We start from the raw sequence: 215,441 nt of genomic DNA, 5'->3' as shown, positions 1-215,441 counted from the left end.
CCCTGGCCGCCTTGGCCGCCATCGTCGGGCCGGGCGTGCTCCCCCTGGCCGCGACGGCCGTGGGGCGGGCCCGCCCCCCCCCCCCCCCCCCCCCCCCCCCCCCCCCCCCCGCCCCCCCCGCCGCCCCCCCCCCCCCGGCGGCGCCCCCCCCCCCCCCCCCCCCCCCCCCCCCCCCCCCCCCCGCCCCCCCCCCCCCCCGCCCCCCCGCCCCCCCCCCCCCCCCCCCCCCCCCCCGACACCCATGTCGAAATCGGGAGTCGACCGATGACCACCATGACCGCCAAAGGGACCGTGAAAGGTCCGCGCGGGCGGAGACCGGGAGCCTTCCGGCGCGGCCTGCGGCGCAACCTCACCGCGTACGGCTTCCTGTGCGGGGCGCTGATCTGCTTCGCCTTCTTCTCCTGGTACCCGATGGTGCGGGAGGTGCTGCTCAGCTTCCAGCAGACGAACTTCGTCGACGACCCCGTCTGGGTCGGCCTGGACAACTTCCGCACGGTGACCGAGGACTCGGCCTTCGCCGACGCCTGGCTCAACACCCTGGCCTTCACCGGCCTGGCCCTGGTGTTCGGCTACGTCATCCCGTTCTTCGCGGCGATCGTGCTGAACGAGCTGCGCCACGCCAAGGCCTACCTGCGCTTCATCGTCTACCTGCCGGTCATGCTGCCCCCGGCCGTGGGCGTGCTGCTGTTCAAGTGGTTCTACGACCCGGGCGCGGGCCTGTTCAACCAGATCCTGGAGCTGGCGCACCTGCCCGCGCTGAGCTGGCTCGACTCCACCGACACCGCGCTGATCTCGCTCGTCATCGTCTCCACCTGGATGAACCTGGGCACCGGCACCCTGATCTACCTGGCCGCCCTGCAGAGCATCCCCAGCGAGCTGTACGAGGCCGCCGAGCTCGACGGCGCCGGGCTGTTCAAGCGCGTCTGGCACGTGACGATCCCGCAGACCCGGCTGATCCTGCTGGTGATGCTGCTGCTGCAGATCGTGGCGACCATGCAGGTCTTCATCGAGCCCTACCTGCTGACCGGCGGCGGCCCGGAGAACTCCACGCTCACCGTCGCCTACCTGATGTACCAGTACGCCTTCAACTTCGGCGACTTCGGCGCCGGAGGCGCGCTCGGGCTGATGCTCATGGTCGTGCTGATGGTGTTCTCCGCCTTCTACCTGCGCCTGTCGCGCGACGACCAGAGCTGAGGAGGTAGCGCCGATGTCGAACCTCACCGCCCGGCCCAGCCGCCCGACCCTCGTGAAGGACCCGGGACCCGGCCCCGCCGCCCCGCCCCGGCGCCCGCGCCGGCGCCGGAACAGGGAGCCCGACAGGCAGTTCCGCAGCCTGGTCTCCCCGCACACCCTCACCACCCCGCGCGGGCGGTTCCTCTACCGCCTGGTGCTGACCCTGGTGGTGGTGACCTTCACCGCGGTGTTCGTGTTCCCGCTCTACTGGATGGTCACCGGCGCGCTGAAGTCGCCCGAGGAACTCGCCCAGATCCCGCCCAGCTTCTTCCCCACCTCGCTCGACTTCGGGGTGTACGCCGAGGCGTGGGACCAGCTCGACCTGGGACTTTTCCTGACCAACACCGTCATCTACGCAGGCGGCGCCTGGCTGTTCACCCTGGCCATCGACGTCTCGGCCGCCTACGCGCTGTCGAAGCTGCGCCCGGTGCTGGGCAAGGCGGTGCTCGGCCTGATGCTGGCCACCCTGATGATCCCGCCGATGGTGATCCTGCTGCCCGCCTACCTGACGGTCAAGGACATGCCGATCTTCGGCTGGGACCTGCTGAACACCCCCTGGGTGATCTGGCTGCCGGCGGCGGCCAACGGCTTCTTCATCTTCCTGCTCAAGCGCTTCTTCGACTCGATCCCCAAGGAGCTGCTGGAGGCCGCGCAGATCGACGGCGCCTCGCCCGCGCGCATCCTGTGGTCGATCGTGCTGCCGGTCTCCCGTCCGATCCTGGGCGTGGTGTCCATCCTGTCGGTGGTCAACGTCTGGAAGGACTTCGTCTGGCCGCTGCTGGTGCTGCCCGACGGGGAGAAGATGACGATCAGCGTGGGCATCGCCTCGCTGTCGGCGCAGATGCCGCAGAACGTGCTCATCGCCTCGCTGGTGATCGCCAGCATCCCGACGATGATCGTCTTTTTGATCTTCCAGCGCAGCATCATGGCCGGTCTCACCGCCGGCAGCCTCAAGGGCTGACCCCGTCACCGGTGCCACCGGCGTCACCGGGCCCACCGATTCTCGACCGCCCCTTACCGCAAGGAGTTGTTCCAGCATGTCCGGCAGCATCTTCCCGGAAGCGACCCCGGACCCCGAAACGTGGTGGAGGGGGGCCGCGATCTACCAGGTCTACCTGCGCAGCTTCGCGGACGGCAACGGCGACGGGATCGGCGACCTCGCCGGACTCCGCGCGCGCCTTCCCTACCTCGCCGACCTGGGGATCGGCGCGATCTGGCTCAACCCCTGGTACCCCTCGCCGATGGCCGACGGCGGCTACGACGTGGCCGACTACCGCGACATCGAGCCGTCGTTCGGCACCCTGGCCGAGGCCGAGGCGTTCATCGCCGAGGCGCACGCCCTGGGCATCAAGACGATCACCGACATCGTCCCCAACCACGGCTCGGACCGCCAGGAGTGGTTCCTGCGGGCCCTGGAGGCCGGACCCGGCTCGCCCGAGCGCGAGCTGTTCATCTTCCGCCCCGGCCGCGGGACCGACGGCGAGCTCCCGCCCAACGACTGGCAGTCGATCTTCGGCGGGCCGGCGTGGACCCGGGTCGCCGACGGCGAGTGGTACCTGCACCTGTTCGCCCCCGAGCAGCCCGACTTCAACTGGGCCGACCCGCGGGTCGTCGAGGAGTTCCACGACGTGCTGCGCTTCTGGTTCGACCGGGGGGTGGACGGCATCCGCATCGACTCGGCCGCCCTGCTGGTCAAGGAGATGGACGGCGGGGGAGGACCGGAGGCCTACACCGACCTCGACGGCGTGCACGACATCTACCGCGGCTGGCGGCAGGTGGCCGAGCAGTACGACGACCGCATCCTGATCGGCGAGGTGTGGCTGCCCGACCAGGAGCGCTTCGCCCTCTACCTGCGCCCCGACGAGATGCACACCGCGTTCAACTTCGACTTCCTGGCGTGCGCCTGGGAGCCGGGCGCGCTGCGCCGGTCGATCGACCTGACCCTGGCCACGCACCTGCCGCTGGGGGCGCCCCCCACCTGGGTGCTGTCCAACCACGACGTGACCCGCCCGGTCACCCGGTACGGCAGGCCCGACACCTCCTTCGACCACGCCGACCGCAAGCACGGCATGCCCACCGACCCGGTGCTGGGCGAGCGGCGGGCCCGCGCCGCGGCGCTGCTGGCGATGGCCCTGCCCGGAGGCCTGTACGTCTACCAGGGCGAGGAGCTGGGGCTGCCGGAGGTGGAGGACATCCCCGCCGAGCTGCGCCAGGACCCGATCTGGTTCCGGTCGGGCCACACCGACCTGGGCCGCGACGGCTGCCGGGTGCCGCTGCCGTGGTCGGGCGACGAGCCGCCGTTCGGGTTCGGCACGGGGCGGCCGTGGCTGCCGCAGCCGCCGGAGTGGAAGGCGCTGACCGCCGAGGTGCAGGCGGGCGACCCCAGCTCGATGCTCACCCTGTACCGCAACGGCCTGCGCCTGCGGCGCGAGCTGCTCGGCGACGGCACGCTGACCTGGCTGGACGCCCCACAGGAGGTGCTGGCCTTCCGCCGGGACTCGGGCCTGGTGTGCGTGGTCAACCTCGGCACCGAGCCGGTGCCGCTGCCGGAGCACGAGTCGGTGCTGCTGGCCAGCGGCCCGCTGGAGGGCGGGACGCTTCCCGGCGACACCGCGGCCTGGCTCCGCACGGCCTGATCCGCAGACCTGATCCGCAGACCTGGTCCGCACGGCCCGAGCGGCCCGCGCATCCTGCCCGCGCGTGTCCGCCCGGACGCCGCGCGCCCGTCCCGCCCGCGTGAGTCCGCTCGCGCGGGCGGGACGGGCGTGGATCCGGTCCGGCCGACCCCTTGCTGATCTACTTTGTAAAGGCGGGGGTCCGTAGAGCACCCACCGCGAAGGCGACGAAGAAGGCCAGCAGGGCGGGAACGGCCAGGGCGCGCGGCAGGCCCATCAGTTCGGCGATCCCGCCGATCAGCACGGGCCCGGTGAGGAAGCCCACGTACCCCAGGCTCGCCACCCGGGCCAGCGCCCGCCCGGCGCGGGCCGGATCGTGGCGCCCGGCCGCGGAGAAGACCTGGGGCACGATGCACGACAGCCCCGCCCCGAAGCAGCCGAACCCGATCACCGCTGCGACCGGGTGACCGGCGAGCAGGGCCAGGCCGAGGCCGCCGGCGGCCAGCGTGCCGCACGCGCGCACCAGCGTCACCGGTCCGAGCCGGGCGGCCAGCCTGTCCCCGGCGAGGCGTCCCGCGGTCATCATGATCGAGAAGGCGGCGTAGGCGGCCGCGGCGAACCCCTCGGAGCTTCCCAGGTCCTGGCTCAGGTAGACCGAGCTCCAGTCGGCCACCGCCCCCTCGCCGATCATGCAGCAGAAGGCCAGCACGCCCAGGAGCAGTACGCCGCGGCCGCCGCGGGCCGGTGGTGGCGTGGCCGCGGGGGTGGTGGGGTGGGGGGTGGGGGAGAGGGCCCAGCGGGTGGCCCAGAACGCGAGGACGGCGATCACGGCCGCGACGGCGGCGAACGTCGCCCCGGGGCCGAAGGCCGCCTGCGCGAGCAGCCCCCCGGTGGTGGCGCCGAGGAAGCCGCCGATGCTGAAGACCGCGTGCAGGGAGGACATGATGGGTCGGCCGAGGGCCCGCTCCACCTCGACGCCGTTGGCGTTCATCGCCACGTCCAGGGTGCCGTGCACCAGGCCGAAGGCGAACAGCGCGACGGTCAGGCCGGCCAGGCCGGGCATGTGGGCGGGCAGGATCAGCACGACGCTCTGGGCGAAGGCCATCGGCAGCATCACCCTGACGCTGCCGTAGCGGTCGACGAGGCGGCCGACGACCTGCATGCCGGCGATCGCCCCGGCGGCGATGCCGAGCAGGCCGATGCTGAGCTCGCCGTCGCTCAGGTCCAGGTTCTGCTTGATCGAGGGGATGCGCGCCGTCCAGGTGCCGATGGCCATGCCGGACAGCAGGAACAGCAGGCAGACCGCGACTCTGCCGCGGAGCAGGGTGGCCCGCTCCGATGAGGTGACGTGCATGGGAGGGACTCCCGTCGGCCGTCGGACCGGGTGGATCCGGGTGGGTGGTGGGGCATGGGTCTGGGTGTGCGGGGATCGGGACGCGGAGAGGCGGGGGAGCGGGGCGGAGGAGATCGCCGCGTCGGGGGACGCCGCCGGGGGACAGGGGAGACGGGAAGGCGGGGGAGACGGCAGGGGACGCGGCGGGAGGCGTGGGGGCTGGGCCCGTGGGCGGTGACCGTCCGAGGGGGGCGTACCGGCGAGGGGGTCAGACGGTGCGGACGGTGACGCCCGCCGCGGTCATGGCCTCGTGCTCGCCGGGCGGCAGGGCGGTGTCGGTGACGACCGTGTCGAGCCGGTCCAGCGGGCAGACCGCGCCGAAGGCGGTGCGGGTGAACTTGCCCGAGTCGGTGGCGGCGATCACCCGGCGGGCGGAGGAGATCGCCGCCTGTTTGACGGCGAGGTCGGACAGGTCGTGGGCGGTCAGGCCGTGCTCGGCCGACAGGCCGCAGCAGCCGATGATCGCGGTGTCGAACCGCAGGGAGCGGATGGCGTTCTCGGTGAGCGTCCCGGTGAGGTTGAGCTCGCCGGGGCGGACCTCGCCGCCGGGGAGCACCAGGCGGATCCGGGGGGCCGTGCTGAGCTCGGCGGCCGACTGCAGGCAGAGCGGCAGGACCGTCAGGCGGCGGTCGCGGATCGCGCGCGCGATCTCCAGGCAGGTGGTGCCGCTGTCGAGCAGCACGGCCTCGCCGTCGGCGAGCAGGGCCGCGACCTCGGCGGCGATGCGGCGTTTGGACTCCAGGGCCTCGCGCTCGCGTACCGCGAAGGGGGGCTCCTCGCCGCGCAGCAGCAGGCTCACCGCGCCGCCGCGGACCCGTCTGACCACGCCCTGCTGGGCGAGCTCGTCGAGGTCGCGGCGGATGGTCATCTCCGACACGGCGTGCGCGGCCGCGAGCTCCGCCACCGAGACGACGTCGGTGACGCGCAGCGCCGACATGATCTCCCGGATCCGATCGTTACTCTCCACGTGTTCATTTGAACATGGACTGCGTTCGTTTCGCAAACGTGCGGGACAATGGGGCATGCGCGCGAGTCGGTTGCTCTCCCTGCTCCTGCTCCTGCAGACCAGGGGACGGATGACGGCCCCCGAGCTGGCCGAGGAGCTGGAGGTGTCGGTCCGCACGGTCTACCGGGACGTGGAGGCGCTGTCGTCGTCCGGGGTGCCGGTCTACGCCGACCGGGGACCGGCCGGCGGGTACCGCCTGCTGGACGGCTACCGCACCCGCCTGAACGGCCTGACCCCGGCCGAGGCGTCCTCGCTGTTCCTGGCCGCGCTGCCCGGTCCGGCCGCCCAGCTGGGGCTGGCCGAGATGGCCGCCAACGCGGAGATGAAGATGCTCGCCGCGCTCCCGCCCGAGCCGCGCTCGCACGCCTCCCGGATGCGCGAGCGCTTCCACCTGGACGTCCCCGGCTGGTACGGGGACGCCGACGAGACGCCCTTCCTGGGGGAGGTCGCCGAGGCGGTGTGGGAGCAGCGCCCGCTGCGCATGACCTACCGCCGCTGGGGGCCGCGCGACGTGGAGCGCGTGGCGCACCCGTACGGCCTGGTCATCAAGGGCGGGGCGTGGTACATGGTGGCCTCCGCCGGGGCGGGCGGGCCGCGCACCTACCGGGTGGCGCGGATCCTGTCGGCCGAGCTGCTGGAGGGCCGCTTCGAGCGTCCCGAGCGGTTCGACCTGGCGGCCTTCTGGCAGGGGTACGCGACGGAGTTCCGCGAGCGGCGGATGTACAACGGCGAGGCCGTGGTGCGGCTGGAGCCCGGCGCCGACGAGCTGCTGCGCCACACCGTGGGCCGCGAGATCGTCGACGCGGCGCTGGCGGCGGCGGGCCCGCCCGACCGGGACGGCCGGGTGGTGCTGCGCCTGCCCATCGAGTCGGTCACGCACGCCCGCTGGCTGCTGCTGCGGATGGGGACCCAGGTGGAGGTGCTGGAGCCGGCCGAGCTGCGGGAGCTGATGAGAACCGCGATCGCCGGTCTGGCGCGGCTGTACGGGGTGCGGCCGGACTGACCGGCCGGACACCCGCGGGCGGGTACGGCGGTCAGGGCGCGAGCGTGGTCTCGGCCAGCTCGCGCCAGTCCCCCCGCTCACCGGCACGGACCGCCTCGGTGAAGGCCGCCTCACCCAGGCGCCTCCGCGCCTCCGCGGCGATCCTGGAGACGTCCGGCAGCGAACGGTCCGGCGTGCCGCGTACGACGTCGCCGGCCGCGAGCAGCCGCGCGGCCCGCTCGTGGTGGCCCTGGCGCAGGGCGAGGTCGGCGATCCCGACCAGCACCTCGGCGATCAGCGGCGGGTACCCGTACCCCACCGCCACACGGAACGCCTCGCTCCGGTGCGCGCGGGCCTCGTCGAGGTCCTCGGTGAGGTAGCCGTACAGGTCCCTGGCCTTGACGTTGAAGGAGGCGCCGTCGCCCAGCACGGTCCGTACCGTGGCCAGGTGCCGGAGCGCCGCCTCGGGCTCGCCGCGCCAGCGCGCCAGCTGCGCCTTCGAGAGCGCCAGCTCGACCGGCACGTCCGGCCAGGTGATCCCGCCCGCGCACCGCTGCGCCTCGGCCATGGCGAAGGCGCAGGAGCGCTCGTCGCCGAGCAGCCAGTACAGCTGGGCCTGCCGCGCCCGCAGGATGACCCCGTCCTCGGTCGCGCCCACCTCGGTCAGCGCCGTGGCCGCCTCCTCGTGGTGCTCGCACGCGCGTGCGAACTCCCCGCGCATGGCGAGCCGGTCGGCCAGGAAGGTCAGCGCCAGCGAGATCCCCCACCGGTCGCCCAGCGTGCGGAACTCGGCCAGGGCGGTCTGGATGTCGGTGTCCACGTCGGTCTCGTCGCCGTCGAGCGTGAGCCGCCACCGGCCACGGGCCAGCCGGGCCTGCGCGCGCACCCATGGATCGTCGTCGGCGATGAGCGGCTCGAACGCGGGCAGGACCTCCGCCGGATCCCGCAGCATCCGCTCCAGCGGCTCGACGAACCCGAGCAGCGGGTTCCGGTAGCCGCCGCGCCGGGTGAGCCGGTGCGCCTCGTGGATCCACTCCCGTGCCTGGTACTGGTCGCCACCGGGCCCGGAGGTCATGAACACCGTCACGATGGTGCACGCCATCGCCCGTGTCTCGTCGGGCACCTCACCGGGCAGCGAGGTCGCCGCGACGCTCAGCTCGGTGCCCTCGACCCGGTGCCCGGTGAGGAACCAGTACCACCCCGCGGCCGCGACCAGCCGCATCGCCTCCCGGGCCCATCCGGCGGCGATCGCCCCGCGCAGGGCCGCGCCGATGTTGTCGTGCTCGGCCTCCAGCACGGACAGCCACTCCAGCTGACCGGCCCGGCGCAGGTGCGGATCGGCCGTCTCGGCCAGCTCGACGAAATAGGCCAGGTGCGCCCGGCGCGCCGCCTCGGCCTCCCCGGCCTCGGCGAGCCGGTGCGCCGCGTACTCCCTGATGGTGTCGAGCATGCGGTAGCGCGGCGTGCCCTCGCCGTCGGCGACCAGCAGCGACTTCTCGATCAGCGCGGTCAGCACGTCGAGCACCTGCTGCCCGGCGAACACGCCGGGCCCACCAGGCCCACCGGGCCCACCGGGATCGGTATCCCCGCACACCCGTTCGGCCGCCTCCAGGCTCGCCCCGCCGGAGAACACCGAGAGCCGCCGCAGCACGGCGCGCTCGGTCCCGGTCAGCAGGTCCCAGCTCCAGTCCACCACCGCGCGCAGCGTCCTGTGCCGGGGGAGCGCCGTACGGCTGCCGCCGGTCAGCAGGCGGAACCGGTCGTCGAGCCGGCGTGCCAGCTGGTCGACGGACATGGTGCGCAGCCGTGCCGCGGCCAGTTCGATCGCCAGCGGTATCCCGTCGAGCGCCCGGCAGATGCGCGCCATGGCCGCCAGGGTGTGCGCGTCGGAGCCGATGTCCTTGCGGACCAGTTCCGCGCGGTCGCGCAGCAGCCGTACCGCGGGGGAGGAGCCGGCCTCGGCGGGGCCGGCTCCCGCCGCGGGCAGCGCCAGCGGCTCGACCTGCCACAGCACCTCCCCGGTGATGCCGAGCGGTTCCCTGCTCGTGGCCAGGATCCGCAGCCTGCGGCACTCACCCAGGAGCCGGTCCGTGAAGGCCGCGGCCGCCTCGATCACGTGCTCGCAGTTGTCCAGGATCAGCAGGATCGCGCGATCCCGGAGCGCGGTGACGAGCCGGTCCATGGCCTCCCCGCCCCGCGCGCCACCGAGCAGTGCCTGGTCGCGCAGGCCGATCGCGGTGAGGGCTGCCTGCGCCAGGTCACCGCCCGCCCGTAGCGAGGCCAGCTCGACCAGCCACGCCCCGTCCGGCAGCCCGGCGAGCATCGTCCGCGCGGTCTCGGTGGCCAGCCTCGTCTTGCCGGAGCCGCCCGGCCCGGTCAGGGTGACCAGCCGGTGCCCGTCGGCCAGGGCGGCGACCGCGGCGGTGTCGCCGTCCTTGCCGACGAAGCTCGTCAGCTCGGCGCGCAGGTTCGTCCTGCGGTGCTCCGCCCGCTCGCCCAGCTCGCCCCGCAGCAACGCGGTGTGCAGCGCGGAGAGCTCGGCCGACGGATCGGTGCCCAGCTCCTCGGCCAGCAGCTCGCGCGTCCGCCGGTAGACGGTCAGCGCCTCGGTCGTACGCCCCGCCTCGGCGAGCGCCCGCATCAGGGCCGCCACGAAGCCCTCCCGCAGCGGGTGGGCGGCGACCAGCCCGGTCAGCTCGGGGACCAGCTCCGAGCCGCGGCCCAGGCGGATGTCGGCGTCCACCCGGTCGCCGAGCGCGGTGACGTGGAGCTCCTCCAGCCGCGCGACCGCGGCGTCGAACGCGTCGCTGTCGCGCAGCGCGATGTCGGCCATGGCCGTACCGCGCCACAGTGCCAGGGCCGAGCGCAGCAGATCGGCCCGCTCCGCGAGCCCGGCGAGCCCGGCGAGCCCTGAGAGCTCCGCGGGGCCGGTGGCACGGGCCCGGCCGACCAGGTGCTCGAACCGGCACACGTCCACGGCGTCGGGGGGCACGGCCAGCCGGTAGCCGCCGGCCTCGGCCTCGATCACGCCGTCCGGCAGGACCCTGCGCAGCCTGGACACCAGGGCCTGCAGGGCGTTCGCCTCGTCGGCGGGGGGCCGCCGCCCCCAGATCCAGTCCACCAGCCTCGTACGCGAGACGATCCGGCCGGGTTCGAGGGCGAGTGCGGCCAGCAGCGCGCGCAGCCGGACCCCGGGCACCTCCACCACGGCCCCGTCGCAGGTGCGGACCGCGAAGGGCCCGAGCAGTTCAACTCGCACACCGGCCATTGTGCCGAACCGCGGTGGCGCCCGAGCCGGTCGCGAGGCCGCTCGCCGGGCCGGCCGGCCTGGGTTCCGGCGCGGCCGGGCCCCTCCTCGCCGATCGGGTCGCCGCCGGTGAGGCGTGGCGTCCACCGGACGCGGTGCCCGCGGCCCGGTGCGGCGTCGGTGGCCGTGTCAGCACGGTGACGGCCCCGTGTCAGCGCGGTCGGCGATGGTGGGCGTCATGAACGGCTCGGCGGGCACGGCCCCGGGGTCACGAGTCGGTGCGTCACCCGCACGGACACGGTTCCGGCGGCCGTCCCGGACCCCGGGCGCGGCGTGGCCCCCGAGCCGTGCCGGACACCTGCCACCGCGAGACAAGGAACGATCATGGGCGAGTCCCTGCACACCGTCGCCACGATGCCGGCCGCGCGCCGGCCCGGCTGCCCCTTCGACCCGCCCGCGGAGCTGATCGAGGCCCGCGAGCACGGCCCGATCAGCCGCCTCCCCTTCCCCGACGGGCACCGGGGCCTGCTGGTCACCGGGTACGACCTGGTCCGGTCGGTCCTGGCCGACCCGCGGTTCAGCTCCCGCAGGGAGCTCATGCGCCACCACCCGCTGGTCGACTACGGCGACATCGAGGTCCCCCCGGCTCCGCCCGGCGAGTTCCTGCTGATGGACGAGCCACAGCACGGCCGCTACCGCAGGCCGCTCGTGGGCAGGTTCACCGTGCGGCGGATGCGCCGGCTCACCGAGCGCATCGAGCAGATCACCACCGAGCACCTGGACGCGATGGAACAGGCCGGGCCCCCGGCGGACCTGGTGACCGCGTTCGCCAGGCCCATCCCCTCCGTCGTCATCTGCGAGCTGCTGGGCGTCCCGTACGCAGACCGCGGCTCCTTCCAGGACAACATCGACACCTTCCTCGGCGGGGAGGCCGGTGACCAGGAGCTGATCGCGGCCTACACCGCGACCCAGGCCTACCTCGCCGAGCTGGTGGCCGCCAAGCGCGCGAACCCCACCGACGACGTGCTCAGCGACCTGCTCGACGGCGACCTGACCGACGAGGAGCTGAAGGGCATGGCCCTGATCCTGCTGTCGGCCGGGTTCGACACCACCGCGAACATGCTCGCGCTGGGCACCTTCGCCCTGCTGCGCAACCCCGGTCAGCTGGCCGCGTTGCGCGCCGAGCCCGCGCTCATCGACGGGGCCGTCGAGGAGCTGCTGCGCTACCTGACCGTCGCCAAGCAGTTCACGAGGGTCGCGCTGGAGGACGTGGAACTGGGCGGTCACACCGTCGAGGCCGGCACGACGCTCATCCTGTCGTACAACACCGCCAACCGTGATCCCGAGCGCTTCACCGACCCGCACACGCTGGACCTGCGCAGGCAGCAGGGCGGGCACCTGGCCTTCGGCCACGGCGTCCACCAGTGCCTGGGCCAGCAGCTGGCCCGCGTCGAGCTGCGCGTCGCCCTGCCCGCGCTGTTCGACCGCTTCCCCACGCTGCGCCTGGCCGTAGGTGCCGAGGAGATCGCCCTGCGCCCGGAGGCCGCCGACATCTACGGCGTCAAGAGCCTCCCGGTCACCTGGGACGCGTCACCGTCCCGCGGACCCCGATCCCATCGAATGACGACGGCCCCGACACGACCCGTGCGAGAGTGACGAGAACGAGAACGAGGACGGGGACGCGCTCGGCCGCCGCCCCCGCGCAGGCCGTCGGCGACCGGTAACCTGCACCTGACCGCGCGCCCCTGTCCACGCCGGTGTTCCAACCTGGAGCCCCTCGGCGGAGTTGTTTCCTTACATGGACCGTTACGAGGGGTTCCACGAGTTCGTACGCGCTCGCCAGCAATCGCTGATGCGGACGGCGTACCTGCTCACAGGGAACGCCCATCTCGCCGAGGACCTGTTGCAGACGGTCCTCATCCGCGTCGCCTCCCACTGGGGCAAGCTCGCCAAGGGCGGCAACCCCGAGGCGTACGCCCGTAAGGCCCTGGTGAACCAGAGCCTGTCCTGGCGCCGGCGCAGGCACGTCGAGCTGCTCGGAGCCGAACTGCCCGAGCTCGCCGAGTCCCGGCAGCCGCACGACGAGACGACCGTGCGCCGTCTCGTCCTGCTCCGCACCCTGGCCCAGCTCACCGCCAAGCAGCGGGCGGTGATCGTGCTGCGCTTCTACGAGGACTGCTCCGAGCACGAGACCGCCCGGCTCATGGGCGTCTCGGTCGGCACCGTCAAGAGCCAGACGAACTACGCGCTGGCGAAGCTGCGCGCGCTCACCCCCCAGGAGGTGTACCGATGAACATGCTTCGTGAGGACCTGCACGCGCTGGCCGAGCAGGCGCCCGCCGTCGACCTGGCGGCCCGGGCGGTGCGGGGCGCGCGCAGGAGGCGCGCGACCCGTCTGGCCGTGGCGGCCGCGGCCGTGACCTGCCTGATCGCGGGCGGTGGCGCCGCGCTGGTCCAGCAGGTACGCCCCGAGCCCCCGGTCGTGCTCACCCCGCCGCCGGCCAGGACGGTTCCGCTCCCCGCCAGGGGGGTCGGCCCGGCCGTCCAGGCGTACATGCCGGTGTGCCGAGTCGGCTTCGAGCCGTGCGGCAGGCACGTCTGGCTGCTGGTGACGGACGGGGGCGACACCACCTACGAGCTGCCCGAGGTGTCCTCGCAGGGGCCGCTGGCGATCACCGCGGACGGCCGCAGGATCGCCTATTTCAGCGCGGAACACCGCAGGATCGTGGTACGGGACCTGGCGAGCGGCAGGGTGTGGAAGGCGCCGCTGAAGCAGCCCGCCGAGGACTTCGCGGTCGAGTTCTCCCTGCGGCTGTCCCCCAGCGGGCTGCGGTTCATCGTGTCGGGATGGGGCGGAAGGCGGGAGCCGAACAAGCTGGTGGACGTGGAGCGGGGGACCGTGACCGACCTCGGGCGCGGGTGGTGGCCGGTGAGTGTGGGGGACGGGTCCGGGCCCGTCGTCCTGGCCATGCCCTATGACATGACCAGCCGGGTGTGGGTGCTCGGCCACGAGCCGATCAGCATCGGGCACTTCACGTATGACTACAGCGCGCTCGCTCCTGACGGGAGGACCCTGGCCCGGGTGGAGAGGAGCGGCGATCCGAAACGGCCGGCCACCCTGCGGCAGGGCGGCTCGATCGTCGTCTTCGACGCGATACGGGGCGGCCGGGAGAGGCGTACCCGCATATCCGGCATGCCGGAAGGGTTTCATGCCAGACACCTGGGTGCCTGGTTGAACGCCACGGAGGTGACCATGCTGGCCACGGCGGAGGAGCCGGGCCGGCCGTCGGTGCTCTACGCGGTGGACGTGCGGACGGGCCGGGGCAGGGAACTGCGCACGCTTCGCAGGGCGGGAGCGACCGTCGTCGCGGGGCTGGTGCGCTGACCGCGAGGGAGCCGGCCGCGAGAGGACCCGACGGTTCCGTCAGGGCCGCCGGTTCAGCGGTCCGGCCCCCCTCTATTAATCTACATTTTAAAGGCGATCTGTCGATTACAAGATCATGTACAAGAGCGCCGACAGGGAGGGAGAGGCCGGCCGGGAGACGCAGGACGGCTTCCGAGGGGGCGAGGATGGCGGTTTCAGCGGCCAGGTCCAGCTCACCGCGCCGGGGCGTCCGAAGTCCGCTCCCCGTCCGGGGACGTGGCCGGTTATTTTTTCGCCAGGGAGGTGTAATTCCAGCTCAGGCCGGTAGCACGGGGGAAAGGAGGAACGATGGATCTGACTGCCACGACAACCATCCGCAAGCCGGCGTCCGAGCTGTACGCGTTCTGGCGGCGCCTGGAGAACCTCCCGACGTTCATGTCCCACCTGGACGAGGTGCGGTCGACGGGCGAGCGGACGAGTCACTGGACGGCGAGCGCCCCGTTCGGCCGCACGGTCGAGTGGGACGCCGAGATAACCGACGAGGTGCCGGGCGAGCGGATCGGCTGGCGTTCGAGCGCCGACGCCGACGTGCCGAACGCCGGGAAGGTGTGGTTCGTTCCCGCGCCGGACGGTGAGAGCACCGAGGTGCACGTGCTGCTCGTCTACGACATCCCCGGCGGCGCGCTGGGCAAGGCGGTCGCCACGTACTTCGGTGAGGAGCCGCACCAGCAGATCGACGACGACCTGCGCCGGCTGAAGCAGGTGCTGGAGACCGGTGAGGTGGTGCGCTCGGACGGGGCTCCGTGGGGCAAGCAGGCCCGCAAGGAGTTCCCGCAGCGTCCGGCGCAGCCGCTGTCGGCCGAGGAACTGGAGAAGGGGGCACTGGCATGAGGGCCAACACCTGGGCCGGGCGCAACAAGGTCGAGGTCCGCGACGTGCCGGACCCGACGATCCTCAGTGGCCGTGACGCGATCGTGCGGATCACCTCGACGGCGATCTGCGGTTCGGACCTGCACCTGGTCGACGGGTACGTGCCGACGATGCAGGACGGCGACATCCTGGGCCATGAGTTCATGGGCGAGGTGGTGGAGGTCGGTTCCGCGGTCGCCCCGGAGAGGCTGCGCGTCGGTGACCGCGTCGTGGTGCCGTTCCCGATCGCCTGCGGCGCCTGCGCGGCGTGCGCGGCCGAGCTGTACTCCTGCTGTGAGAACAGCAATCCCAACGCCGGGATCGCGGAGAAGATGTACGGTCACCCGGTCGCGGGGATCTTCGGGTACTCGCACCTGACCGGCGGGTTCGCCGGTGGGCAGGCGCAGTACGCGCGGGTGCCGTTCGCCGACGTCGGCCCGTTGAAGATCGAGTCGGGGCTGAGCGACGAGCAGGTGCTGTTCCTGTCCGACGTCCTGCCCACCGGTTACATGGGGGCCGAGATGTGCGACATCCGCTCCAGTGACGTCGTCGCGGTGTGGGGTGCCGGGCCGGTGGGGCAGCTGGCCATGGACAGCGCCAGGGCCCTGGGGGCGGCGAAGGTCATCGGGATCGACAAGGAGCCGTACCGGCTGCGCATGGCCGAGGAGGCCGGTCACACGGTCGTCAACTTCGACGAGACCGACGTGCGCTCGGAGCTGCTGGAGCTGACCGGCGGGCGCGGCCCGGACAAGTGCATCGACGCCGTCGGGCTGGAGGCGACGCACGGCAGTGCCCACATCGGCGCCTACGACCGGGTCAAGCAGGCGGTGCGCTCGGAGACCGAGCGCCCGCACGCGCTGCGGCAGGCCATCATGTCGTGCCGCAGCGGTGGCATCGTGTCGGTGATCGGCGTCTACGGGGGGCTGCTGGACAAGTTCCCGGCCGGGGCGTGGATGAATCGGTCCCTGACGCTGCGCACGGGCCAGTGTCACGTGCAGCGTTACATGAAGCCGCTGTTGCAGCGCATCGAGCGGGGTGAGATCGACCCGACCCGGATCATCACGCACACCCTGCCGCTGGAGCAGGCGGCGCACGGCTTCGACATCTTCAAGAACAAGCAGGACGACTGCGAGAAGGTCATCCTCAAGCCCTGATCCCATCGGTTCGGCGGTGGCGGGCGGTGGTCACCACGGGCGGTGGCCACCGCCCTTCGCGTTCCCGGGGTTGCCGGACTTCTCGGACTCGACAGGTAGTGAAGTACGTATTGATCTTCTTTCTTATTATGCCGACGGGGGCGACGGGGCGGACGACGAGGGGCTCACCATCGGCGACCTGGCTCGGTCGGCCGGGGTGAGCTCGCGCAACGTCACCGGCCTGGTCGACACCCTGGAGCGCGACGGGCTGGTACGGCGCGTTCCCGGCCGGCGCGACCGGCGCTCGGTCCTGGTCCGGATCACCCCCGCCGGGCGGGCGTGGATCGACGCGTTCCGCCGGCCGACCCAGGCCGCCATGGCGGCGATCTTCCAGGGCTTCACGCGTGCCGAGCTGACCGGGTTGCGGCACCTGTGCCTGCTGCTGGCCGACAACCAGCACCGCGTCTCGGAACACCTCGGCCGGGCCCTCGTGGGACGGCCGGACCACCCCGGCGACGCGCCGGGGGATCGGCCCTGAGCCGCACCCGCCCGCCGACCGGCCGGTGCGGCACATCCCGGCGTGTTCCCCGGGCCCGGCGGACACGTCCGGGCCCTCACCGCTCACCGCTGACCCGAGGATCCCGAGGGTCACGCAGTCAGGAGACCGGCACATGGCTTCCATCCGTACGGAGGTCGTCATCGACTCCCGCCCCGAGCGGGTGTGGGAGGCGATACGCGACGTGGGCGCGGTGCACCGGCGCCTGCTGCCCGGCCGTGTCGTCGACACCCGTATGGAGGGCGACGTCAGGATCCTGCTCCTCCCGGGCGGGACGGTCGTCCGGGAGCTGATCGTCGACGTCGACGACACCGCTCGCCGGCTCGCCTACGCGGTGATCGGCGGCACGCGGCAGGCCGTCACCCACCACCACGCCTCGTTCCAGGTCTTCGCCGAGGGGCCGGACCGCAGCCGGCTCGTCTGGCTGACCGACCTGCTGCCGCACACGCTGGCGGCGCAGACCCGCGTGCGCGTCGAGCGGGGCGCGCAGGAGATGAAGCGGACGCTGGAGGAGGCCGGGACCGGCTGACCGTACCGCGCTGACGCGTCGCCTCCGGCGGAGGGCCGGGGGTGGGACGCGCCGGGCCTGACGTGATCGTGCACGGGCGGCCCGGCGCGTTTCTCAGGGTTCGCCGCCGGGCTCGTCGTCGCGCGGGGGAGAGGGGGGCAGGTTCCAGCCCTGCTCGACCGACGAGCGGCAGCGGCCGGGGTCGTCCCCGGCGCTGACGAACAGCGCGGTCAGCAGCGGGACGCCGTGGGCGAGCGCCTGGCGCGGCAGGGGGCCGGTGGCGACCAGGGAGGCCAGGCCGTGGCCGATGGTCCAGCTCTGCGTCGCCAGCTCCAGCGGGTCGACGTCGCCGCAGAAGCGGCCGGCGTCCCTGGCCTGTTCGGCGGCGCGGACCATGTAGTGCAGGCTCTCGTCGGCGGCTCGGGAGTCCTCCAGGTCGAAGGTGGCGTCGAACATGACCCGGTACAGGTCGGGGTTGTCCAGGGCGTTGGACAGGTAGGCGGCGCCCAGGGCGGCCAGGTCCCGTACCGCGTCGGCCGTGACGGTGACGGTGGCGAGCCGGACCGCCAGGCGGGAGAAGCCCTCCTGGCGCACCGCCTTCCACACCCCGTCCATGCCTCCGAAGTAGGTGTAGACGGCCATGGTCGACACCCCGGTCCCGGCCACCAGGGAGCGCAGGGTGACGGGCTCGCGGGACCGGAGCATCTGCGCGGCGCGCTCGATGAGCAGCGAGCGGGCCGCGGGGTTCTTCGTCCTCGCCATGACACCACAATATATAGCGATGCTATGGTTTTCTATGCATGGCATTGCTATGGTTTCGATGAACACCCCGCGTATCCCCGGCAGACGAAGGAGCAGGTCATGGCCGTCACTTTGATCAACCCGGACGGACTACCCAAGCCCGAGGTGTACCGGCAGCTGTCGGTCGCCACCGGATCGAAGCTGGTGTTCCTGGCCGGTCAGGTCGCCCGCGACGCCGACGGGGGGAAGGTCGGCGAAGGCGACCTCGCCGCCCAGGCCGAGCAGGCCTACCTCAACGTCGCCACCGCGCTGGCCGCGGTCGGCGGCTCCTTCGACGACGTGGCCAAGCTGACCGTCTACGTGGTCGACTGGAGCCCCGACAAGCTGCCCCTGCTGGGGGAGGGGGTCGCCCGCGCGGCCGCCCGGCTGGGCGTCGACCCGGTCAAGCCGATCACGCTGCTGGGCGTGGCGGCCCTGGGTGAGCCCGACCTGCTGATCGAGGTCGAGGCCACCGCGGTCCTCGACTGACCGCACGAGGGGCGCGGGCGACGGCGGGGCGCCCCGCCCTGGACGGGAGGCGCCGGGGGCGGGCCGGGCTCGGCGCCGGGCACGTCGTTCTGGACGGGCATGAGGCTCAGGCGGGCCGTGCGGGGGCGCGGGTGGGCTCGGGCCCGTTCGCGCCCCGACGGCAACTTATTGATCTACATTGTAAAGGCGATCCCTGAAGTTCAAGATCATTTATAGCGGACTAAAGACTCATCACCCAAGAAAGAGAGCCCGTCATCGGGACGCGGGGGTGCGCAGTGCTCCCGCGGAGGCGGCCATGAAGAGGGCGAGCACGGCCGGGATGCCGAGGGCGGCGGGCAGGCCGACGAGTTCGGCGGCGGCGCCGATGATGGCGGGACCCGCCAGGAGGCCGGCGTAGCCGACGGTGGCGACCTGGGCGATGGCGCGGCCGGCGGTGACGGGGTCCTGGTTCCCGGCTGCGGAGAAGACCTGGGGGACGATGGGCGCCAGGCCGAGGCCGAACAGGGCGAATCCGGCGAAGGCGATGGGGATCTGCGCGCCGAGGAGTGCGCCGCCCAGGCCGAGGGCGGCGATGAGGCCGGAGTAGCGGACCAGGCGGGTGGGCCCGAGGCGCTGGGCGAGGTGGTCTCCGGCGAAGCGGCCGATGGTCATGGTGGCGGAGAAGACGGCGAAGGCGGCGGCGGCGACGGGTTCGGAGGCGTTGAGGTTCTGGAAGAGGTAGACGGCCGTCCAGTCGTTGGCGGCGCCTTCTCCGACGAGGCCTGCGAAGGAGACGACTCCCATGAGGATGATCCAGCGGTTCCAGGGGGCGCGTCGTGGGGTGGGGGTGTGCGGGTCGCCGTTCGGGTCGGTGGGGTGGGGGGTGGTGGGGAGCAGGTGGCGGCGGACGTAGAGGGTGGCGAGGGCGAGGGGGAGGCCGACGGCGGTGAGGGTGGCGGCGGCGTTGAGGTCGAGCCAGGCGAACAGGCCGCCGATGGCGGCGCCGGCGAGGACGCCGATGCTGAACATGCCGTGGAAGGAGGACATCAGGGGGCGGCCGTAGGCGCGTTCGATCTCGACGCCGTGGGCGTTCATGGAGACGTCGACGCTGGCGCTGATGAGGCCGAACAGGAAGAGGGCGGCGATGAGTGCGGGGAGGTCGGGGGCGTATCCGGGGAGGGTGATGACGAGGGCGGTGGCGATGGCTGCGGGGGGCAGGAGGCGGGCGCTGCCGAGGCGGTCGCTGAGGTGTCCGGCGAAGCGCATGCCGAGGACGAGGCCGAGGGCTGCGGCGAGGAGGGCGTAGCTGATCTGGCCGTCGGTGAGGTGGAGGGTGTTCTTGACGTCGGGGATGCGGGCGGCCCAGGCGCCGGAGACGGTGCCCAGGAGGATGAAGAAGTAGCAGACGGCGGCGCGGGCGTTGGTGTGGCGGCGGGTGGGAGTGGTGGTCACGGTGGTCCCGGCTGTGTGGGTGCGCGCCGTCGGTGGGGGGTGTCGGGTGCGCGTGGGGTACGGGGTCGGTGGTGCGGGGTGGGTGGTGCGGTGTCGGTGAGCGGGTCGGTGGGTCAGTGGGGCAGTGGGTGGGTCAGTGGACGGAGAATCCTCCGTCGACGCAGATGGTCTGGCCGGTGATGTAGGCGGAGGCGTCGCCGGCGAGCAGGACGGCGATGCCTGCGAAGTCGGCGGGGAGGCCGTTGCGGCCGATCATGGTGCGGGCGGCGAGGGCTTCGACGCGGCCGGGGATGGCCTGTGCGGGTTCGGTGAGGGGGGTCAGGACGAAGCCGGGGATGATGGTGTTGGCGCAGACGCCGTGGGGGGACCAGGCTTCGGCCTGGGAGCGGGTGAGGCCGGTGAGGGCGGCTTTGGAGATGCCGTAGGCGCCGCTGTTGCCGAAGGCGCGGTGGGATTGCTGGGAGCCGATGTTGATGATGCGTCCCCAGCCGCGTCGTGCCATGCGGGGTCCGAAGTGCTGGCCGAGGAGGTAGGGGGTGGTGAGGTTGAGGTTGATGGTCTGTTGGTAGTCGTGGGGGGTGAGGTCGTTCATGTGGGGGCGGATGTTGTTGGCGGCGTTGTTGACGAGGATGTCGATGTCGCCGAAGAGGGCGGGGGCTTGTTCGATGACGCGGTCGAGGTCGTGGGGGTCGGCGAGGTCGGCGGTGATGGAGGCGGCCTGGATGTCGTGGTGGTGGAGTTCGGTGACGGTGCGGGTGAGGGGTTCGGGGCGGCGGGCGGTGATGACGACGTTGGCGCCGGCGCGGCCGAGGGCGTGGGCGATGGCGTGTCCGATGCCGGAGCTTCCGCCGGTGATGAGGGCGGTGCGTCCGGTGAGGGAGAACAGGTCGTTGGAGGGTGTGCTCACAGCGACGGAACCTATCATCCCATGTTTGGGTGGGGGGAGGTCTCGTGCAGGGTGAGGGCGGCGTTCTGGAGTTTGTCCATGACGGTGGACAGGTCGCGCAGGGTGGGGGTGTCGAGGTGTTGCAGGACGCGGCGGAACTCGTTGAGGCCGGCGTCGGCGATCTGCTCGATGAGGGTGTGGCCGGCGGGGGTGAGTTCGATGCGGCGGATGCGGCGGTCGTGGGGGTCTTCGCGGCGGGTGACGAGGCCGTGGGCGACGAGGCGGTCGACGATGCCGGTGACGGTGCCGAGGCCGACGTCGAGGTGGTGGGAGAGTTCCTGGCCGGTGGCCGAGCGGCGTAGTGACAGCAGCATGATGACGTTGAGCTGGCGCATGGTGAGGTTGGAGTCGAACAGGGGTGAGGAGGGGCGTTGTTGGGCGAACAGTCGTCCCAGGTCGCGTTGGATGGCGCCGATCTGGTGGATCAGTTGTTCGCGTTCGTCGTTCACTCTCACCTCTCGGTTCCTGAGAAGGTTATCAGGATGGTTTGCTTCGTTAAATATTCGTATCAGGCGAAGTGTTAGTCTGGGGCAAATCTTGTCGTGACATCCCTTTAGGAGTCCGCCCCCATGACCTCCCTGGCCAGGTTGAGCCTCGCCAACCGCAGCCTCGTCATAATGATCGCGTTGGTGCTGAGCGCGTTCGGCGTCTTCGCGATCCCGTCGCTGAAACAGCAGCTGCTGCCGTCGCTGTCGTTTCCGGGGGCCTTCGTGATCGCTCCCTACGGCGGCGCCTCTCCCGAGATCGTCGAGGAGCAGGTCACCGAGCCGATCGAGAACAGCTTCCAGGGGCTGGAAGGCATGGAGGAGATGACCTCGACGTCCCGGGAGGGGATGTCGCAGGTGCAGGTGGCGTTCGAGTACGGCACCGACATCGACGCCGCGGTGTCGGACATGCAGCAGGCGTTGTCGCGGATCGAGACGCAGCTGCCCGAGGGGGTGGATCCGCAGGTCGTGACCGGCGGGACCGACGACATCCCGGTGATGCAGCTGGCGGTGGGCGACGCCGGTGACCAGCGGGTGATGGCCGAGCGGCTGGAGCGGCTGATGGTGCCGCAGCTGCAGGCCATCGAGGGGGTGCGGGAGGTGTCGGTGACGGGCACCCGCGAGGAGGTCGTGACGATCACCCCGGACCCGAAGCGGCTGGCGATCGTGGGGTTGCCGGCGTCGGCGGTGGCGGACGCGTTGCGCGCCAACGGCCAGCCGGTCCCGGCGGGCAGCCTGACCGAGGACAAGATGTCGCTGACGGTGCAGGTGGGCAAGCGGGTCACGACGCTGGAGGAGCTGAAGAAGCTGTACCTGACGCCGGCCGCGCCGGCGCAGCAGCCCCAGCAGGGCCAGCAGCAGGGCAGGCAGGCGCCCGGTGGCGGGGGAGGAGCCGCCCAGCAGGCGCAGCTTCAGCAGGCCCAGGCGGCGCAGGCGGCGCGCAGGCAGGTGACGCCGCCTGCTCTCAAGCCGGTACGGGTGCAGGACGTGGCCACGGTGGAGCGCGAGCTGGCCGAGGGCACGTCGCTGACGCGTACCAACGGGCAGCCGAGCCTGGGGGTGTCGGTGACGATGTCGCCGGGCGGCAACGCGGTGGCGATCTCGCACGAGGTGCGCGAGAAGCTGCCGGAGCTGGTGCGGGCGATCGGTGACTCCTCTGAGGTGACGGTGGTCTTCGACCAGGCGCCGTACGTGGAGCGTTCGATCGAGGACCTGACGACGGAGGGTCTGCTGGGGCTGGCGTTCGCGGTGCTGGTCATCCTGGTGTTCCTGCTGTCGGTGCGCTCGACGCTGGTGACGGCCGCCTCGATCCCGCTGTCGGTGGTGATCGCGCTGATCGCCCTGTGGGTGGGGGACTACTCGCTGAACCTGCTGACCCTGGGGGCGCTGACGATCGCGGTGGGCCGGGTGGTCGACGACTCGATCGTGGTGCTGGAGAACATCAAGCGTCACCTGGAGTACGGCGAGGCCAAGCGCAAGGCGGTGCTGGCGGGGGTGCGCGAGGTCAGCGGCGCGGTGACGGCCTCGACGCTGACGACGGTGGCGGTGTTCCTGCCGATCGCGGTGGTGGGCGGCATGGTGGGGCAGCTGTTCGCGCCGTTCGCGATCACGGTGACGGTGGCGCTGCTGGCGTCGCTGCTGGTGTCGCTGACGGTGGTGCCGGTGCTGGCGTACTGGTTCTTGAGGGCGCCGGTGCTGTCGGCCGAGCAGGCGCGTGCCGCGCGGGAGAAGGCCGAGGCCAAGGAGCTGCGCAGCCCGTTGCAGCGGGCCTACCTGCCGGTGCTGCGTTTCGCCACCCGGCGGCGGCTGGTGACGCTGCTGGTGGGCCTGGTGGTGTTCGCCGTGACGATGGGCCTGGCCGGGCGGCTGGAGACCAACTTCATCGACTCCTCGGGGCAGGACACGGTCTCGCTCAGCCAGAAGATGCCCGCGGGCACGGACCTGGCGACGACGGACGCGGCGGCCAAGAAGGTGGAGGAGGTGCTGGCCTCCCTCAAGGGGGTCAAGGACTACCAGGTGAACGTCGGCGGTGGCGGCGGGTTCCTGGGCGGGCTCGGCGGCGGCGCCGGGGACCGGGCGTCGTACTCGCTGACGGTCGAGGAGGGCAGCGACGCCGGGGTGCTGCAGGACACGCTGCGCGCGCGGCTGAAGGAGCTGAGCGGGGTCGGGGAGGTCACCGTGGGCGGTGGCCAGGGCGGTCCGACGGGCGGCGCGACCGATCAGCTGCAGGTGATCGTGCAGGCGCCGGACGTGGCCACGCTGCGTACCGCGGCCGAGTCGGTGCGCACGACGATGGCGGGCCTGGAGGGGTTGCGTGACGTCACCTCGAACCTGGAGGCGGGCGCCGAGCGGGTCGAGGTGCGGGTGGACCGGCGCAAGGCCGCGGCCCGGGGCCTGACCGAGGTGCAGGTCGGCCAGCTGGTGGCGCAGCGGTTCCGCGGGGTGCCGATGGGCGACATGACGCTGGACGGCCGCAGCGGCGCGGTGGTGCTGAGCGGCGGGGAGGCGCCCGAGACGGTCAAGGAGGTGCGGGCGCTGGAGCTGCCGACGGCGGCGGGCGTGGTGAAGCTGTCGCAGGTGGCCGAGGTGGCCAGGGCGCAGGGCCCGGCGCAGATCACCCGTATCGACGGCGAGCGCAGCGCGACGGTGTCGGGTACGGCGACCGGCAGTGACCTGGGTGCCACCACGACGGCGCTGACGGCGAAGCTGGAGGCGTTGTCGCTGCCGGCGGGGGCGACCTTCACGGTGGGCGGGGTCAGTGCCGACCAGGCCGAGGCGTTCGGGCAGCTGGGGCTGGCGATGCTGGCGGCGATCGCGATCGTCTTCATGATCATGGTGGCGACGTTCCGGAGCTTCGTGCAGCCGCTGATCCTGCTGGTGTCGGTGCCGTTCGCGGCGACCGGCGCGATCGGGCTGCTGCTGGCCACCGGGACCCCGATGGGCGTGCCCGCGCTGATCGGCATGCTGATGCTGATCGGGATCGTGGTGACGAACGCGATCGTGCTGATCGACCTGATCAACCAGTACCGGGCGCAGGGGATGGGCATCGTGGAGGCGGTGATCGAGGGGGGACGGCGCAGGCTGCGGCCGATCCTGATGACCGCGGTCGCGACGATCTTCGCGTTGGTGCCGATGGCGCTGGGCCTGACCGGTTCGGGAGGGTTCATCTCGCAGCCGCTGGCGATCGTGGTGATCGGCGGCCTGCTGTCGTCGACGCTGCTGACGCTGGTGCTGGTGCCGACCCTGTACGTGATGGTGGAGCGGCTCAAGGAGCGGCTGCGGCGCAGGCCCAAGGCCACCCCGGGCGCCACCCCGGGCGCCACCCCGGGCGACGGCACGGACGGCCCCGCGGACGGTCCCGCGGACGGCGCGGGGGACGGTGCTAGGGACGCTGCCCCGGCCCAGGGGCAGCACCGTGCCGAGCCGAAGGTCTACGACAGGGACGACCTGACCCCGGCGCCCTCCCCGGCGCCCTGACAGGGGCCCGTCCGCACGAGAGCCGCGGGACCCGGGCACACCGCCCGGCCCCCGCGGCTCTCGCCGTTCCCCTGATCTCCCCCCGGTCTTTGTCCGCACGTGGCGGCGGCCCCTGCGCCGGGCGGGCGCGCGGGGCCGAATATACTGACGCAACGTGACTGCCAAGCCGCGTGTCCCCAATGTCCTGGCCTCCCGCTACGCCTCCGCGGAGCTGACCCGCCTGTGGTCGGCGGAGTACAAGGTGGTGGCCGAACGGCGCCTGTGGCTGGCCGTGCTGGCCGCGCAGGCACGCCTGGGGGTGGCGGTGCCCGAGCAGGCGATCGCCGACTACGAGAAGGTCCTCGACCAGGTGGACCTGGAGTCCATCGCCGCCCGCGAGCGCGTCACCCGCCACGACGTCAAGGCCCGCATCGAGGAGTTCAACGCCCTGGCCGGGCACGAGCACGTCCACAAGGGCATGACCTCCCGCGACCTGACCGAGAACGTCGAGCAGCTGCAGATCCGCGACAGCCTGCTGCTGGTGCGCGACCGGTGCGTGGCGCTGCTGGACCGCCTGGCGCGCCTGGCCGCCGAGCACTCGCAGCTGGTGATGGCCGGGCGCTCGCACAACGTGGCCGCCCAGGCCACGACGCTGGGCAAGCGCTTCGCCTCGGCCGCCGACGAGCTGCTGACCGGCTTCACCCGCCTGGAGGAGCTGATCGGCCGCTACCCGCTGCGCGGCGTCAAGGGCCCGGTCGGCACCGCCCAGGACATGCTGGACCTGCTCGGCGGCGACGAGGAGGCCCTGGCACGCCTGGAGGACGAGGTCGCCGATCACCTGGGCTTCGCCCACCGGCTGACCAGCGTCGGGCAGGTCTACCCGCGCTCGCTGGACTACGAGGTGCTCAGCGCGCTGGTGCAGCTGGCCGCCGCGCCGTCGTCACTGGCGAGGACGATCCGCCTGATGGCCGGGCACGAGCTGGTCACCGAGGGGTTCGCCCCCGGCCAGGTCGGATCGTCGGCCATGCCGCACAAGATGAACACCCGCTCCTGCGAACGCGTCAACGGCCTGGCCGTGGTGCTGCGCGGGTACGCGTCCATGGCCGGGGAACTGGCCGGCGACCAGTGGAACGAGGGCGACGTCTCCTGCTCGGTGGTGCGCCGGGTGGCGCTGCCGGACGCGTTCTTCGCCTTCGACGGGCTGGTGGAGACGATGCTGACCGTGCTGGAGGAGTTCGGCGCCTTCCCCGCGGTCGTCTCGGCCGAGCTGGAGCGCTACCTGCCGTTCCTGGCGACGACGAAGATGCTGATGGCCGCGGTACGGGCCGGGGTGGGCCGCGAGAGCGCCCACGAGCTCATCAAGGAGCACGCGGTGGCCTCGGCGCTGGCGATGCGCGAGGACGGCGCGGGCAACGAGCTGCTGGCCCGGCTGGCCGCCGACGAGCGTTTCCCGCTCGACGAGGCCGCGCTGCGGGCGCTGCTGGCCGACCGGGTCTCCTTCACCGGCGCCGCCTCCTCCCAGGTGGAGGCGGTCGTGGCACGGATCGGGGAGATCACCGGCCGCCACCCGCGGGCGGTCGCCTACCGGCCCGGGGCGATCCTCTGAACGGTGGGCCCGTCGCGCTGCGGGACGTGACCGAGCTCGCGGCGGCCTGTGACGACGACTCGCTCGTGATGTGGGGGGCGCAGGGGCTACGGCCCGGCGTGCGCGCCTGGGCGCTGGGGGAGGCGGTCGCGGTCACCTGCGCCGACCTCAACCGCCGCGACCGCATCACCGTGCGCGGCCCGGCCGGGCAGGTGCGGGCACTGGTGGAGCACGCCCTGGCCGAGCTGGGCCCCTCCTACCGGATGGTGGGCTCACGCGCCCTGGTGGAGGAGGTCGTGGCCGGCTGGCCGCGGCTGCGGATCGCGGGCTCGTTCGAGTGGATGGACACCCACCGGCCCCCGCCGCCCCCCGCGGGCCGGCACGCCGCGCGGGCCGGCGGTGCGCGGGCGGGGTGGCTGCCGCCGGCCCGCGACGGGGAGGTCGCCGCGCTGCTGGCGTGCGCGGCTCCCTCCTCCTGGGCGGTACCGGGCCTGACGGGGATACGCCGCTGGGCCGGGGTGTGCCACCCTGCCGGTGCGGAAGGCACAGAGGGCACAGAGGGCACGACAGAGGGCACGGAGGGCGGGCTGGTCGCGGTGGCCGCCGACGCCTGGTCCAGCCCCCAGGTCGGCTTCGTCGCCGGGGTGGCCACCGCCGTGGCCTGGCGCGGCCGCGGCCTGGGGGAGGCGGTGTGCCGCTTCGCGCTGGGTGAGCTGGTGGCCGCGCACGGCCGCGCAGCCCTGATGGTCGACACCGACAACCACGCCGCGATCGCCGTGTACGAGCGGCTCGGGCTGCGCGGCCGCCCCCTCGCGGCCGCCTCCGCCGAGCAGCCCTGAACCGGCCCCGCACCGACCCGCCCGCACCCGCACGCCGCTCCCGGCGAGCACCCCCGCGGGGCGCGCAAGGGCAGGGGCCGGGCGGGGGGCGTACGGGCGGGAAAACCACGTGCGAGACGCCGCCCCGGCAGGCAGAGTGGGCGAAATGATGTCCAGTTTCATACCTGGCCTGGAGCTCTCACGTACGTTCTACCTCCAGGCCGTACGGCCCCTGGTGGCCGGGGTGCCGCACAGCGCCGCGCTGATCGGTGCCGGATCGGAGGTGCTGGCCTTCGACACCGAACGCTCCACCGATCACGACTGGGGACCGCGGGTGGTGCTGTTCGTCACCCCGCAGGAGACAGGGCGGGTACGGCGCGTCCTGGACGAGGGCCTGCCGGAGGTCTTCTGCGGTTACCGCACCGAGCTGGGGGAGAGCGGCTCACACGGGGTGCAGGTGAGCCGGGCGTCCACCTGGTTCACCGAACGCCTGGGCTTCGACCCGCTGGCCGGGGTGGGCGTGCTGGACTGGCTGTCGACCCCCTGGCAGCGCCTGGCCGAGGTCACCAGCGGGGAGGTCTTCCACGACGGCCTGAACGTGCTGGAACCGGCCCGGGCCGCGCTGCGCTGGTACCCGCCGGACCTGGAACGCTACGTGCTGGCCGGGCAGTGGCGGCGCCTGGCCCAGCAGGAGGCCTTTCCCGGCCGGTGCGGGGAGGTGGGCGACGAGCTGGGGTCGGCGCTGGTCACCGCGGAGCTGGCCCGCGACCTGATGTGCCTGTGGCTGCTGATGCGGCGCCGCTACCCGCCGTACGCCAAGTGGCTGGGCAGTGCCTTCGGCCGCGTGTCGGGCGCCGCCGAGGTGTCCGAGGAGCTGGCGGCGGCGGTGTCGGCAGGGGTGGCGGCCGGTGCGTGGCGTGAGCGGCACCGGCACCTGGGGGTGGTCTACCGGCGGGCGGCGGCGTTGCACAACCGGATGGGCAGGGCTGCGGCGCTGGACGACGGGCTGCGCGACTACCACCGGCGGCCCTTCCCGGTGCTGGACGCCGGGCGCTTCGCCGAGGCGCTGCACCGGGCCATCACCGACACCCGGGTGCGGGCACTGCCCCGGGTGGGCTCGATCGACCAGTTCGCGCACAGCACCGACCTGCTGACCGACCCGCGCCGCTGCCGGGCGGCCACCCGCGCCGTCCTGGACCTGTGAGACGACGCTTCCCCTCTTGCGAGGCCGGATCCCCGACGGGGGAGGCCGGGTTCCCGACGGGGAGCGTCCCGGCGGGGGAGCGTCCCGGCGGGGGAGCGACGCCCGGCGCCGGCAGGGGCGCCCCTCGTCCTTGACCTGAAGTTATCTTGAGGTTCTATGGTCGTGTCACGGCCCCGCCCGCACCACCCGTCACCGGGACGAGCACGCGGACGGCCACCACCGGCCCACCCCCCACCCCCCACCCGGCGGACCCCGCCGAGAACACGGAAGATGTGATGGTGTCGCGATGAGCATGGAAATGACCGCCTGGCACTCGCTGTACAACGCCATGAACGCCCAGCGCGACCGGCGCCCCTTCTCCATGGCCACCCTGCGGCGCATCGCCGCCTTCGCCCGCCCGCACCGCGCCCTGCTCGTCTGGTTCCTGCTGCTCAGCGTGGTATCGGCCGTGCTCGCCGTGGCCACACCACTGCTGGCCGGACGCGTGATAAACGCCATCGTCACCGGCGCCGCCGACGGCGTGGTGACCGGCCTGGCCGCACTGATCGCGGTCATCGCCCTGGCCGAGGCCGCACTGGGCCTGACCACCCGCTGGCTGTCGGCCAGGATCGGCGAAGGACTCATCCTGCAGCTGCGCGGCACCGTCTTCGACCACGTCCAGCGCATGCCGATCGCCTTCTTCACCCGCACCCGCACCGGAGCCCTCGTCAGCCGCCTCAACAACGACGTCATCGGCGCCCAGCGAGCCTTCAGCGACACCCTCTCCGGAGTCGCCGGCAACCTCGTCACCCTCACCCTGACCCTGGTCGTCATGCTCGGCATCTCCTGGCAGGTCACCCTGCTGGCCCTGGTCCTGCTCCCGGTGTTCGTCCTGCCCGCACGACGCGTCGGCGCCCGCCTGGCCCGCATGGAACGCGAGGCGGCCGACCACAACGCCGCCATGAGCACCCAGATGACCGAACGCTTCTCCGCCCCCGGCGCCACCCTGGTCAAACTGTTCGGCCGCCCCGCCCAGGAATCGGCCGAGTTCTTCGAACGCGCCCGCAAGGTACGCGACATCGGCGTGCGCACCGCCATGGTGCAGTCGGTGTTCGTCACCGCCCTCACCCTCGTCTCCGCCCTCGCCCTGGCCCTCGTCTACGGCCTGGGCGGCGTCCTGGCCCTCGGCGGCCGCCTGGAGGCCGGCGCGGTGGTGGCCATGGCCCTGCTGCTGACCCGCCTGTACGCGCCGCTCACCGCCCTGGCCGGAGCCCGCGTGGAGGTGATGAGCGCCCTGGTCAGCTTCGAGCGCGTCTTCGAGATCCTCGACCTCAAGCCCCTCATCGTCGACCGGCCGGACGCGCGCGCCGTCCCCGAGGGCGGCGTCAGCCTGGAGTTCGACCGCGTCGGCTTCGCCTACCCCTCGGCCGACAAGGTCTCCCTCGCCTCCCTCGAAGAGGTCGCCACCCTCGACTCCCGCGGCGGCACCCAGGTACTGCACGAGGTGTCCTTCCGCGCCGAGGCCGGGCAGATGATCGCCCTGGTGGGCTCCTCCGGAGCCGGCAAGTCCACCATCGCGCAACTGACGGCACGCCTGTACGACGCCGACAGCGGCAGCGTACGCCTGTCCGGCGTGGACGTACGCGAACTGTCGGCCTCCTCCGTCCAGCAGGCCCTGGGCATGGTCACCCAGGACGGCCACCTGTTCCACGACTCCATCCGCGCCAACCTGCTGCTGGCCCGCCCCCAGGCCACCACCGGACAACTGTGGGACGTGCTGCGCCGCGCCCGCCTGGCCGACCTGGTCGCCTCCCTGCCCGACGGCCTGGACACCGTCGTCGGCGAACGCGGCTACCGCCTGTCCGGAGGCGAACGCCAGCGCCTGACCATCGCCCGCCTGCTGCTGGCCCGCCCCCGCCTGGTGGTCCTGGACGAGGCCACCGCCCACCTGGACTCCACCTCCGAGGCGGCCGTCCAGGAGGCCCTGGGGGAGGCCCTTGCCGGGCGCACCGCCCTGGTCATCGCCCACCGGCTGTCCACCGTCCGCGCGGCCGACCTGATCCTGGTGGTCGAGGACGGGCGCATCGTCGAACGCGGCACCCACGACGACCTCCTGGCCGCCGAGGGCCGCTACGCCCAGCTGTACCGCACCCAGTTCGAGCCGCACGGCACCGCACACGGCACCACGGCCACGACGGTGACGACAGCAGGGGCTGGGGCGGGGGAGCTCACCGGCGGGGTCACGGCCTCCCGCTGACCCTCCCGGCCCCCTCTCCCTCCCGTCCTCCCCGTCTCTCCCGCACCGGGCGGGGGAGACGGGGGAGTGTCATGAGGGCGGCAGGAGACCCTCGGCACGGTCGGCGTTGGCGTGCAGCGCCTCACGGATGTAACGGCTCAGCCCCGCCGCCACCGCCTCGTAGTGCGCCGCGAACCGCGCGTCCCCGACGTACAGGTCGCCCAGGGCACGATGGATCTCGTACGAGCAGTCGTAACACCAGCGGGTGATGTGCTCACGATGCCGCTCGGCCAGCTCCATCGCCCGCGGCCCACCGGCCGGCAGACCGGCCCGGTACGCGGCGGCGAAGTCCTCCACCGTCCGGCCGGCCTCGCCGGTGAAACGCGCCCAGTCCTGCCGGGTCATCGCGGCCACCCTGCGACGCGACTGCCGCCAGGCCTCACCCTCACCCCAGCGCTCACGCGCCTCGGCCTCGTGCTCGGCGGGATCGAAGTCCCCGAACACCTCGAACCGCTCCTGGGGCGTCAAAGAGATGTCCAGCATGTCGGCCTCCAGAGCATGCTGGACCGCGGCCGCCATCGTCTGCAACCGCTCGATACGACGGCTGAGAAGCTCGTGCTGACGACGCAGATGAGCCCGCGCGTCAGTGGCGGGATCATCGAGGATCACCGTGATCTCCTCCAGGGCGAAGCCGAGCTCACGGTAGAACAGCACATGCTGCAGACGCCGCAGATCCTCCTCGGTGTAACGGCGATACCCCGCCGCCGTACGCCGCGACGGGCACACCAGGCCGATCTCGTCGTAGTGGTGCAGCGTGCGCACGCTCACCGAGGCGATACGGGCCACCTGCCCGACCGCGTACTCCACCGCCTGCTCCATGGTGTTTCCCGGCCTCATCCCGTCAGCGTGCACCCTCACGTTACGTCAGGGTCAACCCGCCACGGACGCCTCCCACGGGCACCGGCCTCCCACCGGCCTCCCACCGGCACGAACGACGGGCACGGACGACCTTCCACGGCCACCGCCCACGACGGGCCGATCCGGCCAAGGCGGGGGAGAGGAGCACGACGGACCCCCTCAGCCCTTGCCCGGACCCCGCAGCAACGGATGCGACCGCATCGCCACCTCCAGCTCCCCGGGCAGCTCGTCACGGTAACGCCCCAGTGTCGCCAGATCACTGTGCCCCAGCACCCGGCGCACCGCGTCCATGTCCACCGCGTCCGCCAGCAGATGCGTGGCCGTGGTGTGCCGCAACCCGTGCGGCGTCACCGACCGGCGCCGATCGGCCTCCACCCCCCGCTGCACCCGGTCGATCACCGCCTGCACATCACCCCGCGCCAGCCGCCTGCCCCGCCACGACAGCAACAACGCCTTCTCCGGCGACGCCATCCGCCCCCGCGCCAGATACGCCTCCAGCGCCGCCGCCACGTCACCGGGCAACGGCACGTCCCGCGTCTTGCCCCCCTTGCCGAAGATACGCCAGTACCTCACCCCGTCATTGGTGTAGAAGTCCTCCACGTTCGCCCGCACCAGCTCCGACACCCGCGGACCCATCGTCGACAACATCAACACGATCAACCCGTCACGCAACTCGGTACGCTGGTCACGACGCCGCCCCCGCCCCGCGCCCTCACCACCGCCCTCGGCATCGGCCGGAGCCGGCCCGCCACCACCGCCGGCCCCCGTCTCACCCAGCTCACGCGCCGCACCGATCAACCCCTGCGCCTGCTCCCGCGTCAACGCTCGCCGCTGCGGACGCAACCCCCCGCGCTCCTTGGCCGTCACCGTCGCCATCGCCATCGGATTGACCTGAACCCACCCCACCAGCACCGCGTGCTTGAACAACGCCGACACCGACCGCCGGAACCGCGCCTGCGACGAGGCCGACTGCAACGCCCCCGACACCCCCGACGCACCGGCCGGCGCCCCGGCTCCCGCCCCGTCCCCCCCGTTCTCCGTCGGCCCCGGCCGCCTGCGCCCGTCGGGCTTACGCGCGAACGCCAGCAACACCGCGTCCACGTCCTCACCCGTCAGATCGTCCAGGACGACGTCCTCACCCACCAACTGCACGAACGTCGCCACATCACGCCCGTACACCTCCGCCGTCGACGCCGACAACGCCCCCGTCAGCGTCCTGGCCCGCACCAGCTCCACATACCGATCGGCGCACTCACCCACACTGAGACGATTCAGATCAGCCGGCCGCATGGCTTTCGCGACACCTCTTCTCCTGCATCCGGACCACACCCGTCGGGCCGCGACGACCCCGGCCACCCCACGCTAACCCGATCACCCGTTCCTATGCCCCCTGCCGCCCGCCCATCCACCCGTCGCGGACAGGTCGCGCGCGGCACGGACCCCTCGTCACCGCGACCGGAACCGGTGGGGGGCAGGCTCATGCCCGCCACCATCGCATGGAACACACCGGCGGATCGACCCGATGTCGATCATCACCACGGACGGGCCCGGGGGAGTGGTGGACGCTCGGGGAAACGGGACGGGGGCATCGGGACAGGCCGCCGGATGTCCCGTACGCGCGCCTCTCAGAGGTTATGGGGACATATGCGTATATATCGGACAGAAGGTGTTGGTGCAGGCGATGGTCTCAGGTTCGCCTTCGGCGGGGCGATCCTGTCGACGGATCCGGCAAGCGGCTCCGGTGATCCGTCCGAGGCGATGACCGGGCACAGATGTTCCCGTAGGTGCTCGGTAAGGACCCTGGCACCGGCAGGGCCGTCGTGAAGGCCCGATCGGGGGCGACGCGCCTGAGCCGGTGACCGAGCAGGCCCGGAGCGTGTTCGCCGGGCATCGACCGGGCGGGGGTCGTTCGTCGGTGGCCGCGGAGGTTTGTCGTGGGTCGTGTGCGCGACGGGGCGGTGGTGTGTCGTTCGATGCGCCGCGTGCAGAACGGTGATGAAGTAGCTCTGGGAAGGTAATCTTATACCATACAGAATTACCCTTCTGTATGGTTAAAGCTGTTCTGTGCTGGTAGGGGCCACCTGGCGTGACGTGCATACTTCTGCCCGCCGAACGCTTCGTGTCGCGGGAAGGTGAGGCGAGGTGCGGTCCTCTTCTCGCCCGGACTCCCCCCGGGCGTGCCGTGGCGCTCAGGGCCCCTTCCGGCGTCCGGGGATGATCGCCCCGCTCGGTCGTTTCACCGGTCAAGATCCACAATCTCCGGAGCGTCCGAAACGATCAAGAGGTGCGAGGTCGCGCCGGCCGTTCTTCGCCTCGAGTGACCTGCTCGGTGCGAGCCGGTCGATGATCGCGGTCGTCTCGAGCGATTCACCCGATTGAAGGATTTGTCCTATTTCTTATGTATTTGAGTGGATTTTCCTGATCGTTCGATGACGGCCGTCGTCATCGTCCCCAGGGTCGGCGCCCGGGTGGCCTCTCCCCCATGTCGCCGGTGAGCGCTCGGCACCGCCGAGGCTCCTCGCGACCGGTGAGCCGCTGTGGATCCGAGGTGGACCGCTCCCCCGGTCGGTGATCTCATCGACGGGACGCTTAGCCGGCGGCGGACTCGTGCTCGGGCGTGTGCGTCGTCTTTCATGGTGCCCGGCAGGAACAGGACAAGGGAGAGGACAGGGGCAGTGCTGCGACTCAGCGTTCCGGAACACTTCGGGCCACCTCGTACGGGACATCTGGCGATGGGCGACGAGCCCGGCCGGCCGGATGCCGTCACGGTGAACTCTCGTCACCTGAGCAGGGGCGGGGTTCCCTGGCTGCCGGTCATGGGCGAGTACCACTTCAGCCGCTACCCCGCCGCCGAGTGGCGGGAGGAGTTGCTGAAGATGCGGGCCGGCGGGGTGGGCGTCGTCGCCGCGTACGTCTTCTGGAACATCCACGAGGAGGTGCGTGGCCGTTATCTCTGGAGCGGCGACCGTGATCTGCGCCGGTTCGTCGAGCTGTGCGCACAGGTGGGGCTCGACGTGGTGATGCGTATCGGGCCCTGGGGGCACGGTGAGTCCCGCTACGGCGGTTTCCCGGACTGGTTGATGGCGGCCGGGTGCGAGCCGCGTACCGACGACCCGCGTTATCTGGCCCTGGTCCGTCCTTGGTTCGAGCAGATCGGTGCTCAGCTTCGGGGGCTCACCCGCGCCGGCGGCGGGCCGGTCGTCGCGGTCCAGGTGGAGAACGAGCTGTACGACCGGCCCGGTCATCTCCTGACGATCAAGCGGCTCGCCCGGGAGTGCGGCATCGACGCTCCGGTGTGGACGGCGACCGGATGGGGGCACGCCCGGCTGCCGCCCGGTGAGGTGCTGCCCGTCTTCGGTGGTTACCCGGAGGCGGCGTGGGACGACGCGCACGACGGATGGCCCGACCAGAGCCGGGCGCACTACTTCTTCGGGCCCGGCCGGGACGACGACTCCATCGGGGCGGACCTGCGTGAGACGGGTACCGTTCCGGGCGCGGCCACGGGCCGGTCCGCTGCGGCGCCCGGAGGGGAGGAACACCTGGCCGACTACCCGTTCGCCACCTGTGAGCTGGGTGGCGGCATGTACATCTCCTACCACCGGCGCGCGATCGTCGCGGCCCGTGATCTGGCGGCGCTCGCCCTGGTGAAGCTGGGCAGCGGTTCGTGCTGGCAGGGGTATTACCTCTATCACGGTGCCTCGCAGAAGATCGGTGAGCTGTCGACGCTGCAGGAGTCGCACGCCACGGGCTATCCCAACGACTGCCCGGTGGTGAACTACGACTTCCAGGCTCCCCTGGGTGAGTACGGCCAGTTTCGCGACTCCTACCGGCACCTGCGCCTGCAGCATTTGTGGCTGGCCACCGACGGGGCCGCCCTGGCGACGATGAGCCTGGTCATGCCGGACGACGCGCCGTCCGACACCGCCGACCGCGCGTCACTGCGCTGGGCGGTGCGCTCCGACGGTGAATCGGGTTTCCTGTTCGTCAACAACCATCAGCCGATCGAGACGCTGCCCGCGCACGACGACGTCCGGTTCGCGATCACGATCGGCGGCCGGGAGCTGCTCGTGCCGTCGCGACCGGTGTCGATTCCCTGCGGCGGTTACTTCGCGTGGCCGCTGAACCGGCCCCTCGGCGGTGCTGTGCTGCGCTGGGCCAGCGCGCAGGTGGTCTGCGTCCTGGACGGCCCGGAGCCGGTGCTGGTGCTGACGCAGACGGCGGGGCTGCCGGTCGAGCTGGTGCTGGACGCGGCGACGGTCACCTGCGTCGACGGCCCCGCGACGGTGAGCCGCCTCGGTGACGACGTCGTCGCATCGGCCCTCGTTCCCGGCCTGGACTGCCTGCTGCGGATCACCGCGCCGGACGGGACGAGCACGCGCGTCCTGGTCCTCGACGAGGAGTCGGCGCTGGCGGCGGTCCGGGCGCGCGTGGCGGGCCGGGACCGGCTGGTGGTGTGCGACAGTCCCGTGGTGCCCGACGGTGACCGTCTGGTCGTGTACGGTGACGCCCCCCTTGAGGTCTTCCCTGCCCTGGAGGTTCCCCTGGAAAGGGGCGGGAGCCGCCCGTCGATGCCGGTCGAGGTCACCCGTCTGGCCGAGGCCGGTCCGCCACGGGCACCGGTGATCGACGAGGCGACCGGGCGGGCGTCCGCGCCGGTGGACGCGGACTTCGGCAACGCCGCCGTGTATCACCTCACCGTCGCGGAGGAGGCGTTCGACGGTGACTTCGACGGTGACTTCGACGGTGACGAGGAACTGCTTTTGCGCCTGGACTGGATCGGTGACGTGGGCCGCGCCTATGTCGGTGGGCGGCTCGTGGCCGACCAGTTCTGGTACGGCCCCGTGTGGGAGATCGGCCTGCGCCGCTTCCGCGACGAGGTCGTCCGTCACGGGCTGGAGCTGCGGCTGTTGCCGCTGGGGCCGGAGATGCCCGTCCACTTCTCCCCCGGGGTCCGCCGGGATGTCGGGCCCGGCGGGCTGGTGGAGCTGCGCTCGGCCACGCTGGTCCCGGTGACGCGCACCGTCATTCCCGTGGTGCGGGAATGACGGGCGTTCCGGGTCGGTTTCCGCCGGTCGTCGCCGGTGTCGTGGCCCCGTGGGGGCCGGTCGTGGCTAGCCGGCCGAGGTGTTGACGTCGAGGTGGTCGATGTTGGGCAGTCCGGCCGTGGTGGTCGGGTCCAGGCGGACGGTGTTGGTGCCGGCGTTCAGCGGGACCGTGAGGGTGGTGGTGGCCCAGGTCGTCCAGGCTCCGGTGGAAGCGAACGCGACCGTGCCCGCGGTGGAGCCGTTGACGACCAGGTTCGCCGGTCGTGCGGTGGCGCTGCTCGCGCCGTTGGCGAAGCGGATGCCGATCGTGGCGGTGCCGGCGGCCGGGGCGTTCACCGTGAACTGCGCATACGCACCCACGGCCGCATCACCGTTGCAGAACCCGCTGCCGGTGAAACCGGCCTGGTTGGAGTCGATGCTGCCCTGGCACACCGCGGGCGCGCTCTCCACCTCGTAACGCTGCCCCGAGGGGGTGGCGCCGGAGGTCTTGACGAGTTCGAGGTCGTCGACGAAGAGGTGTCCGTTGCCGCTCGCGGCGCGGACGGTGACGGTGGCGGTGCCGGCCGACAGCGGGATGCCGGTGAGTTCGCGCCGGGTCCAGCCGGTGGAGGTGGGGATGTCGAGGGTGCGTGAGGTGCCGCCGGCGTCGGTGACGGTCACCTGTGCGGTGCTGAGCGAATCGGTGGTCCTGGCGAACAGCGACAGCCGGTAGGTGCCGGCCGGCACGGTGATCTGCTGTCGCACGCCGCCGGCGTAGGACTGGGTGGCGCCGATCTGCAGGGCGAAACGGGAGCCATTAGCGCCGCCGTTGGCGTTGGTCACGATCGAGGTGGGCCCGGACTCGCGGAGGTTGGTCCATCCCTGCACCTGGGGGACGATGATGCGGTCGGCCTGGAAGCCGGGGTTGAGGATGTAGTTGTTGGCGGGTCCGACGCGCCACTCCCCCGTGGTGACGTTGAACTGCCACTGGCTGACGGAGTGGAACCGGGGCCGGGTGCCGGACTTGGTGACCGGCATCCACTGGTTGTAGCCGATGCCGTTCCAGGCGAAGTCGGCCCAGCGGTCGCCCGCGAAGATGACCGTGTTCTGCTTGGTGCCCTTGACGGTGACGAAGAAGCCGGTCTGGGTCACGTGGCTGTAGTCCATCTCGGTGCCGGGGAGGGTGTACTCACCGGTGTAGGCGCCCTGGATGTTTCCGGTGGTCGACTCCAGGACGTGGGTGACGGAGGTGTTCCAGCCGTGCAGGTCGGAGGCGGCGTGGTAGTAGGTGCCGTCGAGTTTGAACATGGCGTTGCCCTCGCGGCCGGAGGAGTTCTGGCCGATCTGCACCCCGGGCTCGATCCGCAGCGAGTCGGACTCCCTCAGCTTGGAGACGAAGGCGCGGGAACGTCCCTGCCGGTTGGAGAAGATCAGGTAGTCCTTGCCGTCGTCGTCGGTGAAGACGGTCTGGTCTCCGGTGCTCGTCGTGGGAGAGTTGACGATCTGGGTCTGGAAGTGGGCGTAGTCGAAGGTGTCGGTGGGTGAGTCGCCCTGGAGGATCAGGACTCCGTCACCGCCCATCGACGGGAGGTAGGCCTGTACGAGGAGGACGTACTTGCCGGTGTTCTCGTTGTAGGAGACGCCCAGGCGTCCCACCCAGCCTGCCTGGCCGAGGGTGGCTCCGCCGGTGAGGCCGGTGGAGCGGGTGGCGACGCGGCTTTCGAACTTCCAGTTCACCAGGTCCTTGGAGGAGTACACGGGGATCGAGACGAACGAGACGTCGCCGTCGTACTTCCTGGTGGGGTTGGCGCGGTAGAGCTCGGCGCCCGTGTAGTGCACGCCGTACCAGTAGTAGGTGTCGCCGAACTTGAAGACGCCTCCGCCCTGGGAGTAGATGGGGTTGCCGCCGGTGTCGTTCCAGAAGGTGTCGTTGGTGATGGTCTGGAACGTCCCCTCGTCGGCGGCGGTCAGGTTTCCGGCGGTGGTCACCAGTGCCGTCTTGGCGTCGGCGACCTGTGCGGCGGTCGCCGAGGCGTCGGTGGTGACGTCGGCCGCGGTGTTCAGCGCCTTGGCGAAGGGTACCCAGGAGGCGGTGGTGTACCTGCTCGCGGAGCGGGTGCTGTAGTCGGCGACCAGTTTCTTCAGGCCGCGGACCATGACCAGGCCGTCGGTGGCCTTGTGGAGTCGGGCGCGTGCGGACGCGTCCTTGCTGTCCTTGCCCTCCTGTCGCGTGGATGCCGTCGCGTTCGCGGCCGAGGCGAAGGCCGTCCACGAGTCGGCGGTGTAGTCCGCGGCGGAGTGACCGGACAGGTGGCCGGAGGGAGTCGTCCGGGGGGCGGCCGCGGTGGCGGAGACGTGGCCGGAGGGGGCCGCGGCCTTCTGGGGGCCGGCCGCGGTGGCGACGCCACCGGGTGTCGCCGACATGAACAACAGTGCCGCGGCGACCACCCCTCCCCGCTTCAACGTCCTGCCCGAGGTGCGCATCATGGTGTCGCCTTTCGTTTCGTGGCGCCGGCGCTTCGTGCGCTCGGCCGTTGACGTCGAGGTGGTCGATGGTGGGCGGTCCGGCCGCGGTGGTCTCCAGGCGGACGGTGGTGGTGCCGGCGTTCAGCGGGACCGTGGGGGTGGTGGTGGTCCGGGTCGTCCGGTGCGGGTGGGGGCGAACACCGGGGTGGGGATGGTTCGCGGGCGGGCGGTTCCTGCCGGGTGGGCCGCGACCGGTGCTCCGGCCGGGCCGGATGTGATCCCCGGGTGGAGGGTGTGGTGTGTCGGTACCTGTTTCGTCGTGGTGACGGTAGGGGGTCCATATGGTTAAAGCGTTTTAACCATATGGGGTGAGTGGCTGTCAACGTCCGTCATGGCGTCATGGCGAAGGCCGCCGCCGACCGGCCGGGCCGATGGGAGTGTCCTGAACGTTTCACCCGCCGGGGCGGGCGGTCGTGTCATGGCCGGGGATGGCCGGGGTTCGTGTCGCCACCGGCCGTTTCTCTGGCCTGGCCGGGCATCGCATGATCGTCCGTGGCGGCGTCGCGCGTCCCTCGGTCGGCCGGGCGGGCCGGATCGGCCACGGTGCGGGCCTGGGCCAGGGCCTTGAGGTGTCCGCTTGTCGCGGTGGTCGCCCAGAGCGCCGTGAAAACGTTTCCTGAAGAACGGGGCGGCGAGGCGCCTGTTCGTGGCGTCCGGGCGCCCATGGCCACGGAACGGAGCGTCAGGCACCGGGCCGGGCGGATGGGGCCGCGGTCGTCCTGGGTGTCGGGTGCCGGTCGGGTGACCGCACTCCCCTGGCCGGTCGTCCCTGCGGAGCCCGTGGCGGAGGCGGGGTCCCTGATCCCCGGGGGCGGCCGGGGGGTGGTCTCGATGCCCGTCCCGCGTCCCCGGTCCGGGGCCGCTCCCCCGGGTTGCCGGCCTGGAGCGCGCGGAGGTCGTGTACGGCGAGGATCAGCCCTTGCCGGTCAAGGTGGCGGTCTCAGGCGAGGGGCTTGAGTCTTCTGACGAAGCGGGCGGCGGCGCGGTGGCTCATGCCGGTCTCGCCGCGGACGAGGAAGACGGCCTGGTCGAACTGGTCGGAGGCCTTCAGTTCCAGGATGCGCTCGACGAGTTCGGGGCTGACGCCGCCGCCGACCAGGGCGTTTCGGGGGCGTTGTGCGGCTCGTACCGCGAAGACGATCAGAGCGATGGCGACCGCCACGACGACCGCCGTCAGCAGGAGGATGACGATCGGGTTGGACATGCGCAGAGCGTACCGCTTCATGGTCATTGCGTGGGAGACGGGGATCGGCGGATCGGGGGCGGGGTGGTCAGGGGGCGGTGGCGGGTGGGTCGTCGGGAGCGGGTGGGGTGGTGGGCGGGGGGAAGGGGACGGCGGAGGTCACGGCGCTCACCGGTAGTGGTCCGTACAGGTGCGGGAAGGCCTCGCCGGAGCCCGGGGGGACCTCCATGCGCACGTCCAGGCCGGTCGGGTCGATGGTGAGCAGGACGAGGGGGTCGGTGACGTCGCGGTAGAAGCGTTCGACGACGCCGCGTAGCTGTTCGTGGCCGGTGCAGGCGTGGATGAAGCCGATCTCGTCGAGGGTGTGGCCGAGGGTGGAGATGCGGTACTCCCCCGTCGGGCGGGCGCTCTCCCAGTCGCGGGCCAGGGCCAGGTGCAGGATCGTCATCGCCACATGGTGCCCGGCGGGTGTGGTCGCGTCGTCGCCGGGGTGGCCGTGTCCGGCCGGGCGGGGGCCTTCAGTGGCGGGGGTGCCATTCGCGGCGCAGGATCGCGTAGACCAGTTCGCTGGCCCACTCCCCCTTGACGAACTCGCTGTCGACCAGGTGCGCCTCGCGGCGCATGCCGAGTTTCTCCAGGACGCGGGCGGAGGCGTGGTTGCGCGCGTCGAGGCGTCCGATGATGCGGTGCAGGTCCAGGCCGTCGAAGCCGAGTGCCAGCAGGGCGTGGCCGATCTCGGTGGCGTATCCGTGGCCGTGGTGGTCGGGGTGCAGGACGTAGCCGAGTTCCGCGCCGCGGTGCGGGCGGCTGTACCAGTGGAGCATGCCGTCGCCCACCAGTTCGCCGGTGGCGGCCAGTTCGGCGGCCAGGGTGAGGGTCTGTCCCTCCTCCAGCAGCCGGGTCTGGGTCATCTTGGTGTGCAGGGACTTCTCGCTCTCCTGGCGGGTGCGGGGTTCCCAGTACAGGTAGCGGGTCACCTCGGGCAGGCGCTGGATGGCGTGCAGGGCGTCGAGGTCGTCGGGGGTGTAGGGGCGCAGGATCAGGCGTTCGGTCCTGATGGGGTAGGTGGGGGTGAGCACCGGGTCAGGGTAGGGGTCAGGGGTGGTCGGAGGCGATCGGATTTCCGGGGGGTGCGGTGGCTCGGGAGGGTCACGGCGGTCGCGGCGGTCGCAGTGGCCGGGGGGCCGGGGCGGGTGTCAGTGGGTGCCGCCGGCGAGGTTGAGCACGACGACTCCGCCGATGATCAGGGCGATGCCGGCGGCCTTGGCGAGGTTGATGCTCTCGCCGAGGAAGAGCACGCCGATGGCGGCGACGGCCGCGGTTCCGGCGCCCGCCCAGACGGCGTAGGCGGTGCCGACGTCCATGTGGAGTTTCAGTACCTGGGCCAGGAGCAGGAAGGCGGCGGCGTACCCGGCCACGACGACGAGGGCCCAGCCCTTGTGGGAGAAGCCGTCGCTGAGTTTGAGCGCGGTGGTCGCCACGACCTCGACGATGATCGCGGCGGCCAGGATCAGCCATGCCATGGTGTCTCCCCCTGAGTGGTGAAAAGTGTGAGCAGTACCTTTTCATGGGGTCGTGGGGGTCCGGCCTCGCGGGGGTGGCGGCGCGGATCCGGGCCGCGACCTGCTCCACTTGCGAGTGGTGTCGAAAGCGTGTTCCACTGAGCCGTATGCCATGGGATGCGCCCGTCCTGCTCTCCGCGCCGCCTGATGTCAGGCCGCGGATCGAGCGTTCCGCGCTGACCAGGGTTCACGGGGCGCTGACCTGCTACGAGGTGCAGGCGCGTACCGCGCTGGAGAGCACCCCGCAGGGCTGGGCGGTCAGTCCGTACCGGGGGTGCGCGCATGCGTGCCGGTACTGTTCGGCGCGGCGGGCGCACCGCTACCTGGGGCTGGACGCGGGTGCGGACTTCGATTCGCGCATCGTGGTGCGGACCAACATCGTGCGGCGGTTGCGGGCCGAGCTGGGGTCGCGCTGGGACGGCGAGCACGTGAGCGTTGGTGTGGGCGGTGACTGCTACCAGGGGGCCGAGGACATCTACCGGCTGATGCCGGGGGTGCTGGCGGCGCTGCGCGAGGCCGGGGCCCCGTTCACGGTGTACACCAAGAGCCGGTCGATCCTGCGTGACGCCGACCTGCTGGCCGCGGCTCCGGGGGCGGGGGTGGTGGTGTCGATCGCGTTCGTCGACGACCGTATCCGCCGCAGCGTGGAGCCGGGTGCGCCGGGGCCGCAGAAGCGGCTGGAGCTGGTGGCCGAGCTGAACGAGCGGGGGGTGGCGTGCGGGGTGGCGATGGCGCCGGTGCTGCCGTTGCTGACCGACTCCCCCGACCAGCTGGCGGCGACCGTGCGGCGGGTGGCCGACGCCGGGGCGGTCAGCCTGGTGCCGCACGTGCTGCGGCTGCCGCCGGGGGCGCGTGAGTGGTACCTGGGGTGGCTGGGTGAGCATCATCCGGCGCTGGTGGGGCGGTACGCGGAGCTGTACGGGCGTGGGGCCGACGCCGAGGAGGGGTACGTGCGGGCGGTGACCGGTCAGGTGCTGCAGCTGGCGGCGCGTTACGGGATGGGGCCGGCGCGGCCCGAGCAGCCGTTGCCGCTGGCGTTGCCGCGTCAGGCGCAGATGAGTCTTCTGTAGCCGCGAGGGGGGGCCGGCCCGTGCGGGCCGGCCCCCCCTCGCGGTCTGTCCGGTCCGTGTCCGGGTGGGTGGCGTCAGCCGCTGACGGCGCTGCCCTTCTTCCACTGCTTGAAGGGCATCTGCCAGAAACCCCAGCCGTTGTTCCACTCCATCTCGCGGTCGGTGCCCTTGATGGTGATCACGTCGCCGCGCTGGACCTGGTTGTAGTACCACCGGGCCTGGTCGGGGCGGGAGTTGATGCATCCGTGGCTGACGTTGCGGCGGCCCTGGGCCCAGACGTTGTTGAGGGCGTGGACGTACTCGCCGCTGTTGGAGAAGCGGACGGCGTGGTTGATCATGAGGTCGTAGTAGCCGGGGTCGCCCTTCTTGCGGCCCGGGGAGATCATGCGCTCGGGGTTGGACTTGCCCATCGCCAGGTGGATGCCGCTGGTGGTGGTGTACTCGCGGGTGGTGGCGTTGCCGGCGCTGATGAGCATGGTCTGCACGACCTTGCCGTCGCGCTTGACGATCATCTTGTGCTTGCGGGTGTCGATGGTGGCGATCTGGGCGGGGCCGATGCGGATGACCTTGGTGGTGTTCTTGGTGCCGTACATGTCCTTGCCGCCCTGGACGCCCTTGAGGCGGGCGGTGAAGGTCACCTTCTGGTGGGGCTGCCAGAATTTCGCGGTGCGGTAGATCACGGTGGTGTCGTTGATCCACCTCCAGGCGCCCTGGGCGGGCTTTTCCGAGGTGACCTCCAGGGCCCTTTCCACGGCCGCCTTGCCGGCCTTGGCGGTGATCTGCTGGTTGAAGGTGACGATGATGGGGGCTCCCACGCCGACCTTCTCGCCCTTGACGGCCGGGGTCACGTCGGCGACCTGGAGTTCGCGCTCGGGTTTGAGGGTGCGGAAGGAGCTGGTGGCGGTGGTGCCGTCGACGGCGCGTGCCGAGACGGTGTAGTCGCTGGCGGGGATCATGGGGGTGCTGGAGACCCAGCGGGTGCGCTCGGCGTCGAAGTCGCCGTCGAGGGGCTGGTCGCCGCTTTTGACGACGACCTCCTCCAGGGCGCCGCCGGTGGCGGTGACGACGACCTTCTTGTTGGGGCGCACGCTCTTGCCGCCGTCGGCGGGGCTGATCTTTATGACGGGGGCGGCGGGTGTGGGCGTGCTGGAGGCGGCGGGTGCCGCCTCGGTCCCGGAGCCGGGCCTGGCTCCGGAGTCCTTCGTAGCGGCCCCCCCGGAGCAGGCGGTGGCCAGCACCGCCGCGGTCGCCAGGGCCAGACCGGCCAGCGGCGTCCTGAGGTGTCGGCTTTCTACGATCAGCACAATTTCTCTCCCCCACTACAACAAAGTGCGCTTAAAACACTAATAGGAGATGCATGGTGGCTGAGCATGGTTGCGCCCGGTTTGGTAACATTTCGGTCTCTTCGTAAGGCCGGAAAAACACCGGACCCCGGTCACGTGACGCCGCGGTGACCAGCCGGGACCGTCTTCGGGGCGGCGGCGGGGGCACCGGGCCGAAACCGCCGTCGGCCAGGTACGCCGTCCCCGCCGGGGCCGGTGTGCATCAACGCCGCGGCGGCGGGCAGGGTGGTGTCCACGGGTCTTCCCAGCGCCGCTCCCCGCCCGTCCGGCCCAGGCCGGTCCGCCCCCGGGCGGCGAAAAGATAATCTGGTCTGCCTCTACGCGAACGGAAAGCCCCGGGTGATGACAGGACCTTCCTCCATCGGCGGCCTGGCCGGTCTGACCGGCCTGGGCCAGGCCGACGGCGTCCCCGGCCCGTCCGCCGGGCGACGTCCCTGCGGTGAGCACGGCGCCGAGCCCGACCCCCCGTACGGGCGCGCGCCGGGCGAGCGGCTGCTGCGCGCCATCGTGCAGGAGTGCGGCGAGGGGATCGTCGTGTGCGACGCCTCCGGCGTGGTCGTGATGCGCAACGCCGTCGCGGCCGAGCTGGCACCGCAGATCGTCCCGGGCCACGTGCCGTCCCCGGGCCCGGCCGCGGCGCTGCTGGAGGGGCGGGCGGCCGAAGGGGAGAGCCGCGAGCACGAGCACGAAGGGCGGCGGCTGCTGGTGCGCCGCGAGAGCTTCGGCGTCGCCCACCGGGCCTGGTACCTGCGTGACGTCAGCGCCGAGTCGGCCAGGACCGACGCGCTGCTGGCCGAGCGGGGACGCACCGCGTTCCTCATCGAGGCCGGGCACAGGCTGTCGGCCTCGCTGAACCTGCGCCGCTGCGCCCGCACCGCGATCGAGCTGGCCGTTCCCCTCCTGGCCGACACCGCGATGGTCGTGCTGCCGCCCACCGGGCGCCGCCGGGCCGACTGGCTGCGCCTGAGCGGCGACGACCGGCGCCTGCAGGAGGGCGGTGTCGCCCTGAACGCCGTCGGGCAGGTGCCCGGGCTGACCGAGGCGCTGGCCGGGTTCCCGCCGGTGCCCAGCCGCTGGCTGGACCCCGGCCAGGTGCCCGAATGGGTGCTGCCGGAGGAGTTCGGCCCGGCCGGGCACCTGATCGTCACGCCGCTGCCGGGCAACGGGGTGCCGGCCGGCGCGCTGGTACTGGCCCGCCGCGCCGACGGGCCGGCCTTCGACGAGGACGCCGAGACCCTGGTGCGGCTGTTCGCCGCCCGGGCCGGGGCGGCCATCTCGGCCGCCGCCCTCTACCAGGAGCAGAGCGCCACCAACGCCATCCTCAGCGACGACCTGCTGCCCCCCGCGCTGCCGCACCTGCGCGGGGTGGAGCTGGCCGGATCGCTGCGCGCCGCCCGCCAGGCCGGTCTCATCGGCGGTGACTTCTACGACGTCTACCTGCCCGATCCCCCCGCGCCCGGCTCCCCCGCCACCACCGCCACCACCGACCCCACCGACCCCACCGACCCCGACGCTCCCGCCGGCTCCGAAGGGTTCGAGGGTTTCGGGGGCTCACCGGCCGAGGCGATGGTGGTCCTGGGCGACGTGTGCGGCAAGGGGCCGCGCGCCGCCGTGCTGGCCGGGCAGGTCCGTCACTGCCTGCGCAGCCTGCTGCTGGTCGAGGAGCGCCCCGAACGGCTGGTGCCGCTGCTGAACCGCTCCCTGCTGGGCTCGCCCACCCCCAACCCCTACGTCACCCTGGTGCTGGCCACGGTGCGGGCCGCCGACGACGGTCACCTGCGCGTCGGCCTGGCGGTGGCCGGCCATCCTCCGCCGCTGATCCTGCGCCACGACGGCAGCGTGCACGAGTGCCCGGCCCGCGGCTCCATGCTCGGCGCGCTCTCCCGCACGGTGCTGACCCCCGCCGAGATCGACCTGGCCCCCGGCGAGCTGTGCCTGCTCTACAGCGACGGGATCACCGAGGCGTTCGGCGGGCCCACCGGCCGGCAGATGTACGGCGAGCAGCGGCTCAAGAACGCGCTGGCCGGGTGCGCGGGCATGCCCGCGGCGGCGGTGGTCGAACGGCTGGAGCAGATCAGTACCGACTGGCTGGGCGGCGAGGTCCAGGACGACCGGGCGCTGCTTGCCGTGCGCGCCAGGCCCCTGCGATGAGCACGGCCGCCCTGACCGGCGCCGGCCTGGCCCGCGCGGGTGAGGACTACCTCGAGTGCGTCGGGCGCGCCGACGAGTTCGCCGCCGTCGACCTGGTGGTGGGCCTGCTGCGGGCGGGGGCCGATCCCGAGCGGCTGCTGCTGGAGCTCATCGCGCCCGCCCAGCGGCGCATCGGGGAGCTGTGGGCGGCCAACGAGTGGTCGGTGGCCCGCGAGCACGGCGCCACCGCCGTCAGCGAACGCGCCGTCGCCGCGATCGCCACGTACGTGCGCCCCCGGCCCACCCGCGGGCGCGTGACCGTGGCCTGCACCGACGGCGAGTACCACGCGCTGCCCACCCGCCTGCTGGCCGAGGTGCTGCGGCTGCGCGGCTGGCGGGTCGACTTCCTGGGCGCCGACGTGCCGGGCCCGCATCTGATCACCCATCTGCACCAGAGCGGTCCCGACGTGGTCGCGCTGGGCTGCGCGCTGGCCACCCGCCTGCCCCGCGCGCACGCCACGATCACCGCCTGCCAGAGCGCCGGGGTGCCGGTGATGGCCGGGGGCGGCGGGTTCGGCCGCGACGGCCGCTACGCGCGGCTGCTGGGCGCCGACGCCTGGGCGCCCGCCGCCGACGCCGCCGCCGACCGGCTGGAGCGCGAGGGCGTGCCCGCGCTGCCGGCGGTGCCCGGCGCGCTGGCCCACCTGGGCGACGAGGAGTACACCCACCTGCGGCGCCGGCGCGCCGAACTGCTGGAGCGGGCGATGGCGGCCCTGGCCCGCACCTACCCGCCGGTGGCGGCCTACGATCCCCAGCAGCTGGAGGCCACCGCCGAGGACCTGGGCCACCTGATCGACTTTTTGGGCGCGGCGCTGTACGTCGACGACGCGCCGGTGTTCACCGACTTCGTCGGCTGGACCGGGTCGGTGCTGGGCGCGCGCGGGGTCACGGCCGAGGCACTGCGGGTGGGACTGGGTGTCCTTCACGACGAACTACGAGACTTCCCCCGGGCCCGCCGCATGCTGGCCCAGGGGATCGAGGTGGCGCGCTTCACCCGCGCCGATCAGGAGATCTGACGACAGATGCTGGAAAAGACCCCGTTCCGTACCGAGGTGCGTGCCGTTCCTCCGGACACGACCCTGCTCGTGCTGACCGGTGATCTGGACTACGACACCGCGCCGGAGCTGTTCGCCTTCGTGCGGGAGTTGTTCTCCGGGCAGGTGAGCGATCTGGCGCTGGATCTGTCAGGGTTGGACTTCGTCGACTCCTCCGGGGTGGCGGCGCTGATCAACGTCTACAACTGCGCCGGTGAGCACCGGGCGAGCATGCGGATCGTCGCGCTGACGCCCTACCTGCGTCACCTGTTCCGGGTGACGGCCCTGGACCAGGTCTTCCGGCTGCCGCCGGAGTGAGGCCCGCTCCCCCGCGCTCCGGCCGCGACCGGCCGAGGACGTCCAGGCCCGCCGGGCGGGCGCCGTCGGGGCGTTCGGTGGGGGCGGGTGAACGGGCCGGGCGGGGCGGGCCGATGATGGGGCGATGAGCTCCACCGCCCCGGTGCCGCTGGCGGCCCTGGCCGCCCTGCTCGCCGACGACACCCGTGCCCGTTTCTGCCTGGCCCTGCTGGACGGGCGGGCCTGGAGCGCCGGCCGGCTGGCCGCGCACGCGCAGGTGGCGGCCTCGACCGCCAGCGAGCACCTGTCGCGGCTCGTCGGCGGCGGGCTGCTGGCCGAGGAGCGCCGGGGGCGTCACCGGTACGTGCGCCTGGCCTCGCCGCAGGTGGCCCAGCTCGTGGAGGACTTGGCCGCCTGCGCCCTGACGACCGGCCGCCCCGCCGAACCCGGCGAACCCGGCGAACCCGGCCGTACCGGCGGGTCCGGTCACGGGGCGGGGGGCCGGAGCGGTACGGGTGGTGCCGCCCGGCCGGGGACGCTGCGCGCCGCCGGAGCGGCACGGGCGATGGCGCAGGCGCGTACCTGCTACGACCACCTGGCCGGCCGGCTCGGGGTGGCGATCACCGACGCGCTCACCGCGCGCGGGCTGCTGTGGCAGGAGGGCGGGTTCGCGCTCAGCCGGGCCGGGCTGGAATGGTTCGCCACCGACCTCGGCGCGCGGCTGCCCGCGGGCGGCCGCCGTCCGATGGCCAGGGCCTGCCTGGACTGGACCGAACGCCGCCCGCACCTGGCCGGCAGCGCCGGAGCGGTCCTGTGCGCGACCGCGCTGGAGCGCGGGTGGGTGACCCGGATCGGCTCCGAGCGCGCCCTGGCCGTCAGCGCGGCCGGGCAGCGGGCCCTGCGGGACCTGCTGGGCCTGTCACCGGAGCACGGCACCGCGCCCGCGTGACCCCGCGCCCCGGGACCACGCCGGGCACGCCTTCGCCGGGCACGCCTTGTTCGGGCACGGGAACGAGAGCACGGGAACGAGGGCACGGCGGCGGGCCGGGCGTGCTCAGGCCTGCAGGTAGTGCAGGACGGCGAGCACCCGGCGGTGGTCGTTGTCGGACGGGGGCAGGCCGAGCTTGGTGAAGATCTGCGTCACGTGCTTCTCCACCGAGCCGTAGGACAGGAACAACGCCTCGGCGATCGCGCTGTTGGAGCGCCCCTGGGCCATCAGCGACAGCACCTCGCGCTCCCTGGGGGTGAGGTCCCGCAGTGCCTCCGCCCGTTTCGCGGCGCCCATGATCTGAGTGACGACCTGCGGGTCCAGGACGGTCTCCCCCGCCGCGATCCGCCGCAGGGCCTCCAGGAAGTCCTTGACGTCGGCGACGCGTTCCTTCAGCAGGTATCCCACCCCCTGGGCCCCGCCGGCCAGCAGCCGGGCGGCGTAGTGGGTCTCGATGTACTGGGAGAACACCAGCAGGCCCACCCGCGGGTGGGCGCGGCGGATCTCGATCGCGGCGCGCAGGCCCTCGTCGGTGTGGGTGGGCGGCATGCGCACGTCGATCACCGCGAGGTCGGGGCGGTGCTCGTCCACCGCCGCCCGCAGCGCCTCGCCGTCCCCCACGGCCGCGGCCACCTCGTGGCCGCGGGAGGTCAGCAGCAGGCACAGGCCGTCCCTGAGCATCACGGCGTCCTCGGCGATCACGATACGCATGCGGCTTTTCCGTTCAGATGTGCAGGGGCAGCTCGACGGTGACCACCGTAGGCCCTCCGTGCGGGCTGTGAACGGTGATCGTTCCGTCCACCACGCCGATCCGGCCGGCCAGGCCGCTCAGCCCGGTTCCGGCGCCCATCACGGCGCCGCCGGTGCCGTCGTCGCATACCAGCAGGCGCAGCAGGCCACGGTGCGCCCCTACCTCGACGCGGGCCCGCCGGGCGCCGCTGTGCTTGACGACGTTGGCGAGCAGTTCCGCCGTGCAGAAGAAGACGATGCTCTCCACCGCCGGCGAGGGCCGCCGCGGCAGGTCGGCCCGCACGGTGACGGGCAGCGGGTTGCGCGCCGCCAGGGTGGTCAGGGCGACCTCCAGGCCCTTGTCCAGCGCGGCCGGGTGGATGCCGTGGATCAGTTCGCGCAGCTCGGTCAGGGTGTCCTTGGCGTTGCGGTGCGCGCCGTCGACGAGCGCGCGGGCGCGCTCGAGGTGCTCGCTCCCGTCGCTCTCGTCGTGAGCCGTGCGGGCGATGCGGGCTGCGTGGGCGGCGTGGGTAGCGTGGGTGAGGTCCTCCTGGGCCATGCCCAGCGTCATCGCCAGCGTCACCAGCCGGGCCGCCGTGCCGTCGTGCAGGTCGCGTTCGATACGGCGCAGCTCGGCGGCCGCGTCGTCCACGGCGCGCGTGCGCGTCTCCTCCAGCGCGCGGATCCGCAGGGCGCCGCGGGTGGGTCCCAGCAGGGCACGCGCGATCCACCGCTCGGGCGCCAGCGCCAGGTGAAGCCCCCACGGGGCCGCCACCAGCAGCGCCGCCCCGGCCACGCCCATGAGCAGCGCGCCGGCCCAGGTGCCGGGCGTCAGGGCGGGGAAGACGCCGCCGCGCCACCACAGCGGGCAGGTCAGCAGGACCACGCCCAGGCCCCACAGCCCGGCGGCGGCCGCGAGCGCCGGCACCGCCGCCGGCAGCCGCGCCACGCCGTGGGCGACGGCGCGCCACCCGGTGACGTCGCCGAGCGCCGCGGCGAGCCGGTCGAGCAGGCCCGGCCCCGGGCGCGGGGCGGGAGGGGCGGGGATCGCCACCGCGGCCAGCGTCACGGCCAGCGCGCGGTTGAGCCTGCCCAGGCCTCTGGCGCCCAGCACGCACAGCGCCAGCAGCGGTACCCCGACGAGGCTGGTCGTCATCAACGCGCTCAGTGCCACGACGAGCAGGTAGAGCGTCCCGGCGACGGCCATCGGCACGATCGACAGCGTGTACGCCAGCTCGCGCCACGCCCATGCCCGCAGCGGGGCGCCGAGCAGCACCCGCCAGGACGGCACACCGTGACCCGCGCGCTCGTCCATGCCCCTCCTCCGATGTCGCCTCCAGGGTGACCGATCACGGACGGGCCGCACCAGCCGGTCGTCCCCCGCACCGATACGGCGGACATCCCGGTGGTGCCGTCCGCCGGGCCGGATGAGAGTGGAGACGGTGAGCACAACGTGCGCGCAAGGGATGCGCGGCGCGGTGAGGGATCGCCGCAGGAGCGAGGAGGAGCCGATGCTCGACGTGAGCAGATCACTGGTCACCGGTCTGACGATGGCGGCGCTGGCCGGCATCACCGGGACGGCGGGGCCCGTGGCACCCGCCGGGGTGACCGGCGCGGGGGTGGCGACGGTGTCCCCGGCGGTGTCCCCGGCGGTGTCCCCGGCGGTGTCCCCGGCGGTGTCCGCCGCGCCGGCCGCCCCCACCGCCCCCACCGTGTCCGCCGCCCCCACCGCGTCCACCGTGTCCGCCGCCCCCACCGCGTCCACCGGGGTGGCGGGGGCCGGGCGGCCCGGGTGGCGGGCGTGCGCGGGGCAGGACGTCCCGGCGGGCATGGAGTGCGCCACCGTCGAGGTGCCGGTGGACTGGGCCCGGCCCGAGGGGCCGACGATCTCCCTGCAGACGGCCCGGCTGCCCGCCACCGAGCCCGCGCGCCGGATCGGCAGCGTGCTCGGTGTCCCCGGCGGGCCCGGTGCCAGGGGCATCGACGACCTCAAGCGTGTCGCGGGCGACCTCACCGAGCTGCGCCGGCGTTTCGACATCGTCGCCTACGACCCCCGCACCACCGTGTGGCTGGAGCGGATGCCCGCCGCGTGCCAGGAGCCCGCGGTGACGCTGTCGGAGCCGCGTGACCGCGGGGAGTACGACGCCCTGGCCGCGGCGATGGCCAAGGGCTTCACCACCTGCCGCACGGCCGACCGGACCGGATTGTTCGCCCACCTGGACTCGTTGTCGGTGGCCAGGGACATGGACGCGCTCCGCGAGGCGCTGGGCGAGGAGAGGCTGAGCTTCATGGCCAACTCCTACGGCGGGGTGGCCTCGGCCGCCTACGCCCGGCTGTTCCCGCGGCGCATCCGCGCCGTGTACCTCGACGGGGTGATCAACCAGACCCGGGGGTTCTTCGATCAGATGACGATGTGGCTGCGCCCGGCAGAGAGGGTGTTCGCCGGTTTCACCCGCTGGTGCGCGGCCACACCGGCCTGCGCGCTGCACGGTCAGGACGCCGGTGCCCTATGGCGCGAGCTGACCGCCGACGCCGACCGTGAGCCGATCGCGGTCACCACCGCCGGGTTCGGGAAGGCGGAGCTGACAGGGTGGCACCTGCGCTCCCTCGGTTTCCCGCCCGACCCGGGGCCCGGCCATTCCGGATGGCTGGCGTTCGCCGACGCGGTGAAGCGGGCCCGGGGTGGCGACGGGTCCGGTTTCGCCGAGATGATCGTCGGCAACATGCGGGTCTGGGCCATGCCGGGGGTGCTGGCGATGACGTGCGCGGACGGGCGCGGGTACAGCGGGTACGCGCACATGCGCCAGGTGGGCCGTCAGGCGCGGAAGGCGGGGCCGAACCTCGGAACGGTCTTCTTCAGCGGGCTGGGCTGTACGGGGTGGCCGTTGCCGGTGACCAACCCCGCGCGCCCGCTGCCGGTGCGGGGCCTGCCGCCGATGCTGGGAGCCGGCAGCGTCTGGGGTGACCAGGTGTGGACCGAGAGCTTCACCGCGATGATCCCCGGCTCGGTCACGGTGGCCTACGACGGCCCCGGGCATGCCCTGTACCTGATGGGCAAGAAGTGCCCGATCAGGTACGCCACCGCCTACCTGATCGATCTGACGCTGCCCGCGCCGGGCACGGTCTGCCCGGCCGAATGACCTCACCGTCACTCGGTGGCACCGAGGTGGCGGTGGGGCGGTGAGCGCCGGGGCGGCCCTTGGCGGGGCGGTCCCGGCACCGCGGCGTCTCGGGAGCCGGGCATCCCGGTTGATCCGGGGGCTGGGAGGGTGCGGAGGGGCTTCAAGGAGGCGGGGCCACAGGGCGAGCGGGCCGGCGGGCCCACGTACGGGCTCAGGGGTGAGTTCAGGGGTGGCGCAGCCGGTGGGTGAGGCTGGTGTGGCGCCGCCCGGCGCCGCGGGTGCGTACCGCCTGGGCCAGCGCGCGCCGTGAGCCGACGATGACGACGAGCTTCTTGGCGCGGGTGATGGCGGTGTAGAGCAGGTTGCGCTGCAGCATCATCCAGGCGCTGGTGGCCAGCGGGATGACCACGGCCGGGTACTCGCTGCCCTGGGAGCGGTGGATCGACACCGCGTAGGCGTGGGCGAGCTCGTCGAGCTCGTCGAAGGCGTACTCGACGTTCTCGTCCTCGTCGGTCAGCACGGTCAGCTTGTGCTCGTCGGGCCTGATGTCGACGACGGTTCCCACGGTGCCGTTGAACACCCCGGCCGCGCCCTTCTCGTAGTTGTTGCGCAGCTGGGTGACCTTGTCGCCGATGCGGTAGACCCGTCCTCCGTAGCGGCGTTCGGGCATGTTCTCGCGGGAGGGGGTCAGGGCCTCCTGCAGGGCGTTGTTGAGGTTGCCGGCTCCGGCGGCGCCGCGGTGCATCGGGGCCAGGACCTGCACGTCACGGCGCGGGTTGAGGCCGAAACGGCGCGGGATGCGGTTGGCGACGACGTCGACGGTGAGCGCGGCGATCTCCTCGGGCTCCTCGCAGGGGAACAGGAAGAAGTCGTTCATGCCCGCGAGCGCCGGGGGCAGGCCGGTGTTGACGCGGTGGGCGTTGACGACCACCCCCGACTCCTGGGCCTGGCGGAAGATGTGGGTCAGCCGTACCCGGGGGATCTCCTCCTCGGCGGCCAGCAGGTCGCGCAGGACCTCGCCGGCGCCGACCGAGGGCAGCTGGTCGACGTCGCCGACGAACAGGAGGTGGGTGCCCGGGGCGATGGCCTTGACGAGCTTGTTGGCCAGCAGCAGGTCCAGCATGGAGGCCTCGTCGACCACGACGAGGTCGGCGTCGAGGGGGTTGTCGCGGTCGAAGGTGGCCTCTCCTCCCGGGCGCAGCTGCAGCAGCCGGTGCACGGTGGTGGCCTCGTGGCCGGTCAGCTCGGCCAGGCGCTTGGCGGCCCTGCCGGTGGGGGCGGCCAGGATGACCTTGGCCTTCTTGGCGCGGGCCAGGGTGACGATGGAGCGCACCGTGAAGCTCTTGCCGCAGCCGGGGCCGCCGGTGAGCACCGCGACCTTGCGGGTCAGCGCCAGGCGTACCGAGTGGGCCTGTTCCTCGGCCAGGTCGGCGCCGGTCCTGGTGCGCAGCCATTTCAGGGCGGTGTCCCAGTCGACGCCGGAGAAGACGCCCAGGCGGTCGTGCTCGCAGGTCAGCAGGGTGCGCAGCGCGCCGGCCAGGGACAGCTCGGCGCGGTGGAAGGGCACCAGGTAGACCGCGGGGACGCTTCCCTCGCCGACGGGGACGTCCTCGCGGACGACGCCCTGTTCGACGACGAGCTCCTCCAGGCAGCGGGCGGTGAGCTCGGCGCCGACCTCCAGGATCTTGACCGCGTCGGCGACGAGGTTGGGGGCGGGCAGGTAGCAGTGACCGTCGTCGGCGGCCTGCGACAGGGTGTAGCGCAGGCCGGCCTTGACGCGCTCGGGGCTGTCGTGCGGGATGCCGACGGCCTGGGCGATGGTGTCGGCGGTCTTGAAGCCGATGCCCCACACGTCGTCGGCCAGCCGGTAGGGCTCGGTCCTGACGACGGTGATGGAGCGGTCGCCGTACTGCTTGAAGATGCGCACCGCGATGGAGGTGGAGACGCCGACGCCCTGCAGGAAGATCATCACCTCTTTGATGATCTTCTGTTCCTCCCAGGCGACGCCGATCATCTTGGTGCGCTTGGGGCCCAGGCCCGGGACCTCGACGAGCCGTTCGGGGGTGGTCTCGATGACCTCCAGGGTGTCGACGCCGAAGTGGTCGACGATGCGGTCGGCCATCTTGGGGCCGATGCCCTTGATCAGTCCTGAGCCCAGGTAGCGGCGGATGCCCTGCACGGTGGCGGGCAGCACGGTGGTGTAGGACCACACCTCGAACTGCTTGCCGTAGCGGGGGTGGGAGGTCCAGCGGCCGGTCAGCCGCAGTGACTCGCCGGGCTGGGCGCCCAGCAGGGGGCCGACCACGGTCAGCAGGTCGGCGCCGGAGCGGTCGGTGGCCACCCGCGCGATGGTGTAGCCGGTCTCCTCGTTGGCGTAGGTGATGCGCTCCAGGACCGCGTCCAGCGTGGCCGAGACGCCGCGTTCGGCTGACTGCACGCCCCCTCCCCTCCCCCGGGTCCCCGCCCCGCGGAGCTCTGCGGAGCCCTGCGGATCCGCTGGCGCAAGTGTAGGCCAGCGGCCGCGCGGCCTGATCACCGCCGGGAACCCGGGCCGCTACGCCTCGGGGTCGTGGACCAGGACCGATCGCCCGCCGTCGACGGGAACGGTGGCGCCGGTGATGAAGGCGGCGTCGTCGCCGAGCAGGTGGACGATCGCGGACGCGACCTCCTCGGCGCGGGCGACGCGGCCCAGCGGGTGCAGCTGCGCCATCTGCCGCTCGATGCGGGCGGCGGCCTCGGGCCCTTGGGAGGCGAGGAGGTCCTCGTAGCGCTCGGTGCGCACCGAGCCGGGCGCCACGGCGTTGACGCGGATGCCGTGCGGGCCGTACTCCACCGCCAGGGCCCGGGTCATCCCCTCGACGGCGGCCTTGGCCGTGACGTAGGGCAGGCAGCCCGGTACCGCCCGGCGGGCCTGGTGGGAGGAGACGTTGACGATGGCCCCGGGCCCCTGGCCGGCCAGGAAGCGGCGGATCGCGACGGCGCAGCCGACGACGGCGCCGTCGAGGTTGGCGCCGATGAGCTCCAGCACCCGCCGGGGCGGATCGCGGTGCAGGCGGGCGTCCTGGAAGACGGCCGCGTTGTTGACCCAGCCGGTGAGGGTGCCGGCCGCCTGGGCGAGGTCGGCCGCGCGTTCGGCCACGGTCTCGTCCGCGGCGTCCCCGGCCACGCCGCTCAGGCGCGCCGTCGCGGGGTGGTCGCCCAGCCAGGCCAGGGCGGCCGGGTCGCGCTCGACGACGACCACACCGCCGCCGCCGCCGTGGTCGTCGGCCAGCAGGCGCTCGACCACCGCCCGGCCGATGCCGCGGCCCCCTCCGGTCACCACGTACGAACGGCTCATGTTCACAGTCCCCTTCCGGTCGGGGCGCCCCTGCCGTTTCGGCCGTCCCCGGCCTCGGTGGTCTCGGACTCTCGGCCGTCTCGGGCGAAGGGCGCCGGTGGCCGGTGCCCTTCGGTGGCGGGACCGGCCGCCCCCCATGAGAAGGGATCACCCACCCTCCTGTCAATTGCTTCTATCGAAGCACTTCGATACCGTGAGGGAGCCGGGGGCGCTGGGCAGGGGTCGGCCGTCCTGCCCGTGCGGGCGGGACGGCCGGGTGGGAAAGGGGGTCGAGCCCCTTCAGGACGAGGTGGGCCTGTCGTAGCCCTCGTCCTCCCCGTGGACGGCGGTGTTCGGGTCGTCCTCGGGCTGGCCGGCCGGGTCGGTCGGCGAAGGGGCGAACTCGTCGGCGAAGTCTGGTTCCTCGTGGAGGTCCTGCTGGTCCGCCCGGCGGTCCGCCAGCGGAACGTCCTGGTCGGAGGTGGGTTCGGAGTGCGACATGGTTCCTCCCGAATATGACGGCGCCCGTGGTGGACGGGCGGAAAGGTGATCGCGCTGTGCCTGCCCCGGTCCGGCCCGCCCAATCACCGCTCCCCCGCATCCGCGGTGCTCACGGCCCTCCCGGGGCCGCGGGACCAGGGCCCGGCCGGTGTCCGCCGTACCGGAAAGGAATCCGGTACGGGGGTCCGGCCGCCCGGCCGGGCCGGGGGCACGCCGTCGCGGCCCGTCCGGGTGCGATCAGCGGCGGATGCGCAGCACGACGAGCGCGAGGACGTAGGCGACCCCGGCGATCATGGCCAGCACGCCGTAGGGGTGGCCGTCCTGCCCCTGGGCGATCTCGACGACGAAACCGATCACGACGGCGGCCATCAGCGTCATGCCCGCGATGCCGGTCGCCTCGCCGTCGATGTGGTTGATCCGCTCGTCCTTGCGGTCGAGCAGGCCCGCGACCGTCTCGCTCCTGCGGGCCAGAATGACCAGCGCCAGCGCGAGGGCGAGCATGACGGCGAGCCCGCCGAGCGCGAAGGTGCGATCCCCCCCGGACAGGCCGCTCGCCAGGTAGACCAGGCCGCCCAGGACGGCGGCCCCGGGGGTGATCCATCGTTTCCATGACCGTGTCTCGTGCGTCGTACCCTCATCGGTCGACATCGAAGACCTCCTCCACCGTTGTACCGAAAAAGCGTGACAACGCGATCGCGAGCGGCAGGGACGGCAGGTACCGTCCTGTCTCGATCGAGTTGATGGTCTGGCGCGAGACGCCCATGGCCGTCGCGAGGTCCCCCTGCGACAGGCCGCGCCGCGTCCGTAGTTCCCGCACCGTGTTGCGCATATGTAAAGCATGCTTTACAGCACGGGAAGTGTCAAGCGTGCTTTACATCCAGGGGCGTCCCGGGTCTGCCGGGGGCGCCCGGAGCGCCGTCGCGACCGCGAGAAGGGGGGCGCGGCACCGGCGAGGAGGCCCGGCGGCGGGCCCTTTGGGGATCCCTTGGCCGGATCGCGCCATCGCCCTGTGTGACGGAGCACCTACCATCCGTCAGGTGACCGTCGGTGCCCGGGCGGCACGCGCCCCATCGCGAAGGAGAGGCACATGCGAAGGACCTTGACCACCGTCCTGCTGGCGCTGGGCACGGCGGCGGCCGTACCGGTCCCGGGGCCCGCCTCGCAACCGGCCCCGGCCGGGCCCGGCCGTCAGGGCGTGATCGGCACCAGCGCCGGCACCATCCCCGGGAGCACGCCGGACGGTGTCAGGGGCACCGCCGCGTCCGGTACGGCGGACGCCACGAGCGGGAACGCGGCCCGGGCCAAGGGAGGGATCACCGTCGTCGGGCTGACCCCGGACCAGCGCCTGGTGGCCTTCGACATCCGCTTCCCCGCCCGCCTTCGCGACCTGGGCCGCATCCACGGCCTCCGGGACGACACGAGGATCGTCGGCATCGACCACCGCGTCCAGGACGGCGAACTGTACGGCGTCGGGGACCACGGCGGCGTGTACAGGCTCACCGGGTCGGCCAGGGCCACCAAGGCCTCCCAGCTGACGGTGGCGCTCAGCGGCTCGTCCTTCGGCGTCGACTTCGATCCGGTCGCCGACGTGCTGCGCGTGGTCGGCGACACCGGGCAGAACCTGCGGCACGACCTGGAGGGTCTCGGTGCCGCCGGCGGCCCGGAAGGGGTGACGGCCGCGGGCCGGACCGTGACCGGCAGGCCGCTGACCGCCCCGTCCCTCCCGTCCCTCCCGTCACCCACCGCGCCGCCCGCGCCGCCCGCCGTGCCCGCGCCGCCCGCCGTGCCTCCCGCCACCACCGCCACCACCGCCGTGCCCGCACCGCCGACCGCACCGGCCGCCGCGCTCGCCGTCGTGCTCGGCGTCTCGGGCGCCGCGCACATCAACAACGACCTCAGCCCCGCCACCGCCACCGCGCTCTTCACCGTGGACACCGTCGCCGACCGGCTGAGCCTGCAGTCACCCGCCGACACCGGCGTGCTGACCCCCACCGGCAACCTGCGGGTGGCCGCGAGCGGCCCGGTGGGGTTCGACGTCCACAGCTCGCTGCGCGGCGGGATCACCGTCTCCAACAGCGCCTTCGCCACGCTGAAGGTCGCCGGCCGCTACGGCCTGTACGGCCTCAACCTGCTCACCGGCGCCGTCAACTACCGCTACGGCGTCTTTCCCGCCCGCCGCCAGGTCATCGACATCGCGATCCGGCTCGACCGCGGCTGACCCGCACCCGGCCCCGCCGCGACCACGCCACGACCACGCCACGACCACGCCACGACCACGCCACGACCACGCCACGGCCCCGCCGCGGGTCCTGCGGCAGGTCCTGCCACGACCCCGCGCCCGGCACCGCCGCAGGTCCCGCGACCGCTGCGGCCCCTGCTCCGCTCCCGCTGCGGCCGCGTGCCCGCCGGAGGGCTTCACCCGCGTGGCGTACGGCCTCCACCGGTCCCGGGGGCACCGGTTGTTCTAGGGTGGCCTCGCCCGCGTCGTGCGATCGACCAGCGACGCGCGGCCGCTCCCCCTCCCGCTGTGAAAGCCGAGGCCCAGGAGAGCACGCATGTCGCGCAACCACACCGCCAGCATGGGACGTGCCCTGACGCTCATCGCGCTCACCGCCCTGGCCGCCTTGGCCGCCATCGTCGGGCCGGGCGTGCTCCCCCTGGCCGCGACGGCCGTGGGCCGGACCGGCCCGCCCCAGGCCCCGCCCTCCCCGCGCGCGACCCGGGCACCGGAGGCGGCCCCCGCGCCTGTGGTGACCCCCGCGTCCCCGGCACGGACGGCGCCCGGCGCCCGGCCGTCCCGCCTGCAGGCGGTGACCCCGCCGCCGAAGGTGCCGTGGGTGCCGCCGGACATGCTGGCCGCGCTCCAGCGCGACCTCGGCCTCAGCAGGGAACAGGTCTACGAACGGCTGCTGAACGAGATCGCGCTGTCCTCGGTCGAGGCACGGCTGCGCGAGGAGCTGGGCACCCGCTTCGCCGGGTCCTGGTTCAGCGGGCTGCTGTCCCAGACGCTGGTGGTGGCCACCGTCAGCGCCGCCGACGTCCCCAGGATCACCGCCGCCGGTGCCCGCCCCACAGTGGTCAGGTGGTCGCTGGCGCAGCTGATCCCGATCCGCAAGAGGATCGACGCCGTCCTGTCCGCCCATCCCGCGGGCGCCAGCGTGCGTTACATCGACGTGAGGCTGAACAGGGTCGTCGTGCTCTCCCAGAGGCCCACGACGACCGAGAGGATCATCAAGTCCATCGGGGTGAACTCGGCCGCGGTGGTCGTGCTGCCCTCCACCGAGCAGCCGGGGCCGGCCTCCCGGCCGTCGTCGGTCCCGGAGCGGGTGCGCCCGCAAGCCGTCCCCCCGTCCCCCGCGGAGCGGGTGCGCCCGTAGTCCCGCGGCCCCGGCCGGTGCGGCGCGGGCGCTCAGGCGGGCTTGCGCGCCTCGATGAGGAAGCGCGTCGACCGGGCCGTGAACGGTCCCTCGGCCTCGATCCTGTCGTGCAGCTCCCGCAACCGGTCGCGGTGGCGCTCGACGGTGAAGCCCGGGACGATCCAGATCACCTTGCGCAGGAAGTAGATCACCGCGCCGACGTCGAAGAACGCCATCGGCAGGGACTCGAAACGCAGGTCGGTGACCTCCAGCCCCGCCGCCTCGGCCTCCCGGCGCGTGTCGTCGGGGTGGCGGTGACGCGCGGCTCCCGGTGGCGGCGGGCCCAGGAAGTACTCGGCGAGCTCGGCGACGCTGGCATGCCCCACCTGCTGCGACAGGTACGTCCCCCCGGGCCGGAGCACCCGGGCGATCTCCTGCCACCAGACGGTCACCGGATGGCGGCTGGTCACCAGGTCGAAGGCCTCGTCGGCGAACGGCAGCGGCGGCTCGTCGGCGTCGGCGACGACGAGCGCGCCCAGCGGGTGCAGCAACCTGGTCGCCCGGGCGATGTTCGGCGGCCAGGACTCGGTGGCCGCCATCACCGGCGGCAGCCGCCGCGCCCCGGCGAGGACCTCCCCGCCACCGGTCTGGATGTCCAGCGCGGCCGAGACCCGGCCCAGCCGCTCGCTCATCAGGCGCTGGTACCCCCACGAAGGACGCTGCTCCTCGGCCCTGCCGCGCAGCCAGGAGAAGTCCCAGCCGTCCACCGAAACGGCCTCGGCCTCGGCCACCAGGTCCTCGAATGTTCGTGACATGCCTTCATGATCCCGGCCGGGGCGCGGCCCGGCCATCGAATATTCCCCTCCCGCCCCGGGGACCCCTGCCGGCTCACGCCCGGGCGGGCGCCTGGCGAACTCCAGCGCCCGTCGCCGGCGAGCTCGGCCAGGGGACCCGTGGTCACCACCGAAGCGTCGGGGCGAACATCCCCGGTGCAGGCCCGGTGCAGGCCCGGTGCAGGCCCGGTGCAGGCCCGGTGCAGGCCCGGTGCAGGCCCGGTGCAGGCTCAGTGTCCGGGCGCGCTCGTGCCCCGGGTGATCAGGTGCAGCTCCAGCGTCACCTGGCGGGCGGTCCCGGGCCGCTCCAGCCGCCGCAGCAGCAGCTCCATCGCGGTACGGCCGGAGTCCTCCAGGGGCTGGCGCACCGTGGTGAGGTCCAGGGCCTCGGCCAGGTCGCCGTCGTCGAAGCCGACCACCGCCAGGTCACCGGGCACGGCCAGGCCCAGGTCGCCCGCGGCCCGCAGCACCCCCGCCGCGAGGGTGTCGTCGGCGGCGAAGACGGCCGAAGGGCGCCCCGGCCCCGACAGCAGTTCCCCGGCCGCGGCGCGGGCCGCGGCCAGGTCGTGCCCGCTCAGCCGCACGTCACCCTCGGCCAGGGGAAGGCCCGCCTCGGCCAGGGCCTCACGGTAGCCGGCCAGGCGCCGCTGGGACGGCGAGACGTACAGGCCCGACCGCTGCGCCTCGCCCAGGAAGGCGAACCGGCGGTGACCCGCGGCGAGCAGGTGCTCGGCCACCATCCGGCCGCCTGCGGCGTCGTCGGTGTGCACCGAGTCGAAGCCCGCGTGGCGGACGTCGACCAGCGCCGTGGGCAGCCGCGCGGCGACCAGGCGATCGGCCACCGCCTCCTCCAGACAGAGGCTGACGACGACGAGCCCGTCCAGCCGCCCGGTGATGGGCAGCCCGGCCAGCAGCGGCGAGGAGCTCTGCGCGGCCGACTCCTGGTCGAACAGCACGACCTCCAGGGGCCGGTCGCCGACGGCTGCCAGGACGCCGTTCAACCGCCGGGCCACCGACGGGTAGGAGGTGAAGGGGGCGATCACCCCGACGCGCCCCACGCCCCGGCGGGCCTTGGCGACCGCGTCCTGCTTGGGGACGAAACCGAGCGCGTCGGCGGCCTCCAGGACCTTGCGGCGGGTCTCCTGGCTGACCCTGGCCGGGGAGTTCAGGGCCAGGGAGACGGTGGAGATGCTGACGCCCGCCGCGCCGGCGACGTCGTAGATGGTCGTGCGGTCCGCCACGTGTCACCCCTGACGCAAAGCGCACCGGAACCGGCCGGAGACGCGATCTCCTGGGCGGGAATCGTACCAAGCGCCCCCGGCACTGCACGCGAGACCTCAGGTCGCCGCCAGCGCCTCGGTGGGCGGCAGGCGGGCTGCGCGCATCGCCGGATACAGCCCGGCGAGCGTGCCGATGACCAGCGTCGCGCCGATCGCGCCGCCGAACGCCCACGGCGGCACCACCGCGGGCCAGCCCTTGGACAGCGCGTAACCGGTACTGGCCAGCGCGCCGAGCGCCGACCCGGCCACCCCTCCGAGCGCCGACAGCAGCAGCGACTCGGCCAGGAACTGCACGCGCACCTGCCCCCGCGTCGCCCCCAGCGAGCGGCGCAGGCCCACCTCCCTGCGCCGCTCGAGCACGGAGATCACCATCGTGTTGGCCACGCCGACGCCGCCGACCAGCAGCGCCACCGCCCCCAGGCCCAGCATGAGACCGGTGAACGCGCCGGCCGCGGCCGCCTTGGCGCTCAGGGCGTCCGAGGGACGGCTGACGTTCACCTCCTCCGGGTTCTGCGGATCGACCGTCCGCGGCAGCACCTCGCGTACCGCCTCCACGGCCGCGTCCGCGGAGCGCTCGTAGATGGTGGTCGGGTGGCCGTCGAAGTCCAGGTAGCGTTCGGCGGCCTCGAACCCGACCAGAGCCGAGCGTTCGATCTCCGGCGCCAGCGGCAGGGCGTCCAGGACGCCGATGACGCTGAACCACCGCCCGCCGATCCATACCTGGGCACCCGGCCCGGTCAGGCCGAGCCGCTCGGCGGCCACCGGCCCCAGCACGACCGCCGGATAGCGGGCGGTCGCGGCGTTGAGCCAGGTGCCCGCCCGTACCGTCCCCTGCAGGGTGGTGAGCAGCTCGACGTCGGCGGCCCGCACCGCGATGCCCCCGGTCACGCTCTTGGAGATCTTGCCGGTACGCCGGACCGTGGCCTCCACGGTCCCGGTGGCGGCCGCGCTGGTGACCGGCGCGATCCTGCGGACCATGTCGGGCGCGCCGACCGGCAGCCGGGTCTGGCCGCCGAACACGGTCTGCCCGGCCTCGACGGTCAGCAGGTTGGTGCCGAGCCCGTCGAGCCTGCGCAGCAGGTCCTCCCGGGAGGAGGAGGAGATGCCGATCACCGCGACCATGGTGGCGATGCCGATCGCGATGCCCAGCGCCGACAGCGTCACCCGCGCCGGCCGGGCGCGCAACCCGGCGGCGCCGACCCTGAGCACGTCGCCCACGCGCAGCCGCGGCGGCCGAAGCCGCTCGTTCGCGCCGCTCACCGGGTCACCTGCCCGGCGTCCCCGGCGTGATCGGCGTGGTCGTCGTGGTCGTCGTGGTCGCGGGCCGCGGGGCCGGCGCCGGAGACGATCAGGCCGTCCCTGACCCGCACCCGGCGCGGCGCCCACGCGGCGATCCCGTCGTCGTGGGTGATCACCGCGATCGTGGTGCCCGTGGCGTGCAGGGCGCCCAGCACGCCGAGCACCTCGGCGCCTGAGGCGCTGTCGAGGTTGCCGGTGGGCTCGTCGGCCAGCAGCAGGGGCGGCTCGCCGACCACCGCCCTGGCCACCGCGACCCGCTGCTGCTCCCCGCCCGACAGCTGGTGGGGCCGGTGCCCGAGCCGGTGGCCCAGCCCGACCCGCTCCAGCGCGGCCGCGGCCCGCTCGCGCCGCTCGCGCAGACGCGGACCGGCGTACAGCAGGCCGTCGGCGACGTTGTCCAGGGCGCTCACCCCCGCGGCCAGGTGGAACTGCTGGAAGACGAAGCCCAGGTGACGCGAGCGCAGCGCGGACAGCTCGCGGTCGCCCAGCGCGCCGACGTCGTGGCCGGCGATCCTGATCGTGCCGGCCGTGGGCCGGTCCAGGGTCCCGATCATGTGCAGCAGGGTGGACTTGCCCGAACCGGACGGGCCGACGATCGCGAGCAGCTCGCCCGCGCCGATCCGCAGGTCCACCCCGCGCAATGCGGCCACCCCCTGCCCGTACAGCTTGGTCACCCCGGTGAGCTCGACGATGTTCACGAGCGCGGCACCCCGACCTTCATGCCCTGCGCCAGGCCCGCGCCCTCGATCTCGACGTCCCCGCCGCCGTACGCGCCGGTCTGCACCGGCACCAGCCGGGTCGCCGAGCCCTGCACGACCTCGACGGCGAAACCGCCCTCGCGCAGCGCCAGCAGCGCTTCGATGGGGACCTTCAGCACGTCGCGCACCCGTTCGCTCTCCATCTCCACCGTCACCGGCGCCTGGTCCAGCCTTCCGGTGGAGCCCTTGGCCAGGGTGATCTCGACGTCGATCGTCGAGGCCCCCTCCTGCTCCTCCCCCTGGCCCGGAGCGGCCTTGGCGACCGAGCCGACGAAGGTGATCCTCCCCTTGAGCTCGCGCCCGCCGGGCAGCTCCACCCGCACCCCGGCACCCTTGCGGGCCATCTGCTGGTCCTCGGTGTCCAGGTCGACCTGCACGATCCGGCGGGTACCGGTCAGGGTCAGGACCCGCGCGCCGGCACGCACCCGGTCGCCCACCTTCGCGGCCACCTCGGCCACCCGTACCGGGCCGTCCAGGAAGACCACCTGGGCGGCGTCGACGACACCGGTCTGCGGCAGGCCGCGATCTCGCTGCCACTCCTGGACCGCCGAGGAGGTGAGGGAGGTGAACTCCTCGTCCACCGTCAGGTCCTCGCCGTACCCCAGCGCCCTGAGGTTGCGTTCGAGCTGCTCGACGTCGGGCCCGTCGTCCACGCCGGACCGCAGCGGCCGGTACAGCGGCACCCGGCCGTACATCAGCGTCAAGGGCCTGCGGTCGATCCTCAGCAGCGCCCGGCCCCGGCGGATCACCCGCCCCTCGGCCGGCACCGTGGTCACCGTGCCGCCGGCACCCGCGACCGCCGTGTACTCCCCCGAGTAGGTCAGCCTGCCGGCGACCGAGGTGGTGTCCACCACGTCGCCACGGGTGATCTCCGCCGTCGGCGGCACCGGTGGCGCCGACGGCCCGGCCGCCTCCCCGGTGCCGTCCAGGCCCACCGCCGCGGCGACCGCCCCGCCGAGCACCACGGCGGCCACCGTCCCGGCCAGCACCGCTCTGCCACGTCTCATCCGCCGCCTCCGCCACCTGCGGGAGTCGTCATCTGTGCTCACCTCCGTACCGGCGGGACGCACGCCCGCGGCACGGTCCGATGTCTACGGCGGCCGGGGTTAGCGGCCCGTAAGCCCCGCCGCGCGGGCCCATCGCGTACCGACGGCGAAGGACGTCGTGCGGACGACGCCCAAGGACGCGTACGGACGGTGTACGGACGGTGTACGGACGCCCCGGGAGCGGCCGGGCGTCGCGGCGGCGCGCGGGCTTATCGCGGCCTAACATCCGATGGCCCACGCTGGTCGCGGAGGTGCGGGCATGCGCGTGCTGGTGGTCGAGGACGAGGACGAGATGGCCGACGCCATCGCCCGTGCCCTGCGGCGGCGGGCCATCGCCGTGGACGTCGCCTACGACGGCGCGCAGGCCATGGAGCGGCTGGGACACACCGGCTACGACGTGGTGGTGCTGGACCGCGACCTGCCGGGGCTGCACGGCGACGAGGTCTGCCGGAGGCTGGTCGCGATGGGCGGCGGCGGGGGGATCCTGATGCTGACCGCGATGGGCGGGGTGGGCGAGCGGGTGGACGGGCTCGGGCTGGGCGCCGACGACTACCTGCCCAAGCCCTTCGCGATCGCCGAGCTGGCCGCCCGGGTGCGCGCGCTGGCCCGGCGCACGGCCTCGGTGAGGCCCGTGGTGCTGGAGCGCGCCGGGGTGCGGCTGGACCCGGCCGGGCGGACCGTGACCAGGGACGGCGCGCCCCTGGCCCTGACCCGCAAGGAGTTCGCGTTGCTGCAGGTGCTGCTGCTGGCCGACGGCGAGGTGGTGCGCACCCGCGACCTGCTCGCCCGGGCCTGGGACGAGTACTACGAGTCGGGCACCGGGGCGCTGCGGGTGGCGATGACGACGCTGCGCAGGAAGCTCGGCGACCCGCCGGTCATCGAGACCGTCCCGGGACGGGGATACCGCCTGTGACCGGCCTCGCCCCCCGCCCCCCGCGAGGGAGCGCGCGGGCGGGAAGGGCGGCCGGACGGGTGCGGGAACGGCTCCGGGCCTGGCGCGGGTTCGGGCTGCGCACCCGCCTGACCCTCCTGTACGGCGGCCTGTTCTTCGGCGCGGGCGCGATCCTGCTCTGGGTCACCTACGCGCTGACGGCCCGGACCATGCAGCAGCGGATCGTCACCCGCATCTCGTCGGTCCCCAAGGACGACCCCCTGCAAAGACCGCTGCCGCCGCCGCAGGAGGAGTTCTTCCTGCGCACCGCCGGAGACCTGCTCCATCAGGTGGAGGCCGGCAAGGCCGACGTGCTGGCGGAGCTGCTGCGCAACTCGGTGATCGGGCTCGTGGTGATCGGCGTGGTCGCGACCCTGCTCGGCCTGCTGATGACCGACCGGGCACTGCGCCCCCTGCAGCGGGTGACCGGTACCGCCGAACGCCTGTCGGAGAGCACCCTGCACGAGCGCATCGCGCTGGACGGCCCGCCCGACCACGTCAAACGCCTGGCCGACACCTTCGACGCGATGCTCGACCGCCTCCAGCGCTCCTTCGACGCCCAGCGCCGCTTCGTCACCAACGCCTCCCACGAGCTGCGCACGCCCATCGCGGTCAACCGGACGCTGATCGAGGTGGCGCTGGAGGAGCCGGACGCCTCCGGCGACGTGCACGCGCTCGGCCGGGCACTGCTCGGCGTCAACGCCCGCCACGAGCGGCTCATCGAGGGGTTGCTGCTGCTGGCCCGTTCGGAGAACGAGCTGGTCGCCCGCAGGCCGGTGGACCTGGAGCACGTCGCGGCGTCGGCGCTGGAACAGCTCGGGGCCACCGCGCGCCGGCGCGGCGTCGCGCTGCGGGCCGACCTGTCGCCCGCCCCTACCCGCGGCGACGCGCTGCTGCTGGAACGCTGCGTGTTCAACCTGGTCGAGAACGCCCTCAAGTACAACGTCCCGGACGGTCACGTGCAGGTACGGCTGGCCGCGAGCGGCGAGGAGCTCACGCTCGTCGTGGACAACACCGGCCCGCTCGTCCCCGCCCACGAGGCCGGTGACCTGTTCGAGCCGTTCCGCCGCCTGCACGACCGGATCGGCTCGGCCCAGGGAGCCGGTCTGGGCCTGTCGATCGTACGGGCCATCGTGGTGGCGCACGACGGCACCGTGACGGCCGTGCCGCGCCCCGGCGGCGGCCTGTCCGTCACGGTACGGCTGCCCCTGGCGCACGAGGCGGCCCGTGCCGCGCGCCTGGCCGGGCCGGGATCGGCCGCGTAGGCGGCCCCGGCCCGCGCGGCCCCGGTCTCTGGACGGGTGTTCCGGCCGGGCCCCGGTGTTCCGGCCGTCGCGTCACCCGGTACTCCTCACGTGAACGGGACCGCGGGGCTCAGCCGCTCACCCGGCGCCGTCGCCGGAGCCCTCCGAGCCCTCCGAGCCCTCCGGACCCCCCGGGCCGCCGCCCGGCCGGCCCGGCAGGTGATGCTCGCAGGCCTTGTGGGCCTTCTCCGAGGCCGCCTCACCCCCCTCGGGACGCTTGATCATCACCCTGCCGTCACCGGGCACGGGGTCGGCCATGTCGACGCCGTGCTCGCGCATGCACCTGGCGAACGCCAGCAGCCGGTCGTGGGCCTCGGGGTCGACACGCGCCTTGCCCTCCCCGCCCCCCATGTACTTCGAGCAGGCCTTGTGCGCCTTCTCCACGGCGCCCTTGTCCTTGCCCCTGACGTGGATCCTGGCCGGGCCGCCGGGCTCGGGGTCGGCCATGTCGATCCCGTTCTCGCGCATGCACCGGGCGAACGCGAGAGGGTCGGGGGACGCCGAGGGCGACACCGAGGGCGAGGCCCCCGACGAGGGCCGGACGGTGTCGGCCACCGAGGCGACACCGCCCCCTGTGGGTGCCTGACCGCAGCCGGCCGGGGCCAGGGCCGCGAGCACCCCGACGAGCAGTGCCGCACGCCGGAAAGTCATGTGGATGCACCTCCGTCCCCGGGAGGTCGGACGCCTCCCGGAGGTGCACCCTGTCTACGGAGGCGAAGGTTAGCGAGGTGTAAGCCCGGCAGGCCCTCCGGATCGGCCCGGCCCGGCGCCCGATCAGAGCGACAGGGAAATTTCTCCCTGTCTGCATCCGTATGCGCCTGAGGAACGAATCACATGACGGCAAGGCTGATGTTTCCGGCCGGAAACCCACGGCAGCCCTCGAATGCCGTAGAACGGAAGGGTACGGCCGGTCCACGGTGCGTACCCGATCGGAGAGGTCGTCCGCTCACGGCGACCGCCTCGCCCGGCGATCCGCCGGCCGCAGACCTCCAGGACCACCCCCAGAACCGAAGCGGAACGGAGAGCCCTTGAACCTGTCGGTGCATCTTTTCCGCGTACGGGCGGCGACGTTCGTGGTCACCGTCGCCGGTGACCTGGACCTGTACACCGCGCCGCTGCTGTCGCCGTCCCTGATCCCCCCTCCGGGACCCGGGCCCTGCCACATCGTGCTGGCCGCGTCCCGCCTGAGCTTCTGCGACGTGGCCGGGCTGCGCCTGCTCACCTCTGCCCACCGGACCCTGAGCGAGACCGGTGGAGGCCTGGCCATCGCCGGGGCGTCGGCCTCGATGCGGCGGCTGACGCCGCTGGTCGCCGGGAGCCCCTCCGACGCGCCGGTGCACTTCGCCGGCGTCACCGAGGCCCTGAGGGCCTGCGCCGAGCCGGGCGGTGAGGACTTCGCCGGTCCGCCGCCCGCATCCCGGCACCTGCCGTCCTTCCGCGGCCTGGGCGCCGGCCGTGCCGTGCCCGCGGGCCTGCGGGCCCGTCGCCACCGCACCTGACCACAGCGGTGACCGTCCTCTGATCGCCGTGGCGCTCGAGGCGGGACGGTCACCGTGACGGGGCCCGCCGGTGCCCGGGCGGGCCGTGGTGACGAGGGTCTCCTCCTATGCCTCGCAGTTGGGCTCGGACTCGCCGCTGCAGGTGTCGAAGTCGGCCCCGCCGTCGGTGGTGTCGTTGCCGAGGTTGCCGGTCAGGAAGTCGTTGCCGCTCCCGCCGACCAGGATGTCGCGGCCCGAACCGCCGGACAGGCGGTCGGAGCCGGCCGAGCCGAAGATCTCGGCGAACAGCGAGGTGTTGTTGCGCACGACGTCGTCCCCGGTCCTGACGTTGACCAGGATGGTGGTGACCCCCGCGCAGGAGACCGTGCTGGGCCCCTGCTGGACGCACCCGGCGCCCGCGGTCACCGAGTGCTGGACGGACGAGACGGTGATCTTGCCGTTGAGGGGCCTGATGTCGATGCTGTCGTTGCCGGTCGTGCCGACGACGGACATGTTCTGGAACGAGCCCACCGTGACGGTGGCCCCGGCGGCGTGGGCCGGAGCCGCCAGGACGGCGCTGGTGGCCAGTCCGGCCGCGGTCAGGGACAGGGTGGCGATGTGGCGACGCATACGCGACATGATGGAATCCTTTTGAAGACGTGTCGTTCGGACGAGTCTCAGAGAACCGCTTTTCCGCGTCGCCGTCTGCGTCATTGTGCGCACATGTCGTGCGCGTTTCCTCAGGCCCCCGAGGTGGGGATACGGGGCCGGGGAAGGCGCCCGGCGTTACCGGGAACGCCACCCGTACATTGAACGCTGATATGCCGGTATATGCCTTTAAATGGCGTTCTTCGATCAGGTGAACCGGATGGAGATCGGCGTGGTGTCTCGCGCATCGAGCCGATCCCCGGCCGATCCCCGGCGGCCCGGCGGCGGGTGCGGGCCACTCGCCCGCACCCGGCGGGAGGGCGTGACGGGCTCAGGGGCGGGCGTTCCGGACGGCCTCGTCCAGTGAGGTGACCGGGCGGCCGAGCAGCCGGGCCAGGTCGCCGGTGCCGGTCTCCAGGTCGCCGCGGGCGATGGACTCGTCCAGCGAGGCGACGAAGGCGGCGGTGCCCGCGTCCAGCCCGCTGCGGCGCAGCGCCTCGGCGTACTCGGCCGGCGGGAGGTCGCGGTAGACGACCTTCGTGCCGGTGACCTCGGTGACGGTCGCGGCCAGCTCGCCGAGGGTGAAGGCGGGGCCGCCGAGTTCGTACACGGCGCCGTCGTGCCCGTCGCCGGTCAGTGCCGTGGCGGCGGCCGCGGCGTAGTCGGCGCGGGGTGCGGCGGAGACCCTGCCGGAACCCGCGGCGCCGAGGATCTCCCCCGCTGCAGGTAGCCGTCGAGCTGGTCGGTGTAGTTCTCGGTGTACCAGCCGTTGCGCAGCAGGGTGTACGGCACGCCGGAGGCGGCCAGGGTCTCCTCGGTGGCCTTGTGGTCGGGCGCCAGCGGGTTGGCGCTGGTGGCGGCGCGCAGGATGCCGGTGTAGACGATGCGCTCGACGCCACCGGCCCGCGCGGCCTCGATCACCGCGGCGTGCTGGGCCGGGCGCCGTCCCGGCTCGTCGCCGGAGATCAGCAGCAGGCGGCCCACCCCGGCCAGGGCGGCCGGCAGCGTCTCGGGCAGCGAGTAGTCGGCCTGGCGCACTTCGACACCGCGCCCGGCCAGGTCGGCGGCCTTGGCCTCGGTACGGGCGACGGCGACGATGTCACCGGCCGGCACGCCCCGGGCGAGCAGGTCGGCGATGACGAGGCGGCCGAGGTGGCCGGTGGCTCCGGTGACGGCATAGGCGGGCATGGGCGGATCCCTTCGATCAGTACTGTGTTTTAGAAAGCACTAACCAAAGTACAGTACCCACTGTTCCGCAGCGACTGGGGTAGGGTGACGGTGTGTCCGAACAGCGCGCGCAGTCTCCGACGAAGCCCTCGACGGAACCCTCGGCGGAGCCCTCCCAGCAGCTCGTCACCGACGTCTTCGCCAGCGCCTGCACCTCCCGCGCCGCCTTCGAGGACGTGACGGCCAAATGGGCCTCGCTCGCCCTGCTGGCCCTGGGCGAGGGCGGCTACCGCTTCAACGCGCTGCGCCGCCGGGTCCAGGGGGTGAGCGAGAAGATGCTGTCGCAGACCCTGCAGGCCCTGGAGCGCGACGGCCTGCTCACCCGCGAGGTCCTCAGCGCGATCCCGCCCCGGGTGGAGTACTCGCTGACCCCGCTGGGGGCCCGGGTCGCCGGGCACCTGCGCGCCCTGGCCGACCTGCTGGAGGAGACCGCCCCCGAGGTGGAGGCGGCCCGGCGGTCCTACGAGCGCCGCCAGGGCTGAGGAGGCTCGCGGAGCTGACGGGGCTCGCGAAGTTCGCGGAGCTCGCGGAGCTCGCGGAGCTCGCGGAGCTCGAGGCCGGGCACGACCAGGCCGAGCTCGTAGGCCAGGACCGCCGCCTGCGTGCGGTCACGGGCGCCCAGCTTGTCCAGGACGTTGGTGACGTGGGTCTTGACCGTCTCCCGCGACACGTGCAGCACCTGTGCGATCTCCGCGTTGGCCTGCCCGAGCGTGATCTGGCGCAGCACCTGCAGCTCGCGCGGGGTCAGGTTCACCGGGTGACGCGGCGTGGCGCTGCCGTGGTGCGGTGAGGCGATGCGCCGCAACGCGTCGGGGAAGAGCACCGCGTCCCGCGAGTGCACCAGCCGGACGGCGTCCACCAGTTCGGCCGCTGGAGCGCGTTTGAGCACGTACCCGGCCGCTCCCGCGCGCAGCGCCCCCCAGACCAGCTGGTCGCTCTCGAAGGTGGTGACCACGACGACACGGGTGCAGGGCGAGCGGCGGGCCAGCTCGGCGGTGGCGGCCAGGCCGTCCATCCGGGGCATGCGGACGTCCATCAGCACGACGTCCGCCCCGGTTCCGGCCTCGACGGCCTCGTGGCCGTCCGCCGCCTCGCCCACGACGGTGAGGTCGTCACAGGCGGAGAGCATCGCCGACCACCCCGTACGGATCAGCCGGTCGTCGTCGGCCAGGACCACGCGGATCACAGCGGCAGCCTCGCCCGCACGCGCCAGGTGGCGCCCGCCTCCTCCAGCGTGCAGGTGCCGCCGACCAGGCGGGCCCGCATGCGCATGCCCGCCAGGCCCCGCCCGTTCACCGCCGGATCCCGGCCGGTCCCGTCGGTGCCGTCGGTGCCGTCGGTGCCGGTACGGGCGCCGGTGGGGTTCTCCACCGTCAGCACCAGGTCGCCGGCGATCGCCACGTCGAGCGTGACGGGGCCGCGCCCGTGACGCAGGGCGTTGGTGAGCGCCTCCCTGGCGATCGCGTACGCGGCGCGCGAGGTCGCCGCCGGGACCCTGTCCAGGTCCGCGGCGCGTACCCGCACGTCGAGACCGTGGGTGAGCGCGCCGAGCGCGCCGAGCGTGGGGGTACGCGCGGTGTCGTCCTCGTCCAGCACGCCGAGCAGCACGTCGAGCTCCTCCTGGGCGGCGCGGGCGGTGTCCAGCAGGTGACCCAGCGAGTCCGCGGCCTGGCCCACCCGGGGTTCGGGCCGCTCCAGCGCCGCCTGCGCGGCCATGCCCTGCACCAGGACCACGCTCAGCGCGTGCCCCACCGCGTCGTGCAGTTCCAGCGCGAGCCTCTGGCGGCGGCCGAGCACCTCCAGCGCCCGGGACGGTTCGGCGCGCAGCAGCCGGCGCGCCGCCTGCCGCTGGCCGAGCCCGGCGACGACCATGGCGGCCACCACCGCACCGGCCAGCAGGAACGGCTCCGCCGTCTGCGCGGGGCTCTCGCGCCAGCCCGCCAGGTCGCCGGCGCGCGCCAGCCCCGGGGACAGCAGGAGCAGCCCGGCGCCCAGCGTGGCGCCGCCGTACAGGTGCAGGCTCGTCAGGGCCACCAGGTAGAGCGGGTCGGCCCTGCCCGGGACGTCGACGTCGAGGAGTTCCGACAGCGCGACGGTCTCGATGCGCCGCACCAGTGGCGCGGCGGCCAGCAGCACGGAGGCGGGCAGGCACGCCGCCCACAGCGTCAGGACGCGCGCCGGCGTCACCTCGGTGAGGATCACCAGGCTGAGCGCCCCCGCCACCGGGGTGAGCAGGGCCGCGCCCAGCAACGGGTAGATCGCCGCCCGCAGGGCGCGTGACATGTGTCCGCTCACGACGACGATGCTAGTGACGGCGCCGCCGGGAACCCTCCCCCGTCAGGGGGAGGTGGCGCGGCGGGGACGTTCCTACGGTGAGCGCCATGACGAGAAACCTCCGGATCGCGAGCGCCCTGCTGTCGATCGCCGTGACGGCCGTCGGTCTGTGGTGGTGGACCACCCCGGCGAGCTACCCCTTCGGTGCGCTCGACCGCGTCACCGTGTCGCTGTCGCACCTGTTCGAGCACGACGTGGGCGGTCCGATGACCGTCGTGGCCGGGCTGGCCGGGCTGGTGACGGCCTTCACCTCGGGCGCGGCGCTGAAGGCGGGCGCGGTCGCGCAGGTCCTGTTCTTCGGCGTGGTGATGTCCGACGCGGGCATCATGTCCCTGCTGGGCTACGGCATGGCACTGATCGGCCCGCCCGCGCTGGTGGCGGTCCTGGTCATGGCCTGCGCGCGCCGCGGACGGGCGGGAATCGCGGCCCTGGTGGTCCTGGTGTCGCTGTTCGTCCTGGTCGCGGGCGGTACGCTCACCGGGCTCGTCCCGTTCGACCGCCTGCTCGCCAACCTCGCCGCGAGCCTCTCCTCCTACGCCGGGCGCGTGGCGTGGACGCTGGCCGACGCGCTGGCCTGCGCCCTGTGGGCGGTCGTCGCGGTGGCGGCCTTGCGGGCCGGTGGCACGCCGCGCTGGGCCCGGCCCGCGGCCGCCGCCCGCTGGGGACGCCCGGTCACGATCGCGGCGGCGCTGTGCCCGCTGCCGTACGCGCTCTACCGGCTGACCTGGCTGACCCCGTGGCCCACCGACATCGGCGCGGCCGAGCTGGCCGCGAACCCGGGCCTGAGGATGCAGGGCCTGGCCATCGGCTTCGGCGCCCTGGGCGGGTCCGTGCTGACGCTCGGCCTGATCGCCAGGTGGGGGGAGGTGTGGCCGCGCTGGGTGCCGGTCCTGCACGGCCGTCCCGTGCCGGTGCGGCTGCCGGTGACCGCGGGAGGACTGGTCGCGGGGGCCTGCTGCCTGGCCTCGCCCGGCCTCACCGTCAACGCCGTACAGTGGGGTCGGCCGCTGCTCCTGCTGCTGTGGCCGTACCCGGTCTGGGGACTGCTGCTGGCCGCCGCGGTCCTGGCCTACCGGCTGCGCCGCACGGCCGGGACCGGCCGGGAGCCCGGATCCGGGAGGCCGGGGTCAGCGCGGGGACGATCGGCCGCCCGGCGGGGCGGGGAGCTCGTGGAGCCGGTGGGCGTCGTCGAACAGGGCGGTCCGGGCCAGGCGCGCGGTGGCCACGGCGGCCAGCGTGGCGGCGGCCAATAGCATGTACATGACCACGATCTGGTAGCGGATCGCGGTCAGCGGTTCCACCCCGGCCAGGATGAGGCCGGTCATGGCACCGGGCAGGCTGATCAGGCCGACGACCTTGGTGGCGTCGACGGCGGGCAGCATCGCGGTCCGCAGGGCGGTACGGGCGTGCGGGGCGAAGGCGGCGGCCGCGTCCAGGCCCAAGCTGAGGCGGGCCTCGATCCGCGGGCGGGCGGTCTCGACCTCCTCGTGCAGGCGGGTCAGCGTCAGGGCCGTGGCCTGCATGGCGCCGGAGACCACCATGCCCGACACCGGGATCAGCACGTGCGGCCGGGTGTCGATCACCGCGAAGACCACCAGCGTGGCCACGGTCACGACGGTCGCCATGCCGACCGCCAGGGTGGCCACGGCGAGGGCGCGCGGCAGGCCGCGGGCGCGGCGGGCGGCGACCCGGCCGGCGATGAGCACCATCACCGCGATCCAGGCGAGCGAGCCGGGCAGGCCGCCGTGGGCGAAGACCGCCGCCAGCACCGCGGCGACGGCGACGAGCTGGCCGAGGGCCCGCGCCGAGGCGACGAGCATGTCGGCGGCCAGACCCAGCCGGGCCCGGCCGGCCAGGAGGGCGGCCAGCGCCACCAGCGCCGCGGAGGCGGCCACCCCCGGCCAGCCGGGGACCGCCGGGGCGGTCACGGCGCCGCCAGGTAGCGCAGGCCGGCCGGGTCGCCGGCCTCGGTCAGCCGTCCGGCCTCCAGCACCAGCGCGTGGCCGGCGAGCCGCCGCGCGTGCGCGGTGCGGTGGCTGACCAGGACCGCGCTGCCGCCGTCGGCGACGAAGGCGGCCAGCAGGTCGTCGACGAGACCGGTCGCGGTGTCGTCCAGCGCCGAGGTGGGCTCGTCCAGCAGCAGCACCTCCGGGCCGGTGGCCAGCGCGCGGGCCAGGCCCAGGCGCTGGACCTGGCCGCCGGACAGGCCCTCGGTGGAGCGGGACAGGAAGGAGGCGCCCAGTCCGACCCGCTCCAGCAGGTCGGCGGCGCGGGCGGCGTCCAGGGCGGGGCGTCCCACGGCCAGTTCCCTCGCCACCGAGTCGGTCAGCAGCGCGGTGTGCTGGGCCACCAGGGCGACCCGGCGGCGCAGCAGCAGCGGGTCGTGACCGCTCAGCGGCCGGCCGTCCAGCAGGATCCGCCCGGTGTCGGGTTCGGCGAGGCGGTTGAGCAGCCGCAGCAGGCTGGACTTGCCCGCCCCGCTGGGCCCGGTCACCAGCGTGCAGCACCCCCTCGGCAGGTGCGCGGAGATGTCGGTCAGGACCGGCGCTCCCCCGCGGCGCAGGCCGACCCCCTCCAGCACGAACCCCGCCTGTGACACGCGAGCCACCTTCCCGTCATCCGCCTGCCGTCTTCCCGGTGGTCTCCCGCCATATTCTGCCGTCGCGCCACCGCTCCACGACGGCCGGGCCCACCCACCTCTTCTCGATGAGGGTAACAACCGTTACAGTGACCACGGTTACGAAAATCAGGAGTGGCCCGTGAATCACGATCCTTCGGCCCCGCCCGGGCACGCCGGGCAGTGGGTGCTGCTGGCCTACCGGATACCGAGCCTGCCCTCGGCGCCGCGCATCGCCGTCTGGCGCAGGCTGGAGCGCCTCGGGGTGGCCCGGCTGGGAGACGGGCTGGTGGCGCTGCCCGCCGACGCGCGTACGCGCGAGCAACTGGACTGGATCGCAGAAGAGATCGTCGCCGCCGACGGCACCGCCACGGTCTGGCTGGCCACCCCCGCGAGCCCGTCCCAGGAACGCGCGATCGCCACGCAGATGCAACAGGCCCGCCGGGAGGAGTACCGGGCGGTCATCGCCGCGGCCCGGGCCGCCGAGGGGGCCAGGGGCGGGGAACGCTCACGCGTGGCGGGCCGGCTCCGCGCCGAGCTGCGCCGCATCGGGCGCCGCGACTTCTTCCCGCCCGCCGAGCGTGACCCGGCCCACCAGGCCGTACGCGCGCTGAACGCGCCCGGACCGGCCTCCGGCCCCGACCTGGCGGAGTCCGCGGAGGCTCACGAGGCGGACGGTCCGGCGGCGCGTGAGGTCACCGAGGCCGCGGGCGGGCCGGTGGACGGCGCGCGGGGCGCGGGGAAGACGGCGGCGCACCGGGGAGGGACCCGATGAGGTGGGCGACCCGCGCGGGCGTGCACATCGACCGTGCGGCGTGCGCCTGGCTCATCCGGCGCCACCTCGATCCCGAGGCGCACTTCGTGTTCGTCGACTCCCCCGAGCAGGTCCCACCCGACGCCACCCCGTTCGACATGCGCGGCGTGGAGCTGTCGCACCACGGCGCCGACTGCAGCTTCGAGACGATCCTGCGCCGCCACGAGCTGACCGACCCGGTGCTGTGGAAGATCGCCGAGATCGTGCACGAGGCCGACATCGACGACGAGCGCTACGACGCCCCCGAGGCGCCCGGCCTGGACGTGATCCTGCGCGGATTGTCGATGACCTGCCACGACGAACGCGTCCTGGAGCTGACCGGCCCGATCTTCGAGGGCCTGTACGAGTACTACCGGCGGGCGTTCCTGCTCGGCCGACCGCCCGCCTGAACCGGAGAGAGCATGACCGACCCACAGACGCAGGGCGCGATCCCCGCGAATCCCGCCAGCCCCGCGGGCCCTGCGACCCCCGCGGGCCCTGCGACCCCCACGACCCCGGGAGGCCCGGGGACCTCCGGGGACGTGATCCCGTTCCGCCAGGCGGTGCGCGCCTGGTTCGGGATCTCCCTGCAGACCTTCGGCGGCCCCGCCGGGCAGATCGCGGTCATGCAGCGCACCCTGGTGGAGGAGAAGCGCTGGATCGGCCAGCAGCGCTTCAACCACGCCCTCAACTACTGCATGCTGCTGCCCGGCCCCGAGGCCCAGCAGCTGGCGATCTACGTCGGCTGGCTGCTGAACGGCACCCGCGGCGGCCTGGTCGCCGGCACCCTGTTCGTGCTGCCCGGCATGCTCGCCCTGCTCGCCCTGTCGGCCGTCTACGTCATCTGGCAGGAAACCTCCCTGGTGGTCGCGCTGTTCGCCGGGATCGCCCCGGCCGTGCTGGCCATCGTCGCCCAGGCCGTCATCCGGGTCGCCAAACGCTCGCTGACCCACCCGGTCTACGTCGCCCTCGCGGTGGCCGCCTTCGCCGCGCTCGCGCTGTTCGCGGTGCCCTTCCCCGTCGTGGTCGCCGTCGCCGCCCTCGTCGGCTGGGCGATCCACCGCTTCAGGCCCGCCCTGGTGAAGAAGGGCGGCGGGCACGGCGCCGACGACGGGCCCGCCCCGCTGATCTCCGACGACGCCCTGCACCACGCCACCCCCAGCTGGCGCTCGGCGGGCAAGATCCTGGCGGTGGGACTGGCCGCCTGGTGGCTGCCGGTGGCCGCCGTGGCCCTGCTGACCGGCACCGACAGCGTCTTCACCACCCAGGGGCTGTTCTTCTCCGGCACCGCCCTGGTCACCTTCGGCGGCGCGTACGCGGTGCTGGCCTTCGTCGCCCAGCAGGCCGTGCAGACCTACGGCTGGCTCAGCCCCGGTGAGATGGTGCGCGGCCTGGCCCTGGCCGAGTCCACCCCCGGACCGCTCATCATGGTCGTGCAGTTCGTCGCCTTCCTCGGCGCCTTCCGCGACCCCGGCCCGCTCACCCCCTGGGCGGGTGCGCTGCTGGGCGCCCTGCTGACCACCTGGGTCACCTTCGTGCCGTGTTTCCTGTTCATCTTCCTGGGCGCCCCCTACATCGAGCGGCTCCGCCACAACGCCGCGATCAGCGCCGCGCTGACCGGCATCACGGCCGCCGTCGTCGGCGTCATCGCCAACCTCGCCGTGTACTTCGCCCAGCACACCCTGTTCGACGTCACCCACGTGTGGAGCTGGGGACCGCTGCACGTCCAGGTGCCCGAGGTCGGCAGCCTCGACCTCCTGGCGCTGGCCATCACCGCGGCGGCGCTGGTGATGACGTTCGTGCTGCGCTGGCCGATGCTGCGCATCCTGGGCGTCTGCGCGCTGCTCGGCATCGCCTCCCTGCTGCTGCCCTGACCCGGCACCCCCCTGACCCAGGGCGCCTCATTGACCCGCCCCCCTTGACCCGCCCGACCCCGCCGTGCCGCTCTCCCGGCTCGCCTTTCCGAAGGCCGGGAGAGCGGCACGCCGGGTCAGGAGGTGCAGGGGGCGGGTCAGGAGGCGCCGGTCCGTGCCGTGGTGACCGCCACGGTGGCGTAGCGCGCCGTGAAGCCGCCGCCCGCCGCGTCGATCGCCGCCCCGATCCCGTCCAGGACCTCTCGCAGCTTGTCCTGGGGCAACCGGCTGTGGCCGCCGAAGGTGGGGACCTGGTCCAGCCACTCGTCACGGGTGTAGGACCGCTCCCAGTCGAAGCGCCACTGCTCCGGCTCGCCGAAGGCGCCCGCCTGCCGGATCCCGTCGGCGGCCTTGTCGAACATCACCCCGTACGCCTCCAGGGCGGGCATCACCCGGTCGTAGATCGGCAGGTCGGGCAGCACCCGGCGGTAGGCCTCCAGGAAGGCCTCGGCGATCTCGGGCGGGGGCTGGTTCACGTTCCAGAACAGGGCCAGCCGGCCACCGGGCCGCAGCACCCGCGCGGCCTTGACCGCTCCGGCGACCGGGTCCACCCAGTGCCAGGTCTGGGCGGCGACGACCGCGTCGAACGTGCGGCCGGCGTCGTCCCAGGTCTCGAACGGCGCCACCTCGACGTCGAGCCCGCGCTCTCGCGCCCATCCGGCCATCCGGGCGTCGGCCTCGACCCCGAGCACGGTGCAGCCGGCCGCCAGGAACCGCCGGGCGGCGATGCCGGTGCCGATGCCGACGTCGAGGACGTCGCGTCCGGGTGCGGCGGCGGTGATCCGCTCGATCAGGGCGTCGGGGTAGCGGGGCCGGGTGCGGTCGTAGCGCTCGGGATCGGCGCCGAACGACTCGGCCACCTGCCGGTTCCGGTGGATGTCCTGCTCGCGGCCGGGCTCCGCCGCCCGTGACGTAGTGGGCATGCGCCCACCGTAGTGGGCACGTGCCCACTCGTCAATAATCGAGTCAGGGCCCGGCGAGCGAAGGGGAGGCACCCCGTGCCGACAGGGGTACACATCCGCGACGCGCGCGCGCAGCTGTTCGACGCCGCCGAGCGTGTCCTGCTCCGGGACGGCGCGAACGCGCTGACCAGCCGGGCGGTCACCACCGAGGCGGGCTGCGCCAAGGGCGTCCTGCACCGGCACTTCGCCGACTTCGACGCCTTCCTCGCCGAGCTCGTGCTGGACCGCGTCGGCCGGATGGACGACCGGACCGCCGCCCTGCGCGAGTCCGCCGGCGCCGGCACCGTCGCCGGCAACCTCACCGGCGCGCTGACGTCGCTGTTCGAGTCGGTCGCGCTGGCGCTCGTCGGCCTCATCGCCGCCCGCGACGAACTCCGCGCCCGCCTGCGCCGGGACCTGCCGGCCGGCGTCCCGGTGCTGACGGAGGCCGCGATCATGATCGCGGCCTACCTGACCGCCGAGCGCGACCTGGGCCGGATCGCGCCGGACGCCGACGTCGACACGCTCGCGGCCATGCTGATCGGGACCACGCACCTGCTCTACGCCGGACACGAGGGCACCCCGCCCGAGACCGAGGCCGTCCGCAAGATCGTGACCACGGTCCTGTCCGGCGCCGTACCGCGAACGTAACGGAAGAAGATCACCTCTTCCCAAAGATCCACAAGGCGCCTAGCGTCATGCCCCAGATGCTCTTCACCGGTGAAGAAGGAGCCTGGGAATGGCCGATCCGACGACCGTCAGGGACCCGGCCGACGCCGGGCTGGCCCGCGACGACTACGCCCTGGAACGGGTGCCGCGCGAGGCCCGCTACGGCTGGGTCACCGTCGCGGTGCAGCGGTTCGGCATGCTCAGCGCCCTGTCGCAGTTCCTGCTGGGCGCCACCCTCGGCATGGGCATGAGGTTCTGGGACGCGGTCTTGGCCATCACGCTCGGCGCGGTGATCCTGGAGGTCGTCGCGATCGCGATCGGCATCGCCGGGATGCGCGAGGGCTTGTCGACGGCCGTGCTGGCCCGCTGGACCGGCTTCGGCCGGCACGGCGCGACCGTGGTCGGCCTGGTCGTCGCCACCGCGCTGCTGGGCTGGTTCGGCGTGCAGTCGGCCGTGCTCGCCCAGGGCCTGGCCTCCCTGCTGGGCGGGCCGCCGGTCTGGGTGTGGTCGATCGTGGCGGGCCTGGCCGTCACCGCCATCGTGGTGCACGGCTTCGCCGGCATGGCGTGGACGGCCTGGATCACCGTCCCGGCCTTCCTCGCGCTGGCCGGCTGGGCGATCGCCGACCAGCTCTCGGAGCACTCCCTGGGCGCGCTGGTCGCCTCCGCGCCCGCCGGACCGGCCATCGGCCTGGCCGAGGGCGCCACCATCGTGGCCGGCGGCTTCATCGTCGGCGCGGTGATCAGCCCGGACATGTGCCGGTGGAACCGCAGCGCCGCCGACGTGGTCAAGCAGACCGTCGTGGGCATCACGCTCGGCGAGTACGTCATCGCGCTGGTGGGGGTGCTGCTGGCCCACGCGCTGCGCACCGGCGACGTGATCGCCATCGTCACCACCACCTCCGGCGTGATCGGCACGATCGTGCTGATCACCGCGACGCTGAAGATCAACGACTGGAACCTGTACGCCGCCAGCCTGGGCACGGCCAACGCCCTGGACACCGCCTTCGGCGCCCGGCCCGGCCGCGCGCTGCTCACCGTCGCCCTCGGGGTGATCGGCACCGCCCTGGCCGCCGCCGGGATCCTCGACCACCTGATCGACTTCTTCGTCCTGCTCGGGGTGGGCATCCCGCCGATCGCCGGCATCATGATCGCCGAGTACTACCTGGTACGCCGCTGGCGCCCCGCCCTGGACGCCTCCGCGGCCACCGGCACCCTGCCGGACTCCGCGCCGGGATGGGTCCCGGCGGCACTGGTGATCTGGCTGGCCGCCGCCCTGGTCGGCAAGTACCTCACCTGGGGCATCCCCGCCCTCAACGCCCTGGCGGTGGCCTTCGCCGCCTACGCCGTGGCGGGCAGGCTCGGCCTGACCGGCGGCCCCGGGACGCGGACGGCCACCACCGGCTGACCCCCGCCGGATCGAAAGGCCCGCCCGCTCCCCCGTCCCGGCGTCATCGCCCGACCTTCCCGAGGAGTCACCCGTGCGCGTTGGGATCGACGTGGGAGGCACCCACACCGACGCCGTCCTGATGGACGCGGCCACCGTGGTGGCGTCGGTCAAGACCGCCACCACCCAGGACGTCACCGGCGGGGTGGTCACCGCCCTGCACGACCTCGTCGGCTCGGCCGGCATCGACCGCGACCGGATCGGCGCGGTGATGATCGGCACCACCCACTTCACCAACGCGCTGGTGACCGGGCGGGGTCTGGCGCGCACCGGAGTGGTGCGGCTGGCGCTGCCGGCCACCTCCGGCCTCCCTCCCCTGGTCAACTGGCCCGCCGCCCTGCACGCGGCGATCGACCCGCGCGTCCACCTGTGCCACGGCGGACACGAGTTCGACGGCCGGGCCATCGCCCCCCTGCGCCGCGAGGAGCTGCTGCGCGTCGCCGAGGACCTGGAGGCACACGACATCCGCACGGTCGCGATCGGCTCGGTGTTCTCCCCCGCCGCCCCGGAGCTGGAGGAACAGGCCGCCGACATCCTGCTGGAGGAGCTGCCGCACCTGCACGTGAGCCTGTCGCACCAGCTCGGCCGGATCGGGCTGCTGGAACGCGAGAACGCCACCGTCGTCAACGCCTGCCTGCGCGAGCTGGCCGACGAGATCGTCGGGGCGTTCGTCGGGGCCCTGCGCACGGCCGGGATCTCCGCGCCGCTGTACCTGTCGCAGAACGACGGCACCCTGATGGACGCCGAGTACACCCGCCGCTACCCGGTACGCACCTTCGCCTCCGGCCCGACCAACTCGATGCGCGGCGCGGCGTTCCTGGCCGGGGAACTGTCCGACTGCGCGGTCGTCGACATCGGCGGCACCACCACCGACGTCGGCGTGATCGGCCGCGGCTACCCGCGCCAGGCCACCGGCGAGGTCGACATCGGCGGGGTGCGCACCAACTTCCGGATGCCGGACGTGCTGTCGATCGGCCTGGGCGGCGGCAGCCTCGTCACCACCGGCCCCTCTGTGTCGGCCGGACCCGACAGCGTCGGGTTCCGGCTCACCCGCCAGGCCCTGGTGTTCGGCGGCGACGTGCTCACCGCCACCGACCTGGCCGTCGCGGGCGGCCTGGCCGAGATCGGAGACCCCTCCCTGGTACGGCACCTGGACCCCGGCCTGGTCCGGAGCGGCCTGGAGTGGATGGCCGGCCGGGTCGTCGAGCTGGTCGACCGGATGAGGGTGTCGGCCGCGCCGCTGCCGATCGTCGTGGTCGGCGGCGGCGGCGTGCTCATGCCCGAGGTGCTCCCCGGGGACCTGGCCGTGCACCGGCCGCCGCACCACGCGGTCGCCAACGCCATCGGCGCCGCCATCGGCCAGATCGGCGGCGACGTCGACCGGGTCGTCGCCGTCGACGGCCCCCGCGCCCGCGAGGAGGCCATCGCCGCCGCCCGCGCCGAGGCCGAACGGATCGCCGTCTCCGCGGGCGCCGCCCCCGGCACCGTCAGGATCGTCGACGTCACCGAGGTGCACGTGGCCTACCTGCCCGGCGGCAGGCGCGTCCAGGTCCGCGCGGTGGGCGACCTGGACCTGGAACACCGTTCCGCGGGCGGCCCCGCCGGAGACGGACCCGGCGCCGAGGCCGGCACCGCACGAGGACACGAACAGGACGCGAGGCGATGAGTTTCACCCTGACCCCGGAGAATCTCGGCGATCTGGCCGAGGGCGCGGCCGTGCTGGGCACCGGCGGGGGCGGCGACCCCTACATCGGCCGGCTGCTCGTCGAGCGGCAGCTGCGGGCGGGCCGCGAGGTGCGGATCGTCGACCTCGACACGTTGCGCAACGACGCCCTGGTGGTCGCGGTGGCGATGATGGGAGCCCCCACCGTCTTCATCGAGAAACTCCCCTCCCCCGAGGGCAGCGTGGCCGCGCTGCGCGCCCTGGAAAGGCACCTGGGCCGCGCCGTGGACGCGATCATGCCGCTCGAGGCCGGCGGCCTGAACAGCATGATGCCGCTGGTGGCGGCCGCGGCGGCGGACCTGCCGGTCGTCGACGCCGACGGGATGGGCCGAGCCTTCCCCGAGATCCAGATGGTCACGTTCAACGTGGCGGGAGTGCCGGGCTCCCCGATGGGCATCGCCTCCGACCACGGCGACAGCGCCGTCATCGAGGCCGCCGACAACGACCGGATGGAGTGGCTGGCCCGCGGCCTGACCATCCGGATGGGCGGCGCCGCCTACACCGCCAGCTACCCCATGAGCGCCGCCACCGTGCGCGAGACCGCGGTGCCCGGCACCCTGGGCCTGGCCCTGAAGATCGGCACCGCGCTGCGCACCGCCCGCGAGCGCCACCGCGACCCGTTCGATGCGCTGACCGACGCATTGCGCGGCACCTTCTACTCCCACGGCCGCGTCCTGTTCCGCGGCAAGGTCGTCGACGTCGACCGCACCACCGTCGGCGGGTTCGCCCGCGGCCAGGTCACCCTGGCCGCGAGCGGCGACCCCGGCGACCCCGGTGACCGGATCGTCATCACCTTCCAGAACGAGCACCTGGTCGCGGTCCGCGCGGGCGAGCACGGGCACGACGGCCAGGTCGCCGCGATCGTCCCCGACCTGATCTGCACGCTGAACACCGAGACCGGCAGGCCGGTCACCACCGAGGCCCTGGCGTACGGGCAGCGCCTGACCGTCTACGCCATCTCCACCCCCGCCATCATGCGCAGCCCCGAGGCCCTGGCGTGCTTCGGCCCGTCCGCCTTCGGCCTGGACCGGCCCTACACGCCGCTCGAGGAGCTGACCCCCGCCACCCCCTGACGAGCCGCGCCCGCTTCCCGGCGTCCCGCCCCGTGCCTCACCGGGCGGCGGGCGCCTTCGCCGCGCGGTAGTGGTAGCCGCACACCTCCTCGAAGCCCGCCCGCGCGTACAGCCGCACGGCCGCGTCGTTGCCGCACTCCACCTGCAGGTACATCCGATCCGCGTCCCGGGTGCGGGTCCAGGCGGCCAGTGCGGCGAGCACCCGGCGGGCCGCGCCCCTGCCCCGCGCCCGCGGAAGCGTCGCCATCCCGAACACCCCCGCCCAGCCGTCGTCGGCGACCGCCCGGCCCACCGCGACCACCTCGGTTCCGGCGATCACCGAGGCGTACGCGCTCGGCGCCTCCACCCGGCCGAGCAGCTCCCGCTCGCCGTCGTGACCGTGCACGGCGCGCAGGCCCTCGAACCAGTCGTCCGTCGGACGCCCGTCCACCCGCACCCGCAGGGGCTCGGCCGGCGCCTGCTGCCGGGCCCGTTCCGGCACCCGCGCTGCCGGGGCCTGCTCCCTGGTCCGCTCCAGCACCCGTGCGGCCGGGGCCGCCTGGAGCGACACCCGGCCACCGCGCTGGTAGCCGCGCTCGGCCAGGAACGCGTCGAGGCCGTCGGGGCAGGCCCCCGGGGTGATCTGGAAGCGGGTGTCCAGGCCGTGGCGGGCGTAGAAGTCCTCGGCCGCCTTCACCCCGGCCTCCAGCCCCTCCGGCCCGGCCTCGCCGTGCGGCAGCACCGTCCCCACCCACCAGGAGCAGCCGGGCGCCAGGCGCAGCCACCATCCGCCCAGGCGCTCGACGTGCTCGGCGGGCAGGGCCCGGGCCGCCCTCTCCTGAAGGCCCCTGACCAGACGCGGATCGGCGGCAGAGATCATTTCTGTATCGTGGCACGAGACCGGCGCGGGTCCGGACGCCTTGACATCCGCCCCGGTCGGGCGACCGCGCGCTCCGGGACCGCCGCGGCCGCCGGGCCCTGCGGACGGCCGCCGCCGGGTGGTATCGTCGCGACGTGCGGATGATCCACTCGTTCCTTTGCTGGTGGCGCCCCTGAGGGGGCGGCATTGTTCATTCGCGTGACCTGATGACGCGGCCGCCCGATACGGGCGGCCGTTTCGTGTGTTCGTACCTCGGTGGCCCGTCCGGGCGGTCTCCCGATCCCGAGGGAGCCACACCCATGCCACGACGACTCACCGGCTTCACCCCGTCCGGCGACCTGCACCTGGGCAACCACATCGGCGCGATCGCACCGATCGTCGCCGGGCAGGCCACCACGGACACCGTGGTGTTCATCTCCGACCTGCACGCCCTGACCCTGGAACACGACCCGGCCGACGTACGGCGGCGGACGCTGGAGTTCGCCACCGTCCTGCTGGCCGCGGGCGCCGACCCCGGCACGTGCCTGTTCCTGGTGCAGTCGCACGTCCCCGAGCACACCGAGCTGCACTACCTGCTGGAGTGCGCCACCGGGTACGGCGAGGCCCAGCGGATGATCCAGTTCAAGGAGAAGGCCGGCCGCCAGAGCCAGGTCCGGATGTCGCTGCTGACCTACCCGATCCTGATGGCCGCCGACATCCTGCTGTACGACACCGACGAGGTGCCCGTCGGCGAGGACCAGAGCCAGCACGTGGAGCTGGCCCGCGACATCGCCCAGCGGTTCAACACCCGCTACGGCCCCACCTTCACCGTCCCCCGCGCGGTCAACCCACCGGTCGCGGCCCGCATCATGGACCTGACCTCACCCGGCGACAAGATGAGCAAGTCGGCCCCCTCGGCGGCCGGGGCGCTGCGGCTGCTCGACGAGCCGGACGTCCTGCGGCGCAAGGTGATGCGCGCGGTCACCGACACCGACGGCGTGGTGAGCTACGACCCGGACCGCAAACCGGGGGTGTCGAACCTGCTCGCCGTCCTGGCCGCCTGCACCGGCGACGAGCCGCGGCGGCTGGCCGGGCGGTTCGACCGGTACGGCGAGCTGAAGGAGGCGGTCGCCGACGCGGTGGTGGCCACCCTCGCGCCCGTCCGGGAGCGTTACCTGCGGCTGGCCGAGGACCCGGGGCACGTCCGGAAGGTCCTGCGGGCCGGTGCCGAGCGTGCCCGCGAGTCGGCCGGCGTGAAGGTACGCCAGGCCAAGGCGGCGATCGGCCTGCTCCCCGGCTGAGACCACGCCCGCGTCACCCACCGCCTTCACCCGCAGGCGACCTTCAGGAGCGCGCGCGCCCGTCCCGCGGGCACGCACGCTCGGAAGACCACCCGATCGGCGGCGTCACCCGCCTTGACCGCAGCCCTGACCTCCCGGCCGGTCCGCCCGGACCGGCCGGGAGCGCGCCGTCAGCCGTCACGGGGTCCCAGGCAGGCGTCGAGCGCGGCCGCGCCCGCCAGCATCGCCAGGCCCCGTCCCGTCAGCCGGTCGCGCCACTCCCGCAGCGTCGCCTGCAGCGGCTCCGGCCCGCCCGCCGCCCGTACCCGCTCCAGCACCCGCGCGATCTGCTCCAGCCCGTACCCGCCGCGCCGCAGCTGGTGGGCCAGGAGCACGTCGCGTACGTCGGCGGAGGTGTAGACGCGGTAGCCGGTCCGCGGGTCGCGCCGCGGGGTGATCAGCCCGGCCCGTTCCCACTTGCGCAACGTCGCCGGCCGGATGCCGAGCCTGCGTGCCAGCGGCCCGATGAACGTCACCCCTGTCCCCGGTTCCGGCTCACGCGGTGGCGCCAGGTCGCGCAGCGCCCCTTCCACCGCCTCCAGCGTGCGCCGGTCGTCGGCCAGCTGCGCGTGGCTCTCGTCGATCAGCCGCAGCGCCTCCTCGACCGCGCCGTCGTTCACGGCCCGCATGATCGCCCCCGCGGTCGCGTGGCCGTGCGCGGGGATCAGCGCCAGGAACGCCCGCAGCGCCACCGCGTGGCGTGGAGCGTAGACGCGGTAGCCGTGCGGCGAGCGTCCGGCCGGGGGGAGGAACCCGGCCTCCTCGTAGTTGCGCACCGCCTGCGTGGACAGGCCGTGCTCGCGCGCCAGGTCGATGGGCCGCAACCGCATGGTGAAGGTACGTCCTCGTCATCCTCGATGAGTACCGTCGAACCCTACACTCGGCGTCCGGCGACGGCGCCGACCACGTGACGATCTCGATCCGGGTCGTCTCGTCGCGCCCCCTCGATCATGCCCGCCGCGCCCGCGTCCTGCCGTCCGGCGAAGGTCAGGGCGCGGGCCGGGAGCCCCGGACGTAGGAGACCATGACCGGCAGGTCGCCCTCGTCCTCGACGTGGAAGCCGGCCCGCGGGATCTGGTCGGCGAGCAGGCCCGGCAGGCCGTGCCGCATCGCCGGGCCCGTCAGCATCGTGAGCAGGTGGGAGAGCAGCCGGTTGGACGGCGGGCGGAACTCGGCGATCAGCAGGCGTCCGCCCGGCCGGAGCACCCGGAACATCTCCCGTACGGCCGCGCCGCGCTCGGTGGCCGGGATGTGGTGGATGGCCAGGCTGGAGACCACCACGTCGAAGCAGGCGTCGGGCAGGTCCAGGGCCTGTCCCTCGCCCACCAGGTAGGAGCAGTTGCCCGGGGCGTCACGACGAGCGCGTTCGATCATGGGGGCCGACAGGTCGACGCCCGTCACCTGCCCGGACGGGCCGGCGACGGGGGCCAGGATGCGGGTCAGATAGCCGGTTCCGCAGCCGACGTCGAGCACCCGGTCACCCGGACGGACCCCGGACAGCGCGGCCAGCCGGGTGTAGATCTCACGCCGCCGCCCGAGGAAACCGACCTCCGCCATGACCTCGTACGCACGCGGGTGGTCGATCGTCCCTCCCTCGTCGGCGTGCTCGGCGTGCTCGTGCAGCAGTCTGCCCAGTCCCATGAACCTCTCCTCTCGAACGACCTGTTCCGTTATGTATGGTGTGTTCACTGGACCGGCGGGGTCAACGATCACTTCGGCCCCTCCGTGCGGTACCGAACAGGGAGCGGTGAAGTGCCCGGAAACCCCGACAGGCGGGTGCGGCGTACCCGGCAGGCGATCCAGCGCGCGCTGGTGGAACTCATCCTGGAGAAGGGGTACGAGGCGGTGACCGTCACCGACGTCATCGACCGTGCCGACGTGGGCCGCTCCACCTTCTACGCGCACTTCGACGGCAAGCAGGCCGTGTTGTTCGCCAACCTGTCGGAGATGGCCTTCCTGCGACCGGCGATCAGCGCCGACGGCCCGCCGTTCGCCTTCAGCCGGGCGATGTTCGAGCACGTGCTCGAGCGGCGCAGGCTGGTGCGGGCGCTGCTCGGGCGGCGCAGCGGCCGGGCGGTGACGGCCCACGGCGAGCAGGTGCTGCGCGACCTCGTCCGCGACGAACTGCTCGCCCGGGGCGCGCGGGCCTCGACGTCGCTGGAGCTGACGGTGACCTGCGTCGTCGGGGCGTTCATGGCCCTGCTGGCGCGCTGGGTGGACGAGGAGATCACCGCCACCCCGGCCGAACTGGACGAGGCCTTCCACGCTGCGGTGGGACCGGGGGTGCGGGCGATACTGGCCCGAGAGTGACGGCTCCGGCCCCGGCCGGACGTGCGGGCGGTCGGAAGCCGGACGGTTCACGGTCAGGCGGTGCCGAGCCAGGCCACCGCCGCGGCGGCGACCAGGAGGACGACGTTGAACCCGATCAGCCGGGCCTCGCCGCGCCTGAGGTGGACCGCGATACCGCCCACCTGGACCAGGACGAGGCCGATCGCCGCGGCGACAGCGAGCCGGGGCGCGATCGCGGTCAGCGGCGGCAGGATCAGACCGGCCGCGCCCAGGACCTCCAGGACGCCGATCACGCGGACGAGCGGCATGGGCAGGTCGTCGACCCAGCCCATCATCGGCCGCAGCCGCTCCCGGCTCTGGACGATCTTCTTGCCCCCGGCGTAGAGGTAGAGGGCGGCCAGGAGTGCCGCGACGATCCAGTAGGAGAGCTGCATGAAGGACACCTCGGAGGCTGGGACGTGGCGCGGGCCACGATGGTTACCACTCGTAAGGAGCCCCATGATGCGTCACTATTGAAAGCCATACAAAAGGCACATCCATGTGCCTTACGCACAGAGGACTGTCATGTCGGAGTACGAGCACACCTGCATGATCCGGGGCGACGGAGGGCGGACGATCCGCGCCGTCCTCGACCGCATCTGCAACAAGTGGACGTTGCTGGTCGTGGCGACCCTCGATCAGGGAAGCCTGCGCTTCACCGACCTGCACCGGCAGGTCGCCGGGATCTCCCAGCGCATGCTGACCCTCACGCTGCGGAACCTCGAACGCGACGGCCTGGTCTCCCGGACGGTGCACGCCGAGGTCCCGCCACGGGTCGAGTACGCGCTGACGCCCACCGGCAAGAGCCTCATCTCCCCCGCGCTGGCCCTCGCCGGATGGGCCATCGAGCACGTCCCGCACATCGAGGCCAGCCGGGACGCCTACCGGACCCGGGAGCGATGACCCGACGTGACCCGGCCGTCGTCGCCGGCCACGGTCACGGCGCGCGTCCCGCCGCACGAGGGGAGAACCGGTGCCGTCGTCGCCGGCCACGGTCACGGCGTGCGCGTCCCGGTGACCGGCCCGGCCGACACCCCTGAGCCCTCCGCTGAACGACACCGGTTATGGTGGGTTCATGCGCGCGAGCACGACCGGACGGGTACTGCACGACCCCAGGGGGGGATCGTTCTGGTTCGACGCCGGCGCCGCTTGCCTGGACTTCGCCCACACCGGCGGCGAGGGCAGGTACGCGGTGTTCGAGACCCTCCACGAGCCCGCCGACCTCGCAGAATGGCTGGCCCGCTCGTCCCCGGCCGCGACCGTGACGGTCCCCGTGACGGACGACGACCTGGCCGCGGCCACGCTCCTCCGCCGGGCGATCTGGGACGCGGCGCACGCCCGGGCGGCGAGCCGCCCCCTGCCCGTCGGGGCGGTCGCGACCCTCAACCGGGCCGCGGCCGAGGCTCCGCTGGTCCCCGAGCTCGCCGCCGACGGCACGACCGCCGGGTGGGCGGCTCCGGTACGGGCCGCGCAGGCGCTGTCGACGCTGGCGCGGGAGATGATCGAGCTGCTGTCCGGGCCGCTCTCCGGGCGCTTCCGCGAGTGCGCGAGCGACGACTGCCCCCTGGTGTTCGTCGACTCGTCCCGTCCCGGCGCCCGGCGCTGGTGCGCGATGGAGCGCTGCGGCAACCGCCACAAGCTCCGCGCCCTGCGCGCCCGCCGGGCCACGGACCCCTGACCCGGTCCCGGGTACGGCGGGGAAAGAGCGCGTGGCCCGGACCGTGCGTCAGGTGGGCTTCGGCGCGGGGGCGGCCGTGCCGGGGCCCGGTTCGGCGGGGCCCGGTTCGGCGGTCTCCGGTCCCGGCTCCGGGATCGGGTCGCTGAGCTGTTCGCGCAGGTAATGCCACACCACCGCGATCAGGGCGGCGACCGGTACGGCGAGCAGGCTGCCCACGATGCCCGCCAGGCTGCCGCCCAGCGTCACGGCCAGCAGGATCACCGCCGCGTGCAGGCCCAGGCCGCGGCTCTGCACCATGGGCTGGAACACGTTCCCTTCCAGCTGCTGCACGGCGACGATGATGGCGAGCACGATCAGCGCGTCCGTCAGGCCGTTGGACACCAGCGCGATGAGGACCGCGACGAAGCCGGCGAACAGGGCCCCGATGATGGGGACGAACGCCGCGACGAAGGTCAGGACGGCCAGGGGAAGGACCAGCGGCACCCCCACGATCCACAGGCCGATACCGATGAAGACGGCGTCGAGCAGGCCCACGAACGCCTGGGAGAGGACGAACGAGCCGAGGGTGGTCCAGCCGAGCTTGGCCACGGCCGGCACGTCCCTGGCGAGGCGGCCGGGGAGCTGGAGGGCCAGCCAGGGCAGGAACCGCGGGCCGTCCTTGAGGAAGAAGAACATCAGGAAGAGCGCCAGGACGGTCGTGACCAGGCCGCTGACCACGGTGCCCACCCCGCTGAGGGTGGCGGAGACGATGCTGCCCACGCTGGACTGGATGCGCGCGACCGCGGTGTCGAACACGTTGCTGACCTGGTTGTCGCCGAAGTTGAACGGCGGCCCGGCGGCCCAGTCGCGCAGGCGCTGGATGCCGTTGCCCACGCCGGTGACCAGCTCGCCGGACTGGGAGGCCACCGGGACGGCGATCAGCACCACGATGCCTGCGGCGACCAGCAGGAAGAGCAGGGTCACGACCGACGCGGCCAGGGTGGGGTGCCAGCCGCGCCGGCGCAGGAAGCGGGTCACCGGCCAGGTCAGCGTGGTGAGCAGCAGGGCGATCACGAGCGGCCAGATGATGGACCACATCTGGCCCAGGATCCATATGACCACCGTGGCCATCAGCACGACGAGGAGCATCTCCAGGGAGATGCGCGCCGACGTGCGCAGCGCGGAGCGGGTCTTCTTGGTGTTCAGCGTGGCAGGCACGAGAACACCTTAGTCATGGCCCTCGCCGCGGTGCCGCGTCGCCTGTGCCGATGCGGGCCGGTGCGGGCGGTCCCGGTGTCCTCACCGTCCGTCCGCGGGTACGGCGGGCGTTCACGACCCGTGGCGGGGCGCCGCCGACGCCAGCGGCGCCGGTGCCGCCCGGCCTGGCCAGGTGCCGGTCAGTACGGCGCCGGTGAGCGCGGTGCCGCCGTCGAGACGGCGCAGGACGGCCAGTTCGAGGGTGTCGGTCACGATCAGCGTCGGGTCGTCCTCGACGACGCGGCGGATCGCGCCCACGGCGGTCGCCCCCGTGCCCCCGGTCGTGTCGCCGACGATGTCCATGCTGAGCCCGCGGGGTTCGAGGCGGCCATCGACCTGCATGAACTCCTCGGCCTGGCCGGTGTTCGCGAGGATCGCGCTCGCCAGCGCCGCGGCGTACACCGGGTCGCCGGTCCCGTCGTGGATCCAGCGCCTGCCCAGCACCGAATGCTCGACGGTGCCCAGCAGCCACCGCTCACCACCGGCCAGGGGGGCGGCGCGGTAGGTGAGCGGCACCTGGTGCACCGGCCCGTCGCCGGTCCGGACCAGCAGCGTCTCGATCCCGACCTCGCCTGCGGGGTCGTCGAAACGGAAGCCCGCCACCCGCTCCACCTCACCGGCCGGTCCGCCGTACCAGTCGCGGCCGGGCAGCCAGGTGGCCAGGAGTTCGAGCTTGGTGGGCCGGAGCGTGGCGCGATGGATCAGGGCCATGCGCTCATCGTAGCTTGATCAAACCACCTCTCCGCGGGGCTCCGGCCGACCAGGACGGGAAGCGGCCCGCAGGTACGCCGCCACGTCGTCCCGGCCGCCGTGCTCGGCCCATTCGAGCGGGGTCGAGCCGTGCTCGGTGTCCCTGATCGCCGGGTCGGCGCCCAGCTCGACCAGTGTCCTGGCCGTCTCGACGTCGTCGTTCCAGGCCGCCGCGTGCAGCGGGGTGGATCGGCGCAGGTGGTTCACGTCGAAGCCGAGCCCGGCCAGCAGCCGTACCGCCTCAGGCCTGCGCCGCTCGGCCGCGTGGTTGACCAGCTCGGGGAACCGGGCCATCGCCCGTGCCGGTGCCCGGGGGCCGAACGCGGCCACCGCGTCGGCGTCGGCGCGCATGCAGGCCGCGGCGAACGCCTCCGTCTCGTCCAGCACCGCCGAGGCGCCCGCCGCGGCGAGGATCTCCGCGACCTCGGTGTGCCCGTTCAGCAGGGCGAGCTCGTAGGGCGTGCGCCCGCCGTACGCCGGATGCCCGCCCAGGCCGTCCACCTCCGCGCCGTGCGCCAGGAGCAGCCGGGCCCGGCGCGGGCCGCCCCGCAGCGCGGCGGTGGCCAGCTCGTCGCGCAGCAGCTGCCGCGGGGACGGCAGCGTCGGGCCCAGCCGGGCGTGCCACGGCCCGCCCTCGCCGCGGCCCAGGCCGAACTCCAGCAGCAGCTCCAGGTGGGCGGTGTCGTCGGAGAACGAGCCGCCGAGCCCGAGGTCGTACAGGGTCTGGGCGTCGTTGGGGTCGGCTCCGGCCTCCAGCAGCAGCCTGGCCAGCGCCGGGCCCTGCGGATGGGGCGGCTGCCCGCCCTCTCCCCCGCCGAACGCCCCGGTGAGCGCGGTGAACGGCGAGGTCAGCCCGTCCCACAGGTATCCGGCGTCCGGATCGGCGCCGTGTCGCAACAGGAGCCGGGCCGCCTCCACGTACTCGCCGGGCGTGCCGAGACGCGCGTAGGCCAGGTACAGCAGCGGCTCCCACCCGAAGGGGCCGCCCTGCGCGCGGGCCGCCCCCGGGTTCGCGGCCAGCGTTTCGGCCAGGGCGGCGGCCGAGCCGGTGGCCGCCATGGTGAAGACGTTCGCGACGGACAGCTCCGGATGCCGGGCCAGCAGCAGATCGGCCCGCGCGGCCCGGTCCGGGTGGTCCGCGCCGTAGGTGAGGCAGGCGAGCCGCAGGAACTCCTCAGGCAGCTGCCCGCTCGGCGCGACCCGGTGCGGTGAGCGGGAGTACCGCTCGACGGTGCCGATGTGCTCCTTCAGCCGGGGCCAGCTCGCGAAGCCGTACATGCGCGCGGTGACGAGGTAAGCGTCGGACAGCCTGGGCGTCTGCGGCGGGCGGGGATGGAACTCGGTGACGAGCTCCAGCGCCTCGGGGACCTGTGCTCTCATCCGCCGCAGGAGTCTCTTGGCCTGCTTGCGGAGCCGGTCGAGGCGGGGGGCGTCGGGCAGGTGATGGACGGGCATGGAAGCCTCCTTTCCGTCTGGCCTGGCGTCCGCACGATCAGGCTGGAAAAGAGGTGAGGCCGGGGTGTTCGACGAGCGTCAGGTGGGTGGTGACCCTTTCCGCGGACCGGTGGCGCCCTGGGCGCACGCCGCCCAGCCTACTGCGGCGGCCGTGCGGCCGCGGCCGGGCGGGACCCGTCCTCGCGGTCGCGTCGGCCGCGCCGGGCGGCGCTCCTTCAGGCCGGCAGCAGGGCCTCGTGCCACCTGGCGGTGTCGGTGTACTGGTGCAGCGAGACGAGCCTGCCGTCGTCGACCCGCCACAGGTGGGCGAACTCGGCCTCGTAGGAGCGGCCGGTGGCGACGGCCGTCCCCCGGTAGTGGCCGGTGACCAGGACGTCGCCGCCCGCGGCCTCCCGGTAGTCCTCCTCGTACGGGGCGGTGTCGTAGACGCGGGCCACCTCCCCCCACACCTCGAAGATCATCGATCGGGAGCCGTGGTGCGTGCCGCCCACGCCGCACGGCATGCCCGGGGCGACGTGGCCCTCGAAGTCGGGGTGCAGCAGCCGGGCGAGGGCGTCGACGTCGCGCTCTCGCAGGGCGCGATAGAGATCCTTGACCAGCGGGGACATGGCGCCTCCATTTTAGTGGTTATATTCTAGAACGCGTTCACTAATATCATGGGAGGGTGGTCGTGGGAAGACCGGCCAGATTCACCGAGGAGCGGATCCTCGACGCCGCGCTGGAGACCGTGGCACTGGAGGGGGTGGCGGGGGCCACCGTGGCGGCGATCGCGGCGCGCCTGGGAGCACCGGCCGGCTCGATCTACCACCGTTTCCCCTCCCGCGACCTGCTGCTGGCCAGGCTCTGGATCCGCTGCGTCCACCGCTTCCAGGAGGGCTTCCTCGACGCCCTGGCCGCGCGGGACCTGGAGCGCGCGGCGGTCCACACGCCCCGCTGGTGCCGCGAGCACCTCGCCGAGGCCCGCGTGCTCCTGCTCCACCGCCCGGCCGACCTGGTCGCGCGCTGGTCCGCCGAGCTCGGGGAGGAACTGGCCGCCCTCGACGCGAGGACGGCGAGCGCGCTGACGGCCGCCGCCGGCGACCCCTCCGAGCGGGAGCGGCTGCTGTTCGCCCTGGTCGACGTCCCCTACGGCGCCGTACGCCGCCACCTCGCCGCCGGGAAGGCGCCTCCCCTCGCGGTCGACGCCCTCGTCCTGCGGGCCTGCCGCGCCGTCCTGGCCCCCTGAGGGGTGGCACGTGGAGCGGTCCATATGCGGGCCTTCGGCCACTCACCTAGCATCCCGGCGACGGCCGCCCCCCGCGACGAGGCCGGGGTGCGGCGACGGCCCGGTGCGTGGTCCGCCGGGCGATCGAAGGAGAGCGCATGACGATTCTCGTGACGGGCGCGACCGGCAACGTCGGCCGCCACGTGGTGGACCGGCTGGTGGCGGCGGGCCGGAAGGTGCGGGCCATGACCCGCGATCCGCGGGCCGCGCGCCTCCCGGACGGGGCCGAGGTGGTGTACGGGGACTTCGAGCGGCCCACGACCTGGGGCGACGCGCTGGACGGCGTCGAACGCGTCCACCTGTTCCCCTTCGCCTACGTCACCTCCGAGCCCGGGGCCGGGTTCGTCGAGCGGGCGGTGGAGGCGGGCGCGCGCAGGTTCGTGGTGCACTCCGCCGCGGCCGCCGGGTTCGCCCCCGGGGACGAGCCCGGCGACCCGGGCATCGGCGCGCTCCGGCGCCACCTCGCCGAGGAACGGCAGGCCCACCGGGGGCTGGAGCTGATGGTGGAGGCCACCGACGCCGAGTGGACCCACGTGCGGCCCGGGCTGCTCGCGGTGAACGCCCTGGGCTGGGCCGAGCGGATCCGCACCGAGCGGGTGGTGCGTGAGCCCTACGCCACCTCCGGATACCCGCTGGTCCACGAGGCCGACGTCGCCGAGGTGGCGGTCGCGGCCCTGCTGGAGGACTCCCACGTCGGCGCCGCGTACACGATCACCGGCCCGGAGAGGGTCACGCAGGCCGAGCAGGTGGAGGCGATCGCGAGGGCGATCGGGCAGGAGATCCGCTTCGAGGAGCTGACGCCGGAACAGGGGCGCGAGCAGTGGCTGCGGGACGGCTGCCCGCCGGAGACGACCGACTGGCTGATCGAGCTGCTGGCCGCGGCGGTCGACGGACCCGGCGCGCTCCCGCCCACCACCACCTTCCGGCAGGTCACCGGACGCCCGCCGCGCCCTTTCTCGCGATGGGCCCTCGACCACGCGGACGACTTCCGCCCCGCCTGACGCGCGCTGGGCGCGCCCCGGCCCGACCGCTCGGACGACTTCCGCCCGGCCTGACGCTCGCCCGGAGCGCCCCGGTCAGGGCCGCTCCCGCAGGGAGATCGCGCCGGTCGGGCAGACGGCGGCCGCCTCGCGGACGGCGGCGTGCAGCGGCCCGGCCGGGGCCGGGTCGAGCAGGACGACGATGCCGTCATCGTCGCCCTGGTCGAACACGTCGGGGGCCAGCAGCACGCACTGTCCCGCGCCACAGCACAGGGTGGTGTCGACGGTGATGTCCATGGGTGATCTCCTCAGTCGTGCGGCCGGCCGCCGCCGTCGGCGGACCGGCTCCGGCCGTTGATCCGGCCGGCGTCGCCGGACAGGGGGTACGGGGTGACGGGGGCCTGCCACAGACCGGTCAGGGCGTCGACGAGCCCGACGGCGACGGCCTCCCAGCTCGCGTGGGCGGTCGGCTCGCCCTCGTGCAGGGCGCGCTCGCGCTCGGCCAGGGTGTGCGCGATGAGCAGGTAGGTCATGTCGCCCCGCGCGCGGTGCACCTGCTCGGGCAGGTCGGGCAGCAGCCGCAGCATGCCCTGCAGGGTGCGCCGCATCGACGGCGTCGCCGTGGACTCCTCGGTGACGATCTGGCGCAGGGCGGGCACGGTGGTGACCTGGGCCAGGCAGCGGGCCCGCCTGCTGGGCACGCCCAGCGCGTCGAGGTGGTCGGTGGCGGGGCGTACCAGGCAGGAGATCCACGCGCGCAGGTCGGCGGAGTCGCCGATCTCCTCCAGCATGCGCAGCCGCCGCTCCTCGGTGTCGGCGGCGTAGCGGCGCACGATCGCCCGTACCAGGTCGGCCCTGGTCCCGAAGTGGTAGCCGACGGCGAAGTTGTTCGCCTGCCCGGCGGCCTGGCCGATCTGCCGGTTGGAGACCTCGCCGACCCCGCGCTCGGCGAACAGTCGCTCGGCGACGTCCAGGATGGCCTCGCGGGTCTCCTGGGCCCGCTCCACCCTGCCGGTCGCGGCCTTCCCCGGTACGGTCCTTTCCAGGACGGTCCTTCCCGGGGCGTTCTCTTTCGGCGTGCTCTTTCCCGGGACGGTCACCATCGGACCGGGACCTGCTCCAGCCCGCCGACCACGAGACCCTCGCGGCGCCTGAGTTCCGGGACCGGGACGGCCAGCTCCAGCGTGGGCAGCCGCTCCAGCAGCACGTCGAGCACGACCTGCAGCTCGGTACGGGCCAGCGCCTGCCCCAGGCAGGAGTGCGGGCCGGCGCCGAAGGCCACGTGCGGGTTGGGCGAGCGGTTCAGCCGCATCTCGCCGGCCCCCTCGAACTGCCGCTCGTCCCGGTTGGCCGAGGCCATGCTGCACACGACCGTGGTGCCCGCCGGCAGCGTCCGGTGCGCCACCTCGACCTCCTCGGTGAGGTAGCGCGGCATGCCGAAGCCGGGGTTGGCGTCGAAGCGCAGCACCTCCTCCACCGCCGGGCGGACCAATGCGCGGTCGGCCAGCAGCGCCTCCCAGCGGGAGCGGTCGGCCAGCAGCATCGACACCATCTTGCCGATCATGTTGGCGGTGGTCTCGTGACCGGCCACCAGCAGCCCCTTGGCAGTCATGATCAGCAACTGCTCGGTCAGCCGCCCGTCCAGCCCCTCCACCAGCGAGGCCAGCTCGCTGAGCAGGTCCTCACCCGGCTCGGCCCGCTTGGCCGTGACGTGCGCCAGCAGGTAGGCGTCGAACTCGCCCTGGGCGGCGTCGATCTCCTCCTGGGAGAACCTGGTCAGGCTGAGCATGGTGTCCGACCAGTACGCGAACGACTCCCGGTCGGAGTCGGGCACCCCGAGCAGGTCGCAGATCACCCACACCGGCAGCGGGAAACCGACCGCGTCCACCAGGTCGGCCGGCTCGCCTTGGGCGATCATCGACTCGACCAGCCGCTCGGTCATCGCCTGGATCCCGGGCCGCATCCCGGTGACCCGCTTGGCGGTGAACGCCCTGCCCACCAGCTGCCGCCACGCCCGGTGCGTGTCGGCCGTCATGGCGGTGCCGCCGTCGCCGCCGCCGTCGCCTGCGCCGCCGAACACGCCGCCCGACTCGTTGGCCGTCACCCGCGCCGCCCCCTCGGCGTCGAGCCGGCGGGTGAAACGCGGGTCCGACAGGATCTCCTTGACGTCCTGGTAGCGCGTCAGCAGCAGCGCGGTGTCACCGCTGGCCAGCCGGATCGGCGCGACCGGACAGCCCTCCCGCAGCTCGGCCCACTCCGGCGGCGGCTCCAGCGCGGTGGGGTTGCGGAAGGGGTACTCGGGGACCTCGGGGACCTCGGGGATCTCGGCGCTGAACTCGCTCACGACCACTCTCCCTCGGGACTACGGTCCCCGCATTTAAGTCGCATCACTTAATTAAGTCAAGCGACTCAATCGGCGTGTCGCGCGACGGGCACGACCACGCCCGCCCGGGGGTTCTCCCGGCCGAGCAAAGGCCCGGGGTCATCCGTCCGAGCGCAGGGCGGCACTGTAGGCGCTCAGGGCCTCGTGGCGGCGCTGGAGCTCGGCGATCTCCCGGGCGAGGCGGGAGCGCTGGGAGTCCAGCATGTCGATGTAGCGGGTGCACCCGGAGACGGGGTCCGGCCCGTTCTCGGCGCAGGGCAGGAACCGGCGGATCGTCTCGGTGGGCAGGCCCGCGGCGAGGAGCTCGCGGATGCGCCCGACCCGCTCGACGGACTCGGGGCCGTAGCGGCGGTAGCCGTTGCCGTCCCGCTCCGGGTGCAGGAGACCCTGTTCCTCGTAGTAGCGCAGCAGACGGGTGCTCACACCCGTCCGCCGGGACAGCTGGCCGATCCACATCGCGGTTCCTCCCGGGAGAACTTGACCTTCACACCGATGTGAGACCCCAACCTCGTGGGCATGACACAGATTCCTGAACTCGCCACCACCGTCGTGGGCTCCGGCCCCGGCATCCTGCTCGCCCACGGCGCGAGCGGCAGCGTCGCGGACAACTACGGCGCGCTGACGCAGGTCCTGGCCGAGGGGCACACCGTCGTCGGCTCCGACTACCCGGGGTCGGGCGCCACCCCCCGGGCCGCCTCGGGCTTCACCCTGGACGAGCTGGCCGACGCGGTGGTGTCCGCCGCGGTCGGCGCCGGGGTGGAGACCTTCACCGTGATCGGCTTCTCCCTGGGCACCACCGTCGCCGTGCGGGTCGCGACCCGCCACCCGGAACGGGTACGGGGACTCGTGCTGACGGCGGGCTTCGCCAAGGCCGACAACCAGATCGAGCTCTCCCTGGGACTCTGGCAGCACCTGCTGGAGCGCGGCGACGCCGAGGGCTTCGCCAGGATGCGCACGGTGAACGGCTTCAGCGTCGAGTTCCTCAACGGGCTGCCCGAGGAGCAGTTCGCCCAGCTGCTCGACCTGGGCCCCGCCGGGCTGCCGCTCGGGGTGGTGGAGCAGGCGGCCCTGGGCCGGACCGCCGACACCCGCGGGGACCTGGCCGCGATCACGGTACCGACACTGGTCATCGCGACGACCCGCGACTTCCTGGTCGCCCCGGCCAACTCCCGCTACCTGGCGGACCGGATCCCCGGGGCGCGCTACGCCGAGGTGGACGCGGGGCACGTGGTGATGGCCGAGCGTCCCGCCGAGTGGCAGGAGTTGATCGAGAAGTTCCTGGCCGAGCACGACCTCTGAGGACGCTCACCGCACGGGCCGCTTCGTGGCGACGGTTCACCGGGGTGACGTCGCCGCCGGTCCCGCCCCCCGCGGTTCGCCACCGCTCCCCGCCGGGAAGGACGGTGTCGAGGACCGGAGGCCGGCGCCGCGGCCCGTGCCCCCTCCGGGAGAGCGCCGGTCACGGCGGACGGGATCGGGTCGTACGCCGACGCGGGCCGGTGTGCCGCGACCGGTGAAGTTGACGAGTTCACGCGGCTGTGCGATCCTGATCGTGGCACCGAGGTTGACGCTCATACTAAGTGTAGACATTCGTTTCTCATTTGGGTTATGCTGCTCCCTCGCGCTGTCTCTCCACGCCCCGGATTCTGCCGGGGCGTTTGGCGTGCGCGCAGTTCGATTCCATCCGTGCCCTTCCGGAAGGACAGCTGTTGGCAGTCTCGCGCAATGCCTCCGCCGTACCCGCAGGTCCTCATCGTGTCTCTTTCGCCCGCATCCAGGAGCCTCTCGAGGTTCCCGACCTTCTCGCCCCGCAGACCGAGTTCTTCGACTGGCTCATCGGGAACGAGCGGTGGAAGGCCCGGGTCGAGGCGGCCCGCCAGGCCGGGCGCAGGGACGTCCCGGCCCAGTCGGGCCTGGAGGAGGTCTTCGAGGAGATCAGTCCCATCGAGGACTTCTCCGGAACCATGTCCCTGTCGTTCCGGGATCACCGGTTCGAGCCCTCCAAGCACTCCGTCGAGGAGTGCAGGGACAAGGACATGACCTACTCCGCCCCGATGTTCGTCACGGCGGAGTTCATCAACAACACCACCGGTGAGATCAAGAGCCAGACCGTGTTCATGGGCGACTTCCCGCTCATGACGCCGAAGGGCACGTTCATCGTCAACGGCACCGAGCGCGTGGTGGTCTCCCAGCTGGTCCGCTCGCCCGGTGTCTACTTCGAGCGCAGTGCCGACAAGACCTCCGACAAGGACCTGTACGGCTGCAAGGTCATCCCGTCGCGGGGTGCCTGGCTGGAGTTCGAGATCGACAAGCGCGACAGCGTCGGTGTGCGCATCGACCGCAAGCGCAAGCAGCCCGTCACGGTGCTGCTCAAGGCCCTCGGCTGGACCGGCGAGCAGATCCTGGAACGCTTCGGCCGGTACGAGTCCATGCGCGCGACCCTGGAGAAGGATCACACGGCCGGCCAGGACGACGCGCTGCTCGACATCTACCGCAAGCTGCGCCCGGGCGAGCCGCCGACCAAGGAGTCGGCGCAGACGCTGCTGGAGAACCTGTACTTCAACTCCAAGCGCTACGACCTCGCCAAGGTCGGCCGATACAAGATCAACAAGAAGCTCGGGGTGGACGCCGAGATCACCCAGGGCACCCTGACCGAGGACGACATCGTCGCCGCCATCGAGTACATCGTGCGCCTTCACGCGGGCGAGGAGTCGATGCCGGGCGCCGGTGGCGAAGTGATCGTCGAGGTCGACGACATCGACCACTTCGGCAACCGCCGCCTGCGCAGCGTCGGTGAACTGATCCAGAACCAGATCCGCCTGGGCCTGGCCCGGATGGAGCGTGTGGTCCGCGAGCGGATGACGACCCAGGACGTCGAGGCGATCACGCCACAGACCCTGATCAACATCCGCCCGGTGGTGGCGTCCATGAAGGAGTTCTTCGGCACCTCGCAGCTGTCGCAGTTCATGGACCAGATCAACCCGCTGGCGGGTCTGACGCAGAAGAGGCGCCTGAACGCCCTGGGCCCCGGTGGCCTGTCCCGCGAGCGGGCCGGCTTCGAGGTCCGCGACGTGCACCCCTCGCACTACGGCCGGATGTGCCCGATCGAGACCCCGGAAGGCCCGAACATCGGCCTGATCGGCTCGCTGGCCTCCTACGCCCGCATCAACGCCTTCGGCTTCGTGGAGACCCCCTACCGCAAGGTCGTCGACGGCAAGGTGACCGACCAGATCGACTACCTGACCGCCGACGAGGAGGACCGCTACGTCAAGGCGCAGGCCAACACGGTCCTCAACGCCGACGGCACGTTCGCCGACGCCCGCGTCCTGGTGCGCACCAAGGGCGGTGAGACCGAGATCGCCCGGGCCGCGGAGGTCGACTACATCGACGTGTCACCGCGCCAGATGGTGTCGGTCGCCACCGCGATGATCCCGTTCCTGGAGCACGACGACGCCAACCGCGCGCTCATGGGCTCGAACATGCAGCGCCAGTCGGTGCCGCTGCTCAAGAGCGAGGCGCCGCTGGTGGGCACCGGCATGGAGTACCGTGCCGCCACCGACGCCGGTGACGTGATCACCGCCGAGAAGGCGGGCGTGGTGGAGGAGGTCTCGGCCGACTACGTCACGGTGATGAACGACGACGGCACCCGCACCACCTACCGGGTGGCGAAGTTCAAGCGCTCCAACCAGGGCACCTGCTTCAACCAGAAGCCGATCGTGGCCGAGGGCGACCGCATCGAGGTCAACCAGGTCGTGGCCGACGGCCCGTGCACCGACAGCGGTGAGATGGCGCTGGGCAAGAACCTGCTGGTGGCGTTCATGCCGTGGGAGGGTCACAACTACGAAGACGCGATCATCCTGTCGCAGCGCCTGGTGCAGGACGACGTGCTGTCCTCGATCCACATCGAGGAGCACGAGGTCGACGCCCGCGACACCAAGCTGGGCCCTGAGGAGATCACCCGCGACATCCCCAACGTCTCCGAGGAGGTGCTGGCCGATCTCGACGAGCGCGGCATCATCCGCATCGGCGCCGAGGTCGCACCGGGGGACATCCTGGTGGGCAAGGTCACGCCCAAGGGCGAGACCGAGCTGACCCCCGAGGAGCGGCTGCTGCGGGCGATCTTCGGTGAGAAGGCCCGCGAGGTGCGCGACACCTCGCTGAAGGTGCCGCACGGCGAGTACGGCAAGGTCATCGGGGTGCGGGTCTTCTCCCGCGAGGAGGGCGACGAGCTCCCGCCCGGCGTCAACGAGCTCGTCCGGGTGCACGTGGCGCAGAAGCGCAAGATCACCGACGGTGACAAGCTCGCGGGCCGGCACGGCAACAAGGGCGTCATCTCCAAGATCCTCCCGGTCGAGGACATGCCCTTCCTGGAGGACGGGACCCCGGTCGACATCATCCTCAACCCGCTGGGCGTGCCCGGCCGGATGAACGTCGGCCAGGTGCTGGAGACCCACCTGGGGTGGATCGCCGCCCGCGGCTGGGACATCTCCGGCATCGAGGAGGCCTGGGCCGAGCGCCTGCGCGACAAGGGCTTCGAAAGGGTCGACCCGTACACCAACGTGGCCACCCCCGTCTTCAACGGTGCCCACGAGGAGGAGATCGTCGGCCTGCTCGACAGCACCGTCCCCAACCGCGACGGTGACCGGATGGTGCAGCGGAGCGGCAAGGCCGTGCTGTTCGACGGGCGGTCGGGCGAGCCGTTCCCGCACCCGATCGCGGTCGGCTACATCTACATCCTGAAGCTGCTCCACCTGGTCGACGACAAGATCCACGCGCGGTCGACCGGCCCGTACTCCATGATCACCCAGCAGCCGCTCGGCGGTAAGGCCCAGTTCGGCGGCCAGCGCTTCGGTGAGATGGAGGTCTGGGCCCTGGAGGCCTACGGCGCGGCGTACGCGCTGCAGGAGCTGCTGACCATCAAGTCCGACGACGTGCAGGGCCGGGTGAAGGTCTACGAGGCCATCGTCAAGGGCGAGAACATCCCCGAGCCGGGCATCCCGGAGTCGTTCAAGGTCCTCATCAAGGAAATGCAGTCGCTGTGCCTGAACGTCGAGGTGCTCTCCAGCGACGGCATGTCCATCGAGATGCGCGACACCGACGAGGACGTCTTCCGCGCCGCGGAGGAGCTCGGCATCGACCTGTCCCGGCGCGAGCCGAGCAGCGTCGAGGAGATCTGACGCTCCCGGTACGCGACCCGCGGGCCGGCCCGCGCCCGGGGCACCCGGCCGGTCGGAGGCGTGAGCCTCGGCCGGGTGCCCCGTGGCCGGTCCACGCGCTCGTGCGGCGGCACGGCGCGGCCTGTCACACGGTCACGCGGGACTCACCTCGCCGGAAGGTCCATCAAATGAGTTTGATGTATTCTGGCGAGCATGGTGCCCGTGGACCGGCCGGTCCCGACGTTCGTGCGCATGGCCGCCCACCCGCTGCGGTGGGGGCTGCTGACCGAGCTGTCCGTGAGCGACCGCCGGGTCCGCGAGCTCGTCGAGTTGCTCGGCCAGCCGCAGAACCTCGTCTCGTACCATCTGCGGCTGCTGCGCGAAGGCGGGCTGGTCACCTCCCGCCGCAGCGCCTTCGACGCCCGCGACAGCTACTACCGTCTCGACCTGGAGCGCTGCGCGCACGCGCTGGCCGGCACCGGCGCCGCCCTGCACCCGGCGCTGCGCCTCGACCCCGCCCCGCCCGGCCTGCCCTCCACGCCCACTGCGCCCGCCACGGCCACCGGACGACCGGCGCGGCCGCGCGTGCTGTTCGCGTGCACCGGCAACAGCGCCCGCTCACCGGTCGCCGAGGCCCTGCTGCGCCACCGCGCCGGCGGACGCGTGGAGGTGACCAGCGCCGGGAGCCGTCCCAGGCCGCGCACGCATCCCAACGCCCTGCGGGTCCTGCGCGAGCAGTACGGCATCGACGCCGACGCCCGGCCGCCGCGCCATCTCGACACGGTGGCCCACCACCGCTTCGATCACCTGATCAGCATGTGCGACAAGGTCCGCGAGGTCTGTCCCGGCTTCGCCGAGCTGCCGCGGCCGATCCACTGGAGCATCCCCGACCCGGTCGCGGCCGGTGACGACGACCGGGAGAGCTACCCCGCATTCACCCGCATGGCGACCGAGATCGACACCCGGATCCGCTACCTGCTGCCCGTCCTTGCCCGTGCCACGAACCCGGAGGTCCAGCAGTGACGACCCCGTCCCACGAGCTCGCCGGCGTCCGCTACGTCGTCGACGACGTGGCCGCCGCCGTCCGCTTCTACACCACTCACCTGGGCTTCAGCCTGCGTACCGACCCCGCGCCCGCCTTCGCCGACGTGGTCCGCGGGCCGCTGCGGCTGCTGCTGTCCGGGCCGGCGAGCTCCGGGGCCCGGGCCACGCCCGAGGGCTCCGGCGCGCCGGGCCGCAACCGCGTCCATCTCGTCGTCGGCGACCTCGACGCCGAGATCGACCGGCTGCGCGCCGCCGGGCTGTCCTTCCTCGGCGACGTCGTCGCAGGTCCCGGCGGACGCCAGATCCTGCTCACCGACCCGGCCGGCAACCTCGTCGAGCTGTTCGAGCCCGCTCCACGCTGAGCCGCCCCGGAAACCGTCCTCTTTCGGTCCCCTGCTCACCCGGCTCGACACCGCCAGGCGCGCGACCACCGACGCCGAACGCGTCCATCCGGTCTCCACCCGCGACCGCGTCCGGCACTTCCACGCCTGGCTGTACCCACGCCCCGTCTCCCGGATCCCGGCCGTGCCTTTCCCCTTCCCGTCGTCCGGCCCGGAGGGCGCACGGCCTACGCGAACGCGACCACGGCGTACCTCTCGTCCTGGACGGCCCGTCCCCACAGGGCGGGATCAGGCAGCGGCACGGCGCGGGCGGTGACGACCAGCGGCCGCAGCGCCGCCAGGAGGCGCTCCGCCTCGACCCCGCCCGTCCACGGCATCGGCGGCTCCCCCTCGCAGGACCGCTCCTGGCCGGACCCGGCCGACGTCCAGCGTCCCTCGACGAGGACCAGGCGCCCGCCGGGACGCAGCAGGCCGATCCACCGGCGCAACGCCTCCTGCGGATCGGGCAGGGTCCACAGCAGGTGACGGGAGAGGACCACGTCGAAGGACGTCCCCGCCCGCGCGGGCGGGTCGCTCGCGTCACCCACCATCGTCGGGACGTCGAAACCGGCCTCCGTGAGCTTGCGCCGGGCCTGCTCGACCATCAGCGGGGCCAGGTCCACCCCGACCGGACGGTGGCCCTGCTCGGCGAGCAGCAGGGACAGCGAGCCGGTGCCGCACCCCAGGTCCAGCACGTCGGAGGACGTGGCGGGCATCCAGGAGCGCAGGCGTTCCGCCCAGGCGGCCCGGACGCCGGGGTCGCGAAGGCCGTGGTCGGCCTCCTCGTCGAAGGAGGCGGCGTGAGCGTCCCAGAAGGAGGCGATCGAAGCGCTGTTCTCGGGCACCGACAGATCATGCCACCCCTCCCCCGGCGCCGGCGCGCCCTTCCGTCCGGTGCCGGGGAACCCGCCCGTACCCGGGAGGGATCCGTGTCACCGGAGTCGGCCCGTCACCCTGTGGTGCCTTTACGGCGACGGGTGTAGGCGAGGACGGCCAGCCCGAGCATGACGCCCCAGGGCAGCCAGACCAGATTGCCCAGCCAGGCGGCCCAGTTGCCGATGCCGAAGGCGGCCTCGCCGGCGAGCCGTGTCCCGAGCAGCGCGGCCACCGGCACGCGCCACATGGTGAAGCCCGCGCCCACCAGCACGACGGAGACCAGGCCGGCGGGGACGGCCGCCAGCGTGACGGGGACGCGACGGCCACCGAGCAACGGGACCATCCGCGGGAACCTCACCCCCCAGCGGTGGGTGAGGCCGAGGGTGAGCAGCCCCCCGCCGGCGGCCGCCGCGCCGAACACCAGCTCGCGGGTCCGGCCCGCGGGGTCGGCGGCCATCGCCATGGTCTCCTCGTCCAGGCCGAACGTCACCCCCAGCGCCCAGAGCAGCCGGGGAACGGCGTACAGCAGCGGCAGGGCCGCGGCGACGTAGGTGGTCCGGCGGCCCCGCCGCAGGTCCTCCGTGGTGATCGCGGAGGGCCTGCGGCGTGGGAGCACCGCCACGCAGACCCACAGCACGCCGCCGAGCGCGCACCAGAGCTGGTTGACCACGCCCGCCTCGAGACGACCGGCGTCGAGCAGCATCAGCTCGCCGACCCCCAGCAGGACCCTGCCGTCCGGTACCAGCAGGAGCAGGACCAGTCCGATGGACCAGGCGAGACCGCGCAGGCCCCGGCGCCCCTCGGACGGCGGCGTCCGGTACGCCACCGCCGCGGCCACCGCACCGGCCAGGCCCGCCACGGCGACGGCCGTCCCGGCGGACCGGGGGTCCAGGCCGACGAGCACCGCCCCCATCCGGCGTGCCCGCGCCGACTCGCCGTACGGAAATCCCGCACCTCCCGAGGCCCAGTACAGCCCTGCCGCGGCGTACGCCAGTGACCAGGCGCCGGCGGCGAGGGTGGCCCACCGGGCACGTCCGCGCCGATGTGCCGGGGATGCGACGGCGCCGCGGATCCCGGGGGTCATGACACCGTGCCTGTCGTCGGATTCATGCATCGAGCATCACGACACGGCCCCTGTCCGCGCACCCGCCGATGGACCTGTCCGAAGGGGCGGAAGCCGTGGGGAACCGGCCGTTCGGCGGGTGTCACGGGACGGCCCGGCCGCCTACGGTGTCCTCCATGTCGGTTCACAGTGGCGTGTCGGCGATGACGGCGGCCGTGGTGGCGGTCTCGGCCGTGGTCGTCGTCCTTCGCGGGCGCGCCGCCCGCCCGGTGGTCGCGTCGATCACGACGTGGACGGCGGCCGCGGTGTCGCTGGCCGTCACCGTCGCCTCCTCGGCCGCGCCGTCGTCCCGGGCCACCGCCTGGGATCCGGTCCACGTCCCGATGCTGGTGGAGCTGGGCGCCTTCGCGGTGCTGATCGTCCGGATCGTCCGCCGGGCGCCGGTGCGTCACGCGGTGACGGCCGGTGGCGTGGCGACGGCGGTGATCGCGACGATGGTGCTGCGGCTGATCGGCCCGCCGTCGCCCCTGGCGGCGGTGGGCGCGTGCGCCCTGTGGGCGCTCGGCGCCATGATCCCCGTGGGGGCCGGGCTCCACCTGCGACGGCAGGACCGGAGCCGGGAGCGGTTCGCGGTCGAGATGCAACACGCGCAGCGGCTGCGGCTCGCCCGGGACCTGCACGACTTCGTCGCCCACGACCTCAGTGAGATGGTCGCCGCCGCCCAGGCGGGTCAGGTCGTCACCTCTCCCGGGGAACCCCGGAGCGTCGAGCTGTTCCATCTGATCGAACGGGCCGGGCAGCGGGCGATGACGTCGATGGACCGCACCGTGCACATGCTGTCCGACGTGGACGCCTCCGGGACGGGGTACACGCTCGGTGACCTGCCGGACCTCCTGGCCGGGTTCACCGCGACCGGCCCGGTGACCGCCCGTCTCGACCTCGATCCCGCGCTTCCCGGGAGCGTGACGGGTCCGTGGGCCGACGTCGCGTACCGGATCGTCGCCGAGGCGCTGACCAACGTCCGCCGCCATGCGCCGACGGCCACGGGCGTCACGGTGACCGTCCGGCGCGACGAGACGCCGTCGTTGACGGTGACCGTCGTGAACACCCGCCCGGAGGGCGCCCCGGCGTTCCCGCGCGGACACCTCGGCGGGCGCGGGCTGGCCGGTCTGCGCGCGCAGACCGAGGCCGTCGGCGGACGGCTGACCGCGGGACGCCACGACGGCGGGTGGCGGCTGACGGCCACGGTGCCACTGCCCGGCGCGGTGTGAACGGAGGCTGGCAGGATGACGCAGATGCGCACCCGGATTCTGCTCGCCGACGACCAGGAGGTCATCCGTGTGGCGTTCCGCCTCATCCTGGACGCCCAGCCGGACATGACCGTGGTCGCCGAGGCCGCCGACGGCACCACCGCGATCGAGCTGGCCCGCCACCTGCGCCCGGACGTGGTGCTCGCCGACATCCGCATGCCCGGTGTCGACGGACTGCGGCTGACCCGCGAACTCGCGGGCCCGCACGTCGACGACCCGATCCGCGTCATCGTGGTCACGACGTTCGACCTCGACCACTACGTCCACTCCGCGCTGCGCAACGGCGCGTGCGGGTTCCTCCTGAAACGCTCCGGTCCCACGCTGATGATCGAGGCCATCCGGGCCGCGATGGCCGGTGACACCCTCATCAGCCCGCAGGTGACCGTGCGCCTGCTGCGGCATCTCACCGCCACCACCACCGCCACCGGCGCGCACGCGGACCGTTCCGTGACGCTGACCGCCCGGGAGATCGACGTGGCGCGTCTCATCGGCCAGGGCCGGTCCAACGCGGAGATCGCCGCCGAACTCCACATCTCCCTCGGCACGGTCAAGGGGCACGCCGCCGCCGTCCAGCGCAAACTCGGCGTGCGCAACCGGGTGGAGATCGCGATCTGGGCGTACGAGGCGGGACACACCGCCTGAGAGCGCTCCGCGTCCTCGGCGGCTCTCGACGCGGGGGTGAGCGTCTTTCCCGGAAGCGGGTGCGGCGGTCGTCCCAGCGATGACCCGGGCGCGGTGCGCCGGTGTGGCGTGGCCGTGGCGGAGGGATGTCGAGCGGCCGGGCGGACACGGCCTGCGAGGAGATCCGGGAACGCCGGACACGGGCGCGACGCGAGAAAGAGGGCTATGCTTGCATGACTCAGCAAAACAAATAGCCCATTAGACAGGAGTCTACCAAAGATATGGAGCGTCGTCAACACGACTCCGCTCTCGCCGAGGCGTTGCGGCTCGAACAGGCCTATGTCGGCGGGCTCTACGAACGGCTCGACGTCGTCCGACGGGAGACGGAGGCCGCGCTGCGCGCGGAGTACGCGCGCGGCGAGACGGGCGGCCTGCGCCAGGCGAGGATCGAGCGGGAGGTCGCCTCGGCCGAGCACGCCCGCCGCCTGGCCCGGCTGTCCGCGGTCGAACGCGACCTGTGCTTCGGCAGGATCGACGACACCGACGGCGAGACCCTCTACATCGGCAGGGTCGGACTGCGCGACGCCGACCGTGAGATCATCCTCACCGACTGGCGTGCCCCGGCGGCCCGCCCCTTCTACACCGCCACCCCCGCCACCCCCGAGGGCCTGGTCCGGCGCCGTCACCTGCACCTGCGCGGCCGCATCGTGGTGGGACTGGACGACGAGGTGTTCGACCTGGATCGCCTGAGCGACGGCGACCGCCGCACCCTGGTCGGCGAGGCCGCGCTGATGGCGGCCCTGCGGCGGGGGCGCACCGGGCGGATGGGCGACGTGGTGGCCACCATCCAGACCGAGCAGGACCGGGTGATCCGCTCGGACCTGCCCGGCGCGCTGGTCGTCCAGGGTGGCCCCGGTACCGGCAAGACCGTCGCCGCCCTGCACCGGGCCGCCTTCCTGCTGTACGCCCACCGCGACGTCCTGGAACGCCGGGGCGTGCTGGTGGTGAGCCCCACCTCGCTGTTCTCCCGCTACATCGGCCAGGTCCTGCCCTCCCTGGGCGAGACCGACGTGGTGCTCTCCAGCCTGGGCGAGCTGTACCCCGGGGTGCACGCCGTCGCCACCGACGCCCCGGCCACCGCGGTCGTCAAGGGCGACCTCCGCATGGCGGGCGTGGTGGCCGCGGCGCTCGCCGACCGCCAGCGCGTGCCCGAGGCGGACCTGGAGGTGAGCATCCCGGTGCGGACCTCCGTACGCGACGGGGTCGAGGTGGTGGTCGAGCGGATGACCCTGACGGTGGACCACGCCACCTGCGTGCGCGCCCGTGACCGGGCCAGGAACGCGCGCCACCCGCACAACGTGGCCCGCAGGCTGTTCGTGATCGACATGCTCAGGGCGCTGGCCGTGGACGAGGCCGTCCGGCTCGACGGCCCGATGGAGGACGAGGACCTGCGCTACGCCCGCAAGGTGCTCTGGTCGCAGCCCGCGGTGCGCGAGGCGCTGGACGCGCTGTGGCCGCCGCTCACCCCGCAGCGGCTGATCGCCGACCTGCTCGCCTCCCCCGAGGCGCTGCTGTCGGCCGCCCCCGGCCTGTCCGGCGCCGAGCGCGCCGCCCTGCTCAGGCCGCACGGTGAGCCCTGGAGCGTCGGTGACGTGCCGTTGCTGGACGAGGCGGCCGAGCTTCTCGGCGAGGACGGTGACGCCGCCGACGCGGCCGCACCGGCCCCGGCCGGCCACTGGGACGACGAGTACGAGGACGACGAGGAGCTCTACGCGCTGGGCGTGCTGGAGTTCACCGGCCTGCTGGAGGACGAGATGATGGTGGCCGGTGCGCTGGCCGACCGGCACCGCGCGCCCGCCCCGGCCCGTACCACCGCCGACCGGGCCCGCGCCGACCGGCGCTGGGCGTACGGGCACGTCATCGTCGACGAGGCGCAGGAGCTGTCGGCGATGGCCTGGCGGGCCGTGATGCGCCGGATCCCCGCCCGGTCGCTGACCGTGGTGGGTGACATCGCGCAGACCGGATCGGCCGCCGGGGCCCGCTCGTGGGGGGAGATGCTCGACCCCTACGTCAAGGGCCGCTGGCGGCAGGAGACCCTGATGGTCAACTACCGGACCCCGGTGGAGATCATGCGGGTCGCGGCGGACGTGCTGGCCGCCGTGGCGCCGGACCGGCGCCCCCCGGAGTCGGTACGGGAGGGCGGGAGCCCGCCCCGCGCCGTACGGCTCGACCTGGGTGACCCCGTCCCCCCCGGCGTGCCGCACGGCGCGGACGACACCGGCACCGGCGGCGGCGGTGACGACACCGATACCGGTACCGGGACGGGCGTCGGCGCGCTGGTGGCGCTGGTCGAGGAGGAACTGGCGGAGATCGGCGAGGGCCGCCTGGGCGTCATCGTCCCCGACGCCCGGCACGCCCGGCTCGCCGCGCTGTTCCCCGCGCACGGCGACCTGCTGGACTCCCCCGTCGCGGTGCTGACCGTCACCGCCTCCAAGGGGCTGGAGTTCGACGCCGTGGTGGTCGTCGAGCCCGCCGAGATCCTTACCCAGGCCCCCATGGGCGGCAACGACCTCTACGTGGCGGTCACCCGGGCGACCCGCAGGCTGACGGTGACGTACCGGGACGAGCTGCCGCCCATGCTCTCCCGGCTCGGGCGCCACTAACCTGGGGGCACTTTTTCGCCTCGGGGAGGAGCCATCTGATGTCGCCGGTTCTGGAGAGTACGGCTCGCCTGCTGCTGCGCAGGATCGCGGTGGAACAGGCGCAGGGACGCCTGCCCTCGCTGACCACCGCGGTGGTGCGCGACGGGGAGCTCGCCTGGTTCGGCGCGCGCGGCAAAGTGGACGGGGCCGCTCCCACCCCCGACACCCAGTACCGCATCGGCTCGATCACCAAGAGCCTGGTCGCCACCGTGGTGATGCGCCTGCGCGACGAGGGACGGGTGGGCCTGCTCGACCCGATCGGCGAGCACGTGCCCGGCCTGGACGTCGGCGGGGTGACCGTCGCCCAGCTGCTCTCGCACACCTCCGGGCTGAGCGCGGAGTCGCCGGGCGCGTGGTGGGAGCGGACCCCGGGCGTGCCCGCCGGTGAGCTCTTCGCCGACCTCGGCCCCGACACCGTCAAGCACCGGCCCGGACGCCGCTTCCACTACTCCAACGTGGGCTTCGCGCTGCTGGGCGAGCTGGTCGCCCGGCACCGGGGCGTGAGCTGGGAGGCCGCCGTACGGGAGGAGGTCCTGCGGCCGCTGGGCATGAAGGACACCACGCCCCGGCCGCGCGCCCCGCACGCCCTCGGCTACGCCGTGCACCCCTGGGCGGACGTGCTGCTGCACGAGCCCGAGCACGACGCGGGCGCCATGGCCCCGGCCGGGCAGCTGTGGTCCACCCCGGCCGACCTGGCCCGGTGGGCGGCGTTCCTGGCCGGTGACACCGCGGGCGTGCTCGACCCGGACACCGTCGCGGAGATGCGCGAGCCCGCGACCGTGGACGACGGCGACACCTGGACCGGCGGCTTCGGCCTGGGCCTGCAGCTGGCCCGCGCGGGAGGACGCCGCCTGGCCGGCCACACCGGCTCCATGCCCGGCTTCCTCGCCACGGTGTGGGCCGACCCGTCCGACAGGGTGGGGGTGCTGTTCACCGCCAACTCCACGGCGGGCGTCTCCCGCGGTCTGCTGGTCGAGCTGCTGGCGATCCTCGACCAGCACGAGCCGCGCCTGCCCGAGGAGTGGCACCCCGTCGCCGACACCGCGGGCCTGCTGGAGCTGACCGGCCCGTGGTACTGGGGTCCCAGCGCGTACGTGCTGCGGCTGCTGCCCGAGGGCGGCCTCTCCCTCACCCCGATGACCGGCGTGGGCCGGGCCTCGCGGTTCACCGCCCGGGCCGACGGGACCTGGCTGGGGCTGGACGGCTACTACGCGGGCGAGACGCTGCGCGTGGTGCGCGGGCACGACGGCTCGCCCGTGCACCTGGACCTCAACACCTTCGTCTTCACCCGCACCCCCTACGACCCGCGGGCGGACGTGCCCGGCGGGGTGGACGAGGGCGGCTGGCGCGGCTGAGCGGGACCCGGACGTTTCGGCCGGCACCGAAGTGTCCGGCCCCTAGCCTGGTGGCCATGACATCGGATCCATCGGTGGTGAGCCGCCACGCCGAGGTACGGGCCGTGCTGGCCGACCCCCGGTTCACCGTCGACCCCGTACCGCGCCCGCCGTTCGCGCCGACCGTCGCGTGGCTGCGCGGTGCCGTCGGCCGCTTCGCCGAGGGGCCCGCGCACGCCGGGCGGCGGGCCGCGGGCGAGGCGGTGCTGGCCGGGCTGGACCCCGCCGAGCTGCGCGCCGAGGCGTACCGGCTCGCCTCGCGGGAGTCCGGCCCGCTCCCCTGCCCCGTGGAGCTGATCCCGGTGCTGGTGCTGGCCGTCGCCCTGGGAGTACCGGCCGGTGACTGGCCGCGCGCCGTGGAGGCCGTCGCGGCGATCGCCCCGGCGTACCTTCCGGGACCCGGATCCGGAGGGGCCGGTGACGGGGCCGGTGACGGGGCCGGTGACGCGGCGACGCGAGAGGCGGCCGACGCGGGGGTGGCGCTGCTCTCCCGGCTGCTGGGCGACCCGCCCCCGGAACGGCTGGCCGTGCTGGCCGGGTTGCTGGCCCAGGCGTGCGGCGCCACCGCGGGACTGGTCCGCGGCGCGCTGGCCGCCGCAGGGGCGGCGCACCCGGCACCGGGACGCTCCCCGGCGGGCACCGTGGAGGAGCTGCTGGTCGCGACGCTGCGCGACGACCCCCCGGTCCGGGCGCTGCGCCGCAGGGCGCCCGGCGGGCAGAGCGTGGTGCTCGACATCGCGGCGGCCAACCGGGACCCGGAGGCGCCCGGCGATCCGGGCCTCGGGCCCCCGGGCGAGCACGGGCACCTGACGTTCGGGGCGGGACCACGGGCCTGTCCCGCCCCGCGGGTCGCCCTGGCCCTGGCGGCCGGGACGGTCGAGGGGGTGCTGCGATGACGTTCGCCCGGTTCAGGGCCCTGCACCACGGCGACGAGCCGTTGCTGCTGCCGTGCGCGTGGGATCACGCCTCGGCGGCGGCGCTGGCGCGGGCCGGGTTCGCCGCCGTCGGGACGACGAGCCTGGGGGTGGCCGCGGCGGCCGGCAAGCCGGACGCCGGGCGGGCGACCCTGGAGGAGACCGTGGCACTGGCGCGGTCCATCGCGAGCCTGGACGTGCCGGTCAGCGTGGACATCGAGGACGGGTTCCGGCCCGACCCCGGCCGGGTGGCCGACCTCGTCGCCGAGCTGGCCGCCCTCGGGGTCGCGGGGGTCAACCTCGAGGACGGCCGCGGCACCGCGCTGGCCGACGTCCAGGCCCAGACGCGGCTGATCGGCGTGGTCAAGCGGCGGGTCCCCGGGGTGTTCCTCAACGCCCGTACCGACGCGTTCTGGCTGGGCGTGCCCGACGCCCCGGCCCTGGCGCCGATCAGGGCCCGCGCCTACGCCGACGCCGGGGCCGACGGGGTGTTCGTGCCGGGCGCGAACACCGAACGGGACATCGAGACGCTGGTGACCGGGACCGGGGTGCCGGTGAACGTGCTCGTCCAGCCCGAGCTTCCGGTACGCAGGCTGGCCGAGCTGGGCGTGGCCAGGATCAGCTACGGCTCGCTGCTGTTCCGCGCGGCGCTGCACGCCGCCGTCACCACCGCGCGGGAGCTGGCCGCCGGTGAACCGGTCCGCCCCGGCATCCCCTCCTACGAGGAGGTCGAGGCACTGCACCGCTACGGGCGGGACACCGGGACCGGGACGGGCTCCCCCGGTCCTCGCTGACCGGACCCGGGCGGGACGACGGGTCCGAAAGGGACGGGGGCCGGTGAGGCGCCGGATCAGCCGGGGCGCCGGGCCCGGTGGAACGGCTTCGGCGCCCCGCCTGGCCGGGCGGGGCGGGCTCAGATCTCCTTGAGGAACCCCGCGTCGACGGCGAAGTCCGCGCCGGTCGTGCTGGCCGAGCGCGGCGACGCGAGCAGGGCGACCACGTCGGCGACCTCCTGCGGCTCGACGAGACGCCCGGTGGTGAGCTTCATCATCTCCACCGCGACCCGGTCCAGCACGCTGTCACGGTCGGTGCCCGCCTGGGCGGCGATGATGTCGGCGGCGCCGCCCTCGTCGGTCCACCACGGCGTCCGCACCGGGCCCGGGGAGACGGTGTTCACCCGGATGCCCTGCGGTGCGAACTCCTCTGACAGCGCCTTGGTGAGGTTGTTCAGACCGGCCTTGGCCGCGCTGTAGTCGACGTTCATCGCGGCCGGCAGCCGGGCGCTGCCGGTGGAGATGTTGACGATCGAGCCACCGCCCCGCCCGAGCATCACCGGGACGGCAGCACGGACGGCCCGTACGACCGAGAACAGGTTGAACTCGAACATCTCCCGCCAGTCGTCGTCGGTGGGGGTGAGGAAAGAAAATCGCGGCAGGGACACGCCGGGAGGCGGGCCTCCGGCGTTGTTGACCAGGATGTCCAGTCCGCCGAACTCCTCCACGGCCCGCGCCACGACCCGGCCGGGCGCCTCGGGGTCCATCAGGTCGGCCGGTACGTGCAGGAGACCGGCACCGCCGAGCTCGTCCAGTTCGGGGGTGCTCTTGCGGGAGGCGGCCACGACGCGCGCCCCCTCGGCGAGGAGGGTGCGGGTCACGGCCAGGCCGATGCCCTTGGAGGCGCCGGTGACGACGGCGACGCGACCGGAAAGCTGCAGATCCATGAGTGTCCTGTTCGTCGAGCATGCCCGGTGAGGGCCTTTCACGTGGGCAAAGCTATGGCCGGGACACCCGCTCGGGCTGGCGGGATTGAGACGGGCAACCCTGGCTGGATTCGGACCCCGCGTCCGGACCCGCGGCCGGGGCCTGCCGGACGCGCGGTGTGGAGCGCGGTGAAGGCCAGCAGGGACGCGGCGGTGCGCGGCGGATCCTCCAGCATGGGCGAGTGCCCGACGCCGGGCAGCACCTCGATCCTCGCGCCCGGGACGACGCGGTACTCGGCGGCGGAGGAGGAACGCCACCTGCGGTCGTCCCTGCCGAAGACGACCAGCAGCGGCGTGCCGAGGTCCGCCAGCCGCTCCGGGAGCGCGCGCCGCCCCAGGTAGTCCTCGGTCGCCTGCGACGTCGAGGTGAGCGCGTGGTAGGTGAGGCCGCGCACGTCGTCGACGAGCCGTTGCGGGGCCGTGTAGCCGGGGCGGGCGAACGCGGTGTCCAGCCCCCGGCGGATGATCGTGTCGGTCCGGAACCGCCACAGCAGCTGCCCGACGGCCGGGACGAACAGGAGCCGGCCGACGAACCCGTCCGAGACGAAGGCGTCCATGCGGGGCCCGGAGTCGACGAGCACCAGCGCGGTCACCAGGTCACGCCGTTGCTCGGCCAGGGCGGTGGCGACCGAGCCACCGGTGGAGTGGCCGACCACCGTGGCGTGCTCGACGCCGAGCCGATCCAGGACCTCGCCGACGCGGCGTCCCTGCTCCGGGATCGTGTAGCCCTCGCCGGCCGGTTTGGCCGACCGGCCGTGCCCGAGCAGGTCGATCCGGATGACGCGATGCGACCCGGTCAGCAGCGGGACCAGCGGGTCCCACCAGGAGGCCGACCCGGCCAGCCCGTGGATCAGCACCAGCACCGGCCCGTCGCGGGGACCGTCCTGGAGCACGTGGACGCCACCGCCGGCCAGGGGCAGGACCGAGTCACCGGTGGCCCCGGCCTCCTGGCGCGACACCAGCACCGTGTTCGCCAGGAGCGACGCGGCGACGGCGAGGACGACGGCCGAGGCGATGACGCGGCGTCTGCGGCGGCCACCCGTGCGCCCGACGTCCGGGCTCTCGCCGGGAGAGCGGGAATCGGCGGTGACGCGGCGGTCGCGCGTGCGTCTCATGCCGGGCCCCCGATCGTGAGGACACGGATCGGCGCCGTCCGGCCGAAGAGGAGATCACTCCTGGAAGAGATGGTCATGGGCTCACTGTCGCCGTACGCGCGCGCCGCAGGCTTGAACGAATGTTCCCGCGGGCCCGGCGTAGCATGTGGCGATGCGGTCAAGCGCGCGCGGGCGTGCCGATGCGGTCGCGTGGGACGTCGCGCGCCCGGAGCGGCCCAGCCGGGTGCCCGGTGTCAGCATGGCCGGGTTCCGTGACCGTGGCACGGCCGTGGCCGGTCACCGGGCGGTCCCCCATCCGGCCGTGTCGCTGGCCCTGGAGTTCGGCGGCGGCCCGCTCATCGTGGACGACGCCGCGGGGCGGCAGCGGCGGGGAAGTCTCGTCGCGGGGGTCGGGTTCGGGTTCGGCGCGGTCCGGGTGCGGGGCGAGAACTTCGAGGCCGTACAGGTGCGCCTGTCCCCGGTGGTCGCGCACGCGATCCTGGGCGTCTCCCCCGCGGAACTGGACGGCTCCGTGGTGCCCCTCGACGAGGTGTGGGGCCGGGAGGCGTCACGGATCGGCGAGCGGCTCCGCGATGCCTCCTCGTGGGAGGAACGCTTCGCGGTGACGGACGCGTTGCTCGCCCGCCGGTGCGAGCGGGGGGTGGCGGTGGACCCGGAGGTGGCCTGGGCCTGGGAGCGGATCGCCGCAGGACGTGGCCTGGTCCGGGTCGACACCCTGGCGGCCGAGGTCGGATGGAGCCGAAAACGGCTGTGGTCCCGGTTCCGCTCGCAGATCGGCCTGCCGCCCAAGCGCGCCGCGAGGCTGGTCCGCTTCGACCACGCCGCCCACCGCCTGGTCGCGGGTGGGGACGCCGCCCGGGTCGCGGCGGAGAGCGGCTACGCCGACCAGTCCCACCTGCACCGCGACACCGTGGCGTTCACCGGGGTGACCCCGGCGGCCCTGGCCGGCGAACCGTGGCTGGCGGTCGACGACGTCGCATGGGCCGGCCACGCCGCCGGCGCCGCGGAACGCGGGAGCCGGTGATCGCCGGGACGAGAGGCGACGGCGGCCCCGCCCGCGCCCGAGGCTCACGGCGCGGTCCGCGCGCGATGGCGGCGTACCGCGTCGCGGTTGGCGCACCGCTGGGAGCAGTAGCGCTGCCGCCCGGTCCGGGAGGTGTCGGCGAAGATCGTGGCGCACTCGGTCACGGCGCACCGCCGGAGCCGGTGCATGCCCCGTCCCGCCAGGTGCAGCGCGGTGCCGACGGAGATCAGCGAGAACAGCACCGAGCCGAACGGCTGCCATTCGCCGCGGTAGTGCAGGTGCCAGCCGTCGCCGGCGTGGTCGGTCAGGCGCGGGTAGGCGGCGGCCGCCGCCAGCATCCGGTTGACCAGCTCGGCGCGCTCGTGCTCGTCGGTGGCGTCGACGACCTTCTCCCACGCGTCCAGCGTGGCCCAGGTCTTCTCCAGGTCCCCCCGTGTGACCGGGCGGTCCACCAGCAGCCCGGCGGCGCGGCAGCGCTCGGAGAGCTCCCCGGCGCTCGCCGGCCGGCGGTTGGCCAGGTCCGCGGCCAGGTTCACGGCGTCCTCGCCGTAAGGGTTGAGGTGCATGAGGTCATTACATCAGGCTTGTGTCGCGCGACACCATCCTGATGTGCGCCGGGCGGACGAGGGCGACGTCACGGAGCTCGCGGAGCTCGCGGGCCCGGGATCCTGCTCTTCGAGACCCTCGGCGGCGACCGCTTCGACCCGCCGGAAGGATCCGCCGGGCCGGGCAGGTGCCGGGCAGGGCGGCCCGCACGACTCGTCGCCGGCCCGGGCCCGCTCACGCCGGTGGCCGCGGGTCGCTCCCCCCGATCACGGTCTCCCCCTCTCCCAGGGGGAACCGCCGCAGCAGGATCTTCCGGTGGTCGATCCGCCACTCCCGGCCGACGCGCACGACACCGTCCTCGTAGACGACGCTCGCGCAGGTGCCGTCCGCGTCGATCCCGATCCCCTTGGAGCGGGCGCGCACCCGGCCGTCGGCGAGCTCGGTCAGGACGACGTTCGTGACGTGATGGCCGACCGGGTTCCGGGCACCCAGCGCGCGCCCCGCCGCCGCGATGGCCGCCACGCCCTCCAGCGGGTCCCGGCCGAAGTCGGTGAGGTCGTAGACCACGTCGGTGGTGAACACCTCGTCCAGCCGGTCCAGCTCCCCGCTGTCGCACAGGTGGCCGTGCATCGCGATCAGCTCGGTGACGGCGGCGCGGTCCTCGCACGTGAGTGCCATGACGATCCTCTCCTGGAACGAGGCCCCGGACGGCCCGCCGGTCACGCGGGGATCGCGCGGCCGTACCCGGGGCGACTAAACGGGGATCTCCCCGTTTCTGTTCCGCTACCCTAAGCGGGGAACACCCCGGTTAGCAACCTTGGAGTCGGCGGATGACGGGTACGGACAGGACGGCGGTTCCGGGACGGCCGCGGCGGGCCGACGCCGCGCGGAACCGGGGGGCGCTGCTCACGGCGGCCAGGGAGCTCTTCGACGACTACGGGCCCGAGGTCGCGCTGGACGAGGTGGCGCGACGGGCCGGGGTGGGCAACGCGACCCTCTACCGCCACTTCCCCACCCGCGGTGACCTGCTCGTCGCCGTGTACGCCGAGGAGGTGACCGCGCTGTGCGAGCAGGGCACCGCCCTGCTCGGCGACCCCTCACCGGGTGGGGCGCTCCTCACCTGGCTGGACGGCTTCGTCGTCCACGTCGCGACCAAGCGGGCCCTGGCCCTCACGGCCGCCGAGGGCGGCGACGAGCGGCGCACCGAGCTGTTCGGCCGGTGGCACGAGTCGATGCGGTCGACCGCGCGGGGGCTGCTCCTGCGGGCCCAACGGGCCGGTGCCGTCCGCGCCGACCTCGCGGTGGCCGACATGCTCGCCCTGGCGAGCGCGGTCGCCGTCGCGGCGGCCGACGCCCCCGACGCGCGGCGGCTGCTGCGCATCCTGCATCACGGCTTCGCCGCGACCTGACCGGGACCCGTCCGGAGCCCGGCCGTCAGGGGAGTTCCGTCAGGGCGTCCGCGCGCCGGGTGCGCCGGTACAGGACGTGCCGGCCGTCCCGGCGCCTGGTGACGAGCCCGGCGCGGTGCAGGGCGCCCAGGTGGTAGGAGATCGTGCTGGCCGCCACCGCGTGCCTGTCCGCCAGCTCCGCGGTCGAGCGGGCGACCCCCAGGTCGCCCAGGAGGGCGGCGCGTACGGCGCCGACGACCTCGGTGAGCTCCGCGGAGCCGCGGTGGCCGGTGGCGCCCACCCGGCAGGCCGGGTAGTACACGGTCACCTGCGCGGCGTCGTCGAGCTGGAACATGAGATCCGTCCGGTTCAGGACGCTGGGCGCGAGCACGACGTCATGGTCGGACAGGTCGATCGCGGCGTCGTACCGGCCGTCGATGGTCAGGGTGTCGCCGTTCCAGCCGACCCGGGGATGGATCTCGTCCAGCATCCGACCGATGCCGTGCTCGGCGACGACCTTCGAGCGTTCGGCGATGTCGTTGTCGAGCACGGACTGCAACGACGGCCAGCCGTCGTGGAGCGTCTCGCGCCAGAACCGGTCCAGGCCGGCGGCCAGACGCCGCTGCAGGCGGCCGGACTCGGCGAGCCGCCGGACCCGCCGGGAGGGGGGACGGCCCCAGTGCGCCACGGCGATGGACAACACCTGGGTGTCGACGTCGTCCTGGCCGATCGCCTCGATCTCGGCGATCTGGGTGTGGAGGATCTCCTGCCACGAACCGGCCCGGGGCTTCGGCGTGAGCAGGTCCGGCATGTACTCGCCCCACGTGGGGGGTATCAGGTCGGCGACCAGCGCCACGTCCGGATGCCGCAGGACGCCCCTGGCGGCGGGGCCTGGATCACCGAACACCGGGTGCCGCCGGCCGGTCGCGGCCAGCTGTAGCCACTGCGCGGCCTCCATGGCGGGAGAGATCGACAGCCGGGTCCTGCTCAGCGTCCGCACGCCGAACCCCAGCCGGATCATGGTCCAGACGATAACACCCCTGCCGCTGGATTCGAATCCACTCGAATCATTTCCACCGTGGCGACCGAACGCTGTTCACTGGTGTCATCGCACGAGCGGCCATCACCCGCGACCGGACGCGTCTCCTCGGACCCGGACGCGAGGTGTTCGTGCGCCGGCGTGTGCCCGCCGTATGCCGGACGCGCGCACACGCCCGCTGTGCCCGGGTGACCTGCGATCCACCCGGGGTGGGGGGGGGACCGAGCCGGCGTGATCGGGAAGGGCTGGGGAGGTCCGATCACGCCGGCTTTCGCACGGGTCCTCGCGGGTCGCGAAGGAGGCGGCCGGGCCCTCTCATCGGGGGCGTGTGACGCGGAGCCGCGCGTCGGTGACGTTGTCGAAGCGCGCGTCCCCGCCCCGGACCAGGACGAAGTGCCCTCGCACGTCGGCGCGGTAGGCCACCAGGACGCCGGACGGCGCGAGGTCGTCGCCGGTGAGCTCCTTGCCCGCGGGGAGGCGGGCGTTGAGCGCCGCCAGGGCCGCCACGGGATCGTCGGCGGGACCGGCCACCGCCTCCAGGTAGAGCGCCTCGGCACCGCCCACGGGCGCGTGGGAGTCGAAGACCGTGATCGCCACGTCCGGGCGTTCGGCGATGTTGCGGGAGTGCCTGCTGTCCGGTGCCGACACCCAGAAGAGCCGGTCCTCGTCGCGGGCGGCGAAGAAGACGGGGGTGGCCCACGGCCGTCCCTCGCGGTCGGCGGTCGCGAGCACGAGGTAGCGGCTGTCGCCGAGCAGCCGGGGGACCGTCTCCCACATGTCGCCCACCGGCCGCGGGCCCGCCGGCCGGGGCGCCCGGAGGTGAGATCCCTGAGATGCCCGATCGGTGCGGTCACCCGCCCGTCCGCGGGCGGGCGGCCCGTCCGCCGCGTCCGTGTCCGTCATCGCTCCCCCTGTGATCGCCGGTGTGCCGACACATCCTCGCGCTCGCCGCGGGGTCTCATCAACGCCGGGATCCGGGACGATCGCTCACACCCGCCGGCGAACGAGGGCGTCGGGCGGCCCGGCATGCGGCGGCGCCCTCCAGGACCGGGAACCCGTCGGAGGCCGGCGGGAGAGACCGCCTCTTCCGTTTTCCGGTATGGCGCTCGCGAGCAAGCAGTCGGCGCTCCCGGACAACTTTCGCCGCACGTTCCTCCCTATGTTCGGTGAGGCGGTCCTGCGAGACCGTGACCGGAGGGGAAACGGGCTCGTCCATCCGGCCGGTCCGCCTCCGTGTCCCGCGGAGGTCTCTCGCGGGCCACCCCGTGGTTTCACCACGCTCCATCACCGAATTCGACAGGAGACCGATATGAAGATCAACCGTTCGGCCGGAGCGGCTCTCGGCATCGCGGCGGTGCTCGCCACGTCCCTGGCCACCGTCACCCCCGCCGAGGCGGCGGCGTGCGAAGTCCAGATAGGCAGGACCTCCAAGTCGGGCAGTCAGATCGTCGGTTACGGCAGCCTCAGCGGCTGCCCGAGCTCGTCGACCGCCCAGCTCTTCATCCAGCGGCAGACGGCCCCGGGCTTCTGGAGCCGGGTGAGCGCGATCGCGACGGCCCGCCAGGGCTACGACGTCTACGTCCGCTACAACTGCTCGGGCACGGGCACGCAGTCCTACCGGACGCAGATCAACGGCACGACCATCGGCGGTACGGCGAAAATCAAGAACTCCAACACCATCAGGGTCAGCTGCTGATCCAGCCGGCCGCGGCACGGTCGCGTGCCGGGAGCAGGGGTGCGGGGCCGTCGGCGGCACGGCCTCGTCGGTGACGGCCGCACCGCCGGCGCTCCTGCCGCGCTGCCCCGCGGTGGCAGCGCGTCCTCGGCTCCGAGGGGTGTTACAGAGCGATCATCTTCAGGCGGACCTGGTACGAGTACGCCGTCTGCTCGCTCCCGGTGAGGGTGTCCGTGATGATCGTGCTGTCGCCCGCGGTGGTGAGTCCGGCGCACGTGCTGCCGAAGGCGGTCACCGTGCCGAGCGAGTCACCCCGGCCCCAGACCGGGCCGTCGGTCTCGCGCAGGTCGAAGACCGCGTTCTGGGTGCTCTGGATGATCGAGGTCGGGTCCTCGAACTGGCCGGGGTCCCCGTCGTCGCCGGTGTTCATGCCGAAGTAGTCGGCGTTGATCCGGGGGAAGAGGTTCCCGCCGACCAGGAACCGGAGCTCGTCCCGGCCGTCCCGGTCGGCCACGTTGCCGGCGTCGATGTCGTACAGCTCCACGCGGCACGAGCCGACCATGGCGGCCGCCGGGGTCGCGGCCAGCGCCATCGGCGCCACCAGACCTGCGGCCAGGGCGAGTGCGGCGATCACCTTACGAGAATGCATGCTGCTCCTCCTGGAGACGCTGCGTCTCGCGACGGTCGCGAAACGCGGCATCAGAGTCGCGGACGCGGCGTGAGCACATCGTTAGACCACAGGTCAACGGCATAGAGCACGCGATCTCCGTGCCTTTCGGCACAGCCGGGCGGCAGAAACGCGCCTACCGTCCTCGCATGGGAGACTCCTTCAGCCTGCTGCTGCTCGGCACGCCCGAGCTGGTCGTCGGGGGAAGGCCGGTGCGGATCCGTTCCGCCAAGACGCGGGCACTGCTGTGCTACCTCGCCACCACGCCGGGGGCGCGCTCGCGGGCCGAGCTCGCGGGGCTGCTGTGGGGCGAGCGTCCCGACGCCAACGCCAGGGGCAGCCTGCGGCTGGCGCTGTCGGAACTGCGCGGGGACGTGGGCGGCTGGCTCGACATCACCCGCGACCACGTCGGCCTCCGCGCCGGCGACGGCTGTTTCGTGGACTACCGGCAGCTCACCCGGGACCCGACGGTGGCGGAGGCGCTGCGGTTGTGGCGCGGGGAGTTCCTCGACGGCCTCTCGTTCGGGGACGCGCCCGCGTTCGCCGGGTGGCTGGAGTGCGAGCGGCGGCGGGCCCGGTCGCTGCTGCGCGAGCTGCTCGTACGCGCCGGGCCCGCCGCCTCCGAACACGTCGTGCGGCTGGCCAGGATCGTGACGGAGCTGGACCCCTACGACGAGGAGGCCCACCGGGTGCTGATCGCCTCCCTGGCCGGGACAGGAAGGCGGGCCTCGGCCCTGGCCTGCTACGAGGAGCTGCGCCTGCGGCTGGCGCGCGAGCTGGGCGTCGATCCCGCACCCGAGACCCGCGCGCTCCACCGGGAGCTCACGCCCCGGCCCGCGACCGCCCGCCGGGCCGCCCTGCCGGTCCCCGGGTCGGAACTGGTCGGCCGCGAGTCCGACGTCCGGCGCGTACGTGCCCTGCTGTCCAGGGAACGCCTGATCACCCTGTCGGGCCCGGGCGGCATCGGCAAGACCCGCCTGGCCATCGCCGCGGCGCAGGCCGACGACCGGGACGCCGCCCCGGGGATCGGGAGGCACGGCACCGCGTCCTCCCCCTCGGCGGACGTCGCGTTCGTGTCCTTCGCCGGAGTACGGGCGGAGGCGGCCGTGACGACGCTCGCGCGCCGGCTCGGCGTGGACCTCTCGCCGCCCCGGCCCGCCGCCGAGCTGCTGCTCGCCGCCCTCGCCGGTCGCTCGACGCTGCTGGTGCTCGACAACCTCGAACATCTGCCGTCCTTCGACGGGGTGATCGCGGAGATCCTGCGGGTGGCGCCGGGACTGCGGGTACTGGCGACCAGCCGGCGGCGGCTGGACGTGCCCGGGCAGGTGATCGTCCCGGTGGAGGGGCTGGCCGAGCCGGCCGCCGAGGCGTTGTTCGTCGCGCGGGCGCTCAAGGCCCGGCCGGGGTTCGACCCGGAGCGCGAGGCCCCGCTGGTGGCCGCGATCTGCGCCGCGACCGGCGGGCTGCCGCTGGCGATCGAGCTGGCGGCCGGTCTGCTGCGCGCCGTGCCCTGCGCGGACCTGGCCGAACACCTCGGAGTGGACACCGGACTGCTCTGCGTGGCCGGGCCCGCCGCACGCTCCAGGCACGCGAGCATGCGCACGGTCTTCGAGACGTCCTGGCGGCTGCTCGACCCGGCGCGGCGGGCGGCGCTGGCGGCGTTGTCGGTGTTCGACGGCGGCTGCACCCCGCGCGCGGCCCTGGAGGTCACCGGAACCGGTCCCGAGGTGCTGGTCCACCTGGTCGACCACAGCATGCTGCAGCTCACCCCGTCCGGCCGGTACACCCTCCACCCCGTCATCCGGCGCCTCGCCGCCGACCGCCTGGAGGACCCCGGGGTACGCGAGCGGCACACCCGCCACTACGCCCGTCTCCTCGACCGGCACGCCACCGCGCTCCAGGACGGCTCGGACACCGAGGTCGTCCGCGTGCTCGGCGCCGAGATGGACAACATCCGCCAGGCCTGGCGGGCATCGGGGCAGCCGCGCTTCCTGGACCACTACTGGACGTTGTGCCTGCGACTGCGCCTGTACGAGGAGTCGGCGGCGATCGTCCACGAACACCTCGACCCCCCTCCGCAGGACCCGCGCCTGCGGGCCCGCCTGCTCCGGATGGCCGCGGTGAGCTCCCACCAGCTCGCCAGGGAACGCGCCGCCACCCGCCTGGCCCGCGCCGCCCTCGACACGCTCGGCGAGCCGCTTCCCACCACCCCCACCGGCCTCGCGACCGCCCTCCTGACCGCCGCCATCCGCCAGGCCGCTCACCGCCTCCTGCCGGCCACGGCCGCCCGCCGCCTCCCCGCGTCCCGTACGGCCGGGACCGAAACCGAAACCGCGGCCGAGGCCGAGACCGCAGCCGAGACCGAGACCGAGGCCGCAGCCGAGACCGAGACCGAGACCGAGGCCGCGCAGGCGCTGACCCTGCTCGCCCGGCTCGCCTACCACCGGCAGGATCTCCCCGTGATGCTGGTGACCTCGCTACGCCAGCTCAACGCCGCCGACCGCGGCACCGACCCGGCTCTGCGCGCCGAGTCCTGCGCGAACGCCGCCACCATCGCCCGCCTCGCCGGTCGCCACCGCCTCGCCACCCACTACGGCGACCTCGCCGACCGGGCGCTCTCCGGCGTCGGCCACCCGGACGAGACCGTGCACCGGACCCGGCTGGCGCGCGGGATCGACCTGCTCCACGCGGGCCGTTTCGAGGACGCCAGGCGGTCGTTCACGGAGGGACGGTCGCGGACCATCGACCCGCGGGTGGCCGAGAGCTGCGCCGGCATGCTCGCCGAGACCGCACTGTGGCAGGGCCAGTTCGCCGCGGCGGCCACCGGGTACGCGGAGACGGAGGAGCTGGCGGTCGCACGGGTGGGCGGGGACGACATCGGCCGCCACTGGTGCCTGACCGGCCGCGCGGAAGCGCTGCTGCGCCTGGACGAGGCGCCGGTGGAGCGGATCCGGGAACTGCTGGCCGCCGCCCGCGCCTCGCACGAGCGGCGGCGTACGCACGCCGAGGAGATCGGCCTGCGCGAAAGCCCGGCGAGCCGCACGATCCAGGAACTGCGCCTGCTCACCATCGCGGCCCGCCTGGACCCGGCACGGGCGCCCGCGGCGCCGGCCGAGGCGCTGAGGTTGGCCCGGCGGCTGCCGACGGTGCAGCCCGGCATGCTGGAGTGCTGGACCGGCCTCGCCGAGCTGCTCGGGGACGCGCGTCAGGACCGGGCCGCGGCCCCCCTCCTGCTCGGGCACCTGTCCCGGTACGCCGCCCGCAACCCCGGCGCCGCCGCCCGGATCGGCTGGGCCCTCGCACTGGTCCTGGCCGCCCTCGGCAGGCGGAGGCAGGCCCGGCGGACGGCCCGGCGGGCGATGACGACCGCCGAGCGCCTGGCCGCACCGTACGACCACCGCAGAGCCGAGTTCCTGGTACGCGCCCTCGGATGAGGGTCTCACCGTCTTCGAGGACGGATGATGCGCACGCGGCCGCCATCTTCACGCCGCCGGGTACCGCTGCCCGCGCCGCAGAGTGCCGCGAGGGGGTGTGGCGTGCCCTTCTCGGCCTCTCTCCTTTGGGGGGTTCTGCGTGGCGCGGTCGTGGGCGGCAACGGCTGATCTAGGATCGCGTTGCCCGCGTCACACGATCAGCCCGTGGTCGGTGGCGCCTTCCCCTCACGTTTTGAGAACCAAGGCCGAGGAGGGGTCGCATGTCCACCGGACACGCCGTGAGCAGGGACTGCGTTCTGGCCGTCATCGTTGTCGCACTGGCCGCCGCCCCGGCCGGCGCCGCACACCGAACAGACCGGCCGGCCACCCCATCGACCCCCCCCGGTGACCACGTCCGCCGCCGTGGAGCCGGATCCACCGCCGGCCATGCTGGAGGCGATGCAGCGTGATCTGGGCCTGACGGCGGAACAAGCCCGGACCCGGCTGCTCAATGAGGCCCGCCTGAGCCCGCTGGCGGCGCAGCTGCGCCAGAGGCTCGGGGCGCGTTTCGCCGGCGCCTGGCTGCGGGGGCCCGGCGCCCATCGGCTGGTGGTGGCCACCACCAGCGCCGCCGACACTCCCATGATCCTGGCCGCCGGTGCCCACGCGGAGATCGTCACCCGCTCGCTGAGCGAACTGGCCACGATCAAGAGCATGCTCGATGAGGCGCTGCCGGTGAAGCCGCTGGTGGCCAGCGTGCGCTACGTCGATGCCAAGCGCAACAGGGTGGTGCTGCTGGCCCAGAAGACCGACGAGACCCAGAACGTCATCGAGGCCGTCGGGGTGGACAAGGCCGCGGTGGTCGTCCTGCCCTCCACCGAGGTCCCCGAGCCGTTGCACGACCCGGCGGCGCACGAGGTGCGGGGCGGTCACCCCTTTTACGTCGGCCGTACCGGGCGGTGCTCGGTGGGGTTCGCGGTGTTCCAGGGGTCTCGGGACGGTTTCGTCAGCGCCGGGCACTGCGGCAGGACCGGCGCTGTGACCACCGGCTTCAACCGGACCGTTCAAGGGGTCTTTCGCGGGTCGGTCTTCCCCGGTGGCGACCACTCCTGGGTGCAGGTCAACAGCGGCTGGCGAACCACCCCGGCGGTGGACGACGGCCAGGGCGGCACCATACCCGTCGCCGGCGCCCGAATCGCTCTCGAAGGAGCATCCGTCTGCCGCTCCGGCTCCGCCGGCGGCTTCCACTGCGGTCTCATCCAGCAACGCGACGCCAGCGTCACCTACGCCCAAGGCAACGTCTTCGGACTGACCCGCACCAGTGTCTGCGCCGAGGCCGGCGACTCCGGCGGCCCCTTCATCTCCATCGACCAGGCCCAGGGCATCGCCTCCAGCGGCTCGGGCGACTGCGGCCAGGGCGGCACCTCCTACTTCGAGCCCATCGGTGAAGTCCTCACCGCCTACAGCCTGACCTTGAAAACCGTCGCCGACACCACGGCCGGTCACCGCTCTCCCTCACCCCCGCTTTCCTGAGGCAGACGGAAGCCTCCCCCAGGCGTCGGCGGCGGTCCCTCGCGGGGGCTGACGCGAAGGGCCATTTGCGATGGACCCCGTGAGCAGCCGCACGCTTGACGGATGAGCGGTGCTTGTCGCGTACCACGTGGGCTCGCAGCAGCCGAGGACACCGCCCACCGAGCCGTGGACATGTCGGCCGGCTATCGGCGGTGTTCGCGATCTGAGGCTCGTATGAGCCGGGCTGCGATGATGGCGGACCATCCCCAGCCGGGCGCTCCATCGCGCGCCGGGTCGCACGATTCATGCCACCCTGCTTCGCGATCACCTGCGCCACCACTTCGACGACGAGGTCCGACCACGGGCCCAAGCCCGGCACCGGCATCGTCACCTCGCGTCGAGGTGAGCCGGCAGCGCGGCCGCGGCCGACGCCCGAGCGGTCGCCCTGTCGGCCCCGTTCCCTCGGCCACCCCCGGCGCGGGCGGGCCGACCTGGACACCGCCGGCGACCGGCGACAGATCACATGCACGCCTACCGCAATCCGTTGACCACGGAGAGTAGCGTCCGTTGTGAAGTTGATCTATGAGGGCATCCCTCACGACGGAATGAGAGTTCAGTGTTGTCATCACAACGATTCAGATCCACGCTCACCGCGCTGGCCTGCCTGCTGTCGGCGCTGGCCGTGTCGGGGACGCCGGTGGCGGCCGATGCCGCTGCGCGGGCCGCCGGCGGTGTGCAGCAAGCCGGCACACAAGCCGCCGCCGCGCCGTGTGTCCGGACGGGGCAGGCGACCTACCCCGTCGAGTACTACTGGAAGAACGCGTTCGGCATGAGGCTGGGCAGCGGCTCCATCTCGGTCACCACCTCCCCGTCCCTGTGGGGCGGGCAGATCGCACCGGGCGGCACCTTCACCCTTACGCTGGCCCATCGCACGAATCAGTGGCCGTTCCTGGTCAGGAGCTACACCACGACCTGGGACGTGTCGTCGCTGCTGGCCCACGCCGACGTCGTCGGCCAAGCCGGGGCCGGCACCATCTCCGGTAACACCCTGACGATCCCCTCCTCGGGCAGCAAGACCGACCCACCGGCGAAGGTCATCACCTTCCAGGTCAGGCAGGGCACCGCCGGGGGCGCCATGACCATCCGGCCGACCGGGATCAGCAGCGTCCTGGCCGCCCCGGGTCAGCTCGGGAACAACACCGCCGCCCCGCCGATCCAGATCGCCGGCGGGCAGTCCATCTCCCCCACCCGGGCCGCCGATGACAGCGTCACCACCAGGCAGGCCACGGCCGTCAGCGTGCCCGTCCTGGCCAACGACACCGCCACCGCGCCGACGATCACCGGCCTCACCCAGCCCGCGAACGGCACCGCGACGATCTCCGGCAACACCGTGATCTACACACCCGCCGCAGGTCTGGGTGGCACCGACACCTTCACCTACACCATCACCACCGCCTGCGGCGCCAGCACCGCCACGGTCACCGTCGCCGTTCCGTGCGATTATGCGCCCGTCGACCTGATCAACGGCAGCTTCGAGGGACCGCCCGTGACCGGGGTCGACTACTCCATCTCCGACGCCTCGACCAACCCCGGCGTCGGCTGGCGAACCACCGCCACCGACAACAAGCTGGAATTTTGGCAAGGCGGCGCGAGCGGGGTCCCGGCGGCCGATGGCGGGCAGTTCGCCGAGCTCAACGCCACCCAGGTCTCCACCCTCTACCAGGACGTGCCCACCGTGCCGGGCACGCCGATGACCTGGTCGCTGTATCACCGAGGCCGTCTCGGTACCGACGTGATGCACGTGCTCATCGGCGCACCGGGCGCGACCGTGGCCCAGATCCCCTTCGGAGCCTCGTCCCCGGACATCTCCGATGACGACACCGCCTGGCGCCGATACACCGGGGTCTACGTCGTCCCGCCGGGACAGACCACCACACGATTCGCCTTTCAGTCGGTGTCGGCCGCGGGAGGCTCCCCGACGGCCGGCAACTTCCTGGACGGCGTGGTATTCCAAACGCCGCCCTGCCGACCCATGACCAAGAGCACGCTGAAGACGAGCTGAACCCTGGGGCCGACCGGCATCGGTTCAGCTCTGCCGGTCGGCCCACCGACTGCTGCACCTGGCGCCTCACCGGCGAGCTCCAGGGGTGGGGAGCAGAGCCGGAAGACACCCACCTGCACCCACCGGTGTCGGCCAGCCCTCAGACCCACGCGTACGACCGGCATCGTCACCTCGCGGTGAGGCTGTCCAGCTCGATGACGACGCCCGGCGCCACCGAGACCAGGCCCGCCGATCCGGTCGCGGCCGGCCTGGCCGCCTCCTGACTCGAACAGGCCCGCGCCCGGGCACCCCGGCGACCGGTCGGCGCTGGACCCACCTACCGCTCGCCGTCTTCGCGCATCTTCCCGAACAGGCCCCGCCAGGGGGCGCAGCCTCTGACCTGGCGCCGAGCGCCCCGGGCCAGAGGTCTTCGTTCCCCGCAGCGCCGTTCCCGGGCACACCGGCCACCGCGCGCCACGGTGAGGATGTTCTCCTCCGACGGTGCGAACCGCCCTTGTGCGCGCGGGGGTCGGCGCGTTCGGGCTGGTGGTGCCGTTCCGGCAGCCCTGCCGGACGGGGCGCCGGACCGGGGCCGCCGGGACGTGCCCGGGTGGTTAGAGGGCCTGGTATTGCAGCAGCCAGCTTGCTGGGGCGTCGTCCACCGTGTCGTTGGGGCCGGTCTTCACCCGGCCGATGCTGATCTTGTGTGCCAGGGCAGCCAGCTTGCTGCTGCCGAAGTTGACGCGGGGCCCTCCGGCGAGGACGTCGATGGTCTCGACGGCGCTCCAGGTTGTGCCGTCGTGGATGGCGACCCTGAGCCGTACATCGGCCCAGTCACTGCCGAAGGAGAGATAGCCGTCGCCGGACCAGCTGGGCTGGTTGGCCATGGGGATGGCCAAGACGACGGCGTATTTGTAGTGGATGAGTGCACCGTTCTCGGTGAAGGCGAAACCGTGGGGGATCTCGCCGGTCTGGAATACCTGCATGCTGCTCCTTTGGACCCGGCGGAGCGCCCTGGGAGGCGGTGCCAGGTGCCGGTAGGGGGCGGAGGCGTATGCGGTCCGCGGGGGAACTTCTCCCCGATCGACCACTCACTGAATGTAGTCAAGTAGATACGGAAAGTCATGTGAGTGGTGGTGGGCTGGGCAGAGGCGCTAGGTATCTGTCCCGTTGGGGCCATCCCGAAAATCCGAACAAACCCGGGCGAGGCGTAAAGGCGGGAAGATCACACGACTCCCCACGCTGCGGGCGTGGCCGAGGCCCGGCTGCAACGCGACATCGTCGCCGGTACCGCACGCAGTGAACCGGTACGCGAGGTGATCCGCCGGACCGTGGTGCGGACCCGTCCCGCTCCCCCGCCGATCGCGCCGTCTGACGCATCGGTCACGCGGCGCGCAGAACCCGCGTGCGCGACCACATGCGCGCGCAGCCGCCCCGCTCGGCGGCCTCGCGCAAGCGCCGTACCCGGTCAGAGACCTAGCACGGCCTCGAGGTCGTCAATGGCCGCCAGGGGCTGGGCGAGCCGCTCGCGTTCCGTCTCGGTCAGGGTGAGGGTGCGTGCCCGGGCCAGGGCGTGCCCGGCGGCGGCGTTGTCCTTGGCGCGGACGGCGAGCTCGGCCCGGTAGACCAGCGCCTCCAGCAGCTCGGCCGCCGACGCGGTGTCCTTGTCCCGCTCCAGGGCGCCGTCCAGGATCTCGGCCGCCCGCTCGTGATTGCCGTTGGAGTCGCCCATCACGACCGCCCGGTCCAGCGAGGTGGTGAGCCTGCTCGTGGCCTCCTCCTTCTCCGGCAGGGGGCGGGCGGTCGTGAAGCGGATCCAGTTGCCGCCGGGGTCGATGACGGCGAAGCCGGAGTGGTTGCCGTCGTTCTTCCGCCTGCGCGGCCGGGTCATCCGGGGGATGCCGGAGACCAGGAGCTTGCCGTGTGCCGCGCGCATGCCCGCGGCGAACGCCTCGAACAGCTCTGCGGTGTCCGGTACGACGATCGCGCAGGTCCCGTAGGAGTCTTCGGGCGTGAACGCCTCCGGCATGCCGAAGAAGCCCAGCTGGAGATCTTCGCGTTTGAGCAACACGTACGGGTTCGGCCGGACCTGGTAGTAGACCTGGCGGAAACCGAGCATCGTGTAGAAGTCGACCATCTCGTCGATGGAGCGGCAGGGAAGCAGCGGTATGGCGATCTCGTTGGCCATCGGGGGAACTCCTATTCGTCGGCCATGGTGAACGCGCCCTCTTCCAGGCGGCGGATCATCCGGTCGGTCCACTGGGCGCCGGCGTCGGCGGTGCTCAGCCACAGGGACAGCACCTCGCCGACCGGGCCCCAGGTCGCCAGATCCGTGCCCTCGGGCAGGTACGCGGTGATGCTCGCGCGCCACTCGCGCATGGCGCGGGCCCGCCGGCGCAGCAACTCCAGGGCCCGCTCCCGGGGAAGGTCCTCGATGAGGCCGACAGCGGCGCCCAGCACGTCCAGGCTGGGCTCGCGATCGGCCAGCGCCTGACCCAGCAGGTCGAGGTACTCCCGCTCGCCCTGCCGGGTCAGCTCGTACTCGATTCGCGGCGGTCCCCCGGCCTCGGAGGCGACCGTCTCGTGTGTCACCAGCAGGCCCTGAGCTGCCATGCTCTTGAGCGCGTGATAGACCGAGCCCGAGGTGGCGGTCGACCACTCGTGCGCGCCCCACGACTCCAGATCCGCGCGGACCTGGTAGCCGTGGGCGCGCCCGCGCCTGCGCAGCGCGCCCAGGACCAGCAGCCGTACCGGCTTCATCGAACCCTCCCGATCTTCACTAGCCAAATTTGGCTAGCTGCTACCGGGAGCCTACCGCACCAACGTGGAGGAAATCGGCGTACCAGCTCCTCGTGATGGCCCTCCTCGACGACCCGGCCGCCGTCCAGGAAGGCGACGCGGTCGGCGCGCTGGACCGTCCGCATCCGGTGGGCCACCATCACCACCGTCCGGCCGGCCATCAGGCGCTCGATCCGCCCTACGGGACGCCCCGAAGTGACCGCCCGGTGCGGGATCGCGCCAGGTCGGGGTGGCCGTTCCGGTCAAGCGGCGGGTCATGTCGTCGGTCGTCGACCAATACCGATAGATCATCGACTCGGAGTCGGCCGATCGGGTCTCGTGGTTGCGGGCCGGCGGTGCGGCATCAGGGTGCCGAAGACCCGCTCGGCCGCCGGGTGGCTTCCGGACCGGCAGCTGGCCGCTCTGACCGAGGCGGGCTGCCTCGACCGGCGAACAGGAACACCGCCGTCGGCTCGACGACACCCGCCGCCACCGGGAGCACGCCCGCCGCGATCCGGCCGCGGCCGACCTGGCCACCTCCCGACGCGAACAGGCCCGCACCCAAGCTTCCCAGCGGCCGGTCGGCACCGGACCCACCTACCGTCCGGCGCTCGCTTCGAGGTGGAACTGCGCGGCTCGACCGCCCGGGTGTGCCTCATGGACAGCGACGACTACCAGGCATAACTCGACGGGGACGCCTACAGCTACCACGGCGGCTTCTACAACGTCAGCCCCGTCGTCCTGGAGGTCCCCTACGACGACTGTCGGTATCTCGTCGTCGACAGCCACCCCCACCGGATCAAGGTCGGGGGCGCCGAGATCTTCGACTGATTTACTCCCGCGTGCAGGGGGCGCGCGGGGCGCCCCCTTGGCCAGGTTCCCCGCCCATCTCATGGGTGGTTTCGGCGGTGGCCATCAACGCGAGGTGATGCCTGATTACTGCGGGCTCCGGTCAGGGGACGATGACGTGGAAGCCGGTGTCGCGGGCGCCGGCGGCGGTGCCGGTGCCGACGAACACGTCGCGGGAGTCCCCGCAGCTTGCGACGCCGTCAGGGCGGACGAAGATGCTGGAGTTCCAGGGCGCGCTCGTCCAGCGAACGGTGGCCACCGGGGCGGTGGTGGCGGCGTTGACGTCGGCGTCGAGCCGGATGCAGTACTGGCCCGTGGCGATCTTCCGGACGGTCGTGACGCCCTTGGAGCGCACGATGGAGCCATCGGCGTTGACGACGGCGGCGGCGCGGACGCCCGGGCCGGAGGTGCCGCCGGGGTCGGCCAGCGCCGGGGCGGCGAAGGCGGTGAGTGCGCCGGTGCAGGCGGTCAGGGTCATGGCGATGGCCATGGCGGTCTTCGTGATGCGCGGCATGCTGGTTCTCTTTCGGTTGTGTGACAGGACAGGACCAGGCTTCTCGTCGGGCCGGACGATGATCTGCCGGCCACCTCGAAGTCATTACAGAATGTAGTCATTCAGGTGCTCGAAGTGAACGCGGCGCACGGTAAAGACGATCTCCTCGCGCTGGGACACGAGCCCCAACGAGGAAGGTGGCCTGCGTGCGCTGGAAGGGAGCCGCGCCCTGTGCAGGGCGACCGCGCCGACCATCTACTCACCCCGAGCCCGAACCGATCGCCGCGGTCCGGGCCCGCGAGCCGGCCGCCCTGGAGGCCGAATCTCTCCGAACACGCCCGCCGAGGGCTCGGCCGCTGGCCGGGCGCCGATCCGCGCGCTGTTGGGCACGACGGTGCCTGAGGTGACGTTGAAGAGGCGGGCGATGATGTAGGCGTTGACCGGAGCCCCGCCCTGGAGCAGTCCGCGGACGTCCAGGTTGAGCACGTAGGTACCGGCCGCGGGAAGCGTGACCTGCAAGGCGGCGTCGGCCCAGGTGCCCGACGCGGTCGGCTGGAGGTCGAGGTTGGTCTGCAGGTGGGCGATGCCCGACACCCCGATGTGCGCCTGGTGGACCTGGTGGGCTTCGATCCCCGCCGGGATGATGACCGGCTGGCGCGGCGAGGTGGCAAGGGTGCCGGCATGGGCGGAAGGGGTCAGGAGCCCCAGGAACAAGGTGGTCCCGAGGGCGACGGTAAGTCGACGCGTGAGTGTTCTTCCTGGCCAGAAGGCATGTCCAGCGCACAATCCATCCACGCACCCCTCCCGCCGCTTAGCGTGACACGAGAGTTACCCACCTACCTTTGCCGTGATGGTGAGGCGCGGGCGCGATGTCGCGGACGCAGGCAGATCCAGGCCGGGCGCGACCCGGGCACGGGCCACGGCGGCCGGGGAGCATCGCCTCTGGTCCGACCCTGCGGTCGCGGCCGTCTTGGGGTGCCGCTACTGCCTGGGGTGAAGACGGTGGCCTGCTTGGATGAGAGCACCCGCACGCTGATGATGACGCCCTGTCGATGCTGGACGTCTGAAGACCCTAAAGCTCATAAGTAGTCAGACTGATGTGATGGATCAACTTGAGCAGACCGTCGGGCTCGTCCGTGACATCGTGGGGCCGGACCTCCTGGGGACGTATCTCCACGGCTCCGCCGTGCTCGGGGGACTCGCCCCGGCCAGCGACCTGGACGTCCTGACCGTTACACGGCGCGGTCTCGATGAGCGGAAGCGGCGGGCGCTCGTCGAGGGTCTGCTGGAGATCTCTGGCCTCACGCCTACCGTCCGGCCGGTCGAACTCACCGTTGTCGTCCAGTCAGAGGTCCGCCCCTGGCGGTTCCCGCCGGTTGGCGACTTCCTCTACGGCGAGTGGCTGCGCGAGGAGTTCCAAACGGGCGGGACTCCGCAACGCGGCCCGATGCCGGACCTGGCCCTGGTCCTCACCGTGGTCCTGACAGGCGACCACCCTTTGGTCGGGCCGCCTCCTGCCGAGCTCTTGGACCCGGTGCCGCACGCGGACCTCGTCCGGGCGAGCGTTGCGGGCATCCCCGAACTTCTGGCCGATCTGGACGGCGACACCCGCAACGTCCTGCTGACCCTCGCCCGCATCTGGACCACCCTGGCCACGGGCGAGATCAAACCCAAGGACGCCGCCGCTGACTGGGCCCTGGACCACCTGCCTCCGGAACACCGTCCGGTCCTGGAGCACGCCAGGGACCTGTACCTCAGCTGTCACTACCAGGATGAGGTTTGGAGCGAGGGGTTGAAGGTCCAGATACACCCTCACGTGGACGATGTGCTCACCCGCATCAACCACCTGCGCCAGTAGGGTGAAGACCACAGCCGTTCCTCACGTTTCCCAACTGATCATTTCAAAATGAGGTCCGAAGGCGGTGTAGGCAGACAAGGCTGCACGCCAGGTCGAGCATTCCTTGATGGAGGTCGGCGCGGTGCTCGTAGCGCACCCGGAGCCGTTTGAACCGGTGCAGCCAGGCGACTGTCGTCGAGCGCGTCTTCGCGTGACCGGTCCGGCCCCGGCCAACTGGTGCGGCCTGCTGGTGCACGGTGGCAGGTTCAGCGTCGGCGCGAGCGCTGCGGCTGATCCGGCGACCCGATGACCTTGTCGGCGAGGGGCGTGCGCCGCCGAAGGCGATCGCAGCAACCATCAACGCCGCCGACCAGGAGTTGCCGTCCGCGAGCATGAGCGCCACAGCACTGACCGCGACGAAGCACGCGGCACCGATGATCCAGCCCATGACAGGCCCGTCGACGGACTGAAAGCGCAAACCAGGATGGTGTAACCGCCTGGCAGGATAAAAGCGAAAAATGGCAAATTCTATGCTTTTTCACTTGCGTTGCGGTTCTGTAAGATCACAGTAGCCGTACAACGAAAACATGCGCTATTTCCGCTACCCCGCGTACGGCTTAATCGCGGTATCCGCAACGATCGCTCGTAAGCAGCAAAGGATGATGATGAATCGGCAGAAACTCCTCACTCTCGCAGGTGGAATATCAGCCTTGGTGATGTTGCTGACCGCGCCCGCCGCCGCCTCGGCGGGCGGTGCAGCGGCGAACCCGACGCAGCGCTGCCAGGCCGATCCCGGGTATGTCGTTCCAACCTGCGCTCTCCACTTTTACAATTTCCCCGGCGGGACGATCAGTATCGACGTCGATGCCAACGGAACCGGGCAGGGCCAATGGAGGTTGCTCCGCCATGGGCTGTTGACCAGCTGCCGCCTTTACTACAGGCTGGAGGATCCGCCTCAGTCGTGGGTTTGCAACAATTTGCCGGCCGACAATTACACCCTCCGTAACGACGCCCAGACCAACACCACCTTCCACCAACTTGGAGCGCGGTGGTGATCGGCTACAGCAAGTAGCGTGAATGGAACAACTGGGCCGTACCGTCGAGAAGGCCACCGCGCTGATCGACGGCGCCGAGCCCTATCCGGCCGACGCATGCGGCCGTGGCGCTGCTGAGCGTGTGCGCCGTCCGCGTCGGCGAGCCGGTCTCCCTCACCGTCGGCTCGGTCGCCGTCGACGCCGGGCACACCGTGATCCTGTTCCGGCGCAAGGGCGGCAGGACCGACCGCCTGCCGGTTCCGCCCCGGGTGCGCGCGCTGCTGGAGCCGCTGCTGCAGGGCCGGGCCCGGGGCGAGCCGCTGTTCGTCCGCGCCTCCCCGGTCACCACCCAGCGCTACAACCGCGGACGGCGCAAGCTCGACTCCCACGCCGCCTACCGGATGGCCGCCATCCTCGGCGGCGGCACCTGAACGCTGATCGAGGGTGGCGGCCGCGCCGAGCGCTTAGGTTGCCCCATGGGTGAGGACGGGCTGCAGGCCGCGCGAGGGCATCGAGGAGTCACCGGTCACGGGGCTTGAGCAGCAACCAAGCGGCCGGTCACGACAAGGAGCCCGGCGGGCGGCTCTTACCGTGACCGGCCGTTCTGATGCGGGTGGCGGGTCAGTCTTCGTCTGCTGCGGGATCGGATGAGGTCCGCCACCGCGATCGCCGGCAACATCACGCCCCGGGCCAGGTCCGGGCGCCAGGGATCGGCTGGTCACCGTCGTGACGGTCATGGCCTTCACCCGGTCCGCTGCAGGGCACGCTCACGGCGTGCCGCCACCGTCGAGCCGGATTCCCCGCGTGCCATCCGCCGCAGCACGACCGGCGCCATGAGCAGGCCGAGCAGCGCCCAGGCGCCCAGCACTCCGGCGGTCTCCAGGTGTCGCCAGGACGCGCCGATCTCGACGACGACCGCCGCGTCCGGCAGCAGGGCCGACCGCATGCCGAGCCCCATCCAGTAGACGGGGAAGATCTGGGCGATCCACTGCAGCCACTCGGGCAGTACGGTGATCGGGTAGAAGATGCCGGAGATGCCGATCACAGCGAGGAACGGTAGCTGGATCAGTCCTTGGGCGCGGGCAGTGGTGAACATCGAGCCCAGGACCGCACCGATGGGCAGGGTCGCGACCAGGCCGAGCGCCAGTACCCAGGCCAGACCGGGCCAGGACTGCGGGCCGATCCGCAGCCCCTCGACGAGGAGTACGGCGGGCACGAGGAAGATCGCCAGGTCGGCGAGCAGGCCGCCGGACACCGAGATCACCTTGCCGATCAGGTAGGCGGGCATCCCGTGCGGGGTCGCCTTGGCACGCAGCAGCGTGCCGTCCTCGCGGTCGGCGGTGAGCTGCTGGCTCATGCCGATCACGCCGGTCGCGGCGTTCATGCCGAGGATGCCGGGTAAGGCCACGGCGCCGAGCAGGAGAGCGCCGACCGGCAGGTCCCGGATGAAGAACAGCGTGGCCACCATCAGGGCGGGCCACAGGAAGTGGGAGAACAGCTCGGCGCCGTTGGTGAACGACTGCCGCAGCTCGATCAGGCCCCGGGACCAGCTCACGCGCAGTACGGTCGCGTTCATCGGGCCACCTCCTCGGCCTCGCGCACCAGCGCCAGGTACGTCTGCTCCAGCGAGGCCCGCTGGACCTCCAGCTCCCGGACGTCGTCGCCGTAGCGGGCGAACAGCTCGCGGGCGAACGTGGTCGAGTCGGGCGTCCGCTCGACGTACCGCCGCCCGTCGCGCACCCAGCGCACCTCGTCCTCGCCGACGATCCGCCGTGCCAGCTCGGCGGCGGTGCCGTCGGCGACGATCCGGCCGCCGTTCAGCACGAGGATGCGGTCGGCCAGCTTCTCGGCCTCGTCCAGGTCGTGGGTGGTGAGCAGGACGGTGGTCTCGCGGGCGTCGGCCAGGTCGCGTACGAGATCGTGGAAGTCGGACCTGGCCTGCGGGTCGAAGCCGGTGGTCGGCTCATCGAGGAACAGCACCTCGGGGCGCCCCACGAGGCCGATCGCCACGTCCAGCCTGCGCCGCTGGCCGCCTGAGAGTGTCTTGAGCTTCTTGCCGGCGTGCTCGGTCAGGCCGACTCTCTCGATCAGCTCGTCGGGGTCCCAGGGCCGCGAGATCCCGGGGACGGTGTAGGGGGCGTAGTAGGTGCCGAGGTGGGCGAGGAACTCGCGTACCCGCCATTTGCCGTGGTCGCGCCAGGACTGCAGCACGATCCCGAGCCTGGCCCGCCACTGCTCGTCGCCATGCGCGGGATCGGCGCCGAGCACCGAGACCCGGCCCTGCGACCGGACGCGGAAGCCCTCCAGTATCTCGATCGTGGTGGTCTTGCCCGCGCCGTTCGGACCCAGCAAGGCCAGAACCTCGCCGTGGCGGGCCTGGAACGTGACGTCGTGCAGGACGTCGAGCGAGCCGTAGCGCATGCGCAGCCCGTCGACGTCGAGCACGACGTCGTTGCTCTTCGTCATGAAACGGCCTCTCTTCGTGATCGGATGACCTCGTGCCGGAGCCCATGCCGGCGCAAGCCCGGCACGAGGGCATGGCGCATCGCGACCCGAACCGGGCCGGAGCGTGGGGACAGGGGGGCCGGTTACCAGTTTTCGCGCGCGAGCGTCTCCTGGAGGAGATCCATCAGGCCGGCCCGGTCGACGCCGGCCAGGGCGAGCGCGCGCGGCACGGTACCGACGCCGGCGCTCAGGACGCCGAGCAGCAGATGGGCGGGACGCAGGTCCTTCTTGCCCTTGGCGGCGGCGAAGCCGCGTTCGAGCGCGAGCCGGGCGGAGGCGCCGGGCCTCGGGTGATCCTTGGGGTTGCGGAAGGGCTTCGGAAGGTCGTAGGAGGCGAGGGACACCCCGACCGCGTTGAGGCTGTGCTCGAACTCCCGGTCCAGCGCATCCCTGATCGCCTGCCGCCCGAGCCCCGCCGCCGTCAGCACGCGGTGCGCGGCGGTGCCCTCGACGGCGGCGATGGCCAGCAGGAGGTGGTGGGCCTCGGTGGTGGCAGAGCTCTCCTCCCGCGCCTCGGCCGCCCCCCGCACGACGATGTCGTTGATGTAGTGGTCGATCGTGCTCACTGTCGTCTCCTCAGCGTCACGCCGGCGGCGATGAGCCGCTTGGCGTGCTTCTTGTGGACCGCCTGGCGGGTGACGCCGAGCGCCTCGGCGACCTCCGGCCAGCCCCACCCGGCGCGCATGGCCTGCTCCACGGCGGCGTCCTCGAGCCGGTCGGCCAGGCGCCGCAGCGCCGCGACCGCCGCGAGCGCGTCGGCGGGATCCTGGGGTACGGGTGCGTCTTGTACCGGCATGCAAGCAACTTTAGTTGACTATTTCGCGAATAGTCAACTGCGGTTGCTTGAGTGCCCGAGGCTCGGGGCAGGGCGCCCCGGTCCGACCCAACACGCACCCCGTGTTGGTCAGATCTCGTCGTCGTCCTCGGTGGCGGGGTCAGGGACTGTACAAACAACGGCTCTGGCACGAATGCGGTGGTGACGATAGGTGATCAGTTCACTCAGGAGAGCAGAATGCGGTGGCGTAGCAGGGCGAAGCCGGCGCGCCCGTACATCTGCCGTTTGAGCAGCTTGACCTTGGTGTTGGTGACTTCCATGGGACCGTTGCTGTAGGGCAGGGTCAGCCCGGCGATGACGGCCTGTTTGTCCTTTTCCAGGCCGAGGGTGAAGCTGTGCAGGGCGGGCAAGTCATCGGCGCGTACTGTGCTGATCCAATCGTCGAGGTCATGACCGCGACGCTGGGTGAGGATGGCGGCGAACTCGCGCACCCGCGTGGCCAAGGCGGTCAGGTGCGGGCAGGCAGGGATCAGCTCCTCCAGGTGCCGGCGGCGGTGAGCAGGCAGGTCGTCGGGGTGGCTCATGAGCCAGGAGACCAGCCGGCGCGGTGAGGGCGGCGTGCGATCAGGGTCGGCGCGACCTTGATTGAGGTAGCGCACCAGCAGGTTGGCGCTGCCGGTATAGCCGCGCTCGCGGATCTCGGCCAGCAAATACGTGACCGGAACGCTCGGTTCTTCGGCCAGGCGGCGTCGCAGGTGCTCGCGGTAGGGATCGACCAGTGTGGCGCCGTACTTGGGTGGACGCAGGAGATCCTCGACTGAGGCAGCGCGGGCATAGCGTTTGACCGTGTTGAATCCCCAGCCCAGACGCCGAGCGCACTCACCCAGTCCGAGCCCCTGGTCGAGGAGGGGGTGGACCTGCGCGTGCTTGCGGCGGGTCCGTTCAGCGAGCGCACCGGTGCGCCGTCAGGCGATCAACGTTGACGCCTTACGGTCGGGCAGCACATCCACCCGACGGTGGGTGACAGCGTCGATGAGCAAGCTCGCGTAGCGGTTGCCCCGTTGCAGCGCGAAGTCGTCCACGCTCAACACCGCCGGCACCGGCCCGACTGTGACGGGAACAGCCATCAACAGGCGCAGCACCGTGGTCCGCGAGACCGTCACCGCCAGGCAGGACAGCACGGCCGCGCCGGCGCGGCCGGCCAGTACCACCGCCAGATCAACGATCAGCGCCGCCAGGCCTACGGTGCGGCGGGCATAGCGAGCCGCCACCTGCGGGACCTGCTCACGAAACGTCTGCCTCATACAACCGCGGGCTTCGCACACCAGTCGGCGTATGCGCAGGTCGACGACCACCGTGCGGCTGCCGACCGGCACATCCGCCAGACGTCGCATGTGGTAGGCGTGCACCTGCCGAGCCGGAACCCCACACGTGGGACAGGGTGCCGCCACCGATCGTGTCCGGGCTCGCACATGTACGACCTGCTGCTCTACGGTCACCTGCTCAAGGATCACATCGGCCAAGTGCGGGAACAGCATCTTCAAGATCTTCGAAGCACACCAAGATCACCTTGCCAGCCCGCACACTCCGTCACCACCGCATTCGTGCCAGAGCCGTTCACTGAGCAGCCCCCATCTCCATCCTGCTGGCCTCCTGCGCCTGACGCTTGCGGCGGCAGGAACCTGGACAGCTCATCACCTCGGCCGGACCCGGCTCGTGCAGGACCGACGCCGGGGCCGGACGGAAACACTGTCTGCACCGGGCCGCCGCTGACGATCTGTCGGTAGGGGGCTTGTTCGGGGCTAGCAGTGCACGTCTTCATCCGGCGTCTTGATCGCGAGGTCAAGAGTGTTCAGGTCGTAGGGTGCGCCTGGTCGTTGCTCGGTGACGTAGTGGTCCGGAACTTTGATCACCAGTTTCCGGGTCAGAGCGGGTTGACTCCCAGGGCGGCGGCATTGCAACGGCGTTACTGTTCATCAAGGGCCGAAGTGAGCTTGTCGACGCCGGGGGCGTAGGCGGTCATCCAGTGCGGATGCAGCCGGTAGTAGACCACGTCGTTGTCCCAGTCGGAGAAGTCGCCGTAGAAATCCTTGAAGTAGGCGAGCAGGTCCGGCCAGTCCTCGGCCGGTTCGCTGTCCTCAGGGTTGAGGATCTCCACCGTGCCATGGGTGAACACGCCCAGGTCCTCACCGCGCATGTGCGCGACGCTGACGGCGGGGCGGGCGGCCAGGTGGCGGGCCTTGGCGGCGCCACGCGCCGTGCCGAAGTGCCACTTGCCGTGCAGGAAGTGCCCGTCCACACCGCTGATCCGCGGCTCGCCCTTTGCCGTCACGGTGGACAGGGCGAGGGTGCACATCCCGGTCAGGATCCGGGTGAGCTGCTCTGCGGTCAGGGTGTTCTCGGTGACGATCGAGCGGAGGTGCAAAGTAGAGCGGGAAAGGGAGGCTTCGAGGAGAGCCTGAAGTTCCTTGAGCTCCTCGGGGGTTTCGCGCATTGAGGTCCTTGTCCATCTGTGGCCCCGGTCCACACTCACATCGGCGCTGACCGGTGAACCGATGATCGCTCTAAAACCCGACGCCTTGTGTCATGTTTTTCGGCCGTCCTAAGGGTGCGGCCGGAATACGGCAGAAAGGGGCCGCGCCCATCCCGTTCTCCCGCTGTTCCCGGCGGCACCCTCGTCCTCGACAGCGAGGGACTGGCCAAGGCCGTCCTGCGCGACCGTGATGACCGGCTACGGCGCCACGCCGGCCACGACCGGGACCGACCGGTCTGCGGCCTCCCGGGGCTCCCGGCCCAGCCGCCTGACCGGCTTGATCACCAGCAGTGCCGCCACCACGCCGGCCGTCACCAGAGCCGACCCCAGCATGAAGGTGCGCGGTTCGACCAGCGCGGTGACCGGACCGGCCAGCGCCTGCCCGGCCGCCATGCCCGCGACCGACCCGGCCACCTGGTAGGCGTTGACCCGGTTCACCACGTCCGGCGCCACCTGCGTCTGCACGCTGGTCGACCACATCACCGACCAGAACGCCAACGCGCACCCCCCGAGCAGGTGCCCGCCCATCAGCAGCGGCAGCGGCAGCCCGAGCGCAACCGTCAGCGGCACCGCCGCGTACCCGCTCAACGCCACCGCCCCGGCCGCCAGCGGCCTGCGCGGCCTGAGCCTGATCGCCACCAGCCCGCCCAGCACGGTGCCGAGGCCGAGCGCCATCATCACCCAGCCGTATTCGGCCCCGATGACCTGTGACGACAGCGGTACGTACGGCCCGATCACCAGGACTCCCCAGAACACCCAGACCAGGATGACCGACCACATCCAGTTCATGGCCGTGAACTCCTCCCAGCCCCTGCGCAGGTCGCTCAGCACGTCGGAGGGCTCCGTCCTGGGGACGGCGACCCGGAGCAGCAGTAAGCACACCCCGCTGACCAGGAACGTCGCGGCGTCCACCGTGTAGACGACGACCGGCCCGGCGGCGGCGATGAGGACTCCGGCCAGTGCGGGACCCGCGAGATGGGTGACCGCCTCAGCGATCTTCAGTGTCGCGTTGGCCCGCTGCGGATCTTCGGCGACCAGGGGAACCATGCCGTTGACGCCCGGTTCGAACATCCCGGCGGCCATGCCCGACACGAACGCCGTCACCAGCAGCAGGGGGTACGGCGGGGCGCCGTCCAAGAAGGCGATGGCCACGACCCCCTGGGTGACGACCCTGACCGCGTCCGCGCCGATCATCAAACGCCGGGCGCCGATCCGGTCGGCGACGACCCCGCCGAACAACATGACCAGCACGGCAGACGCGGTCCAGAGTGCCAGCACGTAGCCGACGCCCGCGATCCCGTAGATCCTCCCGATGGCCAGCGCCGAGGCGACGGGCATCATCGCGTCACCGAGCAGCGAGATCGTGCGGGCCCCGAAGTAGAGGGTGAAGCTCCTTGTCCACATGAGCCCTGATTCTTTATTTTTCCAGATCACAGCACCGGTGTCTCAAATGACATCATTGAGTATGTTTACGCCATGCCTCTGGACTGCCCGGAAACGCCCCCGACGCCTCCCAGCCCGCATCGCGTGGTCGCTGTGGTCGCCCCGAACCAGGAGCTCTACCCGGTCACCTCCGCCTCGGCCGTCTTCGGCTACCACGGCCCCGACATCACCCAGCACTACAGCTTCAGCCTGTGCGCCGAACACCCCGGCTCCCTCCCCACCACCCTCGGCACCCCCATCCAGGTGGACAGCGGCCTCGAAGCCCTCGACGACGCCGACACCGTGGTGATCGCGAGCTGGATCCTCACCCCCTCGCCCGCCGTACTGCACGCGGTCTCCCACGCCCACGCCCGAGGCGCCCGCATCGTCGCCGTCTGCGCCGGAATCTTCGTTCCCGCAGCCCTCGGCCTCCTGGACGGACGCCGCGCCTCCGTCCACTGGGAACTCTCCGGCGAACTCGCCGCCCGCCACCCCCGCGTCATCCCCGACGACACCGTCATCTACGTCGATCACGGCGACGTCGCCACCGCCGGAGCCTCGGCCGCCACCCTCGACCTCTGCCTTCACCAGGTCCTCCAGGAGCACGGCGCGGCGCACGCCATGCGCATCGGCCGCCAGCTCGCCGCCGGCCCGCACCGCGAGGGCTGCCAGCGCCAGTACCCTCCCCTCCCCACCACCGGCCCCATGCCGGACTCCCTGGCCCCCCTGCTCGAATGGCTCCTGTCGCGCCTGCCCGACCAGATCGCCGTCGAGGACATGGCCGCCTACTCGGGCGTCTCCTCCCGCACCCTGACCCGCCAGTTCACCGACCAGCTCGGCGTCCCGCCCGCCCGCTGGCTGCTGGAGCGCCGCCTGGCCGCCGCCCGCGCCCTGCTGGAGGAGACCGACCTGCCCGTCGAGACCATCGCCGCCCGCGTCGGCCTCTCCTCGGCGGTCAACCTCCGCCGCCGCTTCCACACCGCCCTGCGCACCACCCCGGCCGCCTATCGCCGCTCCTTCCGCTGAGGGTCCCGCGCGGCTCCGCCGCGTTCCGCTCCTCCACCGGCCGGATTCTCCGCCGGGCGCACCACCAGGTCCTGGGTCTCCCCGCTCGTCCGGGACCGACCGGATCGGCCCGGAGGCCGACCAGCCGACGCCTTCAGCCCGCGGGTTCGTCCGTCTGAGGGACGGCATCCGGCCCCTCGACGGTGAGCCGGTCCTCACCAAGACCGCCACGCTCGGCGTGGACGAGATCGCCGCCGTACTCGGCACCATGTCAGGACCTACGCCCGCACTTGGATCGCTTCTGCGCATGACGATGCGCCCACCCTGCTCGACCTTCTCGATCAGCGTCTGTGCCGGATACTCCCGCCTGCAACCGACGTAGGGGCTGACGAATCGCGTCGCCACCTCGCAGCCTGTCATGCTCGCGTTGCGAGCCCTGCTCTGCAGACCGCTCACTGCCTTCCTGGCCGATTTCGTTGACTTGTCCCCGACCGGTACGGGCGTGGGCATGTAGCGTGCGTGCGCCCAGGCGCCTGCCTCGGTTTTCTGCCGGCGCCGGTATTTCTGGCAGACTTCCTGCAGATCAGACAGGCTCCCTTGTGTTGGTTGTCCTTCGCGGAGCCTCCGCCTGACCCGGCTGTCGTCATAGATCGTGACCGTACCGCCTGCGCCAGGCAGATCGAGATTCCGGTGATACTGAAAAGCGCAAAGTGAGGCTTCGGCCATTCGCACCCTGGGGTTTCGATCCTTCGTCTATAAGGATCCCGGATAAGTCGTCTTCTCCGGGGAGTGTGAGTATGATCTCCCCGGATAACCTGTGACCTTCAGAGCAATCCGGCCGGGAATCTTCAGAGGTATCTGGCCGGACTCTCCATCTGGGGTGGTCCTCGTGCGGTCGGCGGTCGGCGCGGCAGGATATGGCCATGACGACTGAACTGACCCCTGAACTGGCCGCGACGATCGAGCGGGCGTTTGCGCGGCGCGACCGGGCGAACATGCAGCCCACGATCGACTTCTTCGAACGACTGCTCGCCGAGCATCCCGACAACCCGTATGTGCTGTACGAGGTCGGCGGTTCGTACGACACCGCCGGGCAGGAGGAGCGCGCAGTCGGCTACTACGAGCGCGCCCTGCCCCACCTGAGCGGCGAAACGCGCCGCAAGTGCCTTCTGCAGTACGGCAGCACGCTGCGGAACCTGGGCAGGATCGACGAGTCGCTGGCGCTGTTCGACACCGCCTGCGCCGAGTTCCCGGAGTCGGACTCGCTGCGGGTCTTCAGGGCACTCACACTGCACGCAGCCGGGCGCAAGGACGCGGCGCTCGCCGCGCTGCTGCTGGTCGTCGCGGACAGCGTGGACACCTCCGAGGTCAAGCGGTATGAGGCCGCCATCCGCGGTAACGCGGAGTACCTCGCCGAGCTCTGACTTGCCCCCTGGCCGTTCTGGCTGCGACGTACCCTCAAGCTCGCACTGGTTGTCGTGAGCTTGATCCGGTTTGACGGACATCCGAGATCAGGGGCTCGCCCCCGGAAGGATGTCCATGATGGAGCACATGGGGAAGAAGAAACCGCGCCCTCGCCGCTCGTTCACCCGTGAGTTCAAAGCCGAGATCGTCGAGCTGTGCCAGCGCGGAGATCGTTCGATCGGCCAGGTGGCCAGGGACTTCGATCTGACCGAGACCGCGGTACGCGACTGGATCCGCCAGGCCGAAGTCGACACCGGCCAACATGACGGGCTGACCAGCGACGAACGCGAGGAACTAGCCGCGCTGCGGCGGGAGAATCGCCGCCTGCGCGAGGACGTCGACATCCTCAAGCGGGCCACGGTGCACCCCTTCATCGAGGCGGAAAAGCAGAGCGGTCACAACGTCAAACAGGCGTGTGAACTGCTGCAGGTTTCCCGATCCGCCTTCTACGCCCGCCGCCAAGGCATCCCCGGTCCTCGAGCGGTGCGCGATGCGCACCTGGCCGCGCGCATGCCGATGGACCATCGGCATGCGCGCGGTACTTACGGCGCTCCGCGCATCCACGCGGTCCTGCAGCAGGAAGGGACCGGCTGCGGTCGGCGCCGGGTGGCCCGGCTGATGCGCGCGGCCGGGTTGCAGGGCCGCCACCGGCGCCGCCGACAGCAGACCACCATCGTTGATCCGCGCGCCGCGATGCGCCCGGACCTCATCGGCCGTGACTTCACCCCGGATGCGGCCGCGATCGATACCCGCTGGTGCGGCGACATCACCTACCTTCCCACCGAGGAGGGCCGGCTGTATCTGGCCACGGTCATCGACATCGCCTCACGCCGGGTGGTGGGCTGGGCCACCGCCGATCACCTGCGCACCGAGCTGGTCGCCGACGCCTTGTCCTCGGCCTGCCGGCGACGCCGCCCCGCCCAGAAAGTGATCTTCCACTCGGACCGCGGCCGCCGATACAGCAGCGGGGCATTCGCCGAACTGGCCGAGCGGCTCGGGGTACGACTGTCGGTCGGCCGCAAGGGCCAATGCTGGGACAACGCCCTGGCCGAGTCGTTCTTCGCCACGCTGAAGGGCGAACTGCTCGATGATCGGGCCTGGCCCAGCCGGGCCGTCACCCGCAGCGCGGTCTTCGAGTTCATCGAAGGCTGGTACAACCTGCACCGGCTGCACAGCAGTCTGGGCTACGTTAGCCCTGCCGCCTACGAGGCCGCTTGCGTGGCCTGACCACCACACCGAAGGTGTCCGCCAAAGCGGGGCAAGCTCAGTGGGGAATCCCTGGGCGGAGGCGGCTACGCGTCGAAGGGCCTTCCCTGCGTCTGGGTTGACTGAACGTCTCACGCGGGGGCGTCCGGGACCGACGAACCGGCCCCGGACGCCCCCACCAAGCTCCCCACACAGCCGCTTCACATACCGATGGTCATTGTGGTCGACGACATCACCTACCGGAGGCAAGCTCGGCCAGATGGTGCAGCGAGTTGATGAGGTGCTCAGGGCCGAATGGCGGGAAGTGGAGGTACTCCCGGATGGACTGCGGCACTGCCGACCAGTCGTAGGTGAGCGTGACCTCGGTCTCGGACGGACCGAGCGGCGCAAGGTCGTAGCGCCAGATCCAGCCGCCGAACTCCAGGTGACCGTTTTCCTTCTCCTGCCCCGTCAGCCAGGCGATGGCGCGCGGGGGGGCGAGCACTTGGACCTTGTTGACCACCTGGTAGTCACCGTTCGGATGGTCGGCGTGATACATGTCCACCCGGAAGATCTGCCCCACCTCGGTCAGCGGCGCCCGGTCGGCAGCTTCCTGCACCCAGCCGGTGCCGTCGATCGCGGAATGGGTCGTCGGGTCCGCCAGCACCGCGAACACCTCCGCGGCGGGCACGGCGACAGTCAGGGCCGCGCTCACGTTCTCTTGGTCCACGGTGTCCACGGTGTCCACGCTCCTTGTCATCTCATCTCGAGCCTCCCGCCCTAGGCGTGCCCGTCGCCTCTGCAGGAAGGTTCGTTCGGTGTCGTTGGTGGCCAGGGTGATGGCCTCGTCGTAGGTGGCAATGGCATCGGCGGTGCGGCCGAGGCGGGTGAGCAGGTCCGCGCGGGTGGCGGGCAACAGGTGGTAGCCCGGCAGGTTCAGTTCATCGATGCTGGCCGGCGCCGGCGCCGGTCCGTGCACCTCGGCGACGGCGACCGCGCGGTTCAGCGCCACGATCGGGGTCGGGGTGTGGCGCAGCAGCTGGTCGTAGAGCGCCAGCACCTGCGACCAGTCGGTCGCCGGCCCGTCGGCGTGCACGGCGTTGATCGCGGCCTGCAACTGGTAGGGGCCCGGCTGATCACGGCGCAGGCACCGCCGTACCAGCTGATGTCCCTCGGCGATCAATTCCCGGTTCCACAGCGACCGGTCCTGCTCGGCGAGCACCACCAGCTCACCCGAAGACCCCACTCGCGCGGGCCGCCGGGCTTCGGTGAGCAGGAGCAGCGCCAGCAGCCCGAGCACCTCCGGCCCATCGGGCATCAATTCGGCGAGCGCCCTGGCCAGGCGAACCGCTTCCAGGCACAGGTCCGCTGGGAGACGGTCGCTTCGGGCACCAGGTAGGCCCGCGCGATCTGCCCACCCCCAGTCCGCCGAGCAGGCGCAGGGTGAGCGCGCTCTGCGCAAGCGGCGACAGCGCCGGATGGCAGCAGGTGAAGATCGTGCGGAGCTGGTCGTCGCGCACCGGTCCCACCTCCTGTGGCTCATCCGGTGAACTCCTCGGAAAGGGTCAAGGGGACAGGCGGCGGGCGATGGTCGGGATCACGATCGCGGCGGCGATCACGTGCGTCACCATCAGCAGCATCTTCGTGGCCGCAGACGCGTCCGCGAGCACATCCGGTAGCAGTCACAACGCGGTGAGCACAATCGTGGTGCGGACGAATGCCGTGCGTGGACGGCTGGCCGAGTGAGCCAATAGCAGGGCCAGCGCCAGGCCCACCACGGAGAAGATGCCGGTCAGCACGGCGAACCCGAACACCGGGATCGGCGCGCCGCCGACAACGAGATTGATCCCGGCCAACTCACCTGCCGCGACGATGATCGCGGTCGCCGCGGCGGCCAGGCCGCTGATGATCAGCGGCTTCGCGGGAACGGTGGTGACGGACATCATGGGCCCTCCGATGTGTGGCGACCGGCCGCTACCGGCCTCTCACCTTGACCACGAACGGGCTCGACGCCATCCGACACATTCCGCAGAAAAAATCAGCAGACGTACTCGCCCCGGCCGCGTCCGAGGCGACAGGCCTGCTCGTCACTGCCGCAAATGGATGGCCGAGGTTTAGGTATCAGCTGATGGACCACATGAATGAGACGGTGAGAGATGCGCGGGCGGGTCAGGCCCCCACACTGTTCTTGATGGTAGGTCTTCCCGGGTCCGGGAAGACCTTTCGAGCGCGGGAGCTGGCGGCGGAGCGCGGCGCCCTGCGGCTCACCCCCGACGAATGGGCACTCACCATCTTCGGCCAAGGCGACCGTCACCAGGAGCCCGGCGGCATGCGGTGGCTGCTGGAGGGCCGACTCGTCGCACTCGCCATCGACGCCCTGCGCCTGCGGCTCAATGTCGTTCTTGACTTCGGACTCTGGTCGCGCGATGAGCGCTCCGCCTTGCGTTGGATGGCCGCTTCAGTGGGAGCGTCTTGTGAGATCGTGTACCTGCCTGTGGAACGCGAGGTGCAATGGAGCCGGATTCAGAACCGCTGGAAACACTCGCCAGAGCAGACATTCCCTATGGCCGAGGCGGAGCTCGACCCCTGGAGAGAGAAGTTCGAGGTCCCTGACGCGGACGAGCTCTCCGGTTCGTTTCTGCCCTCCCCGCCGCCCGGGGATGAGAGCTGGTTTGACTGGGCTCAGCGATTTTGGCCCTCCCTCGCTCAGAGCTTGAACGGGCGGCTCACCGAGAGATGAGGTCCGCCGCGTGGGCGCCGCGTAGGCGAGCGTGGTCGTTCACCAGCCGCTATGCGGCTTGATCTTCGCGTCTGGGACGCGGGATGCCGACGGCATGCTCGTAGTGTTCGGGTGGTTGGTAGCTGCGCAGCGACCGATGGTCATTCGGGTTCCGGACGGCGTCGATCTGGTCCATGATCCATCGGGTGATCGGCGGGAACTTGCGGTAGTGCGGCCAGGCGTCCCAGTGGTAGTCCGCGTAGACGGTGCGCTGTATGGCGATGCCTCACATCAGCCTGGCAGACGACAGAAGCGGGTGAAGCGGTGCTATCCGGCCCACCCGGGCCGACACCACCTCACGGCCGGACCGGACCGTCCCCACGATGATGTCAGCATGATCGGTCGGGCGGGCTGTCGCGAAGTAGAGCTGTGGGATGGGATGTAGCGGTGGCGCCAGGACCGTTCGATCTCGGCGGCATCGGCGGATCCGGCCATCGCCATGCTGCGGGTCAGGGCGCGATCTATGGTCTGCTCGAAGTCGACGGACACGAAGATCCGCAGATCCCATTGGTCGATGAGTTCTGGCCGCAGGAGGAAGACGCCGTCGAAGAGGAGTACGGCGTCTTCGACGGTGGTCGTGGCCGGTGAGGACAGCGGGCCGGTCAGCATCGCGGTCGTAGACCGTGTGCTGGAACTTGCGGTCTCCGCCTGGGCCGAGCGGATCAAGCAGGACTTGGCACAGCGCTTTGTGATCGTGAGCGTCGTGCCGCCATCGAAGACACAAGCCACGAGAACCCGGGCGGCGCGGCCATCGTCGCCTATCTGGTCGGCGAACGGCGACCCGACGAGCTGCTCACGAGCCAACTGGGTAGTTGGCTACCCGCGCCGATGATTCCACGCGTCTTCGTCTGGCTGGACGAGATGCCTCTCAACCGCGCGGGCAAGATCGATCGTCGAGCGCTCGCCAAGAGGCTCGATCCCGCACTCCCCCACCCGGACGCAACACGCAACCCTCACGTTGTGCCATTCACTGGCGCGGTCGGGACGAATACGGGAAGCTGTCCCGATGCCTGCTGAGTACACCCAAAGTGACCAGTTCCGTGGTGCCCGCATCCACCTGTGCGACCTCTCCGGCCTCGAGATTCGCGATTGCGACGTCACCGGCCTGAAGATCGTGGACTGCTATGGGGGCAACGTCTCCCTCGGTGGCGGCTTCGAGCGTGTCGTTGTCAACGACGTCGACGTGACCGCCTACGTCGAGGCCGAGCTCGACCGGCTGCATCCCAACCGGGTGCTGGCCCGTGAGGCCACGTCCGCCGCCGAATACCGGGCCGCTTGGGATGCCATCGAGAAGCAATGGGAGGAGACGCTCGACCGCGCCAGGCGCCTACCCGAGGCGAAGCTGCACGAGCAGGTCGACGGCGAGTGGTCGTTCGTCGAGACGCAGCGGCATCTGCTGATGGCCAGCGATGCCTGGATCGGCAACGCCGTGCTCGAGGAGGACGCGCCGTACCACCCGTTGGGCCTTCCTGGCGGCGGGATGCCGGCCGAAGCATCGGCGAAGCTCGGGCTCACCCTCGATGCCACCCCGACGCTCGACGAGGTACTCGCGCCGCGGCTCGCCCGTATGGCCACGATACGCCGGGTCGTCGACGAGCTCACCGAGGCCGAGCTCGACCGGGTATGTGGTCGCAAGCCGGCCGACCCCTACCCGGACAAGGAGTACGTCGTGCGCCGCTGCCTCACGGTGGTGTGCAAGGAAGAGGCCGAGCATCACCGGTATGCGGTCCGCGACCTCACCGTGCTCGAGGCCGGTGCCCGAACCGAGTGAAGGCGCGTCCCGGCAATGGACGGCGATCTCGCGATCCTGCGCTTGACCAGCCCATCTTGCTGTCGGAGCCCCTCATCGCACCCGCACTGCCCAGCCAGGGCGCGGTGCCGACCGGCGAGGTAGTCACGACCGGCTACGGAAAGACCAGCAATGCGGGCTTCCCCAACGAACGACGCGAGGTCTTCCTCGATGTCACGCCGCGGTGGACCTGCGAAGGCATCTACCAGCTCGTGAAGCCGATCACGCCCGGAATGAACTGCACCCGCAAATCCGGCCAGACGGCCCGAGCGTGCGGCACTGGGTGATGTCGTCATCGGAATCGTCTCCTGAAATATCTCTGGCCAGTGCGGCAACCCGACCTATCCCACCGTGAATAGGAATGTTTCTCAGCACCGAACCTGGATAAGCGGCAACGTGGGGAGGTAGCCGGCGGTTCATCCACCTGCCTTCAGCCGGAACGCGAGGCGGCGGGGCGCCTGCACGCGATAGCTGTCCGTCACCAGCTCGGCAACCTCGACCCAGTCCGTCTCGTCGTCCAGCACCATTCCCACGACATTCACACCCCAGTCGGCCCGGAAGAACGGAGGGCCGGCATGCGCCAGCGCGGCCAACTCCCCGGGCGGCGCCCGGAAGGTCATCAGGATGGCCGGATCGTCCATATCGATGTACGCCGACCCCCTCCCGTCGGTGGTGTAGACGTGCAGGAACGTCCGCCGGCGAATCCGCCACCGCAGGCCGATCCACGCCGGCTCCTCGTACGCCTCGGGCAGCTCCCCGCAGATCACCCGGAGCCGGCCCACAACGGCGGGTGGAACGTCCGCGATGTCGCTCATCTGTACCTCCTGCGCCCATCCTGCCCGCCGGGTAGGACATCAGCACATCAGAGTCTCCGGGGTTGGCGGGGCCGCGCCGACGTCATAGGACTATCGGGCCCAGCTCGGTGACGACGCTGGCAAAGGTTCGGATGAGATCGGTTTCGGCGGCGGTGCGCCAGACAAGCGCGAAACGGGCGAGTGGTGCGTCGCGGATGAGCGGGTAGGCGATGCCGGGGTGTGGCGCCAGGCGTCTGGCTTGGGCCGTCACGGGTGCGATGGCCTTGCCGGTGAGCAGGAGTGGGATCTCCTGGCCGAAGCTGGCGACTTTCGGGCCGATGGTGATCGGTCGGCCGCTGGGGGTGTGGGTGGGGATGAAGGTGTGGCGCCAGTAGTCCGGCGCGGCGCCGCCGTCATTTGTGACCTCGGGCAGGGCCGTACCGCCTCCGGGGGGACCGTTCTGGTGGAATGAGATCTGTCCTCGAGGACGCGGTTCACACCCAACCGCGCTCTTGGCCAGGGCGCGGGGGTGGACCTGCAACGGAACCGTTTCTCCTATTACAGCGATCGCGAGCCTGGTATCCGCGTGAGCCTTGGAGGGTCGACGACGACAACGCAGTGTTTCAGAGGTGGTCACCTATGAAACATGAGGCTCGGCGGGTCATGATCAGGACGGATCGTGTTTCATAGGACGTTGCAAATCTCCCGCCTGATGAAACGCACTTATGAAACACTCGCGGGGTGAGCGATGACGACTTCCTGCGCGTGGAAGCCCACGACTGCCCGATGACCTCATGCGCGGTCCCGGCCGGATCGCCCTGCCGTACCGGCCGCGGCAAGGTGACGGCGCAGTACCACACCGCCCGCTTCCGGCTCGTGCCCGACCTGGCCAAGACCCTCGCCGTGGCGGTCCCGGCGGTGCGCAGGCCCGGCACCGCCTGGACCGAGCTGCCGCGCCCCGCCGCGGCCGGCGCCGAACCGGCCGGGCACGCGCGCATCGGCTACGCCCGCGCCTCCACCGCCCGCCAATCGCTCGACACTCAGATGGACGCGCTGAAGGCCGCCGGTGTCACCCGGGTCTTCGCCGAGAAGATCTCCCCCCGCGCCACCATCCGCCCGCAGCTCGAACGGGCCCTGGCCCTGGCCATGGAGATGCGGGCCTCCGGCCTGGCGGTCACCCTGGTCGTGCACGAGCACAAACGCGTGGGGCGCGGCATCGAACTGGCAGCCCTGGCCGAACAGCTCCGCGCGGCGGGCATCGGCCTGGAGTTCCTCTCCGGCGAGCTGCAGGGCAGCCACGACCCGTCCGGGATCGTCTTCACCGTACTGGCCGCGCTGTCGGGCATGGAACGCGAATACATCCGCGACCGCACCCTGGAAGGCCACGAGTCGGCCCGCACCCGCGGCAAGCACATCGGCGGCGCCACCATCACCGACGAAGCCATGCTGTCGATGGCGCTGCACCTGCGCGGCCAGAACCTCAGCCTGCGCGACATCGCCGCCCGCCTGGTCATCACTCGCGGCAAGAAGAAGGGCCAGCACCCCTCACCGGCCACCGTGCTGCGCATGCTCCGCGACCACGACGAAGCAGCCGGGAGGCCTGCAATGCAGGGGCTATGACCTGGGGAGATGCCGCTCGTTTGGGGCTGGTGACACGTTCGTTAACGGCACCCCTACTACCCCCCGCCTCGCAAACCTCACAGGCCGCTCTGAGCGCTTCGGCACCGTCTCCGCCGCCGATAGCTGGCGATCAGGGCCGTTCAGGTGATGTTCAGCGTCATCGGTCCGGAGTTGCCTGTGACGCCTTCGCCGAGGCAGTCGGTGATCTGGACCGTTGCCAGGGTGGTTGTCTGAACGACGGTCTTGCCGGCGAACAGGCCGCTGGTGATGCTGCCTGTTTCGGTCCGCACGGTCTGGCCGACCAGGTTGATGATCTGGCGCGTGTAGGTGTAGGTGCTGGTCTGACCGGTGTTCCAGGTGATCGTGCGGGTCCCGTCTCCCGGCGAGAGAAGGTCGAGGCATGACAGGGTGGCATTGCCGACCACGTTGGAGGTGCCGGACAGGACCGCAGGCTGACTCAGGGACACGCAGGGGCCGAAGTTGCGGTCCAGGTTCACCTGGACGGTCTGCGGGGTGAGGGTGACGCCAGGGGTGTACGTGGTGGTCTGCAGGCCCGTGCAGGTGACATCCAGTACTGCGGCCGAGGCCGGGGCGGGAGCCAGCAGCGCGGCCACCACCAGGGTGACCAGCGGGACGATGAGGATGCGAGAGAGTAGGGACATGAGGTGCTCCGTTCAGCGGTGCTGTGAGCCCACATCGGCGGCGCCATCGCCGCCCTCGTTTCCCTCGCCTTGGAGGCTCTAGCCTGCACCCGCTAGCAGTGAGCCGTCAGTCGCTCAATGGCCACAATGGCCTTGCCATATCGCCGAATGCTCGATGGGCGTGCCGCCGCCGAGGCCGCCGACGCCGAGGCGTTGCGGGTGTTCGGCACCGAGGGCCTCGCCGCCATCCGCGAACACGTCGCTCTGGCCGAGGAGCAGATGCGGCGCCACACCGAGCTCAACGAGGCATCCCAGGGCTTGTTCCGCTCCGTGTGATCCGCGAGGAGGTCCGGGCCACCTCGCCCCCGGGCCGACAGCGTGGCCGACGCTTGCCACCGGTCAAGTCCGCTCCCTCGCCTGAGGCTCGGTCGGCGGACTGGACAGTCGGCCGCGCGCCGGCCGGGAAGGCCTTCGGGGGACGAGCCGGGAAGGGTGAGGAAGACCGCCAGGCGGGAGCGGCCGCTGGGGGCTCCTTCTGCTGCGCAAGTTAGTGGAAAAGACCACCTTACGAACGGGGCGGCGCTGATGAGGAGCCGCCGGGGCCCGGCTTTCAGCGATAAATCACGTCAAGCCGTAACTCGCGTGGGCCCCTCATCGCCCTGCTGCCCGGCGCCCGCGCCGAGGAATGCCAGCGCCTGCGCATCGGCGACATCCCCATCACCGCCCGCAGCGGCACCGCCCGCCTGCACGGCAAAGGCGACGAGGTCCGCACCGTCCCACTCCCGGTCCCGGCCCGCGAACGCCTGACCACCTGGCTGCAGGCGCGCGCCGAGCTGCTGGCCGCGCGCCCCGCCCTGGCGGAGCAGGTCGGGGACGGGCTGTGGGCCGGTCAGCGCGGACGACTGTCGGTCGACGGCGTCACCGACGTCGTCCGCGCCGTCGGCAAGGACGCCGACCTGCCAGGCCTGCGCCCGCACCGGCTACGCCACACCTACGCCACCCGGCTACGCGAAGCCGGCGCCGACCACGCCCAGATCCAAGCCCTCCTCGGCCACACCTCCATCGAGACCACCGCCCGCTACTTCCGCGCCTCCCCCACCGAAGTCGCCGACCTCATCGAGCGCGCCCTCGACTACTGATACTTCATCCCGCAGGTAAGGGAAGTACCGGTGAGCAACGCGCTTGGGGGAACGTGGAGGGCGCTGCCTTCCACGTTGTGAGGTGCTGACCGGTCTTCCGATGACCGCCGCCGACGTTGGAGACCTCACCGAACGTGGCCCGACCGGCGTGGTGGGCGGCTCCAAGGGCTGGGACCTCTACGGCTGGGCGGCCTCCCGTACTTCACGACGGGTCGCTGAGCGATCTGAGGAACCCTCGGACATTCTCTAAATCTTTATCCTGTCTATCTTGTCGTTCCATCCAGAGCCGGTGAGGTTGCTGTAGGAGCAACCCGCGCAGTAGAAGGAGTGCTCGTCCAGGAGGGCCCGGAAGTTGGTGGCTTTCATGCCGTTCTGAATCCGGTTCACAAACACGCTGGTTGTCTTGTCGCGGAAATCCCAGTCCTTCAGCTCCTTGGTACCTGCCGCCGACCACTTCAGTCGCCTGCCGGTGAAGTTCTCGTCCTGCCACAGGCACACCCACCCGCTGGGACAGTCGGGTCTGCCCAGGGTGCCCACCGCGCCCGCGGGCTGGGTGGCCAGATCCGCTTCGGTGGCGGTGTCGTAGCAGCGAACGTCGCCGATGGCGAACTCGGTGCACGCCTGGGCCCCTTGCCATCCCTTGCTGAGGTCGATCTTCTTACCCTTGTACGTTGCGATGATCCCGGTTTCGGAGTCCCCGGTAGGCGCAGTGGTGACCGGGCCGAGCGCTCCAGCCGGGATCCCGCCGACTAGGAGCAGGGCGCCCAAGACGGGCTTGACAGCGAACATGCGATTCCCTCACGTCAGACGATCATCTCGCCACCGACCGGCAGGGCGGCGTAAAAGCGGTGTCCACAGCGAACACCGCTTCTGCGTCGCGTCCTAATGATTCGAGCTGAATCGAATTCGGTCGTTTCAAGTGATACGCCTGGGTGTCGATTGTCGTCCTGCCGAGCCGATTCGACCTCATCGTCTCCGGGACGTTGCTGCGTGGTGTCGGCCGCCACGGCCGCATCACCCGACCCCGGCCTGCCGCTGCGCGAGAAAACGCTGTTCCGGCTCCCGTACGAGTCCGCCGTCCGGACACGAGAAGCCCTCGTCCTGGACGCCGAGGAACTCGCCCTGCCCAACCGGCGCGCCGAGGTACGGCGCAAGGACGACGCGGTCGACATCATCGTCCGGCGCACCGTCACCGCCCGGCTGCCGCGCCTGCTGGACGGGCGCCGTACCGGGCAGGTGTTCCTCGCCGACCACCGTGCCCGCGTCGAGGTGCCACCTGCGATCTCGACCTGCTCTCCAGCGGGGCCCGGCTGTCCTACCGCCGAGCCGCCGAGCCGCCGAGCCGCCGAGCTGTTCGACAACGCCACAGCCGGTCTGCCGGACAGGCCGTGGCCCCTGCATCAGCTGCGCCACTCCGCCCTGACGCACGCCGCCGAGGACGGCGCCGACACCTCGTCCCGGTCCCGCACCTGCGGCCGGTGTGGCGCGCCGACCGCGAGCCCCTTCCCGGCCTGCGCGAGGTCCTCTACGCCGTCGGTGCCTGACGGCTCGGTGCGGGCTCGGCGCGGGCGGCGCCCCTTGCGGACCGGAAGGGACGCCGGTGCGGCTGGCTCAGCCGGTCAGCCGCCGGAGCTTGAGGGTGTTGTCCGTACGGACGTGCGGCCGCCCGTCGGGGCCGACCTGGGTGCGCGGGTGCTCCTCGCTGACCAGCACCTCCCACTCGCCGCCGGGCAGTTCGAGGGAGTCGAGCACCTGTTGCGGGGTGGGAAGCGACCGGTGCGCGTCGGACTCCTCCTCCCACGGCGGGGGCCCGGCGTGCCCGACGATCAGAAGCACCCCGCCCGCCGCGACCGCCGAGGCCGCGGCCCGCAGGATCCTCTCCCTGGGCATGTCCCCGGGAGAGTGCAGGAACTGCGCGGAGACGAGGTCGAAGGTCCCCTCGGGGAAGGACACCGCCAGGTCGTGCCGCCGCCAGTCGATGCGATCGGCGACGTCCCCGGCGGTGGCGGCCGCGTGCCGGGCCGCGCGCTCCAGGGCGACCCCGGAGATGTCGACGGCGGTGACACGCCAGCCCTGCCGGGCCAGCCAGATCGCGTCACCCCCCTCGCCGCAGCCCAGGTCCAGGGCGCTGCCCGGCTCCAGGCCGGAGACCTCCCGGACCAGGGCCGCGTTCGGGTCGCCGCTCCAGAGCCGCTCGTTCTCGCCGTAGCGGCCGTCCCAGAACTCCTCCTCGGAGGCGGTGCCGGGGGTGCCGTGCGTGTCGTGCGTATCGTGGGTCATCGGTCGTTCCCTTCTCGTGGTCCCGTACCGGACGGGGTCATCGGTCGCCCCTGCGGGCGGCGACGGCCAGCCGGGTGTCCTCGGCGATCAGGTCGGTGTTGATCGCCACGCCGGCGCGCAGGCCCGCGGCGGCGGCCCCGATCACCGTCTCGTTCAGCAGGGCGACGTTGCCGGCCACCCACACCCCCGGCACCGCGGTCGCCCCGGCCGGGTCGGAGGCGATGTAGGTGCCGATCACGTGCCCGCCCATCTCCTGGGCGGTGGCCTCCAGCCCCAGGCTCGTCAGGACGCCCGCGCGGGCGGTGAAGTACGGCGCGACCACCACGGCCACGCAGGGGATCGTCCGCCCGTCGGCCATGGTCACCCCGGTGAGCCGGTCGCCGGTCACCTCCAGGGCCTCGGCCTTCCCCCGCACCACGGCGATGTCGCGGGCGGCCAGCTGCTCGCTCTCCTCGGTGCCCGGCTCGGGCGCGGTGTGCAGCAACAGCGTCACCTGCGAGCTCCACTGCCGCCACATCAGGGCCTGGTGCACCGCGAACGGCCCGGTGCCCAGGACGGCGATCGGCCGGTCACGGACCTCCCAGCCGTGGCAGTACGGGCAGTGCAGCACCTCCCGTCCCCACCGCTCGGCCAGCCCCGTCACCTGCGGCAGCTCGTCGACCAGGCCGGTGGTCACCAGCAACCGGCGCGCCGTGACCGCGGACCCGTCCCCGAGGGTGACGCGGAAGTCCCCGCTCTCCAGGCGCTCGGCCGCGACCACCTCGCCCCGCGTGATCCGGCCGCCGTAGCCGGTCACCTCCTCGCGGCCCGCGGCCAGCAGCTCCAGGGGCGATGTCCCGTCGCGCGTCAGGTAGTTGTGCGCGTGCGCGGCCGGGGCGTTGCGCGGGGCACCGGCGTCGATCACCAGCACCGAGCGCCGGGCCCGGCTCAGGGCGAGCGCCCCGCTCAGCCCGGCGGCCCCGCCGCCCGCCACCACCACGTCGTAGTCCCGCCGTCCGCTCCCGGCGGTCCTGACCTGCGTTTCCTGTTCGGTCATGAGACGTACCTCCATCCGGTGGAGATACTGCGCCCCCTGTCGCGGTACGGCAAACCTTGTTGCCGGGTCGGCAAAAAGACGGATGATCGCGGGTCGGGCTACGGCCTGGGGAAGTCCGTGCCGTGGGCCGGCTCGCGGCCGGCCTCAAGGTCGGCCCTGAGGGCTTCGAGTCCGCCCTCGGCGTAGGCGCGGGCGTCCGATCCCGGGAGCCGGCGAAGCGGCGCGTCCTTCGAGGCGGCGAGGGAGATGATCACGGCGGCGCCCCTCACGGGGTCGCCGAGCCGACTCCCCCGCAACTCCAGGTGGCCCCTGGTCATCTCGCGGACGGACTCGTAGCCCTCCGTCGTCGAGACCGGCGGTGCCGGCGAGTCGCCCGTCAGGAAGCCGGTGCGGAAGTATCCGGCCTCCACGACGGTGACCTTGACGCCGAACGGCGCGACCTCGCCGGTGAGCGCCTCGCTCAGGCCCTCCGGCGCGAACTTGCCCGCGCGGTACAGGTCGCAGCCCGGAACGGCGACCAGGCCGAGCATTGAGGAGATGTTCAGGATTTGGCCGCTCCTCTGCGTCCGCAGGACGGGCAGCACCGCCCGCAGCACGTTCCAGAGTCCGAAGATCTGGACGTCGGACATCTGCCGGGCCTCGGCGTCGGTGGTCTCCTCGACCGCGCCCGGAAAGCCGTAACCGGCGTTGTTGACGACGACGTCGAGGCGCCCGAAGCGCTCGGCCTGGACGCGGCCGGTCGCGACCGTCTCGGACCCCTGATCGGTTCCGCTCCCGGGACGCGCCGCCGCGTCCCCGCCCCCGTCGCCGCCCCCGTCCCCCGTCTCTGTCCCCGGTCGCGGCGGGACGAGGGCCACGTCGCCCTCCCTCACGGGGTCACCCGAACAATGCGGACGGGCAAGCACCTATACCTGCATATAGAGCAAATACCGCCATTCTCGGTTATTTCCGCTTTCGTATATGTGGCAATCGGCTACAGTCACACGCTCTTACGGAGGATCGTCAAGAGACTGGAGCATTGTGCGAAAAAGAGCCTTATGGTTCACCGCCTTGCTGGCGATGTCGACGGTTTTGCCGATCTCGACGGCCGGCGCGGACACCGAGGTCGTGGCACCGCAGACCATCGCCTGGACGCCCTGTGAGGAGGAGCCCGCCGCCGAGTGTGGCACGCTGAGCGTGCCCGTCGACTGGGCGAAGCCGGGCGGGGCGAAGGTCGACATCGCCGTCGCGCGGCGCAAGGCCACGGACCCGGCCGCGCGGATCGGCTCGCTGGTGATCAACCCCGGTGGTCCGGGCGGGTCGGGGGTGGAGGCCGTGTACGGCGCCCCCGGGTCCTACACCGAGGAACTGCAGCGGCGGTTCGACATCGTCGGGTTCGACCCCCGGGGCGTGGGGCGCAGCAACCCGGTGATCTGCTCGGCGTCGGTGTACAACCGGATGCCGCACACCGTCATGAGGAGCCAGGCCGACTTCGACGCCTGGGACGCCTTCACCAAGGAACTGCACGCCGACTGCCGCGCTCGTACCGGCCCGCTGTACGACCACGTCGACTCCGCCGACGTCGCCCGTGACCTGGACGCGCTGCGCGCCGCCCTGGGCGAGGAGAAGCTCACCTACTACGGCATCTCGTACGGCACGCTGATCGGCCAGATGTACGCGGAGCTGTTCCCCGGACGCGTCCGGGCCCTCGGGCTCGACAGCAACATGGACCACAGCCTCGGGGTGGCGGGTTTCCTGGCCACCGAGGCGATCGCCATCGAGGACGCGTTCGACCAGTTCGTCGGCTGGTGCGAGCAGGACACCGGCTGTGTCCTGCACGGACGCGACATCCGTGCGATCTGGAAGGACCTGCGGGAGAAGGCGCGGCGCGGTGAGCTGAAGTACCCGAGCACGGGCCAGACGCTGACCGAGCTGCAGGTCATCTACAACGCCGCGCTGGGCACCGAGGGACCGGCCTGGCGGCTGCTGGCCGAGGTGATCGACTGGCTGAACGGCGGGCCGACGCCGGAGTGGACGCCCCCGCCGTCCGGACGGCAGCCCGTGGAGGGCGACGTCGCGCACCTGCCGACCGCGGTCCTGTGTCAGGACTACAACCTGCGGCTGCGGAACTACCGGGAGTACGCCGCGCTCATGCGCGTCTCCAACCACCTCGCGCCCGACACGCGGTACCACCCGTACCCGATCGACGACCTGCCGATCTGCATGAACTACCCGACCACCAACCCGCCGCACGCGCTGCGGTACACGGGTGACGCCCCGCTGCTGCTCGGGAACTCCCTGCACGACCCGGCCACCCCGTGGATATGGTCCGCCAACGCGGCCCGCCAGCTCGGGCCCAAGGCGGTGCTGCTCACGTACGAGGGCTGGGGGCACCGCATCTACGGCAAGGACAAGTGCCAGACGGACATCTTCGACGAGTACCTGATCTCGCTGAAGGTGCCGCCGCACGGCACGCGCTGCGCCGTGGGCACCGGCGAGGAGAGCGCGCTCAGGCGGCAGGCGCCGTCGCAGACGTGGCCGACCGGCCCGGACCACTGGGCGGCCGGCCCGGTCGCGTCCTCCTCCGCCCCCTGACCCCGGGGGCGGGCGTCCACCCGGATGGCTCGTCCGGGTGAGACCCGCGCCACCGGGTGGGTGCCGCCGGGCCACGGTCCCGTGGTCCGGCGGCACCCGCACCCGCGCACGCGGGTCACCGGCACGCATGGCCGTACGGGTACGGGCACGGGCCGTTCGTCAGCGGTGGTCGTTCTCCTTCAGCTCGACGACCCAGGCGCGACGCTCGGCGATCCTGCCGTCGCGCATGACGAACACCTCCGCCATGGACAGGCGCACCTCGCCGCCCGCGACCCGCTTCACCGTCCCGTTGATCTCGGCCATGACGACGTCGCCCTGCTCGACCATGCGCACGACCTCCAGGTGGGGAGGGTCGACGAGATCGGGCGGGCCGTCGATGGCCCTGTCGTAGGCGTCCTTGCCGGTCAGGTGGAAGGCGCCGAAGACGGTCCACTCGATGTCGTCGGTCAGGCAGGACAGGATCTGCTCGTGGTCGTTCCTGCGGAAACCGTCCAGGTAGGTGGTGACGGTCTCGATGTTGCGTGACATGGCCGCTCCTTCGATCGCATGGTGTCCGGGGAGCCGCCGTACGGACCGGCGGCTCTCCCGGGGACAGGTCGGAGCGGCCGGGACGTTCTCGACATCACCCCGGTGACCGGCCCGGACCGCGGCTTCCACCCCGACGGAGATGAGCGCCGATCGGGACGGCACCGCTTCGGGAGTCGTCCGGTTCCGGGACCGGGGCGCGTTCCGGCCCCTCCCCCGGTGACGTCCTCACGCCGCCGGGCCGTCGCGGAGCACGCCACGGACGGTGTCGAGCCGTACGCCCGGTTCGAACTCCGGCAGCCACCAGGTCGCGCCGGCCCTCGCGTAGGGCCCGGGATCGGCACCGGCCGGCAGGCCGACGGCGACGTCGTACGAGCCCATCTCGCCGTGACGCAGCTCGGTGAGGAGGCCGACCACCTCGGCGAGCCGATCGGGGTGGTCGAGATTGGCCGGGAAGAAGCCGTCGAGCCGGGCGGCCCGGCGGACCGGCCTGACGTTGCCCGGGAACCCGGCGGCCCACACCGGCACGCCGGGCCGCTGAACCGGCCGCGGGAGGAACGCGATGTCGTCGGCGGTGTAGTGCTCGCCGCGATGGCGTACCGGTTCGCCGGACCAGGCGGCGGCCAGGATCGCCAGGGACTCGTCGAGCATCCGCCCGCGCCGCCGGTCGTCGAGCTGCTCGCCGGTCCTGGACAGCTCACCGCCGAACCCGTCGCTGCCGAGGCCGACACCGAGGACGAGGCGGCCCTCGCTGAGCCGGTCCAGCGTCGCGGTCTCCCGCGCGACCTTGGCCGGCCGCCTGCGGGGAAGCGGCGACACCATCGGGCCGATCCGCAGCCGCTCGGTCGCGGACGCGACCGCCGCCAGCGTGATCCACGGGTCGGCGACCGGCCGGGCCGGCCCCCGCCAGTACATCTGGTCCCACACGAAGCAGCCGTCCCACCCGGCCTCCTCCGCGTCGGCGGCGAGACGCGCCACCGTGCGCGGATCGGCGAGGTCGTCGAAGAGCGGCAGCCACAGTGCCGAGCGCAGCCGGTTCACGAGTGCCCCTTCCCGGTGTGCCGTACCAGGGCCGGCACGAAGGCGTCCCACACCCCGGCGGGCAGGTCGTGCCCGGCCCCCTCCAGGACCAGCAGCTCCGCGCCGGGGATCGCGTCGCGCAGCGCCCGGCCGTGCGGCAGCGGCAGGACCGGGTCGCGGTCGCCGTGCACCACGAGCGTCGGCACCGCGATGTCGCCGAAACCGCCTCTGGCAGGCCCGTCGAACCCGACGGCGTAGTGGTTGACCAGGGTCGAGCGGTAGTCCCTGGCGCGCGCCACGTCCCGTTCGGCCAGCGACCGCATCGCGGCCGGGTCGAAGTACGGCGAGTCACCGGCGTACGCCCTGGCGCCGGCGACCACGCTCTCGACGACCGCGGCCGCGTCGGAGGGGTCCGGTTCGGGCGGCACGGCCAGGTCGTCCGACGGCGGTGGCAGGTCGCCGGCCCCGGTCGAGCTCGAGACGAACGTCAGCGACGCGACCCGGCCGGGATGGTCCACACCGAGGACGAGCCCGATCCCGCCGAACATCGACTGGCAGACCAGGTGGGCGCGCTCGACGCCCAGGACGTCCTGGACGCCGAGCACGTCCAGGGCCAGGTCGGTGAACGAGTACCCCGGCCGTCGCGGCGGGTAGCAGGTCGACCGGCCGGTGTCCCGATGGTCGTACCGGATCACGAACCGGCCGCGGGCGGCGATCCGTTCGCACAGGCCGGTGTCCCACCACAGCATCGAGGCTCCCGCACCGGCCACCAGCACGATCGCCGGGGCGGCACGGTCGCCGAAGGTCTCGACGCAGAGCTCGACGCCGTCGACCGGGAGGAGCCGCTCGCCATGAGATCGGTGAGATCGGTGAGATGGGTGAGTCGTCATGTCCGGCACGCTAGGCTCCGCGGATACATCGTGAAAAGCGATGATTTCCGATCGTCTTGATCGTCTACGGCGATGTCCGTTGTTACGCTGGGGCCCGTGACCGACATCGAGCTACGCCACCTGGCGGCGATGGCCGCCATCGCCGAGGAGGGCACGTTCGGCCGGGCCGCCGCCCGCCTGGGATACACCCAGTCGACGATCAGCCAGCAGATCGCCGCGCTGGAGAGGGCCGTCGGCGGCCGGGTGTTCGACCGGCCGGGCGGTCCCAGGCCGGTACGGCTCACCCCGCTCGGCTCCGTGGTCCTCGGCCAGGGCCGCGAACTGCTGGCGAGGGCGGAGGCGCTGGCCGACGCCGTGGACCGGTTCAAGGCCGGGGACGGCCGGATCGACATCGGCACCTTCCAGAGCGTGTCCAACGTGATCCTGCCGTCGGTCGTCCGCCGGCTGCGCGACGAGCACCCCGGCTGCGACATCAGGCTGTCCGAGGAGGAGCCGGAACAGCCGCGGATCGGCGACCTCGACCTGCTGTTCTACGACGGCCGTGTCGACGACGACGTCGAGTACCTCAAGCTGCTCGACGACCCGTACCTGCTGGTGGCCCGCGCCGGCACCTTCCCCGGCGGCCCGGTCCCGCTGGAGCGGCTCGACGGCGCGCCGATGGTGGCCTGGCCGCTGACCTGCTCCCAGCCCTGGATGGAGCAGGCGGTCGCCCGCGGCGGCGCCCGTCCGCGGATCGTGTTCCGCACCGCGGTCAACGACACCCTGCTGTCGATGGTGCGCGCCGGCCTGGGCTCGGCGGTGCTGCCCTGGCTCGCCGTCCGCGGCTCCGGCGTGCCGTCCGACGGCGGGCTCAGCGTCCACGAGCTACGGCCGTCCCTGCCGCCCCGGGAGATCTACCTGCACTGGCGGGCCGGGCGTACCCGCTCGCCCCTCGCCCGCCGGGCGATCGACATCGCCGCCGAGGTCGCGGCCGAGCTCGCGCCGCCGCCCGCCGGCGCCTGACGCGTGCGGCCCCGGCCGCGCTACCGGCCCACCCCGAGCGCGGGCGCCGCCGCACGGCCCGTACCGGGCGCCAGCGCCAGGTCGACCGCCCGCTCGACGTGGATCCTGGTGGAGTCGAAGACCGGGATCGGGCTGTCACCGGGGCCGATGAGCAGCGTGATCTCGGTGCAGCCGAGGATCACCGCCTGGGCGCCGCGGTCCGCGAGGGTGGAGATGATCCGCCGGTAGCTCCTGCGGGAGGCGTCCTCGACCCGGTTCATGGTGAGCTCGCGGTAGATGACGTCGTGGACCAGCGCGCGGTCCTCCTCGCCGGGGACGACCACCTCCAGGCCGTGGGCGCGCATGCGGTCGCGGTAGAAGTCCATCTCCATGGTGTAGCGGGTGGCCAGCAGTCCCACGGTGGTGATCCCCGCGGAGGCGATCCGGGCCGCCGTGGCGTCGACGATGTGCAGGAACGGCACGCCGATCTCCGCCTCGATGACGTCGGCCACCTGGTGCATGGTGTTGGTGCACAGCAGCACCATGTCGGCACCGGCCCCCTCCAGGGTCCGGGCCGCCGCCGCGAGCGTCCGGCCCGCGGCGGCCCAGTCACCGGCCCGCTGCATGGCCTCGATCTCGGCGAAGTCGACGGTCAGCAGCAGGCTTCGGGCACAGTGGTGGCCGCCGAGGCGGCGCCGGGTCTCCTCGTTCAGCAGGCGGTAGTACTCGGCGGAGGATTCCCAGCTCATCCCGCCGATGAGGCCGATGGTTCGTGTCATGGCACCAGCCTCCCGCGTGGCCGGCCTCATAGGTAGACGTGAACATGTTGGTCCTGACCCAAGAAATACTTATGTCATGGACGCCCACCGGCTGCTCGTCTTCCGCCAGGTCGCCCGCTCGGGGTCGATCGCGGGCGCGGCCCGCGTGCTGGGCTGGACCCAGCCGGCCGTCAGCCAGCACCTGCGTCACCTGGAACGACAGGCCGGGCTGCCGCTGGTGCTGCGGCGCCCCCGGGGCATCCAGCTCACCGAGGCGGGCCGGGCGCTGCTGGAGCACGCCGACGCCCTCGCCACCCGCCTGCACGCCGCGTCCGACGAGATGAACGCGCTGGCCCGGCTGGAGGGCGGCACCGTGCGCTTGGCCGCCTTCCCCTCGGCCGCCGCCACCGTCGTCCCGGCGGCGATGAGCCTGCTGGCCGCGCGTCATCCCGCGCTGGACGTGCGGCTGCTGCAGGCCGAACCGCCCGAGGCGCTGGAGCTGGTCACCGCCGGCGAGGCGGACCTGGCCATGACTTTCGCCCACGACGGGCAGCCGTTCACCGCGCCTTCCGGGCTGCTGGGCCTCCCCGTGGGACAGGACCCGGTCCGGCTGGTCCTGCCGAACGGGCACGCGCAGGCCGGGACCGGCCCGGTGGACCTGCGGGACCTGGCCGCCGACAGGTGGATCGCCGGTTGCGAGCGGTGCACCGCCCACCTGGAACGGCTCTGCCTGGCCGCCGGTTTCACCCCGGACATCCGGCACGGCAGCGACGACTACGTGGTCACCCAGTCGCTGATCGCCCGCGGCCTCGGGATCGGGATGCTCCCCCGGCTCGCGCTCCGGGCGTTCCGCGACCCCGGCGTCACCGTCCGCGAGGTGCCCGGGCTGCGGCCCCGGGCGCTGCACCTGGTCCACCACCGCGAGGCGGGCCGCATCCCCGCGGTCCGCGCCGCCGTACGGGCCGTCCAGGACGCGATCACGGGATGACCCGGGCGGCCTTCGGCGGCCGTCGGCCGAGCTGCTCGGCCAGCCCGACGACGATGCCCTCGGGGCCGCGGACGTAGCAGAGCCGGTAGCTGTCCTCGTACCGCGCCAGCTCGCCGACGAGTTCGGCGCCGTGGGCGCGCAGGCGGGCGACGACGTCCTCGATGTCGTCGACGGCGAACATGACGCGGCGGATGCCCAGCGTGTTCGCGGGCGCGTCCCTCGGCTCGGGCCTGATCGCCTTGGGCGTGTGGAACATCGCCAGCTCGATCCGGCCGTGGCCGTCCGGGGTCCGCAGCATCGCGACCTCCTGCCGGACGCCGGTGATCCCGATGACGCTCTCCACCCAGGGCCCCTCGATCGGCGCCCTGCCCTCCGGTTCCATGCCGAGCTCGACGAAGAACGAGACGACGGCGTCGAGGTCGTCGACGACGATGAGGACGTTGTCCATCCGCTGGATCGTCATTCCGGGTCTCCTCTGTGCGGTGCGGCCACGGTGGCCGCGTCGGCCCCGGGGACGGAGCCGCCGGGCCGTTCTCGACATCCCTATGGGAACTTTCTCGACGTGGCGGCGCCCGTCCCGCGCCGGTCGTGCCGCTTCGGGGGGAGAAGACCCGGTTCAGGACCCTGTCGTCATCCCGTGGACCGGCGCCGGGATCCTTCGTGATCGAGACGGGGCCGTCCCCGGTCTCACCCCTCCGGCTCGGAGGGGCCGTGGTAATGCGCGACGCCGTCGCTGAAGGACCAGTCGATCGGCTCGTTCTCGTTCAGGGCGATGACCATGTTCCGCGGCTCGGTCCCCGCGTACTCCAGGGCGAGTTCGGCGATCCGCCGGTACAGGGCCCGTTTCCGGTCGGGCGTGCGCCCGGAGCGCATCGTGATCGTGACGATCACGATGCCGTCGTCACGGTGCGGCCCGAAATGGTCGCCGTAGCGCAGCATGCCGGTGGTGCCGTCGTGGCCGGTCAGGATCTGGAACAGGTCGCCGGGCGGGACGTCGATCGTCTGGACCAGGGCGTCGTGCACGGCGCGGCCGAGCGCCTCGAGCCGGTCACGGTCGGCACGCAGGGCGTCGATGCGAACAAGTGGCATGTCGGTCGGATCTCCTGACGGATGCTGCGGGGGACGTGGGACGGCACACGTGACCGGCCGGGGCACCGTCCACGCCCGGGCACGCACGGGACCCGGGCCCGCGCCCGTGTCCATGGCCGTCATCGTACATACTAGTAGGTACAGAATATGACCGGCGCGGTGGTCCCCCGTACGGCGGTCGTTCCGGGAGGCGCGCCTCCCGCTTTCGCCACCTTCACGGCCGATGGTCGAAACGACCCGAGGCGGCCAGCCATCGTCCGACCGTTTCGGTGTAGCCGCGCGGCGTCTCCAGTGGCAGCAGATGCCCGGCCCCCGGAAAGATCCGCCGTTCCCAGTCGGGGCGGCGGGCGGCCGGAAAGCGCCAGAACAGCATCTCGTCGGCGGGCAGCGGTCCTGGCAGCGTGGGGCAGGTGAGCACGAGCCGCGCGACCCGGTCCGGGGCCGTGTCGGCGAACAGCAGCGCCACCAGCCCGCCCATGGACCAGCCGTGGACGACCGCGCCCTCGATGCCGAGCCGGTCGGTGAACGCCCGCAGGAAACGCGCGTTCGGCTCGGCTCGGGCCGCCCGCGGATGCGGCAGGCCGGTCCGCCCGAAGAGCGTGCCCGGCAGGTCGGGGACGACGACGGGCCCGAGAGCGCTCAGCGGGTCGATGAGGTCGAGGAACATCGACGCGCCGGCCGCCATGGGATGGACCAGCAGGTGGGTGGGGCCGTCCCGGCCGGAACCGGCACTCAGGTAGTGGACGGCCGTTCCGCAGACCTCGATCTCCTCGCTGCGGATCCCGTCCCACCGCGGTGACCGCACCCCCCAGTCGGCATGCCGCATCCTCGCACCTCCCGCCCGTCGACGGTCACTCGGGACAGGGGCATCATCACCCGCCGGCCCCGTCCGTGCCCAGACCCGGCCCTCCTCCCGGCCGGCCGGAGCCCGGGCCGGGCGTGACGTCGTCCACGGGTGGACCCGACAGGGCGGCGGTGAGACGCGAGGCGAGCGTCGCGACCGCCTTGCGCAGTTCCGGCCCGCCCTCGACGCGGAAGGGGAAGGGCACGTTCGGCAACCACTCCTGCGCGTACATCGCCGGGTTGCTGGTGCTGCCGACGAGCACGCACCCCTCCCCCGACGGTCCGAGCCGTCCCATGGGAGGCCGGATCCAGGGCGCCACCTCGGCGAGGGGAGCGCCGAACACCACGCGCGTGGCGAACTCCCGCCCGGCGCCCAGGTTCTCCTCCAGCACGGCCACCGGGTCGAGGTCGCCGGGCGGCTCGAACGCGCGCGTGCCCCGGCGCACCCGGCGGACACGGTCGATCCGGTAGGTACGGACGGCGTCCGCGTGGTGGGAGTGGCACAGCAAATACCAGCGTCCGTGGCGGACGACGACCGCCCAGGGATCCACCTCGGCCTCCCACTCGTCGCCGGACCCGCTGCGGTAGGCGATCACCACGCGCCACCGGTCCGCGACGGCGGCCACGAGCGCGCCGGTGACGGCGGGATCCGGACGGGCCTGGAAGCGGTCGGGCACCGCCGACGCGTACGCGCGCAGCGCCGCCGCCTGCCGCCCGACGCTCTCGGGCAGGACCCGGATGACCTTGCCCAAGGCGGCGCCGACGAGGTCGTCGGCGCCGGTGGCCGCCGGCCGGCCGTCGAGCACCGCCATGACCAGGCCGAGCGCCTCGGGTTCGGTGAAGGCGACCGGGGGCAGCCGCGTCCCGCGCCCGAGCCGGTACCCGCCGTAGGGGCCGCGGGCCGACTCGACGGGGATCCCCGCCTCGCGGAGGATCCCGACGTACCGGCGCGCGGCCCGTTCCGTGACCCCCAGGAGGCCGGCGAGCTCGCCGGCCGTCACGCCGGGGCGATTCCGGAGGATCTCCAGGGCGCGCAGGGCCCGCGCGGTGGGACTGATGTCGGTCGGCACAGAAGCACCCTAGGAGTCCCGGCGGGAACAGGACGTAGAACGTCCGGAATCGGTTCTAGCCTGACGTCCTGCCCGGGTTCCGGGAGGCCAGGGCCTCGCCGGAACGCGCCGAAGGAAAGAGAAGTGACCATGGACATCCTGCTCATCGCCGGCCTGTGGCTCGACGGATCCGCCTGGGACGACGTCGTGCCCGCCCTCGAGGCGCTCGGCCACCGGCCCGTGCCGATCAGCCTGCCCGGGCAGGGTGACGGGTCGGCCTCGGCCACCCTCGACGACCAGGTGGCGGCCGTGCTCGCCGCCGTGGACTCGGCGTCGGGGGCACCCATGGTGGTGGGGCACTCCGCCGCCTGCACCCTGGCCTGGCTGGCCGCCGACGCGCGGCCGGAGAGGGTCGCCAAGGTCGTGTTCATCGGAGGCTTCCCGGCCGCCGACGGGCAGCGCTACGCCGACCTCTTCGAGCCGGAGGACGGCGTGACGCCCTTTCCCGGCTGGGGTCCGTTCGAGGGGCCGGACTCCGCCGACCTCGGTGAGAAGGCCAGGCGGGACTTCGCGGACGCGGCGATCCCCGTGCCCGCAGGGGTGACGAAGGGCGTGGTGCGCCTGAGGGACGAGCGGCGGTTCGGCGTCCCCGTCCTCGTCGTGTGTCCGGAGTTCACCCCCGCCCAGGCCCGGGAGTGGATCGCCGCCGGTGACGCGCCCGAGGTGGCCGGGGTCGAGCACCTCGACCTCGTGGACATCGACTCGGGCCACTGGCCCATGATCACGGAGCCGTCCGGACTCGCCCGGCTCCTGGCCGCAGCGGCCCCGCGATGAACGCACCGCGGCGGCCGGGCGGCACGTCGGGCGTACCGCGGGCGCGTCCGGTGCACGGCCGGTGCGGGGCCGTTGCGGGGCCGGTGCACGGTCTTGTCCGACGGGTACCATTCCTCGCCGGCGGGCTCGTCCTTTCGGCGAGCCCCTGGAGGGTGCGGCATGGACGGCATCGGCGGTATCGGCTGCGCGCCGGCCCGCAACGGTGGAACATGTGGGGCGTTGCGCATCACCCCGACGGCTCATCCGCCGGGGATGCGGCCGGAAGGGGAGCTGGATCATGGCGGCGTGCCCGCGGTGACGATGACGGTGGCGTCGGCGCCGATGACTCATCCGGCGGCCTGCGGTGACGGCCCTCTTCACGTTGATCTGAGCGGGTCGGCCGTCATCGATGCCGGTGGTCTGCGAGTGCCGGTCGGCGCCGGTCTCGACGCGGGTGACGGCGACGCGGGCGTGATCCGGGCGACGTCGATCTCGCCGGTGGCGGGTCGCCCGTCGAAGCCGGTGGCGGGTCGCCTGTCGAAGCCGACCGGACGGGAGAGCGGACCCGGCCGGGGCCGAGCGTCCGTCATGGGCCGGGTGCGGCCCGGCGTCGGCGGACATCGCCGGCCCGTGGTCGCCACGGACACCGGTGTCGTGGACGGCGGAGGTTGATGGACAGGCGGCGCTCGGCGGCGGTGTGGACGGCGATCAACGACCACGCCCATGCCGAGGGCACGGCGGTCCGTCTCGAGACGGTGTGCCTGGTCTGCGCGCGGACACTACGCGCCCAAGGGGTGGGCATGGCCCTCAACGGCCGGCTCACGGGGTACGAACCGGTGTGCGGGAGCGGTGCGGGCGCCTTTCGCTCGATGGACCTGCACGCCACGCTGGGCGAGGGCCCGGGGCATGACGCGCTGGCCGGGGACCGGCCCGTGCTGGTCGACGACCTGGCCGATGACGCCACGCGGCGGCGCTGGCCGATGTTCGCCCCGGCCGCCGTGCAGGCAGGCGTCCGCGCGATTTTCGTGTTCCCGCTGCTGCTGGGAGTGATCTCGGTCGGTGTGCTGGAGATCAGCCGCACCGAGCCCGGATGGCTGACGCCGCAGCAGGTGGCCGACGCGCTGGTGTTCGCCGATGCGGCGCTGCTGGTGCAGGTGCAGCACCTGGCGTCCCCCGACGACGCCGACGAGGTGAAGGAACTGCGGTGGGAGAGCGCCGAGCGCTGGGCACAGGTGCACCAGGCCACCGGCATGGTGGCGATCCAGTCAGGTACCGACCTGAGTGCAGCGTTCGTCCGGTTACGCGCCCGCGCCTTCGCCGATGGACGCGGCCTGCTGGAGGTGGCCCGCGACGTGGTGGCGCGGCGGCTGCGATTCGAACCGGACTGACACCGGACCGGAGCCGCCGTGGCTCCCACGGACGACGAACCGCCGGACACGATCACGATCATGGAACGAAGGTGAGGACAGTGCTCGACCGACGGACGGCGCAGACGTTCGTGGAGCTGGCCGACACGCTGGTGGTCGGCTTCGACGTCATCGATTTCCTGCAGACGCTGGCCGAGCGCTGCGTGGACCTCCTCGACGTCGACGCCGCCGGCATCCTGCTGGCCGACCCGCGTGGCTCCTTGACGCTGGTGGCGGCCTCCACCGAACAGGTCCGCCTGCTGGAGCTGTTCCAGCTGCAGAACGAGGAAGGCCCCTGCCTGGACTGCTACCACAGCGGGCGACCGGTGATCTGCCCGGACCTGGCCGCTCCCCCGCAGCGATGGCCGCGTTTCGCCGCGGCGGCCCACCAGGTGGGCTTCGCCGCGGTGCAGGCCTTTCCGCTGCGGCTGCGCGACCAGGTACTGGGAGCGATGAACCTGTTCAGCGCCACCACCGAGGCCGTCTCTCCCGACCATGTCGCCGTGGCTCAGGCGCTGGCGGACGTGGCCACCATCGGCATCACCCATGAGCGCACCCTGCGCCGGCAGCAGCTCGTCACCGAGCAACTGCAACACGCCCTCAACAGCCGCATCGTCATCGAACAGGCCAGCGGCATGCTCGCCGAGCGCGGCCAGATCCCCATCGCCGAGGCGTTCGCGCTGATGCGCGCCCATGCCCGCAACCACAACGAGCGGCTGTCGGCGGTGGCCCGTCAGGTGACCGACCAGGACCCGATCGTGTCCGAGCTGCTCGGCGCCGCCCCGTCGTAGCCGGGCGGTCCGGGCAGCCGGTCGCTCAGGTGATGGGGGTCTGGGCGGTCGGACGGTGGTCCGGGCCGACCACGACGGCGAAGAGGGACTCCAGGCGGGTCAGGCACAGAAGCCGCCGGACGAAGGGGGTGAGCGCGGCGAGCCGCAGAGGGATCATGGCGGTGTCCGCACGGGTCCTGATCGCGACCAGGGCGGTCAGTCCACGGGCGTCCATGAAGGTCACCGCACCGAGGTCGAGGACCAGCGGGCCGGCGGCGCCGTCGATGAGCGAGGCGAGGCAGGCGTGCAGGCGGGGGGCGGTGGCCAGATCCACCTCACCGCCGACCTCGACCACGGTGTGGTCGTCGGGGTAGTCGTGCACGGGGCGGACGGTCAGATGAAACGGACCCATGGTGTCTCCCTGATGCATCACCTGAAGGACGCGGGGTCAAGACGGCCCAGGGAGATGGCGATGTACGAAACATGCCGAATAGGAAAAAACTGTGTGTGTATTTTTAAATACACTCCGTAGTGTAGGGCGTGGTCTCTCGAGGCACCAGCCCCGCCCCGAAACGATCGCCGGACGAGGGCCGCGGGAACGGGCCGCCGATCACGCCGTGAACCCTTCCCGAAGGCCATCGCTGGAGGCGGACCGGTGACGCCGTAGCGGCCCGTGCGTCATGACGTGGTGATGAGCTCGTCGGCGACCCACCGCGCGACCCCCTCGGGGAAGGGGGCGGGTCGCGCGGCCGGGGCCGGGGCGGGGGCGTACGGCATGGGCGCGGTCCTTTCGGTGCCGCGGGGGCTCAGCGGCGCCGCAGCGAGGGGTCGAGCAGGGCGGGCGGGGTGTCGAACCGCTCGTGCGGGGCCAGGTCGACGCCGGGTGCGACGACGGAGTCGACGGCGTCGAGCACGTCGGCGGGCAGCACCGTGTCCGCGGCGGCGAGCTGTGAGCGCAGGTGGTCCAGGGTGCGGGGGCCGATGATCGCGCTGGTCACGGCCGGGTGGGCGGTGACGAAGCCGAGCGCGAGCTGGATCATCGTCAGACCGGCCTCGTCGGCGACCTTCGCCAGCCGCTCGACCGCGTCGAGCCTGGCGCGGTTGGACGGGACGGACAGGTCGAAGCGCTCGGGCATGAACGCCGAGCGGTGGGTGGCGATCCGCCGGCCCTCGCGGATCGCGCCGGTCAGCCAGCCCGAGGCCAGCGGGCTCCACGCCAGCACCCCGAGCCCGTACTGCTCGGTGACGGGCAGGACGTGGGTCTCGATCCCGCGCTGCAGGATCGAGTAGCCGGGCTGCTCGGTGACGTAGCGGCCGAGGTGGTGCTCCCTGGCGGCCCACTGGGCCTGGACGATGCGGTAGGCGGGGAAGGTCGAGGAGCCGAAGTAGCGGATCTTGCCGGCGCGCCGCAGGTCGGTCAGGGCCGACAGCGTCTCCTCGTCACCGGTCGCCGGGTCCCACCGGTGGATCTGGTAGAGGTCGACGTGGTCGACGCCGAGTCGGCGCAGGCTGTTCTCCAGCTCGACGACCAGCCAGCGGCGCGAGCCGCCCCGGTGGTTGCGTTCCCGGCCCATCGGCAGGCCGGCCTTGGTGGCCAGCACGATGTCGTCGCGGCGGCCGGCGATGGCCCTGCCGACCATCTCCTCGGACTCGCCGGCGCCGTACATGTCGGCGGTGTCGACGAGGTTGATCCCGGCCTCGAGGGCGGCGTCGACGATGGCGGTGGCCTCGTCCTGGGTGGTGCGCCCGATGGCGCCGAAGTTCATCGCGCCGAGCGCGAGGGAGCTGACCTGAACGCCGGTACGGCCCAGGGTGCGGTACTGCATGGCGGGGTTCCTGACGTTGGTGGAGGGGATGCGACTCTGGCATCATGAGTAAACGGAACACCGTTCCGCATGACTCACGATACGGAACGCTGTTCCGTTTGGCAAACGCGACAGGGAGGACGTGGCACGTGAACGGCGGCGACGAGGACACGGGGCGGGCGGCCCCGCGCAAGCGGGCGGACGCCCGGCGCAACGAGAGGGTGCTGCTCGACGCCGCGGCGGCCGTCTTCGTGGCCTCGGGCGTCGAGGCACCGATCCGCGACATCGCGGCCAGGGCCGGGGTCGGGGTGGCCACGATCTACCGTCACTTCCCGACGCGCGCGGACCTCGTCATCGCCGTCTACCGGCACCAGATCGAGGCCTGCGCCGAGGCCGGGCCCGTGCTGCTCGCGAGCGGCACGAGCCCGCACGCGGCACTGGGACGATGGATCCACCTGTTCGTCGACTTCCTGGTCACCAAGCACGGGCTCGCCGCCGCGCTGCGGTCCGACGAGGCCGGCTTCCGGCAGCTGCACGCCTACTTCCTCGACCGGCTCCTGCCCGTGTGCGCCCGGCTCGTGGAGGCCGCGGCCGCGGCCGGCGAGATCCGTCCCGACCTGGAGGCGTACGAGCTCATGCGCGGCGTCGGGAACCTCTGCATCGGCGCGGACAGCGACCCCCGCTACGACGCGCGCCGCCTGGTCGGGCTCCTCGTGGACGGCCTGCGCCTGCCCGGTGCCGCCGGTCGGGCCGAAGGCGTGCCGTTCCCCGCGATTCCTTGATCCACACGGGTATAGCATCGGCGGCATGGCGATGCGGCTTGTTCAGATTGCGATGGACGCCCGGGACGACTCCGCGGTCGGCCGGTTCTGGGCGGAGGCGCTCGGCTGGGGTGTCGACAGCGAGGAACCCGGTGTGACCAACATCGAGCCCGTGGGTTTCGCCTACCCCGACCCCGTCGCCGTCTGCATCGACGTCATCGCCGTCCCGGAACCCAAGACGGTGAAGAACCGGGTGCACGTCGACCTGGCCACCACCTCCGTGGCCCATCAGGCGGAGCTGGTCGAGCGTCTGAAGGGGCTCGGTGCGACGCCCGCCGACATCGGCCAGGGCGATGTGCCGTGGACGGTCCTGGCCGACCCGGAGGGCAACGAGTTCTGCGTGCTGGAGCCCCGGGAGATCTACCGGGACACCGGGCCGATCGCCGCGGTGGTCGTCGACTGCGCGGACCCGCGGGCCATGGCCCGGTTCTGGGACGAGGCGATCGACTGGACCCTGCACGAGGTCACCGACGACCACGCGAGGATGCGCTCGGCCAGGGGCGTGGGCCCGTACCTGGAGTTCCTCCGCACGCCCGGCGTCAAGACCGTGAAGAACCGCGTCCATCTCGACCTGCGGCCCTACCCCGGCGACGACCAGGCCGCGGAGGTGGCCCGGCTGCGGGCGCTCGGGGCCACCGACCTCGACCTCGGCCAGGGCGACGTGCCGTGGACGTGCCTCGCCGACCCCGAGGGCAACGAGTTCGACGTCCTCACCCCCCGCTGACCTCCGACGCGGCCACCCCGCGCCGCCGGGCCGCGGACCCGGTCCGGCGCCGCGGTCGTCACCGGGATCCGCCGGGCGGACCGGCCGGCCGGAGACTTGAAGATCGTCAAGGTGTACCGAGCAGCAGGCCGACGGTGAAGGAGCCGCCGATGACCACCGACCCGACGATGACCCGGATCGGCCAGGGGGTGGAGTTGCATCACCACCAGGGCCGGCGGGAAGCCGCGCGCGAGCTGTTCGCGCAGATCTGGGACGACATCGGCGGCGAGCAGGGCGATCCGCTGCACGTCTGCGTCCTCGCCCACTCGATGGCCGACGTGCAGGACGACGTACGGCAGGAGCTGATGTGGGATCTGCGGGCGCTCGACGCCGTCGCGCTGGTCACCGATGAGCGGGTGGCGCAGGCCGGGGTGCCGCTCTCGGTGGCCGGCCTGTATCCGTCGCTGCACCTCAACCTGAGCGACTGCTACCGCAAGCTGGGCGACCTCGACCGCGCCCGCGAGCACCTGCGGCAGGCGCGGGCCCGGATCGGCGCACTGGGCGACGACGAGTACGGGAAGATCGTCAAGGGGGGCCTGGAGCGGCTGACCGAACAGCTGGGCGACACCGTCTGACCGCGCCTTCGGCGATCCGGACCCCCGACGACCGGAACGGACGGCCGCCGACCGGCCGCGTGCGGCGGTGAGCCCGGGGCAGGTGTCGAGGGAGCATCCGCGTCTTCGGGCGAAGGGGCCGGGCGCTTAGGTTGGGTCCATGGGTGACGAGGGGCTGCAGGCTGCGGGCGAGGGCACCGGGAAGCCGCCGGTCCCCCGCGGTGGGGAGGGCTGATGGCCACGGAGGAGGCACCCGAGCTGTACGAGGCGCTGGCCGTGTTCGCCGCGTCGGCGCGGTCGGCCTACGCCGACGGTTCGAACCTGCGGGTGCGCTCGTCGGGCATCGTGCACGCGGTGGTGATGACGCGCTGGCTGGGCGGGGAGCGGATGCCCGGTCCGGCGTGCATGGTCGGGGTGAGCGGGTGGGATCCGGGCGCGGCGCATCCGGACCGGGGCGCGGTCACCTGCCGGCGCTGCCTGAAGCTGACGACCTCGGAACCCGGGGACGAGCAGCTGGAGCTGTTCCCCGTGACCACCGCCGAGCCCGAGCGCGCCACCCCCGGCCGGGCCGATACGGGCGGGGCCGATACGGGCGGGGCCGGGTAGTACGCGTCCACGGCGCCCCGGTGCCGGCGACCGCCCGCGGTACCGCACCCCGCCCCCGGGCAGGGCGTCCGGAGCGGCGCCCATGGTCCTGGTGCCGGGGCCTGCCGTCTTGCCGGTGAAGTGACCCGTGGAGGACCGGCCGATCGTACTCGATCCTCTCGGCGACCCGTCGCGTGGTCACCGCGTCCCGGGCTTCCGGCAGGACGGTTTCCCGCGCGGTCGTTTTTCGCGCGGCTGTTTCCCCCGCGGCCGTTTCCCGGGCGGTCGTGGTGATCGGCCGCTCTCGCTCACGGCGCGTCCTGGTCCGCACGACCTCGATTCTATCGTCGCTGTTTTTCCTGTCATTGATATGTTAGTTTCGCTCTACATTCTAGCGCTGCTAGCAAAAGGAAAGATCATGCTCACCCCCGTCGCCTACGGCCTGGCCGTCGTGCTGAATCTGTTCATCATCTTCATCGGCCTCCGGTTCCTCCTGACACCCCACGCCTCGGCCGCCGGTTACGGCGTCCCCGCCAGGAAGGACGGTGACGGCGCCTACCTGGCCGTCAAGGGCGTGCGCGACCTCGGTTACGGCGTCCTCGGCCTCGTCCTGCTCGCCTTCGCGGGCGCCCGCGCCGAGGCCTGGTTCATGCTCGTCGTCGCCCTCGTCCCTCTGGGCGACACCGTCATCGTCCTGCGCCACGGCGGCACCAGGGCGGTCGCGTTCGGCATCCACTTCGCCACGGCCGTGGTCGTGCTCGTCAACGCCGCCCTCCTGTTCGCCGTCTGAGGCCCGAGAGCCCGTGACGGCCTTCGTGAGCCGGTCGGTGAGCCGGTCGGTGAGCCGGTCGGTGAGCCGGTCGGTGAGCCGGTCGGTGGCCCGATGCCGGGACGGTCTCCAGCCGGCCGGGGGCGGGGTCAGCCGTGTTCGGCGTGCCGGCCGTGGTCGGTGACCTGGGCGTCGAACCAGGCGTGCAACGCCTTCACCAGGGACGGGTCGGTGGTGGTGTAGGTGATCGTGGCCCCGGCGGGAAGTTCGGCGTAGCCGATGGTGATGCGGTCGTGGCCTTGTTCGAGGTCGCGCAGGCCCGGCATCCGGCCACCGTGGATGGAGGCCGGGTCGCCGTAGTCGCCCCTGCCGAAGCGTTCCGCCTCTTTGGTCAGGTGCTCGCGGATCAGGGCGACTTGCCCGGTGTCGGCCGGGTCGTCGGAGGTGACCGTCTGCACGCCACCGGTGGCGGACGTGGTGAAGCGGTGGGTGGTGCGCTCCAGGTCGAACGGCATCACCTGCCGGCCCTTGGCCGCGATCTCGGCCTGGCGGGCGGCCGACGCCTGCTCGTCGCGGCCGGTGAGCGCGTACGCGGTCACGGCGATCATGACGAGCGCCAGTGCCGCGACCAGCGCCTGGACGCGGCGATCCCTATGTTTCATCGATGGCCTCCGTGAGGATGGTCAGGGCGCGCAGCACGCCGGCACGCTCCCCTTCGGGAACACGGTCCAGAACGGCGGAGAACCGCTGGGACCTGGCCTCGGCGAGCCTGTGGGCGGCGCTCACCCCGGACGGGGTGAGCCGGACCAGCACGCCGCGTCCGTCGTCGGGCGCGGGGGTGCGCTCGGCCCAGCCGCGGTCGATGAGCTGGGTGACCAGCCGGCTGGTGGTGCTCTTCTCCAGCCGCAGCCGGTGGGCCAGCTCGCTCTGGCGCAGCGCGCCGTCTCTTGCCAGCTCGCCCAGCGCGTGCGCCTCCGAGACCGGGACGGGCTGCCCGCAGGGCGTCCGGTCCGGCTGGTGCAGGCCGAAGGCCCGCACGAAGCGGACCACGGCGTCCTGAAGTCCGCGATCAGCCGCCATGGTTCGACCATACAACCAAATGGTTGTACTGAACAACCGGATCGCGGGGAGGTCGTCGTCAGTCCCGGGCGGCGGGACGGGCCCGCGGCCCGGCCGCCACCGCTTCCGGACGCCCGGGCCGAGCCCTTCGGTGCGCCGGCCGGATCATCGGCCCGGTTCCCGGGTGGCGGCCCGTCACCTCCCCCGGATGGCCCCCGTGGGCGGAACCGGGGCCGGGCTTGATCCGGGCCCCGTCCTGGCCGGCGTGGCCCACGCCGGGGTGGGGCCGCCGTCGCGGCGCTACCCCGGCGCATTCCGGGCGGTACTCGAAGTGCCACCACTCGTTGTCGTACATGCGGTACAGGTCGTGGCGGGCGCCGTGTTCCTCGAGCCAGCGGGCCCCCTCGTGCGGTCGTACGTCCAGCGCGATGCCCTTGACGTGGCCGGATTCCGCCGGTGGCAGCACGAGCATGCGCGCCGAGGCCGGGGAGCCGGAGCGGCGCACCTCCTCGTCGAACATCCGCTGCTGGAGGAGGGGGTCGCGGTATCCCGAGGTGAGGCCGATGAGCTGGCCGTGACGCCAGAGCGCCCGGGTACGCGCCGCGGTGAACACCGCCAGGGCACCGTCGGTGAGCCCGGTGAGGTCCTCGGCGGGAAATCGCGTCCGCAACGCCCAGCGGCAGGCCACCTCCAGGGCCCGGCCGGGATGCCGGGCGAACGCCGCGGGCAGCAGGAGCACGGCGAGCACCAGCGTGACCACGGCGTACAGCCGGTCACGGGGCCGGGGTGGGATCGTGCGTGATTCGTTCATGACGAACTACGATTGGCGTCGAATGTGCGTGCGTTGTCCGCCGCATGTCACCGTTTCTCGACGGCGGCCACCGCCGGTGGATCGTCGTGGATCGTCGTGGATCGCCGGTGGATCGCCGGTGGATCGCCGGTGGATCGTCGGCGCGACCGTGACACGACCATGACACGGCGCGGACGGGGCGGGGACACGGCCGGTCGACAGTGGATGGAGTCGGCCGGCGGCGAGGTACGGAGCGTGCTGTTGATACTCGGTGGCGTGTCACGAGTGTTGTTGATCGAGGACGACCCCGCCGTGCGGGAGGGCCTCGAGCTGGCCCTGACCCGGCACGGGCACCGGGTGCGCGCGGTGGAGTCCGGTGAGCAGGGGCTGGAGCGGCTGCGTGCGGACCTTCCCGACGTCGTGGTGCTCGATCTGATGCTGCCCGGCATGGACGGGTTCGAGGTCTGCCGCCGTATCCGGGCCGCCGGGGACGTGCCGATCATCATGGTGACCGCGCGCGGCGACGACATGGACGTGGTGGCCGGGCTGGAGGCGGGCGCCGACGACTACGTGGTCAAGCCGGTGCAGCCCAGGGTGCTGGAGGCGCGCATCCGCGCGGTGCTGCGGCGGATCGGCCGGGACCAGGCGGAGCTGGAGCGGCACGGGGACCTGACCATCGACCGGGCCGGGCTGACGGTCTCCAACCGCGGCGTGCCGGTCAGCCTCGCCCCGACCGAGCTGCGCCTGTTGCTGGAGCTCTCCGGCACGCCGGGCCGGGTGCACAGCCGCCAGCAGCTGCTGGAGTCGGTGTGGGAGCACGGGTACTTCGGCGACTCGCGGCTGGTGGACGCCTGCGTGCAGCGGTTGCGCGCGAAGATCGAGGACGACTCTGCGGCGCCCGTCTACGTGCAGACGGTACGGGGCTTCGGGTACCGGTTCGGGCCGGTGTGATCCTCCGGTGGCATCCTGGCCGAACCTGGGGCTACGTGCCCGGCTGCTGTTCGCGTTCGCGCTGCTGTGCGTGGTCACCGTGACGGCGGTGGCCGGAGGGATCTACCTCCAGGCCCGCAACGACATCCTGCAGCGGACCCAGGACGCCACGGTCCAGGCGGTCAGGAGCCGCCTGCAGGCGCTCTACCCGTTGCGGAGCGCGACGCCGGGCCCGGCCGAGCTCGGCGACATCGCCGCCGCCGTGCCCGGCCAGGACGGCGTGGAGTATGCGATCGCCGTCTACGGTGGGATGCACTCGCCGGTCGCCCCCTCAGGGCCCGGGAGGCCGGGCCGGAGGGTGCTGGCTCCGCCGGAGCCCGGCAGGCCGGACGGGGGGATGCCGGTCCCGCAGGCCCCGCCGGAGCCCGGGGGGCCGGACGGGAGGGTGCCGGCCATGGATCTCGGGGTGGTTTCACCGGAGTTGCGGCGGGTGGTGGCCGGCGGCGATACCGCATGGCAACGCGTGGTGCGGCAGGGTGTGCCCTGGCTGATCATCGGCGCGCCGTTGCTGATCACCGAACCGGACGGCACGGCGCGGGTATCGGGTGTCGAGGTCTACGCCGCGCGCAGCCTGCTCGCCGAACAGCGCAGCATCGACGACCTCGCCACCCGCGCCTGGCTGATCGGCGGGGCGGCCCTGGGATTCGCGGTCGTCCTCGCGTTGCTGGCCACCCGGAGCGTGCTGGGCCCGGTGCGCGAGCTCGGCCGGGCGGCACGCCTGCTGGGCGAGGGCGAGCTGCGGACCAGGATCGTGGTCCGCGGCTCCGACGAGCTGGCCGAGGTGGCGCGCACGTTCAACGACACCGCCGCGGAGCTGGAACGGCACGTCACGCAGCTGCGCGAGATGGAGGCCGACGCCCGCCGGTTCGTGGCCGACGTGTCCCACGAGCTGCGCACCCCGCTGGCCGCGCTCACCGCGGTCGCCGACGTCCTCGACGAGGAGGCGGCCGGGCTGCCCGAGCCCGCAGGCAGGGCCGCCAGGCTGGTCAGCCAGGAGACGCTCAACCTCACCGCGCTGGTGAACGACCTCATCGAGATCAGCAGGTTCGACTCGGGCGTCGCGGCCCTCGTGCCGAACGAGGTCGACGTGGCCGAGCTGGTGCGCTCGACCCTGCGGGTGCGGGGCTGGTCGGAGCGGGTGCAGGCCGAGCTTCCCCCGGCGGTGACGGCACGGCTGGACCCGCGCCGGGTGGACGTCATCCTCGCGAACCTGGTCGGCAACGCCCTGCGGCACGGCGAACCACCGGTGTCGGTACGGCTCTCCGCCGACCCGCACCGGATCGTTCTGGAGGTCCGCGACCACGGACCGGGGCTGGACGAGGCGGTGCTGCCGCACGTGTTCGACCGTTTCTACAAGGCCAGCGCGGCCAGGGCCAGGTCCGAGGGCAGCGGCCTGGGCCTGGCCATCGCGCGGGAGAACGCGCGCCTGCACCGGGGTGACCTCACCGTCGCCAACGCCCCGGACGGCGGCGCCGTCTTCACGCTGCGCCTGCCACGCCGGGCACCCGAACCGGTGTCCGACCCGGGCGGGGGCCCCGGGTGAGGACCGGCCCCGCCCGCCGCGTGCTCGCCGCGGGCCTCGTGTCGCTCGCCGTCGTGGCCGGCTGCGGCGTGCAGCCCAGCGACGTCATCCCCGCCGGCGACCCGCCGAGCGGAGGCGTCGTACCGGCCACCACGATCACCCTCTACCTGGTGAAGGACGGCCGGCTCACCGCGGTGACGCGGCCCCGGCCCGGTGGCCGTCCGCTGTTCGAGGCGGACACGCTCGCGCTGCTGGCGGCCGGGCCCACCGCGAGGGAGCAGGCGCACGGGCTCACCAGCGACGTTCCGCCCGAGGCCGGCCCGTTCTCGGTGACCGGCAGGTCCGCGGGCCACGTGGTGGTGACCCTGTCCACCCCGGCCGGTGAGCTGTCCGCGCTGGCCGTCGGCCAGATCGTGTGCACGGCCGCCGCCACGGCGCCCGAGAGCCCCGCCCGGGTCACGGTCGTCGGTGCCGGGCAGAGCGTCGGCCCCCACAGCTGCCCGGCATGACGGCGGCGCCTTCCGGGCCGCCGGTCGTGCGGGCCGCATCCGCCGATGCCGTGGCGTGCCTCGGGCCGCCTCAGGCGGTGGTCTTCACCAGGTGGCGCAGCGTCTCGCCGAGCTCGGTCGTACACGTGTGCCGCCTGCCGCCCCCGGGCCGCAGGACGCCTCGCTGCTCGGCGTCGTACAGGCCGGCCAGTTCCTCGGCGAGCCGGGGCGGAACGCCCCCCTCCACCATCGTGGAGACCCACGCGGGCCGCGGGACGGTCACCACCGTGAGCGGCCTGCCGAGAACGGCCGCCAGCTCCTCGGCCACCTGCCGTTCCGAGTACTCGGGGCCGTCCAGATCGATGATCTCGCCGGCCGGGGCGGGCGCCGTGAGGGAGCCGGCGACCACCCCGCCGATGTCGCGCGTCGCGATCATCGGGACGGGCACGTCGGCCGACGCCCCGAAGACCGGGTAGACGCCGGCCCCGAGAGCGGCGTCGAGCACCGTCTCGACCTTCTCCTGGAAGTGCGACGCGCGAATCGCGGTCAGGGGCACGCCCGTCTCGCGCAGCCGGTTCTCCATGTGGTGGAGCCAGCGGATGGGGCCGGTGCCCTCGGCCAGCTCGGCCCCGATCGAGGACAGCATCACCACGTGCGGGACACCGCCGTCCAGGACCGCACCGGCGATCGAGTCGGCCAGCCCGCGGTGGTAGGCGTCGGGGTCGGCCGCCGCCGGATCCGTCGGCAGCAGGACGAACACCCCGCGGCAGCCGCGGAACGTCTCCGCCAGCGCCGCCCTGTCGCCGAGATCGGCGACGGAGACCTCGGCTCCCGCTCCGGTCCAGTCCGCGCCCTTGGCCGCGTCGCGGACCACGGCCCGCACCGCTTCCCCCCTGGCCAGGAGGTCCCGGGCCGCCGCCCCGCCTACGTGGCCTGTCACTCCTGTGATCGCGTACATCGGATGCCTCCGGTGGGTCGTCGAGGTGGGTCGTCGAGTGGGTCATGCCCAGTGAACAGGCATCGGGAGAGACGATCCATATTCCGTACGCTCACTTCCATTTCTGTACGTCTAAACTGAGGTCGTGGATCCCCTCGCTGACCTGCTCGACGGCGTTCGTGCCCGAAGCGCGGCGTTCTGTCAGGCGATCCTGGAACCTCCGTGGTCGCTGCGGATCTCCGACGGCGCCCCGCTCGCCCTGGCCACCACGCTGCGCGGGCACGCCTGGATCATGCTCGGCGACGGTGAGCCGGTGCCGATGCGCACCGGGGACGTGGCCATCGTCAAGGGACCGGATCCGTACACGATCAGCGACGACCCGGCGACCCCGCCGGAGATCATGGTCCACGCGGGCAACCGGCTGACCACCATGGACGGCGTCGACATCACCGAGAGGCTGCGGCTCGGGCCGCGCACGAGCGGGCACGGCCCCGACGGGTCGGCGATCGTGGCCAGCGGGACCTACCAGGTCACCGGGGACGTGAGCGAGCGGCTGCTGAACGCCCTGCCGCAGGTCGTGCTCGTGCCGCGGTCGGGCGAGCAGTCCCCGATCATGGAACTGCTCGCCCGGGAGGTCGACAACGAAGGACCCGGCCAGCAGGTCGTCCTCGACCGTCTCCTGGATCTGGCACTGCTCGCGACCCTGCGCGCCTGGTTCGCCCGCCCCGAGGCCCGGGCACCCGGCTGGTACCGGGCGCAGAGCGATCCGCTGATCGGCCCGGCGCTGCGGCTGATCCATGACGATCCGGCCCGCCCGTGGACGGTCGCCTCGCTGGCGCAGAAGGTGGGCGCCTCACGCGCGGCGTTCGCGCGCCGGTTCACCACCCTCGTGGGGGAACCCCCCATGGCGTACCTCACCGGCTGGCGGATGGCGCTCGCCGCCGACCTGCTGCGCTCCTCCGACACCACGATCGACGCGGTCGCCCGCCACGTCGGCTACGCCAACGCCTTCGCGCTGAGCGTGGCCTTCAAACGGGTACGCGGCGTGTCCCCGAGCCGCCACCGGGCGGGCAGGTGAGACCGGCGCCCGACGAGGACCGGCCGGCCGGCATCGTCCAGGACGACCTCCATGCCCTGATCCCGCGCGGACGGCGGGGCGGTCCCGTACGGCTCAGATCATCCGCCGCAGGGCGGTCTCCACGGCGTCGACGAGCGCGTCGCCCTCGGTGCCGGGGTGGCGGGTGAGACCGAGTTCGACGTCCGGCAGGGCGGGCAACGCGGTGGCGTCGTGGCAGGCCATGGCCGGTTCGAGGTTGGCGGGCAGGAGCGCCGCGACCCCGAGCCCGGCCCGCAGCGCGGCCAGCACCCCGGCGAGACTGTTGCTCTCGAACGCCACCCGCCAGGGACGTCCCGTGCCCTCCATCGTCTCCAGCACCGACGTCCGCCAGGCGCACGTGTTCGAGAACAGCACCACCGGCAGCGGATCGGCGCCGGTGTCGACTCCCTGCCCTACCGCCCAGACCAGCGGCAGACGCACCGTCCAGCGCGGTGGCCAGGGAAGATGGGGGACCTCGTCGAGCACGAGCTGGACACGGCCCGTGTCGTAGGCCTCCCGCATCGCCGCGCCGGAAAGGCTGAGCACCTCCAGCCTCGCCTCGGGGTGCGGCCGCGCGAGGTCGGCGAGCACCTGGGAGAGACGGGAGGCGGCGAGGTCTTCGAGGAGTCCCACCCCGCAGCGCCCGGTGAGCGCACGTCCCGTCCCGGCGAGCGCCTGGGCCGACAGCGCGAGAATGCGCTCGGCGTAGGGAAGCAGCTCCTCGCCCGCCCGGGTCGGTGAGACACCGGACGGCGCCCGGTGCAGCAGCGGACCGCCCACGTCCCTCTCCAGCCTGCGCAACTGCTGGCTGAGCGCGGGCTGGGTGCGGCCGAGCGCCGTCGCCGCGCGGCTGATGCTGCCCGCCCGCACGGCGGTGACGAACGACCGCAGCAGCGCGATGTCGAGATCACGGGCCATAAGCATTCATTATGCCCCGCCCAACGAATTGACGACTTCCTATGGCCTTCCCGGTGTCCTAGCGTCACACCGGTGATCGAGTTTCGGCGGGTGCTCGCGGTGCCGGGGATGGCGCCGCTGCTGGGCATCTCGCTGCTCGCCCGTGCCGCGATCACGGCGGACGCGATGGCGTTGACGATGTACGTCGTGCTCGCCCTCGACCTGAGTTACGCGGCGGCCGGAGCCGTGGTGGCGGCGCTCACCGCGGGTGTCGCGCTGGGCGGGCCGCTGCTGGGACGGATGATCGACCGGCGGGGCCTGCGTGTCGTGCTGTCGGCCACGGTCGTTCCGCAGTTCGTGTTCTGGCTGACCGTCCCCGTGCTGCCGTACGTGGTCCTGCTGGGCGCCTCCTTCGCCGCCGGTCTGCTGATGGTGCCGATCCAGGCGGTCACCAGGCAGGCGATCGCCGCGATGACGACGGCGGAACAGCGGCGGGCGGCGTTCGCGCTGGAGTCGGTGGCGGGCGAGCTGTCGTACCTCGTGGGGCCGACGCTGGTGATCCTGTGCGCGGCGCGGTTCTCCCCCGGCGTGGTGGCCTGGGGGGTGGGCGCCGCGATCGTCGCCGGCGGGGCGGGGATCGCCCTGCTCGACCCGCCGCTGCGGGCCGAAGACGAGACCGGGACCGGGACCGGGGTAGCGGGCCGGCCCCGGCGCCGGGAGTGGCTCGAAGCGCCCATGGCCGCCGTCCTGACGATGGGGTTCGGCGTCGCGATGCTGCTCAGCGGCGTCGACCTGGCCATCGTCGCCACCCTCCGGGAGGCCGGTCAGGTCTCGTGGGCGGCCCTGGTCGTCGCCGTGTTCGGGCTGACGTCCGTCGTGGGCGGCCTGGTGTACGGGGCGCTGCCCCGGCCGATGCCCACCTGGCTGCTGCTCGGCCTTCTCGGGCTGGTGACGGTTCCGGCCGGACTCGCCCATGACTGGCCCTGGCTGTGCGCGGCCGTCGCCGGTGCCGGACTGCTCACCGCCCCGACCCTTTCCACGGTCTCCGACGAGGTGAGCCGGCTGGCGCCGGCCGGTGCGCGAGGCGAGGCGACCGGCCTGCAGTCCTCGGCGGCGAGCGCGGGGTTCGCGCTCGGCGCCCCGGTCGTGGGAGCGGCGATCGACGCCTCCGTCCCGGCGAGCGGCTTCGCGGCCGCCGGCCTGGTCGGCCTGCTCGCCGCGCTGGCGGGATACCTGCTCTCGCGCCGGTCACCCGCCGCGCCGTCTCCGTCGTCCTCGTCACGGGCACCCGATCGGACCCGGCGGGTGACCGTCAGGAACCCCACGTCGAGGTAGCGCGCCGGAGATCACCCGCGCTCACCCGGGACCTCGCCCCACGGCCTTCGTGACGAGCCTCCCCAGTGCCGCCTCACCGGCCTCGCTCAACTCCGTCAGGGCGTAGGCCGTCGGCCACATGCCGTCGTCGTCGAGATCCGCCTCCGCGGTGAACCCGAACGACGAGTAGCGCTCCTTGTCCACCTGCCCGCTGCGGAAGAAGCACACCACCTTCCCTGCCCTGGCGTAGGCGGGCTGGCCGTACCACAGCTTCGGCGCCAGCTCCGGGGCGGCGGCCGTGACGACGGCGTGCACGCGCTCGGCCAGCGCGCGGTCCTGCGGCGCCATCTCGGCGATCTTCGCGAGCACGTCCCGCTCGTCGGCCGCGGCCTTGTCCGCGCTCCGGCCGCGGCGCGCGTCCGTCCTCAGTTCTGCCGCGCGCTCCTTGACGGCGGCGCGCTCCTGCTCGGAGAACCCCTCCCCCGGGGGCTCGCCCCGCTCGTTCCTCCGGCCTGCCTTCGATGCTGCGCTCATGGAGGTGCTGCTCCCTGTGTCGATGGTCGTGGTCGTCTTCCGCGCGGTCCGTCCGGGACGGGGACGTGCTCCGGGTCCGGACGGGCGTACGGCCCTCGTGGGGCTCAGTACGTCACCCTCCACAGGAAGCCGTCCGGGTCGGTGAAGGAACCGGAGTATCCCCCGGCCGTCTCGGCGGCGCCGCCGGTGATCCGGCCCCCGGCGGCGGCCGCGGACGCCAGGAGGGCGTCGACCTCCTGGCGGGACCCGGCCGTGTGGGTGAGGACCGCCGACGGGAAACCGCCCCCGCCTTCGGTGATGCCCGCGTCCTTCGCCAGTACACCGCGTTCCATCAGGCACAGCCTGGTCGCCGCCCTGGCGGGGTGGAAGTCGATGTACTTGTTGCCGTAGTCCCGGTCGGCCGTCATGCCCAGGGCCTCGTAGAAGACCTTGGACGCCTTCGGCGCGGAAACACCGAGGATGAGCGTGGTCTCGGTCGGCAGCGGTCTCTCCGCCGCGGAGCCGGTGTCCTTGCCGGTGGCCGCCACCGGCTTCCAGACGGCGCCGTCCGGTGCCCGGAACACCCCCGAGAACGAACCGAAGAGGGCCTTCCTCGCGGGCTTGAGGACCTCCGCCCCGCCGCGGACGGCGGCGTCCATCAGGGCCCTGACCCCGGCCGGCCGGTCGACGACGTAGGTCAGCAGGTAGCCGCGGAATCCCGGCGCGGCCGGTTCCGCGCCCGCCTCCACGGCGAGCCGCCCGGTCCCGTGCAGGTCGAGGTTCACCGGGTCCCCGTCGTCCCCGTCGTCCCCGTCGTCACCGCCGCCGGTGACGGCGCAGGAGAACGCGGTGGCGTAGAACCTGCCCGCGGACTGCACCTCGGGGGTCCAGAGGGTGATGACGTCGAGCGTGAGGTTCATGCGTGACTCCCGTACGGGAGGAGGCCGGAGCGAACGGTGATGTTCATGCGGGCAACGCTAGGCGCGGCCGTCCAGACAGCGCTTCTCGATTCCTGACCGCTTCGCCCGCGCCCGCCCCGTGAGCGGCTCGCCGTGGGCAAGGGCCTTCGGACCGGTCAGCGCTGAAAGTGCCACAGCAGCATCGACGGCGTCCCGGCGACGGCCGCGTGCGCGGCCTCGGGCGCCAGGTCGCCCAGGGCCCACGGCCACACGTCCCACGGTCCCGGGACGTCGCTGCGCTCACGCGGCTCGCCCGGCGGATTCCCGGGCTCCTCACAGCGCCGCACCCGGAGCCCCGCAGCGAGCGCGGCTCGTACGTAGTCCCCGACCAGGTGGCGGTAGGTGGCCACCCTTCCCGGCCGGCCGTCCGGCAGCCGTACCGGCGGGATCAGCCCTCGTGCCACGCCCTCGGGATGGATGTCGGCGATCACCGCATGCCCGCCGGGCCGCAGCACCCGGGCGAACTCGGCCAGTACCGGGTCCAGAGCGGGTACGTGCGTCAGCGCCAGCGAGCAGACCACCAGGTCGACGGACTCGTCGGGGACGGGCAGGCGGGACAGGTCGCCGAGCAGGAACTCCGCCAGGGGCACCCGCAGGCGCGCCCGCTGCAGCATGTCGGGCGAGAGGTCCACACCGCGTACCCGGTGGCCACGGCCGGCGAGGTAGGCCGCGATCCTGCCGGTGCCGCACGCCGCGTCCAGTGCGTCGCCGGCGGGCAGCGGGTCGACGATCTCCCGGATGAAGGGCTCGTCGAGGTCGAACGCGGTGTTGGGCCCGTCGTAGGTCCGCGACCAGATCCGGTACCCCTCCACGGGGTCCACACGGACCACCTCGACGGCGGCGGCCAGGGACTCGTCGTCGAGGAGCTCACGGATCTCGGCCAGACGCGCCTCGACGAACGCCCGGCCGTGCTCACCGGTGTAGGACCGCATCAGGGCGATGCCCTCCAGGCCGAGCACGTACGCCAGAGGATGCTCGTAGATCATCGTGACACGCTAACGACGATCGGCTCGCGGAGGCCATCGAATATCGTCCGGCCGGCCCGGACGCCCCCTCGGCGTGCTCCCCCGGGTCACCCGTGCGGCGTGTCACAGCGGGCGAAATCCAGATGAGCCGGGGGCGCCGGGGCTGCTAGCGTGACCGTCATGGCACCAGGCAACCGCTCGCAGAACATCTGGTCGCACAGGATCCGCTCCGCCCGCTGACGGCGGCGCCTTCTTCCTGCTGAGTCCGCGCTCGCCGTCCCGGTTCCCGCCGGGCGGCCGATCACCGCTGCCCGGCTCCACTGCGAGCTGCGGAGCACCGTTGAACCTCACCCCCAACCCCGAGATCATGTCCCTGCCCGTCGAGGCGGGCGACAGCGCACACGTCCGCGCCACGAACGTCACCGTCACCCGCGGGTCCCGGCGCGTCCTGAACGACGTCTCGATCACCGTCTCCGCGCGGTCGCGGATCGCCGTCGTCGGCGAGAACGGCCGTGGCAAGACGACGCTGCTGCACCTGCTGGCCGGGCTCCTCACGCCGGACGCGGGCACCGTGCACCGGGCCGGCACGATCGGCCTGGCCCGCCAGGAGCTGTCCGTGCAAGACGGGGAGACCGTCGGCACCCTGACGTCCCGGGCGCTGGCCGCGTCGCTCGCCGCCCTCGGCGCGCTGGAGGAGGCGACCCTCGCCATGTCCGAGGGCGACCCCGCCGCCGGCGACCGCTACTCCGCCGCGCTGGACGCCGCCACCCGGCTGGACGCCTGGGACGCCGAACGCCGCGTCGACGTCGCCCTCGAGGCCCTCGGAGCCTGCACCGACCGTGACCGTCCACTGGCGACGCTGTCGGTCGGGCAGCGCTACCGGGTACGGCTGGCGTGCCTGCTCGGCGCGCGGCACGACGTGCTGCTGCTCGACGAGCCGACCAACCACCTCGACGCCGACGGGCTGGACTTCCTGACGGCCAGGCTGCGCGAGCACGACGGCGGCCTCGCCGTCGTCAGCCACGACCGGGCGCTGCTGCGCGACGTCGCGGACCGCTTCCTCGACCTCGACCCGACCCGCGACGACAGGCCGCGGCTGTACGCCGGCGGCTACGACGCCTGGCAGGAGGCCCGGCGCCGCGAGCGCGAGAGCTGGGAGCAGGACCACGAGCAGCAGCAGGCCGAGCACCGGCGGCTGCAGGACGCGGTGTCGAGGGCCCGCGACCGGCTCTCCACCGGCTGGCGGCCGGACAAGGGGACCGGCAAGCACCAGCGCCAGTCACGCGCGCCGGGCGTCGTGCAGGCCCTGAACCGGCAGCAGGACGTCCTGCGGGCGCACCGGATCGACGTGCCGCCGCCACCGCCTGCGTTGCGGTGGCCGGACCTGGGCGTCCGGCCGGGTGCGCCCCAGCTGCGCGCGTACGGCGTCGCCGTCGAGGGGCGGCTGGCCGGACCGGTCGACCTCACCCTCGACGGTGGCGACCGGCTGCTCGTCACCGGCCCCAACGGCGCGGGCAAGTCCACGCTGCTCGCGGTGCTGGACGGTTCGCTCGCGCCCACGAGCGGGCACGTCCAGGTGGCGAGGGAGGCGCGGATCGCCCGGGTCACCCAGGAGACCGCCGAGCAGGACCTCGCACTCACCGCCCGCGAGGCGTACACCCGCCAGGTGGGACGGCTGGTGGCCCGCGGGACGCTGCGCGACGCCGACGCCGTCCCGCTCGGGGCGCTCGGGCTGCTGGACTCCGATGCGATGCGCACACCGGTCGGGAGGATGTCGCAGGGCCAGCGGCGGCGCCTCGACCTGGCGCTGGCGCTGGCCGGGCGGCCCGGGCTGATCCTGCTCGACGAGCCGACCAATCACCTGTCGCCGGCGCTGGTCGACGAGCTGACCGGCGCGATCCGCGGCACGAGCGCCGCCGTCGTCGTCGCCACGCACGACCGGCAGCTGCTGCGCGACCTCGCCGACTGGCCGCGTCTGGAGATCTGACCACGAGCGCACGCCCGCGGCCGGCACCGTCACCTCGTACCGGGACGGGCCGGCCGCGTGGCACAGCGGCGATCCGGCCGCGTGGCGCACAGGGCGATCCGGCGGCGTGGCGAGGGGGCGGAGGCGGGTCGGCGGGGTGGCACAAGGGCGAGCCGGCGGTGTGGCGAGGGCGGGCCGAAGTCCGCCACGGCGGGACATAGCGATCAAGTAGGCTGCCGACCGTGTCCGCCCCTCCCCCGCTCACCGACCGCATGCGTGCCGAGGCGCGTTCGACGCCCGGCCGGTGGTTGTACGCCGTCGACCCGTTCTTCGACCCGGACGGCGCGGTCCCCCCGTACGGTGTGATCGGCGCGTGGCGGGTCGGCGAGCGCGGCGAGGTGAGCGAGGAGTTCACCCCCAACCCGGACCACCGGCCCTCGCCCGTGTCGCTGGGCTTCGGCGAGCCGGCCGACCCGCTCGACGCCGCCGTCCAGCTGGCGGTGACCGGCTACTCGGACGGCGGGGACCTCGTACCGCTCCTGCTGGAGTCGGAGGTCCTCACCGGCACCGACGCCGAGGGGAGGATCCCGGTGTACGACACGGGAGTCGTCATGGCCTACACCTCGCGGGCCCATCTGCCTGGGGACCTTCCGGCCGGGGTGTCGGGCTGGCAGGTGCTGCGCGGCTCCGACCTGGTGGATCTCATGCCCGAGGGCGTCGATCTCGCGCTCAACGCGCAGGGGCACGCGGGCGTCCGCATTCCCCGCCCGGACGGACGCTGACCGGCCATGTCCCTTCGGCTGCCGCAGGAGCTGGCCGTCCCGCTGGCCTGGACCGGCCTGGTCGTCTGGCCGGACTCCGACGAGGACGCGATCCGTGCCGAGGGCACGCGGTACGTGATGCTCGCGGCGCGGCTGAGGCGGTCCGCGCAGGACATGGAGGCGCACCAGCGCCAGGTGTGGGAGCGCAACTCCGGCGACGGCGTGGACGCCTACCGCTCGTGGGCGGAGCGGAGCGCGCCGGTCGACCGGGCGAACCGGCTGGCCGACGCCCTCGAACTGGTCGGCATGGCCCTGCTGACCGCGGCGCTGATCGTGCTGCTGTGGAAGCTCGGGGTGATCGCCCAGCTCGTCGCGCTGCTGATCGCCGTCGCCCGTGCCGCGGCCACGGCGGTGGTCTCCCCGGCGGCCTCGCCGGCGGCCGTCGCCGCGCGTACGGCCATGACCCGCGTCGCCCTGCGCAGGCTGCTGGACGACGTCGTCCGCTTCTTCTCGCGCGGCGTGGTCGACCCGCTGAAGCGCGCGGTCATGCTCCTGCGCGGCGGTGCCGGTCGGCTGCGCGGCCGCCCGGCGAACTGGGACCCTCTCCGGGTCGCCGCGAACCGCGACGTCGACCTGTCCGCGATCCGGCCCCGGCCGGGCTTTCGCGACTCCCCCTTCCGTGGCACGCGGCCGGTGTGGCGCCGGGACGACCGGCCCCTCTACCGGTCCGACACCCGACACCCCGACGAGATCTTCTCCCAGGGCCTTCAGCCGAGGAATCCCGCCAACACCGACCTGAACGGGTACGTCGCCTTCCTGGACGAGCGGGCGCGCAGCTCCGCCTTCGTCGGCACCAGCTACAACCGCGACATCCACCGGTGGTGGCACGAGTACGGGCGACAGGGCTGGGTGTACGAGGTCAGCACGCCGGGCGGCACCGGCATCCGGCTGCCGGGCTCGAGTTACGACGAGGTCGTCTTCCCCGGTGGCGTCGCCCCGGACCACATCACCCGGGCCCGGCCGTACCGGATGTCCCGGCAGGGGGAGATGACGGTGGGCGACTGGCTGGAGAATCCCCGCGTACGGCCTGACTGACGGCCTCCTCGCCGAGCCGCTCGGCCCGGCGGTACCCGGCGTCCATCAGGCCCAGCGCCTGCTCGGCGTCCCCCAGGTCGGTCACCACCGACTCCAGCGACTCCAGGATCGCACCGACCGTCTGCGCGTAGACCCCGCCGACCAGCCCGCCGACGGGCCCGGTGCCGAACATGGCCGGGGAGCCGCCGAGGTCGCGGCCGTGCGCGGCGAGGTCGTCCCGCACCCCGCCGAGCCCGCCGGACGCCGTTCGCAGGGTGGACGGGCGGACGTCCAGGGGCTTCATCCGCGGTTCTCGATCCGGTGGGCGAGATCGCCGATCTCCTGCACGATGGCGTTCATCGTCCTCATGGACTCGTCCTGGACGCCCTCCAGCGCCCGGGCCAGTCCTGCCGCGTCGACGTGTTCGCGCCTGGCCTCGACGTTCGCGCGCAGGTCGTCCAGGGCGGCGTTGACGGCGACCATGACCAGGTCGCACAGTTCGTGCGAGCCCATCCGCATGACCCGCGGATCGACCTCCAGCGACGTGAGCCGGCACTCCGGGGAGACCCTCGCCGACACCCGCCCGTCCGCGGCCGTCCCCTCGCCGCCGGAGGGTTCCCGCTCCGGCGGCGGCTCCTTGCCCAGCGCGTCGAGCCCGCGCCTGGCCTCGTCCAGGAACCGGTCGAAACTCTCGAAATCCACGGCCACGGGTCGAGAGAATAGGGACGGCGGCGTACGGGAAGGCGTCATCCGGGTGAACGGCTCGTGGTGGACCGGAACCAGGCCAGGGCCGGACCGGGACCAGGGCCGGGGCCCCGCGCTCCCGTCGCGGGCACGCGACGGACGCGTCCCGGCCTGCGGCGCCACCGGGCCGATCGGCGGGGTGACCGCGTCGGCCGTCGTCCGGGGCCGGTCTGACAGGATCGGCCGTGTCGCGGCGAGAGGATTTCTCCGGGGCCGTGTCGATCGGCGGGCCGCCCGTTCGACGTGTGAGGGCGAGGGCCGAGGGGCGGCCCCGCCGGACGAGGAGAACGCGATGTCGAAATACCTGCTGATCATGCGGGGCACCGACGAGACGAACGCGGCCATGATGGCCGATCTCGACGAGATGATGGCCGCGACCCACCGGTTCATCGAGGAGATGATGAAGGCCGAGGTCCTCGTCGCGGCCGAGGGGCTGGACGATCCGGGCCAGGGCGTCGTGGTCGACTTCGGCGGCGAGGCGCCGGTGGTCACCGACGGGCCGTACGGCGAGACCAGGGAACTGTTCGGCGGCTACTTCATGCTCGACGTCGCCACGAAACAGGAGGCGGTCGAGTGGGCCACGCGGGTCCCGGCGGTCCGCGGGTCCAAGATCGAGGTCCGTCGGGTGGCCGAGGCCGACGAGGCCCCGCTGGGCGGCGAGAGCGACGGCCGAACCTGATGGGAACGGCCGACGTCGAGGCCGTCTGGCGGATCGAGTCGGCCCGGATCGTCGCCGCGCTGACCCGGTTCACCGGCGATTTCGGGCTGGCCGAGGACGCGGCCCAGGAGGCGGTGGCCGAGGCGCTGGTGTCGTGGCCGCGTGCCTGTCCGGCCAATCCGGCCGGATGGCTGATGGCCACGGCCCGGCGGCGGGCGATCGACGCGATCCGCCGCAGGGCCGCCCTCCAGGACCGGTACGCCCTGCTGGCGGCCGACCCCGCGGTCGAGCAGGAGATCGACCCCGACGGGATCGGCGACGACGTCCTGACGCTGATGTTCGTCGGCTGCCACCCGGTGCTCTCCCGCGAGTCCCGGGTGGCGCTGACCCTGCGCGTGGTCGGCGGCCTGTCCACCGAGGAGATCGCCCGCGCGTTCCTGGTACCCGTGCCGACCGTGCAGGCCCGCATCACCCGGGGTAAGAGGACGATCGCGGCGGCCGGGGTGCCGTTCGAGCCGCCACCGGCCGGTGAGCGCCGGGAGCGGCTGGGCGGCGTGCTCAGCGTCCTCTACGTGATCTTCACCGAGGGGTCGACGGCCACGTCGGGCGACCGGCTGCTGCGTCCCGACGTCGCGTACGAGGCGATCCGGCTGGCCCGCACGCTGGCCGCGCTGCAGCCGGACGAGCCGGAGGTGCACGGCCTGCTCGCGTTGTGCGAGCTGACGGCCGCGCGCTTCCCGGCCAGGACCGGCCCGGACGGCACGCCGGTCCTGCTCGGGGACCAGGACCGGCGGCTGTGGGACGTCGCGGCGATCCGCCGGGGGCTGGCCGCGCTGGCCAGGGCATCGGGGGCACCGGGGACACCGAAGGCAGCGTCCCGGGGCCTGGGCCCCTACGGCCTGCAGGCCGCGATCGCCGCCGTCCACGCGTCGGCGTCCTCGGTCGAGGCGACCGACTGGGACCGGATCGTGCTGCTCTACGAGGCGCTCGGCCGGGTCGCGCCCTCACCGGTGGTCGAGCTCAACCGGGCCGTCGCCGTGGCCATGGCCTCGGGCCCGGCGCGAGCCCTGGCCGTCGTGGACGAGCTGGTCGCCTCGGACCGGCTCCCCGGTTCGCATCTGGTCCCGACCGTACGCGGGGAGCTGCTGGCCCGCCTGGGCCGGCGGGCGGAGGCACGCGCCGAGCTGGAGCTGGCGGCCCGGCTGTGCGCCAACCGGCGCGAACGCTCGGTGCTGCTGCGCAAGGCGGCCGCCCTGGAGTGACCTCCCCGGCACGGTCCGTGCCGCGTTCCCGGCCGGGACACCGCGCGAACGGTTCCGGCCGCGACGCCTCGGACCCGGCGGCCGACAAGTGCACCGGCGCCTTGCACGAAGGCGGCCACCGCGGCCACGAGTACCCCGGCGGCACGGCCGAGCGGTGGCCTTCCTCGGGGAAACGACCGCTCCTTCGGGGAAACGCCCGTCGGGGTGGAGTCGATAGGGTGATCCGGTGATGTTCACGAAACTCGGGCACGCCTGTGTACGCCTCCAGGAGGGCGACCGGGTGCTGGTGATCGATCCGGGCGTCTTCTCCGAGGCGGAGGCCGCACTGTCCGGCGCCACGGCCGTGCTCGTCTCGCACGAGCACGCCGACCACGTCGACGTCGAGGCGCTCAAGGCGGCCAGGGCGGGCAACCCCGCGCTGACCGTGCACACCCATGCGGCGCTGGCCGCGGAGCTCGGCGAGGGAGCGGTCGCGGTCGCGGCGGGCGAGACCTTCGACGCCGCGGGCTTCACCGTGAAGGCCGTCGGCGGCGAGCACGCCGAGATCGTCGACGGCCTGCCCGGCTGCCCGAACCTCGGGTTCCTCGTGGACGGCCTCTACCACCCGGGGGACTCCTTCTTCGTGCCCTCCGAAGAGGTCGACACCCTGCTGGTCCCGGCGTCCGGGCCGTGGGTGAAGACCGGCGAGGCCGTCACCTTCATCCGGGGCGTCCGGCCTGCCCGGGCGTTCCCCATCCACGACGTCCACCTCAGCACGATCGGCCTGGAGTACGTGGACGGGTGGCTCGAGAGGGAGACCGGCTACGCCCGGATCCCGGCAGGCGCGTCCGTCGCCCTGTGAGGCCGGCGACGCCGTCCGTGAGGCCGTCGAGACCGGCCTGGCCCCGGGCCTGTCGGCGGCCGGGACGATCGAGGGCGCGACGCACCGGCAGGGCGGTCCCGCCGGTGCGGCTACGCGCGCGGGCGCAGGACCAGCCGGGTCATCCCGCCCGGGTACCGGTGCGTCTCGACCAGGTCCAGTGCGGTGCGCGGGTGGCCGTCGGGGAACAGCTTGCGGCCGGAGCCGACGACGATGGGGTTGAGCAGCAGCCGGATCTCGTCGATCTGGCCGGCGGCGAGCAGGTGGCGCATGAGGGTGGCGCTGCCGTACATGAGCAGGTCTCCGTCACCGGCCTGCTTGAGGGCGGCGACCTGGTCGGCCACGTCGCCGTGGGCGCCGTCGAGGACCTCGGTGCCGTGCCAGGCCGGCTCGCGCAGCGTGGTCGAGGCGACGTACTTGGGCATCGTGTTCATCTTGTCGGCGAAGCCCATCGGGTCCTCGCGGGACGGCCAGGCCCCGGCGAAGCCGTCGTAGGTCGTCCGGCCCAGCAGCAGGGCCTCCGCGCCGAGGACCAGCTCGAGCGCGTCCTTCATGTTCTCCTCGTCGTGGAAGTCGAACGACCAGGTCTCCGGAGCCTCCATCACGCCGTCGAGGGTGACGAAGGTCGAAACGATCACACGTCGCATCGTGGAAATCCTCAGATCTTGAAGTGCTCGGGGAAGGACCGTGTCTGGCGGTCACTGTGTCCGCCGCACACTGTGTACGATAGACACAGTCCTGCTCGGGTCGCAAGAAGGGATCGAGGATGACAGCCGCGCCTGCCGACGACGAGGAGAGCATCCTGACGCTGTTGTGGTCCCCGCCGCCGTCACCACGCTTCGGACCGCAGCCCTCGCTGAGCCACGCCGCCCTCGCGGCGGCGGCGGTGCACGTCGCGGACGCCGAGGGCCTGCACGCCGTGTCGATGCAACGGGTCGCCGGCGCACTCGGGGTCACGAAGAACGCGCTCTACCGCTACGTGCGCAGCAAGGCCGAGCTCGTCGCGCTGACCGTCGAACACGCCGTCGAGGACCCGCCGGACCTGTCCCACATCCCCGACTGGCGCCTGCGCGCCGAACGGTGGGCCGACGACCTGTACGCCGTCTGGCAACGCCACCCGTGGCTGCCGGCGGCGACGATCGGCGAGCGGTCCATGGGGCCACGCGAGGTCGGCTGGATCGAGGCCGCGCTGGCCGCCATCGGCCCGAGCGGCCTGCCGGTCGCCCGGCGCCTGGACGTCGTGCTGGCCATGTTCGCCCTCGTGCGCTCCGTCGCCCTCACCGGCAGGGGCACCCAGCCCTGGACGCTTCCCGGCGACACCGGGCAACGCCTGCTCGCCCGGTTGCGGGAACATCCGGCGCGGTACCCGGCCCTCCTGCACGCCAGTGCCACGTTCGCCGACGGCGAGGACGGCCGCCCGCGCGCCACCCCGGCGGCGGACGCGCACCGGGCGGCCACCTCGGCGGCGGACGACGGCTGGCGGACCGGTCTCCGCCTGCTGCTCGACGGCCTCGAAGCGAGCGCGGCACCACGGGAACCGTGACGGGCACGACGACCGCGGCCCCAGCGGCCGATCACGTCCGGACACCGGCGGGGCGGAGCCGGTCGGGCCCTTCCGCCGGGACGTCCGGCTGCGGCGTGGCCGGACCGGCGTGCGTCACACCGGGGCGCCGGCCGGCCGGCGGGGAACATCGGAACGGGGATCGGCGGTGGCCGTCGGCCGGCAGGCGGCGTAGCGGCCGGCGTCAAGGCGTCGGCGGCGGTGGGTGCGGCAGCGGGTGGGCCCCTTCGGGGCGCAGGCCGTCGAAGATGATGGCGAGATACCGCCGCCACAGGTCGGGCGGGGCGTCCGGCACGTAGGTGGTGACGTAGTTCGGCGCGCACATCAGCAGGATGATGTCCGCGCCGGTGACGTCGGTCCGCACGGCGCCGTGCTCGCGCGCCCGGTCGACCAGGGTGTGCACGATGTCGAACATCCGCGTGCGGACCCTGGTGACCTCTGGGGTGGGTTCGCCGGCCTCCTGCAGGAACGACAGGTCGCGCTGCTGTCGCTGATGCGCTGCGGCGGTGAGGAACTCCAGCAGTGCCGCGCCTGGGTCCGCCGCGTCCAGCAGTCGTTCGCCGACCGTGGTGAGCGCGTCGATGCGGTCGAGGACGATCGCGGCGATCAGGTCGTCCTTGCTGGCGAAGTGGCGGAACACGGTGCCTTTTCCGACACCGGCCCGCCGGGCGATGTCGGCGACCGATGCGTCCATGCCCCGCTCCGCGAACTCGTCCGCGGCGGCCGCCAGCAGCAGTTCCCTGTTGCGGGCGGCGTCGGCGCGCAACGGCCGGGTCGAGGTCACTCCGGCATCCTAGCAAGTTGACCGTCCGGTCCGTTTATTGCTAGCTTGGCGTCCGTAACATGACCGACCGGTCCGTTTTTTGGAGGGAACCACGTGAAGGCAGTCGTCGCGACCGGCTACGGACCACCCGAGGAGTACAGGGTGGCCGACGTGCCGGTGCCGCAGCCCGGTCCGGGGCAGATCCGGGTCCGGATCGCCGCGGCCTCGATCAACCCGGCGGACGTGCGGCTGCCCAGCGGCGATTTCCGCGAGGTCGTGCCGCTGACGTTTCCGCACGTGCCCGGCAACGACTTCGCCGGCACGGTCAGCGAGGTCGGTGACGGGGTCACGGTCTATCGGGTGGGCGACGAGATCTTCGGTCAGGCCGTGCCCCGGGCGCTGCGGACCATGGCCGGTACGAAGCGGCCGTCGCTGAGCACCGGCTCCCTGGCCGAGTACGCGGTCTTCGAGGCCGACACCCCGTTCCTGACGCACCGCCCGCCCGGTCTCGACGTCGAACAGGCGGCGGCCCTGCCGACCATCGGCCTGACCGCCCGGGCGCTGATGGCCACCGCCCAGGTCCGGCCGGGCGAGACCGTCCTGGTGGTCGGCGCCACCGGCGGCGTCGGTACCGCGCTGATCCCGCTGCTCGCCGGCGCGGGAGCCCGGGTGACCGCGACCGCGACCGCCGCCGACGCCGACGTCCTGCGAGCACTCGGCGCCGACGGGACCATCGGGTACGCCGAGACGGAGTACCCCGAAGGAGTCGATGTCGCGTTCAACCTGACCCTGCCGAGCGACCGTCTCACCGCGGTCGCGAACGCCGTCCGCCCGGGCGGACGTCTGCTGACGATCACCTACCCCGTGCCACGGCAGGAGTGGATCGGCCGCGACGACGTGGGCCTGCATTTCGTGCTGGACATGGACGGCACGTTCGGCGGGATGCGCGAGGTCGCCGAACTGGCGGTGCGCGGCGGACCACCCGCCACCATCGGCCGCCGCTACACCCTCGACGACGGCGTTCAGGCGTGCGTGGACTTCGTCCGGCTGCACACGACCGGCAAGCTGGTCGTCACGATGTGAACACAGGGCCGGCCGGGATCGGGCCGCAGAACGACGCGCCGGACGACACCTCCGGTGGTGATCCGCGGTCAGGGGGGCGCGTCGCCGCGTGCGGCCTCCTGGGCGCACACCTCGTCCAGGTCGTCGAGCCGCCGCATGCCGTGCACGCCGCGGGCCGTGCGCGGGTTGGCGGCCAGCCACTCCTGGTTGCGGGCGAAGAACCACCAGTAGCCCGCGGTGAACGGGCAGGCGTCCTCGCCGGTCCGCCGGGCCGGCCGGTAACGGCAGGACGCGCAGAAGTCGCTCATGCGGTTGATGTACGCGCCCCCGGCCGCGTACGGCTTGGTCGCCAGCATGCCGCCGTCGGCGTGCTGCGACATGCCGATCACGTTGGGCACCATCACCCAGTCGTACCCGTCGACGAAGCAGCGGTGGAACCAGTCGTTCAGCCGCGCCGGGTCGTACCCCCGCTGGAGCGCGAAGTTCCCGAGCACCATCAGCCGGACGATGTGGTGGGTGAACCCGGTGTCGCGCACCTGGGCGAGCGCCCACGACAGGCAGCGCGCCTCGACGGCGTCGGCGTCAAGCTCCTCGAACCAGGCGGGTGGCGCCGTGCGGGCCGACAGCCGGTTGAGGTCGCGGTAGTCCTCGCCGAAGTACCAGTACAGGTGCCAGATGTAGTCGCGCCAGCCGATGAGCTGCCGCACGTACCCCTCGACGCTCGCGAGCGGGGCGTGGCCCGCCCGGTAGGCGGCCTCGGCGGCCCGCACGCACGTCATGGGGTCGAGCAGCCCGAGGTTGATGGCGGGCGAGAGCATGCTGTGCGCCATGAACGGGTCACCGGCGAGCATCGCGTCCTGGTGCGGGCCGAAGGCGGGCAGCCTGTGGTCGATGAAGTGCCGCAGCGCGCTGCGCGCCTCCGCGACGGTCGCGGGGAACGTGCGCGGGCCGTCGCGCCCGACGAAGGACACCTCGCCGTCGCGTTCCCACCGGTCGAGGTCGTGGCGCACCCGCTCGTCGATCTCGTCCTCCTCGGCCGTCCACGGGCCGGGCACGTCCAGCCCTCCGGCGGGCGGCGGCTCGCGGTTGTCCGCGTCGAGGTTCCACCGGCCGCCGGCGGGCTCGTCGCCGTCCATGAGCACGTCCAGGCGGCGCCGGGCGTCGCGGTAGAAGTCCTCCATGAGCAGTCGGTGGCCGGCCCTGCCCTCGGCCCAGGTGGCGAACTCCCGCGCGGTGCTGGTGAAGCCGCGCGAGGGCAGGACGGTCACCTCGGCGCGGCCCCGGACGAGCGCGTCGGCCGCGTGGCTGGTGGGCCCGCAGACGGTGATGCGGCCACCGGCGCGGCCGAGCGCCTCGCCGAAGGTGGCCGTGCGCAGGAACAGCGCGCGGTCGCCCAGCTCGGCCGCCCGGTGCCGCAGCGCCGAGAGCACCAGGTGCGCCTTCTGCCGGTGGTAGCGCCGCCGCCGCAGCGCCGACCTGGCCTCGACCAGCAGCACCGGCTGGTCGTCGGAGTCGAGGAAGTGGTCCCCGAGCTGATCGGCGAAGAGCCATCGCCTGCCGTGTTCCCCCATGCAGCCATCCTGTCGGCTCGGCGCCTCATTTCCCGCGCGCCTCGCTGGCCGGACCGCGTGCGGCACGGCGCCCCCCCGCCCGGAGGTCGCCGTCGGTGTGGCGTGGAGCTTCCGGGGCGGTGAGCGGCAACGGCCTGGTTAAGGTGGTGTTCGCCGGTGTACCGGATCGACCGGCGCCGCACGGCGATGTCCCCCCCGCGCTCACAGAGCCGAGGTCAAGGAGATCGTCATGTTCCGCACGTGTGCCGCCGCCATGGGATGTCTCCTGGCGGTCACCGTCCTCACCTCGACGCCCCGGCCGTCGCCTCCCGTCCGGCTCGGGCGCTCCCCGCCGTTTCGGGGGTGGAGGCCCCCGAGCGGGTCCTGCCGGCGCGCAAACCCCCGATGGGCATGCTGAAGGCCATCCGGCGGGACCTGGGACTGACCGAGGACCAGGCCCAGAGCCGCCTGCTCAACGAATCCCGGCTGACCTCGATCGCGGCGCAGCTGCGCGAAAGGCTCGGTGATCGTTTCGCCGGCTCCTGGCTGCGGGGGGTCGCCGGGCAGACATTGGTGGTGGCCACCACCGGCCGTGCCGACGCCGCCCAGATCACCGCCGCGGGCGCCCGGCCCGTCGTCGTCGGCCGATCGCTGGCGAGACTGCGGGCGGTCAAGGAGAAGCTCACCACCGCCCGGCCCGCGCTTTCGGAGGTGAGCGGCGTGCGCTACATCGACGTCAGGGTCAACAAGGTCGTCATCTCGTCGAGCACGCCCAGGGCCACCACCTGCAAAGACTGAACGGTCTCACCTGGAACACCGTCGCGGTCTCCGAGACCCCCGCCCCTTCGAGGAGCTCGGCTACGTGGGCCCGCCCGGTGTCTACCGCTACCTGCTGCTCTCCTTCAAGGGCAGCGGCCACTACACGCTGGGCTACACGACGCCGTAGCCGGCGCGGCCGGCGGGGCGAGGGGACGCGAGATCGACGACTTCGCCCCCGGCCGGCCGGCCGGGAGCGCCGCGGATCGCGGGACGGCCGCCGCCCGGGTGGGATCAGCCGGCGGGCCTGCCGAACCAGCGGGAGAGGTGGTCGTCCAGGTCCTGCTGGTCGTCGCCGATCCAGGCGACGTGTCCGTCGGGGCGCAGCAGGACGCACGGGACGTCCAGTTCCGCGGTGGGGTCCGCGAGGTGGTCGACCCGGTCGGACCAGCCGCCGGCGGTCAGGCGGCCGGTGCGGTCCAGCAGCAGGCCGCGGCCGCGATGCAGCAGACCGTAGAGGCGGCCCTGTCCCACCTGGATGTCGCGCAGGCGGCGGCCGAGCAGGTCGGGGCCTTCACCGAGGTCGTAGCGGACGCCGATCGCGGTGATCTTCTCGATCAGGTGGCGGTTCACCTCGTCGAAGTCCATCAGTTCGGTGAGCAGCCTGCGCAGGGCCTGCGGGCCCGGCCCGGCGGACGTCAGTTCCATCTGGGCGCGGGTGTTGTCCAGCACGTCCTCGGCGACCGGATGACGTTCGGCGTGGTAGGTGTCCAGCAGCGTCTCCGGCGCCCGGCCGCGGATCTGCGCGGCCAGCTTCCAGCCGAGGTTGAACGCGTCCTGAACGCCCAGGTTGAGACCCTGACCGCCGAGGGGCGGGTGGATGTGCGCCGCGTCACCGGCCAGCAGCACCCGCCCGACGCGGTAACGTTCGGCCAGCCGGGTGGCGTCACCGAAGCGGGACAACCAGCGCGGGGAGTGCACGCCGAAGTCGGTTCCGGCGACGGCGCGCAACCGCTGCCTGAAATCCTCCAGGGTGGGCGGTTCGGCGCGGTCGCCGCCTTCCGCGGCGGGGACCACGACGCTGTAGACCCCTTCGCCGAAGGGCCGCAGCCAGAACGGCCGATGGATCTGGCCGATCTCGGCCACCCTGGCGGCGATCTCCTCGCCCGGCATGTCCGCCTTCAGCTCGCCCATGAGCGTGTCGTTCCGTGAGGGCTCGCCGGGGAAGCCGACGCCGAGCAGCTTGCGCACCGTGCTGCGCGCGCCGTCGCAGCCGACGAGGTAGCGCGACCGCAGCCGCTGCCCGTCGGACAGCTCGACGGTCACGCCCTCGTCGTCCTGCTCGAGACCGGTGACCGTGCGACCGCGCCGGACCTGCGCGCCCCGTTCGATCGCGTGTTCCTCCAGCAGGCGGACGATGACCGGCTGCGGGATGCCCAGCAGGTAGGCGTACTCGGAGTCCAGGCCCTCGGGCGCGGGTTTGGGGATGGCGGCGAAGAAGCCGCCGGCCGGACGCCGTCTTCCGTGCGGGAGGACGCGATCGAGCAGTCCGCGCATCGCCATCAGCTCGAGACTGCGGATGTGCAGGCCGACGATGCGGACGAACGACGCGGGCTCGATGTCCTTCTCCAGGACGAGGACCCGTACGTCGTGCAGCCGCAGTTCGGCGGCCAGCATCGCACCGGTCGGCCCGCACCCGGCGATGATCACATCGAACACGAGGGGCGCGCGATCGGCGCCGGTGGCCGGCGACCGGAGAGCTGCGGGGACCTCGCCCGCCGTGGAGTCGCGCTCGCCGTCGTCGTTCGACGACGGCTCGGCGGTGACCTGCTGAGAGTGCATGGATGTCGCCTTTCGGGAGTGCCTTGTCATCGAGGCGCTCCCGGCGACACCTACGTCGTTCGCCCGACCGTGACGGCAGGCGGGAGCACCCACATCGATACAGCGTTCATGGGTCTCACCTCCTCGGGCCGTGTCGCGGTCGACTGCAAGCTACAAGTCCGGGCGTCACGGCGTCCAATCCTTTTCCGGCCGCGCGATCCCGACCCCGGACGGACCCGCGCGGCCGCTCCCCCGACACCGGCCGCGTGGTCGTCAATCGGCGTGTTCCTGCCGGGCGGCCGCGGCGTAGGCGGCGTCGAGGCGCTCGAACGGGCCCGGACCGTCGTGCGGCTTCGGCGGGGCGCCGAGGTGGCGGACGCGGAGGTCGTCCATGAGTTCCTCGATGAACGCCGGCCCCTCCTCGCGCATGAGGCGCTGCCGGATCCGGAGCTCGTCGCCGCCCTCGCGCCAGTCGAGGCCCCAGTTGCCGAGGGCGTAGATGATCGGAAGAGTCTGGATACCGGCTTCGGTGAGGCTGTAGCGGGCGCGCTGCCCCCGCGCCGCGGTGCCGCGGGTGAGGATCCCCGCCTCGACGAGCCGCACGAGGCGGTCGGCGAGGATGTTCGAGGCGATGCCCTCCATCGACCCGGTGAGCAGCATCCGGAAGTAACGACGGTCGCCGAAGATGACGTCGCGCAGCACGAGCAACGACCAGCGATCTCCGAGCAGCTCGACGGCCGCGTTGATCGGACAGCCGGACCGTGGTTCCACGATTCCTCCTTGACAGGTATGTCGTCCTCACTATAGTGATTGCAGAATACAACCACTATGGGGGAAGAGGAGACGATGGGCCACTTCGTGTATTGGATGAACGTGTCCCTCGACCTGCGGATCGAGCAGGTCCCCGGGGACGACGGCGCCGGCGAGTGGCTGCGCATCGGCGAGGAGTTGCACCGCGAGTTCAACGCCCGCGCAAAGGGGCTCTCCCTGATGGTCCAGGGCCGGACCATGTACGAGACGATGGAGGAGTACTGGCCGCGGGCGCGTGAGGACGCCTCACTGCCGGACGTCCTGCGTGAGTACGGCGAGATCTGGACCACCACGCCCAAGGTGCTCGTCTCCCGCACCCGTCACAGCGCCGGCCACAACACCCGGATCATCGGCGGGGACGACGCGATCGAGCAGCTGGCCGCCCTCCGGGCCGAGACCGAAGGCGCCATCGGGGTCGGCGGCGCGGCGGTCGCGACACAGCTGCTCCGGGCCGGGCTGCTCGACGAGCTGCTGCTCTTCACCCACCCGGACATCCTCGGCTTCGGCAGGCCGTTGTTCGACGGCTACGACATGCCGATCGAGCTCGACCTGCTCGAGCAGCGATCGTTCGAGCGGGGCGTCACGATGCATCGCTACGCCGTCCGGGGCGCAGGGAAGGCGAGCCCGGCCGGGACCGGTTGACCGGCGCGCACGAAGGGCGGCCCTGTGTCCTTCCGCCGCGTCCCGGCTGCATCCGGCGTCGGGGACGGCGGTGACGAGAAACGGGAAACGGGAACGCCGCTCTCCACTGCCCGGGACGCTGACGCCGCCCGTGGCCACCTCCACGTGAGCATGGCGCAGGCTCTCCGGGACGTCGCGCGGGGGTCGAGCCCGGCCTTGACGGAAGACGACGGTCGCCATTGACGGCGTAACCGATAGGCCGTGCGATCCGTTCGTACCCCCTGTCGCCTCGTTGAGCTCAACGTACCGATGAAAAAGGTGTCATCATCCCCAAAACGGTGTTTATTGTGCTGTGACTCGCGTGGTCAATACCGGGCGGTCGTGAAACACCCCGGTACACATCGGCGAACCGGTCGAGCACCGGGCGACCCTCGGCTTCCGGCGAGGGTCATCCCGATGTCGTGTCCGGACCGCGGCTTTCCCGGCGGCTCATCCGGTCACCGGGACGGTCCGGCTTCCCGACGGGCACTGCACCGCGAAGTGCTCGACCGTGGTGCGCGTGAGGATCGACATCCGATGTCGGCGGATGCGGCTCCGGCCGCCCGAGCAGGAAAGGCCGTGTCAGTGGGACTTGAGACCGGGACGCCCGGATGGTGAGAAGACCGGGACGCTTCGAAACGGTTGACGCGGTCCTCGTGAGATTGCCGGGACCGCTGCACGCCCTTGCCCTGAAGCACCGTGAGCTGCTGAAGTTCGTGGTGGTCGGCGGAACGGCGTTCCTGGTGGACAACGCGGTGTTCTACGGGCTGAAGCTGACCGTTCTGGAGCCGAAGCCGGTGACCGCGAAGGTCATCGCGGTGCTCGTGGCGACGATCGTGTCCTACGTGCTGAACCGCGAATGGTCGTTCCGGACCAGGGGCGGTCGCGAACGCCATCACGAGGCGGCGCTGTTCTTCCTGGTCAGCGGCGTCGGCCTGGTGCTCAGCTCCGTACCGCTATGGATCTCCCGGTACGTGTTCCTGCTGGAGACCCCGAACGTGAGCCTGGTCGCCCAGGAGGTCGCCGACTTCATGAGCGCGCAGGTCATCGGCACACTGATCGCCATGGTCTTCCGTTTCTGGGCGTTCCGGAAGTGGGTCTTCCCCGACGGGGAGGCCCACCCCGGCCGCGTGCGGCCCGCTCCGGCCCCCAGGCCCAGGAAGGAGGACGAGGCGGCCTGACCGCCCGCGACGGTGCGTTCGACGAGCCTCGGGCGCTTGAGCGACCACCGCGGATCGCGCACCGATCAGGTTTCCGCGCCCCGCCCGTCTGTACGTGTGAGATCGACTCACGAGAGGCTGACACGATGCGGAAACTGATCTTCGCCATGAACGTGACCCTGGACGGCTACATCGCCGCGCCCGGCGACGACCTCGGCTGGAGTGGAGGGGAGGGACCGGACTCGTCGTCGAGCGCCGAGCTGTTCCAGTGGTGGTCCGACCGGGTGGACGCGACGGGCCTGGCGCTGTACGGGCGCAAGCTGTGGGAGGCGATGAGCTCCGACTGGCCGACCGCCGACAAGCAGCCGGGTGCCACACCGGCGGAGATCGAGTTCGCGCGCCGCTGGCGGGACATGCCGAAGGTGGTGTTCTCGTCGACGATCGACGAGGTCGACTGGAACACCCGCCTGGTCACCGGCGACGCGGTCGCCGAGATCGCCCGGCTCAGGGCCGGCGACGGCGGCCCGATGGACATCTGCGGCGCCACACTCGCCGCGGCGGCCATGCGGGCCGGGCTGATCGACGAGTACGCGATCGTCACCCATCCGGTCCTGGTGGGCGGCGGCACGCCGTTCTTCACGGCCCTGGACGACTGGGTGAAGCTGACCCTGGTGGAGAACCGGACGTTTCCCGGCGGCGTGGTACTGACCCGGTACGAGACGAGGCGATGAGCACGGACCGGACGCCCGGCTGGTGAATCCTTCCCGGCGTACTCACCGCGCCCCCCGGCGATGAGGGAACCTTTTCCCGGCCCTTCCTTGCGTTCCGGTGAGCTGCCGGCCGACTCGCCGAAGACGGGGACGACGGTGACGCCTGCCCGTGCGCCGGACTCGTCGACGACGGGGACGAGTCCGATCACAGCGTCGCGGGCAGGTCCAGCCATGGTTTGTCGGTGGCGTCGAATCCGGTGAGCTCGGCGATCTTCCCGTCGACGATGTGCAGGACCGCGATGTTGAACAGACGGTGTTCCCGGTCGCCGGGGGCGCGGCGGTACAGCGCGGCGGCGGGCATGCGGTTGACCGTCGTGGCGATGCAGCGCCAGTCGTCGTAGCCGCGCTGGAAGAGCCCACCGGAGACCCAGCCGTCCACCGCGTCCTTGGCCGTGACGATCAAGGCGCCCGGGTCGGGCAGCATCGCGAAGCGCAGGTCGTCGCGCAGCAGGGCCGTCAGCCCGTTGAGGTCGTTGCGCTCATGGGCTTCCATGTACGACTTCACCACGCCGCGCTCGTCGTCCGACAGCTCGTTCGTGGCAGGGCTCCGCCAGTCGAGGCGGCGGCCGGGCAGCTGCTCGCGCATCGTCACGCGCGCCCGCTGCAGTGCGCTGGTCACCGACGCGACGGTCAGTTCGAGGGCGTCGGCGGCCTTCGACGCCGGCCAGCCGAGAACGTCGCGCACGATGAACACCGCCCGCTGCCGCGGCGGCAGGTGCTGGACGGCGACGATGAACGCCAGCTCGATCGTCTCCCGCGCCACCACCGATTCCTGCGGGTCCTCCGGGAGCATCCGGTCCGGGTAGGGCTGCAGGTGGTGCACCTCCGAGCCCGCGCCCGGCAGCTCGGCAGGCACGGGTGTGCGGTCGTTGCGCTTCTCCAGGAAGTCGAGGCAGGCGTTCGTCGCGATCCGGTACAGCCAGGTCCGCAGCGTAGCGTGGCCCTTGAACGACTCCCGCTTGTTCCACGCCCGCAGGAACGTCTCCTGCGTCATGTCCTGGGCGTCCTCGTAGTTGGCGAGCATCCGGTAACAGTGCACCTGCAGCTCACGCCGGTGGCGCTCCGTGAGGAGCGTGAACCGTGCTGCGTCGTCGGAGCGGGCCGCCGCGATGAACGCGGCCTCGTCGGCGCTCGGCAGTCTGGAGTCGGTCATGGTCGTCGATCCTTCCGCGGGTGGCGAGGGGTCACCAGAACCGACGACGTGGCGGAGGATTTCTGAGCGGTGAGGCCGCTGACACCGGGCCGCCCGTCAGGCCCGGCGGGCCGGGCCGATCCAGGGGACGTGTCCGGGCCGGGCACACCCTCGATGTCGAGGCGGGGTCCCCGTGGTCGCGCGTGATCACCAAGACCCGCGTCAGGCGCGCAGCAGGGGAAGGCGCAACAGCAGTCGCGCTCCGGGGCGGGCGCCGGTGGGATCGGTGGCGTGCAGGGTGCCGCCGTGCGCCTGCGCGATCTGGCGGGCGATGGGCAACCCCAGACCGGTGCCGCCGGGGTCGCTGCGGCGGGCGTCGGAGCGGCGGAAGAACCGGCGGAAGACCGCTTCCCTGTCGGCATGGGGGATGCCGGGCCCGTCGTCGGTCACCTCCACGACCGCCTGCTCGCCCTGGGCGCCCACGGTCACCTCCAGGCGGGAGTGGGCGTGGCGTTCACCGTTGGCCAGCAGGTTGCCCACCAGCCGGCCCAGCCGGACCGCCGAACCCCGCACCAGCACCCCCGCGGCCAGGCAGGTGGAAGTGGTGATCGTGGTGATCGTCGCCTGGCGGTGAAGCAGTTCTTTTCTCACCAGGTGAGCCAGGTCGACCGGCTCGGTGTCGGCGGGTGCGCCGGCCTCCAGCCTGGCCAGCTCCAGCAGGTCGCCGACGATGGCGCCCAGGCGCTCGGCGTCTTCGAGGGCGGCCAGCAGGATCTGGCGGGCGTCGGCCTGAGGATCGGCGAGGGCGACCTGCAGGAGGGTCTGCAGGCCGGTGATCGGGCCGCGCAGGTCGTGGGAGGTGTCGGCGACGGCTTGTTGCTGGTGTTGCATCGCCGTGCGCAGCTCCTGTGCCAACCGGCGTTCCCTCGCCTCGCCTCGGCGCAGCCGCTGGGTGATCTCCTGCAGCTGGCCGGCCTGGGCGAACAGCTGGGCCTCGATCGCGGCCATGGGCGCCAGGGCGGTCTCGGTGGTGACCGCCAGCCCCCTGGTGGTCATCTGCTGGACGAAGGCGGTCACCTCCTGCGGCAGGTTGACCACGCCGCAGGTGTTGCCCTGATCGTCCAGCAAGGGAGCGTTGGTGATGTTCCAGTACCGCTCCTGCACCTGTCCCGGTCTACCGGGGATCTCCAGGTCATAGCGCTGCAATGGCATGATGTCGATCGCGCCTTCGGCCAGGACCCGTTGCATCGAGAGCTGCAGCGCCTCTCCCTGGCTTGTCGACGGGCTGCCGGGGAAGATCTCCAGCAGATGACGGCCGACGATCTCGTGGCGTGAGTGGCCCGTCAGCCGCTCGAAGGTCTGGTTGACCGTGGTGTACACCAGATCCGGCGACAACAACGCCAGTGCGGCCGGTGTGGCCTGGAAGAAAGCGGCGAAATCGGGTTCTGCCATCTCCGGTCCCCTTCGGTCGGTCGGCTCTGACCGGCGGACCGATTCGGCCACCGCCTCATCCCGTTTCCTTGGGGGTGTGTTCGCGCGGACCGACCCTCCCGGTTGCGTTCGCAGAGATGATGTACGCAAGTTTTCCCAGGTGGAGGGCGTGCGCTCATGGAACGAGGGGGCAGGGCATGATCCTTCGGGATCGCGCGCGGTCGTGATGACCCGGTGGCCGGGCGGGGAGCAGATGCCCGCCCGGCCCTGACGGGCGGGCAAACTGCTGGACCTGCCGTGATCCCCTGGGATCGACGCGCGGGAAGAGGCTCTCCGGTGTCCGTCTAGTCCGGGAAGCAGTTACCCACCCTCGGGCACCTGAGCGTGAGGTTTCGGGCGATCCCTGGTCCACCCGGATTGGCCGTGTCGTAGAGCTCGGCCGCGGCCGCGAACGAGTAGACGCCGCTTTTCCTGGAGATCTTCTTGGTCCAGCAGCGGGTCTGTCCCGGCCGGACGTACCCGTTCCCGCCCTGGTCACAGGTGTCGGCCGACCACCAGTTGCCGTTCTTGTACGTCACGATGGCGGCCTGCGCGGACCGGTTGGACGCGAGCGGCCGGTAGAAGATCACATATGCCCAGAACCGGTTTCGGTTGTCCTTGCACAGCTGTATCGAACCGGTCTTCCCCGGGAGAAGGTAGGCGGCCGAACGCGGTTTTCCGCTGCCGCCACTGTGCTGGCAGTTGGGCGCCGCGGCACCGGCACCCGAGGCGGCGGTGGCCGGGCTGAACGCTCCGGCCAGGACCCCGCCGACCAGGAGCAGCGCTCCCAGGACGCGCTTGACAACGAGCACGCGATCTCCTCACGTCAGACGATCATCCCGCCCCGCCCTTTTCGGCATCGTCCGGCGGGGCGGTGTAAAAGCGGTGTCCACAGCAATACACCGCTCCCGCGTCGGCTCCCAACGATTCGAACCGGATCGAATCCGGACGTTCGAACGGCACACCCGAAGGTCGTAGCGGTTGATCTGTGCCCGGACGGCGACGGCCGGCTCGTCATCGTTCATGGCTTCAGCCTGCCCCGGTACGGCGGTGAACGTCATCCGGGCGTGGGGACGCCCCCCGCCGTCCGGTCCGGCGGGGAGCGGCCGTGCCGGGTGCGCCCGGCGCCGCCGTGGTGACGTCCGCGGTCACGGCCTGACGGGCCGGTACCGCACGCTCAGCTCGGCCGTGGGGTCGTCGGCGCCGACCCGGTGCAGGTAGTGCGGCCGGCCACCGGGGAGGTCCAGCAGCCGGATGCCGTCGCCGAGCAGCACGGGCGCGATGTGCAGGTCGATCTCGTCGAGCAGCCCGCGTTCGAGAAGCTGGCCGCCGATCGTCGGCGAGAGCACCTCGACGTTCTTGCCGCCGGCCGCGGCCAGCGCGATCTTCACCGCCTCGGCCACGTCACAGTCCAGGAACGTGACGCCGTCGGCGGGCTCGGCGTCCTCGGGATGGTGGGTGAGCACGAAGATCGGTCCGGTCCAGGCGCCGCCGTAGACGCCGCGGGGATCCGGGAAGCGGTCCCAGCCGCTCCTGCCGCCCAGGACCGCGCCGGTGGTCTCGACGTACTGCTCGACCAGGCCCGGCTGGAACGAGATGCCGGTCATCATCCAGTCCATGTCGTGGTCCGGCCCGGCCACGAACCCGTCCAGGGACATGGTGAAGTGCCAGAGCACCTTGCCGTTCGCGGCCTGCGGTTCGATGTCGCTCACTGTCGTCTCCTCTGTCGGTCGATCACCTTGTGCCTTCTGAGACGGCATCCACCGCGGAACCTCATCGGTCCAGGGTGGGCGGGAGGCCGAACGACGGGAACAGGGCCGGCTCGTGGAACGCGACGATCTCGGTTATCCGGCCGTCGCGGACCCGCAGCACGCCGATGCCGAACGGCTCGTAGGCGTCCCCGCCCGGCGGGCACCGGTACGTCGCCGCGGCCGGCCGGCCGTTGGCGCTGGTCGGCAGCATGCGCAGCGTCCCGACGTAGTGGGGTGAGCCGGTGTCCCAGCTCTCCGTCAGCGCCGCCAGCACGCTGTCGCGGTCGGCGAACCACTCCGGGTACGGCGGCATCGTCGCCCGTACGTCCCGCGCCAGCAGTTCGGCGACCGCGGTCAGGTCGCCGCGCTCCACCGCGGACATGTAGGACCGCAGGATCCTGCGGTCCTCGTCGGAGGGCGGGGCCGACGGGGCCCAGTCCGACCGGCCGGGCGGCAGGTGGGCGCGCAGAGTGGCCCTGGCCCGCTGCAACGCGCTGTTGACCGAGGCGACACTGCCGTCGAGGGCCTCGGCCGTACGGCGGACCGGCCAGCCCAGCACGTCGCACAGGATCGTCGCGGCGCGCTGCCTCGGCGGCAGGTGCTGGATGGCGGCCAGGAACGCCAGCTCCAGGGTCTCCTTCGCGATCACCGCGCTCTCCGGGTCGTCGGCGCTCGGCGCGACCGGCTCCCACAGGTGGTCGGGGAAGGGCTGCAGCCACGGGCCGGCCGGCGAATCGGCCTGGTCGGGCAGTGTCCGGCGGTTTTTGCCGTCGAGGAAGTCCAGGCAGGCGTTGGTGGCGATCCGGTACAGCCAGGCGCGCAGCGAGGAACGGCCCTCGAAGCCGTCCCGGCCGCGCCACGCCCGCAGGAACACCTCCTGGACCAGGTCCTCCGCCTCGTCGAACGACCCGAGCATCCGGTAGCAGTGCACCCGCAGCTCGCCCCGGTGCCGCTCGGCACGTTCGGCGAAGTCGGTCATCGGGTCGTCGTGCGGGCGTACCGCGGCCGGCGGGGTGGCGGGCGGGTCCTGCGGGGGCACCGGCCCCGGGACGGCGTTCCCGTCCTCGGCCGCGGCGGTCCGCCGGGTGTCCAGCTCCCGGACCGCCCTGGCCCGCCGGACGCCGTGCTCGTCCATGTAGGCGCGGATCTCCCGCTCACGCTTGTCCACGATCGGCTCCCTCATGGCGCAGGTGCCCACGTCACCCCGCCGGATCAGCACGATCGGTCGGGCGGAACCTGTCTCGCGCACGGAGGCGACGGCACTCTTGTCCTCTTCACGGCCGGGACGTGGGCCCGGAACCGCTCGGATTCAGGTGGGCGCGCGACGGCCACCGGTTCACGACCCTACCCCCGGACACCGTCAAAAACGCCGATGATCCCCGTACGGCCGACAGCCAGGTCTCCGTCATCTCGGCCAGCTCCGTCATGGCCCGTGATACTGGTGTGATCGCCTAATCAACTGTCGCCAGTTCCCCGGGGAGTCCAGTCAGCTGGTGACTGACTGTGGTCGCCAGCGGCTTGTCGCGCCACCGGGTGATGGCCTTGTCCTGGTAGCCGAGCGAGTCCGATACGACGGCGCAGGATTCGGCACCGGGCCGGAGAACAGCTGAGAATGGGGGGTGCTAACTTCCTTCCCGTGGCGAAGCACCAGGACGAGACCAGGACGGCCTACGACGGGGTCGTCGAGTTATATGCGTCGATGTTCGCTAACCGACTGGAGACGCAGCCGTTCACGCGGAACATGATCGGCACCTTCGCCGAGTTGGTGCGTGGGACGGGGAATTCGCGGGTGGCGGATGTCGGCTGCGGGCCCGGACATCTGACGGCCATGCTGCACGACCTGGGGCTGGATGCCTTCGGGCTCGACCTCTCTCCGGCCATGGTCGACCACGCTCGGCGGGCCCATCCGGCGCTGAAGTTCGATGAGGCCCGGATGGAGGAACTCCCAGTTGAGGACGGCGCGCTCGGCGGCGTGCTGGCCCACTACTCGATGATTCACACCCCTCCTGGGGAACTACCCGCGCTGCTCGCCGAGCAGGCGCGTGTCCTGGCGCCGGGGGGCCTTCTCCTGGTCTCGTTCTTCGGAACCGACGCGCCCGAGCCGGTCCGCTTCGACCACAAGGTGACACCCGCCTATAGCTGGCCGGCGGACCGCTTCGCCGAGTTGCTGGCCGGGGCCGGGTTCGCCACATTCGCGCGGCTGCTCCACGACCCGGCCTCCGAGCGGGGCTTCCTGGACGCCCACTTGCTGGCCCGTCTCCGCTAGAGAATGGCCTTCTGCTGTGGGCTCTCGTAGTCAACTGTCGCCGGCTCCCCGAGGAGGCCGGCTTGTCGGTGACCTTGTGTGATCGCCAGCGGCGTATCGGCTCCATGTCCCGCCGGTCTCTCTGATGAGGCGGCTGGTGGTCTTGTTGTGGTAGCCGAGAGCGTCGGCAACGACGGGAGCGGGCAGTTCGAGGAGCTGCTGGCGGATGGCGGCGCCACGTGCTGCGGAGGCCGGGATCCCGGCCTCGTTCAGGAGCGCGGACAGGTGGTCGGGGCGGGCTGGCTGTCCTGCCCGGCGGCCCGGGAAGAGCCATCGGGAGGCGGGGTTGGTGGCGGTGTTCATGTTGTCGCGGTTCGCTATGTGCTCCAGCAGCAGA

Annotated in this window: 213 protein-coding genes and 2 pseudogenes (1 of these 215 running past the window's edge); 103 read left to right on the top strand and 112 right to left on the bottom strand. The window is 72.6% G+C overall.

Annotated features, from left to right (window positions below; all coding sequences use genetic code 11):
- Nucleotides 1-264 precede the first annotated feature (264 nt).
- From ACIBCT_RS26140 to ACIBCT_RS26130, 3 genes are all read left to right on the top strand, one after another.
- Nucleotides 265-1,194, top strand: coding sequence for a carbohydrate ABC transporter permease (locus tag ACIBCT_RS26140; RefSeq protein WP_399192799.1), 930 nt, complete (start codon nucleotides 265-267; stop codon nucleotides 1,192-1,194).
- Nucleotides 1,195-1,207: 13 nt separating this feature from the next.
- Nucleotides 1,208-2,194: a carbohydrate ABC transporter permease gene (locus tag ACIBCT_RS26135; RefSeq protein WP_399192797.1), complete on the top strand. Its 987-nt coding sequence runs from the start codon at nucleotides 1,208-1,210 to the stop codon at nucleotides 2,192-2,194.
- Between the two features lie 76 nt (nucleotides 2,195-2,270).
- Nucleotides 2,271-3,869 (top strand): glycoside hydrolase family 13 protein, encoded by a 1,599-nt coding sequence (locus ACIBCT_RS26130; RefSeq protein WP_399192795.1) that lies wholly within the window; start codon nucleotides 2,271-2,273, stop codon nucleotides 3,867-3,869.
- Between the two features lie 160 nt (nucleotides 3,870-4,029).
- Here the strand turns inward: ACIBCT_RS26130 and ACIBCT_RS26125 are convergent, their stop codons facing one another.
- Entirely contained in the window at nucleotides 4,030-5,202 is a 1,173-nt protein-coding gene (locus tag ACIBCT_RS26125; RefSeq protein WP_399192793.1) for an MFS transporter, read from the bottom strand.
- Nucleotides 5,203-5,449: 247 nt separating this feature from the next.
- Nucleotides 5,450-6,208, bottom strand: a complete 759-nt coding sequence (locus ACIBCT_RS26120) for a DeoR/GlpR family DNA-binding transcription regulator (RefSeq protein ID WP_399192791.1) — start codon at nucleotides 6,206-6,208, stop codon at nucleotides 5,450-5,452.
- A 55-nt stretch (nucleotides 6,209-6,263) separates the two neighbouring features.
- Between ACIBCT_RS26120 and ACIBCT_RS26115 the strand changes: the two genes are divergently transcribed.
- Nucleotides 6,264-7,250 (top strand): helix-turn-helix transcriptional regulator, encoded by a 987-nt coding sequence (locus ACIBCT_RS26115; protein ID WP_399192789.1) that lies wholly within the window; start codon nucleotides 6,264-6,266, stop codon nucleotides 7,248-7,250.
- Nucleotides 7,251-7,281: 31 nt separating this feature from the next.
- On the opposite strand, the gene ACIBCT_RS26110 is transcribed toward ACIBCT_RS26115, so the two are convergent.
- Entirely contained in the window at nucleotides 7,282-10,497 is a 3,216-nt protein-coding gene (locus ACIBCT_RS26110) for a BTAD domain-containing putative transcriptional regulator (RefSeq protein WP_399192787.1), read from the bottom strand.
- Nucleotides 10,498-10,860: 363 nt separating this feature from the next.
- Between ACIBCT_RS26110 and ACIBCT_RS26105 the strand changes: the two genes are divergently transcribed.
- The 7 genes from ACIBCT_RS26105 to ACIBCT_RS26075 all read left to right on the top strand — a co-directional run bounded on the left by ACIBCT_RS26105 (nucleotide 10,861) and on the right by ACIBCT_RS26075 (nucleotide 16,966).
- The gene (locus tag ACIBCT_RS26105; RefSeq protein WP_399192785.1) at nucleotides 10,861-12,132 is read left to right on the top strand and encodes a cytochrome P450; all 1,272 of its coding nucleotides are present in this window, start codon (nucleotides 10,861-10,863) and stop codon (nucleotides 12,130-12,132) included.
- Between the two features lie 142 nt (nucleotides 12,133-12,274).
- Entirely contained in the window at nucleotides 12,275-12,769 is a 495-nt protein-coding gene (locus ACIBCT_RS26100; RefSeq protein ID WP_399192783.1) for a SigE family RNA polymerase sigma factor, read from the top strand.
- Entirely contained in the window at nucleotides 12,766-13,860 is a 1,095-nt protein-coding gene (locus ACIBCT_RS26095; protein WP_399192781.1) for a hypothetical protein, read from the top strand. Before ACIBCT_RS26100 ends, ACIBCT_RS26095 begins: the two co-directional genes overlap by 4 nt.
- Before the next feature lie 327 nt (nucleotides 13,861-14,187).
- Nucleotides 14,188-14,730: an SRPBCC family protein gene (locus ACIBCT_RS26090; RefSeq protein ID WP_344907417.1), complete on the top strand. Its 543-nt coding sequence runs from the start codon at nucleotides 14,188-14,190 to the stop codon at nucleotides 14,728-14,730.
- Entirely contained in the window at nucleotides 14,727-15,902 is a 1,176-nt protein-coding gene (locus ACIBCT_RS26085) for a zinc-dependent alcohol dehydrogenase (protein WP_399192779.1), read from the top strand. Before ACIBCT_RS26090 ends, ACIBCT_RS26085 begins: the two co-directional genes overlap by 4 nt.
- Nucleotides 15,903-15,972: 70 nt before the next feature.
- The gene (locus ACIBCT_RS26080) at nucleotides 15,973-16,419 is read left to right on the top strand and encodes a MarR family winged helix-turn-helix transcriptional regulator (protein ID WP_399192777.1); all 447 of its coding nucleotides are present in this window, start codon (nucleotides 15,973-15,975) and stop codon (nucleotides 16,417-16,419) included.
- A 133-nt stretch (nucleotides 16,420-16,552) separates the two neighbouring features.
- Complete coding sequence (locus tag ACIBCT_RS26075; protein WP_399192775.1) at nucleotides 16,553-16,966, top strand: SRPBCC family protein; 414 nt, start codon at nucleotides 16,553-16,555, stop codon at nucleotides 16,964-16,966.
- 93 nt (nucleotides 16,967-17,059) lie between these two features.
- Here ACIBCT_RS26075 and ACIBCT_RS26070 read toward each other — a convergent pair whose 3' ends face one another.
- Complete coding sequence (locus ACIBCT_RS26070; RefSeq protein WP_399192774.1) at nucleotides 17,060-17,707, bottom strand: TetR/AcrR family transcriptional regulator; 648 nt, start codon at nucleotides 17,705-17,707, stop codon at nucleotides 17,060-17,062.
- Nucleotides 17,708-17,806: 99 nt separating this feature from the next.
- Here ACIBCT_RS26070 and ACIBCT_RS26065 point away from each other — a divergent pair, with 99 nt between their 5' ends.
- A complete protein-coding gene (locus ACIBCT_RS26065; RefSeq protein WP_399192771.1) occupies nucleotides 17,807-18,214 on the top strand; it encodes a RidA family protein in 408 nt (135 codons plus the stop codon).
- Nucleotides 18,215-18,466: 252 nt separating this feature from the next.
- On the opposite strand, the gene ACIBCT_RS26060 is transcribed toward ACIBCT_RS26065, so the two are convergent.
- The 3 genes from ACIBCT_RS26060 to ACIBCT_RS26050 all read right to left on the bottom strand — a co-directional run bounded on the left by ACIBCT_RS26060 (nucleotide 18,467) and on the right by ACIBCT_RS26050 (nucleotide 21,046).
- Entirely contained in the window at nucleotides 18,467-19,645 is a 1,179-nt protein-coding gene (locus ACIBCT_RS26060; protein ID WP_399192769.1) for an MFS transporter, read from the bottom strand.
- Between the two features lie 133 nt (nucleotides 19,646-19,778).
- Nucleotides 19,779-20,552, bottom strand: a complete 774-nt coding sequence (locus ACIBCT_RS26055) for an SDR family NAD(P)-dependent oxidoreductase (RefSeq protein ID WP_399192767.1) — start codon at nucleotides 20,550-20,552, stop codon at nucleotides 19,779-19,781.
- Nucleotides 20,553-20,566: 14 nt separating this feature from the next.
- Nucleotides 20,567-21,046, bottom strand: coding sequence for a MarR family winged helix-turn-helix transcriptional regulator (locus ACIBCT_RS26050; RefSeq protein ID WP_399192765.1), 480 nt, complete (start codon nucleotides 21,044-21,046; stop codon nucleotides 20,567-20,569).
- A gap of 114 nt (nucleotides 21,047-21,160) precedes the next feature.
- Between ACIBCT_RS26050 and ACIBCT_RS26045 the strand changes: the two genes are divergently transcribed.
- From ACIBCT_RS26045 to ACIBCT_RS26025, 5 genes are all read left to right on the top strand, one after another.
- Nucleotides 21,161-24,553: an efflux RND transporter permease subunit gene (locus tag ACIBCT_RS26045; protein WP_399192763.1), complete on the top strand. Its 3,393-nt coding sequence runs from the start codon at nucleotides 21,161-21,163 to the stop codon at nucleotides 24,551-24,553.
- 154 nt (nucleotides 24,554-24,707) lie between these two features.
- A complete protein-coding gene (purB, locus tag ACIBCT_RS26040) occupies nucleotides 24,708-26,138 on the top strand; it encodes an adenylosuccinate lyase (RefSeq protein ID WP_399192761.1) in 1,431 nt (476 codons plus the stop codon).
- 26 nt (nucleotides 26,139-26,164) lie between these two features.
- Nucleotides 26,165-26,956, top strand: coding sequence for a GNAT family N-acetyltransferase (locus ACIBCT_RS26035; protein WP_399192759.1), 792 nt, complete (start codon nucleotides 26,165-26,167; stop codon nucleotides 26,954-26,956).
- Nucleotides 26,957-27,101: 145 nt separating this feature from the next.
- Nucleotides 27,102-28,139: a DUF4037 domain-containing protein gene (locus ACIBCT_RS26030; protein ID WP_399192757.1), complete on the top strand. Its 1,038-nt coding sequence runs from the start codon at nucleotides 27,102-27,104 to the stop codon at nucleotides 28,137-28,139.
- 286 nt (nucleotides 28,140-28,425) lie between these two features.
- The gene (locus tag ACIBCT_RS26025) at nucleotides 28,426-30,375 is read left to right on the top strand and encodes an ABC transporter ATP-binding protein (RefSeq protein ID WP_399192755.1); all 1,950 of its coding nucleotides are present in this window, start codon (nucleotides 28,426-28,428) and stop codon (nucleotides 30,373-30,375) included.
- 69 nt (nucleotides 30,376-30,444) lie between these two features.
- Here ACIBCT_RS26025 and ACIBCT_RS26020 read toward each other — a convergent pair whose 3' ends face one another.
- Together ACIBCT_RS26020 and ACIBCT_RS26015 are read right to left on the bottom strand one after the other, a co-directional pair.
- Nucleotides 30,445-31,251, bottom strand: a complete 807-nt coding sequence (locus ACIBCT_RS26020; RefSeq protein WP_399192753.1) for a MerR family transcriptional regulator — start codon at nucleotides 31,249-31,251, stop codon at nucleotides 30,445-30,447.
- Nucleotides 31,252-31,431: 180 nt separating this feature from the next.
- Entirely contained in the window at nucleotides 31,432-32,562 is a 1,131-nt protein-coding gene (locus tag ACIBCT_RS26015; RefSeq protein ID WP_399192751.1) for a tyrosine-type recombinase/integrase, read from the bottom strand.
- 1,478 nt (nucleotides 32,563-34,040) lie between these two features.
- Between ACIBCT_RS26015 and ACIBCT_RS26010 the strand changes: the two genes are divergently transcribed.
- Nucleotides 34,041-36,317 carry a beta-galactosidase gene (locus ACIBCT_RS26010; protein WP_399192749.1) on the top strand — a complete coding sequence of 759 codons (2,277 nt, stop codon included), beginning with the start codon at nucleotides 34,041-34,043 and terminating at the stop codon, nucleotides 36,315-36,317.
- A gap of 66 nt (nucleotides 36,318-36,383) precedes the next feature.
- Here ACIBCT_RS26010 and ACIBCT_RS26005 read toward each other — a convergent pair whose 3' ends face one another.
- The 5 genes from ACIBCT_RS26005 to ACIBCT_RS25985 form a co-directional block, all read right to left on the bottom strand.
- On the bottom strand, nucleotides 36,384-38,783 hold the full coding sequence (locus ACIBCT_RS26005) for a family 43 glycosylhydrolase (RefSeq protein WP_399192747.1): 2,400 nt from the start codon (nucleotides 38,781-38,783) through the stop codon (nucleotides 36,384-36,386).
- Between the two features lie 979 nt (nucleotides 38,784-39,762).
- Nucleotides 39,763-40,026 (bottom strand): hypothetical protein, encoded by a 264-nt coding sequence (locus ACIBCT_RS26000; protein WP_344907355.1) that lies wholly within the window; start codon nucleotides 40,024-40,026, stop codon nucleotides 39,763-39,765.
- A gap of 67 nt (nucleotides 40,027-40,093) precedes the next feature.
- Complete coding sequence (locus ACIBCT_RS25995; RefSeq protein ID WP_399192744.1) at nucleotides 40,094-40,453, bottom strand: DUF952 domain-containing protein; 360 nt, start codon at nucleotides 40,451-40,453, stop codon at nucleotides 40,094-40,096.
- 70 nt (nucleotides 40,454-40,523) lie between these two features.
- Nucleotides 40,524-41,084: a GNAT family N-acetyltransferase gene (locus ACIBCT_RS25990; protein ID WP_399192743.1), complete on the bottom strand. Its 561-nt coding sequence runs from the start codon at nucleotides 41,082-41,084 to the stop codon at nucleotides 40,524-40,526.
- Between the two features lie 117 nt (nucleotides 41,085-41,201).
- On the bottom strand, nucleotides 41,202-41,528 hold the full coding sequence (locus tag ACIBCT_RS25985) for a DMT family transporter (RefSeq protein ID WP_399192741.1): 327 nt from the start codon (nucleotides 41,526-41,528) through the stop codon (nucleotides 41,202-41,204).
- A gap of 146 nt (nucleotides 41,529-41,674) precedes the next feature.
- On the opposite strand from ACIBCT_RS25985, the gene ACIBCT_RS25980 reads away from it, so the two are divergent.
- Nucleotides 41,675-42,637, top strand: coding sequence for a radical SAM protein (locus tag ACIBCT_RS25980; protein ID WP_399192739.1), 963 nt, complete (start codon nucleotides 41,675-41,677; stop codon nucleotides 42,635-42,637).
- 74 nt (nucleotides 42,638-42,711) lie between these two features.
- Here the strand turns inward: ACIBCT_RS25980 and ACIBCT_RS25975 are convergent, their stop codons facing one another.
- Nucleotides 42,712-43,941, bottom strand: coding sequence for an Ig-like domain-containing protein (locus ACIBCT_RS25975; protein WP_399192737.1), 1,230 nt, complete (start codon nucleotides 43,939-43,941; stop codon nucleotides 42,712-42,714).
- A gap of 381 nt (nucleotides 43,942-44,322) precedes the next feature.
- Here ACIBCT_RS25975 and ACIBCT_RS25970 point away from each other — a divergent pair, with 381 nt between their 5' ends.
- The 4 genes from ACIBCT_RS25970 (at nucleotide 44,323) to ACIBCT_RS25955 (ending at nucleotide 48,450) form a co-directional block, all read left to right on the top strand.
- Entirely contained in the window at nucleotides 44,323-46,131 is a 1,809-nt protein-coding gene (locus ACIBCT_RS25970) for a PP2C family protein-serine/threonine phosphatase (RefSeq protein WP_399192735.1), read from the top strand.
- Nucleotides 46,128-47,186, top strand: a complete 1,059-nt coding sequence (locus tag ACIBCT_RS25965) for a B12-binding domain-containing protein (protein ID WP_399192734.1) — start codon at nucleotides 46,128-46,130, stop codon at nucleotides 47,184-47,186. The genes ACIBCT_RS25970 and ACIBCT_RS25965 overlap by 4 nt, the downstream gene beginning before the upstream one ends.
- A gap of 6 nt (nucleotides 47,187-47,192) precedes the next feature.
- Nucleotides 47,193-47,522: an STAS domain-containing protein gene (locus ACIBCT_RS25960; RefSeq protein WP_399192732.1), complete on the top strand. Its 330-nt coding sequence runs from the start codon at nucleotides 47,193-47,195 to the stop codon at nucleotides 47,520-47,522.
- Nucleotides 47,523-47,646: 124 nt separating this feature from the next.
- On the top strand, nucleotides 47,647-48,450 hold the full coding sequence (locus tag ACIBCT_RS25955; protein WP_399192730.1) for an ArsR/SmtB family transcription factor: 804 nt from the start codon (nucleotides 47,647-47,649) through the stop codon (nucleotides 48,448-48,450).
- A gap of 105 nt (nucleotides 48,451-48,555) precedes the next feature.
- Here the strand turns inward: ACIBCT_RS25955 and ACIBCT_RS25950 are convergent, their stop codons facing one another.
- Together ACIBCT_RS25950 and ACIBCT_RS25945 are read right to left on the bottom strand one after the other, a co-directional pair.
- Nucleotides 48,556-49,200 carry a LuxR C-terminal-related transcriptional regulator gene (locus ACIBCT_RS25950; RefSeq protein ID WP_399192728.1) on the bottom strand — a complete coding sequence of 215 codons (645 nt, stop codon included), beginning with the start codon at nucleotides 49,198-49,200 and terminating at the stop codon, nucleotides 48,556-48,558.
- A 13-nt stretch (nucleotides 49,201-49,213) separates the two neighbouring features.
- Nucleotides 49,214-50,533, bottom strand: coding sequence for a sensor domain-containing protein (locus ACIBCT_RS25945; RefSeq protein WP_399192726.1), 1,320 nt, complete (start codon nucleotides 50,531-50,533; stop codon nucleotides 49,214-49,216).
- Nucleotides 50,534-50,660: 127 nt separating this feature from the next.
- Here ACIBCT_RS25945 and ACIBCT_RS25940 point away from each other — a divergent pair, with 127 nt between their 5' ends.
- The gene (locus ACIBCT_RS25940; protein WP_399192724.1) at nucleotides 50,661-52,358 is read left to right on the top strand and encodes an alpha/beta hydrolase; all 1,698 of its coding nucleotides are present in this window, start codon (nucleotides 50,661-50,663) and stop codon (nucleotides 52,356-52,358) included.
- A gap of 205 nt (nucleotides 52,359-52,563) precedes the next feature.
- Here ACIBCT_RS25940 and ACIBCT_RS25935 read toward each other — a convergent pair whose 3' ends face one another.
- The 5 genes from ACIBCT_RS25935 to ACIBCT_RS25915 form a co-directional block, all read right to left on the bottom strand.
- Entirely contained in the window at nucleotides 52,564-54,777 is a 2,214-nt protein-coding gene (locus ACIBCT_RS25935) for an ATP-dependent RecD-like DNA helicase (protein WP_399192722.1), read from the bottom strand.
- A 117-nt stretch (nucleotides 54,778-54,894) separates the two neighbouring features.
- The gene (locus tag ACIBCT_RS25930) at nucleotides 54,895-55,677 is read right to left on the bottom strand and encodes an SDR family NAD(P)-dependent oxidoreductase (RefSeq protein ID WP_399192720.1); all 783 of its coding nucleotides are present in this window, start codon (nucleotides 55,675-55,677) and stop codon (nucleotides 54,895-54,897) included.
- Between the two features lie 279 nt (nucleotides 55,678-55,956).
- On the bottom strand, nucleotides 55,957-56,157 hold the full coding sequence (locus ACIBCT_RS25925) for a hypothetical protein (RefSeq protein ID WP_399192718.1): 201 nt from the start codon (nucleotides 56,155-56,157) through the stop codon (nucleotides 55,957-55,959).
- A 237-nt stretch (nucleotides 56,158-56,394) separates the two neighbouring features.
- Entirely contained in the window at nucleotides 56,395-56,805 is a 411-nt protein-coding gene (locus ACIBCT_RS25920; protein ID WP_399192716.1) for a hypothetical protein, read from the bottom strand.
- The gene (locus tag ACIBCT_RS25915; protein ID WP_344886784.1) at nucleotides 56,792-56,986 is read right to left on the bottom strand and encodes a helix-turn-helix transcriptional regulator; all 195 of its coding nucleotides are present in this window, start codon (nucleotides 56,984-56,986) and stop codon (nucleotides 56,792-56,794) included. The genes ACIBCT_RS25920 and ACIBCT_RS25915 overlap by 14 nt, the downstream gene beginning before the upstream one ends.
- Before the next feature lie 258 nt (nucleotides 56,987-57,244).
- On the opposite strand from ACIBCT_RS25915, the gene ACIBCT_RS25910 reads away from it, so the two are divergent.
- On the top strand, nucleotides 57,245-58,375 hold the full coding sequence (locus ACIBCT_RS25910) for a DUF4394 domain-containing protein (protein WP_399192713.1): 1,131 nt from the start codon (nucleotides 57,245-57,247) through the stop codon (nucleotides 58,373-58,375).
- Nucleotides 58,376-58,712: 337 nt separating this feature from the next.
- On the top strand, nucleotides 58,713-59,534 hold the full coding sequence (locus ACIBCT_RS25905; protein WP_399192711.1) for an alpha-lytic protease prodomain-containing protein: 822 nt from the start codon (nucleotides 58,713-58,715) through the stop codon (nucleotides 59,532-59,534).
- Between the two features lie 32 nt (nucleotides 59,535-59,566).
- Here the strand turns inward: ACIBCT_RS25905 and ACIBCT_RS25900 are convergent, their stop codons facing one another.
- The 5 genes from ACIBCT_RS25900 to ACIBCT_RS25880 all read right to left on the bottom strand — a co-directional run bounded on the left by ACIBCT_RS25900 (nucleotide 59,567) and on the right by ACIBCT_RS25880 (nucleotide 64,690).
- Entirely contained in the window at nucleotides 59,567-60,328 is a 762-nt protein-coding gene (locus tag ACIBCT_RS25900) for a class I SAM-dependent methyltransferase (RefSeq protein WP_399192709.1), read from the bottom strand.
- Nucleotides 60,329-60,576: 248 nt separating this feature from the next.
- The gene (locus ACIBCT_RS25895; RefSeq protein WP_399192707.1) at nucleotides 60,577-61,587 is read right to left on the bottom strand and encodes a LacI family DNA-binding transcriptional regulator; all 1,011 of its coding nucleotides are present in this window, start codon (nucleotides 61,585-61,587) and stop codon (nucleotides 60,577-60,579) included.
- A 96-nt stretch (nucleotides 61,588-61,683) separates the two neighbouring features.
- Nucleotides 61,684-62,886, bottom strand: coding sequence for an ABC transporter permease (locus ACIBCT_RS25890; RefSeq protein WP_399192705.1), 1,203 nt, complete (start codon nucleotides 62,884-62,886; stop codon nucleotides 61,684-61,686).
- Entirely contained in the window at nucleotides 62,883-63,623 is a 741-nt protein-coding gene (locus ACIBCT_RS25885) for an ABC transporter ATP-binding protein (RefSeq protein WP_399192703.1), read from the bottom strand. The genes ACIBCT_RS25890 and ACIBCT_RS25885 overlap by 4 nt, the downstream gene beginning before the upstream one ends.
- Entirely contained in the window at nucleotides 63,620-64,690 is a 1,071-nt protein-coding gene (locus tag ACIBCT_RS25880; RefSeq protein WP_399192701.1) for a peptidoglycan-binding protein, read from the bottom strand. The genes ACIBCT_RS25885 and ACIBCT_RS25880 overlap by 4 nt, the downstream gene beginning before the upstream one ends.
- 298 nt (nucleotides 64,691-64,988) lie before the next feature.
- On the opposite strand from ACIBCT_RS25880, the gene ACIBCT_RS25875 reads away from it, so the two are divergent.
- Nucleotides 64,989-65,642, top strand: a complete 654-nt coding sequence (locus ACIBCT_RS25875; protein WP_399192699.1) for a response regulator transcription factor — start codon at nucleotides 64,989-64,991, stop codon at nucleotides 65,640-65,642.
- A gap of 59 nt (nucleotides 65,643-65,701) precedes the next feature.
- On the top strand, nucleotides 65,702-66,925 hold the full coding sequence (locus ACIBCT_RS25870) for a sensor histidine kinase (protein WP_399192697.1): 1,224 nt from the start codon (nucleotides 65,702-65,704) through the stop codon (nucleotides 66,923-66,925).
- 117 nt (nucleotides 66,926-67,042) lie between these two features.
- On the opposite strand, the gene ACIBCT_RS25865 is transcribed toward ACIBCT_RS25870, so the two are convergent.
- Nucleotides 67,043-67,615 (bottom strand): hypothetical protein, encoded by a 573-nt coding sequence (locus ACIBCT_RS25865; protein WP_399192695.1) that lies wholly within the window; start codon nucleotides 67,613-67,615, stop codon nucleotides 67,043-67,045.
- 377 nt (nucleotides 67,616-67,992) lie between these two features.
- Between ACIBCT_RS25865 and ACIBCT_RS25860 the strand changes: the two genes are divergently transcribed.
- Nucleotides 67,993-68,463, top strand: coding sequence for an STAS domain-containing protein (locus ACIBCT_RS25860; RefSeq protein WP_399192693.1), 471 nt, complete (start codon nucleotides 67,993-67,995; stop codon nucleotides 68,461-68,463).
- Between the two features lie 105 nt (nucleotides 68,464-68,568).
- Here ACIBCT_RS25860 and ACIBCT_RS25855 read toward each other — a convergent pair whose 3' ends face one another.
- The 3 genes from ACIBCT_RS25855 to ACIBCT_RS25845 all read right to left on the bottom strand — a co-directional run bounded on the left by ACIBCT_RS25855 (nucleotide 68,569) and on the right by ACIBCT_RS25845 (nucleotide 70,278).
- A complete protein-coding gene (locus tag ACIBCT_RS25855; protein WP_399192691.1) occupies nucleotides 68,569-69,081 on the bottom strand; it encodes a hypothetical protein in 513 nt (170 codons plus the stop codon).
- A 340-nt stretch (nucleotides 69,082-69,421) separates the two neighbouring features.
- The gene (locus ACIBCT_RS25850) at nucleotides 69,422-69,700 is read right to left on the bottom strand and encodes a hypothetical protein (protein ID WP_399192689.1); all 279 of its coding nucleotides are present in this window, start codon (nucleotides 69,698-69,700) and stop codon (nucleotides 69,422-69,424) included.
- Nucleotides 69,701-69,723: 23 nt separating this feature from the next.
- Nucleotides 69,724-70,278, bottom strand: coding sequence for an NAD(P)H-binding protein (locus ACIBCT_RS25845; RefSeq protein ID WP_399192687.1), 555 nt, complete (start codon nucleotides 70,276-70,278; stop codon nucleotides 69,724-69,726).
- Nucleotides 70,279-70,370: 92 nt separating this feature from the next.
- On the opposite strand from ACIBCT_RS25845, the gene ACIBCT_RS25840 reads away from it, so the two are divergent.
- Nucleotides 70,371-70,799, top strand: a complete 429-nt coding sequence (locus tag ACIBCT_RS25840) for a winged helix-turn-helix transcriptional regulator (RefSeq protein ID WP_399192685.1) — start codon at nucleotides 70,371-70,373, stop codon at nucleotides 70,797-70,799.
- On the opposite strand, the gene ACIBCT_RS25835 is transcribed toward ACIBCT_RS25840, so the two are convergent.
- The 4 genes from ACIBCT_RS25835 to ACIBCT_RS25820 form a co-directional block, all read right to left on the bottom strand.
- A complete protein-coding gene (locus tag ACIBCT_RS25835; RefSeq protein WP_399192683.1) occupies nucleotides 70,778-71,503 on the bottom strand; it encodes a response regulator in 726 nt (241 codons plus the stop codon). The two genes, ACIBCT_RS25840 and ACIBCT_RS25835, sit on opposite strands and share 22 nt — an antisense overlap.
- Entirely contained in the window at nucleotides 71,500-72,612 is a 1,113-nt protein-coding gene (locus ACIBCT_RS25830; protein WP_399192681.1) for a sensor histidine kinase, read from the bottom strand. The genes ACIBCT_RS25835 and ACIBCT_RS25830 overlap by 4 nt, the downstream gene beginning before the upstream one ends.
- A 1,166-nt stretch (nucleotides 72,613-73,778) precedes the next feature.
- Nucleotides 73,779-74,579, bottom strand: a complete 801-nt coding sequence (locus ACIBCT_RS25825; protein ID WP_399192679.1) for an ABC transporter permease — start codon at nucleotides 74,577-74,579, stop codon at nucleotides 73,779-73,781.
- Nucleotides 74,576-75,250: an ATP-binding cassette domain-containing protein gene (locus ACIBCT_RS25820; RefSeq protein WP_399192677.1), complete on the bottom strand. Its 675-nt coding sequence runs from the start codon at nucleotides 75,248-75,250 to the stop codon at nucleotides 74,576-74,578. Before ACIBCT_RS25820 ends, ACIBCT_RS25825 begins: the two co-directional genes overlap by 4 nt.
- A gap of 160 nt (nucleotides 75,251-75,410) precedes the next feature.
- Here ACIBCT_RS25820 and ACIBCT_RS25815 point away from each other — a divergent pair, with 160 nt between their 5' ends.
- The 3 genes from ACIBCT_RS25815 to chrA are packed head-to-tail and all read left to right on the top strand — an operon-like array spanning nucleotide 75,411 to nucleotide 77,935.
- A complete protein-coding gene (locus tag ACIBCT_RS25815; protein WP_399192675.1) occupies nucleotides 75,411-76,043 on the top strand; it encodes a Chromate resistance protein ChrB in 633 nt (210 codons plus the stop codon).
- Nucleotides 76,040-76,471, top strand: a complete 432-nt coding sequence (locus tag ACIBCT_RS25810; RefSeq protein ID WP_399192673.1) for a chromate resistance protein ChrB domain-containing protein — start codon at nucleotides 76,040-76,042, stop codon at nucleotides 76,469-76,471. Before ACIBCT_RS25815 ends, ACIBCT_RS25810 begins: the two co-directional genes overlap by 4 nt.
- 12 nt (nucleotides 76,472-76,483) lie before the next feature.
- Complete coding sequence (gene chrA, locus ACIBCT_RS25805) at nucleotides 76,484-77,935, top strand: chromate efflux transporter (RefSeq protein ID WP_399192671.1); 1,452 nt, start codon at nucleotides 76,484-76,486, stop codon at nucleotides 77,933-77,935.
- A 137-nt stretch (nucleotides 77,936-78,072) separates the two neighbouring features.
- On the opposite strand, the gene ACIBCT_RS25800 is transcribed toward chrA, so the two are convergent.
- A complete protein-coding gene (locus tag ACIBCT_RS25800; protein ID WP_399192669.1) occupies nucleotides 78,073-78,897 on the bottom strand; it encodes a class I SAM-dependent methyltransferase in 825 nt (274 codons plus the stop codon).
- Between the two features lie 75 nt (nucleotides 78,898-78,972).
- Here ACIBCT_RS25800 and ACIBCT_RS25795 point away from each other — a divergent pair, with 75 nt between their 5' ends.
- From ACIBCT_RS25795 to ACIBCT_RS25780, 4 genes are all read left to right on the top strand, one after another.
- A complete protein-coding gene (locus tag ACIBCT_RS25795) occupies nucleotides 78,973-79,566 on the top strand; it encodes a TetR family transcriptional regulator (protein ID WP_399192667.1) in 594 nt (197 codons plus the stop codon).
- 88 nt (nucleotides 79,567-79,654) lie between these two features.
- Nucleotides 79,655-80,992, top strand: coding sequence for a purine-cytosine permease family protein (locus ACIBCT_RS25790; RefSeq protein WP_399192665.1), 1,338 nt, complete (start codon nucleotides 79,655-79,657; stop codon nucleotides 80,990-80,992).
- Between the two features lie 73 nt (nucleotides 80,993-81,065).
- Complete coding sequence (locus tag ACIBCT_RS25785) at nucleotides 81,066-82,697, top strand: hydantoinase/oxoprolinase N-terminal domain-containing protein (RefSeq protein ID WP_399192663.1); 1,632 nt, start codon at nucleotides 81,066-81,068, stop codon at nucleotides 82,695-82,697.
- Nucleotides 82,694-83,827, top strand: coding sequence for a DUF917 domain-containing protein (locus ACIBCT_RS25780; RefSeq protein WP_399192661.1), 1,134 nt, complete (start codon nucleotides 82,694-82,696; stop codon nucleotides 83,825-83,827). Before ACIBCT_RS25785 ends, ACIBCT_RS25780 begins: the two co-directional genes overlap by 4 nt.
- Before the next feature lie 37 nt (nucleotides 83,828-83,864).
- Here the strand turns inward: ACIBCT_RS25780 and ACIBCT_RS25775 are convergent, their stop codons facing one another.
- Nucleotides 83,865-84,686, bottom strand: coding sequence for a GNAT family N-acetyltransferase (locus tag ACIBCT_RS25775; protein WP_399192659.1), 822 nt, complete (start codon nucleotides 84,684-84,686; stop codon nucleotides 83,865-83,867).
- 299 nt (nucleotides 84,687-84,985) lie between these two features.
- Here ACIBCT_RS25775 and trpS point away from each other — a divergent pair, with 299 nt between their 5' ends.
- Nucleotides 84,986-85,966: a tryptophan--tRNA ligase gene (trpS, locus tag ACIBCT_RS25770; RefSeq protein ID WP_399192657.1), complete on the top strand. Its 981-nt coding sequence runs from the start codon at nucleotides 84,986-84,988 to the stop codon at nucleotides 85,964-85,966.
- Between the two features lie 170 nt (nucleotides 85,967-86,136).
- On the opposite strand, the gene ACIBCT_RS25765 is transcribed toward trpS, so the two are convergent.
- Together ACIBCT_RS25765 and ACIBCT_RS25760 are read right to left on the bottom strand one after the other, a co-directional pair.
- Nucleotides 86,137-86,835, bottom strand: coding sequence for a MerR family DNA-binding transcriptional regulator (locus tag ACIBCT_RS25765; protein ID WP_399192655.1), 699 nt, complete (start codon nucleotides 86,833-86,835; stop codon nucleotides 86,137-86,139).
- A gap of 157 nt (nucleotides 86,836-86,992) precedes the next feature.
- Nucleotides 86,993-87,646 carry a class I SAM-dependent methyltransferase gene (locus tag ACIBCT_RS25760; protein ID WP_399192653.1) on the bottom strand — a complete coding sequence of 218 codons (654 nt, stop codon included), beginning with the start codon at nucleotides 87,644-87,646 and terminating at the stop codon, nucleotides 86,993-86,995.
- A 111-nt stretch (nucleotides 87,647-87,757) separates the two neighbouring features.
- On the opposite strand from ACIBCT_RS25760, the gene ACIBCT_RS25755 reads away from it, so the two are divergent.
- Nucleotides 87,758-88,315: a TetR/AcrR family transcriptional regulator gene (locus ACIBCT_RS25755; RefSeq protein ID WP_399192651.1), complete on the top strand. Its 558-nt coding sequence runs from the start codon at nucleotides 87,758-87,760 to the stop codon at nucleotides 88,313-88,315.
- 53 nt (nucleotides 88,316-88,368) lie between these two features.
- Here ACIBCT_RS25755 and ACIBCT_RS25750 read toward each other — a convergent pair whose 3' ends face one another.
- Complete coding sequence (locus ACIBCT_RS25750; RefSeq protein ID WP_399192649.1) at nucleotides 88,369-88,728, bottom strand: DoxX family protein; 360 nt, start codon at nucleotides 88,726-88,728, stop codon at nucleotides 88,369-88,371.
- 130 nt (nucleotides 88,729-88,858) lie between these two features.
- Between ACIBCT_RS25750 and ACIBCT_RS25745 the strand changes: the two genes are divergently transcribed.
- Both ACIBCT_RS25745 and ACIBCT_RS25740 read left to right on the top strand, forming a co-directional pair.
- Nucleotides 88,859-89,236, top strand: a complete 378-nt coding sequence (locus ACIBCT_RS25745) for a winged helix-turn-helix transcriptional regulator (protein ID WP_399192647.1) — start codon at nucleotides 88,859-88,861, stop codon at nucleotides 89,234-89,236.
- A gap of 172 nt (nucleotides 89,237-89,408) precedes the next feature.
- Nucleotides 89,409-90,011 (top strand): CGNR zinc finger domain-containing protein, encoded by a 603-nt coding sequence (locus tag ACIBCT_RS25740; protein WP_399192645.1) that lies wholly within the window; start codon nucleotides 89,409-89,411, stop codon nucleotides 90,009-90,011.
- 48 nt (nucleotides 90,012-90,059) lie between these two features.
- On the opposite strand, the gene ACIBCT_RS25735 is transcribed toward ACIBCT_RS25740, so the two are convergent.
- The 4 genes from ACIBCT_RS25735 to ACIBCT_RS25720 all read right to left on the bottom strand — a co-directional run bounded on the left by ACIBCT_RS25735 (nucleotide 90,060) and on the right by ACIBCT_RS25720 (nucleotide 94,060).
- Nucleotides 90,060-91,208, bottom strand: coding sequence for an AI-2E family transporter (locus tag ACIBCT_RS25735; RefSeq protein ID WP_399192643.1), 1,149 nt, complete (start codon nucleotides 91,206-91,208; stop codon nucleotides 90,060-90,062).
- A 111-nt stretch (nucleotides 91,209-91,319) separates the two neighbouring features.
- Nucleotides 91,320-91,958, bottom strand: coding sequence for a hypothetical protein (locus ACIBCT_RS25730; RefSeq protein WP_399192641.1), 639 nt, complete (start codon nucleotides 91,956-91,958; stop codon nucleotides 91,320-91,322).
- 18 nt (nucleotides 91,959-91,976) lie between these two features.
- Entirely contained in the window at nucleotides 91,977-93,452 is a 1,476-nt protein-coding gene (locus ACIBCT_RS25725; protein ID WP_399192639.1) for an ankyrin repeat domain-containing protein, read from the bottom strand.
- A 215-nt stretch (nucleotides 93,453-93,667) separates the two neighbouring features.
- Complete coding sequence (locus tag ACIBCT_RS25720) at nucleotides 93,668-94,060, bottom strand: nuclear transport factor 2 family protein (RefSeq protein WP_399192637.1); 393 nt, start codon at nucleotides 94,058-94,060, stop codon at nucleotides 93,668-93,670.
- A 56-nt stretch (nucleotides 94,061-94,116) separates the two neighbouring features.
- On the opposite strand from ACIBCT_RS25720, the gene ACIBCT_RS25715 reads away from it, so the two are divergent.
- Nucleotides 94,117-94,677: a TetR/AcrR family transcriptional regulator gene (locus ACIBCT_RS25715; RefSeq protein WP_399192635.1), complete on the top strand. Its 561-nt coding sequence runs from the start codon at nucleotides 94,117-94,119 to the stop codon at nucleotides 94,675-94,677.
- A 137-nt stretch (nucleotides 94,678-94,814) separates the two neighbouring features.
- A complete protein-coding gene (locus ACIBCT_RS25710) occupies nucleotides 94,815-95,717 on the top strand; it encodes an NAD(P)H-binding protein (protein WP_399192633.1) in 903 nt (300 codons plus the stop codon).
- A gap of 75 nt (nucleotides 95,718-95,792) precedes the next feature.
- On the opposite strand, the gene ACIBCT_RS25705 is transcribed toward ACIBCT_RS25710, so the two are convergent.
- The 4 genes from ACIBCT_RS25705 to ACIBCT_RS25690 all read right to left on the bottom strand — a co-directional run bounded on the left by ACIBCT_RS25705 (nucleotide 95,793) and on the right by ACIBCT_RS25690 (nucleotide 98,535).
- Nucleotides 95,793-95,993, bottom strand: coding sequence for a ferredoxin (locus tag ACIBCT_RS25705; protein WP_399192631.1), 201 nt, complete (start codon nucleotides 95,991-95,993; stop codon nucleotides 95,793-95,795).
- A gap of 11 nt (nucleotides 95,994-96,004) precedes the next feature.
- Complete coding sequence (locus ACIBCT_RS25700) at nucleotides 96,005-96,799, bottom strand: TetR/AcrR family transcriptional regulator (RefSeq protein WP_399192630.1); 795 nt, start codon at nucleotides 96,797-96,799, stop codon at nucleotides 96,005-96,007.
- Nucleotides 96,793-98,040: a cytochrome P450 gene (locus tag ACIBCT_RS25695; protein ID WP_399192629.1), complete on the bottom strand. Its 1,248-nt coding sequence runs from the start codon at nucleotides 98,038-98,040 to the stop codon at nucleotides 96,793-96,795. Before ACIBCT_RS25695 ends, ACIBCT_RS25700 begins: the two co-directional genes overlap by 7 nt.
- A gap of 138 nt (nucleotides 98,041-98,178) precedes the next feature.
- On the bottom strand, nucleotides 98,179-98,535 hold the full coding sequence (locus tag ACIBCT_RS25690; protein ID WP_399192628.1) for a MerR family transcriptional regulator: 357 nt from the start codon (nucleotides 98,533-98,535) through the stop codon (nucleotides 98,179-98,181).
- Between the two features lie 60 nt (nucleotides 98,536-98,595).
- Between ACIBCT_RS25690 and ACIBCT_RS25685 the strand changes: the two genes are divergently transcribed.
- The 4 genes from ACIBCT_RS25685 to ACIBCT_RS25670 all read left to right on the top strand — a co-directional run bounded on the left by ACIBCT_RS25685 (nucleotide 98,596) and on the right by ACIBCT_RS25670 (nucleotide 104,641).
- The gene (locus ACIBCT_RS25685; RefSeq protein ID WP_399192627.1) at nucleotides 98,596-99,378 is read left to right on the top strand and encodes an alpha/beta fold hydrolase; all 783 of its coding nucleotides are present in this window, start codon (nucleotides 98,596-98,598) and stop codon (nucleotides 99,376-99,378) included.
- Nucleotides 99,379-99,788: 410 nt separating this feature from the next.
- Nucleotides 99,789-103,256: a DNA-directed RNA polymerase subunit beta gene (gene rpoB, locus ACIBCT_RS25680; RefSeq protein ID WP_399192625.1), complete on the top strand. Its 3,468-nt coding sequence runs from the start codon at nucleotides 99,789-99,791 to the stop codon at nucleotides 103,254-103,256.
- Nucleotides 103,257-103,448: 192 nt separating this feature from the next.
- Nucleotides 103,449-104,258, top strand: a complete 810-nt coding sequence (locus ACIBCT_RS25675; RefSeq protein WP_399192623.1) for an ArsR family transcriptional regulator — start codon at nucleotides 103,449-103,451, stop codon at nucleotides 104,256-104,258.
- Entirely contained in the window at nucleotides 104,255-104,641 is a 387-nt protein-coding gene (locus ACIBCT_RS25670) for a VOC family protein (RefSeq protein WP_399192621.1), read from the top strand. Before ACIBCT_RS25675 ends, ACIBCT_RS25670 begins: the two co-directional genes overlap by 4 nt.
- Before the next feature lie 206 nt (nucleotides 104,642-104,847).
- Here ACIBCT_RS25670 and ACIBCT_RS25665 read toward each other — a convergent pair whose 3' ends face one another.
- Together ACIBCT_RS25665 and ACIBCT_RS25660 are read right to left on the bottom strand one after the other, a co-directional pair.
- Nucleotides 104,848-105,504, bottom strand: a complete 657-nt coding sequence (locus ACIBCT_RS25665; protein WP_399192619.1) for a class I SAM-dependent methyltransferase — start codon at nucleotides 105,502-105,504, stop codon at nucleotides 104,848-104,850.
- A gap of 104 nt (nucleotides 105,505-105,608) precedes the next feature.
- Nucleotides 105,609-106,649: a hypothetical protein gene (locus ACIBCT_RS25660; RefSeq protein ID WP_399192617.1), complete on the bottom strand. Its 1,041-nt coding sequence runs from the start codon at nucleotides 106,647-106,649 to the stop codon at nucleotides 105,609-105,611.
- 125 nt (nucleotides 106,650-106,774) lie between these two features.
- Between ACIBCT_RS25660 and ACIBCT_RS25655 the strand changes: the two genes are divergently transcribed.
- The 6 genes from ACIBCT_RS25655 to ACIBCT_RS25630 all read left to right on the top strand — a co-directional run bounded on the left by ACIBCT_RS25655 (nucleotide 106,775) and on the right by ACIBCT_RS25630 (nucleotide 114,333).
- Nucleotides 106,775-107,869 (top strand): sensor histidine kinase, encoded by a 1,095-nt coding sequence (locus ACIBCT_RS25655; protein ID WP_399192615.1) that lies wholly within the window; start codon nucleotides 106,775-106,777, stop codon nucleotides 107,867-107,869.
- A gap of 24 nt (nucleotides 107,870-107,893) precedes the next feature.
- Complete coding sequence (locus tag ACIBCT_RS25650; RefSeq protein ID WP_399192613.1) at nucleotides 107,894-108,550, top strand: response regulator; 657 nt, start codon at nucleotides 107,894-107,896, stop codon at nucleotides 108,548-108,550.
- 260 nt (nucleotides 108,551-108,810) lie between these two features.
- Nucleotides 108,811-111,192 carry a HelD family protein gene (locus ACIBCT_RS25645; protein ID WP_399192611.1) on the top strand — a complete coding sequence of 794 codons (2,382 nt, stop codon included), beginning with the start codon at nucleotides 108,811-108,813 and terminating at the stop codon, nucleotides 111,190-111,192.
- A gap of 38 nt (nucleotides 111,193-111,230) precedes the next feature.
- Nucleotides 111,231-112,586 (top strand): serine hydrolase domain-containing protein, encoded by a 1,356-nt coding sequence (locus ACIBCT_RS25640; RefSeq protein WP_399192609.1) that lies wholly within the window; start codon nucleotides 111,231-111,233, stop codon nucleotides 112,584-112,586.
- 56 nt (nucleotides 112,587-112,642) lie between these two features.
- Entirely contained in the window at nucleotides 112,643-113,521 is an 879-nt protein-coding gene (locus ACIBCT_RS25635; protein ID WP_399192607.1) for a cytochrome P450, read from the top strand.
- Entirely contained in the window at nucleotides 113,518-114,333 is an 816-nt protein-coding gene (locus ACIBCT_RS25630) for an isocitrate lyase/phosphoenolpyruvate mutase family protein (protein WP_399192605.1), read from the top strand. Before ACIBCT_RS25635 ends, ACIBCT_RS25630 begins: the two co-directional genes overlap by 4 nt.
- A 119-nt stretch (nucleotides 114,334-114,452) precedes the next feature.
- Here the strand turns inward: ACIBCT_RS25630 and ACIBCT_RS25625 are convergent, their stop codons facing one another.
- Together ACIBCT_RS25625 and ACIBCT_RS25620 are read right to left on the bottom strand one after the other, a co-directional pair.
- Complete coding sequence (locus tag ACIBCT_RS25625) at nucleotides 114,453-115,259, bottom strand: SDR family NAD(P)-dependent oxidoreductase (RefSeq protein ID WP_399192603.1); 807 nt, start codon at nucleotides 115,257-115,259, stop codon at nucleotides 114,453-114,455.
- 38 nt (nucleotides 115,260-115,297) lie between these two features.
- The gene (locus tag ACIBCT_RS25620; protein WP_399192601.1) at nucleotides 115,298-116,413 is read right to left on the bottom strand and encodes an alpha/beta fold hydrolase; all 1,116 of its coding nucleotides are present in this window, start codon (nucleotides 116,411-116,413) and stop codon (nucleotides 115,298-115,300) included.
- Between the two features lie 151 nt (nucleotides 116,414-116,564).
- On the opposite strand from ACIBCT_RS25620, the gene ACIBCT_RS25615 reads away from it, so the two are divergent.
- Nucleotides 116,565-117,437, top strand: a complete 873-nt coding sequence (locus ACIBCT_RS25615) for a helix-turn-helix domain-containing protein (RefSeq protein ID WP_399192599.1) — start codon at nucleotides 116,565-116,567, stop codon at nucleotides 117,435-117,437.
- A gap of 44 nt (nucleotides 117,438-117,481) precedes the next feature.
- Here ACIBCT_RS25615 and ACIBCT_RS25610 read toward each other — a convergent pair whose 3' ends face one another.
- Both ACIBCT_RS25610 and ACIBCT_RS25605 read right to left on the bottom strand, forming a co-directional pair.
- Nucleotides 117,482-118,003, bottom strand: a complete 522-nt coding sequence (locus ACIBCT_RS25610) for a CGNR zinc finger domain-containing protein (RefSeq protein ID WP_399192597.1) — start codon at nucleotides 118,001-118,003, stop codon at nucleotides 117,482-117,484.
- A 214-nt stretch (nucleotides 118,004-118,217) separates the two neighbouring features.
- Nucleotides 118,218-118,661 carry a nuclear transport factor 2 family protein gene (locus tag ACIBCT_RS25605; protein WP_399192595.1) on the bottom strand — a complete coding sequence of 148 codons (444 nt, stop codon included), beginning with the start codon at nucleotides 118,659-118,661 and terminating at the stop codon, nucleotides 118,218-118,220.
- 152 nt (nucleotides 118,662-118,813) lie between these two features.
- Here ACIBCT_RS25605 and ACIBCT_RS25600 point away from each other — a divergent pair, with 152 nt between their 5' ends.
- On the top strand, nucleotides 118,814-119,392 hold the full coding sequence (locus tag ACIBCT_RS25600; protein WP_399192593.1) for a TetR/AcrR family transcriptional regulator: 579 nt from the start codon (nucleotides 118,814-118,816) through the stop codon (nucleotides 119,390-119,392).
- 25 nt (nucleotides 119,393-119,417) lie between these two features.
- Here the strand turns inward: ACIBCT_RS25600 and ACIBCT_RS25595 are convergent, their stop codons facing one another.
- Both ACIBCT_RS25595 and ACIBCT_RS25590 read right to left on the bottom strand, forming a co-directional pair.
- Complete coding sequence (locus ACIBCT_RS25595) at nucleotides 119,418-120,392, bottom strand: ArsR/SmtB family transcription factor (protein WP_399192591.1); 975 nt, start codon at nucleotides 120,390-120,392, stop codon at nucleotides 119,418-119,420.
- A 333-nt stretch (nucleotides 120,393-120,725) separates the two neighbouring features.
- Nucleotides 120,726-121,187, bottom strand: coding sequence for a pyridoxamine 5'-phosphate oxidase family protein (locus ACIBCT_RS25590; RefSeq protein ID WP_399192589.1), 462 nt, complete (start codon nucleotides 121,185-121,187; stop codon nucleotides 120,726-120,728).
- Between the two features lie 532 nt (nucleotides 121,188-121,719).
- Here ACIBCT_RS25590 and ACIBCT_RS25585 point away from each other — a divergent pair.
- A complete protein-coding gene (locus ACIBCT_RS25585) occupies nucleotides 121,720-122,106 on the top strand; it encodes a hypothetical protein (protein ID WP_399192587.1) in 387 nt (128 codons plus the stop codon).
- Between the two features lie 142 nt (nucleotides 122,107-122,248).
- Here the strand turns inward: ACIBCT_RS25585 and ACIBCT_RS25580 are convergent, their stop codons facing one another.
- Nucleotides 122,249-122,734 (bottom strand): hypothetical protein, encoded by a 486-nt coding sequence (locus ACIBCT_RS25580; RefSeq protein ID WP_399192586.1) that lies wholly within the window; start codon nucleotides 122,732-122,734, stop codon nucleotides 122,249-122,251.
- 167 nt (nucleotides 122,735-122,901) lie between these two features.
- Between ACIBCT_RS25580 and ACIBCT_RS25575 the strand changes: the two genes are divergently transcribed.
- From ACIBCT_RS25575 to ACIBCT_RS25560, 4 genes are all read left to right on the top strand, one after another.
- The gene (locus tag ACIBCT_RS25575) at nucleotides 122,902-126,186 is read left to right on the top strand and encodes an ATP-binding protein (RefSeq protein ID WP_399192584.1); all 3,285 of its coding nucleotides are present in this window, start codon (nucleotides 122,902-122,904) and stop codon (nucleotides 126,184-126,186) included.
- A 438-nt stretch (nucleotides 126,187-126,624) separates the two neighbouring features.
- Nucleotides 126,625-127,698 carry a S1 family peptidase gene (locus tag ACIBCT_RS25570; protein WP_399192582.1) on the top strand — a complete coding sequence of 358 codons (1,074 nt, stop codon included), beginning with the start codon at nucleotides 126,625-126,627 and terminating at the stop codon, nucleotides 127,696-127,698.
- A 598-nt stretch (nucleotides 127,699-128,296) separates the two neighbouring features.
- Nucleotides 128,297-129,739: an Ig-like domain-containing protein gene (locus ACIBCT_RS25565; RefSeq protein ID WP_399192580.1), complete on the top strand. Its 1,443-nt coding sequence runs from the start codon at nucleotides 128,297-128,299 to the stop codon at nucleotides 129,737-129,739.
- A 125-nt stretch (nucleotides 129,740-129,864) separates the two neighbouring features.
- Entirely contained in the window at nucleotides 129,865-130,002 is a 138-nt protein-coding gene (locus ACIBCT_RS25560; RefSeq protein ID WP_399192578.1) for a hypothetical protein, read from the top strand.
- A 330-nt stretch (nucleotides 130,003-130,332) separates the two neighbouring features.
- Here ACIBCT_RS25560 and ACIBCT_RS25555 read toward each other — a convergent pair whose 3' ends face one another.
- The 5 genes from ACIBCT_RS25555 to ACIBCT_RS25535 form a co-directional block, all read right to left on the bottom strand.
- The gene (locus ACIBCT_RS25555) at nucleotides 130,333-130,704 is read right to left on the bottom strand and encodes a hypothetical protein (RefSeq protein WP_399192577.1); all 372 of its coding nucleotides are present in this window, start codon (nucleotides 130,702-130,704) and stop codon (nucleotides 130,333-130,335) included.
- 482 nt (nucleotides 130,705-131,186) lie between these two features.
- A complete protein-coding gene (locus ACIBCT_RS25550; RefSeq protein WP_399192575.1) occupies nucleotides 131,187-131,906 on the bottom strand; it encodes a VOC family protein in 720 nt (239 codons plus the stop codon).
- An 11-nt stretch (nucleotides 131,907-131,917) separates the two neighbouring features.
- Nucleotides 131,918-132,478, bottom strand: coding sequence for a PadR family transcriptional regulator (locus tag ACIBCT_RS25545; RefSeq protein ID WP_399192573.1), 561 nt, complete (start codon nucleotides 132,476-132,478; stop codon nucleotides 131,918-131,920).
- A gap of 970 nt (nucleotides 132,479-133,448) precedes the next feature.
- Nucleotides 133,449-133,859, bottom strand: a complete 411-nt coding sequence (locus tag ACIBCT_RS25540) for a hypothetical protein (protein ID WP_399192571.1) — start codon at nucleotides 133,857-133,859, stop codon at nucleotides 133,449-133,451.
- A gap of 234 nt (nucleotides 133,860-134,093) precedes the next feature.
- The gene (locus ACIBCT_RS25535) at nucleotides 134,094-134,552 is read right to left on the bottom strand and encodes a hypothetical protein (protein WP_399192569.1); all 459 of its coding nucleotides are present in this window, start codon (nucleotides 134,550-134,552) and stop codon (nucleotides 134,094-134,096) included.
- Nucleotides 134,553-134,940: 388 nt separating this feature from the next.
- On the opposite strand from ACIBCT_RS25535, the gene ACIBCT_RS25530 reads away from it, so the two are divergent.
- Nucleotides 134,941-135,696, top strand: a complete 756-nt coding sequence (locus tag ACIBCT_RS25530; protein WP_399192567.1) for an aminoglycoside adenylyltransferase family protein — start codon at nucleotides 134,941-134,943, stop codon at nucleotides 135,694-135,696.
- Between the two features lie 43 nt (nucleotides 135,697-135,739).
- On the opposite strand, the pseudogene ACIBCT_RS25525 reads toward ACIBCT_RS25530, so the two are convergent.
- Nucleotides 135,740-135,862: pseudogene (locus tag ACIBCT_RS25525) on the bottom strand (IS5/IS1182 family transposase); the annotation flags it as partial.
- Between the two features lie 400 nt (nucleotides 135,863-136,262).
- On the opposite strand from ACIBCT_RS25525, the gene ACIBCT_RS25520 reads away from it, so the two are divergent.
- Both ACIBCT_RS25520 and ACIBCT_RS25515 read left to right on the top strand, forming a co-directional pair.
- Entirely contained in the window at nucleotides 136,263-136,730 is a 468-nt protein-coding gene (locus ACIBCT_RS25520; protein ID WP_399192565.1) for a hypothetical protein, read from the top strand.
- Nucleotides 136,731-136,834: 104 nt separating this feature from the next.
- Nucleotides 136,835-137,140 (top strand): hypothetical protein, encoded by a 306-nt coding sequence (locus ACIBCT_RS25515; RefSeq protein WP_399192563.1) that lies wholly within the window; start codon nucleotides 136,835-136,837, stop codon nucleotides 137,138-137,140.
- Nucleotides 137,141-137,451: 311 nt separating this feature from the next.
- Here ACIBCT_RS25515 and ACIBCT_RS25510 read toward each other — a convergent pair whose 3' ends face one another.
- The 8 genes from ACIBCT_RS25510 to ACIBCT_RS25475 all read right to left on the bottom strand — a co-directional run bounded on the left by ACIBCT_RS25510 (nucleotide 137,452) and on the right by ACIBCT_RS25475 (nucleotide 143,926).
- Entirely contained in the window at nucleotides 137,452-138,285 is an 834-nt protein-coding gene (locus tag ACIBCT_RS25510; protein ID WP_399192561.1) for an ABC transporter permease, read from the bottom strand.
- Nucleotides 138,282-139,175 carry an ABC transporter ATP-binding protein gene (locus ACIBCT_RS25505; RefSeq protein ID WP_399192560.1) on the bottom strand — a complete coding sequence of 298 codons (894 nt, stop codon included), beginning with the start codon at nucleotides 139,173-139,175 and terminating at the stop codon, nucleotides 138,282-138,284. The genes ACIBCT_RS25510 and ACIBCT_RS25505 overlap by 4 nt, the downstream gene beginning before the upstream one ends.
- A 122-nt stretch (nucleotides 139,176-139,297) precedes the next feature.
- Nucleotides 139,298-139,780, bottom strand: coding sequence for a Clp protease N-terminal domain-containing protein (locus ACIBCT_RS25500; protein WP_399192558.1), 483 nt, complete (start codon nucleotides 139,778-139,780; stop codon nucleotides 139,298-139,300).
- Nucleotides 139,777-140,010 carry a hypothetical protein gene (locus ACIBCT_RS25495; RefSeq protein ID WP_399192556.1) on the bottom strand — a complete coding sequence of 78 codons (234 nt, stop codon included), beginning with the start codon at nucleotides 140,008-140,010 and terminating at the stop codon, nucleotides 139,777-139,779. Before ACIBCT_RS25495 ends, ACIBCT_RS25500 begins: the two co-directional genes overlap by 4 nt.
- Before the next feature lie 203 nt (nucleotides 140,011-140,213).
- Nucleotides 140,214-140,699 (bottom strand): transposase, encoded by a 486-nt coding sequence (locus tag ACIBCT_RS25490; protein WP_399192554.1) that lies wholly within the window; start codon nucleotides 140,697-140,699, stop codon nucleotides 140,214-140,216.
- A 255-nt stretch (nucleotides 140,700-140,954) separates the two neighbouring features.
- A complete protein-coding gene (locus tag ACIBCT_RS25485; RefSeq protein ID WP_399192552.1) occupies nucleotides 140,955-141,527 on the bottom strand; it encodes a transposase family protein in 573 nt (190 codons plus the stop codon).
- A 428-nt stretch (nucleotides 141,528-141,955) separates the two neighbouring features.
- Nucleotides 141,956-142,483 (bottom strand): pyridoxamine 5'-phosphate oxidase family protein, encoded by a 528-nt coding sequence (locus ACIBCT_RS25480; RefSeq protein ID WP_399192551.1) that lies wholly within the window; start codon nucleotides 142,481-142,483, stop codon nucleotides 141,956-141,958.
- Nucleotides 142,484-142,720: 237 nt separating this feature from the next.
- Nucleotides 142,721-143,926 carry an MFS transporter gene (locus tag ACIBCT_RS25475; RefSeq protein ID WP_399192549.1) on the bottom strand — a complete coding sequence of 402 codons (1,206 nt, stop codon included), beginning with the start codon at nucleotides 143,924-143,926 and terminating at the stop codon, nucleotides 142,721-142,723.
- A 123-nt stretch (nucleotides 143,927-144,049) separates the two neighbouring features.
- Here ACIBCT_RS25475 and ACIBCT_RS25470 point away from each other — a divergent pair, with 123 nt between their 5' ends.
- The 3 genes from ACIBCT_RS25470 to ACIBCT_RS25460 all read left to right on the top strand — a co-directional run bounded on the left by ACIBCT_RS25470 (nucleotide 144,050) and on the right by ACIBCT_RS25460 (nucleotide 147,640).
- Nucleotides 144,050-144,970, top strand: coding sequence for a GlxA family transcriptional regulator (locus tag ACIBCT_RS25470; RefSeq protein WP_399192547.1), 921 nt, complete (start codon nucleotides 144,050-144,052; stop codon nucleotides 144,968-144,970).
- A 902-nt stretch (nucleotides 144,971-145,872) separates the two neighbouring features.
- A complete protein-coding gene (locus ACIBCT_RS25465; protein WP_399192545.1) occupies nucleotides 145,873-146,373 on the top strand; it encodes a tetratricopeptide repeat protein in 501 nt (166 codons plus the stop codon).
- 115 nt (nucleotides 146,374-146,488) lie between these two features.
- Entirely contained in the window at nucleotides 146,489-147,640 is a 1,152-nt protein-coding gene (locus ACIBCT_RS25460) for an IS3 family transposase (protein ID WP_399192543.1), read from the top strand.
- A 211-nt stretch (nucleotides 147,641-147,851) separates the two neighbouring features.
- On the opposite strand, the gene ACIBCT_RS25455 is transcribed toward ACIBCT_RS25460, so the two are convergent.
- Together ACIBCT_RS25455 and ACIBCT_RS25450 are read right to left on the bottom strand one after the other, a co-directional pair.
- Nucleotides 147,852-149,141, bottom strand: a complete 1,290-nt coding sequence (locus tag ACIBCT_RS25455; RefSeq protein ID WP_399192541.1) for a DUF6596 domain-containing protein — start codon at nucleotides 149,139-149,141, stop codon at nucleotides 147,852-147,854.
- A gap of 22 nt (nucleotides 149,142-149,163) precedes the next feature.
- Nucleotides 149,164-149,541, bottom strand: a pseudogene (locus tag ACIBCT_RS25450) (DUF6069 family protein).
- Nucleotides 149,542-149,588: 47 nt separating this feature from the next.
- On the opposite strand from ACIBCT_RS25450, the gene ACIBCT_RS25445 reads away from it, so the two are divergent.
- From ACIBCT_RS25445 to ACIBCT_RS25430, 4 genes are all read left to right on the top strand, one after another.
- Nucleotides 149,589-150,338, top strand: a complete 750-nt coding sequence (locus ACIBCT_RS25445) for an AAA family ATPase (RefSeq protein WP_399192539.1) — start codon at nucleotides 149,589-149,591, stop codon at nucleotides 150,336-150,338.
- A gap of 426 nt (nucleotides 150,339-150,764) precedes the next feature.
- Nucleotides 150,765-150,965: a hypothetical protein gene (locus ACIBCT_RS25440; RefSeq protein ID WP_399192537.1), complete on the top strand. Its 201-nt coding sequence runs from the start codon at nucleotides 150,765-150,767 to the stop codon at nucleotides 150,963-150,965.
- A 418-nt stretch (nucleotides 150,966-151,383) separates the two neighbouring features.
- On the top strand, nucleotides 151,384-152,148 hold the full coding sequence (locus tag ACIBCT_RS25435) for a DinB family protein (protein WP_399192535.1): 765 nt from the start codon (nucleotides 151,384-151,386) through the stop codon (nucleotides 152,146-152,148).
- A 56-nt stretch (nucleotides 152,149-152,204) separates the two neighbouring features.
- A complete protein-coding gene (locus tag ACIBCT_RS25430; RefSeq protein WP_399192534.1) occupies nucleotides 152,205-152,453 on the top strand; it encodes a hypothetical protein in 249 nt (82 codons plus the stop codon).
- A 129-nt stretch (nucleotides 152,454-152,582) separates the two neighbouring features.
- On the opposite strand, the gene ACIBCT_RS25425 is transcribed toward ACIBCT_RS25430, so the two are convergent.
- A complete protein-coding gene (locus tag ACIBCT_RS25425; protein WP_127933457.1) occupies nucleotides 152,583-152,981 on the bottom strand; it encodes an MmcQ/YjbR family DNA-binding protein in 399 nt (132 codons plus the stop codon).
- A gap of 82 nt (nucleotides 152,982-153,063) precedes the next feature.
- Nucleotides 153,064-153,597 carry a hypothetical protein gene (locus tag ACIBCT_RS25420; protein WP_399192532.1) on the bottom strand — a complete coding sequence of 178 codons (534 nt, stop codon included), beginning with the start codon at nucleotides 153,595-153,597 and terminating at the stop codon, nucleotides 153,064-153,066.
- A gap of 104 nt (nucleotides 153,598-153,701) precedes the next feature.
- Here ACIBCT_RS25420 and ACIBCT_RS25415 point away from each other — a divergent pair, with 104 nt between their 5' ends.
- Complete coding sequence (locus tag ACIBCT_RS25415) at nucleotides 153,702-154,580, top strand: recombinase family protein (protein WP_399192530.1); 879 nt, start codon at nucleotides 153,702-153,704, stop codon at nucleotides 154,578-154,580.
- A gap of 140 nt (nucleotides 154,581-154,720) precedes the next feature.
- Here the strand turns inward: ACIBCT_RS25415 and ACIBCT_RS25410 are convergent, their stop codons facing one another.
- The gene (locus tag ACIBCT_RS25410; RefSeq protein ID WP_399192528.1) at nucleotides 154,721-155,242 is read right to left on the bottom strand and encodes a hypothetical protein; all 522 of its coding nucleotides are present in this window, start codon (nucleotides 155,240-155,242) and stop codon (nucleotides 154,721-154,723) included.
- A 147-nt stretch (nucleotides 155,243-155,389) separates the two neighbouring features.
- Here ACIBCT_RS25410 and ACIBCT_RS25405 point away from each other — a divergent pair, with 147 nt between their 5' ends.
- Nucleotides 155,390-155,557, top strand: coding sequence for a hypothetical protein (locus ACIBCT_RS25405; protein ID WP_399192526.1), 168 nt, complete (start codon nucleotides 155,390-155,392; stop codon nucleotides 155,555-155,557).
- Nucleotides 155,558-155,841: 284 nt separating this feature from the next.
- Nucleotides 155,842-156,360, top strand: a complete 519-nt coding sequence (locus ACIBCT_RS25400) for a tyrosine-type recombinase/integrase (RefSeq protein WP_399192809.1) — start codon at nucleotides 155,842-155,844, stop codon at nucleotides 156,358-156,360.
- Nucleotides 156,361-156,606: 246 nt separating this feature from the next.
- Here ACIBCT_RS25400 and ACIBCT_RS25395 read toward each other — a convergent pair whose 3' ends face one another.
- From ACIBCT_RS25395 to ACIBCT_RS25375, 5 genes are all read right to left on the bottom strand, one after another.
- Entirely contained in the window at nucleotides 156,607-157,149 is a 543-nt protein-coding gene (locus ACIBCT_RS25395; RefSeq protein WP_399192524.1) for a peptidase inhibitor family I36 protein, read from the bottom strand.
- A gap of 225 nt (nucleotides 157,150-157,374) precedes the next feature.
- Entirely contained in the window at nucleotides 157,375-157,614 is a 240-nt protein-coding gene (locus ACIBCT_RS25390; RefSeq protein ID WP_399192522.1) for a hypothetical protein, read from the bottom strand.
- A gap of 357 nt (nucleotides 157,615-157,971) precedes the next feature.
- A complete protein-coding gene (locus ACIBCT_RS25385; RefSeq protein WP_399192520.1) occupies nucleotides 157,972-158,640 on the bottom strand; it encodes a class I SAM-dependent methyltransferase in 669 nt (222 codons plus the stop codon).
- Between the two features lie 37 nt (nucleotides 158,641-158,677).
- A complete protein-coding gene (locus ACIBCT_RS25380; protein ID WP_399192518.1) occupies nucleotides 158,678-159,676 on the bottom strand; it encodes an NAD(P)/FAD-dependent oxidoreductase in 999 nt (332 codons plus the stop codon).
- A 98-nt stretch (nucleotides 159,677-159,774) separates the two neighbouring features.
- Complete coding sequence (locus ACIBCT_RS25375) at nucleotides 159,775-160,548, bottom strand: SDR family NAD(P)-dependent oxidoreductase (protein WP_399192516.1); 774 nt, start codon at nucleotides 160,546-160,548, stop codon at nucleotides 159,775-159,777.
- Nucleotides 160,549-160,735: 187 nt separating this feature from the next.
- Here ACIBCT_RS25375 and ACIBCT_RS25370 point away from each other — a divergent pair, with 187 nt between their 5' ends.
- Entirely contained in the window at nucleotides 160,736-162,250 is a 1,515-nt protein-coding gene (locus ACIBCT_RS25370; protein WP_399192514.1) for an alpha/beta fold hydrolase, read from the top strand.
- Nucleotides 162,251-162,409: 159 nt separating this feature from the next.
- Here the strand turns inward: ACIBCT_RS25370 and ACIBCT_RS25365 are convergent, their stop codons facing one another.
- From ACIBCT_RS25365 to ACIBCT_RS25355, 3 genes are all read right to left on the bottom strand, one after another.
- On the bottom strand, nucleotides 162,410-162,778 hold the full coding sequence (locus ACIBCT_RS25365; protein WP_399192512.1) for a nuclear transport factor 2 family protein: 369 nt from the start codon (nucleotides 162,776-162,778) through the stop codon (nucleotides 162,410-162,412).
- A 225-nt stretch (nucleotides 162,779-163,003) separates the two neighbouring features.
- The gene (locus ACIBCT_RS25360) at nucleotides 163,004-163,816 is read right to left on the bottom strand and encodes an LLM class flavin-dependent oxidoreductase (protein WP_399192510.1); all 813 of its coding nucleotides are present in this window, start codon (nucleotides 163,814-163,816) and stop codon (nucleotides 163,004-163,006) included.
- Complete coding sequence (locus tag ACIBCT_RS25355; protein ID WP_399192508.1) at nucleotides 163,813-164,685, bottom strand: alpha/beta fold hydrolase; 873 nt, start codon at nucleotides 164,683-164,685, stop codon at nucleotides 163,813-163,815. The genes ACIBCT_RS25360 and ACIBCT_RS25355 overlap by 4 nt, the downstream gene beginning before the upstream one ends.
- 96 nt (nucleotides 164,686-164,781) lie before the next feature.
- On the opposite strand from ACIBCT_RS25355, the gene ACIBCT_RS25350 reads away from it, so the two are divergent.
- Nucleotides 164,782-165,687, top strand: coding sequence for a LysR family transcriptional regulator (locus ACIBCT_RS25350; RefSeq protein WP_399192506.1), 906 nt, complete (start codon nucleotides 164,782-164,784; stop codon nucleotides 165,685-165,687).
- Between the two features lie 20 nt (nucleotides 165,688-165,707).
- Here the strand turns inward: ACIBCT_RS25350 and ACIBCT_RS25345 are convergent, their stop codons facing one another.
- Nucleotides 165,708-166,445 (bottom strand): aspartate/glutamate racemase family protein, encoded by a 738-nt coding sequence (locus ACIBCT_RS25345; protein WP_399192504.1) that lies wholly within the window; start codon nucleotides 166,443-166,445, stop codon nucleotides 165,708-165,710.
- A gap of 76 nt (nucleotides 166,446-166,521) precedes the next feature.
- Here ACIBCT_RS25345 and ACIBCT_RS25340 point away from each other — a divergent pair, with 76 nt between their 5' ends.
- Nucleotides 166,522-167,412, top strand: coding sequence for a LysR substrate-binding domain-containing protein (locus ACIBCT_RS25340; protein WP_399192502.1), 891 nt, complete (start codon nucleotides 166,522-166,524; stop codon nucleotides 167,410-167,412).
- On the opposite strand, the gene ACIBCT_RS25335 is transcribed toward ACIBCT_RS25340, so the two are convergent.
- The 4 genes from ACIBCT_RS25335 to ACIBCT_RS25320 form a co-directional block, all read right to left on the bottom strand.
- A complete protein-coding gene (locus ACIBCT_RS25335) occupies nucleotides 167,402-167,875 on the bottom strand; it encodes a VOC family protein (RefSeq protein WP_399192500.1) in 474 nt (157 codons plus the stop codon). The genes ACIBCT_RS25340 and ACIBCT_RS25335 overlap by 11 nt on opposite strands.
- 224 nt (nucleotides 167,876-168,099) lie before the next feature.
- The gene (locus ACIBCT_RS25330; protein WP_399192498.1) at nucleotides 168,100-168,501 is read right to left on the bottom strand and encodes a tautomerase family protein; all 402 of its coding nucleotides are present in this window, start codon (nucleotides 168,499-168,501) and stop codon (nucleotides 168,100-168,102) included.
- 214 nt (nucleotides 168,502-168,715) lie between these two features.
- On the bottom strand, nucleotides 168,716-169,327 hold the full coding sequence (locus tag ACIBCT_RS25325) for an alpha/beta fold hydrolase (RefSeq protein WP_399192496.1): 612 nt from the start codon (nucleotides 169,325-169,327) through the stop codon (nucleotides 168,716-168,718).
- Between the two features lie 46 nt (nucleotides 169,328-169,373).
- Nucleotides 169,374-170,414, bottom strand: a complete 1,041-nt coding sequence (locus tag ACIBCT_RS25320) for a helix-turn-helix transcriptional regulator (RefSeq protein ID WP_399192494.1) — start codon at nucleotides 170,412-170,414, stop codon at nucleotides 169,374-169,376.
- 129 nt (nucleotides 170,415-170,543) lie between these two features.
- On the opposite strand from ACIBCT_RS25320, the gene ACIBCT_RS25315 reads away from it, so the two are divergent.
- From ACIBCT_RS25315 to ACIBCT_RS25300, 4 genes are all read left to right on the top strand, one after another.
- Nucleotides 170,544-171,227 carry an alpha/beta fold hydrolase gene (locus ACIBCT_RS25315; protein ID WP_399192807.1) on the top strand — a complete coding sequence of 228 codons (684 nt, stop codon included), beginning with the start codon at nucleotides 170,544-170,546 and terminating at the stop codon, nucleotides 171,225-171,227.
- Nucleotides 171,228-171,386: 159 nt separating this feature from the next.
- Nucleotides 171,387-171,878, top strand: coding sequence for a hypothetical protein (locus tag ACIBCT_RS25310; RefSeq protein WP_399192492.1), 492 nt, complete (start codon nucleotides 171,387-171,389; stop codon nucleotides 171,876-171,878).
- The gene (locus ACIBCT_RS25305; RefSeq protein WP_399192490.1) at nucleotides 171,878-172,594 is read left to right on the top strand and encodes a GAF and ANTAR domain-containing protein; all 717 of its coding nucleotides are present in this window, start codon (nucleotides 171,878-171,880) and stop codon (nucleotides 172,592-172,594) included. The genes ACIBCT_RS25310 and ACIBCT_RS25305 overlap by 1 nt, the downstream gene beginning before the upstream one ends.
- A gap of 80 nt (nucleotides 172,595-172,674) precedes the next feature.
- On the top strand, nucleotides 172,675-173,403 hold the full coding sequence (locus ACIBCT_RS25300; protein WP_399192488.1) for a GAF and ANTAR domain-containing protein: 729 nt from the start codon (nucleotides 172,675-172,677) through the stop codon (nucleotides 173,401-173,403).
- Between the two features lie 25 nt (nucleotides 173,404-173,428).
- Here ACIBCT_RS25300 and ACIBCT_RS25295 read toward each other — a convergent pair whose 3' ends face one another.
- Nucleotides 173,429-173,794, bottom strand: coding sequence for an STAS domain-containing protein (locus ACIBCT_RS25295; protein WP_399192486.1), 366 nt, complete (start codon nucleotides 173,792-173,794; stop codon nucleotides 173,429-173,431).
- A gap of 394 nt (nucleotides 173,795-174,188) precedes the next feature.
- Nucleotides 174,189-175,208, bottom strand: a complete 1,020-nt coding sequence (locus ACIBCT_RS25290) for an aldo/keto reductase (RefSeq protein WP_399192484.1) — start codon at nucleotides 175,206-175,208, stop codon at nucleotides 174,189-174,191.
- Between the two features lie 128 nt (nucleotides 175,209-175,336).
- Between ACIBCT_RS25290 and ACIBCT_RS25285 the strand changes: the two genes are divergently transcribed.
- From ACIBCT_RS25285 to ACIBCT_RS25265, 5 genes are all read left to right on the top strand, one after another.
- Nucleotides 175,337-175,969 carry a TetR/AcrR family transcriptional regulator gene (locus ACIBCT_RS25285; protein WP_399192482.1) on the top strand — a complete coding sequence of 211 codons (633 nt, stop codon included), beginning with the start codon at nucleotides 175,337-175,339 and terminating at the stop codon, nucleotides 175,967-175,969.
- A 25-nt stretch (nucleotides 175,970-175,994) separates the two neighbouring features.
- Complete coding sequence (locus ACIBCT_RS25280; protein ID WP_399192480.1) at nucleotides 175,995-176,732, top strand: VOC family protein; 738 nt, start codon at nucleotides 175,995-175,997, stop codon at nucleotides 176,730-176,732.
- A gap of 149 nt (nucleotides 176,733-176,881) precedes the next feature.
- The gene (locus ACIBCT_RS25275; protein ID WP_399192478.1) at nucleotides 176,882-177,346 is read left to right on the top strand and encodes a tetratricopeptide repeat protein; all 465 of its coding nucleotides are present in this window, start codon (nucleotides 176,882-176,884) and stop codon (nucleotides 177,344-177,346) included.
- 213 nt (nucleotides 177,347-177,559) lie between these two features.
- Nucleotides 177,560-177,931, top strand: coding sequence for a hypothetical protein (locus ACIBCT_RS25270; RefSeq protein WP_399192476.1), 372 nt, complete (start codon nucleotides 177,560-177,562; stop codon nucleotides 177,929-177,931).
- A 397-nt stretch (nucleotides 177,932-178,328) separates the two neighbouring features.
- A complete protein-coding gene (locus ACIBCT_RS25265) occupies nucleotides 178,329-178,700 on the top strand; it encodes a DUF4267 domain-containing protein (protein WP_399192474.1) in 372 nt (123 codons plus the stop codon).
- Nucleotides 178,701-178,828: 128 nt separating this feature from the next.
- On the opposite strand, the gene ACIBCT_RS25260 is transcribed toward ACIBCT_RS25265, so the two are convergent.
- The 3 genes from ACIBCT_RS25260 to vanY-N are packed head-to-tail and all read right to left on the bottom strand — an operon-like array spanning nucleotide 178,829 to nucleotide 180,549.
- The gene (locus tag ACIBCT_RS25260) at nucleotides 178,829-179,341 is read right to left on the bottom strand and encodes a hypothetical protein (RefSeq protein WP_399192472.1); all 513 of its coding nucleotides are present in this window, start codon (nucleotides 179,339-179,341) and stop codon (nucleotides 178,829-178,831) included.
- Nucleotides 179,331-179,759 carry a MarR family winged helix-turn-helix transcriptional regulator gene (locus ACIBCT_RS25255; protein WP_399192470.1) on the bottom strand — a complete coding sequence of 143 codons (429 nt, stop codon included), beginning with the start codon at nucleotides 179,757-179,759 and terminating at the stop codon, nucleotides 179,331-179,333. The genes ACIBCT_RS25260 and ACIBCT_RS25255 overlap by 11 nt, the downstream gene beginning before the upstream one ends.
- A gap of 58 nt (nucleotides 179,760-179,817) precedes the next feature.
- Nucleotides 179,818-180,549 carry a D,D-peptidase/D,D-carboxypeptidase VanY-N gene (vanY-N, locus tag ACIBCT_RS25250; protein ID WP_399192468.1) on the bottom strand — a complete coding sequence of 244 codons (732 nt, stop codon included), beginning with the start codon at nucleotides 180,547-180,549 and terminating at the stop codon, nucleotides 179,818-179,820.
- Between the two features lie 255 nt (nucleotides 180,550-180,804).
- On the opposite strand from vanY-N, the gene ACIBCT_RS25245 reads away from it, so the two are divergent.
- The 3 genes from ACIBCT_RS25245 to ACIBCT_RS25235 are packed head-to-tail and all read left to right on the top strand — an operon-like array spanning nucleotide 180,805 to nucleotide 183,549.
- The gene (locus ACIBCT_RS25245) at nucleotides 180,805-181,479 is read left to right on the top strand and encodes a response regulator (RefSeq protein WP_399192466.1); all 675 of its coding nucleotides are present in this window, start codon (nucleotides 180,805-180,807) and stop codon (nucleotides 181,477-181,479) included.
- A gap of 7 nt (nucleotides 181,480-181,486) precedes the next feature.
- The gene (locus ACIBCT_RS25240) at nucleotides 181,487-183,061 is read left to right on the top strand and encodes an ATP-binding protein (protein ID WP_399192464.1); all 1,575 of its coding nucleotides are present in this window, start codon (nucleotides 181,487-181,489) and stop codon (nucleotides 183,059-183,061) included.
- Nucleotides 183,058-183,549 (top strand): hypothetical protein, encoded by a 492-nt coding sequence (locus tag ACIBCT_RS25235; RefSeq protein ID WP_399192462.1) that lies wholly within the window; start codon nucleotides 183,058-183,060, stop codon nucleotides 183,547-183,549. The genes ACIBCT_RS25240 and ACIBCT_RS25235 overlap by 4 nt, the downstream gene beginning before the upstream one ends.
- A gap of 70 nt (nucleotides 183,550-183,619) precedes the next feature.
- On the opposite strand, the gene ACIBCT_RS25230 is transcribed toward ACIBCT_RS25235, so the two are convergent.
- Nucleotides 183,620-184,468, bottom strand: a complete 849-nt coding sequence (locus tag ACIBCT_RS25230) for an NAD(P)H-binding protein (RefSeq protein WP_399192460.1) — start codon at nucleotides 184,466-184,468, stop codon at nucleotides 183,620-183,622.
- Nucleotides 184,469-184,610: 142 nt separating this feature from the next.
- Here ACIBCT_RS25230 and ACIBCT_RS25225 point away from each other — a divergent pair, with 142 nt between their 5' ends.
- Nucleotides 184,611-185,543, top strand: coding sequence for an AraC family transcriptional regulator (locus tag ACIBCT_RS25225; RefSeq protein ID WP_399192458.1), 933 nt, complete (start codon nucleotides 184,611-184,613; stop codon nucleotides 185,541-185,543).
- Nucleotides 185,544-185,636: 93 nt separating this feature from the next.
- Here the strand turns inward: ACIBCT_RS25225 and ACIBCT_RS25220 are convergent, their stop codons facing one another.
- Nucleotides 185,637-186,479, bottom strand: a complete 843-nt coding sequence (locus tag ACIBCT_RS25220) for a LysR family transcriptional regulator (protein WP_399192456.1) — start codon at nucleotides 186,477-186,479, stop codon at nucleotides 185,637-185,639.
- Nucleotides 186,480-186,551: 72 nt separating this feature from the next.
- Here ACIBCT_RS25220 and ACIBCT_RS25215 point away from each other — a divergent pair, with 72 nt between their 5' ends.
- Nucleotides 186,552-187,793 (top strand): MFS transporter, encoded by a 1,242-nt coding sequence (locus ACIBCT_RS25215; RefSeq protein ID WP_399192454.1) that lies wholly within the window; start codon nucleotides 186,552-186,554, stop codon nucleotides 187,791-187,793.
- A 21-nt stretch (nucleotides 187,794-187,814) separates the two neighbouring features.
- Here the strand turns inward: ACIBCT_RS25215 and ACIBCT_RS25210 are convergent, their stop codons facing one another.
- From ACIBCT_RS25210 to ACIBCT_RS25200, 3 genes are all read right to left on the bottom strand, one after another.
- Entirely contained in the window at nucleotides 187,815-188,306 is a 492-nt protein-coding gene (locus ACIBCT_RS25210; RefSeq protein ID WP_399192452.1) for a DUF1801 domain-containing protein, read from the bottom strand.
- A 104-nt stretch (nucleotides 188,307-188,410) separates the two neighbouring features.
- Nucleotides 188,411-189,205 (bottom strand): VOC family protein, encoded by a 795-nt coding sequence (locus ACIBCT_RS25205; RefSeq protein WP_399192450.1) that lies wholly within the window; start codon nucleotides 189,203-189,205, stop codon nucleotides 188,411-188,413.
- Nucleotides 189,206-189,360: 155 nt separating this feature from the next.
- Complete coding sequence (locus tag ACIBCT_RS25200; RefSeq protein WP_399192448.1) at nucleotides 189,361-190,230, bottom strand: class I SAM-dependent methyltransferase; 870 nt, start codon at nucleotides 190,228-190,230, stop codon at nucleotides 189,361-189,363.
- 346 nt (nucleotides 190,231-190,576) lie between these two features.
- Between ACIBCT_RS25200 and ACIBCT_RS25195 the strand changes: the two genes are divergently transcribed.
- From ACIBCT_RS25195 to ACIBCT_RS25185, 3 genes are all read left to right on the top strand, one after another.
- The gene (locus tag ACIBCT_RS25195; protein ID WP_399192805.1) at nucleotides 190,577-192,196 is read left to right on the top strand and encodes an ABC-F family ATP-binding cassette domain-containing protein; all 1,620 of its coding nucleotides are present in this window, start codon (nucleotides 190,577-190,579) and stop codon (nucleotides 192,194-192,196) included.
- 221 nt (nucleotides 192,197-192,417) lie between these two features.
- Complete coding sequence (locus tag ACIBCT_RS25190; RefSeq protein WP_399192447.1) at nucleotides 192,418-192,957, top strand: type VII secretion system-associated protein; 540 nt, start codon at nucleotides 192,418-192,420, stop codon at nucleotides 192,955-192,957.
- A gap of 6 nt (nucleotides 192,958-192,963) precedes the next feature.
- Nucleotides 192,964-194,031, top strand: coding sequence for a WXG100 family type VII secretion target (locus tag ACIBCT_RS25185; RefSeq protein WP_399192445.1), 1,068 nt, complete (start codon nucleotides 192,964-192,966; stop codon nucleotides 194,029-194,031).
- On the opposite strand, the gene ACIBCT_RS25180 is transcribed toward ACIBCT_RS25185, so the two are convergent.
- Nucleotides 193,943-194,314: a hypothetical protein gene (locus ACIBCT_RS25180; RefSeq protein WP_399192443.1), complete on the bottom strand. Its 372-nt coding sequence runs from the start codon at nucleotides 194,312-194,314 to the stop codon at nucleotides 193,943-193,945. The genes ACIBCT_RS25185 and ACIBCT_RS25180 overlap by 89 nt on opposite strands.
- The gene (locus ACIBCT_RS25175; protein WP_399192441.1) at nucleotides 194,311-194,718 is read right to left on the bottom strand and encodes a YbaB/EbfC family nucleoid-associated protein; all 408 of its coding nucleotides are present in this window, start codon (nucleotides 194,716-194,718) and stop codon (nucleotides 194,311-194,313) included. The genes ACIBCT_RS25180 and ACIBCT_RS25175 overlap by 4 nt, the downstream gene beginning before the upstream one ends.
- A gap of 328 nt (nucleotides 194,719-195,046) precedes the next feature.
- Between ACIBCT_RS25175 and ACIBCT_RS25170 the strand changes: the two genes are divergently transcribed.
- The 3 genes from ACIBCT_RS25170 to ACIBCT_RS25160 all read left to right on the top strand — a co-directional run bounded on the left by ACIBCT_RS25170 (nucleotide 195,047) and on the right by ACIBCT_RS25160 (nucleotide 197,515).
- Nucleotides 195,047-195,433, top strand: coding sequence for a YciI family protein (locus tag ACIBCT_RS25170; RefSeq protein WP_399192439.1), 387 nt, complete (start codon nucleotides 195,047-195,049; stop codon nucleotides 195,431-195,433).
- Entirely contained in the window at nucleotides 195,433-196,674 is a 1,242-nt protein-coding gene (locus ACIBCT_RS25165; protein WP_399192437.1) for an RNA polymerase sigma factor, read from the top strand. Before ACIBCT_RS25170 ends, ACIBCT_RS25165 begins: the two co-directional genes overlap by 1 nt.
- Before the next feature lie 229 nt (nucleotides 196,675-196,903).
- Nucleotides 196,904-197,515, top strand: a complete 612-nt coding sequence (locus tag ACIBCT_RS25160; protein WP_399192436.1) for an MBL fold metallo-hydrolase — start codon at nucleotides 196,904-196,906, stop codon at nucleotides 197,513-197,515.
- A 110-nt stretch (nucleotides 197,516-197,625) separates the two neighbouring features.
- On the opposite strand, the gene ACIBCT_RS25155 is transcribed toward ACIBCT_RS25160, so the two are convergent.
- On the bottom strand, nucleotides 197,626-198,171 hold the full coding sequence (locus ACIBCT_RS25155) for a dihydrofolate reductase family protein (protein WP_399192434.1): 546 nt from the start codon (nucleotides 198,169-198,171) through the stop codon (nucleotides 197,626-197,628).
- Between the two features lie 128 nt (nucleotides 198,172-198,299).
- Here ACIBCT_RS25155 and ACIBCT_RS25150 point away from each other — a divergent pair, with 128 nt between their 5' ends.
- Nucleotides 198,300-199,076 carry a TetR/AcrR family transcriptional regulator gene (locus tag ACIBCT_RS25150; RefSeq protein ID WP_399192432.1) on the top strand — a complete coding sequence of 259 codons (777 nt, stop codon included), beginning with the start codon at nucleotides 198,300-198,302 and terminating at the stop codon, nucleotides 199,074-199,076.
- A 202-nt stretch (nucleotides 199,077-199,278) separates the two neighbouring features.
- Here ACIBCT_RS25150 and ACIBCT_RS25145 read toward each other — a convergent pair whose 3' ends face one another.
- Nucleotides 199,279-199,878, bottom strand: a complete 600-nt coding sequence (locus ACIBCT_RS25145; RefSeq protein WP_399192430.1) for a TetR/AcrR family transcriptional regulator — start codon at nucleotides 199,876-199,878, stop codon at nucleotides 199,279-199,281.
- A 93-nt stretch (nucleotides 199,879-199,971) separates the two neighbouring features.
- Here ACIBCT_RS25145 and ACIBCT_RS25140 point away from each other — a divergent pair, with 93 nt between their 5' ends.
- Complete coding sequence (locus ACIBCT_RS25140) at nucleotides 199,972-200,940, top strand: NADP-dependent oxidoreductase (RefSeq protein WP_399192428.1); 969 nt, start codon at nucleotides 199,972-199,974, stop codon at nucleotides 200,938-200,940.
- Between the two features lie 68 nt (nucleotides 200,941-201,008).
- Here ACIBCT_RS25140 and ACIBCT_RS25135 read toward each other — a convergent pair whose 3' ends face one another.
- Nucleotides 201,009-202,490: a cryptochrome/photolyase family protein gene (locus ACIBCT_RS25135; RefSeq protein ID WP_399192426.1), complete on the bottom strand. Its 1,482-nt coding sequence runs from the start codon at nucleotides 202,488-202,490 to the stop codon at nucleotides 201,009-201,011.
- 342 nt (nucleotides 202,491-202,832) lie between these two features.
- Here ACIBCT_RS25135 and ACIBCT_RS25130 point away from each other — a divergent pair, with 342 nt between their 5' ends.
- Nucleotides 202,833-203,267: an alpha-lytic protease prodomain-containing protein gene (locus ACIBCT_RS25130; protein ID WP_399192424.1), complete on the top strand. Its 435-nt coding sequence runs from the start codon at nucleotides 202,833-202,835 to the stop codon at nucleotides 203,265-203,267.
- A gap of 252 nt (nucleotides 203,268-203,519) precedes the next feature.
- Here ACIBCT_RS25130 and rox read toward each other — a convergent pair whose 3' ends face one another.
- Together rox and ACIBCT_RS25120 are read right to left on the bottom strand one after the other, a co-directional pair.
- Nucleotides 203,520-204,944 (bottom strand): rifampin monooxygenase, encoded by a 1,425-nt coding sequence (gene rox, locus ACIBCT_RS25125; RefSeq protein ID WP_399192803.1) that lies wholly within the window; start codon nucleotides 204,942-204,944, stop codon nucleotides 203,520-203,522.
- Nucleotides 204,945-205,319: 375 nt separating this feature from the next.
- Nucleotides 205,320-205,817, bottom strand: coding sequence for a winged helix-turn-helix transcriptional regulator (locus tag ACIBCT_RS25120; protein WP_399192422.1), 498 nt, complete (start codon nucleotides 205,815-205,817; stop codon nucleotides 205,320-205,322).
- A 57-nt stretch (nucleotides 205,818-205,874) separates the two neighbouring features.
- Here ACIBCT_RS25120 and ACIBCT_RS25115 point away from each other — a divergent pair, with 57 nt between their 5' ends.
- The 3 genes from ACIBCT_RS25115 to ACIBCT_RS25105 all read left to right on the top strand — a co-directional run bounded on the left by ACIBCT_RS25115 (nucleotide 205,875) and on the right by ACIBCT_RS25105 (nucleotide 208,407).
- Nucleotides 205,875-206,498: a dihydrofolate reductase family protein gene (locus tag ACIBCT_RS25115; RefSeq protein ID WP_399192420.1), complete on the top strand. Its 624-nt coding sequence runs from the start codon at nucleotides 205,875-205,877 to the stop codon at nucleotides 206,496-206,498.
- Nucleotides 206,499-207,172: 674 nt separating this feature from the next.
- Complete coding sequence (locus ACIBCT_RS25110; protein WP_399192418.1) at nucleotides 207,173-207,697, top strand: GtrA family protein; 525 nt, start codon at nucleotides 207,173-207,175, stop codon at nucleotides 207,695-207,697.
- A gap of 125 nt (nucleotides 207,698-207,822) precedes the next feature.
- Nucleotides 207,823-208,407: a dihydrofolate reductase family protein gene (locus ACIBCT_RS25105; RefSeq protein WP_399192416.1), complete on the top strand. Its 585-nt coding sequence runs from the start codon at nucleotides 207,823-207,825 to the stop codon at nucleotides 208,405-208,407.
- Nucleotides 208,408-208,591: 184 nt separating this feature from the next.
- On the opposite strand, the gene ACIBCT_RS25100 is transcribed toward ACIBCT_RS25105, so the two are convergent.
- The 5 genes from ACIBCT_RS25100 to ACIBCT_RS25080 all read right to left on the bottom strand — a co-directional run bounded on the left by ACIBCT_RS25100 (nucleotide 208,592) and on the right by ACIBCT_RS25080 (nucleotide 213,967).
- Nucleotides 208,592-209,599: an RNA polymerase subunit sigma-70 gene (locus ACIBCT_RS25100; protein WP_399192414.1), complete on the bottom strand. Its 1,008-nt coding sequence runs from the start codon at nucleotides 209,597-209,599 to the stop codon at nucleotides 208,592-208,594.
- Nucleotides 209,600-209,800: 201 nt separating this feature from the next.
- Nucleotides 209,801-211,030: an ATP-binding protein gene (locus ACIBCT_RS25095; protein WP_399192413.1), complete on the bottom strand. Its 1,230-nt coding sequence runs from the start codon at nucleotides 211,028-211,030 to the stop codon at nucleotides 209,801-209,803.
- Nucleotides 211,031-211,353: 323 nt separating this feature from the next.
- On the bottom strand, nucleotides 211,354-211,860 hold the full coding sequence (locus ACIBCT_RS25090) for a hypothetical protein (protein ID WP_399192411.1): 507 nt from the start codon (nucleotides 211,858-211,860) through the stop codon (nucleotides 211,354-211,356).
- A gap of 336 nt (nucleotides 211,861-212,196) precedes the next feature.
- Nucleotides 212,197-212,760 (bottom strand): dihydrofolate reductase family protein, encoded by a 564-nt coding sequence (locus ACIBCT_RS25085; RefSeq protein WP_399192409.1) that lies wholly within the window; start codon nucleotides 212,758-212,760, stop codon nucleotides 212,197-212,199.
- Between the two features lie 61 nt (nucleotides 212,761-212,821).
- Nucleotides 212,822-213,967 (bottom strand): RNA polymerase subunit sigma-70, encoded by a 1,146-nt coding sequence (locus ACIBCT_RS25080; RefSeq protein ID WP_399192407.1) that lies wholly within the window; start codon nucleotides 213,965-213,967, stop codon nucleotides 212,822-212,824.
- Between the two features lie 468 nt (nucleotides 213,968-214,435).
- Between ACIBCT_RS25080 and ACIBCT_RS25075 the strand changes: the two genes are divergently transcribed.
- Nucleotides 214,436-215,065 carry a class I SAM-dependent methyltransferase gene (locus tag ACIBCT_RS25075; protein ID WP_189122621.1) on the top strand — a complete coding sequence of 210 codons (630 nt, stop codon included), beginning with the start codon at nucleotides 214,436-214,438 and terminating at the stop codon, nucleotides 215,063-215,065.
- Between the two features lie 30 nt (nucleotides 215,066-215,095).
- Here ACIBCT_RS25075 and ACIBCT_RS25070 read toward each other — a convergent pair whose 3' ends face one another.
- A protein-coding gene (locus tag ACIBCT_RS25070; protein WP_399192405.1) for a hypothetical protein crosses the window boundary here: on the bottom strand, nucleotides 215,096-215,441 show its 3' end. It continues 1,196 nt past the right edge of the window; only the last 346 of its 1,542 coding nucleotides appear in the window; the start codon falls outside the window, past its right edge — the gene reads right to left on this strand; the stop codon is at nucleotides 215,096-215,098.

The organism is Streptosporangium sp. NPDC050855 (assembly GCF_044456585.1).
Classification (GTDB): Bacteria; Actinomycetota; Actinomycetes; order Streptosporangiales; family Streptosporangiaceae; genus Streptosporangium; species Streptosporangium longisporum.
The sequence above is the reverse complement of the archived record's forward strand: the minus strand, read 5'-3'. Positions and strand labels throughout refer to the sequence as shown.

Bases quoted from the DNA above. Each gene is read 5' to 3' on its own strand.
- ACIBCT_RS26100 (WP_399192783.1), top strand. From the start codon at position 12,275: ATGGACCGTTACGAGGGGTTCCACGAGTTCGTACGCGCTCGCCAGCAA.
- ACIBCT_RS25640 (WP_399192609.1), top strand. From the start codon at position 111,231: ATGTCGCCGGTTCTGGAGAGTACGGCTCGCCTGCTGCTGCGCAGGATC.
- ACIBCT_RS26070 (WP_399192774.1), bottom strand. From the start codon at position 17,707: ATGGCGAGGACGAAGAACCCCGCGGCCCGCTCGCTGCTCATCGAGCGC.
- ACIBCT_RS25610 (WP_399192597.1), bottom strand. From the start codon at position 118,003: ATGCACCTCAACCCTTACGGCGAGGACGCCGTGAACCTGGCCGCGGAC.
- ACIBCT_RS25405 (WP_399192526.1), top strand. From the start codon at position 155,390: ATGCTCGATGGGCGTGCCGCCGCCGAGGCCGCCGACGCCGAGGCGTTG.
- ACIBCT_RS25960 (WP_399192732.1), top strand. From the start codon at position 47,193: ATGCTGGAAAAGACCCCGTTCCGTACCGAGGTGCGTGCCGTTCCTCCG.
- ACIBCT_RS25605 (WP_399192595.1), bottom strand. From the start codon at position 118,661: ATGGCACTCACGTGCGAGGACCGCGCCGCCGTCACCGAGCTGATCGCG.
- ACIBCT_RS25615 (WP_399192599.1), top strand. From the start codon at position 116,565: ATGCGGTCAAGCGCGCGCGGGCGTGCCGATGCGGTCGCGTGGGACGTC.
- ACIBCT_RS25330 (WP_399192498.1), bottom strand. From the start codon at position 168,501: ATGCCACTTGTTCGCATCGACGCCCTGCGTGCCGACCGTGACCGGCTC.
- ACIBCT_RS25810 (WP_399192673.1), top strand. From the start codon at position 76,040: ATGAGGTGGGCGACCCGCGCGGGCGTGCACATCGACCGTGCGGCGTGC.
- ACIBCT_RS26020 (WP_399192753.1), bottom strand. From the start codon at position 31,251: ATGAGGCCGGGAAACACCATGGAGCAGGCGGTGGAGTACGCGGTCGGG.
- ACIBCT_RS25295 (WP_399192486.1), bottom strand. From the start codon at position 173,794: ATGGGTCCGTTTCATCTGACCGTCCGCCCCGTGCACGACTACCCCGAC.
- ACIBCT_RS25595 (WP_399192591.1), bottom strand. From the start codon at position 120,392: ATGATCCGGCTGGGGTTCGGCGTGCGGACGCTGAGCAGGACCCGGCTG.
- ACIBCT_RS25395 (WP_399192524.1), bottom strand. From the start codon at position 157,149: ATGTTCGCTGTCAAGCCCGTCTTGGGCGCCCTGCTCCTAGTCGGCGGG.
- ACIBCT_RS25675 (WP_399192623.1), top strand. From the start codon at position 103,449: ATGGTGCCCGTGGACCGGCCGGTCCCGACGTTCGTGCGCATGGCCGCC.
- ACIBCT_RS26095 (WP_399192781.1), top strand. From the start codon at position 12,766: ATGAACATGCTTCGTGAGGACCTGCACGCGCTGGCCGAGCAGGCGCCC.
- ACIBCT_RS25700 (WP_399192630.1), bottom strand. From the start codon at position 96,799: ATGGTGACCGTCCCGGGAAAGAGCACGCCGAAAGAGAACGCCCCGGGA.
- ACIBCT_RS26140 (WP_399192799.1), top strand. From the start codon at position 265: ATGACCACCATGACCGCCAAAGGGACCGTGAAAGGTCCGCGCGGGCGG.
- ACIBCT_RS25705 (WP_399192631.1), bottom strand. From the start codon at position 95,993: ATGGACATCACCGTCGACACCACCCTGTGCTGTGGCGCGGGACAGTGC.
- ACIBCT_RS26075 (WP_399192775.1), top strand. From the start codon at position 16,553: ATGGCTTCCATCCGTACGGAGGTCGTCATCGACTCCCGCCCCGAGCGG.
- ACIBCT_RS26135 (WP_399192797.1), top strand. From the start codon at position 1,208: ATGTCGAACCTCACCGCCCGGCCCAGCCGCCCGACCCTCGTGAAGGAC.
- ACIBCT_RS25900 (WP_399192709.1), bottom strand. From the start codon at position 60,328: ATGTCACGAACATTCGAGGACCTGGTGGCCGAGGCCGAGGCCGTTTCG.
- ACIBCT_RS25355 (WP_399192508.1), bottom strand. From the start codon at position 164,685: ATGACGACTCACCCATCTCACCGATCTCACCGATCTCATGGCGAGCGG.
- ACIBCT_RS25570 (WP_399192582.1), top strand. From the start codon at position 126,625: ATGCAGCGTGATCTGGGCCTGACGGCGGAACAAGCCCGGACCCGGCTG.
- ACIBCT_RS25575 (WP_399192584.1), top strand. From the start codon at position 122,902: ATGGGAGACTCCTTCAGCCTGCTGCTGCTCGGCACGCCCGAGCTGGTC.
- ACIBCT_RS25710 (WP_399192633.1), top strand. From the start codon at position 94,815: ATGACGATTCTCGTGACGGGCGCGACCGGCAACGTCGGCCGCCACGTG.
- ACIBCT_RS25980 (WP_399192739.1), top strand. From the start codon at position 41,675: ATGCCATGGGATGCGCCCGTCCTGCTCTCCGCGCCGCCTGATGTCAGG.
- ACIBCT_RS25510 (WP_399192561.1), bottom strand. From the start codon at position 138,285: ATGAACGCGACCGTACTGCGCGTGAGCTGGTCCCGGGGCCTGATCGAG.
- ACIBCT_RS25590 (WP_399192589.1), bottom strand. From the start codon at position 121,187: ATGTGGGAGACGGTCCCCCGGCTGCTCGGCGACAGCCGCTACCTCGTG.
- ACIBCT_RS25290 (WP_399192484.1), bottom strand. From the start codon at position 175,208: ATGCAGTACCGCACCCTGGGCCGTACCGGCGTTCAGGTCAGCTCCCTC.
- ACIBCT_RS25385 (WP_399192520.1), bottom strand. From the start codon at position 158,640: ATGACCCACGATACGCACGACACGCACGGCACCCCCGGCACCGCCTCC.
- ACIBCT_RS25485 (WP_399192552.1), bottom strand. From the start codon at position 141,527: ATGCTGTTCCCGCACTTGGCCGATGTGATCCTTGAGCAGGTGACCGTA.
- ACIBCT_RS25865 (WP_399192695.1), bottom strand. From the start codon at position 67,615: ATGACTTTCCGGCGTGCGGCACTGCTCGTCGGGGTGCTCGCGGCCCTG.
- ACIBCT_RS25855 (WP_399192691.1), bottom strand. From the start codon at position 69,081: ATGTCGCGTATGCGTCGCCACATCGCCACCCTGTCCCTGACCGCGGCC.
- ACIBCT_RS25435 (WP_399192535.1), top strand. From the start codon at position 151,384: ATGCCTGCTGAGTACACCCAAAGTGACCAGTTCCGTGGTGCCCGCATC.
- ACIBCT_RS26130 (WP_399192795.1), top strand. From the start codon at position 2,271: ATGTCCGGCAGCATCTTCCCGGAAGCGACCCCGGACCCCGAAACGTGG.
- ACIBCT_RS25800 (WP_399192669.1), bottom strand. From the start codon at position 78,897: ATGCCCACTACGTCACGGGCGGCGGAGCCCGGCCGCGAGCAGGACATC.
- ACIBCT_RS25160 (WP_399192436.1), top strand. From the start codon at position 196,904: ATGTTCACGAAACTCGGGCACGCCTGTGTACGCCTCCAGGAGGGCGAC.
- ACIBCT_RS25720 (WP_399192637.1), bottom strand. From the start codon at position 94,060: ATGTCCCCGCTGGTCAAGGATCTCTATCGCGCCCTGCGAGAGCGCGAC.
- ACIBCT_RS25270 (WP_399192476.1), top strand. From the start codon at position 177,560: ATGGCCACGGAGGAGGCACCCGAGCTGTACGAGGCGCTGGCCGTGTTC.
- ACIBCT_RS25920 (WP_399192716.1), bottom strand. From the start codon at position 56,805: ATGTCGACCGATGAGGGTACGACGCACGAGACACGGTCATGGAAACGA.
- ACIBCT_RS25370 (WP_399192514.1), top strand. From the start codon at position 160,736: ATGTCGACGGTTTTGCCGATCTCGACGGCCGGCGCGGACACCGAGGTC.
- ACIBCT_RS25685 (WP_399192627.1), top strand. From the start codon at position 98,596: ATGACACAGATTCCTGAACTCGCCACCACCGTCGTGGGCTCCGGCCCC.
- ACIBCT_RS25985 (WP_399192741.1), bottom strand. From the start codon at position 41,528: ATGGCATGGCTGATCCTGGCCGCCGCGATCATCGTCGAGGTCGTGGCG.
- ACIBCT_RS26065 (WP_399192771.1), top strand. From the start codon at position 17,807: ATGGCCGTCACTTTGATCAACCCGGACGGACTACCCAAGCCCGAGGTG.
- ACIBCT_RS26105 (WP_399192785.1), top strand. From the start codon at position 10,861: ATGGGCGAGTCCCTGCACACCGTCGCCACGATGCCGGCCGCGCGCCGG.
- ACIBCT_RS25305 (WP_399192490.1), top strand. From the start codon at position 171,878: ATGGACAGGCGGCGCTCGGCGGCGGTGTGGACGGCGATCAACGACCAC.
- ACIBCT_RS25600 (WP_399192593.1), top strand. From the start codon at position 118,814: ATGACGGGTACGGACAGGACGGCGGTTCCGGGACGGCCGCGGCGGGCC.
- ACIBCT_RS25380 (WP_399192518.1), bottom strand. From the start codon at position 159,676: ATGACCGAACAGGAAACGCAGGTCAGGACCGCCGGGAGCGGACGGCGG.
- ACIBCT_RS25340 (WP_399192502.1), top strand. From the start codon at position 166,522: ATGGACGCCCACCGGCTGCTCGTCTTCCGCCAGGTCGCCCGCTCGGGG.
- ACIBCT_RS25150 (WP_399192432.1), top strand. From the start codon at position 198,300: ATGACAGCCGCGCCTGCCGACGACGAGGAGAGCATCCTGACGCTGTTG.
- vanY-N (WP_399192468.1), bottom strand. From the start codon at position 180,549: ATGAACGAATCACGCACGATCCCACCCCGGCCCCGTGACCGGCTGTAC.
- ACIBCT_RS25880 (WP_399192701.1), bottom strand. From the start codon at position 64,690: ATGAGACGTGGCAGAGCGGTGCTGGCCGGGACGGTGGCCGCCGTGGTG.
- ACIBCT_RS25660 (WP_399192617.1), bottom strand. From the start codon at position 106,649: ATGCATGAATCCGACGACAGGCACGGTGTCATGACCCCCGGGATCCGC.
- ACIBCT_RS26090 (WP_344907417.1), top strand. From the start codon at position 14,188: ATGGATCTGACTGCCACGACAACCATCCGCAAGCCGGCGTCCGAGCTG.
- ACIBCT_RS25480 (WP_399192551.1), bottom strand. From the start codon at position 142,483: ATGCGCGAAACCCCCGAGGAGCTCAAGGAACTTCAGGCTCTCCTCGAA.
- ACIBCT_RS25555 (WP_399192577.1), bottom strand. From the start codon at position 130,704: ATGCAGGTATTCCAGACCGGCGAGATCCCCCACGGTTTCGCCTTCACC.
- ACIBCT_RS25495 (WP_399192556.1), bottom strand. From the start codon at position 140,010: ATGCCGGTACAAGACGCACCCGTACCCCAGGATCCCGCCGACGCGCTC.
- ACIBCT_RS25765 (WP_399192655.1), bottom strand. From the start codon at position 86,835: ATGCGGTTGCGGCCCATCGACCTGGCGCGCGAGCACGGCCTGTCCACG.
- ACIBCT_RS25100 (WP_399192414.1), bottom strand. From the start codon at position 209,599: ATGACCGACTCCAGACTGCCGAGCGCCGACGAGGCCGCGTTCATCGCG.
- ACIBCT_RS25745 (WP_399192647.1), top strand. From the start codon at position 88,859: ATGTCGGAGTACGAGCACACCTGCATGATCCGGGGCGACGGAGGGCGG.
- ACIBCT_RS25345 (WP_399192504.1), bottom strand. From the start codon at position 166,445: ATGACACGAACCATCGGCCTCATCGGCGGGATGAGCTGGGAATCCTCC.
- ACIBCT_RS25635 (WP_399192607.1), top strand. From the start codon at position 112,643: ATGACATCGGATCCATCGGTGGTGAGCCGCCACGCCGAGGTACGGGCC.
- ACIBCT_RS25135 (WP_399192426.1), bottom strand. From the start codon at position 202,490: ATGGGGGAACACGGCAGGCGATGGCTCTTCGCCGATCAGCTCGGGGAC.
- ACIBCT_RS25780 (WP_399192661.1), top strand. From the start codon at position 82,694: ATGAGTTTCACCCTGACCCCGGAGAATCTCGGCGATCTGGCCGAGGGC.
- ACIBCT_RS25740 (WP_399192645.1), top strand. From the start codon at position 89,409: ATGCGCGCGAGCACGACCGGACGGGTACTGCACGACCCCAGGGGGGGA.
- ACIBCT_RS25530 (WP_399192567.1), top strand. From the start codon at position 134,941: ATGGATCAACTTGAGCAGACCGTCGGGCTCGTCCGTGACATCGTGGGG.
- ACIBCT_RS25115 (WP_399192420.1), top strand. From the start codon at position 205,875: ATGGGGGAAGAGGAGACGATGGGCCACTTCGTGTATTGGATGAACGTG.
- ACIBCT_RS25775 (WP_399192659.1), bottom strand. From the start codon at position 84,686: ATGATCTCTGCCGCCGATCCGCGTCTGGTCAGGGGCCTTCAGGAGAGG.
- ACIBCT_RS25645 (WP_399192611.1), top strand. From the start codon at position 108,811: ATGGAGCGTCGTCAACACGACTCCGCTCTCGCCGAGGCGTTGCGGCTC.
- ACIBCT_RS25365 (WP_399192512.1), bottom strand. From the start codon at position 162,778: ATGTCACGCAACATCGAGACCGTCACCACCTACCTGGACGGTTTCCGC.
- ACIBCT_RS26110 (WP_399192787.1), bottom strand. From the start codon at position 10,497: ATGGCCGGTGTGCGAGTTGAACTGCTCGGGCCCTTCGCGGTCCGCACC.
- ACIBCT_RS25965 (WP_399192734.1), top strand. From the start codon at position 46,128: ATGAGCACGGCCGCCCTGACCGGCGCCGGCCTGGCCCGCGCGGGTGAG.
- trpS (WP_399192657.1), top strand. From the start codon at position 84,986: ATGCCACGACGACTCACCGGCTTCACCCCGTCCGGCGACCTGCACCTG.
- ACIBCT_RS25260 (WP_399192472.1), bottom strand. From the start codon at position 179,341: ATGAAACATAGGGATCGCCGCGTCCAGGCGCTGGTCGCGGCACTGGCG.
- ACIBCT_RS26015 (WP_399192751.1), bottom strand. From the start codon at position 32,562: ATGCGGCCGGCTGATCTGAATCGTCTCAGTGTGGGTGAGTGCGCCGAT.
- ACIBCT_RS25625 (WP_399192603.1), bottom strand. From the start codon at position 115,259: ATGGATCTGCAGCTTTCCGGTCGCGTCGCCGTCGTCACCGGCGCCTCC.
- ACIBCT_RS25950 (WP_399192728.1), bottom strand. From the start codon at position 49,200: ATGCGTATCGTGATCGCCGAGGACGCCGTGATGCTCAGGGACGGCCTG.
- ACIBCT_RS25955 (WP_399192730.1), top strand. From the start codon at position 47,647: ATGAGCTCCACCGCCCCGGTGCCGCTGGCGGCCCTGGCCGCCCTGCTC.
- ACIBCT_RS26085 (WP_399192779.1), top strand. From the start codon at position 14,727: ATGAGGGCCAACACCTGGGCCGGGCGCAACAAGGTCGAGGTCCGCGAC.
- ACIBCT_RS25845 (WP_399192687.1), bottom strand. From the start codon at position 70,278: ATGCCCGCCTATGCCGTCACCGGAGCCACCGGCCACCTCGGCCGCCTC.
- ACIBCT_RS25325 (WP_399192496.1), bottom strand. From the start codon at position 169,327: ATGCGGCATGCCGACTGGGGGGTGCGGTCACCGCGGTGGGACGGGATC.
- ACIBCT_RS25465 (WP_399192545.1), top strand. From the start codon at position 145,873: ATGACGACTGAACTGACCCCTGAACTGGCCGCGACGATCGAGCGGGCG.
- ACIBCT_RS25790 (WP_399192665.1), top strand. From the start codon at position 79,655: ATGGCCGATCCGACGACCGTCAGGGACCCGGCCGACGCCGGGCTGGCC.
- ACIBCT_RS26045 (WP_399192763.1), top strand. From the start codon at position 21,161: ATGACCTCCCTGGCCAGGTTGAGCCTCGCCAACCGCAGCCTCGTCATA.
- ACIBCT_RS25725 (WP_399192639.1), bottom strand. From the start codon at position 93,452: ATGCCCGTCCATCACCTGCCCGACGCCCCCCGCCTCGACCGGCTCCGC.
- ACIBCT_RS25180 (WP_399192443.1), bottom strand. From the start codon at position 194,314: ATGAAGCCCCTGGACGTCCGCCCGTCCACCCTGCGAACGGCGTCCGGC.
- chrA (WP_399192671.1), top strand. From the start codon at position 76,484: ATGACCGACCCACAGACGCAGGGCGCGATCCCCGCGAATCCCGCCAGC.
- ACIBCT_RS25550 (WP_399192575.1), bottom strand. From the start codon at position 131,906: ATGGCCAACGAGATCGCCATACCGCTGCTTCCCTGCCGCTCCATCGAC.
- ACIBCT_RS26000 (WP_344907355.1), bottom strand. From the start codon at position 40,026: ATGTCCAACCCGATCGTCATCCTCCTGCTGACGGCGGTCGTCGTGGCG.
- ACIBCT_RS25650 (WP_399192613.1), top strand. From the start codon at position 107,894: ATGCGCACCCGGATTCTGCTCGCCGACGACCAGGAGGTCATCCGTGTG.
- ACIBCT_RS25995 (WP_399192744.1), bottom strand. From the start codon at position 40,453: ATGACGATCCTGCACCTGGCCCTGGCCCGCGACTGGGAGAGCGCCCGC.
- ACIBCT_RS25630 (WP_399192605.1), top strand. From the start codon at position 113,518: ATGACGTTCGCCCGGTTCAGGGCCCTGCACCACGGCGACGAGCCGTTG.
- ACIBCT_RS25750 (WP_399192649.1), bottom strand. From the start codon at position 88,728: ATGCAGCTCTCCTACTGGATCGTCGCGGCACTCCTGGCCGCCCTCTAC.
- ACIBCT_RS26125 (WP_399192793.1), bottom strand. From the start codon at position 5,202: ATGCACGTCACCTCATCGGAGCGGGCCACCCTGCTCCGCGGCAGAGTC.
- ACIBCT_RS25195 (WP_399192805.1), top strand. From the start codon at position 190,577: ATGTCCCTGCCCGTCGAGGCGGGCGACAGCGCACACGTCCGCGCCACG.
- ACIBCT_RS25335 (WP_399192500.1), bottom strand. From the start codon at position 167,875: ATGACGATCCAGCGGATGGACAACGTCCTCATCGTCGTCGACGACCTC.
- ACIBCT_RS25505 (WP_399192560.1), bottom strand. From the start codon at position 139,175: ATGACGAAGAGCAACGACGTCGTGCTCGACGTCGACGGGCTGCGCATG.
- ACIBCT_RS25185 (WP_399192445.1), top strand. From the start codon at position 192,964: ATGTCCCTTCGGCTGCCGCAGGAGCTGGCCGTCCCGCTGGCCTGGACC.
- ACIBCT_RS25410 (WP_399192528.1), bottom strand. From the start codon at position 155,242: ATGTCCCTACTCTCTCGCATCCTCATCGTCCCGCTGGTCACCCTGGTG.
- ACIBCT_RS25255 (WP_399192470.1), bottom strand. From the start codon at position 179,759: ATGGCGGCTGATCGCGGACTTCAGGACGCCGTGGTCCGCTTCGTGCGG.
- ACIBCT_RS25760 (WP_399192653.1), bottom strand. From the start codon at position 87,646: ATGGGACTGGGCAGACTGCTGCACGAGCACGCCGAGCACGCCGACGAG.
- ACIBCT_RS25620 (WP_399192601.1), bottom strand. From the start codon at position 116,413: ATGAGACGCACGCGCGACCGCCGCGTCACCGCCGATTCCCGCTCTCCC.
- ACIBCT_RS25315 (WP_399192807.1), top strand. From the start codon at position 170,544: ATGGACATCCTGCTCATCGCCGGCCTGTGGCTCGACGGATCCGCCTGG.
- ACIBCT_RS25220 (WP_399192456.1), bottom strand. From the start codon at position 186,479: ATGGCCCGTGATCTCGACATCGCGCTGCTGCGGTCGTTCGTCACCGCC.
- ACIBCT_RS25210 (WP_399192452.1), bottom strand. From the start codon at position 188,306: ATGAGCGCAGCATCGAAGGCAGGCCGGAGGAACGAGCGGGGCGAGCCC.
- ACIBCT_RS25925 (WP_399192718.1), bottom strand. From the start codon at position 56,157: ATGTCGCACTCCGAACCCACCTCCGACCAGGACGTTCCGCTGGCGGAC.
- ACIBCT_RS25945 (WP_399192726.1), bottom strand. From the start codon at position 50,533: ATGGACGAGCGCGCGGGTCACGGTGTGCCGTCCTGGCGGGTGCTGCTC.
- ACIBCT_RS25200 (WP_399192448.1), bottom strand. From the start codon at position 190,230: ATGATCTACGAGCATCCTCTGGCGTACGTGCTCGGCCTGGAGGGCATC.
- ACIBCT_RS25545 (WP_399192573.1), bottom strand. From the start codon at position 132,478: ATGAAGCCGGTACGGCTGCTGGTCCTGGGCGCGCTGCGCAGGCGCGGG.
- ACIBCT_RS25580 (WP_399192586.1), bottom strand. From the start codon at position 122,734: ATGCATTCTCGTAAGGTGATCGCCGCACTCGCCCTGGCCGCAGGTCTG.
- ACIBCT_RS25205 (WP_399192450.1), bottom strand. From the start codon at position 189,205: ATGAACCTCACGCTCGACGTCATCACCCTCTGGACCCCCGAGGTGCAG.
- ACIBCT_RS25265 (WP_399192474.1), top strand. From the start codon at position 178,329: ATGCTCACCCCCGTCGCCTACGGCCTGGCCGTCGTGCTGAATCTGTTC.
- ACIBCT_RS25915 (WP_344886784.1), bottom strand. From the start codon at position 56,986: ATGCGCAACACGGTGCGGGAACTACGGACGCGGCGCGGCCTGTCGCAG.
- ACIBCT_RS25520 (WP_399192565.1), top strand. From the start codon at position 136,263: ATGCGCTATTTCCGCTACCCCGCGTACGGCTTAATCGCGGTATCCGCA.
- ACIBCT_RS25170 (WP_399192439.1), top strand. From the start codon at position 195,047: ATGTCGAAATACCTGCTGATCATGCGGGGCACCGACGAGACGAACGCG.
- ACIBCT_RS25425 (WP_127933457.1), bottom strand. From the start codon at position 152,981: ATGAGCGACATCGCGGACGTTCCACCCGCCGTTGTGGGCCGGCTCCGG.
- ACIBCT_RS25875 (WP_399192699.1), top strand. From the start codon at position 64,989: ATGCGCGTGCTGGTGGTCGAGGACGAGGACGAGATGGCCGACGCCATC.
- ACIBCT_RS25655 (WP_399192615.1), top strand. From the start codon at position 106,775: ATGTCGGTTCACAGTGGCGTGTCGGCGATGACGGCGGCCGTGGTGGCG.
- ACIBCT_RS26115 (WP_399192789.1), top strand. From the start codon at position 6,264: ATGCGCGCGAGTCGGTTGCTCTCCCTGCTCCTGCTCCTGCAGACCAGG.
- ACIBCT_RS25105 (WP_399192416.1), top strand. From the start codon at position 207,823: ATGCGGAAACTGATCTTCGCCATGAACGTGACCCTGGACGGCTACATC.
- ACIBCT_RS25910 (WP_399192713.1), top strand. From the start codon at position 57,245: ATGCGAAGGACCTTGACCACCGTCCTGCTGGCGCTGGGCACGGCGGCG.
- ACIBCT_RS25585 (WP_399192587.1), top strand. From the start codon at position 121,720: ATGAAGATCAACCGTTCGGCCGGAGCGGCTCTCGGCATCGCGGCGGTG.
- ACIBCT_RS25165 (WP_399192437.1), top strand. From the start codon at position 195,433: ATGGGAACGGCCGACGTCGAGGCCGTCTGGCGGATCGAGTCGGCCCGG.
- ACIBCT_RS25540 (WP_399192571.1), bottom strand. From the start codon at position 133,859: ATGCCGCGCATCACGAAGACCGCCATGGCCATCGCCATGACCCTGACC.
- ACIBCT_RS25730 (WP_399192641.1), bottom strand. From the start codon at position 91,958: ATGGCCCTGATCCATCGCGCCACGCTCCGGCCCACCAAGCTCGAACTC.
- ACIBCT_RS25930 (WP_399192720.1), bottom strand. From the start codon at position 55,677: ATGAGCCGTTCGTACGTGGTGACCGGAGGGGGCCGCGGCATCGGCCGG.
- ACIBCT_RS25455 (WP_399192541.1), bottom strand. From the start codon at position 149,141: ATGAGCCACAGGAGGTGGGACCGGTGCGCGACGACCAGCTCCGCACGA.
- ACIBCT_RS25475 (WP_399192549.1), bottom strand. From the start codon at position 143,926: ATGTGGACAAGGAGCTTCACCCTCTACTTCGGGGCCCGCACGATCTCG.
- ACIBCT_RS25095 (WP_399192413.1), bottom strand. From the start codon at position 211,030: ATGGCAGAACCCGATTTCGCCGCTTTCTTCCAGGCCACACCGGCCGCA.
- ACIBCT_RS25970 (WP_399192735.1), top strand. From the start codon at position 44,323: ATGACAGGACCTTCCTCCATCGGCGGCCTGGCCGGTCTGACCGGCCTG.
- ACIBCT_RS25275 (WP_399192478.1), top strand. From the start codon at position 176,882: ATGACCACCGACCCGACGATGACCCGGATCGGCCAGGGGGTGGAGTTG.
- ACIBCT_RS25905 (WP_399192711.1), top strand. From the start codon at position 58,713: ATGTCGCGCAACCACACCGCCAGCATGGGACGTGCCCTGACGCTCATC.
- ACIBCT_RS25690 (WP_399192628.1), bottom strand. From the start codon at position 98,535: ATGTGGATCGGCCAGCTGTCCCGGCGGACGGGTGTGAGCACCCGTCTG.
- ACIBCT_RS25280 (WP_399192480.1), top strand. From the start codon at position 175,995: ATGGCGATGCGGCTTGTTCAGATTGCGATGGACGCCCGGGACGACTCC.
- ACIBCT_RS25460 (WP_399192543.1), top strand. From the start codon at position 146,489: ATGATGGAGCACATGGGGAAGAAGAAACCGCGCCCTCGCCGCTCGTTC.
- ACIBCT_RS26005 (WP_399192747.1), bottom strand. From the start codon at position 38,783: ATGATGCGCACCTCGGGCAGGACGTTGAAGCGGGGAGGGGTGGTCGCC.
- ACIBCT_RS25310 (WP_399192492.1), top strand. From the start codon at position 171,387: ATGGACGGCATCGGCGGTATCGGCTGCGCGCCGGCCCGCAACGGTGGA.
- ACIBCT_RS26025 (WP_399192755.1), top strand. From the start codon at position 28,426: ATGAGCATGGAAATGACCGCCTGGCACTCGCTGTACAACGCCATGAAC.
- ACIBCT_RS26030 (WP_399192757.1), top strand. From the start codon at position 27,102: ATGATGTCCAGTTTCATACCTGGCCTGGAGCTCTCACGTACGTTCTAC.